This is a genomic window from Mesorhizobium sp. 43Arga (assembly GCF_053714255.1).
In genome coordinates, this window is the sequence record NZ_JBSKBO010000006.1 from 1 (window position 1) to 224804 (window position 224804).

Below are 224804 nucleotides of genomic sequence, written 5' to 3' on the forward strand. Positions count from 1 at the left end.
CATGCTGGACCACTGGGCCAAGGTGGCGCCATCGCCTGCCTTCGACTATGCCTATGCATGGGGGTCTCAACAGGGCGACACCGCACTTGGCAACTCGCCGGAGCTGCAGGCGTTGTTCCAGCAACATAATCTCAGCAGCGCCCCAAGCGCCCCCGCCACCCCTCCCCCGAGCACCTCTGGTGCCTCCAGCACTCCCAGCACTCCCAGCACTCCCAGCATTCCCAGCACTCCCAGCACTCCTACCATTCCTAGCACTCCCAATACTCCCGGTTCCCAGGGGAGTCCTGGCATCGCTAGTACACCGAGCACTTCAATTGTCGCCAACCCCAGCGATGGTAGACATCATCACACCAACAGCGCCGATTTGATCCAAGGAACCGACGGCGTTCATCATGTCGCCAACGCCAGCCAAGGGGTGACAGAGTCGCCCGGTGGCGGCGGGGGGCTGGCCGACGTCGGCAGCGATGTCTTCGCATTCAAGACTGCTCTTGCGGCCGCGAGTGCCGATCGGCCTTCGGACTTCGGTGACTCCCAACAAAAGAGTCATCTCGACCACGCTTTGGGGCTTCACACTGGCGCTCCGCCAAATGGCGCTCTCTTCGCGGGCATGTGCGCGCATGATGGTAGCGACCATATCATCTACAACAGTTCGACCGGTGCGCTCTCTTTCGACAACCACGGCAGCGGAGATACGCATCACATAGAATTCGCCCATTTTCCTGGTGCCTTTGTGATTTGAAAGGGCCTTTAGAGCGGCCGACGCGGCGAACTACGATCGTCAGATCGGTCGCGGCAGTCTGCCAGTCCTCGTCGACGTGTGGGCTCCATGGTGCGGCCCCTGCAATACGATGGCGCCAGCCTGCGAAGCCGCCACCAAGGCGCTAGAGCCCCACATGCGGTTGATCAAGCTGAATTCCGACAAGGAGCAGGCTATCGCGGCGAGGCTGGGGATTCGCGGCATCCCCACCATGATCCTGTTTCATCGCCAGAAGGAAATAGCGCGAATCTCGGGAGCGATGAGCGCCAGCCAAATCGTCGCCTGGGTTCGTGGCCATGTGCCGACAGGCACAAGCTAACCTGTCGCGAAACCAAGGCCCGTTTGACCTTGATCAAGGTTCCGTTCGGACGCTGCGATAGGAATGGCCTCGAAGGAGTTTGCCATGGCCACTTTGCACGGCCTCACCCCGAATTTCAGAAACATCCGCCTGCTTCTCGCTCGTGAGACAGGTCATCCGGGAGGCGAGCGCGAAGAAGGCTACGACGTGCTGGCGCCACTCACCGACGAAGGTAGGCTAGACGCGGAGCTATGGAAGTCGCACCGCGCTCTGCCGTGTCCGCCGTTCCGTGCCGGCGAGGACGATCTTATCGGCCGCTTGCGCCGAAAGCCGGGCGGGCAATGGTTTTTCGACTATGCCGAAGGCGAGCGAGACGACGAGGTTGGATTTCAGCTCGGCGATGAGCGCTTCGTGACCGGCGAATATGTCTCGATAAAGCGTAACGGGGCGGTGCACACCTACCAGGTCGCACGGGTCGAGCAGCCGTAGCAATTCTTACTAGGCTGTGAACCCATAAATCGAATTATCGACATATCTGGTGGACTGATGCCGTTGCTAGACGGACAGCCAGCGAACCTCAAAGTCGTGGTTAGGCTCGATCGTCCCTCGGAATTCGGGCACCGCTCTAATTGCGATAGCTTCATTCACTCTTAGAGCTTGTTCCACAATGTCCGCCAATTGCTCGTGGCGAGGCCAATCCACGGCAAGCGCAGGATGTCTATCGCCTGTTTGAAGCCTCCCGTCGGCGTGACGCTCTTGGTATCGGCGCCAGATCAGCCAATCCTCTTTTACGGCAGCCAACTGTCCGGCATCGATAGGTGAAAGCAAGAATACCCGGCTCCAATCATCGAGCGCATCATCCCATTCGCACCTATAGAAGTGTGCTTGACCGCGATATTCTGCGATGCCGTTTCTCGGCCCGTCGTAATAATCGTGGGCTGTGAGGACTGGTTCCCATTCGCTGATCGCTTCGCTAGCCATGCTCCGAATGTAGAGCAACATCTCGAACGGCAGCAAGCTACTAGCGGCTTTCATATTGTGCCGAACTCTGATTCAGCGTCGGCATGAGCCGATATGACCTGACCGACTTCGAGTGGCGCGTAATCCAACCGCTCCTGCCCAACAAGCCGCGAGGCGTGCCGCGTGTTGACGACCGTCGCGTGCTGAACGGCATCTTCTGGGTGCTGCGATCAGGCGCACCGTGGCGCGACCTGCCGGAGCGTTATGGACCGCGCACGACTTGTTACAACCGCTTCGTGCGATGGCGAAAAGCAGGCGTGTGGGATCGGCTCATGGACGCCGTCAGTGCCGCGCATGACGGTGAAATCCAGATGATCGACAGCACTACTGTCCGGGCGCACCAGCAGGCTGCGACGGGAAAAAGGGGGATGCAGATCAATGTCTCGGCCGCTTCCGAGGCGGGCTCACGACCAAGATCCACGTGGTCGTCGATGCGTGCGGGCTGCCGATCCGGCTCGGCCTGACAGCAGGGCAAGCCCATGACGGGCAGATCGCCGATACACTCCTCGACCATCTCGGCCCGCGCGCCATCGTGCTGGCGGACAAGGCCTGCGACGCCGACCGCATCCGTGAGTTGATTCAGGACCAAGGCGCCACTCCCAACATCCCGCCGAAGAGCAACCGGAAGTGGAAGCCCTGCTTCAGCAAGCGGCTTTACCGCGAGCGCAACCTCATAGAGCGGTTCTTTGCCAAGCTGAAGCACTTCCGCCGCGTCGCCACCCGCTACGACAAGCTGGCTGCCAACTTCCTCGCCATGATACAACTCGCTTCGATCAGGCTATGGCTTCGCGCTAATGAGTCTACGACCTAGTTCTCATCGGCCATCCCGACCCGCCCCCCGATCGGCTCTGTCGCGGCTTGGCCTTGGCATATGTCGAAGCCGCGGAGCGCGCAGGCCATGCCGGGCGCAAAATCGACCTGGCCTTGCTGGATTCTCCCATGCTCCGGACGGTGCAGGAATTCGAGGACGGGACGATACCCGACAGCCTGGGGGAAGCGGCCGACGCCATAGTATGGGCGCAGCATTCCGCGAGGAATGGGCTTCGTCCAAGGGAAGAAACGCGCGACGCGCCCGTGCGGCATAGGTCGAGGCTTCAGCCGTCCTTCGGCCAGATGGGCCCGTTCGAGAGGTCGTTGGTGCGCTCTGTGAAATGGCCGACGGAGGCAATGGCGGCATGCCGGATCGACACAGATCAAGCGGTCTGTTTCACCGGGGATCTCCTTAAACGGTCTCGGCCTGTGCCGCATCAAAGCATCTTTCCGTCCAGTGCTGAGCGCAGACTTGCTCAGAGCGGCTTGGTGTTCGGATCGAAATGCGTTCGCCCACGCTGCAACGTCGACATCTTGTGCTGCGGGCATGAAGTATTGAGATCGCCCTTCCCGCAGATCTATGATGACGTTTGCTGGACACTTTGGGAATCGGCGGCGAAAGAAGCTTTGGATGCTACCTTTTTCGTCGCGCGGCATTGTATGAAGGTCTCATTAGGGCCGAAAGCAGATTGTCCGCTTTTGTGTCCGTAGCGGAGATAGCTGACCTTCAAGAGAATCTCGCGGCCAGTTGAGTATCGTGGCTTGCTAAAGCCTGAGGGCGGTCCTGAAGGTGGAGAACTCGTCATCAGGGATCTGAACCACGTGCTGTGGCTCGGGATAGGCACCGGTCTGACGTCGGCGATGAATTCGCGATAGGCGGCGATGCGCTCGTGCTGCAGCCGCTCATACTCGGCGGCGAAGTTGCGGTAGGTCTTTGCATGGCGCGGCTTATGGCCGGTGGTGTGGCCGAGCACGTCCTCGCTGAACAGATACTGCGCGTCGGCATGCGGTCCGGCGCCCATCCCTAGCATGATCATCGGTGTGCTCCTGGTAATCAGTTCGGCAATGCGGTCTGGCACCACTTCCAGCTCGGCGCCGAAGCAGCCGATGGCTTCAAGGCGCTTGACGTGGTCCCACACCGCACGCGCGCTCTCGGCCGTCCTGCCGACGGCCTTGAAGCCACCGGTCCAGGTGCATTGCGAAGGGATCAGCCCGACATGGGCAACCACCGGAACGGCGTTGTCGCAGAGCGTCTTCTGGATATCGAGCGAGGCGGCGCAATAGAAGCAGTCGCCACCGATGCGCATGAAGTGGTAGGCGGTTTTGAGATAGTCCTCCGCCGTGACCAGATTGCCGGCGGGGCCATAGGGAAGCCCGACCTGTACGAAGCAGCGGCCGGCCGCCTCGCGCATCTCGGGCGAGAAGAAACGCCCCTCGATCGAAAGCATGTCGACGCCGGCAGCATTCGCCGCTGCCGCCTCTTCGAGCGATGTGACGTAGAGCATGGAAATCCTCTGACCGCGGCCTTTCATGGCGCGGATGTCGGCGACGGTGGGTCGGGTATTTTTGCTGACCATTTTGTTCCCTCAGACGGTGAAAGCTTCACGGAAGGCCAGCAGCGCCGCCTCGGGATCACCGGAGGCGAACGCCTCCATGCCCACCGGCCCGCTGTAGCCCATGTCCTTCAGCGCACGGGCGATGCCCCGGTAATTGATCTCGCCGGTGCCCGGCTCCATGCGTCCGGGCACGTCGGCCACCTGGACCTCGCCGATCCATGGCACGCAAGCGCGGCACAGTTCGATCAAATTCCCTTCGCCGATCTGCGCATGATAGAGATCGAGATTGAGGCGCAGGCCCGGCCGGTTGACGCTCGAGACCAAAGCCAATGTGTCCTCAGCACGCCCAAACGGCACACCGGGATGGTCGACGGGAAGGTTCAAATTCTCCAGCGTGAATGTCACGCCTTCCGCCTCGGCGAGGTCGGCAATGCGGTTCAGCGTCTCGCGCGCCTTGAGCCACATGGCGCCGGTGACGGTCTCGCACGGCGTGACAGGCAGGCCGCCATCGCCCAGCCCGGTGCCGTGCAGATTGAGCCGCGCGACGCCGAGGCGCTTGCCGACCGCCGCCGTCTCCTTCGCCGTCTTCAACAGTTCGGCGGCACCCTCGTCATCGGCTAGCCGGCCGCGCAGGTACCCGTTCATGATCGAGAAGGCGGCGCCGGACTTCTCGAGCATTGAAAGGTCATGGTCGGGCCAGTTCCAGAGGCCGACCTGAAAATTCATTTCGGCGAGGCGCTTGACGCGCCATTCCATTGGCTTGTCGCGCCAGAGCATTTCGACGCAAGCCGCAAGCGTAAAATTATCGGACATGTCAGACCTCGATGTACACGCGGCCGTGCTCAACCCTCGTGGCGTAGGTTTTCAGGTTCACGCAGACCGGTGCGCGCAGTGCTTCGCCGGTCCGGTAATCGAACACGCCGTTGTGCTTCGGGCATTCGATCCTGTGCTCCATAACCAGCCCATCGCTCAGATGCACCTTCTCATGCGTGCACAGCCCATCGGTGCAGAAGAATGCATCGTCGGGGCTGCGGTAGATGGCGAATGTCCGGCCCTCGTGATCGAAGCGGATGACGTCCTCTTCATCGATGTCATCGGTCGCGCACGCCTCAATCCATTTTGCCATTGTCACTCTGCCGTCTGGTTGGTCGAAAATGCGGCCGGCAGAATTCCGCCGGCCGCACAGGAAGATGCCCGGGAGGAGGAGATGGGCGTCTTCACTGGTCACGCATGGCTTGCGCCATGCGGCGCATGCCCGTCATCAGCCATGGAGAAGCTCTCGATCTCGGCCTCAAGCTCGGCCATCTGTTCGCCCCCCGCCATCAGGTCGGTGATCGCCTCGCGGCTTTTCTCGCCCTTGCGGAAGTCGGCGGCCTTGGCGCCTCTGATGAGGACGGCGAAGTGGTCGCCGACGGTCAGCGCATGGACGACATTGTGGGTGATGAAGATGACCGCAATGCCCTTGCGGCGCGCTTGCAGGACGATGCGCAGCACGTGCGCCGCCTCCTTCACACCAAGTGCGGCGGTCGGCTCGTCGAGGATCAACACGCTGGCGCCGAAATGCACGGCGCGTGCGATCGCCAGCGCCTGGCGTTCGCCACCTGACAGTCCACCGACGAGGCGATCGCCGTCGTCGATGCGGGTGATGCCGAGCTGGCGCATCTCGGTGACGGCGATCTCGTTGGCCCGTTTGCGGTCGTAGATGGTCAGCGGCCCCCAGCGCCGCGTCGGCTCGGCGCCGACGAAGAAGGAGCGGCCGATGCTCATCAGCGGGAACGTCCCGCCGAACTGGTGGACGGTGGCGATGCCATGGTCACTGGCGTCGCGGGGGCTGTCGAAGGCGACTGATCTGCCGTCCATCTCTATCGTGCCCGATGTCGGCTTGTGGACCCCGGAGAGGATCTTGATCAGCGTCGACTTGCCGGCGCCATTGTCGCCGAGCAGGCACAGCACCTCGCCTCTGTTGACCTCGAGCGAGATGTCGTGGAGCACATCGATCGGACCGAACGACTTGTTGATCCCGGTCAGCCTGAGCAGGGGCGGTGTCATCAGCGAGCCCTCGATCTGGCGCGTGGCGCGTAGGTCAACGCCATGGTACGGAAAGTGTTGTTCATCAGCACGGCCGCCAGCAACAGGACGCCGATGATCAGGCTCGCCCAGTTGGCATCGAAGCCGGTGTAGAAAATGCCCTGGTTGACGATGGCGAAGGTCAACGTGCCGAGCACGATGCCGACCACCGAACCGTAGCCGCCGGTGAGCAGCACTCCGCCGATAACCACCGCGATGATGGAGTTGAAGATGAAGGACTGGCCGGCCGCCACCTGGGCACTGTTGTAGAGGATCGCCTGCGACATGCCTACGAAGGAGGCGCAAAGGCCGCTGCTCATGAACAGCGCAATGGTCACCCGGTCGGTTGGGATGCCGGCGTTGCGCGCGCTGACGGCGTCACCGCCCATGGCCAGGATCCAGTTGCCGAAGCGCGAGAAGTTCAGGATGAAGCCGACGATCAGGATGGCGGCGATCCACCAGAACAGCGTCACCTCGAACTTGCCGCCGAGATAGTCGCCGAACAACAGCTTGGCGGTGGAACCACTCTTCAGCGCAACGCTGGTGCTGCCGGACAGGATGACCGAGAGGCCGAGTGTCAGGCCAGCCAATGCGAACAGCGTGGCGAGCGTAACGACGAAGGACGGCACTTTGGTGCGGATCACCAGCACGCCGTTGATGAAGCCGACGGCGAGCCCGAGGCCGAGCGACGCGAGGATGCCGACGATGATCGGCAGGTCGTAGTGGCCCGAGATGATGGCAATGGCCATCGAACTGGCGGGGACCATCGAGCCGACGGAGAGATCGAGATGCCCGGCGATCATCAGCAACCCGATGGGAAGCGCGATGATGCCGAGTTCCGAGGCGACATTGAGCCAGCTCGCGGCGCCGCCGGCCGACAGGAAATTGGCGCCGCCGAAGATTGAGAAGAAGATCAGGACTGCGATCATGCCGATCAGCGAGCCGACTTCCGGGCGACGCACGAGGCTGCCGATCGAGGGCATCGAAGCGCGCGGAACGAACGGCGCGGCCGTCGCCACGGCAGGTTGGTGATGGGCTTGGGATATCATCGAAGTGTCCCTGGCTTGATTAATAGGGAGCCTGGCGCGACCTTTCGGCGGCGGCGCGGGGCTGATGATGTCCAGCCCACGGAGGGCCGGACGCTCCGAGCGAGCTATCGGGCGCCGGCCGCAGCACCAACCATCGTCGCACCGACATTGGCGGCGTCGACGATCCCCGGTCCGGTCAGCACCGGCTTGGTCGGCAGGTCGAGCCCATAGTTGACGAAGCCGTTCAGCAGCGACACCGCAAGAAACCCCTGCAGATAAGGCTGCTGGTCGACAGCGAACATCTGCGTGCCAGCCTTGATGCGCTGCAGGCCGGTCTCGTCCATGTCGAACGAGGCAAGCTTGACCTTTTCGCCGGCATTGGCCTGGCTGATGGCGTTGGCGGCACTGTTGGCGTCGCCGGCGCTGATGGTGATAACACCGTCGATGGTGTTGTCCTTCAGCACGGCGGCCTTGATCGCCTCTGCGACTGCTGTCGGGTTGCCGAAGCTCGACGACGGCAGCGGCAACTGGCTCGATTTGCCGCCGCTCTTGGCGATGGCGTCGGCAATGCCCTTGCAGCGGTCTTCGGTGTTGGTGGCGCCCGGCAAAGTGTTGACGCACAACACGTTCTTGGAACCATGGCTGCCGTAATAGGTGCCGCCGCCCAAGCCAGCGGCGTATTCTTCATTGCCGACATAGTTCGTGGCACCGAGCCGCTTGGCCGCGTCCATGCCGCCGGAATTGTAGATGATGAGCGGCACGCCTGCCGCAACGACTTCCTTGAAAGCGTCGTCCATGGCCTCGGGCACCCAGTCGGGACCGACAATGGCGCTCGGCTTCTGGCTGAGCGCGGTGCGGATCAGCTTGGCCGCGTCGGGGCCGAGATTGTCGTAGTTCTGCGGACCGAGCCAGGTCACCGAGCCGCCGGTCAGTTCTGCGACCTTGCCGGCATCGTCGGCGCCCTTCTTGACCTTCGACCAGAACGGGTCGTCCGCCTTACCGCCGATGACGAAGATCTTCGCGCCATCGGCCATGGCTGCCGTGGCCGATGTCGCCGCCACGCCCGCAAGCATGATCGCCGTCAACAGTTTCGTGATCGTTTTCATTTCATTTCCTCCCGGTTACCGTCGTCAGACGGGTTTAAAAAAAACGAACTTATCCGCAGGCGCGCACCTCTCCCGTTTGCACGTTGCGTCGCTTGATCAATGGTTCGCCGCGGCCTTGGCGTTCATACGTTCCTTCTTTTTCTGGAAGCGGGCGTCCATCATGGCGTCGCCTTGCTTGGTGCCGTCGTGCCAGGTGCCGAACCATCGATCGAGCGGGATCAGCCCGTCACCGCCATAGTTCACCTCGAAAAATTTGTGGTGCAGGTAGTGTGTGTAGGCGTGGCTATCGACGGCGGAGTCCTCGCTCACCTCGAGCTTGTCGAAGCCGAGATGGCCATTGACGGCGCCGAAGCCGGCGACATGCAGTTGGAACAGCGCGACGATCGGATTGGACGGGATAATCAGGTGCCAGAAGGCCACCGCGTGATAGAGAAACCCTTCCACCGGATGCATCGACAGCGACGACCAGGGCGACGGGTTGATCGAGTTGTGGTGGACCGAATGGATCCAGCGATAGAGCGGGCCCCAGTGGATCAGGCGGTGGATGAAGAAGAAATGCACCTCGTGGATGGCCGGCGCGACCAGCACAAGTGCGGCGAGGTAGACCGGGTGATCTTGCCAGCCGACCCACGGCACGTAGCCATTGGCAAAGCACCACAGGAAGACGACTTCGACCACCGTCCATAGCGGAATGGTGATGAAGAACGAGCGCAGGAAGTTGTCGAGGTTCTGGCTCTGGAACCAGAACACGTCGGAGGGCGCGTCGCCGGGGAATTTGTGGTTGTACTTGAACCGCGTCGCCTGGGTTCGCTTGATGTAGTAGCGCAGCTCGAAGATGCCGTAGAAGACGAGGATCGCCGCCGCGTTGACGGCGTAGAGCCACAGCGCCCAGCCCCAGCTGATCGTCTTCATCGTCTCGACGCTCGGGACGATATAGAACCAGTAGAGCAGCGCGGTCGCCATGTGGAACGCATTCCAGGGCCAGATATAACCGGGCAGCCATGCCAGGATCTTCGGCAGCCTGGGCGGCCAGTTCCACAACGGCGCTCCCTCGATGCGCCCGTTCGGCTTCCAGTCGCCGCGCTTGTCGCGCACGCCGTATTTGAGATCGTCCATGCAGATCCTCCCTCGCCATGCCTTGGGATGGCCCGCACGCACACTGCCTCACTCCGCCAGAGGGCGGCGGGCAAAACCCGTCTGCGCTGTGCTGCTGCTATCCCTTGGGGCTGGCGGTGCTTCCGCCTTGCTTGCTTCTCCCGAGATAAAGCATCTTGATCCACAATGAATCAAGAATAGAATGTTTGTACCAAAATCATTGTGTCATTCATGTCAATCAGGCGCGATAAATGATATCTTCGTATCAATTGCTAAAGGCGGATGAGAGGAAATGAATCAGAACAAGCGGCCGACGATCAGGGATGTGGCCGCCGAGGCGAATGTTTCGGTGGCCACCGTCAACCGGGTGCTGAGCGGCGCCGGCACCGTCCGCCAAGGCACGCGCGAGCGCGTCAGGCTGGCGGCGGAGCAGATCGGCTTCTACGGCATGGGCGCGCTGCGCAGTCGCATAGCGGCCGCCAGGCCGCACTACCGCTTTGGCTTCCTGCTGCACCAGCCAGGCCGCGCCTTCTACCGCAACATCGCCGAGGCGCTGCGCGCGGTGGCGCCGAGCATGCCCGACTGCGAGATAGAGCTGCGAATCGAGTTTCTTGACGACCTGTCGCCGCAGAATGTCGCAGCTCACCTGCTGGCGCTCGGCGCCGAATGCGACGCCGTCGGCGTCGTCGCAGCGGTCCATCCGCTTGTCACCCAGGCGGTCGATGCGCTGCAGGCCCGCAACGTGCCGGTCTTTGCGCTGATCTCGCCGATCTCGGCGACGGGTCAGGTTCATTACATCGGGCTGGACGGCTGGAAGGTCGGCCGCACCGCGGCCTGGGTGTTCGAGCATGTCTGCAAGGCGCCCGGCAAGCTCGCCATCCTCGTCGGCAATCACCGCTATCGCTGCCAGGAAATGAACGAGAGCGGCTTCCGCTCCTATTTCCGCGAGCACGCCCCTGATTTCACGCTGCTGGAGCCGCTGCTGACCTTCGAATCGAGCGCCATCGCACAGGAGATGACCGAGAAGCTGCTAAAGGAAAATCCGGATCTGTCCGGCCTCTATGTCGCCGGTGGTGGCATCACCGGCACTATCGCGGCCCTGCGCTCCACCGGCCGCGCCGGCAGCATCGTCGTCGTCGGCTATGAGTTGATGGATTCGACCCGCCCGGCGCTGCTCGACGGCACGCTGACCTTCATCATCTCGCACCCGCTCGCCCGGATCGCGCTCGAAGCGCTGACCGGTATGGTCCGCGCCGTTTCCGCCCCGAACGACGGTGGCAATTCGACCGCCATCTTGCCGTTCGAGATATACACGCGGGAGAATATTTAGAGCAAAGATTACAGCACAGCGGTAGGAGCTTCATACGCAGGTTCCGACAAAGGTCCAACATGATCTTGCGCCCTTTGGAAAAACGCTGAGCCTATCCTCATCAGGGGCGAGATGGGGCAAACCTACCCCCCTGTCGTGTAAAAATGATTGCGCGCATCGCCTGATAGTGGATTCAACGACAAGGCTCGGCGGCCGAACGGCCTCGCTCCGGACTTTGACGGTGAAACTCCGCCGCGGGCCCTCGGCAAGTCCTCGCGAGCAATGTCCGGCAACACGTTTTCAAGGACGTGAACCGCTCGAAGGGCACGTCCTACGATTCGAGTGCCGCGCGACTGGCTCAAGGCTAAATGCTATACAGCCGAGGAATGCAAGCTGCAGGCGTGGAACGGGAGCCGGTAAGGCAGTATTCACATCGGCTCGGGAAGCTGCGGGACGCCTCGCTGCAGGATTTTCGGGCGTAAGCTTGATAGCCGACAGGCTTCGCATCTTATCGCGGCCTGATACCAGGCGACCTGATCACCAAATCCGGGCCAGCAGAACGGCAATAAAAATCGCGATCGGTATCGGAAGCGTCACCAGCAATAGCAGCCCAACTTCCCAGAGCGGGTATTTGTCTCGTAGCGCCGCAAACCGTGTCCGGTCAAAAATGCGATAGAGGATTCGCTCGCCATACGAGTGCATCGAGCGAACCGTGACAGCGCAGGAAGGGAGATAGCTGCACCGATCTAGAAAGGCTTCGAACCGAGCTTTCATCCGAGGAACGATCGCAACCGCCACGAAGGTGATCGCCACCGCGAAGATCGGTGCGAGCAACCTGCGCGCTAGGCCAACACTCCTGTCCATCGGCTTCCTCAAATGGTCCTCCAGTAACAACGGGTGCAATTGACGTCTGTTCCGGGCGAAACGAGGCGTGCGACCAACGCCCCTGACGGCCGGTCTTTAGTTCCACATTGATGCGACTGAAGGACCATCTCGGACCGACGCTTGCGCGGTCCATTTCCTTTCTGCCGAGCGGCAATGAGCGGGCCGGCCATTGGGTGCGCATGACAGCACCTAGCCTGCCTTATACCACGAGCGCCCCAAAATGCCTGGATGTATGGCAGCCAGGCCCGTAAGGATGGCAAGGAGCACACCCTGCTGAGGCATGGCTACAGGGCTACCGTTGGGCTCCCCTGGCCGGCGCATCCAAGGCGAAGCCGATCAGCGAGGATGGAGGCCGAAGTTGACCGCCTCGGCGGTTCGACCAAGGTCCAGGATGATCGGCAAGAACTGGACGCTCGAGCGCTCGTCGACAGGTCATATCAAATGTTGCAGACGTCGAATGCCTTCGGGCGTACACAAAGGCATCGACGGAAATGGCCAAGGGCTCTGTCGGCTGTGAGCGACTAACGCGCTTCCGCCCTACTATGGAGGCGCGGCGTGTGTCCCACAAAGTTCCGGAATGTTTTCAACCAGAAGAAATTGAATTTTTGCAACGCGTGTTCGATCGCCTGCGCAACCTACTGCCTTGTGGACGCGGAACGCTCGCCGATGAGCATCTGGCTGCATCGCTTATCCAGATGTACCAGGCCGGTGTAAGGGACGAGATGAAGCTTGTTGAATTTGGGCAGGCGCGACTTGCGTATTTCACCAGGCAGGGCGCCGGCACACCGCTGACGGACTCCTCGACGACCAACACAGGGAGCATGGGGAACATTTCCTCAGGTCAGTGATTCTTTGGCCGTCAGGCCAAAGAAGGCTGTCATGAAACATCGCAGGGTCGATCGCGAAAAGATAGAAAGAGCCGACCGCGAGAGCAGACTGGTTCTCGATGCTGAGTGCCAGGTAAGGGAACAAAAAACGGCCCGACCGAGAGAGCAGCGGCTTAAAGCGAAGGGCTCGCTAGACAAGGAACTTAAGCCGGCGACCGAGCTTAAAGCTCGATGACCACGCGCGGCATCAATTTCCTAGACCAATAGATTGCCAACAACGTCCCGGAGACTGCCAAGGCCGATGTGATCTCCGTGGACGAGCTCACGCACGAGCTCATCGCCGACGCGAAGGCCATCGGCATCAAGCGCGCCGAGATCGACGAGGAAGTGGACAGCCTCTACCGCACGATCCTCGATGCGATCGTGCATTACGATCCGGGTCTGCCCGAGTGACGGTAGTCACCAGTTTGAGAAATGGCAGGTTAGAACAATTGGCACCGGCTGTACCTGGAGCGAACTCGGTCTTTATGCGCGGGCGGCGCGCCGCTTCGAAACCGCATGCCATAACTCGGTGTCGTCGGTCGCCCCATCCTCGAAAGCTTCCATACCTTTGCGGGCGAGCTGGTCTCTCTGCCTTGTCTTTGAGGGCTAGACGACGGGCGCTTTTGGCATAGCTGATCAAACGCCTTCTGCAGCGACCGTGAAGAAGGGCCTATCTCAGGCGTTCTGGAAACGGAATTATGTCCGCACCGTCTTCCGGTTCCAGTGGTTCATGGTCTGGCCTCTCGTGCCAGATCACCAGACGGAAATCGCGCATGTCTACCTTCTGGCCACAAGTTGCGCAGCTGTAGAAACTGTCGTGGCCATTCCCTTTGGCATCGCTGCGCGCCTTGCCGGGGATTGGAGGGCCAAGGTCGGATAGCTTCGTCATCACGGGGGACCTAGGATGGGTTCGTCTGGCGGCTTCCAGGTTGCCTATTTTCTGAGATGCCTATCGAATATTTTGACCTTCTCTGGGTAGCCGATCTGGACGCTTGCTCCGCAGCCATCACACTTGAAATTTCTGATCGTTATCAGCCAGGAGCCTTTCTGACTTGTTGGATGGGAACACATCGAACAGCGAAACTCGATCGGTGTATCGCGCAGCTCTTGGGGAAGGGGCATGTTAGTGCTTCTCATCGGCATGAGGCGGACTTTCTCCGGAACTAACGGGACGCCCCGAGGTTCCCCGATGCTTTGCACGTTTTCCTCGCTTACTCGATGTGGTCTTAGGTTGAAGTGTTTTCCGTTTTCGGAAGCGACTGGCGACGCAGTGGGTGAAGCCCGGGATCATCGGACGCGTGAAGCACTTGGGCGGCGAGGAAGATTTGCGGCACGCCTCACTGCCAAGGCAACGAGATTGCGAACGCCGAGTGCACGAAGAACAACCAGGACATCGTCCTATGCTTCACCGCCAACGAAGCGTTCTAGCGCCTTCTTCGGCCTCTGCGTGATCTCGTCGATCCGGGCCTTCCGCCGTCCTGAAGCATTGCCTGCTCCAGCGCCTGGGCTCCGCTCTCGTCCTTCGTGGTCATGATGGTGCGCCAGTCGGCTTGTCGAGGACACTGACGATATACGTTGTGACGGGCTTATCAGATATCGCCAAGCCCTTACGTCCTTCGTTCGCATGTTCCTTACATTAGTAGGAACGCATATCTTTGCCATGCGGCGCCTGGAGCGGAGGCCCAAATGGGCGGCGATAAGGCCTGGCATGATGCTATTCACGACCATCAGGTCGAATGTTTCGCTTCGGAGAACGGTTTGACTGCGGACCTGGTCTGGGAGCTGATCCTAAAACACGGTAACAGCCGCAAGGCCGTGATCAAAGCTGCGCAGGCTTTAAAACGTGATGTCAGGCAACACGGCGGATCAGCACCCTGCCCCCTGTGGCGCCGACGCGGCCGCTGACGATGAACTTGGGCCGACGAAAGCAATAGCCGGCTTTGCGCCGAAAGAAGCACCAGAGTCGGCTTGGCCCAGCGGCCAGTTCACGCCGGAGCCGAAGGGGGCCATTTAACGTCGTCCGGTTGATCGTTCTTAGCGCTTCGACGACTCGTATGCCGTCATGTGCGCTTCGATCAGCGCCAGTAAGTAGCTGGACCGGCCCTTCAGCGAATGCCGTTTCCACCACCGTCGATGCGAAGACGACCGCGCTGGAACGGGAGAGCAAAGCGAGGCGGTTAATCTTGCCCGTGGTGGCTCTCCTCTTCCTTTCATGCCAAAGGCATCCCTGGATGTTAAGAACATTGCCTGGCACTGTAACACGACGGCTCGCGCCGTTTATGCCAGGATGGCAGAGTGCCCTCCGCAACCTAAAGGTTCTGTGAGCCGTCATGAATGTCCGATCCAGGTGCACAAATTGGCTTCAATGGCCGGCGTGAGGCGCTAAGCCGCTATTTTCTTCAGGATCGAAAGCAGCCTTCGGCTGCAAGCAAGAGGGTGGACCAGACGGCGACCGGAACCCTTTCAGGAATGACGCCGGCACGCGCGCAGCAATTGACGATAGCCGCGCTCGACCATCGTCATGCCGTCGCGCACGAGGCGATGCGTCTGGTAGCGAAAGGCCGAGTCATGCCAGTCGACGGCGCTGACCAGCCGCCGGCCAAACAAGGCGGTCGCGACTTCAAAGTGGGATGCCTGCTGGTCGCGGCCGTCCGGGCATCGCAGCATGTGGCCGAGGCGGCGGCGCGGGGCTGCGGTCAAGCGGGGGTCGGGAAGGTGTTGCCTATGGATCGAGCGGATGAACCGCTCAATCGCCTGGAGCCGGTCGTGCGCCATGTCATCGAGCAGAATGATCGCGGCTAGCGGTTCGCCCGGCTGCGCGCCGCCGAGAAGCGCCAGTTGCGTGCCGCCAAGCGAAGAAAGCATGTGAAGACCTATCTCGTCATGCCGGCCCGCAGCAAGCGGGACGTCGGATGCGCTGCCCTCGCCGGCGCGCAGACCGGGCGGAACCTCGACAAGATTGACGACCCCAGGGTCGATCTCTGGTGCCCAATAGACGGGCTGCTCGACCGCGGACTGGTCAGGCCTGGCGGCGAAACTGCAAACCCCAGCGCTTGCGCAGCGCGCGCATCGCCTTGGCTGAGCGGGAGGCCGCGAAGTCCTGCTGATACTGCGGATTGCGTCGCAGGAATTCCCAGGCGACCACATCGGCGCCGGCGCCTTTGACGAACGTATATGCCTGTGGGTCACGCCACTGCGATGTATCCGGCTTCATTCGCGTCCTTCCCTTGTCAGGGATTTGATAGGGGGACGCGGCGTTGAGCGAAATCCTTGGATTCCGTCATTGTCGAATGGACGAGCGGCGATCCTGACGCCGAGCGGTCAGACCAGGACTTTCGCTATGCCTACTGGCTTGCGCCGTGCTATGTTTTGAATTTGTCCGTCCAGGCGCGATAGGCCTCTTCATCGCCTTGGCTCCACGCACCGAAGGCGCGCCAGGCCGCGAAAGACGATGCCGGGTTGCTCGAACAGCGAGGCAACCGACTGGTCGCGGGCGCGTCCGCCGGTTGGCTGATGCTTATCGCTTCGTGAGGCGCCGCAAGTCGGCCAATGCAGAGCGGATGTGCGGCAGCGGAAATTCGCCAAGGTCGCTATTGTCATGTGCTTCCCGAACGACGACCGCAAGCTTGGCGACCACACCTGCTAACGATTAGGCAGGCGTCGCCGCAATCTCAGCCAATAAGGCATCGGCCTTGTCGGCGCGGGGCTTGATGCGAAACGCCGAATTTCTTGCCCGGCTAAGGATCGCAAAACGACCCGGCGCGTTACAGGTCGAGCGTCATGACGGCGCAGCTATGGCAACAGGGGAGACGGCAATGGCAGATAACAAATCGAAGCGAGGCGCGGCCGACCGCCGGCAAGTCGCCGGCGGTGAAGGCTACGAGGTCGCTTATTTTGCCCGCAAGCACGGCCTCAGCAAAGAGCAGGCCGAGGCGCTGATAAAGCGCGTCGGCAACGATCGCGACAAGCTCAATGCCGCAGCGGAGAAAATGAAGAAATAGGCTGCGTATTCCGATTGACGCATCACACAGTTCGGTCTGAACAGGGTCAAGTAAAGTGAGCAAGTCAACGTCGCGTCGCCTCACACTGGACGGATATTCAACGTCCCGTGCGAAGCCAGCCTCGCGCGGCGCGTCAAATCTCGCGCCGCCGCCCGCGTTCCGGCCGGTCCAGCTCGCAAAACTGGTGGACACGGTTCCCGCCGGCGATCGCTGGATCCACGAAATGAAATACGACGGCTACCGCATCCTCGTCGCCGTGGGCGGCCGAGAGGCGCGCGCCTACACGCGCTCCGGCCTGGACTGGTCCGGCCGCTTCCCCTCTATCCTTTCGGAGGCACGCAAGCTCAAGGTTCGCTCCGCCCTCATTGACGGAGAGGCCGTGGTCATCGACACGGAGGGCCGATCCAGTTTCCAGGCGCTACAGAACGCATTGAAAGGTGCTCCCGCGAGCATCGATTTTTATGCGTTCGACCTGCTGGAGCTCGACGGGGAAGACCTGACGAGGCTGCCGCTCCTGGAGCGCAAGCAGAAGCTTGAGGCGATCCTGCCGGCGAAGAGCCCCGTCCTTCGCTACTCGGATCATATCCAGGGCCGGGGGGAAGAATTGCTGCACCGATTCTGCGGGGCTGGCCTCGAGGGGGTTATCTCGAAGATGGCGGATTCGGACTATGTCGGCGCCCGCGATGGAAGCTGGCTGAAGATCAAGTGCATCAAGCGTCAGGAATTCGTGCTCGTCGGCTGGACGCCTTCAGACAAGGATCGCGCGTTTCGATCGCTGATCCTTGGCGTCCATGTCGGCGGAAAGCTGCGCTATGCCGGCAAGGTCGGGACCGGTTTCGATACCGCCGAGATGGCCCGGCTGATGAAGACCATGGCGCCGCTCGAGCAGACGGCCGCCACGGTCGAAGCACCCCGCGCGGAGGTTCGCGGCGCGCACTGGCTGCGTCCGACACTTGTTGCCGAGATCGCATACACCGAGATGACCAATGAAGGGACACTGCGCCATCCGAGCTATCTTGGCCTGCGCGAGGACAAGAAGCCGGAAGCCGTTGCGCTTGAGACGGAACATCACACCGCGACGTTGCCTCCGCCGGCGACAAGTACGGTCGCGATCAGCAATCGCGGCCGCGTGATCTACCCCGAATCCAACATCACCAAGGGACAGCTTGCCGATCATTACGCCGACGTTGCGGCGATCATGCTTCCCTGGGCAGGCAGCAGGCCGATCAGCCTTGTCCGCTGCCCGCAGGGCCGGGCGAAGAAATGCTTTTTCCAGAAGCATGACGCCGGGAGCTTCGGCGACAAGGTCCATCACGTCGGGATCACCGAAAAGGATGGTCACGAGGAGCCCTACCTTTATGTCGACGATGCCGAGGGGCTTATGACCTGTGTCCAGATGGGAACGATCGAGTTCCATGGATGGGGAGCGCGCATCGAAGACGTCGAGAAGGCCGACCGCCTTGTGTTTGACCTCGACCCCGACGATGGACTGGATTTCGAGGCGGTTCGCGCCGCCGCCTTTCAGTTCCGCGATATTCTCAAATCACTCGGGTTGACGACCTTCCCAATGCTGACGGGCGGCAAGGGCGTGCATGTGATCGCGCCACTTACGCCGCGGGCCGAGTGGCCTGAGGTAAAGGCCTTCGCCTCTCGCCTCGCGCAGGCTGTCGCCCAGAGCGACCCGACCCATTTCACGGCTGTGCTGTCGAAGGCGAAGCGCAAGGGACGGATTTTCGTCGACTATCTGCGCAACCAGCGCGGTGCGACCGCCATCATGCCCTATAGCGCGAGGTCCCGGCCTGGCGCTCCAGTTGCAGCACCGATCAGCTGGTCGGAGATGAAGACGATTGATGCGCCTTCTCATTTCCATGTCGGCGATGCGCCCGAGTTGAAGAAGCGCGCCGCATCAAAGGCTCTGGCGGAATGGGGCCGGGCCGACCAAGTCCTCCCGAATCTGCAATGAGAATTGCGACCTACGACGTCAATGGCGTCAACGGCCGCCTGCCAGTGCTGCTGCGCTGGCTACAAGAGGCACATCCGGACATTGTCTGTCTTCAGGAACTGAAGGCGCCGCAGGAACGGTTTACCTCGAAGGCGATGCCGGAAGCGCTGGAGTGTGCGTTGGCATCTTCGACTGAAAGGTCAACGGCCTGCACCACCTCATGTCCAAGATTGGCGCCTCTTGCAGACAGAGGGGCGACGACGCCGATCCGTATTCTTCTGAAGCCGGTGGCCGGGTTGTTCATTGCATTGACCATGAGCGATTTCCTTCTGGGTGGAGCTTCGATTGACCAACAGCAGCGTGGCCACCGAGGCCAGGACGAGAAGACCGCCGATGATTGTGATTGCGGTGAGTTGTTCGCCGAGGAACGCCCAGCCGAGGAGCACAGCGATCACAGGGTTGACGAAGGTGTAGCTCGCGGCCACGCTCGGCGAGACCTTCTTGAGAAGCCAGATATAGGAGCCGAAGGCGACGACGGTGCCGGCGAGTGTTAGGTAGCTCCAGCCTAGAAGGGATGGCAGCGAGATGTCCGAGATCGCGGGAATAGGCTCTCCACGCCACGCGCTCAGCGCCAACAGCGCGGCACCGCCCGCGACGAGCTCCTGGCCTGAGAGAGCTACCGAAGACACCTCCTTGCCGCTTGTTTCGGCGATGATCGTGCCCAAGGCCCACGACGCCGACGCCATCAGCAGCAGCAGGATGTCGGACAGATGAAGCGCCGCGGGGCCCGCGATGCTGCGCCAGGCAACAAGCAGCACACCAACGACACCGGGAAGGAGCACCAGCATCGTCCTGGCGAAGGGCTGCTCCGATCTGCCGAGAAGGCTTCTTCCGCCGATAATCCAGAACGGGATTGTAGCTAGCAGCAGCGCCGCAAGACCCGATGGTACTCGTTGTTCCGCGTAAGCTAGAACCCCATGGCAGCCGACGAAGAACAGGATGCCGCAGACGCTTGCCCGGAGCCAGGACTTTGCGGAACCGTTGGCGTCGGACTTGGCCTTCGAATACGCTAGCAACAGCAGGCCGCCGACCATCGAGCGTGTTCCCATCAGGGCAAAAGGCGGTATCGTCTGCAGCGCCACGGCGAGCGCGAGATATGTTGAGCCCCAAACCAGGTAAATGGCGCCAAAACCGAGCAGGATCGGGAGCTTTTCTCTTGAAATTGCGGTCATCTTAATTATAACCTAATAAGAGGTTAGACAGAGGGTTAAGTCGAATGACCCGTGTTGGTTCCCTGCCATCTAAAGGTTCGGGGGCGATGCGCGCCGCAGAGAGCAAGCTTGCCAGCGAGGATCTGGCTATGCGGTTTGTAAACACAGCGGCTTGGAGGTTGCGTACGGACGTTGAGGAGAGGCTTCCCTCTCCCATTGCGCTGCTGGATTGGTTTCAGGCGAATGGGCTGCTTTCTCGCGGCCGGAAGGCCGAGTTCCAGCGTGATTGGAAAACGGACGTCGATACGGCCCGCTCCGTCTATAAAAACGCGATTGCTTTGCGCGAAGTTATCTACAATCTCCTGGTCGCGCGCATCGATGGCCAAACGCCGCGATCGAGAGACATTGAAGCCTTCAACAAATTTCTGCTGCCCAACGGAGCGAGTGCCGCCATCGCGTGGCAGGCGGGAGAATACGGCTGGCGCGCGCCGGCTTCAGCTGCTGCCGTAGCGAGCAGCTTCCTGATGCCGATCGCCATGTCTGCAGCAGAGCTTATGACCGGCGTCCGATCGAAGAAGGTACGACAGTGCCAGGATGACAGGGGATGTGGCTGGCTTTTCGTCGACGAGAGTCGCGCGCAGAACCGCAGATGGTGTTCAATGGGAGATTGCGGGAATCGCGCAAAGGCCCATCGGCACTACGAGCGAGCAAAACGCAAATTTTAGGCCGGTCGCTGCCAGGCCCGCCTCGGATCAACCGACTTGTTCGACCGAAAGCGTGCCTGCCTGCAACGGCTTGATCAATGATTTGGCGGAGATCGAAGGGTCGAGCCATGACGCCCAATCCTTGCGATCGAGGATGACGATCTGCCGGTCGTGGTACGGGGCAATGTCAAGACCGGGCTCCATGGTAAGCATCGTGAACGCTTCGCCGACATCATTGGTCTCACGCCAGATCCCGGCGATACAGAAGACCGGCTCGTCGCGCTTGGTGAAGAGCCACTTGTCCTTGCGCTTCTTGCCCTTCTCCGTCGGGTTGGTGAATTCGTAAAAGCCATCGGCCGGAATCAGGCAGCGATTCGAGGCGAACTCGCGGCCGTCCGAGCGGAAGTTGTAGACTGGCCGCTTGTTCTGTCCGGGCCAGCTCCACCGGCGCTGTACCAGATCACCCTCGCCGCTTGCGCAGGCGACCGGGCGGATAATCGGCCCGACATCCGTTATCTTGATGTCCTCGCGCGCTTCAATGTTCGGCGCGCCTTCACTGAAGCGGATCTTGATCTTGAGATCGGCGAAATCCTCGACGATCGAGGCGACGTCCACCATCAGCCGATAATCATTGCACATGTCTCACCTGTCTCTGCGGCATTGCGCGGCGATTCCGTTCCTGTTATGTTCTTTTGGCAATGAGCGCAACAGTTTTCGATTCCGACAATTCGCTCGATGAACCCCGCGTCATCATAAGACGCTACGGCGGCGATGTTGAGATGCTCAAGTTGCCATGGGGATTTCAGCCGAAGGAACCAGGCGGCCGCCCCTTTACCGTGGTGCGCGCGGAGGATCGATCATTCCCGAGCCATCGCTGCCTCGTGCCGGCGTCCGAATTCCGGCACCGCAGCCAGGGGAAGAACTACAGCTTTCGCCTAGCCAACGGCGACTGGTTTTATTTCGCCGGCATCTGGCGACCGGCGACGCGCGATTGGCCGGAAGCCTACGCAATTCTCACGATCCAGGCCAACGACGACATCGCGCCTTACCACGACCGCCAGATGGCGGTGCTGCGCCGGAAAGAGCGCTCGGCCTGGCTCGACATGACGCGCCCGGAACACGAGATCCTTCGTCCCCATCCCTGCAGAAGTTTTGTGATTTCGCGTCTCCGTCAGGGTCGCACACAGGCTGAATTCGCAATCTGAAGATTATAGGATCGTTCAGTACGAAGCTCAGACCTTGGCGCGTTGGCATTGCAGGCAAATGGCCCCTGACCGCGGCGCGGATCCGCGCAAGATCATCCATGTCGACATGGATGCGTTCTACGCGTCGGTCGAACAGCGCGACAACCCGGACTTGCGCGGCAAGCCGCTTGCCGTTGGCGGGGTCGCTGCGCGCGGCGTGGTGGCTGCCGCAAGCTACGAAGCCCGCGCCTTCGGCGTTCGCTCGGCCATGCCTTCCGTCACCGCAAAGCGGTCGACTCCCTCAAATTCCTTCCCGGCAGTGGCCGCTCCGAAGATCGTTTCGTGTGCGCGCTGGCTTCTACATCAGCGCAGTGACCCAAAGCGACGACCCCCGGATTGCCGCCGCCGCTGTGTTCAGCGTTATCCGCAACTTCGGCACCCTATGGCGTGAGTATTCCCGAATGAAGGCTGTTTTTTTGCCGATCGAATTGAAAGCTGCCTGACCGCTTTCCACCGGTGATTTCAACCGGTCATCGCAACACCTTTAGTAGCCTATCGGCCGGCGTTTCGAAGTCCAGGATTTTTCGGGGGCGCTGATTGAGCCGCAGAGCGACGGCGTTGAGTTGGGCCTGGGATACACGGGAGAGGTTGGTTGCTCTCGGGAAGTACTGCCTGAGCATACCGTTGGTATTTTCGTTGGTGCCGCGCTGCCAGGGACTGCGCGGATCGCAGAAGTAGACCTGTAGATCGGTTGCAACGGTGACGCTCCTGTGACGAGCCATCTCCTTGCCCTGGTCCCGTGTCAACGAGCGCCGCAGCTCTTCGGGCAATGTGCAGATCTGCTTGGCGAGGAGCGCACGGTGCATTGGCAAGCTCGGCGGCAGCTTGGTCGACTCGGGCGCGATAGTCGTTATCGTCCATTCGAAACAGGATGTCCCCGGTCTTCACCGCCTGATTGTCATGTATGGCGACCTCGGTGATGTAGCCGCTCACCTTGGGGCGATTGGCGTGAAGTCGCCACGCACAACGTTTGTCGGATTGCGCGGCAAACCGGTGGCAGTCGGCGGCTCGGCAGCGCGAGGCGTGCTCGAGGAGCGGTTGATCCGAGAGATCGCCGCCGTTCAGTTCCAGCAAGTCGAAGACATGACTTAAGCGGCATGCCGGCAGCAATGCTAGTCTTGAGCAGGGAGAATTTCGTTCGGCCCTGGCTGCCGGCGACGATTTCGCCGTCGATCAGCGCCGAGCCTTTGGTGAGTTTCCGCCAGCGACGGCAGGATCACTATCTCGAAGAGCCAGTTCGTTCCCACTGGAATGGCGTCAGTCAGGGTGCAGAGCTGGAAGGGCGCAACCTGGGAGGCAGAGATTTGAGGTAGATACTGAGTCCCGGCGCGATGTGCGCTGTTTGCGGAGGGCGGCCTCTCCGGCCGACCTGCCGAACTCGAATACATAGGGCGATTTAATGCTCTTCCTGGGCATTTTGTCCACACGCGCGTTGATGAATTGAACCGGAAGAGTCTGAGCGCGTTGTTGGAAACTGGAAGGCAACCCTTGGAGGAAGAAAATGGCCACTTCTCAGACGACCCGTGGACGCAGTCAGGACCGGGCAAAGATAGCCGGTGGGCAGGATCACGAGTTGAAATATGAGGCGGGCAAGACCGGTGTCAGCAAGGCCGAGGTTAAGTCGGCCGTGAAATCGGTCGGAAACAGCCGCAAGAAGGTCGAGGACAAGCTCACGAAATAGCGGGCCGCCAAAGCGATGGTCCGCATCGCCACCTTCAATGTGAACGGTGTTAATGGTCGTCTGCCGGTGCTGCTCGCGTGGCTCCAGGCCACGCACTATGACGTCGTGTGTCTTCAAGAACTCAAAACCTCCGACGAAAAGTTTCCGGCCGGGGCAATCGGCGACGCTGGGTATGGTGCAATCTGGCACGGCCAGAAATCCTACAACGGGGTCGCAATCCTGGCTCGCGGAGCCGACCCCATCGAGCGTCGACGCGGGCTTCCCGGCGACCCCGACGACAGCCATAGCCGCTATATCGAGGCCGAGATCGGCGGGCTCGTGGTCGGCTGTCTCTACCTGCCAAATGGAAATCCCGCCCCTGGTCCAAGGTTTGACTACAAGCTGGACTGGTTCGACCGCCTGATCAGCTACGGCCGGGGCCTCCTCAAAGAGGGCGTGCCGACCGTGCTGTGCGGGGACTATAATGTTGTTCCAACCCCGATTGATGCTGTGGCGCCGCGACGATGGCTTAGGGATGCAGTGTACTTTCCCGAGAGCCGGCGAGCCTATGCCGGGATGCTTGAGGACGGCTGGACCGATGCGGTCCGGCGCATTCATCCGGAAAAGGGGATCTATACTTATTGGAATCACACTTATGGCGGCGGCTACGACAAGAGTTCCGGCCTGCGAATGGACCACCTGCTCATCAGTCCCTCGTTGTCGCCCCGGCTTGGCGGTGCCGGGGTGGATGTTGAGACCCGAGGGTGGGAGAAGCCTAGCGATCATGCGCCGGCATGGATTGAGCTTGAGTAGCCCGAATTTAGGTCGAATTCGGCAGTGATTCAGAGGTCATTGCAGCTGCCTCAGCCGCTCCACCTTGTCCGAAATTTGTAGCATTCTCCGGACGGCCTTTGTTTCCGAAACCTGTTGAGCGGCGCAGCGAACTGCGGCAGGCGGGGAAAGGGATCTACCCATTGCGACGACCTGCACTCTCTCGTGCAGTCGGAAATCGGCGAGGCTGCGCTCGCCGATCGCGATCTTGGCGCCGATTGCTGGGTCACGCCCGCATGTTTTCGATCGGCCCGACTATGATCTAGCTTCCGCAGTGCCGGAACCTTCGCGATCAGCCGGTGCCGAGATGGCCGACGCGTTCGCGCGCGACTACGCCGGCACGACTGCCGTGATCTTTGGCGTAGCGTCGAGCTTCGACGACATTCTCGCCTCGGCAGGACAGATCGAGCGGGAACTCAGCACACTCCCTTAGGCGCCAGTGCGAGAACGTCGCCGCTCCCTGCTGCCGGCGGTCTTTCTTGCCACCCGCAACTCGTCGATCGTGGGTTGTCTCCAAATCCCGTCGTCAATCTTCGATCCAGAACGCGAGGGCCACGTTTTCACGAGTTCGGCGAGGGTAGCCGGACGCCATTGGCCCCAAACGCTATCGGCTGAGGTTGGAACATCGGCATAAGAGGCAAGAAGGATCTCCGGATCGACCGGCTCGCCACCGCAACCGACGAAAACGACCACGCCATACGTAGACGTCATAACTGGCCGGCCAAAGGGCGGCAGGTTCTTCGGATCGAGCGGATAGCGCCTGCGGCGCCGTTCGTTGGCACGCGCACGCGCGGCCCGTTCCTTTTCCGACCCTCGACTAACGTCTCGGCGTTTCTTGCGCTCTTCCGGTTCGTTGCGCCTGGCCGCCTCCTCGATCCGGCTCCAGTGCCGGCGCAGGGCTTCATATGACCGGTAGGGGACCGTCCACAAACGGCGATCGGCATCCCAGGAGGCAAATGGCAACTCGCGCATCTCGTCAACGACGGTGCGTGAATAGGGCGTCACCACTTCCAAATGATCATCAAGCCGCCGAAGATACTTGGAAAGGGTGGGATCAAAGGCAAAGGCGTCCCGGCCTTTGAGATCGGCATGGGTTTCCGTCTGAGAACGCTCTCGTTCGAGCCATCGATCGAAACGCCGCGCCGCAGTTTTGCCTGGGACGAACCACGCCTTCAGATCGTCGTTCCAGCGGGCGCGAGGAAAGGTCTTTCTAAACCGCTCGACCGTCATGCGGTCATATGGAAATGCCGCCGTCGCCCCGGGACGATCGTTTCCGCTCGAAGTTGCCTTGCTATCGCTCATGCCTGATCAACGTGCTGCAGTCCGCAATCGCATCGTTAGACAACGTTTGAACTAAGGCTCGGTTCTACAATACGCGAATGCTGAGTTCACTGCAGCTCAGTCACCGCTCATTTTGGAAAGCGGCCCCTCAGCTCCGATGACGGCGCCCGAAAGTCGATAAAACCGGTGCGTCATACAATGGCGTTATGGGGTGGGTTGCCCAAACAGTTCGCAGGATGCAAAGTCGCGCCATGGTCAACATCTTCGTGGGCGTCCCTGATAATGATTGGCTCGACTACCTCTCGGCTCGTCAGGTCGAGGAGGTAAATTTCTGGTCGCCGAGTGGCCGCACCCATTTCCGCGCCTTGCAACCCGGTGAGTTGTTTCTGTTTAAGCTGCATTCGCGGATCGCCCATATCTGTCGAGGTTTCAGCGGGCGTTTCGTTCCGACCTTCTTGCCCGCGTTCCATGCGCAGCGATCACGAGCGGCAGGTTCGTAGTGAGAATGTCCCATTTTGTTTCTCCTTCAGCCATGATTGGCCAGGAGGAACGCCTTGTGCTGGCTCGGCAAGAGTGGGGCCGACTGCGGAATGGCGGCTTCTGACCTCCGAAAAACGATAGCGGACGTTCACCTGTTGAGCCCGCCACCCAAAGCGGACCATCTCTGGGCCGATGAGGTGGGAACTCTTTCCTATCTAAAGGCACTGCGCGCCGAAGTGATCGATCCAAAAATCGCGCAATTCAAGGGTCGGCTGGTCGGCATGCGCCTACCCGATCGAACTGCACGCCACTCGCGAGCTCCTCGACCCCGACGGAGCGATCGTCGCGAATGGTGATAAGCGTAATCGAATTCTCGCCTGCCTCGTTGATGTCCCTCCCTTGAGGAATTCCCTGGCATGACGAGCGTGCTCGCACCAGAATACACTTGGCGAAAGTGAATGTGGCCAAGCCTCCAATACTCAAAGCCGTGGCCGGCGACGTAGGCGAATATGCAGTGGCGGCCTATGCATTGTCGACGTCAACAGCGCTGGCTCACTTCGGCTATCGGCCGGCTTGTGAATCACCGGAAGGGGCCGGAAGCAGACCGGCAGCTTCCAAGTTCGGTTATTCAGAGGCCGCCATCAAGCCTGCGTGCATCGACCTGATCAAAAATGGACACTCATCGCCAGCCTTTGTCAAATTCGTCGAGACCTTTCGAGCAAGGGCCTAAAACAATCCATCAGTGTCCCGCTTCGAGGCGCAACGGCGACCTCGCCGTCGACACTAGCAATGTCTATTTTCCGGTTATGGCAAGCCAGACTTCAATGGCCGACATGAGGCGCAAAGGTCGTTCGATCTCGACAAACTACTAGAGGCGCGGCCGGACTGGCCGAGGTCGCGCGGTGCATGGGCATTGACGGCGCGTTGCAGCCCGCAGCTATGGTCCAGTAGCGGAATGGCAACTTCCGGGATAGACCGTCACAATAGCACCACTTCGCAGGCTCGGGCACCGCAGGCCTGTCCCGTCAGCTGCCTTTGCGGAATCGCAAACAAAGTGAGGCCAGCCTATCTTGCTTGGTGGTCAACTCTCGATCGATCACACCGGGACAATGAAACGTCGTGACGACGACGGCTTGAACTGGAGGGTGCCCCATGTGGTCTATTCGCCGGCTGAGCGGTGCGCCAGCCTTTGGTGGGCAGGCATACGTTCTATCGGTGCTCACCAGCACTGTCTTGAGTCCACACGAGCCGGCTCTCGTCTCCTGTTAGGACGCCTTTGATGTCAATTGCGTCCTGGATCCTTGTAACCATTTCTTCAGCACTGAAGCGCCTCAGCTGATCTGGCGAAAGCCCCCTGGCTGCAGGGAGGCCAAAGTGGCTTGTGACTTTCTGGATCTGTTCGTCATTCATGCCGGACCCGACATTGGTCAAATGCAGAGCAGAAACCTGCGATCCTTTCCAAGGCAATTCGACCCAGCGGTTTTTCGTCTTTATGTATTTGCTGCCAACGCGCCGGCCCATCCAGAACAACCAGATATCATCGCCTTGGGGACAGAGGTCGGTGAACTTGTCCTCATCCACTGTTTCTGGCGAGAGCGATTTGGGGCCATAGAGCACTCCACCGACACCGGTCGGGAAAAGCATTCCCACTGTTTCGGTGACATCAAATGACCATTTGCTGTAAGGCTCAATTCGCCCCGCATCATCGAATGCAACCGAGTGGCCTCGATGACAAACGACGGTTTTTTCACCCGCTCGTGCGACAAGCTGTTCCAGCCACCGCCGCGAGTAATAGACATCATCGTCTGCCGTCACGATGTACGCTGCTGGAAAGGCGAGCAGCGTCGGAATGATCTTCTTGTAGGAGCGAATGTCCTTACAAAAACGGACCTCGAGCCCTTGGAGTTTAAGATCTGTAACGGAGGCAGGCAGCTGCGCCCCATCCTCAGCGGTGACCCATAGAATAACTCGGTCAGGTGCAACCGTCTGTGACAGGAGACAGCGCAGAGTCAAATGCAGGGTCGGGAACCGCTTAGGATAAGACGTTAAGGATACGATCAGGTCCCCAGGCAACCCATGCGGCCGGCCCTTTCGTCTAAGCGGCCATCTAAGGGCAATCAAGGCTTGCGCAGCATATGGCTTCGCGAAGTGGATGACTTCGTGTTGATATTTCGCGACACGCCAACCCACTCCGCTGCGGAGCCTAGCAATTGCACGACCAGGCGCACCGCCGCCTGTTCCCAGGAACCACGGCGACAGCCATGCAGATCGCTTCAATAGAAGGTAGATCGCAAATGGTCCGGAGACCGCAACCGCCATGATCACAGCCTCGTTAGAGACCCCGACATCACGAAGGGAAAATTGGAAGAATTGATGCAAAAACATGATCACCAATGATGCCTCCCCCAGCCTCGCCATCGGCACGGCTACTCTTTCGACCGCGGCTGCTTTTCTTACTAAAATTAGAAGAGCCAGTGACAGCGCCAGCGCGATCAGAAGTCCGAGCACGGGCGGACCGAAAATCGAATATTTCATGTTGAACTGGATTTCGGCACCGCTAACAGCTGCGCCGACAGCGAGGGCGCACACCACCGCAACGAAACTCCACAGAATTCCCTGACGAAGTTGGTACGTCCTAAGCAGGTGCCCAAACCAGTAGCAGCACAGCGCAATTGGCACTGCGGCGACCGCCCAAGGCGAACGGTTCATTGGCCACTCGAGCTGGATCACATAGCCTAGAAGCACGAAGAGCGCGACAAACCCCAGCATTCGAGGGCTACCAGGGCTTTTAGCCCAATTCGCAATCTCGTTGTAAATGAGCTGGGTGAAAAAGAGGCAGGTAACAAACCAGAATACGCCAAAATCACGCCAAAGGCGCATACCACCCAGGACGTCGTCGATGGCCATTTCACGCAGCTCCCAACGAGCTGGAAAATCGCCGAGCAGCGTCCGCCTCGATATAACCGCCAGCGTCAAAACCAACAAAAACGCCACGTAGGGCACGGCTAGGCTGGCGACTTTCTTCCAGAACAGCTGGCCACGGTCCGCAGGCTTATAAACGTAGCCGGAGATGACGAAGAAAAGCGGCATATGAAATAGCAGTATCGCGTTGGCGAAAGGGGGATCCCAGGGATCAGTGCCCGCGCCAGCGATGTGCGCAGCAACCACAAGTAGAATGCCGACACCTTTGGTTGTATCAAGCCAAACCTCGCGAGTCGCCATTGTCGCTCCAGTCGCCCTACAAGGATGAACTAAACAAGGACAGACTAAACTAGACGCTTCGCACCTGCAACACGCTATTGTGCATCGCACCATGGCGCCTTTTTGCGGCAGAAATGAATTTGGATTTTCCTGACCAGCTTACGCCCGATCGGGGTGCTCACTTCGGCGCCAAAAAGCGCGTCATTGTCGCGTTTCTAAATTGCTTTGGCATTCTCGTCACCAGCAGTAGCGGCAAGCTCGACGCCAACCACATTCCTTTCGAGCTTGACCGCTCGAAAGGTGGTCTCGGCATCTTGAACTGCCATGTCGCGCGAAAAAACCCGGTGTGGGAGGAACTGCGTGACGGCGACGAGGTGATGGTAATCTTCCGCGCAGACGAGGCCTAGGTCTCGCCGAACTGGTATCCGAGCAAGCACGAGTTTCACAAGCAGGTGCCGACCTGGAACTACATGGTTGTTCACGCGCATGGACGAGTGACGATCCATGACGACGAACGGTACGTCCGAAGAAACGTCGCCAAGCTCACCCACCGACATGAATCCATCCAGCCGGTCCCGTGGAAGATGGGCGACGCTCCGAAGGATTGCATCGACACCATGGTCAAGGCCATCGTCGCGATGCAGATCGAGATCACCAGCCTGGTCGGGAAGTCCAAGCTCAGCCAGAACAAGGACGTCCGCGACATACGCGGCGCTGGGGACGCCCTTATCGCCGCTGGCGAGCATGTCGTCGGCGAGGCAATGCTCAAGGCAGCTGCGGAGAAGGCCTAGCCCTCGCTTACAGCAGCGCTTGCGTGCCGAGGTGACTGCCAATAGCGGATGGGAACTAGTCCCGGCCTCGCGGCGGCTTCCCTGACCGAAACTGGATGGCAAGCCCTACGGCACCCAACAGAAAGCCGAATCCGATCAAAGCAGGTGCTCCGTCGATATCATTGTAGACCGAGACGCGCAGGGCGAACAACGTTGGTTGGGCCTTCGTTGGTGAAACCATTACGACAAGAGCGACTACCGGCGTCGCTGGGCCTTGGTCCAGTTAAGCTCGCGACCTATCAGATGGTTTTTGCAACTTTCCTCCAGTGTCCCGGCGCCGCGAAGGGGGCCAGAAGCGATTCACTGCTGGCGCTAGTCTTCGGACTTGGCCTGGCAGGGACCGGGATCGCTTTCGTCATCTACTATCAGCTCATCCGGATGCTGGGAGCATTGAGAGCTGCGGCGGTCTATTACACTGTCAAAACAATTGTCGCGCCTATCGCCTGGACGGGCGGCATCTTCTGTGCAAACCGGGATTGAAACGACAATCTCGGAATTCGCCGTTGGCACGGCCCCACCGAATGTAAGCGGACCACGAACCGGTTAGTCCAGTTGACGGCGAATGCCCGGATTACTAGGCTGGTCAGTGTGGAAACGATGTCGATTTGCAGGGTGTGCCCGCAAGTGGCTCCACGACGACCAGTTTCAGCGTCCACGACAGAGGTACCGGGAGCATGAGCCGCGCAGAGCCACTGCCAATCAGACGAACCATTCGCAGGCAGCGGCTGCGAGAAATCGTGCCGCTGGCGGACAGTACGATCTACGAAATGGAACAGCGCGGCGAATTCCCGCGCCGCTTCGCTCTGACACCACGATGCGTGGTTTGGGATCTGGACGAGGTTGAGGCATGGCTCGCGGCGCGACGGTCGAAGCCAATCGTGCGTGCTCCGAGCCCAGACATTTCGCAACGCCGAACTCGCCCCGTCAAAGCGCCGGATCCGGCTCTAAAAGGGGCATCGAAGGCGAAATAAGCGCCGGAGCGTATTTCCTGCCATCGACCCACGCGTCAATGATGTCCGACCATTCCTGCATCATGTGGCGCCGCTGCACCTCGTACTCAGCCTTGTTATAGACGCCACGCGACGAACGGCCATCTTCGTGGGCCAAGCACTTTTCGATCCAATCGCTGTTGAAGCCAAGTTCGTTGAGCAGCGTCGACCCTGTTCGTCGCAGGTCGTGGACAGTGAATGGCGCCAGTGGCAGGCCCTCAACGTTGGCGCGTTCAACGACCGCATAGGTTACTCGGTTAAAGGTCGCGCGCGACATCGGAGCGTCTGAGTCGTATCGCGACGGCAGCAGGTATCTCGAATTGCCCGCGCAGGTTTTCAGAGCGATCATAATGTCGAGCACCTGGCGGGACAGATAGACGTTATGCGCCTTCGAGCGTTTCATTCGCTCCTTCGGAATCGTCCAGACTGCGTTTTCGAAATCAACCTCGTCCCAGACAGCGTCTTGCAGTTCACTCTTTCGCACCATGGTCAGCAGATACAGCCGCATTCCAAGGCGGATCGTGGGAAGCGTCGCGATGTGCTGGAGCTGCTTCAGCATCACTCGAATTTCTGAAGGGGTGAGTGAGCGATCCCGTGGAACGAAGTTGGCGATGGAGGCAGGCCCTACGTCGTCAGCGGGATTGGCGACTTTCTCGCCATGAAGAACTGCGAAGCTGTAAATCTGCTTCAGGATATCGCGAACGTGGATCGCCGTCGCAGGAGCACCGCGATCGACGATCTTCGCGCAAAGTGCCCGAAGATCGTCAGGTGTGATTTCAGGCAGCAGCCGGTTTCTCCAGACCGGGAGCAGTTCTCGTTCGAAGATTGAGCGGCGCATTGCCCGAGTGCTGTCGGCCATAGGACCGGCAGTCAACCACTTCGCGCCGAATTCGCCGAAACTTTTCGCCTCCTTGATGCGCCGCTTCTCCCGCTGCTTCTCGATCGCAGGGGAGCGCCCATCCCTGATGGCACGCCTGGCGTCCAGGCATTTTTCTCGGGCGAGTGCGAGCGAGATTCCGTCTCGTCCATATCTGCCTAGTTGAACGGTTTCCCGGCGCCCGTTCAGTCTGTAGTCGAGCAGAAACGAGATCGCGCCACTCGGCATGACTTTGACATACATACCGTCACGGTCTGTAACCTTGTAGATTTTCCCTTTGGTTTCAGTGCTTTAAGAGCGGCGTCCGTCAACATTCCTGCTGCCTCATCGAAAGTACCGTCAGCGCAATTCTGAGGCTTTACGACAGGAAATCTCTTTAATTTTCAATGTCTTAAAGAGAAAAAGTACCGTCACAAGCTCAGTTGGTCGTGACGGTACTTTGAAAAATCGGTCGTAGCAACATGGGCAAGGACCGTCAGACAGACCGTTAGGGCCAAAACCTACCTGCCGATAGTTGCCGAATGTCCCAAAGAGGATTTATTTTTGATTACAATTGGTTGTGTCGTATTCCGGCCTGTTTTCAGCGGCGTTTGTGTAGGCCTGAATCACTCCCTCCCCATCCTCGATGCCGCTCACATTCGATCCTATGCGGACGGTGGAGAGCACGAAGGCCCGAATGGCCTTCTACTGCGAACTGACATCCACAAGCTCTTTGACCTGGGGTACGTGACCGTGGACAAGGACCTGCGCTTTGTAGTGAGCGGCCGGCTCAAGGCCGACTTTGACAACGGCAGGCACTACTACGACCTGCATGGCACGACGCTGCTGTTACCGATCCTGGCCTTCAGTCTTGCCTTCTTCCAGCTCGCTGGAGTGGCATCGCCATAACAAGTTCCTCGGGTAGATGAGCGTCTATGGATCGCATGTATCATCGTCCCCCCGCTTGGCATCAACTGCAGGCATGCGGCACGGCTACACCTGTTAGGAGACCTTAGTAGGCCGGTGCCGCCTGGATGCTGGGCCTTTGGATTCTGGCGCCACCAAAATTCAACCGGGACAGGGATGCCCCACTTTTTGGCAAAGCGGTCGACCTCTTTCCATGCGTCAGAGGCGGACTGGCCCTGCACCGAAATGCCTAGGTTAGGGTGGTACTTGAACCCCTCGTCCTCGAACTTGGCGGCCTTGGCCGGGATCCCCAGTTCACGAACAAGCTTGTCACCCTCGAGGCCCGTTGCCTTTAGTTGCGCAATCATCGTGATCAGGATTGACGACCATCTCGGGCTTGGGATCGCCTTTCCGTTGATGGTGGCCGACAATGGTTTCGTGAAAGCCAGACCAGGCGGGACGTCGAACTGTATTACCCCGTCGTTCGAGACCACGACTTGTGTTCGCAAGTTCGGCGAAGAGACTGACATCTTGGGCGATCGCACCGCCGACCAATGGCCACAGGACGCCTTTGGGTCAGGTCGACGCCTGGCTCCGAGCGCTCGGGTTGCGGGGTTGAGATGATGGCGGGTGCCCGAGAGGCTGACAAGATCGCGGTTTCAGACCCTTATCCGATCTCATTGCCGGCGCCAACGAGAACCTGGGCGTCGAATTGAAAACCTGGATGGATACGGAGGAGGGCGAGCAGGAGCCAAGCTCGCCCGCCATATCGCTGCGCTTGCCAATCATGGCGGGGGTGGAGTAGCCAGATATGTGAGCCTGCCATTCAATCCGAAATGCACAAGGGGCACACTTTGGATTGAGCTGAGGTCAGGTTCGGCAATGGGTCACAAGCAATCGCCAAGGAAACACAGCCTTGTGCAGTTACGTGTCAGCCCTGAGCTTTCCCACGAAAATGCCGTACAGCGACGAACTCATTTTGGTGCCGCTTGAATCGTGGCCTGCGAACCTTGGCTTCGCAAGCCGACGCGAGTATTGCGGAGCATTTAACTACTGCCTGGCTCTACAGTCGGACCAGAACGCGGCGTTCGGGTTTCTTCGGCTATGACCAGAAGCGCCTCCAAGATGACGGCGATACCGGACATCAGTGAGGAAATATCAGTGTTCCCGCCGGGCAACGCGAGTTCGTCCGCCCTGCTTTGCATACTCGCGCTCAGTTCCTTGAGCTTCAGGCGCAGGTCGTCGTCCATACTCGCTCTCCGGTTAATAGGCCCGCAGAGGAACGCGCCTGTAGACTACCAGTTCCGCCTTGTCACCTATTCAAACCCGCGTATTTCCAACGGTGACACGTGAGGCGGAAAAAGGTCAACCCGGTGGGCAGAAAATGCCCATACGCATAGCCCGTAAGCCGTCGCGAAGGAAATCAGAAGGGCGGTCGCGATAGGTAGGCGGTGCATGGCTGGGCTTGCCCTCTTTGTTGCAGACCCGCCCACAACCCTGTGCAACCTGGTAGGTTCTCCACAAAGTGTTTACCTTGGTAGGGATGGTTAATGAACTGTTTCGACAGCGGTGGCACTACCCCTGTCACTTTCCTGGATGTGTACATCGGGTTCGTCGCCAGACGCGCGGCGCTCTTCGTAGCTTGGCTCGCGGCCACGACGGGAGCGAGTTTGAGTCGTTGCGGATCGCGACTGACTCCAGACTTCAGCGTTTGACTGACGCGCTTGATTGAAACGCTGCAAGCTCCTGCTCTGAGCAGCTAACGGTCGGCCGTGTCGGGTCGGAAATGTTGAGTTTGTCCCACGGAATTCGATAAATGCCTTTGCGGTGTCGCATCCGAACGAGGTCGAGGATCGCGGTGCCGATTGACGAGGCGGACAGACGCTCGAACGCCGCGAAAATACCGACATGGTATTCGGTGACGACCAATTCGTCGCCATGTTCCTCGGCGACGATCTCTTCCAGATGACCGATGCAATGACCCTCCCTTGAAAGCACGCGCCGGCCAGCCAGTTGGTCGAGATTTACGGTCTGCATCGTCAAGCTCCCGGAATCCTGCCTATGATGTGTTCGCGAAGCCAGACCTGCCAATCAAAGATGGCAGTCTTGCGCACATCAATATCAAACTCGATGTCCAGGCCAATGTCGCGAGCCTTGCTCCATGCGATCCGATGAGGCTTGGCGTGTCGTTCGCCGCCCAGCTTGGCGGCCAGAATGGCCATCCAGCGTCCGGGAAGCGGTCCCAACCGGCGCGCCAGCGCAATCGAGCCGATCTCGACGGCGATGACCCTTGGGGGCTTACCTTGTCTCAGCCGGGCTACTATCCCGTCCACCTTGCCGATCTTGACCTGATTTCGATCGACGATCTGCTTGTCCAGAACATCGCGTACAAGGTACATCAACTGCCTCCCAATATCTGAAGCGGGATGGTGACGACCGCGAGGATGAAGCCAAGCGCAATAACAAACAGCACTGCCGCGTTGGAGATAACGCCGTTGCGATGCTGGCCCATGTAAGATCCGTCATTGAGCAAGAAGAGAAATGGCACGACCGTCAGCGGCAAACTGGCGGCCGTAAGGGCCATTGAAAAGATGGTAAGCTTGAGCGGATCAAGGCCGAGTGCGATCGGAATGGCGGCCGCGAAGATCGTCACGGTATAGACCATGGTGAAGCCTGGATCGTCCCGAGGTTTGCGGTCCTCACCCCAATTCCACCCAAACCCCTGCGCGACGAGGTATGCCTGCTGAAGGGCGATTTCGACCGTAGCGCCGAAGCAGGCGATGCCTAGCGAGGCCACGAACAGCACGAAGCCCCAGAAACCGAACACCGGAGTCAGCATCAATGGCAATTGATGGTAATCGTCCACCTGGGTGATGCCGTTCGCTGCAAGCACCAACGCAGCGACGATAAGCACGCCAATGGAGATGGTCCCGCCGAAACTCATGCCGAGTCCGGCAATGGCGCGATTGGTGCCGAGATAGGTCTTGTCCCACTTATCCTCGATCGCTCCCGCGGAATAGAACATAAAGAGATATGGTGAAATGGAAGCACCCAGAATGCTTACCGCCATGAACCAGTAAGTGGCCGTGTCGTGATGTGGCAAGGAGGGAACCGAACCGATGGCGATCCGCGTCCAGTCAGGCCTGAGGATAACCGCCGCTGCGACGAAGCAGAGGGTTACCAGCCCCAACAGCGAAACGCCTTTCTCAATCAGGCCGAAAGTGCCTTTCCACAGCAAGAGCCACGTGATGAAGGCCACCGGCAGCGCCCACAATTGGAAGCCTATCCCGGTGGCGAGTTCGGCAGCAATGGAGGCCCCGCCGATCTCAGCAGACAGCACGAGGAAATTGACCAGAAACGTGGTGACCAAAGGCCAAAGGAACGCATTGAAGCCGAAGCGCTCGCGAATGCCGTCGGCTATCGTGTGCTTGCTGACGGCTGCGAAACGGCCGGCCATCTCCACAAGGAAAATGATGCAGATAGTGCCGAGGAGAATCGCCCAGACCAGCTGAAATTGGAACAATGCACCGGCCTGAGCTGCTGTTGCCAACGATCCAACCTCAAGGAAGCCGCCAACGCTGGTGACGACGCCGAGAGAGATTTCCAGCAATTTTTTCACGGATGTGTCGCTTGATCTGCCGGATTTGCCACAACCAACTTGGCAATGGCATTCCGTAAATCCTGGCGTGCTTGCTCCGCTTCCCCTTGGTTCCCGCTCTTGATGGCATCTTCGGCCCGCCCAGAGGTGGCCACGAGCTGCCGGGCCGATTGCTTGGATGAGTCCGAAACGTCCGCCCTTTGTTGTTGGCTATCGAAATCAGCTAACGTCTGCGCCAAGGAGTGCAACGTGGCTTCCGCGTAGTGGGAAGGCACGGCGCCGGCAGTCCAACTGTCGATCACCATGATCACTGAATTTGCCGCCGACTTCGCGGTCCGCGCCTGCTGTCCTCCAGCGTCGGATGAAGAGCAGGCAGCTAGACCGGCGAGCATCACTACCCCCAGCAGAAAGCACAGGGTGGTGTTGGCGAACGAAGCTGCGATGCGTGCCATTGGACGCGTAAAGCATTACCCTTGAAAAGGTTCCGCAAAGCGGTTGGCTCCTATTCGGGAACGGCTAGCGAGGGCTCCTGGCAAATGCTGCTGCCTAAATTTGCGCGAAGCATCGGCGAACTGCCGGCGCGAAGGCGACTTGCGGGCCAACCTTCAATCCCCCGCTTGAGGCCGCGCAGCCTCCCGCTGGCGCTCAATCTCTTCTGGTTCCTGCTTGTCGATCTGGGTCAGTTCGTCTCTTGCCGCGCTGTTGGCGCGCAACAGTTCGTCCAATTTTGACTGGATGGCCTGGGTGTCTCGATGTTCAGCTCTTTGTATAAAAAGGGTCATCGCCCAAGTGGCCAATGTCGCGGCGCCGTGCCAATCAAAGCTGTTGCGATCGAAAATGATCCAAAGCACAGCGTAGACCACTAGGATCAGAAATGCCCATGGCCTCGCGGTCAGCGTGCCGGCTTGCGTGATGATGCTGGAGGCATTCATTTCCCGATTCCGATCTGGTTTTTTCAACCAGTTTGCGGAAAATTTGTTCCATGGCCTGTGGCGAACTTCCAAGGCCCCATTCGTTGAGATCGAAGTAGGCCCGTGATGTCCGGCCGATTATGGTGGTGGAACGCGACGACCCGTTGACCATTCCCTCGTTGGTGGGTCGATGGCTAGCGCGTCAACGCGAGGGTCGGCTTCGGGTCTTATCGCCACATCGTCGGTTGAAAGATCCGTGTAGCGATCCATTCAAAGTCGCCTTTTCCCCGATCAGGCGGCAGCTGAGCCGAAGCGAAGTCGCGATATTGGCGCAGCGGGCGACCCAGAAACGCAGTCAGGCGCTCGATGTCGGTGGCCTCAGGCATCATCCCATCGGTGAACAAACGCTCGCCCATAGGCGCATCTCATTGGCCATCCAGGCGAGCAAGAACTGCTTTAGATTTTGCTCAAAGCCCTCCGTATCGTCGCCGCCGTAACTGACCTAACGAGCGAGCACGTCGGACAAAATGGCGGCAATATCCGCCCCAGTCAGGGTCTGCGGTCACACAAGGTTGAGCCGGTCGAGCGCAATCGGCACCGCGGACTGCTCTCGGCGCAGCAGCTCAAGGCCGCTGATTTCAGCTATATCACGGGTGTCGATCATGGCGAGACCCTTGGCGCCGATCGGCATTGGGTAGGCGACGTAGCCAGTGATGGCGTCCTCGACCATCAGATCGTTCTGTGCGAAGTACGTCGGCGCAAGATCGTCGCCTTGAAGTCCATCTGCTCGATCATGCGCTCGACGCCGAACTTTCCCGCGAAATGCGGCACGTTCACATAGACGTCAGCGTGGATCACCGACAGATAGACGATGCGCTCGATGCCGGCCGATCGGGCGACGTTCAGCGCAATCAACGCTTTGGGTGAATTCGTGCGGTACCACGGCGTTCAAGCGGAACTGGGTGGAAACGCCTGACATCGCTTTGCGCATGCCTGCCGGGAAGCTGGCTTTCGGACGGATCGAGGACGGAGGAATTCCATGACCATTCTCGTTACCGGCGCCACGGGCCATATTGGCCGCCAGGTCGTTGAGCACCTCGTCACGCGGGACGCTGATGTGCGTGCTCTCCTGTTGGCTTGCTTGACACCTCCAATGTGCGTCTGGGCTCGCGCATTACAATTCGTTGCCCGCCATGCTGGCTTCAGCAAAGCGGCAAGGGCCACCGCCGGCGCAAGGCAACGCCGTCCCGAGGCGTTGAGAGTTGGAAAGCAGTCTTGATCTGCGCCTGTTTGAACGGAGTGCGCGTAATACCTGAAGCTCACCGAAGAAGGACGGGAGCTCTTCGAGGCCAATGGGACGGCCGACGAACTGGCCGCCTATATTGGCAAGGGATGACTTAGGGTGTTTTCGAGCGGCCCAACGATTTTAGCCAACGAAACCATGAAGCCGGTGAGCGCTCCTCGCCTTGGCGTTTCGCTATCCGAAATACGCGCACAGCTCGAGGCAATCGCTGGCTCCGGGAACGGAAAATGCGCGGATCCGACCTGGACGCTGATCCGCTACATCCATTGCACGGTCCCGCGGTCGCGCCTGGCCGGTCTGTTGCGTGCCAGTCAGGTCGGGCTTGTCGCGCCGCCGGCGGGATGGAATGAACGTTGTCGCAAAAGAATACATAGCCGCCCAGAATCCAGCCGATCCTGGGGTCCCCTTGTTATCGCGGTTTGCCGGCGGGACTGACCAGCTTTCGCAATCCTTGATCGTTAACCCCTATGTGGTCGACGAAGTTACTGACGCGCTAGCAAAAGCGCTGGCTATGCCGCCAGAGGAAAGAATTGCAAGACACGGTGCCCTGGTCGAGCGTACCCGGCGCAATGACGCGGCAGAATGGAGGAAGTCATTTCTCGAGGTGCTGGTGGACTGGAGCTAGCGCCGCCTGGCAGGAACCGACCGGATTCCTCATCGCGCACAGGTTTCACTGGTGAGATTTTCTTCAGGGGCATGAAACGAGCGCCATTCTGCGACGTTGCCGCTGGAGGTGAAGATAGGGAATAGCGCCATGAAGATATCACTGTTGCACTTTCATGAACTTGCAGCGCCACGCGGAGAGGGGTTGCATCCGGTTTTCTTGCAGCCACGGTTGACCAGTCCGCCGGACTGTGTCGCGCTGCCGATTGTTGAGGTGGGCGAGGAACAAAGCCCTCGCCCCTTGCTCCAACTGGTCAGGCCTCTGCCGGCAAACGGCTGACGGCCTGGTTCGTCTTCATACGGGTCAACTCGGCGAGCTGGAGGACGCCGTCTTGCGGCTGTCCAAGCCGACAACTTGCGCTGACCATGACACGTCAAGACGTTCTCTCGGTCCTCGGACCCGTCGACGACACAACGATTCGGAAATCATCACGTCCGGTGCCTCGCTCGAGGAGCTGAGAGAGGCATGGGCATGGACCTTCGGTGATGAGGCGTTGATGAGCCAGGGACGCCCATTGCCAAGGACACGTGTAGCATGGTTGATCCGACGTGATCGAGTCCGATGATGAAGCGGCGGGGCGATGCGAAATAGGTGCGGCTCAGCAAGCCGAACCTGAGGGTCGCGTGCTGCTGAAAAGGCCTGGTAATTTCAGAGACCACCGATGTTTGGAAGAAGTCACCACGTTCGGCAGGCAAGCTCTTGTTCGCGCACCGGCCGTAACCGGTTTTGTCAGCGTCCTGCGTCAACTGCTAAGCCATTGCTTAGAAGCAAAAGCCCGCTCCTGAGGGCAGCGGGAAGCCGTATAAGGAAGGTGCTTTCGCGGCGAACTGCACTGGCGGATCACTTTAGGTGCTGATGCGTCGCGAAAGCACGCGCGGGAAATTGGCCTCTGCGGATACTCGATTGATTTCCAGCAATACCAATTGTCCCATCGCCGCCGCTAAGACGATGTATCACCAACCCAAGCGGCCACTACTGACCTTACCATCCATCTCAATATTAAAGGCTTTAGTGCCACAGTTTTTCGCTCAGCCATTCAAGCAACTTATTGCCGCCGATCGTTCTGCGAACCCTTGCGGCGGCCCATTGACCCTTAAATGTCGTGCCGACGTGGCAACTGCATACGATGCTGTGCAATTGCCAGTCGGTCAGTTCGAAGAACCGCTTGGCTTCTCCATAAGAATCGTCCCTCAGGCCCAGCTCTCGCAATACCGGGTCCTCAAACGCCACGGTGATGGGCGAGCCCTCACAGCGTGACGAATCACGGGCCTCCCTCTTCAGATGCTCGGTGCCGGTAAGAGCACCCAGGCACCGATCTGGGTCTTTTTCCAGCAGCGCTGCCCAACGTTCTATGCGCTGTTGGCGGGTCATGAACGGGTACGTCGACAAAGGCTGAACCTTCGCGATTGTCTGCAGTTGTTCTAGGGTTTGATGTTTCATGGCAGGCTCCTGTCGATTGAAGGCCCCACCATGGGAAAATTATCGCGCACCAACGTCCCGACAAGAGCTAGCCCGGCGCTTATCAGCGACAAAATTGGCATAGCTGAAGGTGACGGGCCAAGCTCGGTGATGCGGCCGCTGTCATTGGCGGCGCTGTGAACGCTCGCGCTTGATTGTCCGTGCGCCTGGCCACGTGGATGGCGAGCAATTCGTTCAGTCCCACGCATGCCGGCCACCTCGAATTTTCTGGGCCCGTTGCGGTATACGGCGACGAAAGAAACCGCACCCAAGGGCTCTTAGGCATCGGCAACACGCTGACATTCCCATTCGAGGCTGAAAGTTACGCCCGCTCCTATGCAGACGGCCAGGCGTTCCGGCTCGGCGTCGAGGTTGCAGAACGCAAGAAGGGCGCCTGACACTGTCTGACGACTACTTCTCGGAAGGGTCGGGTATCTCCTCGTTGCTGACGAAATAGTCGCTGGCTGCCGCCAGGAGCGCCAGGAAAGTGGCGCCATATCGCGCGAAGCCGAAGGCCTCAGCCGCCGCAATTTTTGCGCCGCGCTTATGCTCACTGACAAATTGGGCCGCCACGTCGCGGATTTCGTCGGCAGTCTTGCCAAACAGCGCCTCCTCTTTGGCTGTTGGCTGAAAAGCCTGGCCGATGACATGGCCGAGCAACAGTCCCCCAGCAGAGCCAGCTATCACCTTTGCCCGATCAAGATTTGTCACCGCCCGCCGCGGGCCTGCGTAGTAACGGCTGTGTCCTGCATCGGCGTGCCGGCCGCTTGCCAATGTTGCAATGTCCACGGCGGCACCACCGGTGGCGACATTGCCGCCAGCACTTTTTCTTCCGGCATCGAAGATAGCAAAGGCGCCCAGCGCAACAGCGGCCGCCGTGCCACCATTCTCCTTGACCGCATCCGAGACGCCACCCAGCACCCCGGCGACCTTCTGTTTGGCGTAATGAGCGGAAACGTCCACTAAATGCCTGGGTTGCAGCCGGCGGCTCAACTCGCTCGCCGGGCCGAACAGCGCTTGCCGTTCTGCTCGGCTCTGTACCAGGATGTCCCGGATTTCATTGCTGGGTTGAGCCATAGCGTATCCCTTGCTTCAAGGCTGCGAGGTCTGTCCGTACCTGATTGACGGTTTCGACGGGCGTGATGGTCCATCCGATCAGCGCGCGCTTGGCCAGATAAAGGGAGATCAAACCTCCCCCGATCAAAACAAGGCCGACGATCAGACAGGCGAGCACCGGGCCTACCCCGATGAAGACCATCGCAAGGATGAGGAATTGAACTAGAGCGAACGCCGCCAGCATAAAAAACACGGCAGCCGCCATTCCACATGCGCCGGACGACACCAGCGTCGTGGACTTGGCTCGCATTTCCGCCTCAAGCAAACGCAGATCAAGGCGCATGAGCGAAGAAAAGTGACTTGCCGCTTCGCCAAGCAGGCTCCCGAAGGGCCGGCGATCCATTCCGTCATCCATGCGAATGATCCTTCTTAGGACCGATCGGAACTTCGCATGATCCGCGTCAGAACGACGCCCGCCAGGATGCCGACCCCGAAAAAGGCGGCAGGCTGACGCTGCGCGAATTTAGTGACGGAATCGAGCAACTCGCCAACGTTGCGGTCCCTGATATCGGTAGAGATCCGCTCGACACCTTCGGCAGCACTGCGCACCATGCTTGCGACCTGCGGCGATTGCTTTTCGATGCCGTCCGCCGCGTCCTTCACGGAATGGGCGATATTGGCAATAGCGTCGGCGCCCGCCGTCTTGTTGGACTCGACAGCGTCCTTGAAGGCCCCGGCGGCGTCAGAGGCGACAGACCCGGCGTAATCCTTGGCGTCGCTGGACACCGAGGCGGCGGCGTTCTTCAGATGCGACGCGGTCTCCGCCGCACTTGTCTTGAGCTTGCCGAGAGCTTCTTTGCTCGTCTCGGCATGTTCGGCGTCCGCATTGCCCCGCCAGCCATTCTCGTTGGAGATGCCTGATTCAGGAAACTCGTCTGTGGTTGGGGTGTTCACGATATTTCACTCCTGTTTTCTAGGAGGTGAACTTCGCCACCATCAACCGGTTCCCGCCCCCGACGAATAAAGCATTCTCAACTGACCGGATCACGCTGCTGGACGCGATCACCCGGCCCTCGTCCGCCCTTTTCGGCCCCTCGCATCGCTCATTCTTGAGTGCGTCAGCGCGCCATGCGGTAGGCTGTACGGCGGAACGCGTCCACGAACGCTAGCTGACGGCCAGTTGTAGAAACGCTTGAGGCTGGCTTGCCACCGCGATCACGAACCTGCCAACAGCTATCCCCGAAACGCGATCAACTAGATCGCTCGGGCGCCTGAGGGATTGAGAAGTGCTAGCGTCGCCGATTGGCCGATTCCGCAAGTTTGCGCTGTGCGAAACCGCTTGCCCTTCGTCAGGCAGGTTCAGGACAGTGTCCCCCCGGGACTCCGGCACCAAGCGGTGGGTCGGACTCGCCCTGACGGGGTTGGTGCGAGCACTCTAGAGGGTCGTCAGGTCGCCGCCGACCGTTTGAAAACGATGGTGACGTTCGTGCCTTGGCTGGCGCTGGATTTGACTTCGAATTGCGCTTTGGCGTTCTCGGTCAAGGAGCGCGCGATGAGAGCCCCAAGCTTTCCGGGCTTCGGCCATGTCTCGCCCTGCGGCAACCCAACTCCGTCATCGGCGATAGTTACGCGGCACCCGTCGCCGTCTACTACGCTGTGAAGCGTTATCGTGCCGCCTTCTCGCCCCTTGAAGCCGTGTTTGAGCGCATTGGTCAGCAATTCGTTCACAACGAGCCCGGTGGGCATCGCAACGTTAATCGACACGGGATAGGTATCCACCTTCATGTCCAGACGTATGCCTTCCACCGCATGCGAAGCCATTACCGCGGATGCTATCTGGCTGAGGTAGATACCAAGATCGACCTCATCCTTCTGCTCGTCGTTCGACAGCGCCTGGTAGAGTATCGCAAGAGCGTCGACGCGGCCGGCCAACCTCTCGAACCGTTTCTGGTCGGGCTCCGCTGCGTTGCGGGTCTCCAGCCGGATGAGTGCGGTGATCATCTGGAGATTGTTTTTTACCCTGTGCTGCAGTTCCCGCAGCAAGGTATCCTTCTCCCGAACGCGCTCCTCGATCGAGGGCGCCTCTTCACCGTGAAGGGATACGTCCACCAGGGCGACCAGCCGGAAACAGGTCTTGCCGTCGTCGTCCACTATCAAATTCGAGTAAGCGTCAACGACTGCCGGTCCGTCGACGCCGCGCTCCAGGCGGAAAGTACCCACGAAATCCGTTTCATTGACCACGCACTCGGCCAGCGCCTTGTCCTCCTGCTCACGGATTCCGGTCCCGGACAGCGCGGCCCAGTTTTCTAGCGCCAGAGTGGCCGCCTTTAAGCCGGAGAGTTTTTCGAATTCAGGATTGGCGTAGACGACGCGCTCCGTTCTGGTCAGGTCTGAGACGGCAATTGCGATAGGTACCTGATCGAGGAATTTCTTGAATTGTTCGCTCTCAAGCGCAGTGGCGAGTTCGGGCGTATCGAGCAGCTGCTCGACCGCCTCGGGCTTCCCTGTATCCGATGTCATTTTACGCCTACGCTGTAAAGAAAGGTCATCAGTAGCAGCGATGGAGGAGATGGGCTACCACCGAAGCGGGGCGCCACCTTGCCGAGGTCAGTAGGCCGGGACCAGCCTCGTGTCGCGTAGCGGCAAGGCCATGGCGAACCGCAGACCGTCGGGATGATAGTCCAACTCAACCTCGGCTTGGCACTGCACAGCGACGACTTTCTCCAGCAGTGTCGTACCGAAACCGCGCCGTCCTGGCTGCTCAACCTTCGGCCCGCCCTTTTCAAGCCAATCCAGATTGAGCATTCGCTCGTCTTGCAAATTGCTCACCGACCACCGGACTTCGAGACGCCCGGTGGGCCGCGACAACGCCCCATATTTCGATGAATTGGACGCGAGTTCATGAAAGGCCATCCCGATCGGGATCGCGATATCGGCGACCAGAGCGACGTTTGGCCCTTCGAGGGCCACACGCGACTTGTCGGTCGTATCGTAGTGGCGCAGTTCCGACTCCAGCAGCTTTCGCAACGAAGCCATCTGCCAATAGTCATCGGTCAGCATCGAATGCGTGTCGGCGAGAGAGACGATCCTGGCGGAGAAATCGCGCACGAAATCATCCACGCTGCCACTCGATCTGGCGGTCGCCCCCATCATCGCCCGGACATTTGCCAGCGTGTTTTTGACGCGATGATGGAGCTCCCTAATTAGCAGTTTTTGCCGGTCCGCGACCTCTTGCTTCTGTTCAATATATGACTTGACCTCGAGCTGACGGGCGCGGGCGCGCAGAGCCGAGCGTACCGAATTTGCCAGGCTCGACGCCAGGAAAGGCCTCTCGAGAACGATCAGATAGCGATCCAGAAAGGCCAGACGCTTGTCGATCTCCGTTCCCCGCATCGTCAGCAACACGATCGGAAAATCCGACCACGCCGGTTGATGATTGAGCCAGGATGCAAACTCATTTCGATCAGAACTGATCAAGGCTTCTTCGGCAACCAAAAAGCACTGGGCCTGGTCCAAGAGCGGAACTGCTTCGTCGAGCGTGGAGCAGATGTGGGACTGGATGCCGTTCTCCGTGAGGATTGCCGACGCGACCTTCGCGTCGCGCCCGACTGGTGCCAATACGAGCACACTGCGGTCTGAGGGCATTATGATACCTTGTCTTGCAACAGGTTGCCTTGCTTACCTTCGTAGGTGGGCGCGCCGGTCAGTATCCCCCGGAACTCCTCCAATGGTTCACCGACGGCCAGGCCGGTTGCGCTTATCTTGAATTCGCGAATGGTGTCCTCATGCGGCCCGACGCGCTTCTTGACCACGGAAATAGCCCGTCTCAGACGGCCGCCGCTTTCGAAAAAGCGCAGGAGCATTACGGAATCGCAGAGATAGGTCATGTCGACGGGGGCGGACATTTGCCCGATCAGCCCATGATTGGCCAACAACAGGATCGTCACAACGCCCTTTTGATTAAGATATGTCAGGATCTCGTGCATCTGCAGCACAAGATGTTGCTCCTCCGACATGGCGTTGAGATACCCGGTCAGGCTGTCGATAACGACGATCCTTGCATTCGAGCGCTCCACAGCTGACTGGATGCGCGACGACAATTCACCCGGCGACAATTCCGCCGGATCCACCTGTTCCAGCAGCAAGCTTCCTTTGTCGGCGAACGGCCCCAGATCCATGCCGAGGCCCGACGCGCGCGCCAGGAATATCCGCTTGGTTTCATCGAACAACAGCACCAGCACATGTTCGCCGCGCTTGAGAGCGGCATGACAATAGCTGCACGCGATGGTGGACTTGCCGACACCTGAAGGTCCCATCAGGAGAGCGCTCGTGCCGCGGTCCAGCCCGCCACCCACGAGCGTGTCTATAGAACCGTTGCCGGTAGCCGGCGATCCATGCTCGGCCGTCTCATGTTCGGAGGCAACCAAGCGAGGAAATACCTTCACGCCGCCCGGTCGAATGACGAAATCGTGGAAGCCGCCGCGAATTTGAACGCCGCGCATTTTGATGATGCGCAGCCGCCGCCGCTCTCCGCCATAGATCGGCGAAAGCTGTTCCATCCGGATAACGCCATGACTGATCGAATGCAGGTTTAGATCGTCATGTTCAGCGGTGAGATCGTCAAGCAGGAGCACCGTTGCATTGTTGAGAAGGAAAAAGCTTTTCAAAGCCAGAACCTGGCGCCGATAGCGTAACGAGCCCTGCGACAAGAGGCGAATTTCCGACAGGGAATCGAACACCACGCGATCCGGCTTCATTCGCTCGATCTCGGCGAGCGCGGACTGCACGGTCTCACCTAGCTCAAGATCGGACGAATGAACCAGAGTCTGTAACTGCGATGGGTCGAGGCTCAACTCCGGTGGCACCAGCTCGAGGATTTCGACACCGTCAAGAGAAAATCCATGCCGTTGCGCGACCGAGTGCAGTTCACGCTTGCTCTCGGACAGAGTTATATAGAGGCATTTCTCGCCGTCCGACGCGCCTTTGATCAGAAACTGCAGCCCAAGTGTGGTCTTACCTGAACCAGGCCTGCCTTCTACAAGATGTGAACGGAATTTTGCGTATCCGCCTCGCAGGACGTAGTCGAGGCCTTCCACGCCAGATGATACAGGTGAAGCGTCGTCTTGATCCACGTTGTCCCCGCATGCCTGTCGTGCCCCTTAACGGACGGCATTTTCATTGGTTCCCTCTTGGAAAGAGAGGGTGACGGCCAGCCCCCGCGAGGCTGTCGCGCATTGTGGCTGAAGAACCTTACGGTCTCAGCGGGGTGATGGCCGTCGCGAGGCCGTTGTGCCTCACCAATGAGGTCCGACGCTTTGAGCGAACCAGTCCCAGATATCGAGCCCGGCCCTGGGAGTTCTGTAGGGCCATCGCCGAACAGTGGTGCTTCCGCGCAAGTCAAGAACAGGCTCATTGCGGGGATACTCGGCGCATGCCTCGTTCTCGGCATCGGAGTGCTCGCCGAGGAGGGTCCTGGAGGCCGATACGACCAAATTTGATCTGGCGATCATATCGACCCTTTGTGGAGCCGATCCGGCCTACCGATCGGCCCGCCACGGCTTCAGGAAGCGGCCAGAGATGTGCCCTCGATCGGCAGCGTGGTGTTTCTTGGCTTCGTGTTGATGGTTCTGCCTTTAAAACGGCAGGGTTTTTTCTCGTTTTCATGGAACGCATCCCACAACGGCTCGTTCACACCCGGCGCCTCTCGATTACCCCCCCATCGGCAAGAGGCATCGGAGAATTGCACGACCAGCTCTCATATAAAGCCCGCCACCGTTCCCTCAGTGGCCGGCTTTTCGTTTAGGACGGAAACCCGCAGCCAACTTGGCTTGGGATATGGCACGGGTTCCTCAGCGGTTTCTTGCCCAAGAAGAGCAGCTTCTGATCGTGCTTCGCGGTCATCACGGTCCGCCAGTCCGGCTTCTCGAACAGGCTGACGACGTACGTTGTGGCCGGCTTGGCGGTTATTGGCCGCAATCGATGCCATTGAGACTGCACATGCGGATCGACCAGCCTGCGCCAGCAGCCCTGTGCTCAAAGAACTCGGGGAAGTTCCGCGGTCACCTCACCCTCTGAATAGGCCGGAAGTGATGCCCCGCTCTATTTTCCAAGTGCTTTGTCGGGCGTGGCGGGTTTGGGTCCAGACGCTTTTTCGGTGCCTCCATTGCCGCGCGGCCGTTCCTGCCCGACCTTGACCGCCTCGCGCTGTTCCGTGGATCCATTGGTGGCGAACGGTGAAGCGCTCGGGATGGATTGTACGGTCCAGCCCGACGGCGTTGGCTGTTTGTGGTATTCGGCGATGGCCGCCATGCATTTTTCACGCTTGTCGAAACTGCCAGGCAATATGGCCATGCCGCCCTGTGGACCGGCTATCACAAGGTACCAGATTAGCGCTGCTGTCGACGCCATGGTGCCCTCGTTCCAAGCGAACCTATAAAAAGCGGGCAGCTGGACCGCTTTATGACAATTGCAGGAATTTGCTAGTGACAATCCGTGATCATCGCCGTGCCGTGCCCTGGTGTTCGCAATGCGCGGTGTTCAAAGCATCGGGTTGCGAGATCTTGCATTTTTAAGCCCGCAGCCAGGAGGCGACCGGCTTAAGGCAGGAAGGTCAGTCGTAGCCTAACCGACGTGCTGTCTTGTGAGCAACAGCGGCGCCGGCTGGCCACTATCTACGCCAATTCTAATTGCAGGGTACGAGCCAAAGACCAGCCGGAGGAAATGATGGAATGCTGATGCGGGTTGTGCGAGGGCGTTCACACTGATGCGGAACTGCATTCTACCCATACGCCGCCGGCTCGCAGACACCTGCTCCAGGCCCACCTCGCCTCAACTCTTGGATGCAACAGCCGATTTCAGAAACTCGATACGGTCAGTTGCAATTTTAAGGAGGGTTTGCGCGGTCTCTTGCGACGTCCATCCCTGCGCCTCTGATTCAGCCACCAAGGCTGCGAACGCTGTTTCGAGGGCAACCTCGCAGTTGACCATTCGATCCGGATTCTCCGGCAATAGCGGCGGCTGAATGGTCTGGGACATGCTTGATTTCTCGCAACTCAGTACCGCGCGCCTCTGTGAAGACCACGGGCCGATCAAGTTTCCGGCCCGATCTTCGGCAGTGGAAGACGTTACCTGCCGCCATCACAAACCCCGGTAGGTTATTAATGTTCCGGACGCACCGATCGAAACCCATATGCAATCGCCCCGCTATGCCATTCTTACGCCACGCTCGGCAGGATTGTCGGAGTTAGGAAGTCTCCGTGCCATGCCTGGTGCTGCCAATGTCCAATTGCGAAATGACCTCACCCCGCACATGGTGGCCCGTAATCCGGGCGTCACCGTCATCTGCCTGAATACGATGGTAGCGGATCACAAAGGCGCGCTGACAACGTCAGCCAATTGATCCAAACCGCATCGGTCGCTTGGTAGACCAGGGAGGGACTCGGAGGCATCGAGGGCCGTGCGGCGGAGGCTGTCGAGATCTTCGTCGATTTTCAACCGCTTGATCCCTAGGGCCTTGGGCGTCAGCGAGGAGCTTCAGTGCAGTAGCGATCGATGATCCGCGTAACGGCTCGACCTGCAAGCGGAGTTGCGTTGGTGACGGCTGGAATCGCCTGCGGAACCAATGGCCAGCGTCCAAGTTTTCCTGCCAAGGAGACCGTTGAATGCTCAAGTTTTTGATACGGATCGGCGTCGTCTATGCAGCCTTCAGGATTGGTGAAAGCGTCGGGCGTCTCGATAGCGGCCGTCGGCGTCGGCCGCGTGATCAAATCACAACGGGGGAAAATCGACGCACTGGTGGGGCACGATAATTTCGCAAGACGTTCTGTGCGTTGGACTGGGTGGAGGTCCGGGTATGGCTTTTATTTCTGGTATCGCGCTTGCTTCGGTGGTTCTGTTCACCGTCCTTTTCGTTACTCATGCGGCGCGGGATCTGCAAAGTTCGCCAACATTCCTGAGGCTACTCCGGTGCCTACACAATCAAGGGTCCCGACGATAGGTCGCTGCTTGGCGCTTTCTCGAGCTCGCCGATTTTGTCATGGATGTCCTCGATGGGGATAGCTGTCGCATCGGCCATGTATACGCCTGGCAAGATGGTTGGGGCCATAACGATGCGCGGCTTCTTCGACGACGGGTTGGGCTCGTTGAGCAACGGGAACAGCTATGCCGTTCAAGGCGTTGAGCTTCAAGCCCAGGCATGAGGAGGCGCATTTGGAAGCGCACCGAGTGACTTCGAAAACGAGACGGAGTCAGCGGCCGGCCGGTACAGAGGCATCTTTAATCGATGAAGAAGCGGCCAGTCGCGCGGCCTCAACAACGCAAGAGAGCAAGACCGCTCTGATATGGGAGAAGGGAGATCGCGGACGAGACGCCGCTTGGCCATCCCAGATACCAGCCCTTGGTTGGAAGGATATTTTCTGGCGCTTGTGGGAGGAATTCAACAAGGACCGGGTTCTTCTGGTCGCGGCCGGCGCAACGTTCTACCTTCTGCTGGCGCTGTTTCCGGCCTTGGCCGCGTTCATTTCAATCTACGGCTTTGTTGCGGACCCGGTTACGGTTGCGGATCATGTCGCATATCTCGGCGGATTGCTTCCCTCAGGGGGACTGGACCTCATTCGCGATCAGCTGCAAGCCTTAGCCAGGCAAAAACCCGGCGCTCTGGGCATCGGTTTCTTCATTGGCCTTGGTATTGCGCTTTGGAGTTCCAACACCGGTATGAAGGCGCTCTTTGATGCCATGAACATCGCCTATGAGGAACGCGAAAAACGCAGCTTCATCACACTCAACCTGATGTCGATCCTGTTTACCGTCGGAGCGTTGCTGATCGGCATCGTGCTGTTGCTGACGGTGGGCGTCGTTCCCGCACTTTTGCGCTATTTCTATCTCGATGCGTGGACCGAGACGCTAGTCGCAGCGGCCCGGTGGCCGGTCCTGGTCTGCGCAATGCTAACCGGAATTTCTTTGCTTTATCGCTTCGGACCAAGCCGCGAACGCGCCAAATGGCGTTGGCTGAGTTGGGGCGCCTTGATTGCGACGGTGGCATGGATCGCAGCGTCGTGGTTGTTTTCATTCTATTTGCAGCATTTCGCCAACTACAATGCCACCTACGGATCACTCGGCGCCGTAGTCGGTTTGATGATGTGGACGTGGATTTCCGTCATCATCCTTATCGCCGGTGCCGCGATCAATGCCGAGATGGAGCATCAGACAGCCATAGACTCCACGACAGGCCCGCCCCTGCCCATGGGCAAACGTGGTGCGGTTGTAGCGGATACGTTGGGCAAAACCGTAGACTGATTGGCAAGCGCACAGCGCACCTTGAGCAGCCGTGCGTGATGGATCCTGTCAGCGCGCAAAGCTATGAGTTGCCAAGTCTCCAGAAGTGGCAAGACGTTTGAAGCGCAGGGCGTTCCAGTGCGATTTCGCCGCTCGGCGGATGGTTCAGAGGAGGCGCGCCACCACCTGACGTTTATCTACGCTCTCCTCTACGATGGCGGGAACATCATCACAGAAATATTCCGCGAAGGGATGTCACCTAGACATTTCGGTCGGCTGGTTCGACTTCCAATCCAAGTCTTATCGCAAACCCCCTGTCGATGAGCAATGCGAGGTGCTGAGCGCCATCGGCGACGTCGCAGTCGACGACAGCGGCCGAGCGGGCCTCAATGTCCATGCCGTGCTTGGTCTCAGCGATGGATCGACGCGCGGTGGCCATCTGCTGAAAGGGTCCGTGCGACCGACGCTGGACGTCACCGTGATGAAATCAATTGGCCACCTTCGCCGCAGGAAGCGTTCCGACCTCGGGATCGCCTTGATCGACCTCGAAATTAGCGGCGGGCTCGTCAATTCCAGGCCGAGAGAACCGTCTCCATCTCAACCGTCTCGACCTGTTGGGCAAAACGCTGCTGATAGACGGTCATCAGCGCGTCATGGGTGGCGTCGGAAGAGCTGCATAGGGCGTCGGTGACCAGAACGACGCGATAGCCGATATCGATCGCGCCAAGAACCGTCGCGAGGACGCAGACATCGGTTTCGCCGCCCGTGACCACCAAAGTATCAATCCGACGCCCAGCGAGCTCGGTCTGCAACCTTCCCTCCGGCCAAGGCGAATAGACATGCTTGTCGATTATCTTCGCCGGCGGACTAAATGCAGGCAGCGGCGGCAGCAAGTCCACCATCTCCGGACCGACGGCCTCTATCGTCATCGATGCCCAGCGCTCGTAATAGCGCTTCCAGGTCCCGGCGCCCTGCCCGACCCTTGCAGCCGGAATAAAGCGGGTGAAGATCGTTTGCTCGGCTTTCCTTTCGACAAGGCTCGCAATTCTTGGAAGGACTCGGGTGATCCAGGGCGTCGCCCATTGGGATGGCTGGGCGAACAGCTTTTGCATATCGACGCAAAGATGTGCGCAGCGATCGCCAAGTGGTCCGTAGCTCAAGCCCGGAGTTGACATCAGAATGCCAGGCGGGCTTGGCCCGACCTTTCAAAGGTCAAGCAGGACAATATGTGTTTCTGTGAGCCGAAGCGCTTCTTGAGATTCAATGGATGATCCTCGCAATGTCGGACAAACGTCCAGTCCGGCTACGCGTTCCCTCGGAAACCAGTTCCCGCGCCGCGCGTTCAGATTGGATGGATACAGCACAGAATTTCGTCCATGCCTTGCTGTCGAACGCACAGGCGGATGCCTCTCCGGAAAAATCGGTTCTTGGGCGACAGGCGATCCGCGCGTGCATTCCTGCCATTGCGACATGTGCCGGCGTGCGACCGCCAGCACCTTTGCGGTGCTCGCGTGGCCGCCCTCTGCCGAAGTTTCTTGGCAAAGCGAGGAACTACCTACCGCCGGTCATCACGCGGCAACGCTTCCACCGCGCTTCCATAGGCTGCGTGTTCAAGGGCATGGGAAACTCGACGTCACCCCTCGCCCAACGCGCTTCTGCCAGGCATGCGGACGCGGCATACTCTAGCCTATGATGCCGCCGTTGACGAAAGCGCGCTACATGTCCGAACCTTACAATCCTGCCGCACTCGAGCCGCAATACAGTTACGGATCCGCGCAGCCGCTCAGCTGGGTTTGCTGCGGCCTCGACCTCCCCCAACGCAATACGGAAGAGGGATGGTAACGGCCGAACCGAAATGGGATGGCTTCCGCCGCCTCACCTTCAAGAGCGGCAAGGCCGTCGACCTCAGGGCAAAATCCGGCAAACCGCTTGGTCGCTATTTCCCCGCGGCCTTGAGTGGGCTTGCCGCAACGGAATTCGTCGTCGACGGTGAAATAATAGGCCGCGCCTCTTTCGACGCGCTGCAAATTCGGCTTCATCCAGCAGAGAGCCGCCTACGCAAGCTCAGTCGAGACACTCCCGCACCTGGTCGTCTTCGACATACTTGTAGCTCGGGCAGGCCGGCCCGCTGATCCAGCTGCCGTTGCACGATCGGCCCGCGGAGCTGAAGACTTCGTTGTCCAGGCAACAACCAAACCCCTTGTGGCTTTAGCCGGCCACTACCTGGCGACAGCCGACAAGTGGCTGAAGGGTGCTGGCACCGGTGCCATCGACGGCATACTCGAGGAAGGCTCCGAGATTCTCGAGGACTACAATGGCTCGGTCTCACTGGACGCTGGGCTCGTAGGCGCCGCCCAGGCCGTCGAACACTACGAGATCGCGCGCTATGGCACTCTGATTGCATGGGCGACATCTCTAGGCAGGGATGTCGTGGAACTGCTCAAAGCCAACCTGGAAGAAGAAAAAGCCACCGGCGAAGCACTGACGTCGCTTGGCAAGGCGGGCGTGAACGACCGTGCTGCCGAACAGCAGGCTGCCTGATCCGGTCACCGAGGGGTCCCCTCTAGGACCCCTCACCCGCCGGTTTCGTGCAAGCACTTTCGCATCGACGGACATCTTCCCGCAGACGCGTAACAGCAGCGCAGTCTCGATCGACTTCTGCCCGCCCGGTCCCCCTGCACAGTCCAATGTGAAGTGTGTGGCGCTTGCTCCGACCGGCCCCCGAAATCTCATCTGCCCGCCGCGAAAGAATCCGCCAATAAAGCGCCTCCGGCTTTCTCCAAGGTGTGGCCGGCACCGGGAACTGGTATCGGACGCCCAGGGGAACCTACCCCCGGGGTCTACGTTTAATGCGGTACGGCGTCGTCCTGGTATCGGCGCTGGCCACGGGGGCTGCTCGGCCCGCGCTGCGCTGGGAGCGCGGGCCTTGGTGCTTGGCTCGACTTGCGATTTCATGGAGCTGACCAATTGATATTCTTCCTTCAGCGCTGGTCGAGAGCGAGGACGCAGCTTCCTTTGTGTCCAAACCTTCTGCGTCTAGATCAGCTTGTGCGATCGCAGCCTTTCCTGGACAGCGGGGTTCGTCGGCAGTGCCCAAGGTTATAGCGCCTTTGAAGCTCGACAACGAAGTTCACCACACCTCCGAGGAGGTGGATGATCGCGTACTGGCCGACGTTGTGACGGCACTATACAGGCGCGTCAGCATTAGCCACGACTTCGATATTCCATATATTGCCGGCTACAGCGACGACGCGAAGACCATTTACATCGACCGGCACCTTCCCCGGACACTGCTTTGGAAGGGACGGAACTTCAGGCTGGCGCCGTTCTTGGTAACGCATGAAGTCGTCGAAAAAGCCTTGCTTGATGAACTGCGGCTCCACTACCTGCACGCGCACCAGATTGCGCTGCGCGCCGAGCGCGACGCCGTGCGAGGAGCGGGTTTAACATGGCGAGCCTACCAAGGGGTGATGAAAGCTCATGAAAAGCCGATCGACGAGGAAAAGTTGAGACGCGTCCCGGCGGACTTGGATCTTACGCCATACCAGGATTTGGACGACTTCCAGATTCTTGAAGGGCTTATAAAAGCGGCGCATTGATGAAACACGAGGCCTCTGAGAAGAAGCGCGTACCTCGTCAATATCATTAGGGCTACGCGGCCGATGTTGCGCAAAGCGCAATACTATTCGGGCCGCAAATAATCGCGACCCGGTCGATACGAACCGGGTCGCGAAGCACCTCTAGTTTCCAACCATACGTTGTTTGTCGCGCGCGCTGGCGTAAGTGCCTTTTTCATAGGCTGGCTGCGCATTAAACTGCTCTTTTGTAAAATTTGTATATAGGTACCTATTTCCTGACTTGTCCGTCATGAACTTGAGGTTGTCCATGCCAACGGCCACCTCCTTAGCGCCCATCCCAAGGAACCCACCAACATCGATCAGGACGGCGTCGACTTTCTTGTCGCCCGTCAGCACAACGTCGCCGATCTTTCCAACCTTGGCATCGTTTGCGCCATAGACGGTCGTGCCGACCAGATCCTCGGCCCGGACCTTGTCGATCGGAACGGCGGTCAAAGCCGTCTTGTCGACAGCCCCGGTGGTGGTTGAGTCGGGCGCCACTGTCGTTGGTGCTGGGGCTGTGTTGGAAGCCGTGGTCGGATCATAGGCCTTAGTATCGAAGTTCGGCTGAGCCTGGAGATCTTCCTTGGTGGTCTTGATCACAAGCCAGCGTTTGCCGTCCTTCTCGGCCCACTGGGCCTTGTTGAAGTCGAAAGCGACGTTCTTTTCACCGATGCCGAGAAAGCCCCCGACGCCGATGATGAGCGACTGGGCCTTGCCGTCCTTCGCAAGGAGGACGTCATTGACCTTGCCGATCGTCTGGGCATTAGCGTCTGTTCCATTGTAAACGGTAGCGCCGATTATTTTGGAAACAAGGCTGCCATTTGGCGCGACCGCGGCAGTTGTCGCAGCATTGCTGTCGGCAGGCGCCGATGTCACCACGTTCGCGGCAAAGGCCCCTGAGGCAATAAGGGTTGCAAACGCGGTGGCGGCAGCGAGACTTTTGTAGCTCATCGTGGTCATCCTTTGTGTTGTCATCGCGCGCCCTGCCCATTTCCAGAGAGGGCCGCAACTTGATGCATGACAACGGACTGCGTTGACCGAGGTTCCCACGACGCCCGAAGCTGAAGCAGGGGTTCCTCCCGAGGCTGGCCGGGGAAGCCCCTGAGGGTAAGTTGCGCGCATACCGAGAACGTTCCTCGCCGGTCGTCTTTCACCCCGAAGGTGTTGCGCAATCGTACGTCGCCGTTGTGTTTGGTGCACGGACCCAGGTCGACCGCATGAACGTCGGCAATGCTCAGCCGGTCATGAATCGACAGAGGTCGGCCACGCTTGGATCCCCCGGGGCTCTTGCTGGCCCGGCGCACGCCAGCGACAAGTCGTCGGATCCATGTGTTGCAGATGGGCTCGCTGACGTTACTTCCCGAGGCGGTGGGCGATTGCCTCGACCATGCCAGCCGACGCCGGTCAACCTCCCTGGAGGTCCTGGGGCGGGTAACTCGCCGCGCTAAAAGATCCGTCATGCGCGTCGAGCGGGCCTTTCCGCAACGGCAAGCTCGGGTGGCCTGGAACTTAAGTGGCGAAACGACGTTCGATTTGTTTCTAACGAAGGAGGTCGTGATGGACTGGAACCGCGTCGAGGGAAACTGGAAGCAGGTGAAGGGCAAGGTCAAAGAACAGTGGGGAAAACTCACTGATGATGACCTTGATCGCATCGCTGGTAAACGCGATCAGCTGGAAGGTAAGATTCAGGAGCGCTACGGCATCGAACGTGATCGCGCTCGCAGCGATATTGACGACTGGTATAAGAGGCAAGGTTGGTAAGAGAATAGCCCGCCGACTCCTTTGGGGCGGCGGGCTTCGATCGACCGGGAGCCGAAGAGCCAATGCAGTGGGAAGAGCCGATAATCAAATACATTAGCTCTCCCTAATCCTTGACGCTCCGATTTCTCCCCGATGACGGTTTGCAGGAGCTGGGCGTTCAGATCTCGATCGACGATTTCGGGACGGGCTATTCTAGCCTCAGCGCACTTAAGACGTTTCCTGTGGCGCGACTGAAGATCGATAAATCCTTCATCGACAACGTCGCTGAAGATGAAAACGATCAGGCTGTTGTCAGCGCCGTGATCTCTTTAGCTCAAAAGCTGAATATGAGGGTTGTCGCCGAGGGCGTCGAAACCGATGACCAGGTAGCCTTCCTGCTCAAGAACAACTGCGATGAAATGCAAGGCTACCACTACAGCAAACCGGTCTCGGCTCGAGCGATCGGGAAATTGCTGGAGGCAGCGGCTTGGCCTCCAGTTCATCCCCGTTCCGCCCAACATCGGCCGGACTGAAACGCCTCCCCATCGAGCCCGGCGTCGCCATGCGCTTGTCGAGCGCCTGCCGGAGGCGCCTCGGGATCCTATCTACTCACTCCGCCAACGCATTGAATCCAGATTCTTTGCGACTCTGGAACCATATCGGCCGCCAGCAGCTTATTGACTCGCAAAAGTTGTGCCGGAGTGTGTCATGGTTGGAGCACGAGCGAACTGGAAGGGGTACATCAAATTCGGTGACGTTGCCTGCGCGGTGGCGCTCTATACCGCCGTGTCATCGTCCGAGCGCATCGCCTTCAGCACGCTCAACCGCGCTACAGGTAACCGCGTCCGCCGTGAGTTTATCGATAGCGAGACTGGCGATCCGGTCGAGCGCGGCGATCAGGTAAAAGGGTACGAGATGGAGACCGGCGACTACGTCGTCCTCGAACCCGAGGAAGTCGCGGCCGCGGTCCCGGAGAGCGACAAGACGCTTAAGATCGAGGCATTCGTGCCCTGCGACGAGATTGACGACGTCTATTTCGACAAGCCGTATTATCTCGCGCCGGACCGGATGGGCGCCGACGCATTCAAGCTGCTGCGCGACGGCATGCGACAGGCGAAAGTCGCTGCCCTGGCGCGTACGGTTCTGTTCCGGCGGCTGCGCACGGTGCTTATCCGCCCGCATGGCAACGGCCTGATCGGCACCACGCTGAACTTCGACTATGAGGTGCGCTCGGCGAAGGAAGCGTTCGCGGACATTCCCGAGATCAAGATCGAGGGTGAAATGCTCGATCTCGCCAAACACATCATCAATACAAAGAAAGGCTCGTTTGACGCCAAGGCCTTCGACGACCGCTACGACGCAGCGGTGGCCGAACTCGTCAAGGCAAAGATAGAAGGTAAGCCACTCCCCAAGAAGAAGGCGCCGCCACCGTCGAAGCCTAGCGATCTTCTGGAGACCTTGCGCAGGAGCGCCGGACTGGTACCCGACCAGAAGCCGAAACGCGCTGTTGCCGGGAAGACCGACCGCAACGGAAAGCAGCCCAAGCGCGTCGCCAATTCCAGACGCGCGGCCTGATCGGAGACCATCATGGCCGTTCGACCCTATTGGAAAGGTTATCTGAAGCTCTCGTTGGTCACCTGCCCGGTGCAGATGATGCCGGCGACATCGGAGAGCGAAAAGGTCCGTTTCCATACGCTCAACCGCGAGACCAACAACCGCGTGGTCAGCCACTACGTCGATGCCGTCACGGGCAAGGAGGTCGAGGAGGAGGAGGAGGTCAAGGGGTATCAGCGTGGTGAGAATGAGTACATCATTCTCGAAGACGAGGAATTGGAGAGCGTCGCACTCGACAGCACCAGGACGATCGATATCGATGTGTTCTCGCCGCGCGATTCCATCGAATGGATCTGGCTCGATACGCCTTATTACCTCTCGCCAAGCGATCCGGTCGGCCAGGAAGCCTTTTCGGTCATCCACGACGCCATGGCGGCGGAAGACATGGTTGGCATCTCCAGGCTGGTGATCTCGCGGCGCGAGCGCGCGGTGATGCTGGAACCCCGCGGCAAGGGCATTGTGCTGTGGACCCTGCGCTATGGCGACGAGGTCAGGGATGAGGACGCCTATTTCGAGGGCATCGACCGGGACAAGTCCGATCCAGAGCTGCTGCCCCTCATCCAAGAATTCATCAAGAAGCAGACCCGTCATTGGGACAGCAAGCTGGTCTCCGACCCTGTGCAGGACAAGCTGCTGGAAATCATCGAAGCTAAGCGGAAGAAGACAAAGCGTCCGGCCAAGGCGAAGGCCTCCGAGCAGAAGGCGACGCCGAACAACGTCATCAATATCATGGATGCCCTGCGGAAGTCCGTCGAAGCGCAGAATCGACCCAGCAAGCGCTAGACGTCGAGACTGGCTGTCCTGGTCTCCCAGTCCATCGCGCGTCAGGCCGCCCGACGCATCGATCTTGCCAGTCGCTTGATGGATGCTTCCAGGAGGCGATGGCCATCGCCATAGTCTTTCCAGGCCGCGCTCTTTGCCAGCAGCCCGGGCACGGTGCGCACGGTGAAGCGCTTCGGATCGAGATCGGTTTTGACTTGTGCCCAGGTGAGTGGCATGGAGACCGTCGCGCCGGGCCTGGCCCGCGGCGATAGCGGTGCCACGGCGGTCGCCATGCGATCGTTGCGCAGATAGTCGAGGAAGATGCGGCCGATGCGCTGGTTCTTCGCCATCTTTGTCAGGTAGAGGGCGGAATTGTCCTGCGCCATCTGCAGGCAAACATCATGAGCAAAACCTTTTGCCTCCGGCCAGGTGAGCTTGCTGCGCTTGGTGACCGCCAAGGGCGTGACGACGTGCAGCCCTTTACCTCCGGTCGTCTTGCAGAAGCTGACGAGCCCAAGATCGTCGAGGCGCGCGCGCATTTCCTTGGCCGCCTCGACAACCGTTTTGAACGGGACGTCGGGACCTGGATCAAGATCGAAGACGAGCCGGCCCGGCACCTCCGGCTGCTGTGGCTCGCAATTCCAGGGATGCAATTCCAGCGCACCGATCTGGGCGACGGCGGCGAGACCCTCCACACGGTCGATCTGCAGGTAGGGCTTCTTGTCGCCGAACACTTTCACCAGTTCAAGAAGATTTGACGTTCCGGGCATCGCATGACGCTGGAAGAACTGCTCGCCGCCGATTCCATCCGGCGCGCGGATGATTGAGCAGGGCCGCCCGCGGATGTGCTCGATCAGCCAGGGACCGACAGCTTCGTAATAGCGGGCGAGATCTTCCTTGGTTACGGGGGTGCCATCATTGGCATCGGGCCACAGCGGCTTGTCCGGGTTCGAGATCAGCACACCCATGACATCGACCTTGCCGCGGCTGCGGGAGGGCTTCGCCGCGATCGGCTCCCGCGGCAGGGGCACCTTGGTCTTCTCCGGCGAGGCAGGCTTATCGGCTTCGACCTCCCCTGCCGGTTTGTCCTCACGCAAGCCTTTGAAGGCGGCTTGGCGCACCAGCCCGTCGGACGTCCAGCCGGCGAACTCGATCTCGGCCACCAGCTCCGGCTTCAGCCAGATGACGCCGGGTTCGTTCTTCGGCGCGCCGATGCCAGTGAAGGGTGATTGCCGGGTCGCGGCAGCTTTCAACTTCGGCAGCAGGTTTCTGACCTTGGATGCGCCATATCCTGTGCCCACGCGGCCGACATAGACGAAGTGATCGCCGCGATTGACGCCGACCAGAAGCGACCGGAATTTGCCATTCGTTGTGGCATAGGCGCCGATGACGACCTCATGGCCTGCACGACACTTCGACTTCGCCCACGTCTCGGTGCGGCCGGAAACGTAGGGCGCATCGGCGCGCTTCGACACGATGCCTTCCAGGGACAGCCGGCAGGCCGAGCGAAGCACTGCCTCGCCGCCGGTTTCGAAATGTTCAACGAAGCGGATGCGATCGTCCTCACCCGTCTCGGCCAGAAACTGACGCAATCGCGCCTTGCGCTTACTCAGTGGCAAGACACGCAAATCCTCAGCGCCTTCGAACAGGAGGTCGAAGGCGAAGTAGACAAGGGCATCGGTCTTGCCCTCGGCCAGCGCTGCCTGGAGGGCGGCGAAGTCCGGAGCGCCGTTTTCGTCGAGCGCGCAGATCTCGCCGTCGATAATCGCATCGGGCAGATTGCCGGCGGCTCGGGCAATGGCGGGATATTTGGCCGTCCAGTCGAGACCCTTGCGGGTCTTCAAGATCGCTTCGCCACCCAGGACGCGCATCTGGATGCGATAGCCGTCGAACTTGATCTCGTGCAGCCATCCGCCCTGGGAGGGCGGCCGCGCCAGCGTCTGGCAGAGCTGTGGGGCAATGAAGTCGGGAAGATCGGCGGCAGGGACAGTCCCTTGCTTCTTCCTTTTTGCGCGAACGCTTGTTTTCCGTTCCTGCGCCGCCAAGCCTGTACGACTGTCCCACACCGCATCGGCCCCGGCCTTGACGCCTTGCAGCATGAAGGGTTTCGGGCTGCGGCCCTTGCCGGCAGCAATTGCCTCCATCTTGCGTCCAGACGCGACAGAGGCGTCATTCTTGTCGAGGATTGCGGCGCCGTTTGTCTCGACTGCATATTCGTCGCGATGTTTGATCAGCAGCCAGTTGGTGCGCTTGCCGCGTTCGCGGTCGTTGGCCATCCTCACCAGCACGAAACTGCCATGCAGCCGCTCCCCTTCGAGCGTGAACTTGAAATCGCCCTTGGCCAGCGCCTGCTCGGGGCTCTTCCTTCCCTCGGGCTCCCAATAGCCGCGGTCCCACAGCATGACTGTGCCGCCCCCATACTGGCCTTTTGGAATCGTCCCTTCGAAATCCCCGTAGTCGAGCGGATGATCTTCCACCTCGACGGCGAGCCTCTTGTCATGAGGATCGAGGGAGGGACCGCGCGTCACGGCCCAGGATTTAAAAACGCCGCCGAGCTCAAGTCGCAGATCGTAATGCAGCCGCGTCGCGTCATGTTTCTGAATGACGAAACGGCGGCGGTTGGATGGCTTGACCGAACCTTGACCGCTCGGCTCCAGCGTCTTCTTGAAATCGCGCTTGGCCTTGTATGTTGTTAGCTTGTCGCTCGCCATTCGATGCCCTCGGAGCACGGACCACATCGGCCTAGTAGCAGGAATGTTCGGAGTGGCGACATGTTCCCCCGAGGACTGGCACGCCCGCGCTGGCGTAATGCCAGCGCGGGCTCGGGATAAGCAAAGGCACCGCCACCGCCAGTTCTGGGCGGAACGGCTGCAAAGACAGGACAAGGCGGCGGGTCGTCATCGTCATCGCGCCGACGATGGCGCACGATGCGCGCCGAATGTGGGAAGGACAGCCGTGCGCGACGCTGCGCCGGCCTTCGCGACTGTCCTGGTGTTTGCTGGCTGGTGCTTGCGCAAATGTCCGCATCCAGCGCCTTGAGCGCTTGGAGAATCTCATCCACTTCGATGCGCGAGCGGTCTTCCAACTGACGCATCGACGGCCGCCAGGCCGCGCGGGCGTTGGATGCCCAGGAAGCCAGCAGCGCCCGCTTCTGCGCACGGCTCATTGCCGGATCGTTGAGGATTTCATCTGGCCGCTGGAATAGCGGAGATCGATCTGCGTCCCGATGATGTGTGTCTGGAAAGCCAATAAAGCCTGTCATCTCCGTTTCTCCGCAATCCGTGCCTCCCGGACGCTGCCGGGAGGCAAATCGCAGCTTTGAGGTTCGCGTGGAATTCAGGCAGCGCTGCGCTGCCGATCCGTATCCTGGCTGATCTGCTTGTTCTTCGCCGTCTCGTCCCGTGACGCGGTGCTGCCGGTCGAGTCGATGGCAATGCGGCGAGGCTTGAGCTCCTCAGGGACCTCGCGCACTAGGTCAACCGAAAGCAGGCCATTCTCGAGCGCGGCACCCGCTACCTTGACATGGTCGGCCAGCTTAAAAGCCTGCCTGAAATTGCCGATGGCCAATCCCTGATGGAGAATCTGTCGGTTGCCCTCCTCCGGCTTTTTCTGGCCAGTGACAATCAGCTCGGGGCCGTGCTGGGTGAGCTCGACTTCGTCCGGACTGAACCCGGCGATCGCCATCGTAATGCGGTAGTCGTCAGAGCCGACCTTTTCGATGTTATAGGGCGGCCACTCCGAACGCACGCCATTGTCGAGCATGTCAAAGAGACGGTCGAAGCCGACCGTCGAGCGGTAGAGAGGGGTATAATCGAAGCTTCTCATAGCCATATCCTCCGTAAAGCAACATGGGTTACAAGCAGCATCGCAGCGTTCTGCGACGCCCAAATCGGTCGGGCCGAAGCCCCGACGCAGAACGATTTGGGAAAACCCGAAATCCGGTTCAAGAGGGCAGATTATATTTTTTTGATCGACATCCCGGGTACATGATTTCCGTGCCCCGCGACGGCAAAGCTATCTCTATGAGGCCGGCGCCCCCCTTGTGCTTGTGCTTGTGCTTGAGGATGAGGAGTTGATCGGTTGGGACTGGAGGTCTGGCTGGCGGACTCGTCACAACAGCGAGATCATGCGCCCAAGCCGCTGGTTTGCTAGATACTCGTCGCCCGATGTCGCAGTTCTGGACGTTCTCCTTAGCGAGGGCCAATGCGTCGATGTAGCAAAGAAACTTCGTGCAGATGGCGTTCCCTTCGTTGTGCATTCGGTTTTGGCACGGACAGATTTCGACGACGCTTTCCGATCGGATACGTTCCTAGCAAGCCAGCGGGAAATCTCGATACGTGCGGTTATGAAATTGGCCGCCGGGAACGAGGGAACAATTTCAGCGAGCGACAATTTCATAGGTCAGTTAGCCAACGGAGGGCTATCTTGACCCAACGACAAGTCGACAAAGAGCGCATCGAGCGCGCCGATCGAGAGGCGAAGCAGTTAGCTGAAGCGGAGACGAAAGCGCGAAATGCAAAGACGGCGCGATTGCGGGCGTTACGTCTTTCGGCACAGGCCGCGGAGAGGTCAGCTCAGGTTAAAAGGCGCCGGCCCTCCGCCACAAAACCGACGCGGAAAATTATCGAAGTCGACTAAGCCGGAAGAAGTGCAGCGCCTCAAGTTCAAACATCTCCGCCACTTTCGGAACGTCGCCCGATAGCGCGGAGGTGCCAAACGAATTTGCGCGCTACAGCACGGTGGAACTCGACGTGACCGTGGGTGTTGACTCTGAAATAGGGCGGAGGAGCGAGCCATGGACAACGACCAGTACCGAGAGAGGGTAATCACAACGTCCTCAGCAGCTTCACCAGACAAAATGCCCTCGCACACAAAGGCATTCTCAACATCGACGAGACCGATCCGTCGCTGCGAACTGGCGAGGCTAACCTGGCTGGCGATGAGCGCCTGTTCGAGGACGTGTCGTGGTTTCTGGATATCTCCACCACGGGTAAGGGGAAACCGAGATCCCCTCCTTCTCCGAGTTGGCTCGCATGATCGCCCGGAGTAACGAGTTCCAATTACGATCAACCGTGATACGTGCCGATACACATCCTTCGCATGGCAAAACGACACGGCGCGCTGCCGTTGTTGCGAGTATTGCGCTATTGGCAGCATGCGCCGCGGCGGCGATTGCATGGTACGTGACGGCAGCGCGCCCGCCATTTTCTCTAGGCGATCCGCAATTTGACGGCGGCGATGCCTCGCGGGGCAAACTCGTCTTCGCGGCCGGCGATTGCGCGTCCTGTCATGCGACGCCAGGTCAATCGGAACGGCTGAAGCTCGGCGGCGGGATGGCGCTTGCCTCGCCGTTCGGCACCTTCCGGCCACCAAACATTTCTCCCGATCCGGTCGACGGTATTGGGAGCTGGACCGCTGCCGACTTGGCGAATGCCCTTATCGGAGGGGTCTCGCCGCGGGGCGAGCATTACTATCCCTCCTTTCCCTACACGAGCTTTACGGGGATGACGGTTGGCGACATCAAGGATTTGTATGCTTACCTGCGGACGCTTCCGGCGGTTTCGGGCCGTGCACCGCCCCACGATCCCAAAATTCTGTTCATGGTCCGTCGGTCAATCGGGTTCTGGAAACTTCTGTTCTTTCGGCAAGGTCGATCGGCCGCAGACACCGGAGGAAGATCAACGCGCGATCGCGGGGCTTATCTCGTTGAGACGGTATCGCACTGCGCAGAGTGCCACTCGAGCCGCAACGCGTTCGGAGCGATCAAGTCCGGCACCCTTTTTGCAGGTGGCATCGATCCGCAGGGGACGGGTTTCGTGCCCAACATAACTCAGCAGAGATTGCGCAGCTGGGGCGAGGCGGATATCTCAACAATGCTCGAAACGGGCGAGACGCCCAATCATGGCCGCGTGGGATCATCCATGTCCGATGTGGTAACGAACACTGCCATGCTGCCTGAAGGCGATCGACAAGCGATCGCGCGCTACATCAAAGCGCTTCCTCCGATTGCGACGCCGCACCCATAGCTCATTGCGCATAGAGATAGGCTGCAAGGTCCCGTGCTTCCTGTTCGGAGATACCGGTGGACGGCATCGCCGTCCGGGGGGAAAAGCTACTCGGCGAAACGATCCAGGCGACAAGATTGTCGGAGCGGTTTTCCAACACCCCGGCAATGTAGACGCGCTTTGATAAACCGGTGAGCGGAGCGCCGGTCTGACCGTCCGCCCCCGGGATCCCTCCTATCGTGTGACATCCGGAGCAACCATAGCGCCGAAAGATTGCAGGAGCGCGATCGGGATCGCCACCGGTCATCGTTTTCGCGGTGGCGGCTCGGGTATGATTGTCACGCGCGATGTTGGCCGCGACGAACGCAGTTGAAGCCACGATAAGGCCGCCGGCCATTAAGGCTGCTCGACCGGGAACAGACGCGAGCAATCTAGACATTTTGCGCCTTTTTTCCGCCCGAGTGCCGGATCCAGAGCGCCAGCATGGTCATTGCCGCGGCCGCATAGACGGTTCCTGCGGGCACCCACATGATCATGCCCGCCAATTGCTGGTCCTCCAGCGGCGTTAGTCCCCAGTCCATCGCGGTTTGGGTCTGCGCGACATAGAGCACGCGCGGGGCAAGCGCCATCAAGACGCCCAGGATGCTGGTGTGGATCATGGTCAGGAACAAATGCCATGCCGAGGCGCCATAATCACTTCGCCAGACAATTGCCCACCAGAACAGTATCGCCGTCGCGAAGAAGGTCAGATGCTGGAGGCGGTGGACGGACGTGTCGGTCACGGCGGCGCAGAACAGGACGGGCACGTGCCAGGCCCAGATGGCGACGCCGTGAATGACGGTTGCGTTGGTGGCGCCAGTACACCAGTCCCATGCCCGGCGGACAACGGCCATACGCATCATCGAGCCAGCGGCGTGACGCGTTCTTCCGGGCAATCCCCAAAGTAGGAGACCCACCGGCCGCGCCAGCACGATCAAAGGAGCCGACACGGCCATGACAATCTCGTGCTCGATCATATGGAAGGTAAAGAGGTGTTCGCCAAGCCAATGAAGCGGCGAAAGCAGGGCACCTGCCAGCGCCAGCATGCCGCCGCAGTACGGCAAGACCTGGATCATCATCATACTCGGTCTCCTGATCCGCGACGTCAACCTTATGGCGCCCACGCCGTACAGTATGGCAAGTGCAGCGAGTGGCACGACGATCCACGGGTCAAACGTCCAAGGGTATGTGGAACCGTGTGCCTCGTTCCCATGCGCCATAGCCAGGCTGGGCATGATCAAAAAAACAAGTGTGCGCATCAGCGTTGGCACGGATCCAGCAGCATCGTAGCCGCCCCCTGCAACGACAGCGCCAACACAAATGCCAGCGCGATCAGGAAACCCGCTTCGGTGATAAATCGCTCGGATCTGGCCAATCCGGCGGAGCCCGTGCGTGATGCGACGACACCAGCGATGGAAACCGCTAGAAGCGCCGCACAAACCGCGACCGTCCACGGAAAATTCTGACGGCAATCCACATACGGCGTGATTTGTCCAAGCTGGGTGGTGACCGCCCATGCGGCAGGCGGCACGACCAATCCCATGTATCGCAACCAGCGTCTGGTCAAAGTCGTGGAACCCAATAAAGGCAGACGTACATCGGCAACCACGTCAGCACCACAAAGTTCCAGTACATCGCATTGTCGGCCACATCACCAAACCGCCGTGCATTGTCGCCATGGTGCGTGAACATCAGGCTGGTCAGCACGAAAGTCTCTCCCAGGTCGGTCAGGATGTGTGTCGTATGGAGGCCGAGCATCACCCATACAATCGATCCATAGGCGTTTTGATCCCACTTGATGTGCATGGCGGGAAACTCGAAAACACGTAGGATAAGCGGCAAGACGCCGAACAGCGACATGACAATGAGGCCAATTCGGACCTTCCGTAAGTCTTGGGTGCGCGCCCAGCGTGTGACAAAGACATTGGGTATGAGGCTTACAAGCAGAACGACTGTCAGGCTCGTGCCTGCAAGCAGATCAGGCGGCGCGGTATCCAGCGGCCACCGCGGTGCCAAGCTCATCAGATAGAGATAAATCACGATCGAGAGGACAAAACCGGTGCCTTCGATGAGCATGAAGGCGAGCGTTCCCCACCAGGACAGGCTGGCAGTGCCAAGGCCATGCGCGGGAAGCTTTGTCACGTCGAGAACGACACCGCGCTTCATGACTCGTCCTCCGGGTCGCCCTTTGGCCAGAACCAGCCAATGAGTGCGATTGCAATCGGTATGGAGCCCCAGACCACGGCCCATGGGGTAAAGATCGACCAAATCAGCATTGCTGACGTAGCGAGCGCCGCCAGGAGCGGCCAAATCGAATTCCCGACAGATGATTCACGCGCTTCCGCACGCGCTTCCACGACACTGGTGATAAGCAGTTCGCGCCGGTCCGTGTGCAGACCCTCGACGAAACCAAGTGGGTCCGATCTGTCCGACAAGGGCTCCAGGCTTTCGACGACAGGCAGCCGCGCAAAATTATAGGACGGCGGTGGCGAAGACGTCGCCCACTCCAGCGTCGAGGCCCCCCACGGATTGGCGGGTGCGATGGGACCTGATCTGGCGCTGCGTATGGCGTCGATGAAGAACAGCAGGAAACCGGCGGCCAGAACGATCCCGCTGAGACTGATGAACATGTTCAGGCCGGACCACGGCATCTCCGGCTGATAGGTGTAGATGCGCCGCGGCATGCCTTGCAGGCCGAGAATGTGCATGGGGAAGAAAGTCAGATTGAAACCCGAGAAGATGAGTCCAAACGACCAGCGGCCAAGCGTCTCGCTCATCATTCGGCCCGTCAATTTCGGAAACCAGTAATAGACCGCGCCCAGCAAGGGGAACACGGCGCCACCGACCAGGACGTAGTGGAAATGCGCGACGACGAAATAGGTGTCGTGAACCTGGGTATCGAACGGAACCGATGCCACCATCACGCCGGTCAGCCCGCCAATGACGAACACGACGATGAACCCGATGACGAACAAAAACGGCGTCTTGAAGATTGGCCGTCCGGCCCAGATCGTCGCCAGCCAGCAGAAGATCTGCAGGCCTGCGGGAACGGCGATCGCCATGCTTGAGGCGGTGAAGAAGCTTTCGCCCAGCCGCGGAAGGCCGGCCACGAACATATGATGCACCCACAGCCCGAAGGCCAGAACGCCCGTCGCGATCAAGGCCATCACCATGGCCAGATAACCGAACACCGGCCGCTGGGTGAATGTGGCGACGATGCTCGAGACCATGCCCACCGCCGGCAGGAAGATGATATAGACCTCAGGGTGGCCGAAGAACCAGAACAGATGCTGCCACAGGAGCACGTCACCGCCTTCGGCCGGGTTGAAGAAATGCGTCCCCACGAGCCGATCGAGGATGAGGCTGGTGCTGGCGATCATGATCGCCGGCATGGCGAGGATGACCAGGAAGGACGTGACCAGCATCGACCAGACGAACAGCGGAATCCTGTCCAGCGACATTCCGGGGGCGCGTTGCTTGAATACGGTGACGACGATTTCGACGGCGATGGCGAGAGCGGAAACCTCGGTAAAGGTGATCATCTGGGCCCATATGTCGGCACGCTTCCCGGCCGCATATTGGGGCCCCGACAGCGGTACGTAGGCGAACCACCCAACGTCCGGACCGGTATCGACGGCGAAGGCGATCCACAACAGCAGGCCCCCGGCAAGGTACATCCAGTAGGAGAACGCGTTGAGGCGCGGGAATGCGATGTGTCGAGTCCCCACCATCAAGGGCACGAGGTAGATGGCCATCGCCTGCATGACGGGCACGGCGAACAGGAACATCATGTTCGAGCCGTGCATGGTGAAAATCTGGTTGTAGCGATCGGGCCCGATGAACCGGGCTTCGGGTTGCGCCAGCTGCAGCCGCATCAGCAAAGACAGCACTCCGCCAAATGCCAGGAAGACAAACGCCGTGACGATGTAGCGGCGGCCGATAATCTTATGATCGATTGTCGATAGGGCACCCCACAGGCCGGAAGGTGTTGACCAGGTCGCGGCAAGTCGACGATCGAGTTCGCCGGCTTCCATCCCGGTGTCCCGAACGCCTTCGCGATCCGCTGCTGCAATCATTTGAGACTGTCCATATAGGCGGAGATATTCTGGAGCTCGATGCTGGTCAGCGGGACCATCGGCATATTGTTCCCCGGCTTCAGCGTCTGCGGATCGGCAATCCAGGCTGCCAGCGAACCGCGCGTGGTCTCCAGCAATCCGGCAGCGATTGTCTGACGACTGCCGATATGCGTCAGGTCGGGTCCCGTCGTACCGGTGGCTTGCGTTCCTCGGATCGTATGGCAGGCCGCGCAGGGCTTTGCCAGAAAGGCCGCCTGCCCCGAGGCGGCATCGGGATCGGCCGGCATCATCGCATCGGCGCGCTGGGATGTGATCCAGCGCGCGTAATCGGACGGACCCTCTGCGATGACCATAACCGCCATATGGCTATGCTGCAGACCGCAGAATTCGGCGCATTGGCCGCGATAGACACCAGGCTTTTCCGCCCGAAGCAGCAAATCGTTTGAGCGTCCCGGAACGAGATCCTGCTTCCCGGCCAGACTGGGAACCCAGAACGAATGGACGACGTCCGCGCTTTCAAGCTGAAGCCGGACATCTTGACCGACGGGGATATGGATTTCGTTGGCGGTCTGGAAAGTGGACGTGCCGTCGGAACCGGCATAGATGACTTGCCACCACCATTGCTGTGCTCTCACGGTGATCGTCACGGCTGCACTTTGCGGGAGCCCGATGCTGCGGGTGGTGTAGAAGCTGGCGATTGTCATGCCCGCGATAATGGCCACCGTCACCGCGACTGCGGCCGAGACCGTCGTCGTGAGCCGACCTTCCGATGTCTGGCCTTCCGTCTCGGCCCGACGCCTCCGCCTGAGCGCCAGTGCAAGTATGACCATCACCAGCAACCAGATCACTCCGGACAGGACAACTATCCCGACGATCAGATGCTCGACATGAATAGCGGGAGCTCCGTAGGGGTTAAGCGCAGACTGGCTACCACTGCAGCCTGACACCAGAACACCAGTCGACAACGCAACAATGCGAGGGGCTCTCACGGCGAAGGTCCCTGATCTGGATGGAAACCGACCGGGCCCTCATCGAAGAGAATCTTCGCCGGGCCGCGGTTCTCGGCTGGGCGGGTCTGCTTGTCATCGTTGCGGCTAGGCGCCGCTGTCTTCGGCGTATAGGAGCCGATCGTCTGGACATAACCCGCCAGCTGCCAGATCTGCTCGATGGTCATGCGGTCGTGAAAGGCGGGCATGCCATGCGGGCGGCCATCACGGATCGAGGCGACGATGGAGACCATTTCAGGACCATACAGCCACCAACCGTCAAGGAAGGAGGGTCCGACACCGCCGCGCCCATCTCCATGGCATGTCGAGCACCCGAACCAGGCGTAAAGGCGCTTGCCTTGGCTCAGATTATAGGCGTCCGTTTCATAAAGCTTGCCCTGCGCAAAATAACTCTCTGGCGGTGTTCCGCTAATCGCATTGGGCATGACCCGGAATTGATCGAGATCGGCCGCAACGGGGGGATCGGTGCGAAGCTCCCTGGCCTGCCGAAACCAGCCCAACCAGGCTCCGACACCGATCAGCAGAAACGCGGCCGCCACGAATGCCCAGTGTGGGTTTCTTGTGTCTATCAAGGGGCCCTCAGCCCATAAGTTGGTTAGCCATCGGGATTAAAGCTCGATCGGGTAAGGCGCACAGGCAGAAGTTTATAGGAAGGTGTTTTTGCCTTCGGGTCATGGTGAGCCAAAGGGAATAGCGGGTTTGCCTCTGGGTAATACGCCGCACAGCATCCCCTAGGAATGTTGTACTGCACGATCCTCAGGCCAGTGACTTTACGAATGTTGTTATCGTCGATCGCCGTCGTCACATCGATGTGCTCGCCATCGACGAAGCCCAACCGGCTAATATCCTCGCCGTTCATGAACACGACCCGACGGGTGCCTTCAACGCCACGAAATCGATCGCTATATCCGTAGATCGTGGTGTTGAACTGGTCGTTGGATCGCAGTGTCGAAAGATGCAGGACGTCGGCTCTCCCCGATGTGGAGAACTCGGGAAACAATCTGTGCGGCGTGATGAAGTTGGCCTTTCCCGTTTTCGTCACCCACTTGCGTTCTCGCGCGGGCAACGGCCTGGCAAATCCGCCAGGTTGAAAAAGCCGCTTGTTGAAGTCCTTGAACGTCTCCGGGTAAGTGCGCTCGATGGCGTCTCGTATCTGCGCATAGTTCCCGACCCAGGCGTCCCACGGAACCTTCGTTTGTCCGAGCGTAGACTTCGCGATGCCAGCAACGATGGCAGGTTCGGAGAGAAGCTCGGAGCTGGCCGGTTTTGCCTTGCCGCGAGAGCCATGGAAATGAGCAATGGAACTTTCAATTGACACCGCCTGGGGACCGCTTGCCTGCTGGTCGACTTCAATGCGCCCCAGGCACGGCAGCAGATAGGCGACCTCTCCGTGCAGAACATGGCTGCGATTGAGCTTTGTCGCGATCTGCACGCTCAGATGGAGCTTGCGCCATTCCTCTTCCATGGCGGCCGTGTCGGGTATGGCTTTCAGGAAGTTCCCGCCCAGGCTGATGAACGCGCGGCAATGGCCGTTGATTATCGCTTCGCAGGTTTCGACCGTCGAGCGCCCCGTCCATGTCGGCGGCTCAAAGCCGTAGAGCTGGGAAAGCTTGTCCAGCGGCGCCAGCCCGGGTTTCTCGGTGATGCCGACGGTGCGCTGGCCCTGCACGTTGGAATGGCCCCGCACGGCGCAGATATTTGCTCCGGGCTTGCCGATATTGCCGCGCAGCAGCGCCAGGTTGCAGACCATGTGAACGTTCTCGACACCCATGAGATGCTGCGTCAGGCCCATGCCGTAAATCATCATCACGGCGCTGGCGTTCGCGTAGGTGCTAGCAGCCTGCATCATCTCCGCGCGGCTGAGCCCCGAGACGCGTTCGAGTTCGTCCCACTGATGGGCTCGCGCGGCCTGAGCAAATTCCTCAAAACCAGTGGTGTGTTCCTGGATAAAATCGTGATCGAGCACGTGCTTGTTGTCCGCCGAGGCCATCGAGGCCGCAAAGGCGACCATCGCCGCATTGTCTTGGTCCTTCGGCTTCCCGTCCTGCCCCGCCACGCGGCTTGCGCCTGATGCCTTGAGGGCGTCGTCAGCTTCAATCAGCGCTTTGCATACCCCGAACAGTGCCGCGATATCGCCGCCGTTCCTGACCTGATAATATTCTGATGAGATCTTTGTCTCTTTCCCGGTCAGCATCTGTGGCGACTGCGGATTGACAAAGCGCTCCAACCCCCGTTCGCGCAGCAGGTTGAAGGTGACGATCTTGACGCCCCGGTTGACTGCGTCCTGGAGATCATGAAGCATCCGAGGCGACGAGGTTCCAACGTTCTGCGCGATGTAGAAAATACAGTCGGTGTTCTCGAAATCGGACAGGATCGCCGTTCCGACGGATGAACCGATGCTTTCAGGGAGCGCCACGGAGGAACTCTCGTGACACATGTTGGAGCTGTCAGGCAGATTGTTGCTGCCGTACATGCGTGCGAACAGCTGGTACATGTAGCTGGTCTCGAGCGAGGCACGGCCGGATGTGTAGAGATCAACCTGATGAGGATCGAGGGAGCGCAACTCTCTCCCAATCTCATCAAAGGCATCAGACCAGGCAACCGGAACGTATTTGTCTCTGGCTGCATCCCAGCGCATGGGATGCGTCAAGCGGCCTTGTTCCTCAAGGTCGTGATCGGACCAGGTCTCCAGTTCGCTCAGCGTGTGTTTGGCAAAAAATGCCGGACCCGCTCGACGCGACGTCGTCTCCCACGCGGTAGCCTTGGCGCCGTTTTCGCAGAACTCAAGCGGATGTGGCTGAGCAGGCTTTGCCCAGGCGCAGCTGACGCACATATACCCTTCAGCCTTGTTCTGGATCGAAAGGAGCTTTGGGTCCCGCAAGGGGACATGCTCTCTTGCGATAATCGCTGCGACGGATTTTGCCGACCCCCAGCCGCCAGCGGGTCCCTCATATGGTCGGATGATTGGGGTCCGTGTTTTTGATGTCATTTCCGCCTCGCTTGCGTAGCCGAGGCCGCGTTCGGCCTTGCTTCACTGGCGCGTCACGACCTCATTCGTGAACGTGCCGAACGTCCAATCGCCGACCATTCAGTCTTGCCCCGGCAATATAGAACTTAGCACCTGTCGGACGGTTCCACGGATGACGCCCATCTCTTCAGCGCCTTCCTTGGCGAGGGACTAGGCCAGGTTTCCTGGTCTGCTCAAAAGTGAAGTGCGGGGGGAGTTGCAGCACTTCGGGACCGGTTTTGACCTCGAGGACGACCGGGCGGTCGGATGCGAGGGCTTCGTCCCAGGCTCCGCCAGAACGAAACGGATCCCAACTGACAGCGGCCTATAGACCGGCCCAGCGACAGGGCGCATAGTTTGCTGTTCGGCGGGCTGGGAGCGTTGTAACAATGGTCTACACAGTGATTTGGTACGGCAAGCAGGGCGTAGTTGAAATGACGCCCTTCGATGCACTGAAAGAGGCCAGGGAGCATGCCCAGGCGTCGTTCGCCGCTCGACAGCAGGATGATGGCGTCGTGGCGGTGGAAGTTCGCAAACCTGACGGTACAGTTGTCTTTAGCCAAGCGGGTGGAAGCGGCGGCGTAGACGGCGGCGGCTGAGAGGTTCCGAGTGCTGCCGGCGCAACGCTTAAGCCTCACAGCAGGAGCGCCGGCGTTGATACTAGCACGACCTTGCGAGGGCGAAGCTTGCGCCAGCTGCCGGCTAGCCGCGTGCTCTTCAACACCGCGCTCACCAACGGTCTGATAGGTTCGAAGAAGCTCGCCAGCACACAACTTAGCTTTCAGCTCACGGATAGTCTCCGCCAGATTGTTCGTCTCGCGGCCCCGCCGGACCAAGCCCGCCCCCAGCTCGGGCAAGGTTCTCTCTACCTCGAGTGTCCGCCGCCCGAATAATGATGGATGGGCTGCTTTGCGCGCGGATTGCCGACGCGCTGGAATGCTGATTTGGCAAGAATTCCTAAACGACCCGCCGGGATGCGATAGACGCAGAAACTCGGAAACTGATTATCCATATTCTAATATACCTTGTACGACGTCGCAGGCCAGTTTTTGAGTAGTGCGACGCTCTCCTACAACGAAAAGCCCGGCCCTGCCCCGCGCCGGGCTTTTCATACTTGGCCTTTAGCAGTCTTCCCCAGCGCTTTTCCACTTGCCGCCGTCCCTTACAACCGGCCATACGGCCCGCGCGTCGTGACGCCTCTTGCCAGGCTTGGATTGCGTCTGTTCCTATCACGTGCCGGCAAGGCTCGGTGGCCTGCAGGTCACCCGAAAACTGCGTCGCCGTTGAGTCTCGATCGCGGTCAGGTAAGTTCGACGATCTCGGGTGCAACTCACACCAGTTTCCGGCCTTGTGATTTGTGGAGGTTTTTGATTGAATTTCTTTTTCAGTAACGCCTAATATAAGCCTGTTGAAATCGGCATTCTGGGGAGGAAGTGTCATGCCTAAGGTTTCAGATCTTTTCTTTAAAACAGCCATCGTATGGCTCATTCTGGGGATCGGCGCCGGCTTGCAGATGGCAATCTCGGGCGACCACGGTGCATTTCCGGCACATGCACACATCAATCTCCTCGGATGGGTCACAAGCGCAATCTTTGGCGGCTACTACGCTCTTAATCCGGCAAAGGCAGCGCGGAGAACAGCAATGGTCCATTACGGCCTCTACAACGTCGGATTGGTGGTGATGCTGCCAGCCCTGTATCTGATGCTGCACCAAGGCTATACGGCAATTGAGCCGGTCGTCGCCGTGGGCTCACTGATCGTGGCTGCCGCCGTGCTGGTATTCGCCTTCGTTGTTTTCTCAAGCGCAAGCGAGCGCGTGGCGTCTGGGTTATCGACCGCGACACGCTAAATCGGCGGAACTCGGCAGTATGAAGGCTTGACGACGCTGAATTTGGAGATGTCGCCGGACAGTTCGTCTAGGCGCTTGGAAATGCACGGCGATGATTGAGGTTTCGGCACTTTCAGATGAAAGTCACAGCGGCCCCTGGCCGGCGATTGCCGGTAAGGTCTGCGGCTTTACCTGACAATCGGCTTCTTCGATCTCGAGCCTAAGTCCCTCAAGGTCACGCCTGGAACTCAAGCTTCCCTGGGTCAACTTGCCGACAAGCTGCCACGCATCGATCGGTATTCGAGGGTGCGCGATGCAAATTCGGCAATCCAAGGGGCTGGCAAGGCCGACACTGCTCGGGACTACTATGGGTCGTCGTGCAAGGGTAGCTGCTCCAACCAGCGGCGGCGCGACATGTTCAGCGAAACTTCAATCTTTGTTTTTCCCGCGGCCGGGGCCTCGAAGTCCGGCGATTCATTGTGCGCAACATGAACGGTGCGCTTTTCGTCAACCTTTCGCGAGCGGGAACCAACGCGAACGATCCACATTCCTTTGTTGAAGGGACACATTTCAGCAGACAGGACTATGAAAATGAAGGCTTTGATCTTGGGCGCCTTGGCGCTTTCCATTGGCCTCCCGGCTATTGCCTCGGCCACCGAGGCTGATGTGGTGATCTCGACGCATCACCGGCACCACCACAGTCCCACCGTAGTTTATAACGACGAGGGCGGCCGGCTTCATCATCGACATCACGGACATGTCGCATTCTACGACAACGGCGAGCGTGCGTGGCGCCACCGCCACCACCGCCGCGATATGGTCATCGTGACGACGGGTCACCATCGCCATCACCACCGGCATGTCGTTATCGATCAGGGGCAGTGACGACTAGGCCGCGTGCTCGCTCGGCTCCGCTGTAATTAAAAGGCTGGAGCCGAGCCAACCGTGAGCGAACAGCGCATTGGACGGCTTCGATTGCACCCTTGTGGTCGACGCAGAGAGCAGGCGTTTCCCATGCAAATGCGCGGCTCTAACTAGCTCTGCGGGACGCCGATGCGCGCGAGCGCTGCGATTGCTGGGACCAAGTCCGCAGACGCTCACTCGCAGCAACGTCAGAAGTTAAGAAAACCCGTTTTTGAATTGCCCCCGGAACCACTTGCGGAACGCGAAGTTGCTCCTGGGCCTCGAATGTGGGGCGTTTTCGCGGAGATATGCACATCATGGCCACGACCAAGGCGCGCTCGACTAAGGGGTTGAGCGAACTGTTCCACGATACGCTCAGGGACATTTACTTCGCCGAGAAGAAAATCCTCTCGACACTGCCAAAAATGGCGGAGGCGGCGCAAAGTCGGGATCTGAGGGCAGCATTTGAGAAGCACCACGTCGAGACACAGGAGCATGTGGCGCGGCTGGAAGAGATTTTCGAAATCCTCGACAAAATGCCCCAGGCAAAGACATGCGCCGCCATCATGGGAATTACCAAGGAAGGCGCCGAGATCATGGAGGAGTACAAGGACGCGCCGGCTTTGGATGCCGGCCTGCTGGCGGTGGCACAAGCCGTCGAGCATTACGAGATCTCGCGCTACGGCACGATGCGCACCTGGGCCTCGGAGCTTGGAATGGATGAGGCCGTTACACTTCTGGATCTCACGCTGGGCGAGGAGAAATCGACAGACGAGGCGCTGACCAAGCTCGCTGACTTGGCGGTAAACGTCGCGGCCGAGGCATCCGCCTGACGGCGGTAGCACATCTCTCTCTCATACATCTCCGGAGGCCCGGGCGGTCGATTGCCCGGGCTCCACGCATCAGGATTCTCTCGATATGGAAAAGACATTCAACCGTATGGCCGGTGCCGTGGCTCATGCCACCGGGCGCCCGTGGGCTTTCGCGCTCTGCACGAGCTCGGTGGTGATCTGGGCGGCTTCCGGTCCTTTTTTCGGCTATTCCGAAACCTGGCAGCTTGTCATCAACACCGGCACGACGATCGTTACCTTTCTGATGGTCTTCCTTATCCAGAATACCCAGAACCGCGACGGCGCGGCCATACAGGCAAAGCTGGATGAGTTGATCCGCTCGGGGGCAGGCAAGAACGATTTTATCGGTATCGAGCATCTGACCGAGAGTGAAGTCGAACAATTTCGGTCCCTTTGCTTGCAAGCCAAGAGCAAGGTGGGGCTGCAGTCGGCTAACGAAAACTAATCCGACCGCTGCGGCGTCCACTTATCGGACGCGGCGGAACAAAGATGGGCGATGGAGCTTGTTGAAAGACGCGGCCCGTCGCGATGTCCAGCGGAGGATAACATGGGTTTCTTTGGCAAACTTTTCTCCGGCCGATCTGGCAAGAAGTCCCAAGATGCGAAGCCGTCCGGCGATCTGCGCAAGGCGACTGGTGCCGGTCCGGCGATCGCTGCTCATTCGAAGGATGCCAAGAGCGGCAGCGCCACCGGGCAAAATCCGCGTGCCGCAACAAAGAAGCCGTAGACCGACGGGGCGCGTGGGTAGGTTCAATCAATTGATCCCACGCTTGGTCGCTGGAACGCGCGCTTTCAGCTTCTCATCGGATGACCGAAGATCATTCCAGCGTTGTTCTGTTCATCCCCAACTGCGGGTGGCCAGTCATCTTCCAAATATTGATAGCCCGCGGAACAAACCCGACGAACGCAGGTTAGATCGCAGCACATGTGTGCCAATAAAGGAACCATTCAATGAAGACTTATCTGCTTTTAGCCTCGCTCGCCACCGCTACCGCAATGGCTTTGGCGTTGCCCGCACTGGCCGCCGACAGTGCACAGGATTTCGTCACCAAGGCCGCGTCAGGGGGAATGTTCGAAGTGGAAACGAGCAAGGTCGCCACCAGCAAGGCCCAGGATCAAAGCGTCAAGGATCTTGCTCAAAAGATGATCCATGACCATGGTTCGGCCAATGCCAAGCTCGAGTCCATTGCCGGCGAGCTGAACTTGACAGTGCCCAAGGAACTCGACGCCAAGCATAAGGCTGACCTCGATAGGCTGAGCAACGGCAAGGATCCGGTTGACGGACCTTACGTCCAGATGCAGCGCGATGCCCATTCTGATGCGGTGAAGCTGTTTGAGAGTTATGCCAAGGACGGCGACAACGCGCAGCTGAAGACTTTCGCTGAAGAGACCGTGCCGACCCTTAAGATGCATCAGCAGATGGTCGAAAAGATCGCGACGACAACGGGCGCCCAGCCGTCAAGCCCCGCAACGCCGAAGGTTACGGTCGGCGGATCGCCCGAACCGACGCCTCCGCTGGCCGGCGCCAACAGCTTCACCGAAGACCAGGCCAAAAGCCGCATCCAGGATGCCGGCTTCACCGATGTCTCGAAGTTGACCAAGGACGATGAAGGCATCTGGCGAGGCCAAGCCAGCAAGGCCGGCAAGAACACCGCAGTGGCGCTCGACTACAAAGGCAACGTAGTTGCCGGCACCAACTGAAACCGACATGCAAGGAGATCAAGAAATGAGAACCGTGACTGGACTGTTCGACAATTACGATGACGCCTCCCATGCCGTTGGCGAGCTGGAAGCGACGGGCATCCCACATTCCGATATCAGCATCGTCGCCAACAACGCGGACAAACAGCACGACATCGACACATCCCGCGCTGCCGACAGCGCAGCTGGCGGCGCCGGCCTTGGTGCCGTGGTCGGTGGAGCTGGCGGGCTGCTCACAGGGCTCGGCCTGATGGCAATCCCCGGCGTCGGGCCGGTGGTTGCCGCCGGGTGGCTGGCTGCCACAGCGGTCGGCGCTGTCGGCGGTGCGGTCGTCGGCGGCGCCGCCGGCGGCATTGTTGGAGCCCTGACGGATTCGGGTGTTTCCGAAGATGACGCCCATGTCTACGCCGAGGGCGTGCGTCGGGGCGGAACTTTGGTCACTGCCAGGGTGGACAACCAACACGTGGTTGATGCGCAAAGGATCCTCGGGCAACAGTCAGTGAACCTGGCAGAGCGCAGGGCCGACTATGAAGCGGCTGGTTGGACCGGCTTCGACCCCGGCGCCGAAGATTACAGAACGAGTGACGCCGCCCGCAGGGCGAACCGGCTCTGAAGCGATTTTCCGGCTGGCTTCGAAAGTCAGCCGGGAGGTTCCCGATCCGATTTCCTGGCCGCGACGCGGATTCAACTCGCGCCGGCCATTGTCGATCTGCCTTCAGAGCCGTCGCCTCCAAAAATTCTCCATCGAAAGATAGGTGAACGATGCTGTCCAGCTCAGCAGAACCAATCCCGTCAGGGCTTCGGACGAGGCGATAAGGCGTATCGCTCCCTCCGCCCGGATGTCACCCACGCCCAATGTCGTGTAGTTCGTGATCGAGAAATATAGAAAATCGGTCCATCCGCCGGACACCTCACCGACGATCTGGCCGAGTAAACGATACGCGTGAAGCACCCAGAACACAAAGCTGTAGATCGTAATTTCAAACGCATGCGCTGCAAGCGCGCCGAAGATCACCACTAGAAGCCTGCCTCGACTGGGAAATCCGGCTTCGTCGAAGGTCTTGGCGGAATCCGCGACGGCTTTGAAGGCTTCGTAGTGCACCAGAACGCATAGGATGGCGAGCACGAGCGAAAGCATGCTTGCGGCGATAATGCTCATACTGACCCCGTGACCGCCATTGTCGTTGCGTTTTTTCCGAAGGGACGTGTCGGGCTGGGCAAGGCAGGCCAACCCGATCCCTCGATCAGCGATGGACTCGACCATGAGGGCGAACAGGCTATGGACCACCTCGTCTTTCTGCAGTTGTGAAGGCGTTCCAGCAGGCTCACGATTTTACCATCTGGACGCCCTCCAGGCCGCCAAATCGGAATAGATCTCGGAGCGATCGCCATCGTGCTTTTCGATGAGGGCCAGCGCTTCCTGTCTGCTGAGTTTGCCGAGCTTCATGATAAACTCGAATTCGTGCCTCGGTACGGATGATATCAAGCGATCGAGTTTGACTCGTCTGGTTTCCTGTCTTGGCATTGCGGTTAACTCATCAGGAGGCTGGAAGGCGCGCATTGCGAATCGCAGCGACGCTGCGGAAGGCAGACCCCGCCAAGACGCTAGCTTCAGATTCGGCAAAATGCGTCGCGCCCAACACGCGCTATCTCAAGCCCAGGAAACTCAGTATCGCTACGACGATGACGATGGCTCCGATAAGCCAAATGAGCCTGTTCATTGATCCTCTCCCAAGTTCAGGTGCCGCCAAACTAATCAATACCCGGGCAAAATGTTCCCCTTTGGCGCGATAGGATCCGAAAATCAGCCCCGGTTCCCGGATCGGCTTCGGTTGAGGAAGGACACGCGGAAGGCCTGCTGATCATGACAGTCAAGCTGAGTATCGCTGGAACGCTTTCGAAACCTTGGCTGTCTTCATTCGGCTGCAGCACGACGACGCCACCGCCACCTGAGGGAGGGCGAGCGTCGCAGTTGCGCCAGTTTGCCGCGCTCACGCGCTGGAAGCGCATGGGCTCGGCGCCTTGGGCGTCACCGGGATGGCTGCCGCAGCTCTGGCATCCCTGATGGCGGCTTGCTGGCCTCACATCTGCCGGTCATTGCCCCGATCTGACGAGCAGGCGCTGACCATGCCGCCTTTTCTGGCTGTAAGCGAACAAATGGACCGACACTCATATGTCGGCAGAGGGTCATTGAGTAATGCGTAGGGGTCCGGAGTCCATGAACGAACAGCAGACCTTCGGGTCATGCGGCAAGGAAAGTGGACCGAGGAATGCGCAATGGCCGGAACGTACCTGTCGGCAGCTTTAACTTGCCATTCAAGTTGTAGGTGCCGATAAGGTTGACGTCTCCCCAAATCTGTGGCGAGACATGGCGCAGAACATGGTCGAGGCTCGGTTTCTGGCACCCAACGAGCGCCGCGAAGTTCTCGTGCGCCAAGGCGAGCCGGCCAGCCCATGATGCGGCTTCTTTATTGGCTTTACGGACGCCTGCTGGGGCATCAGGTCCGGCGGCACCCCGCACCGCATCACGTCGGCATCATTCTTGACGGCAATCGCCGCTTCGCCCGCGAACGTGGCTACAGCGACCCACGCGTGGCATACGAGTTGGGAGCTGAAAAGCTCGACGACGTTCTTGCCTGGTGCATCGACCTTGAAATCCGCGCTGTCATGCTCTGGGTATTTTCGATCGACAATATGCGCCGGCCGCCGGCCGAGGTCTCCGCCATCATGGCCGCCGTCGAGAGGAAGATCGCCGCGCTGGCCGAGGATCCCTCGATCCTGAGCCGCGGAGTCCGGCTCAGGGCCGCGGGGCGGCTCGACCTTCTGCCGGTTTCGACGGCCGACGTGATCCGCGAGGCGACGGAGCGAACCACCGGTAACGAGCCGCTCACCGTGACGATCGCGATCGCTTATGGCGGACGCGAGGAAATCGTTGATGCCGTCCGCAAGGTCGTCCGCCAAAAGCGCCAGCAGGGCGTCGATCTCGATACGATCCTCGACGAGCTGAGCCCAGCAGCGATAGACGAATACCTTTTTTACCGCCGGCGTGCCCGATCTCGATCTCATTATTCGCACAAGCGGCGAGGTCCGCCTTTCCGGCTTTCTCCTTTGGCAAAGCGCCAGCAGCGAGCTTTATTTTTCAGACGTGAACTGGCCGGAGTGCCGCAAGCTCAATTTTCTCCGCGCCGTTCGCGCCTATCAGCGCCGCCGCCGTCGCTTCGGAAAGTAGGATTTCGCGCGTTCTCCGGCCCTGGCATGAATGCCAGTGCTCGACTGCCATCGCTCGTTATGGGATTCGCTTTCGAGCAGCCCAACCGCAAACGGCCTGCAGCAGCTTCGAGCCGATCAGACACGTTGGGCTGAGCTTGCGCCGGTCGAACGGAGCCGTAGCCAGCCCGACCAATCAAGGATGGCTATAAGGTTGGACGGAAGCAGAAGGATCTCTATGAGCTTCGAGACGGGAAAGACATCAGGAACCAATTTTCAGTCCAGGCAGGAGCTTACGCACCGCGATGACAAGCGTCGCTCCGCATGAGAACCTTCAGGGCCGGCGACCTTTCAAAAGATCATCGCGCAGGAAGAGATCATCCCATCCTTAAGCGTGACGATGAACTTCCACCGTGACGTGCGAGAGCGTCGGGAAACGGGTCAGGCGGGAGCGGTAAAATTCAGGCTCGCGATCGCTTGCAGTGTCGACCGACACGATGGCACCCAGATGACCGGGTCCGAGGCGCCGTAGGTGCAGGTCGTCAACGCAGTCGCCTTCAGCCTCGACAACCCGTCGGACATCGTCGGCGATGCGCCGATCAGGAACCATATCAAGCAGGATCGAGCCAGTATCGCGCACGAGCCCCCATGACCAACTCGCAATGACGACGGCGCCGACGATGCCGGCCAGCGGATCCATCCAGAGCCAGGCGAAGGCTCGCGCCAGGAGCAATCCGACGATGACCATCACCGACACGGCCGCGTCGGCCAGCACGTGGACAATAGCCGCCCGCATGTTGTGGTCCCGGTGCGTAGCGCCGTGGTCGTGCGCGCCGGCGTCATGCTCCTCGAACGTCACCGGGTAGTCCCGATCACCGATATGCACTTGAGCAATAAAGGCATGCGGCTCGGGGATCGTATCGGCGCTCTCGAGCCAGCCGCCCCGGTCGGTCATCGTGAAAACTTGCCGCGCCCCGTCCGGTCGCACCGTTTCGATGCGGACCAATGTGGCCGACAGCGAAGCACCGTGCATACGGAAAACAGGCGGAACATCGTCTTCGAACAAGCTCAACCGGACCCGGCCCGCAGCCGTCTCGATCAGATGTCCCTCGTCGTGGCCGTCATGGTCGTGGGCGTGACCATGGCTGTGAGCATGTCCATGGCCGTGATGGTGGTCGCCTCCGCTTAGCAACCAGGCGCTTGCGATGTTGACGCCCAGCCCTAGGACCGCGATCGGAATCGCCTCGGCAAAGTGGATCGGCACCGGCTCAACAAGCCGGGACACGGCCGCATAGCCGATCAGAAGCGCGATCATCGCTAGGATGATGGCGCTCGTGAACCCGGCCAGGTCGCCGAGCTTGCCGGTGCCGAAGCTGAAGCGCGGATCCTGCGCGTAGCGCCGCGCATAACTATAGGCGAGCGCGGCAAGGAGCAGCGCGCCCGCATGCGTGCTCATGTGCAGCCCGTCGGCGACCAGCGCGATCGAGCCGAACAGCAGACCGCCGACGATCTCCAGGGCCATCATGACGGTGCAAAGACCTATGACGGCCCAGGTACGGCGCTCAGCACTTTCGTGACCTGCGCCGAGGAAGACGTGACTGTGCCGTGCCGACGACGGCTCGGAGGTGACTGCCATGGCTAAATCCCTACTTAAGGTAAGTCCGCACGACATCCATGAGTTGCTCGGCCGCATCGGTGTTCAGCGCGCCCGGATGCTTTTCGGAGTCGACGAGGTGCATGCGGACGTGATCTTCAACGACCTCCGCCATGAGACCTGCCATCGCGCCGCGTACGCCGGCGATCAGATGCATTATACGCTCGCAACCCGCCTCACTCTCCAGCGCGCGCTCGATCGCCTCGACCTGGCCCTTCATGCGTCGCACGCGGGCCAGCAACTTCTGCTTCTCACGAATGGTGTGTGTCATGATCACTCAATACCATAGGGTATCCCCCTATGCTATAGCCCCGGCACGCCGAAGAACCATGGGCATGATCTGCCAGTGAGAGCGTCAGGCAACCTCTACCGCCTCGTCGTGCGGAAACTCTCGCGCCCGTTTTTGAAAGCGGCCGAAGTGCAAGGCCATCGTCGGCAGCACCAATAGGTTAAGCAGGGTCGAGGTAACCAGTCCGCCGAGGATCACGATCGCCATTGGCCCCTCGATCTCGTTTCCGGCCGCGTCGCTGGCCCAGGCCAGAGGCAACAGGCCGAGCGCCGTTACCACAGCCGTCATCAGAATCGGCACAAGCCGCTCGGCGGCGCCCCTGCGGGCGGCTTCCGGACCCCACTCCATCCCTTCCTCGTTCACGAGGTGCTCATAGTGCGAGATGAGCATGATCGAGTTGCGCAGCGTGATGCCGAACAGCGTGACAAAGCCGACCAGCGATCCGAGCGACAGGTCTCCGCCGCTGGCCAGCACCGTCAGCACTCCGCCGACCAGCGCGAACGGCAGGTTGACCAATACAAGCAGCAGTGCCCTCGTGCTCTTCAGCGCCAGGAACAACAGCAGCACGATGCCGACATTGGCAGCCACGGTATAAATCAGCAGGTCCTGCTGCGATTGCGCGCGCGCCTGCTCCTCGCCGGCAAACATCAGGTAGGTGCCTTTGGGCAGGCTGACTTCCCTGCCTATGCGCTCTTGAGCTTCCTTGACGAAATCGCTTACCGCGCGACCGTGCACCCCCGACGTCACCGTTTGCAGACGCTGGCCGTCACGATGCAGGATCTGGTAGCGGCTGGTGGTCTGGCTCATATCGGCGAGTTCTCTGAGCGGCACCGTCACGCCCGCCGGGCTGCGCAGCAATAACGAGCCCACGGCCGCCAAGTCCTGGTGCGCCGCGGGCGTCAACGACACGTTGACGTCGTAGGCCTGGTTGCCCACGTAGACCTGGCTTGCGGTTACTCCCTCATACGCGGTCTGGATCGCCTCCAGCACGTCGACTGGCGTGAAGCCCCAGCGGGTCAGTTGCTCCGGCTTGAGGCGCATCGTCAGCTGCGGCAGGTACTGCGCCGCTTCGACCCGCACGCCGATCGCACCTGGGATGGTGCCGACTACTTGAGCGATCTCACTGGCCTTGCTGTCGATAACGTCCAGGTTCTGGCCAAAGACGTTTATCACCACAGGCGCAGTCACCCCTGAAATGCTCTCGTCGATGCGCTCGGCCAGGAAGGTGTTGACCGATGTGATGAGCCCAGGGAAGCTGGCCAATGTCTGTTGAATATCGACCAGCGCGCGCCGATGTTCGGCCGGCGACAGCGGCTTCAGGTCGACCTCGAATTCGCTGATGTTGACGCCCGTGGGATCGACCACTTCGTTGGCCCGGCCGGCACGTTGCGCCACCAGGCGCACGCCGGGAACCTGGCTCAGTTGCGCGGTCACCTCATTGCCGACACGCATGGACTCGGCCAGCGACGAGCCCGGGGCCAGCGCCATATGCACGAGGTAGTGGCCTTCCTTCAGGTCTGGAATGAAGTTGCCGCCAAAAAACGGCAGCGCGCCGAGTGCAGCGACGCAAAGCACTCCGATCGTAGCAACGATCAGCCGGTAACGCGATTCGATAGCGGCAAGAACTGCCAGGTAGCGCGCCTTCAGCGCTTGCACCAGCCTGGGTTCCTGCTCCTTCAACGGCCTCCCCGTCAGCAGCAGGAATGCGAGCGCCGGCGTCACTGTCAGCGCCACCACCAGCGAGGCCAGGATTGCCAGGATGTAGGCGACACCCAACGGCGCGAACAGCTTCCCGGCGATGCCGGACAGCGACATTACGGGCAGGAACACCAAGGCGACGACCAGCGTCGCGTAGACCACGGCGCTTCGTACCTCGAGCGAGGCGAGCAATACGACCTGCGCCAGCGGCCGCGGGTGGGCCAGCTGCTGGTTCTGACGCAGGCGGCGGAAGATGTTTTCGACGTCGACGACCGCATCGTCGACAACCTCGCCGAGCGCGATCGCCAGCCCTCCAAGTGTCATCGTGTTCAGGCTCACGCCGAAGTGGGAGAGCAGGATCACCGCTGTCAGCAGGGATAGCGGGATCGCGGTGGCGGAGATGATTGCGGTGCGCACGTTGAGGAGGAACAGGAACAGCACGCCGATCACCAGCACGCCGCCGAGGATCAGCGCGATGCGCAGATGGCCGATGGCGGTTTCGATGAAACGGACCGGCCGAAAGATGTCTGGGTGCAACGTCACCTGCTGTCCTGCCAGCACTGGCTCCAGCTCGCTCAGCACCTGTTCAACGCTGCGCGACACCGACATCATGTCGGCGCCGTACTGGCTCTCGACCATCAGAGAGACAGCAGGCTTGCCATCCACAGAGGCCGCGCCGACAGCCGGCGCTGGCCCGATCGCGACCTTGGCGACCTCGCCCAAGCGCAGCGCGACACCGTTCTGGTAGCGGAGCACCACTTGGGCCAGTTGTTCTGGCGTAAGCGTCTGGCCTTCGGTGCTCAGCACGATGCGCTGGTTGGCATTTTCGACATAGCCGGCGCCACGAACGCCCGTCGCGCGCTGCGCGACCGTCAGCAGGTCCTGCAACGCCACGCCGTACTGCACCAGCTTTTGTGGGTCCGCCTGGACCTGGAACTGCTTGACGTCGCCACCGAACACGATCACGTCGGCGACGCCCGGCACGCGCAGCAGCTGCGGCTTGACGGTCCAGTCCGCCAGCGTGCGAAGGTCCATCAAAGAAAGGCGGTCGGATGTCAACCCAGCCACCAGGGTTACGTTGGTCGAGGACGTAAGCGGCAGCAGGGATGGCGATTTGACGCCGAGCGGTAACGTGCCGACCAATGCGTTCAGCCGTTCGACCGCCAGCTGCCGAGCCCTGTAGATATCGGTGCCGTCCTGGAAGGTGAGGGTTACCATGGATAGCCCCTGCAGCGACTTCGAGCGCATGCTCTCGAGGCCGAGCGTGCCGCCCATCGCGTTCTCCACAGGCTGGGTGACAAGCGCCTCGACCTGCTCCGATGTCAGGCCGGGCGCATCGGTCTGGATCACTGCCAGCGGCGGCGCGAACTCGGGAAAGACATCCTGGCGGGCCTTGGTCAGCGTATAGATGCCGTAGCCAGCCAGCAGGCAGGCCAGCGCGATGACCACGCCGCGGAAGCGGACGGCAAAGCGAATGATGGAGTTCAACATGATCGGGGCGCGCAGGTCCGGTTAGTCGTCACATTCGGGGTCTTTGCAGGCGGCGACGGCGGTGACCGGCGGCCGCTGTTCCTCCGACAACAGCAGCTGCGCACCGCGTGTCACCACGCGTTCACCAGCCGCGAAGCCGACGTCGACGAAGTAACCGCCGTCGTATGGCGACTGGTCTTCGACCAATCGACGTACAAAGCGGTCCTTGCCCTGCTGGACGTAAGCCCAGGGCTGCCCGCCGAACCACAGCACCGCCGTCCGAGGGATGACAACGCCAGGGGCTGGTTGCTGGCCAGTCGGCAAAAAGGCGATCACCTTGCTGCCGACTGGCAGGCTGACAGGTGCGCGGTACAAGAAGGTTGGTCCCTCCGCGATCGGATCGCTTTGTGGCGAAGGCGACACCAGCCTAGCGGCGATCCGGCCACGGGCGCCATCGTCGAACGTGATTTGGTACGGTGCCGACGTGCTGCTGCCGATCGGCAGCACGATCCGCAGCATCATCTCCTGTCCGTCCAGGACTCCGGCGAGCGCCGTATCCTTGCCTGCGATAAGCGAGGCGAGTGGCGGACCGAACTGTTGCCGCGCGCTCGCACGCACCCCTTCCAGATTGGCTTCAGCCGACTGGAGCTTGGCCTGATCAGCTGACCACGCCGACTGTGCCGCTTGCAGGGCCTTCTGCGATATATTCATATGGTCCTGAAATAAAACGCGGTTGCGCTCTGCCTCCTGGCTCGAGGCGTCGAGCGACGCCCGCGCGCTAGCTACGTCGGCCGCGGCGGCGCGATATCGCGTCTGGAAGTCGATCAACGGTTGAAGGTCGAGCACGCTGCCATAGGCGGTCTGTTCCAGCCGCTGCTTCATTGCCGTTAGCGCGTCGGTCGCAATTCCGCTGCGTTTCTGCGTCGCCTCGTCCAGTGTCACCACGGTCAGCCCGTCTTCGTTGCTGACCCGACTGGTCGGGGCAGCGGCCGGGCCTGCTACGCTCGGCGCTGGCTGGTACGAAAGCCAACCCCAGGTAACCAATGTGGCCGCCCCGATTGGCACAAGCGCGAGGAGCAAGCGTTTGCCAAGGTTGCTCATGACTGGAAGATTCCTTCTTGAGGGGTGCACCGGGCGCGCAGGGCGGATGGCCAAAGATGGGCAGAGGCTACCGAACGCTCGCTTAAATCCACCTGAAATTTCCTCTGGAAACGGCGATAAACGATCAATGACCGGTACGCGATTTCAGCCAGGCTTCATCTTCGACGAGGTATTGTCTCTCCACGTTTCAGCCAACAGATGCAGAGCGCACTAAGGTCAAGATTGATGCGCATAGGGGCGCAGGAGTTAAACAAAGGGCGAGAAGTCGATGCGCTTGTTGCTGGCTGAAGACGACCCAATGATCGGCAGCGGCCTCCAGCAAGGGCTGCGAAAGAAGGGATTCACCGTTGACTGGGTGCAGGACGGCAATTCTGCACTGCTCGCGCTGGAAACGAATCCCTATGCCCTGCTGCTGCTCGATCTGGGGCTGCCGCACAAAGATGGGATGGACGTCCTGAAGGCATTGCGCCAGCGCGGCGAAACGCTGCCGACTATCATTATCACTGCGCGTGACGCGTTGCCCGACAGGCTGGCTGGGCTGGACGGTGGCGCGGACGACTATCTGATAAAGCCGTTCGCGCTTGAGGAGCTGATCTCCCGCATTTACGCAGTAAGCCGGCGTCAGGCTGGACGCGCGCAGGTTGAACTACGCGTCGGCCCGCTGCGGCTCGACCCGGTCCGCCATTTGCTCTGGTTGTGCGACGAGCCGGCCGACGTCTCCGCCAAGGAGTTTGCATTGCTCCACCTGTTGATGCGCGAGCCCGGTGCGGTGCTCTCGCGCGAGCAACTTGAAGATGCCCTGTACGGCTGGGGCAAGGAAGTGGGCAGCAACGCCGTCGAAGTGCACATCTACAACCTTCGCAAGAAGCTCGGCACCGAGGTGATCCGAACCGTGCGCGGCGTCGGCTATCGCATTGGCGAGGACGCATGAATCTTGGATATCGTCGCCTGCGCTTGTGGTTCATGGGCTCCTTGCGCCGCCGCCTTCTGCTTTGGTTGCTGCCGGCAACCTTGCTGGCCGGAGTCCTGGCGAGCATCGGCACCTACTGGGGCTCCTTTCTCGAACTGGGAGATCTTCTCAATGACCAGATGCGCTATGTCGCCGAACACGTCGATGTTGCTAATACCGACCGTGTGTCGTTAGCCGATGACGTTACGCGCCAGCAGCAGGATAACGATGAAAAGGCTGACGAGGTGCTCCTGGAGGTGTGGCGCGGCGGCAAGCTCGACTTCACCACCGACGCCGCGCTGGCGTTGCCGCCGCCGCAACGCCGAGGGCTAAGCGACGTCTCATTCAACGGCCAGACCTGGCATACCTTCGTTGACCAGCGAGGCGACCGCATGATCCGCGTCGGGCAAGCGCAGAACGCACGCTGGGAGGCGCTGGCCGGGCTTTCTGTGCATCTGTTCTGGCCAGTTCTGTCATTGCTGCCGCTGCTCGCATTGTTCCTGTGGTACGGTATCGGCTATGGGCTGAAGCCGCTGTACCAGATCACCGCCGAATTGAAGCGGCGCGACGCCGGAAGCTTGGCGCCAATTGGGCCGGGTCCGTTGCCAAACGAAGTCAAGCCTTTGGTCGACGGTCTCAACGACCTGCTGCGCCGGCTGGACCGAGCGTTCACAATGCAAAAGCACTTTATCGCCGACGCAGCGCATGAGCTGCGCACGCCGATGATGGCGCTCAGCATCCAGGCGCAATTGGCCAAGGCGGCCTCCACGGAGGAAGAACGCGAGCAGGCGCTGACACAGCTGGAAAGCGGTGTCAGCCGGATCACCCACCTGGCGCAGCAATTGCTGACGCTGGCGAGGCTCGAGCCGCAGGAGCAAGCCGACGCGCCGCAGTCGGTCGAGCTGTCGGCGCTGTGCAAATCGGTGATCCTTGACCAGATTCGGCTGGCCGAAGCCAAACGAATCGACCTTGGCCTCGTCACGCAGGACAAGGTCGAGATACAAGGCGACCCGGAGGCGCTGCGCATCCTGCTCAACAACCTGGTCGACAACGCGATCCGCTATACCCCCCCTCACGGCATGATCGACTTGGCGGTGCGGCGGAAGGGGAATGAAGTCGCGTTAGAGGTCTCTGACAACGGCCCCGGCATCCCTGAAGGCGAACGTGAGCAGGTGCTGGAGCGGTTCTACCGCGGCAGCAACCAGAACGTTCAAGGGAGTGGCCTGGGGCTATCGATCGTGCAGCGCGTCGCCGCACAACACGGGGCGCGCCTTGTGCTTGGCAGCAGGCCAGACGGTAAGGGGCTGATGGCCCAGGTCTTCTTCAAGTAACGAACAAAAAGCATGTCCGGAACCCTGCGGACAACGAGATGAGGATGCAAAGTTGCAGCTATACGACCTTGACGCCGCAGCAACCCGTACAATCAACAGCCTTGCCGGAGTGGGCGGCCCTATCGATTTCCTGATGGTTTGGGTCTCTGCAATCGGCGTCCCCTTATTCGTGCTTGCCGTCGTGGGACAGTGGTGGCGAGGTTCGGACAGGTCGCACAACCGGCACGTCCTTATCGCGACGGGGCTCTCCTTCCTGCTTGGCCTTGCCATCAACCAGATCATCCTGCTGTTCGTCCATCGGATACGGCCATACGACGGCGGCATCACGCATCTGCTGATCAGTCGCAACGCCGATCCATCGTTTCCGTCCGATCATGCGACCGCGACTTTCGCCATCGCTGCCGCGTTTCTGCTGCATGGCATGCGGCGGCTTGGACTATGGTTCCTTGCCGCTGCGGTGCTGGTGACCATCTCCCGGGTCTATATCGGAACGCATTACGTCAGCGACGTCCTCGGCGGAGCCGTGACGGGTATCGTCGCAGCCTTGATGATCCGCACGCTCTATCGGGAAGGGACACGCGTCGATCAGTTATTCACGAGCATCCTGTAGGAGCCGCGAATGTTGGCGTCCTTCTTCACCGCCGTTACAGAGTTCATCGCGGCGCATCCGTATCTTGCTTATGCGATCGTGCTCCTGCTTGCCCTGTCGGAATCCATCCCCGTCATCGGCGTCTTCATTCCAGGCACGGCCGCCATTCTGGTGATCAGCGCGCTTGTTCCCACCGGAGTCGTGAAGCTATGGCCGCTGCTCGGCGCCGCAGCCGCGGGCGCCATAGTCGGCGACGGCCTCTCGTTCTGGGTTGGCCACCGCTACCACCGTGAAATTCTGATGCGATGGCCGCTCAATCGCTACGCGGATCTCGTCACGCGCAGTGAGACATTCTTCGAGCGGCACGGCGACAAAAGCGTCTTCATCGCCCGCTTCACACCTGGCGTGCGTGCCTTCATTCCCTTGATTGCTGGCTTGTTGCAGATGCCCGTGGGGCGGTTCTATGCCGCTAACATCCTGTCCGCGCTGGTGTGGTCACCCTCGCATATCCTGCCCGCCGTATTCGTCGGCGCTGCCTTTGGCGTCTTCGGCGCGGCCGCCAAGCCGCTTGCCATTCTGGGTGTCCTCATCGTTATCGTGATCTGGGCGTTGATCCATCTTGTCCGGTTCGCACTGCGTCGCGGGCCGCCGCTGGTGTCGAACATATCGGGATGGCTTCGGGCGCGTGCGGCGGCCAGTCACTCCCGCTGGGGTCGCTTTGTCCTCGATCTTCTCGACCCCTCACGGCCCGATGCGCGGGGGCTGGCGCTCCTGGCCCTCCTGGTGATCGGCTCCGCCTGGCTGTTCTTCGGAATTCTCGAAGACGTGGTGAGCGGCGATCCGCTGGTTCGCGCGGACACCGCGATCTACCAGGCGCTCCAGGAACTTCGCACCGGGCCAGGTGATGCCGTAGTGCTCGTTCTCACCGAGCTGGGCGACACCGTCGTCGTGATTGCGGTGACGGCGGCCGTGCTTCTGTGGCTCGTTTGGAAGCGCGCCTGGCGCACGGCTGCTTATTGGCTCGTGGCGATCGGCGGAGCATCGGCGCTCAACACGGTTATCAAGGTTACGCTCCATCGCGCCCGCCCGACAGAACTGTTCTACACCGGCTGGAGCGCCTTCTCCTTTCCAAGCGGCCACAGCACGGTCAATCTCGCTCTCTACGGCTTCCTCGCGTTTCTGATCGGGCGCGAAATTCGATCGACGTGGCGCCTTCCAGTGGCGTTCACCGCACTTTCATTTGTGCTCTTGATCGGGTTTTCGCGCCTCTATCTCGGCGGACACTGGTTTTCCGACGTGCTGGGAGGGTTCGCCTTCGGCACGGCCTGGCTGGCGATCCTCGCCTTCTTCTACCTCCGCAGAGAGGAAGCTCACCCGATCGGGATCACCGGAATGACCGTGGTTGCCTGCCTGGCGCTCGGTGTGGGCGGGGGCTTGAACGTCGCGCGGCATCACGCCCTCGACACGGATCGCTATGCTCGCAAAATCACGGCGCCCACGATGACGGTCGATGACTGGCTATCGACCGGCTGGCAACACCTTCCTTCGCAGCGCATTGATCTCACGGGCGAGATCGAGGAACCCCTGACTATACAGTGGGCCGGCGACCTGCCTTCCATTGAGCAGCTACTGCTCGCGAAGGGCTGGCATGCTCCGCCTTCGTGGGCGTCGCCGAACGCATTAGGCTGGCTCACCACCACTGCCGCGCCTGCGGATCTGCCCGTGGCGACACGCCTTGCCGGCGGACGCCTGCCTGACCTGACCCTCGTTCACGAGAACACGGCCGCGCCAAACCATTCGCGGCTCGTTCTGCGGCTATGGCCGTCCGATCTGGAACTTGACGGCGCAAAGCCATCAGCTGTGTGGGTCGGCTCGGTCGTGGACGAACAGTTTGGCCGGCACCTCTCGCTCTTTACCGTGGTATCAACCAGCCCGAACATGAATGCGCCTCGCGATGCCTTGGCTGCTCAATCCCAAGGCGGCAAGTTCGCACTCCGCTCCAACGAGGTGGAATATTCGAACTGGGATGGCCGTGTACTGCTGTTGAGGAGACCATGAGGTCGCCGGTGCGAATGAGGCCCGCCGGCGGCGACAATTACCAAAGCCAGGCCAAGCTGGCCGATCAATGCCAAGCCGACACCGCCGGCCCCGATGGCGGCGATAATCGGCGGCGCGCAGCAGGCCGTGCAGGCTACCAGAAAAAGGCCGGCGCCTGCGGTCGTCTTGTCAATGCTCATTGCGTATTTCTCCCTGTTACCGGGCCGGCGTTGGAAGCGGCCTGCCAGGCCAACGCGGCCAGGATGACGACCGCAGCGTGAGCGAGGGCTGTCAGCGCTGCCAGGCTCGCCACACTTGGGTTTGCCCGAGCGAGTTGCAGGAACACCTCGCGGCCATCGAGAATTGCCGCGACACCTGCCAGCAGGATGGCGAGCAAGAGCGTTACGTTGCCAAACGGCACTACGGCCCCGAGGCGCAAGACGACGGCGGCGAGCACGATTGAAACACCGACGAACCCCCATACCACCCAGGGGTTTTCGAGATTGTTCCCAAGGATCCTTGGCTCGGCGTGACTGGCGGTTTCGCCAGCCTCGGCGTGACTACCCGTTTCGCCGACCTCGGCGCTGTCACCACCTTGTTTGATAGCACGGCCCTCGCCAGCTTCATCCTGGCCGCCCTGTTCCTGGGACTCGGCTGCCTGGTCGTGCGCTGCAATGCGCGCGAACTCCCAATGCTCGCTGCCTTCCATCAAGACGGCGGCGGCGAAGAGAAGGGCCGAGATCGCAAGCATTGCCGCCGTCCAACGGACGAGGACAACACGATTTCCGAAAAAGCCCACGAGCAAATTTTCCTTTCGCATCACCTTGGCAACACCGTACTCCTTCAAGTAACTTGAAGTTCAACGAGTATTTTCGCCATGAACCTTCACGTCCCCGTGTTCACGATCGGTACGCTCGCCAAGGCCGCCGGCGTCACGACCCCGACGATCCGCTACTACGAGGAGATCGGGCTGCTGCCTCCTGCTCCCCGCACAGCCGGCGGTCAGCGCAGCTATGATGCCGACGATCTGGGGAGGCTAACTTTCATCAAACAATGCCGCGACTTCGGATTCGGCATCGACCAGGTGCGGGTATTGCTCGATCTCTCCATCAGCACCAATCGCGATTGTATCGAGACGCGAGACATCGCGCAGGTGCATCTCGATCAAGTGCGCGAGAAGCTCGACGAGATCAGACTGCTTGAGCGCCGGCTGGAGAGTTTCGTCACGCGTTGCAATAACGCCTGCGCTGGCGGCCCAAGTCAGGATTGCGTGATTTTCAAGGATCTGGCGACACGGGTCAAGGCTGCCGGAGGTTGTTGCGGTTAAGATCGGCGTCCAGAAAACGACTCTCGACATGCTGCCGGGCTGGGTCCAGACGGCAAGCCAAAGATGAGTGTGGACAAGGGCGGTAGCGCCGTAGCGCGCTGCCATTATCAACACCAACTTCGTGACCCGAAGCATCCTATTCGCTTGCATGGTCGATCAGTGTTCGAGCAAAATATTGCCGCGACAACGCTTGCCGGAGGCGCTGCCGAAGAAATGGCTCCGTCGACCACGCGCCGACGGAACTAATGTAAGCCTTGACGGCGGGACTCGATGGCGATTCCTATGTCTCGGCGATCGAGGCGCCGGCACCGGAGCCTCGAGCCGACCACGGAAGATGCATTGAAGTCCATCGTCGGTGAGCGAGAACCGCGATCGCCTCAAAGGCGATAGGATTTACAACACCAGCGCCGAGTTGGCCTGGTATTAGTCGATCCGGCGTTAGACCCTTTCAGGCCCCTCGCCCATTCTTACGCCGCAGCATCCTTTTGAGCGATCGGTCCGATCGAAGTCTTCCAACACGCATCTTGCCGAAGCATCCTCCTCTCCGCGAGCAGGCCAGGGGCCGCACGTCAAATTTCGCGGACTGCAGCGATGCCTAAATTGGAAAAAGATCATATTCGAAACACACCCTGCATGATTGCCCATGATGCAACATGCAGTGCAATTTGTAGTGCAATTTTGACCGAATTGCCAATAAAAAAGGCGACCTAGCCGCCTATTTTACTTTAAAATCAGCTACTTTGCCGATTTCTGCAATGGTGCGGTCGAGAGCCTTCGCCCGTCTCGTAAAGTGATCAGCTGGCAAACGAGCTGAAGAGTATTGATCGATATTGCAAACTGCACCGTGAGATAATCAGCCTACTATCGACGCGCCTTTCGCCAGCAGGCTGCGCGCGCCTCTTCTTCTGTGCAAAACCACCGCTCGCCATACTGGGGGCTGATCTTCGTCTCCCAGTAATGTTCCTGCCCTGGCACATGATAGAGCGAGGTGCTAGGAACCGTGTCGCCAATGCCTTCGGGTTGCATAAGGCTGGGAGCGGCGCCGATGATGTCAGGGAAATGCGAGAGGACAACGGCGACGGGCACAAGGATCAGCGCGAACAGATATTCGAGCCGCCAAAAGCCGCGCCGGGGGGGTGGGCATCGGTTCAGCCATGTCGCCATAGCGGGCATGGTTTTCCACCGTTAACTCTTTGGATCGAGTTTTCTTGCTGGAGCGTCGCTGAATCTCTTATTAGGGATTTCTTATGGAGCGACGGCACGCAATCCGAAGAGTCAGCGACGGGCTTTGGGAGGTCTACGACATAGACAACAACAAGGTTGTGCGCGTGGGTGGAGTGCCCTTGACCAACTTGTCGGATGAAGACGCGCTCGACGCGCTGGACCTGATAAGGGATGGCTTCCTGACCCCGGGCCAGTCCAAAAGGGCAAAGGCCTAAGCAAGGTGCCAGTTCAGGGCGACTGGTCGGGCGGCGGAAGTTGCAATCCCAAATGCAGACGCTGGTTCACAGCGAAAGCGACGGCATCGGACTCACGTTCGAAGGCTCTAGAATAGGTGTTGCCGTCCGTTGTTACGATCGTAACAACCCACTCGCCTAAGGATTGGCTGATTTCTACAGTCGGGGTCGACGGTCTGGTATCGGCCATGCCCCTGCTTCAAAAACTGACGGTTTCGGAATGTCTCACGAAATTCGTCCCCCATATAAGCGCCCCTGAATATTATAATACCCCAGCAATTGCGATGCCAGCTTAAGCTGACCCAAACTTCCAACAAAATCTCACGACTGGGAAGGCGCATTGGACGCTTTATCTATGGCTAGGGCAAGGCTGGGGTGCGAAGAATGCGCGGCAACGAGGGACTGCTGCGCTGAGACGGTCGCAACCGAGGCCGGGTAGATCGGTCTTGATTGATCCGTTCACGCTCGAGCCGAAGGGGGCCATTTAACGTCGTCCGCTTGATCGTTCTTGGCGCTTTGACGACTCGGGAACTTCGTCCTCACGAGTCCGTTGTGACCTCGGAAATGAGGTGGCGCTTGAGTGAATTAACCCCAAATAAAGAGCACTCTATCGCAGTGGTTCGCGACCAGAGTCCGCAATCCCGAATCAGCGAGCCTTACCAGCACGACGACGCAAAGTGGCTTGTTGGTGCGGGGCCGGTTGCAGCAGGTCTTTTTCTTGTGTTTGGCTCGCTTGCCGAAGAAGTCCTCGAAGGCGACACAACCACTTTTGATCTGGCCGTCCTGGCAGCCCTTCGCAGTACAGCCAATCCGGCTGACCCCATCGGTCCGCCGTGGCTCCACGAAGCAGCCCGGGATGTGACATCTATCGGCAGCGTGGTGTTTCTTGGGTTCGTGCTGTTGGCAGGGGTCGGCTATCTCCTTCTGATCCACAGGCGGGCTCTCGCCGTCTTGATGGCTGTGTCGGTGGTCGGCGGAGAAGTTCTCAGCACGGCCCTCAAGAAGAACTTTGACCGGCCCCGGCCTGACATACCCCACGTAACGCAGGTGTTCACGGCGAGCTTCCCGAGCGGACACGCAATGCTTTCGGCGATCACCTTCCTCACCATCGGCGCCCTGCTTGCTCGCGCAAACGAGGATCGGCGCCTCAAACGCTATTTCATGGCGCTCGCTGTCGTCCTGACGGTAGCCGTTGGCGTAAGTCGCGTCTATCTCGCGGTCCATTATCCCACCGATGTGCTGGCAGGATGGTGCATTGGATTCGGCTGGGCAATCCTGTGTTGGACGGTCGCTTTGTGGCTTGAGCAGAACAATCGAAGCCGTGGATAAAAACGCGAGATTCTTGGCGCTCATCAACCAAAGAGCTGGCGCGGCAGCGCGTAGCGGCGACATAGTGAAGCTTGTCCGTGATGGGTTCGCGAAACGTGGCATCGAAACCGATGTGAAATTAGTGGACGGGCCCCAGCTTGGCGAAATCGCCCGTGGCTTTGTCGCTGACAATTCGAGATCCGGCTATCGATCGACATTGGTCGTGGGGGGTGGCGACGGAACTCTTGGCACCGCAGCCTCCGCCCTCGCCGGGACCGACGTGGTGCTCGGCGTTCTTCCGCTAGGCACCCTAAACCACTTTGCAAAGGATCTGGGCCTGCCGATCCAGCTTGAGGCGGCGATGGATACGATTGCGGCGAACAATCCTCTCCCAGTCGATGTCGGCGAGGTCAACGGGCGTGTTTTTCTCAACAACTCGTCGATTGGCGTCTATCCCTTCTTTGTCGCGAAACGCACGGCCGAGCAACGGCGCACTGGGTTGGGCAAGCTCGCAGCTATGGGTCCGGCTCTCGCAAGCACGTTAAGGTTCTCATCCTGGCAAGCGGTCCACATTGCCGCGCAAGGCGATCGTAAGAGACTGCGGACGCCCTGCGTGTTTGTGGGTAACAATTTCTACGACATCGCCGATCTTGGCCGCCGCAAAAGCCTGTCCTCACAAGAGTTGTGCGTTTATGTCGTTAAACAACAGTCATGGTTTGGCTTGATGTTGATACCATTGAAGATCGCATTCGGTCTGATTGACCCCGCTCGCGACGTAGAATCGTTTTGTACAAAAACGCTGGAGATCACGTCGCATCGAACCACCATGCTGGTTTCGCTGGATGGCGAAGCTATCGGTATGAATATGCCCCTGAAATTTCGAATACGCCCAGGAGCACTGAAGGTTTTTTCACCTGCCAAAGCGGGTTCGATTTAGTGACCATCGCTGACCTTAGGGCAATTTGATGAGAACACTTGTCCATCTTTCGGATCTGCATTTCGGAAAAACAGATAGCCGGCTCGTGAAAGCCATCGCCGCAGAGGTTCGCGCTATCGGTCCTGATTTGCTGGTCGTTTCCGGGGATTTGACGCAACGCGCCCGCAAACATGAATTCTTGCAGGCGCGAGCGTTCCTCGACACCCTTCCAAGCCCCCGTATTGTGGTGCCTGGCAACCATGATGTCCCGCTTTGGAACGTCTTCGCCCGAGCCTTCGCGCCTTTGGCTCGATACAAGCGCTACATCGACGCGGACACTGATCCGTTCTACGCCGATGAAGAACTCGCTGTGGTCGGGATCAATACTGCGCGATCACTAACAATCAAGGACGGCAGGATCAATGTCCGTCAGCTCGAGGCGACAAAGGACAGATTTGCAAAACTGTCAGCTGAGATTACGCGAATAGTGGTCACGCATCACCCATTCGAGGGCCTGGACTTCGAAAGCGCCGACGGCATAGTCGGTCGGGCAAGTCTTGCAATGGACGCCTTCTCGCGGAGCGGCGTCGACATCATATTTTCTGGTCATCAGCATCTTCATCGCGCCGGTTCGAGCGCCCGGCGTTACCTTATTGACGGCTATGCCGCATTGCTTATTCAGGCCGGAACGGCGGTGTCATCGCGACTTCGACAAGCCACGAATTCGTTCAACATTATTTGCATCGATCGTCCAGAAATAGCCGTCGAATGTCGAGGTTGGCGGTCTCCTCAGGGCGGGTTTGAAACCTCGGCCAGATATACCTTCAGGCACGGCCCCGACGGATGGGCGCCTGGTTGATCAGCGCAGATCAATTCTATCCCAAGGGGGGCGCGCCTGCTCTAATATTGCCGACGCCTGAAGGCTAGCAAGCAGACTCTGGCCTGCTGCCGGTGCACTCATTCGGTGATAAGCTCGATTGGGCCTTTGGGTCCCCAGGGATGGGAGCGAGAGCAGACCACAGGATGAAGTGCTGGAAGCATCCCAGTGCGGCGCTAACGAGATGCGGAGGACCGTCACGCGTGCCGCCAACGCGGCAGCTATTCCGGATTTCAACGGGCTGCTCGCGCTTTCGCCTTCGAGCGTCTCGCGATTTCCCTCATCTCTTCCGGTTCGGCGTGTCCAATCCGACGACGTCTTTTCTGGTCTACTCCATGAAACGATGCGCTTGGCGCAGAAGGCGGCAGTGTCGCGATAGCCTTGTATCGGGACACACCAGTGATCACGATGGGGCCCCGATAAGGCGTAGGGATTGCATTTGTCACCCCGAAAGGTGCACCCAGCGTAGTGCCCGGTTCATACGCTCGCCAAAGTGAATAACGCGAGCAGAGCAGCGATGGCGACGCAAATCGGCACTGCCGCGAGGAGGCTTGCCTCCAGGACCCGGGTTTCCTTGTCGCGGAACATCAAAACCTCTTTCGATTGGTTTGGGTAGAGGGTTCGCTCGCCACATCCGCGGCGGAGCGAACCCTATCAGCGCAGGAAGGGACTTAGCTGCGCGGATCTGCATTATCCAACGAACACGTCCAAGAGGAGAAAATGAGGGCAGGTCGCGAAGATGGGTACAAGCAACCACCGGCTTGGCCAACACTTCCATCTTTCTCCTCCTACTTGCGGAGATGACAACAATCATCACCGGCGACCGTTCCGTGCCATGGTTTTGCCAGGACCATTGCGCTTTTGGGGTAAGACTAAGGTCTGACCGACACGCCGACTGAAGTCCCAGCCATGGAACGTTCAGACAGGCCTCAAGTTGAAACCCGGACGCCGGCCAAAACCTGGGAACGGCGTCGTTCTCACAAGGAGCCCAAACTATGAGAATGCATCTTTCTACCGCAGCGGCGGCATTTCTACTTCTCGCTGGTGTCGGCGTTGCAGCCGCCGAGGACGTCATCATTCAGCCCGAGCAGGACACGGTCATCAAGGAGTATGTGAAGAAGCAGCCGCTTGCGTCGGTGAAGGTTCCTGGCGTCGAACTCAATATCGGCACGGCGCTGCCCGACACGGTAGAACTTCGAGAAATTCCAAAGGTCAAATATCGCTACGTGGTGATCGACAACCGGACGGTTCTTGTGGATCCGGGCACCCGGAAGATAATCAAGGTCTACAACTGACCTGAGCTAAAAGCCCGTCGTCTTCATGGCGACGGGCTTAAAACACCAGGTGCGCCCGCCATAGCTTGTTGCCGGCGGTGTATTGCAAGGGGTGGTCCAGGTGCCGGACCTGGCCGGACCTAAACGACCGTGATGTGCGTCAGGCCGGCAGTGGTCGTGTCATACCGGCCAACTTGCCAAGCCCGGCATAATTGTTGCTGTGCGTAGCTGTCGCATTGGTCGAGGTGTTGAGCTGGATCCCAGGTCATGGCGCGCTACGAGGTACTTGGAACGTGCTTGAATATGGGCGAATTCGTCGAATCCCCGACACCGAGCAGGCAGTTCTCAGGCGCGGCGAACTACAACTTCAACCTCCCGGCAACAGCGGGCAGCGCCGGCGAGCTACTCACCTCAGGTGGCGGCGGCTCCAACCCGGACATCGCTTGGCCCGGATATGCTGTTGAGCGGCAATTTCCTGAATTTGGGTACGACCACGGTTATGCCCTATCGAACATCACCGTCGATTCAAAGGAAGGCTGTGGGCCGAGCATATGGTCTGGTTGGTGATGAGTGCGCGGGCGCTCGTCGGAACCACTGGTCCGGTCCATTTTAGCGCCGTACTGACGCTATCCCTCCTAGTCGATAAGGTCGAACGGAATGCCTTTTCAAGTGGTTTTCAAGCGATTAGGGCGGCGGAGCAATGGGTGGCGAATCCGGCTTGGATCCATCATCTGAGCGAACAGCTTGCGGCCCCGGGGATCGCAAGGACTCTTCGCCACTGTTGAGTGCTGCGACCGGTAACGGCAGGGCAAGCGCTTATTTCATTGCCTTTAAAGGCGGGTTAGACCGGCCTGCCCAGCAGCGAAAGCGTGGGCCGCTCACGCGTGCGCGACATACAGTTGGAGACGGCGGCGGCGGAAGGCGGCGACCGGGCTCACATCGGTGGCCCGGTAAGCGCCTACGGTCTGTGGCGGGACCTCAGGAAGGACGAGGAATACCCGCTGATGGTTTGAACCTTCGCAAAAAATGACTGAGCGGTGCCTCAATAATTGCCGTTGTAGTAGCGGTCGTCGCAGGGCGCGGTGTAGATGCGGCCGTAGCGGTCCTGGTAGCGGCACATTTCCTCGCCGCGACGCTGGGGCGTGGTGGCGGAGCCGACGACGGCGCCAAGCAGCGCGCCGCTGGCCGCGCCGATGACCGTGCTCTTGGTGTTGCCGCCGATCGCCTGGCCGACGAGAGCGCCGCCGGCGCCGCCGATCAGCGCGCCGGTGGTGGCCCGTTGCTGGCCTTCGGTCTGCGACTGGCAGCCAGCAAGTGCGGCGGTCATTAGCATTGCGGCTATGGCTTTGTGAAAGGTCATGGACGTTTCCCTTAAAAGTCTGAAATCCCTATCGATCGTCCCGTGAGGCGGCATTGCGGCGGAACGGGGGCACGCGCTTTCACGAAGTGAGTCAGGGTTTCCCGACAGTTGAAGGTCATGGTTGCCAAACGGGAAAGTCGGGCATTCGACACAAACTGGACAGGTGTTTTAAACCAAACCACCTTCCGGCTTTACCGTCGCGTGATGTGAGCAGTTTTTGCACCAGGCTCGCAGGGTGTGCCATTCGCGCAGATCGCCAAGCGAGACGTCGAGTCCGGCATGGATGCTCCCGTCGATGATCGTTTGAGGCTGAAGCTTTACTTCGCCCGGCGTGACCATTTTCTCCATAACGTGGCGGCTGTTGTAGTGGATCAGCAGCATGCCCGGCCGGCGCCGGATGGCGGCGTGCCATGCCGCCTGGCTCACCATCGCGTCCGGCGATCGACAGATGGTTTCGACATGCGTCTTCTCCTCTCGGTCCCATACTTCGATCGGGAAATTGTCTTCGGCGGTTTCCACCATCTATGGGCGCGCCTTGTGCCAGCCGCGGGAAAAGCCCGTCGAGACCGCCGCGCGCGACAGTGCCAGTTCGCGCTCGAGCTGGGCGCATCTGGCAAGGACCTTCAATAAGGCGACCACGGCGTCTCCGTCGGCCGCTTGAAGTGCCTCTTGAGCCGCTAGCTCCAATTCCGACATAGCTTCACCGGCAGGCGCATGATGGCGCTTTCCCATAGCCTTTCCCTGTTCAGATGCACCAGGAACAAGGAACATATTCCTGTCCCGTCAAGTCCGGCTTGACTCTTTCGTTCCCATTTTGTTCACTCTCAGAATGGAAGCAGGATTTCGTATGTTAGAGGTCCACACAAAGACGAAGACCGGCAGGACGAACTGGCCGCCAACCTGAAACGCGACCGCGGCGAAATCGAGAAGGCCGTCAGGCGTGTCTGGCAAACTCCTGAACAAACTGTCGCAGGACGGGGCGATTTACGCGCACGAACGGGTCGGCGCCGAGTGATCAACAGCCTGGTACACGACGAAGGCGCGGCCATAGAGCTATGATCCAGCGGCAGATCGAACAAGAAATGCGCTTGGTGCATGCCGCCGAAGCTCCGGTCGACTAACGCGGCTTAAGCGTCGAACAGGTCGCTCGGACCGCGTCCAATCTCGTCGATGATGTCGGGAGTGTTGTTGCGCGGCGACCCTACCCTACTTCCGATCGGCCACATATTCATCAGGTCGGAAGGGAACGGCTTCATCAGGTCACGCGGATCCGGCTCGGTACCGGTCCAGCGCATGTAATCCGCCTGGCGCCAGGATGACCGGCATGCGGTCGTGGATCGTTGCCATCAGCTCGTTCGGCTCACAGGTGACAACGGCGAATGTCCGGATCAGTTCGCCGGTCACCTTGTCGGCATACTCTTCCCAGATGCCGGCCATGGCGAACGGTTCGTCCGACTTCATTGCGATAGCATATGGCTGCTTCTTCTTCCCCGACGCGTCGAGCTTCTGCCATTCGAAAAAGCCGTCGACCGGGACCAGGCGGCGGCGGAAGGCATAGGCCTTGCGGAACAACCCGTTGCTGGCAATGGTTTCGCACCGGGCGTTGACGGGCGGCGGACGGCCGCCCCCGTCCCGTGCCCAACCGGGAACCAGGCACCAGCGCGCCGATACAAAGCCGGCCATGCTTGTAGACAGCTCATCGCGGATGATGATCGGATAGGTCAGGCTCGGTGCGCCGTTCCACAGCGGGAAACTGTTTCCCAGCCGCTCGACCTCGCCAGGATGAGCGAACTCAAACCGACGAACCATGTCGGGGATTGTGGTCTTAACGAAAACGCGTCCGCACATATTGGAACCGGCCAATTACGTCAGGGAAGACCAAAATGGGAACGCAATGAGAACGAGGCAACCTACTCGACACTCCGGGTAATGCTTTGGCTCATAATTGCCGAGTTATCCAGCCTTCGCGCCGCCCTTATGGACAACGGCGATTTTTGGCTGGGCGTCCTTGATGATCTTCAAGGCTTCGTCTCGGGTTATGCCGACCTTGCGGGTATAATATGCCGCTTCCGCTTCGAGCTCGCTGTCTATCTGCGATTCAAGCGCCTTTTGCTTTGCCTTCTTGCCCATGAGCGAATCATAGCACCTCAGCGACCCGGCTAAAATTCGAACGGCCCGCCTTTGTAGGGCGGCAGCAGTCGCTACGTTGGTGAGCTCGCGGCTTGCGTGGTTGAATTCGGGTGGAACCAAAATGCCCGTTGGCAGTTTGGGTGCCAACAGGGGACGCAATTTGTATGATAAATGGGCTCGTTCTTGTCGTTGAAGACGAACCGATGATTTTGCTCGACCTTGAAAGCGGGCTTGAAGAATCTGGCTTCAATGTTGTGGGTGTTAATAGCGCTGCCCAAGCGTTGTCAGCCTTTGATGCCGACCCTGGATCGTTCAACGCTTTGATCTCCGATATCCGGCTAGGTGACGGCAAATCCGGTTGGGATGTTGCCCGGCATATTCGGCAGGGCAATGCGATGATGCCGGTGATCTATATCAGCGGCGACAGCGCGCCCCAGTGGGGTGCTGAAGGTGTGCCAGAAAGCATCATGATCACCAAGCCGTTCGCTCTACCTCAGATCATTACAGCCCTGTCTATGCTGCTTAATCAGCAACATCATCCGCCACCACCGAGCGAACCTGGCGCGTGACGGATCTGTCGAGAATAGCGTCACTCCGGCATGCCGGGATCGAAATGCACGATGGCATCGAGGATCGTGCGGTAAAGGCTGTCCACTTCCTCGTCGATCTCGCCACGCTTGATGCCGAGCGCCTTGGCGTCGGCGAGGAGCTCGTGGGTGAGCTCGTCCACGGAGATCACATCGGCCCTGGCAGTCACGGAAACGTTGTTGGCGATCCACTGATCCAGGAAATTGATGCCGCGCGTGCTCATGACACGATAAGCTCGCTCTGCGTTCTAGGTTCCCGACTTGTTCACACACGGCTCGACGCGCCCAGAATGGAATTAAGCGCTCGCCGTGCGCCGCTTTGAAAGCGACTGCCACAATTCGATTTCGTCGGTGAAGCCATCCTCGAAGGCTTCCATGACCTCTCGGGCGAGCCGCTCCCTCTGCTCTCGGTCCTTAACCGCCAAGCGACGGTCTTGGCATATCTGGTCGAATACCGTCTGGAGAAGGTTAAGGTCTTCAGACGTATACAGGCTGGCGAATTTTGAGAAAGCCATGATGCTCTCCTCCCTCTATCCGGGCGAAAGCACCTGAGTTGACTTTCAAGCGTCCGCTTGCCTCGATTGGGTGCAGACGACCTGGTGACGATACACCCAGAAAAAGTCAGAAACGAGTCAATTCGATCAGACTGAAGTCCCAGGTGAAGAGACTGCTATTCAGTCGTCGTCGCGCTGTCCGATCTCCGTGTCGCACCATCTTCGTTGATAGGCGGGGTTTTGGCTATTTCGCCGAATAGTTCGACTATTGCCCACCCGAGAGCAATCACAAAAATACAAGCCGCAATGATCGTGAGCCAGCCCCAACCGTCAGGACGAGTTTTTCGAGCCATCCAAGCGCCCCGAAGGAATGACCGCGCAATCGAGTCACTCGTGCGACGACCAAACAAGAATAACCTGGAAACGTTCCGAATGCCCTAAGGCGCACGCCCCGTTCCGAAAAAACATAATCGGCAAACCAACTGTTGACGCGACGATGGGGGCGGTCGGGGCCGTTCATCGGCGCGCTCAGTCCGCCAAGCGTTGTGATTAACGATTCGTTAATCAGCGGTGTCCTACCTTGGAGTAGCGCGGCCAACCTAAAGCGGACGGACCTCGCAGGCGGCTCCGGCCTCCGTGCCCCCCCGCCCCTAAAAGTCGGAGCCGCTTACTTAGCGCAGACCCTGCATGATGGCTTCGAAAACGGAGCTTATTTCTTCTTCAATCTCTTTGCCTGGGATGCCTTGGTTTTCCGCCTCACGTTTGGCGTCCACTACCAGATCTATAACCAGCAAAACCGGGTCGATGATCTGATCATCGGCTAAATGATCCGCCATCCAATGGTAGAGAAAATCCCTGCCCCGCTTGCTCATTCCTCTCTGAAATCCTGCAATGAAGCGTGGCGCAGATCTTCCTCGCCTCGCAAGTGCTTCACGCGGCCGATGATGCCAGGTTTGACCCATTGCGTCGCCGGCCGCTTCATGCCCTTCGGCGCCGGCCCGGCGCGCTCCTGGACCCGCTTCCACAGCCGCTCGCGAATGGCGCGGCTGGAATTGATGAAGGCCGATCCGACATAGCTGCCCGTCGCCCGATCGGCCATCAGGGCAAAGGCCGGCTTGCCAGCCTCACGCTCGACGCCAAGGAGCTCGTATTCCTCGACCGTATAGCATTTGGCCTTCAGCCAGTTGGTCGACGGGCCGCTGCGGTATTTGCTGTCGCGTCGCTTCGATACCATCCCCTCGAGGCCACTCTGTTCGAGCAGGTGAAAGATCGACTTAGCCTCGCCCGGCAGGGGCTCGCTGAACTGAATCCGGCCGCCAGGCTGGATCATGCTGGCCAGGATCTCGCGCCGCTCCTCAAGCGCCATGTCGCGCAGATCGTGGCCGTTGAGATGCAGAAGGTCGAAGGCGACGAAATAGAGGTCGTGCTGGCGCCGAGTGATCGCCTTGCGCAGCTCGCCGAAGTCGGACAGTCCGGCCTTGTTGAGCACGATGATCTCGCCGTCAACGATCGCGCTTTTCGCCCCGAGGCTCTTCGCCTCCTGCACCAGGTCGCGATATTTGGCCGTCCAGTCATGGCCGTTGCGGGTGTAGATGCCTGTGCCGTCTTCGTCGATGATCAGTTGCGAGCGATAACCGTCGAAGTTCACTTCATGAATCCAGCCATCGCCCTCGGGAGACTGGTCGACAAGAGTCGGCATCAAGGGTGCGACAAACTTCAAACGCATGCACGGAACTCTGACAGACCGCCGTTAAATAAGATTGAGCTAAAATAGTTCCGAAAACGGAAACCGCTTCAATCGAAGGCCATATCGAGGAAACGAAGAAACTTGGACCAAAGTCGCACTCAGACGCGCAAAGGTCTTATGTCGGGAAACTCTGGGCGTCCCGTTAGTTGGTGAGGAAGGTCCACCCCATGCCGATGAGAGCACAATATGCCCCTTCCCCAAGAACTGCGCGATACACCGATCGAGTTTCGCTGTTCGATGTGTTCCCATCCAACAGTGAGAAAAGGCTCCTGGCTGATAACGATCAGAAATTTCAAGTGTGATGGCTGCGGAGCAAACGTCCAGATCGGCTACCCAGAGAAGGTCAAAATATTCGACAGGCATCTCAGAGCAGTCACCTTGGCAGCTGCAGCAAGAGGCAGTACGACGAACCTACCCGCGTAAATTCCGGAACTTTACCGCGCCGTCGTGTTCGGGTCGAGCATGAAGAACGATTCCGAGGGTCGCGCCGCGTTGCAGATGATCAGGGAGAGGGTGGAAGCGCACTGTCCGCCAGGTGTGCTGCAGGCGGGGAACAAGGAGGATGAGCTATTTCTCCCGGCAACCCTCTACTCACGGTCCTAAGAGTGCCAGGGATAGGTCGGGAAGCGCGTTATCACAGGCCAGCTCATCCAGCAGGCGCATGACAGCCTTGGCCTCTTCCGACTTGCAGGCATAGTAACGCCAAACGCCCTCGGCGCGGCATTCGAGCATGCCTTGATCGAGCAGGAGGGCCAAATGCCGGCACATGGCGTGATGGCTGAGATCCATTTGCAAGGCGAGGTCACCCACCACCGTTCCCGAAAGGGACGGGACGTCCGCACCTGGTGCGCGCTTGATGTCGTTCAGCTTGCCTACGTGCTCGTACGCGACGGCTTACCTTCCAGATGCGGAACCGCGCCCGCAGGTGCACGTTGTTGTGTACGGTCGTATGTCGACCAAGGGAGGTATTCAATGAACATCAAGTTGCTCGCTATGAGCGCAATCGCGCTGACAATTATGGGTGGTGCCGCGTTGGCTGGTTCCACCACGGGCACGTCTGCGCTCGATGATCCGGCTAAGATGTCGCCCTTCTTCACTGACGCTGGCATGAAAACATTGAAGTCGGGAGCAGATTTCAAGACTGCATGGACGGCAATGAAACCCGATGAAAAAAAGGCGGTGTTGAAAGACTGCGGTGATACCACGCTTAACAAGGCACACGCAGATTTCTGCGCCATGGCCAAGAAGATGGGCGGCTAACGCGGTCCCTCAGCCAAGCAAGAAGAAGGCGGACTTAAGGTCCGCCTTCTTCTACGACGGTGCCCAGCCGGTTATTCGCAAAGGGAGAATTGTCTGTATAGACGCGGGCATGGCGAACTAACGGTCCGCTGATATGCGGTAATCTACCTCAAAAGGACGTGGTGTGATTGCGTAAAGACCGCCTTGCCCGCCCTGATCATCGCTCTCGCAAGCGCGGAGCCTCCTCCATGCAACGGTCCGTCGCCCCATACCAGCAGAGGCGAGACGGCCCAAGCCCTTCTTACATAAAAATGGACATTGCCAAGGTTGCACCGGCCATGATCGCGGTGACGGCCCATCCAAGAATAAGCTGGCCAAGCGTAGCCACGAGCCGGCTCATGCTTCGCGAGGCTACCGTCATCATCGCTGCCAGAAGCGCGAGCAACCGCCGAATTCCTGACAATCCTGGCACCATGGCTTTGAGCTGCGTCCTCTCGTCTCCCTGTTGATTGCCACTGAGAAGTGACCCGGCATTGGAGGATATTTCCATCGAGAATTGACCCATGTTTGAACCACCTCATGCTCGCGCAGACCCGCGATGATCAGCTCTTCCGTAAGCGCTTTCTCTTCATCTCAGATGGAGGAAATCTTCAGTGGCAAGTCACTACGCGCAACGCCATGGCAGCGGCTGCCAAAGTGATCTTCGGGCTTGCTTTTGTCGCCGCCATGATCTCGTCGGGCTCTTCGGCTGCTCGGATTGTAAGACCGCGGTGTGCGACCGGCGCCCGGTGCTCTTCAGATACATTCCTGATGACGAAGCCAAGCAGCAGGCGGGACCGCAACAGCAAGCCGACTTTCGATCGTTAGTTCGATAATAATTCCAACTTGTTGCAAAATTAGCGCAGACTTTCAGCGAGAAACTGAGCAAAGCTGAACTTAGTGATATGGAGACGAACGTGTTGAAACTCGCTCTCATCTGTTCCGCTGCGTTTCTCGCAGCCTCTTCTTCCGTTCTGGCGGCCGACCTCGTCGAGCCAGTTGCCGCTATGCCATACTCATGGACCGGCTTTTATGTCGGTGCTCAAGTCGGAGGCGCCTGGAACGACAGCCGATGGTCGCCGGCAAGCCCTCCCGGGGCCTTCGATCCTTTCAATACGAACGGGTCCGGAGTCGTGTACGGCGGGCAGATCGGTTACAATTACCAGATCAACCAATTCGTCATTGGCATCGAGGGCGACTTCGCTGGCTCGAGTGTCAAGGGCGACGACCAATGTCCGGCCACGCCAGGGTCGGTTTGCCAAACCAAGCAGGATTATCTGGGTTCGGTGCGCGGACGCCTTGGGTACGCAATTGATCGAGTGCTTATCTATGGCGATGCCGGCGTCGCCTTCAGCAAGTACAAGTTTGCCGAGACGCAGCTTTTGCTGCAGTCTTTTGGGGGCGGATCTCGGGTCGGCTGGACTGCCGGCCTCGGAGTTGAATACGCTTTCAATGACCATTGGACCGCTGGCGCCGAATGGAACTACTACGATTTTGGCTCGAAGGATGGCGCGAGCAGCCTGGATCCGGCATTCGCAATCAGCGCTCGCGAGACCGAGAACACTGTCGTCGCCAGAATTAATTACAAATTCTGAGATCCGTCTGGGGGTGCTTAAGCCGAGTTCTTTCGCCGGGGGATTTCCTCGTCCGGCGGGCGTCCCTCTTAGGACTCACTCAGCTTCCCAGGGCAACCCGTTGAAGTCGGGCTTGTGGCTGTCGACTCGCAGTCGTCCTGCCTGATGTAACCGGCCTTGCCCGCTCCGCGATGCAGACAAACGGCCGATTCCCGAGGCATCGGTAAAGGCCCACTGCTCATTTCACGCGAAAAGAAAGCCCCACGGAGGAGCGCGCGTGTCGTGGTTAATCGTGATGACGCAACAAGATATCCGATGGCAGCAGCCTGGCGCACCCTTGCTGCGTGCGCCTGCAGAAAACGGCTCATGCCGAACTGGAAAATGGGCGTGACGAGCTCGTTGGTCAACGGTCTTCCTCGTTCTCTAAGAGCTTGGTTAGCCTACGCATTCGGCCGCGGGTCCAAATATGATCCGTCTGCTGCGGGTCCGACAATCCGCGGCCAGATTCCGCCACGTCGATGACGGCCTTGATCAGACCGGATTTCTGCTGCGCCCAGATCGCGATGTCGCCTGGACTGTCGCGCAGGGCCGTGCGGTGGGTGACGAGTTGGTCGATTGGTATTTTTCCGGTGCGGATCGAGGCGATGACGTGCTGGAAGTCGGCGTGCGCCGCATTGCGACTGCCGATCAGAATCATTTCGCGCTTGTGGAATTCGGGGTCGGAGAAACTGACCTCGTCCTTGATGACGCTGACCAATATCGTGGCGCCGCCATGGGCCACGTAGCTGAACGCGGCTTGGATCGAGGCCTTGCTGCCGGTCGCATCGAAGACCAGATCAAAACCATCACCATCGGTTCGCTCCCGCACAAGTTCGACAGGCGGGGCCGATGCATTGTCGATGACAGGAAAACCGAGTTGACGTTCGGCGAAGTCGAGCCGTTCCCTGCTCATGTCCATGATCGTCACCGCCTGGCCAGCAAGACGGGCAAACAATGCCGTGCCTAAGCCGATAGGCCCGGCGCCGATGACCAGCGTACGGTCGCCATCTACAAGCCTGGAGCGCCTCACCGCGTGGGCGCCGATCGCCAAAAATTCGATAGCTGCCGCGTCAACGAGTGACAGTCCCGTTCCCGGGTAAAGGTTACCGGCAGGCACCAACAATTGTTCACACATGCCGCCGTCGCGATGAACGCCCAACACTTCTATCGACACGCAGCAATTCGGCTTGTGATGACGGCAAGCAATGCATTTTCCGCAGGCAAAATAGGGATTTACAACGACCCCCTCACCTACCTCGAAGGCGACGCCTTCGCCGACCGCGGCCACGGTTCCGGAGAGTTCATGCCCCATGATGCGTGGATAGGCCAGGTAGGGATGCTTGCCTTCAAAAATGTGGTAGTCGGTACCACAGATGCCGACATGCCTGATATTTATCAACGCCCATCCGCTTCCGGGCGGCCGGGCGCCGGGCGATCTTCGAAGATCAGTTCGCCGGGCTTTCGGCATACGAGCGCTTTCATGCAGACCATCTTCCTGAAATTCCAAAAAGTACCCGGCAGTTGGGGTAACCGCCGGGCCAAGGTGTGGGAGCCTATTCGTGATGTTCGAGTTGCGCTCCGCGCATCTGTTTTCACGACAGCCGGACACTTCCCCAATGTGGGGCAAGCTCGCCGGGCTCAAGACTGCACATGCCGAACTGCTGGAGCAAATTGACATCCGCTTTCATGGACTTTTCCGGCCTCGACAACCGCTTTCATCGGCTCATCAACGAGGCTTCGCCGAGCCGCTTCATCGACGATTTCTACGATATCATCAGCTTCATTTTCCACTACCACTACCAGTGGAACAAGCAGGATGAAAAACAGCGCAACCAGGCAGCAATCGTTGAACATATTGCCTATATCGATGCACTCGAAAGCCGCGATTCCGAGCGCATCAAACGAGCCTGCCAGGCGCATCTCGCTTCGGCAAAAGCAACCCTGATGCGTTCGCTGATTGGACTCGAAGAATGATCGAAACCGCCGAGCCCTTGGCTTCGGGATGCCTTCAAAATCACCGAATGCAGGCGCGCATCAGTATTTAGCCAAGTTTTGACGATGAAGCCTCGCGGAACCATACGAAACGATACGGGAAGGATGTTTGACTGGCGCCCACGAAATAGGCGGCCATGCCGCCCGAGGATGTCTTTGACAGCCCAACGGGATCATCCCTCCTGATCCCCAGGGCGCGCCGCATCGAACGGTGATTTCAAGAAATTCGGCGTCGCGCAGACCGCTGATGCGTTTCGCCAGCGGGCGGAGTGTGGCGATTTCGGCAAGATCTCTATCTGGCCGGATTGGTACCTTATCCGACTGTCGTCCCAACGAGTTGTTCGCGAACCGATCCCCGCATCCACCGCTGCGCTGCACGGAGATGCCTACCATGTCGTCAGCTGCCATGCCGTCCCGGGATAACCGATGCCGATGACACGACGGGGTCAGTAACGGCCAGGTCCACTCTGCCAACCATCAACGTCTCTTCGGACAGCCTGCGTGGAGCCGGCGAAGGCCAGACTGCGGAAACGGCGCGAAATGACGGTGAATTTTCACAGGGTGCAGCGGTAAAGAAGGTTATTGCGTACGCTCTGCGCGCCGCGGGCCTGATGCGGTAGAAGCACGCAAGCCCTCGAGGCCTAGTGGCAAGGCCAGACGCATCAGAGGCTCGAAGCTACGGAACGCGGTAGGCTTTGCGATCGTTGACTGCTGTCAGCGAGTATTCGGCATGCATCTTTTCCAGATCCTTCTCCCCCGAGCCGACAACGCCGGCCAACCTTTCGCGCCGGAAGATTTCGATCGGGTCAAGGAGGAACTGGCGGCTGATTTCGAGGGCGTTACCGCCTTTTTGCAGGCGCCGGCAGAAGGTCTTTGGCGGGAAGGCAGTCAAACCGACAATGACGACATCGTCATCTTTGAAGTGATGGCAGAAGAAATCGATCTGCAGGATTGGGGGCGGCGACGCACCGAGCTCGAAGGTCGGTTCCGGCAAGATAAGGTCATCATCCGCTACATGCCGATGGCGCTCGTCTAGGATCGACGCCATGCCTTCGACCTCGATCCGCAAGAGCAAATACGATCCCGAGAGCGAGGTTCTCTCCGTGTGGTTCGTTGCAAGCGACAAGCGCTACGACTACGAGGGCGTGACTGCGCAGGTCTACGCTGAATTCCGAAACGCCTTCGCGAAAGGCCGCTTCTTCAACGACCGCATCCGGAACCGTTTTCTGTATCGGCTGATCTCGGATGACTAGCAATGTTCGGATGGGGGCGACGCTTACGCGCCTGTCTCGGCGTTTGCCGCACCACGAGGCTTCGGTAGCTGGTAATTCGTCGGCGGGCCGGTCTGGATCATCAGTATCGCGAGATTCGGCCGAGCCGCGCTGGAACAACATCGCGGTGAGCATGACGTAGGCCGAGATCTGGAGGAATTCGCTCTCCCAATTCTCGAAGAGCGCGGAAAGAAATCGCACTGCTAAGATAGGCCAGCAGCCCGATCGCTGCCGAGCCGTGGTGCTGCAGTTCTTCATTGTAGGCGGAATGACCCGACCAGATCATGCCGAGCGCTGAGAACAGGAGCAGGCCTACCGAAGCATCGTGAGGCCATTGTCGCGAAAGAAGGTTTTCACAGCCGCGCCAACACCGCCCACATCGATGAAGTTTGAGTTGTCGAACATGCCGGGTGCAACCCGATGAACTTGTCAAGCCACTCCCTTGCCGCCGGTAATACCGTAGACCTCTCCATTTATGAAGCTTGCCTCCTGCGAGGCAAGCAGCACGAAGACGGGTGCCAGTTCCACCGGCTGCCCTGGACGGCCAAAGTCGCTGTCCTTGCCGAAATTCTCGACCTTTTCGTCCGGCTGTCCGCCGCTCGGTTGCAATGCAGTCCACACCGGGCCGGGCGCAACGACATTCGCGCGAATTCCCCGCTCGATTAGCTGTTTTGCGAGTGCTTTGGTGTAGGCGACAATGCCGGCCTTGGTCGTAGCATAGTCGAGCAGGATCGGCGAAGGTTTATACGCCTGAATGGATGCCGTGGTGATGACGGAAGCGCCTGCCGGCATATACGGCACCGCCGCCTGCGCGATCCAATGCAGCGCATAAAGGTTGGTCTTCATAGTCTTGTCGAAGTCCTCGGTCGACAGTTCCTCAATCTTCTCCCGGTACTGCTGTCGGCCGGCATTGATGACGAGAATATCGAGACCGCCCAGCCCAGTGACGCTCTTTTCCACCAACTGCCGGCACCAGGATTCATCCTTGATGTCGCCCGGCAGCGCAATGGCCTTGCGTCCTTCAGCCTCAATTAGGACGATAACCTCTCTGGCGTCCGCCTCCTCTTGCGGAAGGTAGGAAATCGCCACATCCGCGCCTTCGCGGGCAAACGCAATCGCGGCCGCGCGCCCGATCCCGGAGTCGCCGCCGGTCACCAGAGCCTTGCGTCCTTGCAACCGCCCCGAGCCGCGATAGCTCTCCTCGCCATGGTCGGGTACGGGGTCCATTTTTCGGGCGAGGCCCGGGATGGCCTGCGGTTGCTCGGGAAAAGGCGGCGCCGGGTATAGCTTTCGAGGATCTTGAAGGAACGAGCGATCGGTCATGGGGTCCTCCAACATTGGGAGAGGCGGGACTTTCGTTTGCCTGACAAGCCGCAACGGCGGACGAAGGCATTCGTTCCTGTGACATCGCCGGTCGACACTCAGTCGTTGGATCGAAGGGGACCGGAACGGCTGTTAGATCCGCGCGTTCTTAACAGATCTTCCAGAACGCGAACAAGGAGCGCGCCGTGGGGCTGTTTACGAAAGATATCAAGACGATGGACGATCTGTTCCTACATGTCTTGCAGGACATCTATTATGCGGAGAAGCAGATCTTGAAGGCACTGCCCGACATGGCGGAAAAAGCGACCAACCGGGACCTGACAGCTGCTTTCAAAACGCACCTGACCGAGACGGAAAAACACGTCCAGCGCCTTGAGCAGGCCTTCGAGCTGATCGGCGAAAAGCCCAAGGGAACGACCTGCCCTGCGATCGACGGCATCATCAAGGAAGCAAATGAGATTGCCAGCAACGTTGCGGAGAAAAAGGTGCTCGACGCGGCTTTGATTACTGCGGCACAAGCAGTCGAACATTACGAAATCACCCGCTACGGAACCTTGATCGCCTGGGCGCAGGAGAGCGGCAATGAGGCTGTCGCTCGGCTTCTCACCACGACGCTCAACGAGGAAAAGTCGGCCGACAAGAAGCTGACCACGATCGCCGAACGAAAGGTCAACCAGAAGGCATCCGGCTGACCGGCAGTGGTCCGAAGGTATTGGCATGAACGCGCTTGACGAACAAACCCGATCGCTCTGGATGAAGGTCGACGTCTATCGTGATGCGCCGCGATTCAGCGGCAAAAAGAGCTGCGACACCGTGATCATCGGGTCGGGGATCGCCGGGTTGTCAGTGGCCTACGAGCTTGCCAGCGTTGGTCAAAAGGTGATGGTCATCGATCGCGGCCCGATCGCTGGCGGCATGACATCGCGGACCACGGCGCACTTGGCGCCGATTTGCGACGACGGCCCGAGCGCGTTGGTCAACTTGCGCGGCGAAGAGACGGCGAGCCTATTTCAGAAAAGCCAGGAGGCAGCGGTAGCGCGCATCGAAAAGAACGTTGCCGAGTTGGGGATCGATTGTAATTTCCGCAGGTTGGACGCCTTCCTGTTTCCGGCGATGGGGGTGGACCTCAAGGCGGCCCGCGATCAGCGACAGGAGGAATTCGAGGCGGCACAAAAGGTTGGCGCGGCCGCTGAACTGGTCACCGGCGTGCCGCTCAAAGGTTTCGGGAAGGCGCCTGTGCTTCGTTACGCCAATCAGGCGACGTTCCATCCACTGCGATATCTCCGGGGATTGTCCACGGCAATCCGCGACAAAGGTGGACGCATCTTCGCCAACAGCCCCGTGATCTCCGTTGAGGAATTGCCGGAGGGCGGAGTGCGCGTCTCGACGGAAAACGGTGGTGTGGTCGAAGCGGCGACTGCCGTCGTCGCCACAAACTCGCCGATCAACGATCGCTTCGAACTGCACACCAAAATGTCGCCCTATCGCACTTATGCGATGGCCTTTGTCCTACCGCGCGGCGATCTGCCCGACGCGCTGTTTTGGGATACAGGTGACCCCTACCACCACGTACGGATCAATCCCGGTCCGGGCTCAGTCGATTATCTGATCGCCGGTGGCGCCGATCACAAATCGGGCGAAGCTGACGATGGCGACATACGCTTCGAGGCGATCGAGGCATGGATCCGTGCCCTCATTCCGTCCCTCGGCAAAGAGGTGAACCGCTGGTCCGGGCAAGTCCTCGACACGATCGACTATTGCGCCTTCATCGGACTCAATCCCGGCAGCAAGTCGGTCTATGTGGTCACCGGCGACTCCGGACAGGGGATGACGCATGGCGCGCTCTCCGGGCTGCTCCTAAGGGACCTGATCTCGGGTAACGAGAACCCTTGGACGTCGGTTTATGAGCCGTCGCGGAAGACGCCCTCCGGTGTGATCAACTATGTTCGGGAAAACCTGTCCGCGGCGAAAAATCTCGCCGGCTACCTGCTGCCGGGTGAGTTGACGTCAGTGGACGAGCTGGCGTCTGGACAAGGGGGGATACTTCGCGAGGGCCTTCACAAAATCGCCGCCTGCCGCGACATGGGCGGCAAGCTTCATCTTCATTCAGCTGCCTGCACGCATTCCGGATGCGAAGTGGCCTGGAATTCCACCGAGCAATGCTGGGACTGCTCCTGTCACGGTTCGCATTTCGCTCCCGACGGCACCGTGCTCAACGGCCCGGCTGTCGAGCCTCTCCACCCCATGGACGCGTCAGCCGGAGAGACATGATGCCCATACTCGAAAGCGGAAAGATGATCGTCGAGAAGGTGACGGGCTGGCAGCGGCCCTCGAGCGACGATCTTGATCGGCTGGTGCGCTCGCGCAAGGCGAACACTTTCGGTTTCAAGGATGACGGCATCATTCCCAACCACCCGTCCTGGCCGCTGATCGTCTATCGCGGCGTGGCGATGTTGCCTGCCGATTTCGACCCGGCCGCAATCTTTGAGGAACTCTTCGCACGCAATGGCTGGCAAGGGTCCTGGCGAAACGGCATCTACGACTATGTACATTACCATTCCCGTATTCATGAGGTCCTTGGGATCGCGCGTGGATCGGGAAAGGTGCAGTTCGGCGGCAAGCGTGGGCGCTCCCTGACAATGAAGGCAGGCGACGTTGCCATCTTGCCGGCGGGCACGGGCCATGAGTGTCGCGACGCCAGCGACGACTTTCTGGTCGTCGGCGCCTATCCGTCGGACGGGACCTACGACGAATGCACCAGCAGCGAAGACCGTGCCTGCGCGATCAAGACCGTTCCGAAAGTCGCCAAACCCCGACAGGATCCCGTCTATGGTAGCCATGGTCCGCTTATCGACCTTTGGAAAGCACCTCGCTGAGCGCGGACGATAGATGAGCACCTGCGCCCCATTTCTCCTGCCGACCGACACAGCTCCCATGGAAGCGAAACGTGCTGACGCTATCCCGAGTGATCAGGGTGTCTGGCAATACGAGCCGAAGTGGGACGGATTTCGCTGCCTGGCGTTCAAGGCCGGCGATGCGGTCGACATCCGCGCCAAGTCCGGAAAGCCGCTCGCACGGTATTTTCCTGAGCTTGTCGAATTGTTACGCAACCTGTCGGCGGCGCAATTCGTCATCGATGGCGAGATCTTGATCGAACGCTCCGGCGAGTATTCCTTTGACGCCTTACAGATGCGTCTTCATCCCGCCGAAAGCCGCATTCGCAAACTTGCGATCGAGACGCCCGCCAAGCTGATGCTGTTCGATATGCTGGCTGATCAAACCGGACAAATTCTAACCTATCGGCCGCTCTCCGAGAGACGTGCTGCGCTGGAGACGTTGGTCAAATCCATAGGAAACGCGGAAATCGAACTTTCTCCTGCAACCTTGGACTTTAAACAGGCCCAAAAGTGGCTGCGGGACTCAGGCGGCAAGACCGACGGTGTGATCGCCAAGCGGCTCGACGGTCCCTATCTGCCGGGCGAGCGCGCCATGGTGAAGATCAAGAGGATGCGCGCGGCCGACTGTGTCGTGGGCGGCTTTCGCTATCTTGCCGAAAGGCGCGAGGTCGGATCCCTTCTGCTCGGCCTCTACAACGAGGACGGCAAACTCGACCACGTCGGTTTTACTTCGACGATCGCCAATGAAGAACGTGCCGCGCTGAGCAACCGTCTGGAGGCGCTACGCGAACCGCCAGGTTTCACGGGCAATGCGCCCGGCGGACCAAGCCGCTGGAGCACGGAGCGCAGTGGGAAATGGGAACCCCTGCGGCCCGAGTTGGTCGTCGAGGTCCGATTTGATCATATCACCGCAAAGCGTTTCCGGCATGGAACGAAGCTGTTGCGATGGCGGCCGGACAAGGCGCCACGCCAATGCACCTTTGACCAGTTGAGGTAAGGCGGCCTGGTTCGGAGTTCTTGGCTCTACTCGCCGTTGAGATGGGCGGAGGCCGTGCAATGGATAACGTCGCGAAGAAAGACATCATTGGGCTCGAAGAGCGACGCGAACGCCGTAGACTGCGTCGGGAAAAGCAGCGCGCAGAAAACCTCGGACGGGCGGAGAAGATGCATCTCGCGCGGTTGGCGGCAAAAAAGCCCGCCCTTGCAGCAGCGGAGTTGGCGAATTCCGCCTATGTCGGCTGCTCCGGATGGTTCTACTGGAAATGGCGGGGCAATTTCTATCCAGCCGAGATTGCAACATCCGAATGGTTCAACCACTATGCGCAGCAGTTCGACACCGTCGAAATAAATGCATCGTTCTATTCCTGGCCGACCGTCGCAAATGTGAAGAGCTGGCTTCGTCAGCCCGGATCGCGCGCGTTCGTCTACACCGTAAAAGTTTGCGAGCTGATCACACACGTCAAGAAGTTCGAGGGCACCGACACCCTGGTGACAGACTTTGGATTGATCGCGGACATACTGGGCGATCGGATGGGCTGTTTCCTCTTTCAGCTGCCGCCCAGTTATCGCTTTACCGAGGAAAGGCTCAGCGCCATTCTGGGCCAGCTCAATCACAGGCGACGCAACGTCGTCGAGTTTCGTCATGCTAGCTGGTGGAATGAGACCGTCTATTCCGCGTTCCGCGAGAGCGGCACGATATTCTGCTCTTGCAGCGCACCCCGGCTACCGGACGTTCTGGTTCGCACAGCCGACGAGGTCTATCTGCGAATGCACGGGCCGCAGCGCTGGTACCGGCATGATTATGGCGACGGCGAGCTGAGCGAATGGGTGGAGAGAATTCGCGAGAGCGGCGCGCGACGAGCCTGGATCTATTTCAACAACGACTACGAAGGCTTTGCGCCAAGAAACGCGCTGACGATGCGCCGGCTGCTCGAGCAAGCAGGCTTCAATGAAGGGCGATCCAATGATGGCGTTTCCGCCCTTGTTCCGGTCATCATGTAAAATCGGTGTCCGGACGGATCCGCCGACAATACGCACAAGCCAGCCGGATGGTCGCCTCCAGATCATCCGTGCAGTGCACTTCGGGGGCGTGTGCATGTAGCGCAGGCGCACCGAGAGAAGCCCCGTCGCCCCGGTTGGGATCAAGCGCACGTCGGTCGGGCATTTGGCGCCATAGGCCTGGAGCTGGTCAGGAATTCCTTGCTCGTCCGCTGCGGCTTTGAGCAGGTCAAACACCACGGGATTGGTACTGGGCCCTTGCAAAATCCCTGGCCCCTTTCCGAGGTCCAGCCGCCCCTGATCCTCAGGCCTGGAGCGGGAGTAGTCCATGGCGACCCCCATATCGACCGCTAGTGTCGTATGAGGTTGCAGATTGAAAGCTGGCGTTTGAGCACCCCGCGAACCAATCTCTTCCTGCACCGTTCCCGACGCGTAGAGACCGTCGGTTTATTTCCTCATACGGCGGTTGGGACTTGCGTTGCCCGCTTTGAGCCTCACCGCTCGCGGGATAGAATACTCCATGATTGTCAGACTGACCTTTCTTGGCACCTCGGCCAGCGTACCTTCTGCCGAGCGCAATCATCCTGCCCTGCTTGTCGAGGCCGGAGGCCAGCGAATTCTAGTCGACTGCGGGGAAGGCACGCAGCGCCAGCTGCTGCGCAGCGGCGCCGGCTTCAGGCGACTTGATCGCCTGTTGCTCACTCATGCGCATTTCGACCATATCCTTGGGGTCCCCGGCCTGTTCTCGACACGCCGGTTGCGGCAAAGCGAAGAGCTTTTCACCATCCATGGAGGCGCGGACACCCTCGACGTCGTCGTGCGTATGCTGGCCGGCCTGTGGGGTGAAGGACGAGCGCCGATCCCACTGAGGCTTGAGCCGCTGAGGCCCGGTCGGTTTTTCGACGCAGACGAATTCACGATCAACTGCTTTCAGGTTCGTCACCGCGACACGGATAGCTATGGCTTCGTGCTCGAGACACCACCTCGCCGCCACCTTCGCGCCGAGCACCTCACGTCTCTGGGCGTGCCACACGGTCCAATCAGGAAGGAACTGGTGGAAGGCCGGTCTATCACCCTCGCGAATGGCCGGACAGTTGCTTCCGAAGACGTGTTGGGGCCGCTGGAAGCAGGCAAGAAGCTGGTCATCATCGGCGATACGGAGGCTACCGATGAGCTGGCGGACCATGTCCGCGACGCCGACCTTCTGGTGATCGAGGCTACCTTCCTGGAACGAGACGCGGCCATGGCACGCGACTATGGTCATCTCACGGCTGCGCAGGCAGCATCTGTGGCGGCGACGAGCAATGTGAAGCAACTCGTTCTTACGCATATCTCCGGCCGCTATACCGATGAAGAAATCCTTGCGGAAGCCGTGCGGGCTTTTCCGAACAGCCGTATTGCGGCTGATCTCGATGTGCTCACCATATGACTGCGACCGTGACTTTCAGGATAGGCATTATCTCCGACACGCACGGCTTGCTGAGACCCGAGGCGGAACGACGCCTGGCCGGGGTAAACCACATCATCCACGGCGGAGACATTGGCAGTCCTGACGTCATTGCCGTGCTTCAGCAGATCGCACCGGTTACCGCGATCAGAGGCAACGCGGATACAGCTGGGTGGGCTTCCACCTACGCCGATACGGCGTTGGTGCGGCTGGCGGGCCGAACATTCTACGTCCTCCATGATCTGAAAACACTGCAGGTCTCACCAGCGGCACTCGGCATCGACATGGTCGTGTCAGGTCACTCCCATGTGCCGAAACTCAAAACCGGTGACGGTGTGCTCTACCTTAATCCGGGCAGCGCCGGTCACCGTCGTTTCAGGTTGCCGATCACGCTTGCGACGGTTGATATCACGCCTGACGGTCTACAGCCGGCCATTCACGATCTAAGTAGCGGCTAGTCTAAGGCGCGGGCTCAAGGTCATCGCATGCCAGGCGGGGCGGCCCGTCGGCTGTAATGGGGGCGAGTACCAGACACAGCATCCCGGGTTTCTTCGACAGGGAACCCGATCCCCCATCAGTCCACTTCCCAGGCGGCTGGGCGTTTCTCCCACGATCACCCTGAGGTTAGCCCCCTCGGAGATATCGCGGCTTCCGGCCGCCTCCAATGCGCGAAGAGGCAAGAAGACCTCCCTACCCTTGCCGGCATTGAACCACAGCACTTCGGCGTCGACAGGGCTCGCCGACACGGTCGCCTGGCGCCGGAAATCGCAACATCTGAAGAGCTGAGGACACCAGCCTCTTTGGCTCTTTTGTAAATCGGGCATGACGCGTCGCAGAGAGAATTTGTTAGCCCTTAATTCCGTAGTTCAGCGGCAGGCTTCATACGCGATCGCGTATTACACAAATTTATACGTTTTTGCGTATTATGGCGATTAATACGCGACTGCGTATATTGACAGATCATACGCGAATGCGTATGTGGAGCTCTGGAGGCTTATCATGACCGACCAGATCGCTCGCAACGAAAAGCAACTCGGCGCCATTCTGCGTCGCGCCCGCAGACAGGCCGACCTCACACAAGAGGCGCTAGGCAAGCAAATTCACCTGCGCCAGGCCACTCTGTCCCGCCTTGAGGCCGGCCAGCCAGCGGTGCAGCTCAGCACGTTGATGGCCGCCCTCTCCGCGCTCGACCTTGAACTTGTCGTTCGACCACGCAGCAAAGGCAGCGCCGCTGAGATCGAGGACCTGTTCTGATGGCGCGACGGCCGGGTCACCCGCCGCTGAATGTTTTCCTGAACGGGCGCCTGGTTGGTGTGCTGCGCAGGGAATCGACTGGCGCAATAGACTTCCGGTACGCTGGCGAATGGCTTCAATGGCGCGGCACCTTCCCGGTCTCGCTCTCGCTTCCCTTGCGGGAGGACCGCTATATCGGCGCGCCTGTGATCAACGTCTTCGATAATCTGCTTCCTGACAACGCCTCTATCCGCAAACGCGTTGCCGAACGCGTCGGCGCGGAAGGCACCGACCCCTACAGCATGCTCGCCGCCCTCGGCCACGACTGCGTCGGCGCGCTGCAGTTCCTTCCCGACGGCGTCGATCCGGGCACTCCTGGCAGCAGTGAGGGTAAGCTCGTTAGCAAAAGGGACGTCGCTGGAATAATCGAAAACCTTACCGCCGCTCCTCTCGGCCTCGGAGAGGATGAGGATTTCCGCATTTCGATCGCCGGCGCCCAGGAAAAGACGGCGCTCTTGCGCAAGGAGGGGCGCTGGTTCAAGCCGATTGGCACGGCGGCGACCACTCATATCCTGAAACCACAGATCGGCCGGTTGCCCAACGGCATCGACCTCTCCAACAACGTCGAGAACGAGTACCTGTGCCTCAAGCTCCTCGAGGCGTTCGGCGTTCCTGCCGCCCGGGCAGAAATTGTCGATTTTGGCGAACGCCGCACGCTGATCGTCGAGCGATTCGACCGGCTGTGGGCCAGGGACGGTCGCCTGCTTCGCCTGCCGCAGCAAGATATCTGTCAAGCGCTGTCAGTGACACCCACGCGCAAATATCAGTCCGAGGGCGGTCCCAGCGTGGTTGAGATTGTCGAGCTTCTGAAAGGCAGCGATACGCCAGAGGACGACATCGCTGTTTTCCTGCGCGCCTGCATCGTATTCTGGCTGATCGGCGCGACCGATGGGCACGCCAAGAACTTCAGGATTTTTCTCGGGCCCGGGGGGCGGTTTCGGATGACGCCACTCTACGACGTACTGTCCGCGCAGCCTAGCCTTGATGCCCGACAGATCCCTCGCAAGAAATTAAAGCTGGCAATGTCAGTCGGCAAGAACCGGCATTATTCGGTAGACGAAATTGTGCCCCGCCACTTCATGCAGACTGCCGAGATGGCCGGCGTGGGGACACCTGTCATGCGCAAACTTTTCGAAGACGTTGCCGCAAATGCCGAAAGCCAGTTCGAGACGGTAATCTCCTCATTGCAGCGCGGCTTTCCCAAAGAGATTGTCGAGTCGCTCAGGTTGGCTATAGGCAAGCGAGCGCCTCTGCTTGCCGATTGGCGCCATTGAACGATCTCGGCGTCTCCTGCCTGGCTGCGACCGATGAACCGGCAGTCGAACCTTTCTATCGGTGTGAAACAAGCGGCGAAGATGGTGCTGAAAAAGAAGAGCTGAAGGCGTGACCTAAGAGGGTTCCAACGTTCCCCTTTTATCGCTAGGAAAACTCCCATCCATTCCGGCGCTAGCCGCGCCGCGAGCGCGGGTAGGAGAACATTCGGCGATTTGTCGTGACCTGCGCACGGCTCGTGCAACTGAAAGAATTCTCCGGTTTGCTCTGGAGCCTACAGGAACCCTCCGCCCGCACATCTCCCCCAAGAGTCTGTCGCAGGTGCCGGGGGTAACAGTGACCAACCTCGCGCGATAGACAAGTGTTCACCCCAATTCGTGCCCTGCCATCGGAGCGGCTGCAGGCCGGATGAGCGAGGTGGTGAATGTGATTTCGGCGCAACCGGGTGCGACGGGGCAATGAATGCAGTCTTGGCCGGCATCCAGGACCGAGGGAACGAGAACAGGCCCGACGCTCCGATAGGCCAATGACGGCCTGCAGATACGCGACGGCTTCGCGCTTGGCGGCGGGCCCTACCATTTTTTTGACAGAAGCGCACGCAGCGCCGAAGCTTCGAGCATCTGGTCTGCGAACAGCTTCTTCAGCTTGGCATTCTCGTCTTCCAACGCCTTCAGGCGCTTGGCGTCGGGCGCGTCCATACCGCCATACTTCGCCTTCCAGTTATACAGCGTCGCCTCGGAGACCCCGTGCTTGCGGCCAGATCGCCCGCCTTTGCACCCGCCTCTCGTGCTCGCGCAGAACCGCGATGATCTGCTCTTCCGTGAACCGCTTTCTCTTCATCAGTCCGTCCTTCAATCAAGGCCCGGACTCTAATCTCAGATGGAGGAAATTCTCAGTGGAAGGTCACATGGAACTCGCAACCCATAAAACCGCCGTCAATTATGACCCGGCCGGCCAGCGCCAGGCAGGCGACGGGTCGGTTTATGGGTCAAAAACCGCAAATCAGAATGTCCTGACGGGGCTTCATTTCCAGACATACGCGTCAAGTTTTCACTAGAACAAGCCCATGCGATATTCGATTCCGAGCCCACAACCCCGCAGCGTCGGCTACCATGTCGACCTTTCCTAATACCAGCAAATTGAGCGGTGCATCGCCGGTAAAATCTGGATTTGGCGATATCAACCATTTCCACGCGTCGCGCTGGCTACCCAGGATCGAAATTATTGTAGCTAGGCCAGGGAGAGGTCGGCCGTCGATAAATTGCCTCAATGGAAAAACGGGCTTGCTGCCAGTCCGCGTATTGATAGCTACTGCTTCGTTGTGCTTGTGCCACCTATATAGAGTCGAGCGCGGTATCCCGTAAAATCGCTCTATCTCTGTAGGGCCTGCGACGGGCCCAGCCCAATCATCGGCTAGCAATAGAGTCGCTTCTGGGTCAGGGAGGCTTGCCTTGAACCGGACCAGTCGCTGCGACACGTGCCCAGTCGCTATCTGCACCAGATCCGCGGCAAACTCGGTCGCATAATTGGCGATGTCATCCTCAACCGTCTTAAACGCTCGCTGCACAGCGTCCGTCTGGCTAACTATTTGTGACACAATAATCGCGGCCAACTCGGATGCCACCCTCATGGCCGGCAAGCGCATTTTCGGTCCATCTGTCTGCAGGACACTCTCTATGGCTAGAAAGAGAGTCTCCTGCAAAGCCTCTCGGCCTGCGAGCTTGTCTCTGTACCGCTCTTTCGAGAAGCGCCTTCGAGTAACCATTTTGTCTCCGATTCCATTTTAGCCATAGCCCGATTCTCGCCATACAAAGATCATGATGCCGCGGCCAAGCAAGGCCCATACGTTACCAAAATGTTTACGCGGCGGCGAAAACGTGACGTTTCTGCAACACGCAGCTCTGATTAGAGCCATTGCGGGACACTCGTTCGACGATCTCGGTTGATCACGATGCGCCGATGCTTAATGTCGATTTCGAAGGAGCGGCGCGGTGCGCATCTTTTTCGGTAGTGGGGATGGGGCAGGGAACGCTGTCCTTCAGCAAAGAATACCCAGACCCGTTTTTTAACTTTTGACTGGAGGTCAGAAAATGAACATCAAGAGCCTTCTTCTCGGCTCCGCTGCGGCCCTGATCGCAGTTTCCGGTGCGCGCGCCGCCGACGCCGTCGTCGTCGCCGAGCCGGAACCCGCTGAATACGTCAAGATTTGCGACGTCTACGGCGCTGGCTACTTCTACATCCCCGGCACCGAAACCTGCCTGCGCATCGGCGGCTACGTCCGTTACGACATCGCCGGCGGTGACATCGGTTCGTTCGATGGCGCGCGGACCGACGACGTGACGAGCGGCAAGAACCAGGGCGTCTGGCACAAGAACGCCCGCTTCACGCTGAAGACCTGGACCGGCCAGGAAACCGAACTCGGCACCTTGAAGACCTACACCGAGACCCGTTGGAACTTCGGCAACGACAACGACAACGAGCCTATCAATGCCGCGCACAACAAGGGGACGTCGCTGAACTTCGCCTGGATCCAGCTCGGTGGTCTGCGCGTCGGTAAGGACGAATCGGCCTTCAACACGTTCATCGGCTATGCCGGCGACGTCATCCAGGATACGCTGGTTCCTTACGGTGACTTCGACACCAACGTCATCCAGTACTACTTCGACGCCGGCAACGGCTTCTCGGCCGTGGTTTCGCTGGAAGAAGGCGCGGGCAGTGGTACCCCTGGCTTTTACGGCGTCGGTTCGATCGACAGCTATGTTCCGCATGTCGTCGGCGGCGTAAAGTACACGCAGGGCTGGGGCGCCATCACCGGCGTCGTCGCTTATGACAGCAACTATGAGTCGGTGGCCGGCAAGGTTCGCCTGGACGTGACCGTCAACGACCAAGTGTCGCTTTGGGTCATGGGCGGCTACGGCTCTAAGGGCAAGCTCAATGATGTTAACACCGATCCCGTCACCGGTCTCGTCGTTGGCAGCCCTGCCGGCGGCCGCGGCTTCTACAAGCAGTGGGGCGGCAACTGGGCTGTGTGGGGCGGTGGCACCTACAAGTTCAACGAGAAGACCAGGTTCAACGCCCAGATCTCGTATGACGACTGGAAGAACCTCGGCGTCGCGGCGAACATCGCTTATGACGTCGTTCCCGGCTTCACGGTCACGGCCGAAGTCGACTACCTCAATGCAGGCCAGTTCGATGACGTCGGCTTCTCCAACTGGACCCACGCCACCAAGAAGAGCAGCCTCGGCGGCATCCTCCGCTTCCAGCGCTCGTTCTAATAGATTTCGCCTTGTCGAAATCGAAACCCGGCGGGCAACCGCCGGGTTTTTTCGTTGAAAAGCCGTTTGGTAGCCGGGAACCTCAAGTCGTGATTGCGAGGCTGGCAGGCTCTCAAATTAAGAAGGGGTCGGGCTCGCGCCAGCTGTTTGCCCGCGCCGCTTAATCTACCTCGAGCGACTTTCCGCTCCCAACAGCCGAATTCGGGCATGCTTCTCGATTTGATGGATGTCGTGTTGATTTTCACTGAGAACTGACCCGGCGGGGGTGCGGATAAAAAGTTGGACTGGTTATGCGCTAAGTCCAGGCTTTTCCGATTGGGACTGAGGGCGCCGAGCGACAATTTGATGCGCTTTTCGTTGTACCATTGGATGTAGGCATCGACCTCGTTGACGAACTGCTCGATCGCGGTCGCCTTCCAGTCTCGTGGGTAAAAGAGTTCGGTTTTCAGCCGGCCAAAGAAGCCCCCGCAGACAGCATTATCTTGCGAACAGCCCTCGCGGGACATTGAGCGAACCAGCTTCGATCGCCTATCCTGGTGAGCCAGCCCGGCCAGCGATAATGGGCTCCGCGATCGGAATGAACGATGGCCGTGCATCCACGTCGACCACGGTTTCGATAGCGGCTTCCAGCATGGTATTGACCAGCCCGCATCTGGCTGCGTTCCAATGGACCAGCTTATGACCATGCCGTCGATGCAGTCGATAATGGGCCGAGAGGTACACCTTACCCGTCGAGATCTGGAACTCGGTGATGTCAGTGAGCCACTTCTGGTTCGGCACCTCGGCCTGGAAGTCACGATTGATCAGGTTCTCAGGCGCCGGACTGATCTCTCCCAGATACGAACCGAACGCCGGCGCTTGGGCCTAGAGACGACCAAACTTTCCTGTTTCATCAGCCGCTGCACAACCTTTTCCGATATCGTCACGCGCTCCCTCGCCAGCGACGCCTGCAGTCTGCGATAGCCATAGCAGCGATGGTTGGTTTCGAAGATTTTCGGTGATGCTTGGACGAACAGCGACATATTTGTCCGCCAAGCTCACACGGGCGCGAGGGTAGAAGTATGAGCTTCGTCCCAGCCCCAACTGGGAAAGCAGTTCTGGCAGTCGATAGAGATTCTTGCGGGCGTCAACCAGCCTCGTCTTCTGCCGGTCAATCAGGAGTGGCAGATCGACTCCCAGGCCTTTTAAGAGTTCATTGGCCTTCTTCAAGAGATCATGCTCGAGCTGCGATTGGCGGAGATCGCGTTAGTGGGCTTCAAGCTGTCGCTCGAGTTCCTCGCGGTCCGGCGCCGTAGGAGAAGCGTTGCGGCGTTTCATGGATGAGGGAGCCTCATGACCTAGTAACTGGTTCTTTCAGTTGTACAACGTCGGTCTGCATACGCCCAGCCGGTCAGCTACGTCCTGGGCACTTTCCTCTCCACTGCAAAGCCCAATGACGCCCACCTGCTTCAACGCCTCGGGATACGCCGGCCGCCAAGATCGAGCGACTATGGACGTTCTGGTCTCCGGAAACGCCTCTCGAACCCATGCGGTTAAGGTTCCACGACCGGGATAACCCAATGCCCTCATCGTCGAAGCGATGCAGCGATCGTGACAGTAATGCTCAACAGCCGCCTCCTTCTGAGCCTGAGAATACTTCGGAGCTTTTGCGGCTACACGCAAGTCGCGATGCTGCTCGTACTCACGGCACCACGCCTTCAAAGCATTTTTGGTGGGATAACCCAGCTGACGAATAGTCGCCTTAACCCGCTTGCCAAGCTTTACATATAACTCGACCCCTCGGATTCTGTTCATCCAGCGGCGATTAGAGCCTCGACCGTTTCTGTTACGCCGTGGGGCGCGGATTGAGCAACCGGCGAAGACGCGGAGCCTTCGATTAGCGCAGCGTCGGAGCTGGTTGCGGTGATGACCTCAGGCCGCCGGGGTCTGGTAGCCGAGCGAGGAATGCGGCCTTGCAGTGTTGAAGTCCTCCCTCCATTCAGCGATGGCACTGCGGGCGTGATCCAGGCCGAAGAACAGGCTCACGTTCAGGAGCTCATCGCGCATCCGTCCATTGAATGACTCGACATAGCCGTTATCCGGCATGTTGTTCTCGGTGGCGAAGATGGTGCTGAAAAAGAAGAGCTCACTGAAGGCGTGACCTAAGAGGGTTCCAACGTTCCCCTTTTATCGCCAGGAAAACTCCCATCCATTCCGGCGCTAGCCGCGCCGCGAGCGCGGGTAGGAGAACATTCGGCGATTTGTCGTGACCTGCGCACGGCCCGTGCAACTGAAAGAATTCTCAGCTTGCTCTGTAGCCTACAGGAACCCTCCGCCCCCCACATCTCCCCCAAGCGTCTGTCGCAGGCGCCGGGTGGTAACAGTGACCAACCTCGCGCGATTGACAAGTGTTCACCCCACCCCGCTCGTCACCTGTCATCGGAGCGGCTCAGGCGATGAGCGAAGTGGTGAATGTGATTTCGGCGCAACCGAGTGCGACGGGGCAATGAATGCAGTTTTGGCCGTCATCGGGGACCGGAACGGCAGCCCTCCAGCCATTACCAACAGCCGTATGGATGAAAGTCGCCGGCGCCTGGAGGACGGGATGGCTCTGCAAAGATGTTGCGCGTTTCAATGCTGCTTACATAGACGCAACGAAATTATCACAAGGCGAGAAGGACATTTGCGTTGCTCCGCCTGGTCCGGCAGGCCACTATAGGGATTCGCAGTATTTTTCCAGCTATGCAGATTTAGTGGACGGCCGACCTTTGTTTATGAAATCCAGCATCGATCATCTGCCTCCGCCGAAGCAGCGTGAGCTGACGAGAACGGTGGAGGTGCTGCTTGAGGAATTCGACGACGCGCTAAAAGGCGCAACTGCCGATTTCAAGAAGCGCGGCCGCATCCTTAAGATCATTCTCTTCGGGTCGTACGCCCGCGGTGGCTGGGTCGACGAGCCGTATACCAAGAAGGGCTACCGTTCTGATTTTGATCTCCTGGTGGTGGTCAATAACCGCAAGCTGACGGATTTCGCCGGCTACTGGCAGACAGCAGCCGACCGGCTGATGCGAGAGATCGACACTCCGGTCAGTTTCATCGTTCACTCACGCCGCGAGGTGAACACCGCACTGCGCGAGGGGCAGTATTTCTTCGTCGATATCCGCCGCGATGGCATTGTCCTTTACGAGCTCGATGCTGAGCCTCTCGCCAATCCCGTGCCCTCCAGCCCCGCAGAGGCTTTTCGGCTGGCAGGAGCCTATGCCGCGGAGCGTCTCCCTCAGGCTAGAACGTTTGCCGAGGGTGCCGAATTCTTCGCTACCAAGGGAAGGCTAAAGGAGAGCGCGTTCCTCCTACATCAGTCGATCGAGCAAGCCTACGCCGCACTGTTGCTGGTACTTACGAACTACAGCCCTCCGTCTCACAACATAAAATTCCTCCGGAGCCTCGCAGAGGATCAGGCCCAGGAACTTGCCGAAGCATGGCCACGCGACCAACAGCGCTTTGTGGCGTGGTTCAACATTCTCAATGAGGCTTATGTGAAAGCGCGCTATTCGCGGCACTTCGAGATCACAGATGAAGCCCTGCGATGGCTATCCGAACGTGTCTCGGCTCTCATCGATATGATTGAATCAATCTGTGAATCTCGACTTGAGAAATTGAGCAGCGAGGCGGGTGCCCTAGCCCACCGCGTTTAGGGTCGCGTTATTCCAGTCTGCCCTTTTATGCGACTTTCGAGGCACAAATGGCGAACGCTGAGAGGGCGTTCTCTCGGCAAGCACGTCCGAACTGCCGTGGATGACCCCAGGGTCGGCCCATGGCACTCCCTTCGCCACCTCATGAAGGATCGGCTTCGGCCGGCTCTCGAAGTTAGACCAAGACATCGTGCTCGGCCATTCCTCGGGCAGCGTTGGCGAAGACTACGGCGGCGAAGAGGCTAGGCTTAAGGTGGCCGAACGGGCGATCAAGGCGGCGCTGGGTGTCGAGAGGAAGCGCAAATAGTCCGCGAGTTGATCTGGTGGGCGGTTTTGATCGCGCCTACTCGTCCCTCCAGATTACCCGTTTCTCCCACCGGATTTGCACCAGCCGCCTACCGGACGGTGTGCGCCTGCTCGCCTGTCGGGTGGAAGAGCTGGGCGCTCATCCACTCCCTGCTCTTGCGTTCTTGGCACCGCAACTTATCGCGCACCTCGTCAATCGTGACGTTGCCAATCACTTCCCGAAGCTCTGACGGCTTGTAGTAGCGCGTGATCCTACAGTGGGCGCAGCGAATACCTGCCGCCTGCCCCGCGTCATGGGCATGCGTCAGGGGTCCATGCGGCACCTCTCGGCCACTTCTCGGGACGCTCGGGGCATGACCTGAAATGAGGAGCGGCTGCGGCTCCGGTAGAGGCGCTCGACAGTTTTGTTCTCATTTTGTTCACTATTGCTCATAAGGGACGAAATCCGCTTGCCCAAGCCTGAATATTCCACGCCGCCGGGGCCCCAGCATCACGTCTGCGAGCACGACGGTTGCGCCCAGAATGCCGGCTGGGGCTTTGCCAAGCCGAAGCAAGCATCGCACTGGTTCTGCTTTGAGCATCGGGCCGCGGGCGAGCATTGCCTATAGTAGCCCAGGGCGCAGGTCAGGGGTTACGATGTCAACAACTCCGCCAGAACGGTTAGGAGACGCGTCTCCGAGGTGGGCTTTCCGACGTTCGGCACGTTGCTCAAAACTGGCCCTCCAAATTGGTCTGGTCGGTCGTAAGCGCTTGCGATAGCGAATGGCACATGAAGACTGCGGAGTTTTTCCGCGACGGGAGTGACCATTTCGTCCCCCAAGTTCACGTCGAGCAACGCGACAGCGGGCACCTCGACATCCAATAGGCTGATGGCAGCAGCGACACTTGCAACCGGCCCCATGACGCGCCAACCGCGATGCTCAAGCATGGCCTTCAGGTCCATCGCGATCAAAAATTGATCTTCCACGATCAGGACAGTCTGTGGCACGGGCCTTCACTCTGCTGGGCTCGCCTTCTTGAGCGGAATGGTCATCTCCAGCTGCAAACCTGTGGGCGCATAGGTTGGTTCCACTTTGCCCCCCAGATCGTATGCGACGGCAAACTGAATGAGCCGGGTTCCGTAGCCGGAAGAAACCGGCGGGGTCACCTTGGGCCCACCGCTTTCCGTCCAGTTGAGCACCAAGTTCTTATCCTCGACCGCCCAACGCAGCCGTACCTGTCCGCCTGCCGTCGAGAGCGCTCCGTATTTGAGGGCGTTGGTAGCCAGCTCATGGAGAGCAAGCCCGAGAGACACCAACTGCTTGGTGTCCAAGTGGACATCCGACCCGCTCTCAATCTTTATGGCTTCAGCGTTCGCTCGGAACGGCTTCAGCGTCCGGTGCGCCAACGCCTCAAGGCTGCCATCCCCGCCGCCGATGAACCCCTGATCATTCGCCTCTGTTATGGCGGTCAGCCTGCCGAGAAACGCGTCTCGAAAGGTCTCACCCGAGACGCCTTCAGCCTTGGTCTGATTTGCGAGCGCCCGCACCAATCCAAGAAGGTTCTTCATTCGATGCCGAAGCTCGCCTACCAGAACTTCTATCTCCGCCTCTCTGCGGGTTCGGGCAGTGGCATCCACGAACGATAACAGCATAGTAGTGCCAAGGTCGTCGGGGTTGAACACGGTCCGAGCCGTGACCAGCATCGTTCTCTGTCCCATCCCGGGGAAATTGTGCTCCACTCGGTAATCGACGACCGCTGTGCTCCTCGGTATCACGTCTGAAAGGAGGCGACGCAGCTCCGGAATGTCCCACTGACCATCTCCCAGGTCGTAAATCTGCTTCCCTATTGTATCGTCGCGCTGGACTTGGAAGGTTCGGAAGAACGCACGATTGGCGCTCTGGATACACAAGGCTCCATCCAAAACCAGCAAGGGAACAGGGACTGTGTCCACGATCCCTTGGGCCTGCACATGGCCGGTTCGCAGGATGCGATAGAGGTCTTCCAAATTCACCATTGGCGGTCCCACAAGAAGCTGGCTTACCCTATTGAGCAATAAGCCACATCGCAACGGCTGACGGCGGCGGCCGAACTCGGGCGCTCGAGCAGGCCCTTCTGTCCCCTCATCGCTCTTCGCGAAAGTCCTTCAGCGACGCATGGCGGAGCTTTTCCTCGCCCTTGAGGAACTTGACGCGCCCCACCAAACCCGGCTTGAGCCACTCGGCTTTCTCTTTGGCGAGCCCTTTTAGCGGTGGAGCGCCGGACTTGCCTTGCACGCGGTCCCAAGGGGCCTGCCGCTTGTCCGCTTTGAAGGTCACGAAGGCACCGCCCATATAGTGGCCCTTGTCAGCCATAAGCACCATGGCCGGCTTTCCGGTCTCTGGCTTCACGCCGATGACGTCCATTTCCTTCTCGACGTAGCACTTGATCTTGCGCCAGTTCATGGTTGAGCCGCTGCGGTAGAGGCTGTCGAGACGCTTCGAGACGATGCCCTCAAGGCCAGCCTCACAGGCGAGATGATAGACGGCCTCGCCAGTGCCAGGCAGAGCCTCGCTGAACTGGATATGGCCGCCAGCCGGGATCACCGCTTGCAAGATTTCGCGCCTGTCCTTTAGCGGCATGTCCCGCAGATCGTGGCCGTTGAGATGCAGAAGGTCGAAGGCCACGAGGTAGAGGTCTTGGGGGCGCTTCGTGATCGCCGAGCGCAGCGCGTGGAAGTCCGAAAGCCCGGCCTCGTTGGTGACGATTGTCTCGCCCTCGATGATGAAGCTTTCCGCGTCTACCGCCTTAGCCTCGGCGGCGAGCGGCCGGTACTTGGCCGTCATGTCGCGGTCGTAGCGGTCCGCCCAGACATGGGTCCCGGTCCGCGCATCGATCAACTGGGCATTGATCCTGACGCGGTTGCCGGCGCGGCGGATCGAGCCCTCGAGCACCGCAGTCACGTCGAGCTCGCGCCCGACCGTCCGGACATCGATGTTCTTGCCTTTGTAGTGAAGCTGGAGTTGCGGGCGATGACCGAGAGGCCGGCGACCTTCGACAGGTCGGTTATGATGTCTTCGCTGATGCCGTCGGCGAAGTAGTCCTGCTCGGTGTCGCCGCTCATATTGGCGAACGGCGGCAAACTGGTCGATCCGCCGGACGAGAGCACCGATCCTAATTCCGAGCAGATCTATTGACCCTATCCAGGGCGGCGGCGATCAGGGTGAGGATTGCGGTAGCGACGACCATCCGTGCTGAAGGCGTTGCGGCGTCGCGTCGCTCGCCGGCAGGCAGCCCTACTGGGCGGCCACTCGTTAACCTGGTTTCGAAGCTCTGCAGCGCGAACTGAGCCAAGCACGGCAACGACTGCAAGGCCCTGGAGCGCGAAGCAAAGGCACTCGGCCGCTAGCTTGGCTATTCTCGGACGAAGGTGTCGAGGCTGGTGCCGAAGGCACGCCAGGTTCCTACCGGCTTGCGGGAAGCGGTTTCGCCTTCCTTGCCGGTGATGGTGCTGCCTGCCACCGTCAGCCACATCGTCTCCAGTTTGCCGTCCCGCAATATGCCGGTGTAACTCACCGCGGCGGGGCCGGCCGTACCCTCGCCGGCGGCCGTTACTCCAATCACATCCCCATGCGCGATGCCGAATATCGGCACGGTCTGTCCATAGAAGCTGCTGTCTTCAAGCGCCGTGCGAAACGTGCCTTCAATCCGGCCGCCGTCCTCGCCGGTGATGTCGAGGACGGATCCATACTGATTACGCCATCTGCCAAGCCAAGGCATTCCGCCCTCCACGACTGTCGCCCTTCGTCCCATAAATCGCCCGATGGCGGACTTGTTCCCAAGGCCCACAATTCGTCAGTCTGCATGGTGAATTTCAACCACGGTTGGTGCTATCGAGCGGTCATCGTGACTGTATGCTTCCGCACTTCGACACGCTGCAGGCAGTGAGCGGGAATGTCTGGCCAAACAGCCTTGGCGCACTTGGCCGGTCCGGGCTGGGCAGCGCCGAGAATGCGGCGACTTGGAAAAGCAGTGCGGCGAAGGCGATCTTTTTAAGCATGGCGCCACAACGCGGAATGCCGCCTCGTGTTCCGCAGCCCGCTCAGAGCCCAGACTTAACTTGGACCCGACTGCTCAGGTGGCGGGGCTTCGGACGCCTGCATGAAAGGGCAACGAGACGTCAGGATGCTAGTTCTCATTCCGGCTGGGCATTTCCCCAAAACACATGTTCCCTTCTTCTCAGGCAAACCTTGATCCCAACCTGCAAAGCGTCGGTTGCCCGTCTTCGATACGCCAGGGCGCCTCGGTTTGCGGGAACCCGCACCGCCCCAAACCGTTCTTTTCGCGAAGGGGCGTCCTCGAAACTCAAGGAGGGTGCAATGAAAAAGCTTCTGCTTGCTTCGATAATCGCCATCGCCTCGGCGTTCGCGATCGCGCCGGCTAGCGCCGGCGGCGTGCAGCTCGGTATCGGCATCGGTCCGAGCTATGATGACAGCTATTACAACGGCGATTATAGCCCATATTATCGCCATCACCGATACTACCGCCATGTCTACAATGACGACTATGACAATGGCGGCTATGCGGTGCGCTATCATCACCGTCGCCATTGCCGCACGGAACTAGTGAGCCACTGGCGCCACCACCACCGCGTGGTGGAGGAGGTTCGCGTCTGCGGTAACGGCTATCACGGCTACTAAATCGCCTATTGGATGGGAATGACGCGGAACGGCTTTGTCTGCTCCGCGTCCATCTTCCGACGTGCGCCTGGGCCGCGAGCGCTCACGAAGTCTTCAATTGTTGCTGATTGCACCTGGCGGCGCCATTTTTTCAGTGGGCCGGACGTTTCAATCAACCTTCGGAGGAGGTCCTCGACTCCGCTCCGGTCTACGGTTCCTCTAGGAGTGCCCTACCCCCGGGGTTACGGCGCTGCCTACGGCAACAACCAGCTTTGCGGAAGGCCAGAAAACTCGCCTGGGATCGAACAAGTGACGCGGATTTAAGGCGATTGCCGCCCGAGCAAGGCTTTGGCTTCGCGAACAAGCGAATGCCCAATCGGCGCCAAGCAAGGCGATGAGATCGATTGCCTGCGCTTCGGTTATGCCGAACTCTCGGACGAGCCGCTTAACAATGCCGGCGTGCTGCGCGTCTTTGGGGTCAATGGCCAAGAGCGTGATCTCTCCCAACCGGGGTTATAGGACGCAGCATAGCTCCGACAAGGTCGCTCCATATGAGTTTTCGCTAATATTACAAAAATACCACTGGTATACAAAGGCCATCGGTACGCTGGCGAGGTGGTGCTCGGAACTGGACATCAACAGGAGCCGGTTCACTGTGTTGTCTTGGATACCGCCAGTGGGCCAAAGGCAGGATATCCGAGCCTCCCGCAGGTTTGTCGAGCGCTGACCTCCAGAACCTGTGAAGCGCAACGCCCATCGCCAATTGCCGATGATGGCCGCTTGGAGGCAATGACAAGGCCGACTCCAACGTCCGAAATGGCGAAGGGTTTCGGGTGCCGGCAGGCGTACGAAGGCCTCTCATGCAGGAACCCGCGGGCCACGGACTATGGCTATGGGGATTTCGGGTTGCGGCTGATGTCGGCGGTAGCGGGGTCATAGTCGGGAAGTGCCGAGATGGAGATGGATACGGCCAGGGGACATCGTTGCCTCTTCGCACGACCTTAGGCTCCGCGCGCAGTCGGATGTTGCCCTGTCGGCGTCGGGGATCACCATGGACACGCGCGGGTCCGTTGCCGGAGGTTGAACGCCGGTGGCTGGAAGCTGGTTCATGCCGTGCCGGGTCATGGAGCGGTCTCCCGGATCGGTGCCGATGCGTCCGGCGGTCCGCGCGGCTGCTTCCACCGTTCGAACACCTCGACGACGATCATGCGTCCGCCGCAGCAGGGGTATGCCGACCGGAAGTCCTCCGGTTCGCCTTGTGTGTCCTCATCGGGTGGCGCGGCGACGCTCAGCAGCTCGCGCGCCAACGCGAGGCCGGCCTTGCGAGAGCCACCGGCAAGTAGGCCGTAATGTCGGATGCGATGGAAGCCGCGCGGCAGGACATGAAGCAGGAAGCGGCGAATGAACTCGTCTGTGGCGAGCGTCATGACCTGCTGCCTGTCGGTGCCGTCGCGACGATAGTCCTTGTAGCGGAAGGTGACGCCAGCCTCTTCGAAGGCGACCAGCCGGCGGTTCGAGATCGCGACCCGATGCGTGTATCGCGACAGGTAGGCGAGGACCGCCTCCGGCCGGGCGAACGGCGCTTTGGCGTAAACAACCCAGCGCTTCTTCCGGAAGGGAGCGAGATGGCGCAAGAAGGCTCGCCGTTCGCTGAGGTGTGTCATCGAGCCGAAGAAGGCGAGCCGCCCCGCCTCCTGCAGCGTGACCAGCCGGGTGAGGAAGAGCCGTCGGAACAGCTTGCCGAGCACGCGCACCGGGAGAAAGGGGGCCGGACGCGACGAGACACAGCGCGTCCCGTCTGGCGCGATGCCGCCGCCCGGCACGATCATGTGCACGTGCGGATGGTGCGTCATCGCCGACCCCCAGGTGTGGAGCACGGCGGTGATGCCGATGCGGGCGCCAAGGTGCTTGGGATCAGCCGCGATCGTCACCATCGTCTCCGATGCCGCACGGAACAGCAGGTCATAGACCAGCGCCTTGTTCTGGAAGGCGACGTCGGCGACCTCGGCGGCAGCGTGAACACGACATGGAAGTAGCCGACCGGCAGCAGGTCGGCTTCCCGCTTGGCAAGCCAGGTCCGCGCCGCCGCGCCCTGGCGCTTGGGACAGTGCCGGTTGCGGCAGCTGTTGTAGGCGATGCGCCGCTGGCCGCAGTCCTCGCAGGCTTCGACATGCCCGCCAAGGGCTGCGGTGCGGCAGTTCTCGATCGCCGACATCACCTTGAGCTGATGTAAGCTCAGGTGCCCTGCATGGGCGGCCCGGTAGGCGAGCCCAGCAACACGGAAGATGTCGGCAACCTCCAGGTCCGCGCGCACCCGGTTCAGCCGGGAGGCGACTTATCCTCCATCAGCGCCATCAGCCGGTCGAGCGGCCCTGCGACCGCATGGATCGTCCGGGTCGAGACCTTGGTGTAGAGCGCTGTCGTTTCGAGCTTGCTGTGCCCAAGCAGCACCTGGATGACGCGGATGTCGACGTCCTGCTCGAGCAGGTGGGTGGCGAAGCTGTGCCGCAGCGTATGCGGGCTGACACGCTTGCGGATGCCGGCGACTTCGGCGGCTTCCTGAACCGCGCGATGGAGTTGCCGCGACGAGATCGGATCGGTGCAACTGCGCCCCGGGAACAGCCAGCCATGCGGAAGCATCACACCGCGACGCCTGCCTTCGCGCCACCACAGGCGCAGCAGTTCCAGCAGTTGCGGCGAGAGCATGGCGTTGCGATCTTTGCGTCCTTTGCCCTGTTCGACGCGGATCAGCATGCATGTGCTGTCGATATCATCGACCTTGAGGTGCGCGACCTCCGATACGCGCAGGCCCGCGCCATAGGCGACACCGAGCGCGGCCTTGTACTTGATACCAGGTGCTGCTTCGAGCAGCCGCGCCGCTTCCTCCACGCTCAGCACGTCCGGCAGCTTGCGTGGATGGCGCATGATCACCAGCACACGGGCCAGATCCCGCCGCTTCAGCGTCACCAGGAACAGGAACCGCAACGCCGAGACCGCGCCGTTGATGGTCGCAGGCCCGATGCCGTTCTCATGCTGATACAACTTGAAGCGGCGGATGTCCTCGGGCGTCGCAGTATCGGGAGAGCGTCGGAGGAAGGCTGCGAAGCGCCGGACGTGACGAACGTAGTCCTGCTGGGTATGGGAGCCTAAGCCCCGCATGAGCATGTCTTGCTGCATGCGCTGGCGAAGCGGCGTGATCGGTGCATCGGTCGACAGGGTATCCATGGCAAGTTCCTCTCGTTGAAGGAACTCCATGGTCAGATCGCAACTTCTACCTGCTCAAGACCAATGCCTGTCGCGCCATCTCAGAACGAGACGCCCCTCCCGCGAAGCGGGTTCGTGCATGAGGCGCAAAGCTGCCGGTCGCGTTGTGAAAGACCTACCTCCGCCTGAACGGTATTCGCCTGGGCGCTAACGGCCTCTTTCGACGGTACTTGACCGGTAGGGCGCCACATTAAAGTCCCATCCCACGCTTCCTGCCGAAGCTCCACTCGATACCGCCGAGTCGGGCCCCACACGTTGCGCCACAGCTTCGCGACATACCTTCTGGAGGACGGCGCCGACACCCGGGTCATTCAGGTCCTGCTCTGGCACGCGAAGCTGAACAGTGTTTCGGTAAATCCCGGACCCGCCCCTTGTCCTTCCCGGTCTTCCATTCGGTGGATCGCCCAAAAAGCCTTCTAGCTTTCCTTGCAAATTGAAAGCGTCCTCTTTAATTTGAGCAACGGACTGAGATTTGCCGCGACATAGTCGAATGATGCGGGCGGGCGGACAAAGCCGCCCGACCAAATGGAAGAAGACCGGCACAATACGAAGGCACCGCGCCGGGCATTTTCAGTCTTCCTTCAAATCTTCGGCTTCGTCTTTGAGCTTGGACCAGTCGGCACCATGCTTACGCAACAAGGCACGCGCCTGTTTCGGCGAGACGTCGGCAATTTCCGTCAGGTGCTCTACCTCCAGCTCCTGCCCCTTCACCACGCGGCTCACCTTCTTCTTTTTTTCTTTGGGGGCCATCTCTCTCTGTGTGTCCTTGGTGTCCTTTTCCTGCATCATCGGATGAACGTGGACTGAGAAGGGTGGTTCCGCGCGCTCATTTGATCTGCCGGCTTGAGGCCGCCAAAGTGGGTCGAGGCGGGCGGTTGTTTGTGACAGTTTTATGACGCACCATGCCGGTGGGTCGCATCGATTGCCGTGGAGCGACGCTCAGTGTATCACGCAGGAAACGGAACTGAAGCTCGAGCTTTCGATATCGGGTGCGCGGTCGCTCCTGAAGAAGAATCCGTTCGGATCCTAGCCCACCGGTCTTCAGCAGGTATCAATCTATTTCGACACCCCCGGATGGGATCTATCTGAGCGCGGCCTGTGGCTTCGCATTCGGCAATCGGGGAATGAACGCATACAAACCGTCAAAGCCGGAAACGGTGCCGCGGCCGGGTCGTTCACACGCGAGGAATGGGAGACATCCGGTCGCGGTAACACGCCGATACTTGATGATCCGCAGATCCGAGATCTGCTCTCAGGCGCTGGGCCAAAGCTCGCGCCTCTGTTCGAGGTTTATGTCAAAGGGCATTCTTGGAACGTGATGGATGGCGACGCCGCGATCGAAGTCGCTTTGGATTCTGGCAGGGTCATTGCAGCCGATCGCGAGGCTCCATTCTGCGAGATCGAGTTTGAAAAGAAGGCGGGCTCATCGAGGGCGCTGTTCGCGCTTGCCCGGAAAGTTGACCTAATCACACCGACGCATGTCGGAGTGCTGAGCAAAGCTGAACGGGGCTATCATCTGCTTGGCTCTGCACCCGGTGCTGTGCGGCTTCGACCCCGCTCACGTCAGGGATGAGCGCCGCAACGGCCGCATTGGCGCTTGGCGACCAGACCCAGCGCCCTTCGCCGAGGTGCTCACGGCATCAGCGCCGTCGACGCCAGGTGTCGCGAATACTCGGGTGATGAGGTATTCCCCAGTTCAATCAGGGTGGCGTCGCTATAAGAAGCCGGTACAGCAAGCCCTGCTTTTCCATCCAAAGGTGCAAAACTTGGCCGCTCGCTCGCTCATTCCGAGTGGCCGGGATCGAAAATGCACAATCGTATCGACGAGTTTGCGATAGGCTTCCGAGCCTCGTCGATCTCCACGCGCTTAATTGCTGACCGTTTTGGCGTCTGCAATGAGTTTATGAGCAAGCTCCTCCAGGGACACGACATCAAGTGGCCGTCCCAAGGTTTGCGATCCACTTGTCCGGGAAATTGATGCTAAGCGGGACGCGAATTCGCCCCTGATCGAGACCACGCCCCGGCCGTCAATATTCCTCGCGACAGCGGAACGGTTGTCGAAATCGCAAGTTACTGTGTCTGGAGGAACACGCACATGAACGGTGTTATTTACCTTATCGGCCTGGTGGTCGTCGTGCTCGCGATCCTTTCGTTTCTAGGCCTCCACTGATGGCTGGCCGACAATGGGAGACTAATATGAAGACCACCTCGGGCATGGGTTCTAAAGCACAAAATGAAGTCGCGAGCCGGGTTGGCGAAGCCGGCCGGAAGGCGGCTGACGTGCTCAGCAACGCGAAGGACGATATTACCCAGAAAGCCATGGATGTCGCCGAAGAGGGAAAGGATGCTCTCCTTGATCAGGCTCAAGCTGTTCAAAATAATCTGACGGGTGCTATTGCAGCTTTCGGGGGTGCTGTGCGCGCGGCAAGTCAGCATCTGGCAAACAACGACCAGCGAGCAGCATCAAAGTTCGCGTTGGAGGCGGCTGGTGGCCTTGAACGAATGTCGGCGTCTTTAAAGGACAAACCTTTCGAAGAAGTGCTTGGCGAGATGCGGGCTTTCGGCCGAGATAACCCCGCCGCTCTCATCGGCGGCGCGGTCATTGCAGGTCTGGCCCTAGGGCGCTTTATCAAAAGTTCTGCTCCTGAGGTGAATGCATCGCCGTCAGCCCGAGATAGCCGTTCCGATCGTTCGGCTGCGAGTTCCAAATTATGACCCCCGCTCCGGACGACCGCAGCTTGATGACGCTGATTACCGACCTGTCACAGCAGGTGACAACCTTGCTGCAGACTGAAGGTCGGCTCCTTAGAACCGAGCTATCCGAAAAAGCCGAGAAGGCAGGTGCTGGCGCGATTGAAGTGCTCGGTGGCGCTATCTGCCTTTTGGCAGCGCTATTGGTGCTGCTGCAGGCCTTGGTGATCGCGCTGTCGAAAACAGCGCTCGGTCCCGGATGGTCGTCGCTGTTAGTCGGCGTGCTAGTCGCCATTCTCGGCCTTGTCCTGCTGCGAAATGGCTCTGCGAATATGAAACCCTCCGAACTTACTCCTGACCGAACAACCGCCCAACTTAAGCAAGATGCCGGCGTCATTAAGGATCAAGTCAAATGACCGAGAAAACCTCTGCCGAGCTTCAACATGACGCCGAGATCGCGCGCGCCAGGGTGTCGGACACCGCGGAATCGATCCGCAACAAGATGACGCCCGGCCAACTTATCGATGAGTTTTCCGGCATGTTCACCGCCGGCGATGGCGGGTCGCTGATGAGCACGCTCAAGTCTCAAGTCGGAGCAAACCCTCTTCCTGTAGCATTGGTGGGCGTTGGGCTGATGTGGCTGATGGCTGGGCAGCGCCCTCCGCAAGCAACAGGGTTCCAGGAAAGCTGGCCGAAGCCCAAGTCCCGGACCGGCTCAGACTTGCATGGTGAACAGGGCTACGAAAGTTCCGACAATTTTGCTGGTGGAATATCAGATGCTGTTTCCCGCGTCAGTGATAAAGCAGCGGGGATAATCGGTGATGCCGCCGAAGGCGTCAGGGCCGGGGTAGCCAGCGGGACTCGCAGCGTGTCCGACAGTGCTGCCCAATATGGCGCTAGCGCGGCCGACGAGGCGGGTAAGATCACCGCCGCCGCGACCGACCTGCTGCGCCAGGAACCATTGGTGCTTGCCGCCCTCGGGTTGGCTTTTGGGACTGCTGTTGGTGCCATGCTCCCACACACTGACTTTGAAGATCAGCAGCTTGGCCAAGCGAGTGACAACATACGCGACAAAGCGAGTGAGCTTTTAAACAAAGGCGTCGACGGCGCCAAGGACGTTGCAACGCAAGCCTATCAAACCCTCAAGGACGAGGCAGACAAGAAGGGCTTCAGCGCGGATCCCGCTTCTATCGTTGAACAAGTCACCGACGTGGTGAAGTCAGCGGCCTCGAAGACGGAGGAAACCTTTCGAGATAAAATCCAAGAAGTCGCGGACAAACCAACCAGACCTGCCAGGAAGTGAATTCCGCCACGGCCCCGGTTATCCCAAGGATGTCAAATGGAAGAGGCCTGGCGCATTACGAAGGCCAGTTTCGTTGGATTTATTGAAGACAATTCGCTAAGCCACGGGGCGGCGATGGCGTTCTTCGCGGTGACTTCTCTAGGTCCCATCCTACTACTGGTCGTCGCCGTGGCAGGCTTGGTATTCGGTCAGGACGCTTCTCGCGATGCGGTCGCAAATGAACTGTCAGGGCTGATGGGCCGTCAGAGCGCGGAGGTTTTTCAAAGTGTCCTCAAGAGCGCCTCAAATCCATCGTCAGGGGTGATCGCGACAGTTATCGGCCTGTTCACCCTGCTTCTCACAGCCTCCGGGGTGTTCGGCGAAATGCAGTCCGCTTTGAATACGATTTGGAAAGTGACCAGCAAGGGCAGTTCCGTGTCACGTTTAATCCGAGCTCGAACAGCTAGTTTGGGGCTAGTGATTGCGCTCGGGTTTTTGTTGATTGTTTCGCTTGCAGCTAGCGCCGCGATTGCGGCTCTCAGCGACAGAATCAATGAGATGCTCCCATTCGGGTCTGTCGTGATCGAGACGGTGAACCTGCTGATCTCGTTTGCACTCATCTCCGTGCTTTTCGCAGCGATTTACAAGGTTCTTCCCGACCGGCACTTGCTGTGGCGCGACGTCTGGTTCGGGGCTTTTGTCACAGCCGCTCTCTTCACGATCGGTAAAAGCTTGATCGGCCTCTATCTCGGCAGCAGTACCGTTGCGTCATCGTTCGGCGCCGCTAGTGCCCTTATAATCGTTCTGCTCTGGATTTATTATTCGTCATTGATTTTTTTGCTCGGGGCCGAATTCACGCACGCCTACTCTGCGGAACATGACCGAAACCTGACTGCAATGGGGTAGGCACGTCACGGCGGCGAACCTATGCGATTTCCGTCGCGTCTTTGGACATTCTATCCCAATAGGCATGAAGCTCGGTCTCCTCGCCCTTCGCTGGAATTACAGATTTGCAAACGCCCCCGCGTTGGCTTCGGAATCCGTTTCTCAGTTGTTGATAGTCACCGGCCCGACACTGTTGATCGTCATCGAGCGAGTGTTGGTCACCAATATCGCCGACGATTGCCTGCTCGATCAGGAGCCCCGCCCATCTATCCTTGATGCCCAAACTGATCCAGGATAATTTTGATTGGGAGTATATTCCAATGACTGACACGCCTACACCCAGCGCTGCGTTTCTCGCTGCTCTCACGACAGAGCATTTCGTGCAGCAGACAGCCATCAGCACATCCATAAGCGAAATGGCGTCGCGAACGACCATCTACATTATGTCTCTGTCGAGCGCTCTTGTGGCAACTGGCTTTGTTACGCAGTCCTCCGAATTTTTCCTGCCGTTTGTCGCGGTTGTGCTGCCATCGGTCTTTTTACTGGGTGCCTTTACCGTCTTGAGGTTAATCGACATCGCCGCTGAGAACATGCAGGCCCATATCGGCATTGCCCGGATCCGAGCCTACTATCGAACTTTGGGCGATGAAGCGGCCATCCAGTTTTCCAAAGAATTAGGTCGCTGGCCCGAAAACGACGCCGAACCTTCTCTTCGTACTGGGCCACTCCTGGCCTACCTAACCACTGCGGCGACTATGATCGCATTCATAAATGCCATCGTCGCTGCGGTGGGCGTTACTCTGCTTGCATTTCGTATCGGTGGAGAGCTGCTGCTCCCGCTGTGTCTTGGTTCTGGAACAGCAATCGGCTTGATGACAATTTTCTATTTATACCAGCGCCTTCGGACCAAAGGCATGGTCAGCATTGCCAAACCTTACGGTTCCGAAAAGAGCGTTCTTTGAGTAGGGTTAGCGGATAGCGGCGCAACTCAACTATCACGTATGATCCCGGCTACAGATCCCTCAAATCCTGCGTCTTCGAGGGAAGTCGAGCCCGCCGTGTTGTTGGCGCTGTCTGGGTTGCCATTGAGATTGCCATCGACGCCGTCCAAGGGCAGACCAGAAGCCCGGAGTCCAAGCAGCGAAGCAGGAAGATCGGCGCGTCGGATGCCACTGGATCGCGCCAGGCAAGCCGATGCAAAACGGCTTCGTGGAAAGCATCACCAGTCCGCTGCGCGATGAGCGTCTGGGGCGGATGTTCACCGGCAATCGGCACGCCCGAGACAGCGTCGAAGCGTGGAGGATCGACTACATTGTGAACCGCCCCCGCACGAGCGGCTCACCCCAATGAGTTTGCTACCCGGTCCACATCGGACCGCAACGTGAACAGGCCCAACTTATAGAGCGGGGGCAAAACGGGGAGCACGCTAGAAAACATGGGATCTTGCCACTTAGTCACCTCGTTCCTTCTCCGAGAAACATAGAACTCCCTCCTTTACTACCGCTAATGACTTCGAAAGGTTTTGCTCGCATCGTAAATTAGCGCTCACGAATAGATTAGGGGCTGGAATGCAAAGGCAACATTCCTTGCGACCGCATCCCCGATCGCTAGGTTGGATCGGCACCACCGCGTTGGCGATGGGTGGCAGCAACCAAAGCCTTTTTCTTATGGCCGCACTTTTCATCGGCCAAGGTGCGATCCCGGGTCAAGGAAGCGCCGCCGTCCTTTTGCTAATCGTTGGTGTGATCCTTAGCTGGGCAGCTGCGCCAGCCTGGACAGAGCTGGTGTTGCTATGGCCCGACCGCGTGGGCGGCATCGCAGCGGCGTGTTCAGAAGCATTCCGACCATATAGTCCGATTCTCTCTGGTTTGGCCGGGACGTGCTACTGGTGGGGTTGGGTTCCAACTTGCGGACTGACGGCACTGCTCTCGGCGTCAGCAATTCAGCAATGGTACCTGCCGGCTATTCCGGTCGAGTTCGTAGCCTGCGCCTTGGTCGTTTTTTTCACCGCGGTCAGTTTGTGCGGAATAAAATGGGTTTCGCGACTCGTCATCCCGATTGCTACGGGGTCGGCCCTCCTTGCATTCGCGGCCGCACTCATCCCGGTCCTTTCGGGCAATGTCGATTGGCGCCAGGCGACGACCTTCACATTGATCTCGCCGTTCCCAGGCTGGTTCGGTGATCTGACATCGATAATGGCAGGCCTCTATTTGGTCGGTTTTGCTGCCCCAGCGTTTGAAGCGGCCACATGCCATGTCGGCGAAACAGTCGATCCGAACCGCAACGTCCCTCGTGCCGTATTGGCGAGCGCCGCCATGGCCGGACTTTACTTCATCGTCTTGCCATTAGTTTGGCTAGGCGCGTTGGGATCTCAGGCCCTTGGCACGGACTTGGCGGTCGCTCTGGGGCCTGCCTTTGCTCCCCTGCTTGGCAGTTTTGGCAAGGCAGCCGCCATCTGGTTCATGATGCTCAACATGTTCCATGGAACAATGCAGCCGCTTGCAGGCGCCTCCCGAACCTTGGCGCAGCTTAGCGAGGACGGGCTGCTGCCGCGGTTCCTCGGCCGACGGTCGGCGACGGACTGTCCATGGACGGCGACGTTACTCACAGCCTCAATGGCAATTCTGTTCCTTGCGATAGGCGATCCGATCTGGCTCATCGCGGCCGCAAACTTTACCTATTTGATCGGCATCTGCCTGCCGAATGTTGCGGCCTGGCTTTTGCGCCGCGACCATCCGGCTGTCGACCGACCTTATCGCGCCCCGAAGGGAGCCATCGTGCTTGGCTTGATTGCCTCTGGGGTATGGATGCTAGCCGCTTTGCTCGGTTTTCAGCAGTTCGGACTTCCCACGGTCATTGTTGGTCTCGTCATGGCCTATTCGGGGGCCGCCCTCTACGCATGGCGAGTAATTGAAGATCGGCTCCGTGCGGGGTTGCCGGCGTTCGGGCAATCACTGCATCTCAAGCTAACCGGCGCTATGTTGCTGGTTCTGGCGTTGGATGCCGCTGGCTACGTCATCGCCGTAAGCACTGTCTCGGCCGAACACGACGCTATGATAGCGGCGCTTGAGGACATCTTTGTCGCTGTGGCCATGTTGACCATTAGCGTCGGCCTGGTTCTGCCAGGGATGATCGCGCACTCGGCAACCGAAATCAGCAACGCTGCCAAGCGGCTTACCTCGGGTACGCTACGCGACTTCAATCGAGCTATGGTGGCCCTTGGTCGCGGTGACCTTTGTGCAGCCCACGCCTCCGTCAACGTCACGCCCGTTTCAGTTCATTCGAGAGACGAAATCGGTGAGATGGCGGAAAGCTTCAATCTATTGCAGCAGGAAGTTCTCCAGGCCGCTCTTAGCCTCGACGACGCCAGAGACAATCTTTCCCAGGCCCGAAGCGAACTTAACGCTTCCTATCAGAGCATCGTTCACCTCGCTCACCACGACGCGCTCACAGGCCTGCCAAATCGAGTGGCATTTGCCAAACATCTGGCCCTGACCTTTGAACAGGCGGTTGCGAAGGGCGAGACCTTCGCGGTGTTTTGTATCGACCTGGACAATTTCAAGGAGGCCAACGACGTTTTCGGACATGCGCTGGGGGATAAGCTCCTAAGGGAAGTCTCTCTGCGCCTCACAATGGCCTCGCAGGACACTTTCCTGGCGAGAGTCGGCGGTGACGAATTTACCTTGATTGCGACGGGGCCCCATTCCGTAGGTGGGCTTGATGAACTCGCTAGTAGGCTATTGGCCACGAGCGACGAGGTCTTTGACATCGAAGGCCAAAGGTTACGCATTGGACTGAGTATTGGGATTGCCGTTTTCCCTAAAGACGGAAACGATACCGGGACGCTTCTGTCCAATGCCGACGCCGCCCTTTACCGCGCGAAAGCGGAGGGCCGACTAAATGCTCGGTTCTTCGAACCGGAGATGGATCGTCATTTGCGCGATCAGTTGGCGCTGCAGCTGGACCTTCGATCGGCGCTCGGACGCGACCAACTTATGTTGCACTACCAGCCACAGGCCACAATCGATGGAGGGGTGTTCGGATTTGAAGTTCTTCTGCGGTGGCGCCACGAAGGGCTAGGTCTTATTCCTCCCAACGATTTTATTCCATTGGCCGAGAAGAACGGTTTGATCGTTCCGATTGGGGAATGGGTGCTGCGACGCGCCTGTCGCGAAGCTGCGGCGTGGTCCGCTCCGTTGAAGATCGCGGTTAACCTGTCGCCGGTGCAGTTTCAACATGGCGACCTGGTGGGCCTTGTCCATTCGATTCTACTCGAAACGGGGCTTGCTCCGGCGCGACTGGAGCTTGAGATAACCGAAGGAGTCCTCATAAGCAATCCGCAGCGGACTCTGTCGATCCTGCGTCGGCTTAAATCCCTTGGCGTCAAAATTGCCATGGATGACTTCGGCACCGGCTATGCTTCTCTTTCCTCGTTGCGATCGTTTCCTTTCGACAAGATCAAGATCGACCGAAGTTTCATCGTCGACGTGGCCAACAACGACCAGGCAGCAGCAATCGTGCGTGCCGTCATCGGACTGGGGTCCGCTCTCGGCGTGCCCGTTATCGCTGAGGGCGTCGAAACCGAAGCTCAGCGGTCCTTCCTTGCCCAGGAGGGCTGTGTCGAAATTCAGGGCTATTTGGTTGGCTGGCCTGCGTCCATTGAGACCTTTATCAATTTGACCGCAGGGGGTAAGCCCGCGCTCATAAATCGGCTTCTACATTTCCCCTCGCGGTCGCACAGCAAACCCTGAAATTCTCCAAGCCGGCGCCCTTTCCACCTTACGGCCTACCGATGGTTTGGTCGCTTGATGTAGATCACCCTAGATAGCTGCCGGCGCTTCGTCTCAGCCGGCACGTTCTCGACCGGATCGAACCCATTCCTGGTCATTAGGACTTTAAGGCGGAGGTCCGCTGAAATCGCTTGGACAGTCAGATCGGGTTCAAGCTGCCGTCCTTCCCTGGCGCAGGCCCTGGCCCTGTCATCATCGCCCGCAAGTGCATAGCACGCCGCCAGTCGTGCCCAATGCCACGCATCCTTGCGCGGCAGACACGAAAACGCGGCCGCCGCTTCCTGGTAACGACCAACAACAAGCAAGGCTTCCCCTCTGTCGAAATAATACCAGGCGGGGTGCATCGGATTGAGATAGAAGGCTTGGTCGAGCAGCGCCAAGCCGGCGTCGCCATTGCCGCGTATAGCCTGGAAGAAACCGGTCTGGGCCAAGGTATCGGCATCATACGGATTCAGATCCAAAGCGCGCGCGAAATGTTGCGCTGCGGCGTCATAGTCGCCTCGATCCCTGTACATCAGGATAAGCGCCAGGATCCGATGGCAGCAAGCCTCGTTGGGACTGAGGGCCGTAGCGTGCAGAGCCCGGTCCCGCGCCTGATCCAGCACTGGTCGTGGCGCACTGCCGTACAGAAGGATCAGGCCGCTGGTCGTGCTGAGCTCCGCGTCATATTCAATGCTGGTTGTGTGCCCCGCCAGCCGAACGAGTTCGGTCTGTCGCCGCACGCCGGTCTTCTCGAACAGCCGCAACAGATGCGTCCTGACCGTGCTGTGCTCGACGTTGAGGGCATCCGACGCCTCCGCCACGGTGCGGCCCGCCACGATCTGCTCGAAGACACGCGCCTCGGCGGGCGTCAGGCCGAACAGCGCGGTGACCAGAGCCGTCGGCGTCGAGCAAGTCGATCGGCTCGACGGTCCGTTGAATACGATTTTGACCGCCTCCCCGAGCGCAACTTGGCACACCGTAGTCGATGTGAAATCTTGTCTAGGGCTTTATCTTGCTGGTCTGGCTCGGGGTCAGGTATCCGCCCTTTAGCAGTTCCAAGGCGTCGAGCGCCTCTTCGTCCAGCAAATCCGACAAGGCCACCCCATCCACGAGTACAACCTTGTCATTGTCTATGTCGTAGACCTCCCAAAGCTCATCCTTGACCCTTCGGATTGCGTACCGGCGCTCCATAAGGACTTTCTTATATGCGAGTCTCGGAAATTCCAGCCAGAAAATTCAGTCCACGGGCCGTGATTAGCGGTGGAAAACTAAGGAGCCTCGATCAGCTTACTGAACAAGCGTCCTGCGCGATGGGGCAAGATTGCAGTTCATCTAGGGGCCCGACAGCCGCAGTCTTGGTAGGGGACCACCATGCATGGCTGTCGGGCCTTGGCCAGCCACTTAAGAGGAGACCAGTGCTGGCTGACAAAAAGATATCCCTGAGACTGCGGAATTAGCACCATGCGAATGATGCACAATTCACTGGTGCGCTTCGCCGCACAAGGCCTTTCGCCGGCGATTGCGTAGGCGAATTCTGCCGGCCGACGTCGTCCGTCGCTCGGATCCAGTCCTTCGTCCACCTGCGAGGGAAGGCATTGTCGATATTCATTTCTGACGCTGCCGCAGCGGGAGCTGCGGCTTGGATTACCTGCGAACTGACCACCCGATCATAGTGCATTTCCGCAACGACACAGAATGGCATGCGACCCACCCGACAACGCTATTGTTCCCAAGAGGTAATATCGCGCCGCCATGATCGACCGCACATAGGAGCGCGCCGGCCGTGGCGCGCAGGCACGGAAGGGCGGCATGGAGGCGTCGTGTCAGCATCCTGGGATGGTTTTCTGATGCCTGGCTGCGGAGCTTCGATGACGAGGCCCTGGGCCCCCGGCAAGATCAAGCCCGTCAGCGACCAGATGGGAGCGGACGTCGGTGAAGCTCCGGTCGGCAAGCCGTCTGATTAGATTCTGTATGCAATCTTATGACCCGCTGCTGTTAAGCGTATTGCCAATTTTCGTGAACTTGCCGTTGATCGAATTCCCGAGCGCGCCGGCTCCGGCGATGATGGCCAGCGCGATCAAGGCGGCGATCAGGCCATATTCGATTGCGGTCGCGCCAGATCTATCCTGGATGAAACGGGAGACTATTTTTCGCATTTTTCCAGCCCTGGGTTACTAAAGGGAATACTAATAAATCGCCGCGAGTTGCAGTTCGGTTAAGGCTTTCGGTTGCAGGCCCGTTAAATTTTGCCAGTCTTTTGATCAAATCGTGAGGGCGGACCAAGGAACCGCGAGTCCGCATGGGATTTCATGGTGACATGAGCACGCTCGGCACGAACTTCTTTCATTACTGACTTGCGAACAAGGTGCCCGATACGGCCGAGGCGAATATCATCTCGGTTGCCGAACTAACTCAAAAGCTGTTCGCCGATGCCAAGGCCTCGGCATCAGCAATACTGAGGTCGCGGAAGATGCCGGCAACCCTACGCGATCAACCAAGAGGACCGTCGCCAGAAGGAGGGAGCGGGCAGACCTGCCTACCGGTTCGAGGGAGCCGATATCGCGGTTAGCACGCTGAAGCAGCCGTCATAGTCGCCTTTCGGCGCTGCAGGCCGTGTATTGGACGATCGCCGCTATGCGCGTTGCAGCCGACGATCCCGAACGTTGCGCGGTCCCCATTGCATCGTTGTTTGCTGCGGCAGGCAGCGAGAGGGCGACAAGCTGGCGAAAGCAGAAGATCGAACCTATCCGATCGGCTACTTCGACATCGACGTCGCTGACGTGCGCGCCGAACGGGCAAGTTGCATATGTTCGCCATCGACCAGACCCCAGAGTTCCCCTTCGTTGAGCTGCATGAGAAGGCCGCCACCGCGGTATCGAGAGACTTCCTGTTGCGCCTGATCGTGGCCGCCTCTGCTCATTCCCTCCCCAGGTGCTACGGCGTCCAGTTCACGACCCCCGGCGCCAATCGTTCAGCCGTGCCATTTAATCAAAGAGGACGCTTCCGCGCCTATGCCTTTGAATACGCTTGCGCCACGAACGACATCGAGCATCGGACGACAAGGCAAAGCACACGTGGACCAGGCCGAGTCGAGAGGATGGCGTCGACGAATTAAAGTCCCATCCCGCGCTTCCTGCCGAAGCTCCACTCGATACCGCCGAGTCGGGCCCCACACGCTGCGCCACAGCTTGGCGACATACCTTCTGGAGGACGGCACCGACACCCGGGTCATTCAGGTCCTGCTCTGGCACGCCAAGCTGAACAGTGTTTCGGTAAATCCCGGACCCGCCCCTTGTCCTTCCCGGTCTTCCATTCGGTGGATCACCCAAAAAGCCCCTACTTTTCCTTGCAAATTGAAAGCGTCCTCTTTAATTTGCAAGGATGATACCCCGCAGAGTCCTCCCTTTAGTCAGGCAAGCGCTCGGACGACAGGCCGCCGTTGCTTTGATCGGACCGCGACAAGTCGGCAAGACCACGCTCGCGTTGGAGATTGGCGATGAGACCGGTGCGCTCTATCTCGATCTGGAATCGCGAGAAGACCGAAACAAGCTCTCGGATCCGGTCCTCTTTCTCAAGGCCTACGAAGATCGTCTGGTCATCCTAGACGAGATTCACCGCGTGCCGGAACTGTTCCAGGAACTGCGCGGCTTGATCGACCAGGGCCGTCGTCGCGGTCACCGCACCGGCAGGTTCCTGCTGCTGGGTTCAGCTTCCATGGATTTGCTTCGGCAGTCTGGCGAAAGCCTTGCCGGCCGCATCGAATATGTCGAAATGACGCCGCTCGATGTCCTGGAAGTTGGAGCAGCGGACACCGAGCGTCTCTGGCTCAGAGGGGGGTTTCCGGACAGCTTTTTGGCAGCGTCCGATGCCGATAGCCTGGCGTTCCGGCGCAGCTTCATTCGAACATACCTCGAACGCGATGTCCCGCAATTCGGACCACGCGTTCCCGCACAGACGCTAGAGCGGCTCTGGACCATGCTCGCCCACAATCAGGCTGGTCTCTTAAACGCTTCTCGGCTGGCGTCCGGCCTGTCCGTTAGCGCACCGACCGTGACATCCTACGTCGATCTTCTCGTCGACCTTCTCCTGGTAAGACGGCTGCCTCCGTTTCACGCGAATACCGGCAAGAGACTTGTAAAATCACCAAAAGTCTATTTGCGCGACAGCGGCATCGTGCACGCTCTGTTGGGTATCGAAGATCTCAACGGCCTTTCCGGGCACCCCGTTGTCGGGGCCAGTTGGGAAAGCTATGTCATCGAAAATCTTCTCTCTGTAGCGCCTGCGCGTACTGTAGCCAGTTTCTATCGAACCGCCGCCGGCGCCGAGATAGACCTTCTTCTGGCTGCTCCCGGCCAACGTCCTTGGGCGATCGAGATCAAGCGCAGTTTGGCGCCGAAAGTTGAAAAGGGCTTTCACTTGGCTTGTGAGGACGTCAATCCCGCTCGTCGCCTCATTGTCTATCCCGGTGCCGAAAGCTTCCCGCTCAAGGATGGTGTCGAAGTGAAAAACCTGGGCGCTCTTGCACAGGCTCTAATTGATCTTGCCTGATGGCGGAGCTGTCTCCGGGCGCGATGATCAAGCGTCCGAAAACGTCGACGGCAGCGGCCGAGGCTGCAATCGCTCGTGCCACGCCTGACAGTATCGTCATCATGAACGAGACATCCACCTCCACGACTTGTCGAGATCGCCGACAGTGAAGAGAAAATCAGTGCCGTCCCGCCGGTACCGGAAGGCATGATGCCGAGCGGTTTGGGGACGCTGAAAAAGGGCAGGTGCTACAGTGCGGGACTAGCCGGGGATGAAATGACCTGACTTCGCCTCGCGCTTTACCAGAAAGCGAGCACTGGACTGGAAGCCCGCCCCCTCAAACCGGGACGAAATCAATCCCAGAAGCGTTTATCGAACAGGCAACACTCAATGGGTACGTCGGCGACAGCTGGTGAGGCTAACGCATGACGCTGAAATCGGACCCGATTTTCGGAACGAGTCATGCATCAAACCAAATGTTGCGACGCTCTTTGCGCGCGGAGAAGGCGCGGCCTTTGTTGAGCAGAGGCCTCCGACAGCAGCGCCACGGTTCCGTGCCGACTTGCAAGGACGCAGAACATGCCCGCTAACGCCTATATCAACCGGATCGCGACAGCGGTTCCGGAGCATGAAGTCCACCAGTTCTACCTCCGTTACGCGGCCTCCATGCTGACCGCCGACCGCAGGAGGATATTCCAACGCATGGCCGGCCTTGCGGGCATCGAGCACCGCTTTTCCTGCTTTGCGCCCGCTCTCGATCCCGAAGGGCCGTCGGCTGACCTTGCCGGCACCTTCAGGCGCGGCGCGTTTCCCGGAACGGCGGCCAGGATGGCAATGTTCAGCCAGGCCGCCCCCATCCTCGCGCAAAAGGCCGTCGACGGGTTGGGTCTTGGCGACGAGGCATCGCGCATCACCCATCTCATCGTCACCACCTGCACCGGTTTCTCGGCGCCGGGGATCGACCTCGACCTCGCTGCGCGCTGCGGCCTGCCGGACGGTATCGAACGCACGATGATCGGCTTTATGGGCTGCTACGCGGCGGTCAACGCCCTCAAGCTTGCGCGTCACATCGTGCGCTCCGACCCGCTGGCGAGGATCCTCCTGGTTAACATCGAAGTCTGCACCCTGCACATCAGGGAAACCAGCGAGCTGCAAAAGCTGCTGTCCTTCTGCCTTTGGGGCGATGGCTGCGCGGCAACGCTCGTCACCGGCGAGCCGCTCGGCATCGAGCTCGACAGCTTCCGCTGCACCGTCGCGGACGAGCGGCGGGAGCTGATGACCTGGAATATCGGCGACCATGGCTTCGACATGTTTCTCTCCGGACAGGTGCCCGCGGCGATCCAAGAGGCTCTGGGCGGCAAGCAGGACACCATCCTCGGTGGCCGGCCGCCGGACGCGATCGACCTCTGGGCCGTGCATCCCGGCGGACGCACCATTCTCGACGCCGTCGACAGGGCGCTGCACCTCGCGCCCGCCGCCCTGGAGCCGTCACGCGAGGTGTTGCGCCGATACGGCAACATGTCATCCGCGACGGTCATGTTCGTGATGGAAGAGATGCTGAAGAATCCCGCCGGCTTGCTCGGCTGCGGCATGTCGTTCGGACCGGGTCTGACGGCCGAAACCATGTTGTTCCGGACCGTCCCATGAATGCGCTCGATCAACGGACGGTCGTCCCGGAAATCCTCGATCACCTTGCCGCGGACGATCCGCGGGCGCTCCGCTCGCGGCGCGATCTCGCCCGCATCAATGCGCTGATGTTCCAGGCGCCGATCATGGTCTCGCTCATGAGAAGATTCATGGCCAAGGCGCCCGGCCGCATCCTCGAGATCGGCGCCGGCGACGGCACGTTCATGCTGAAAGTGGCCCGGCGTATGGCAAGAGACTGGCCGGACGTGGACCTGACGATGCTCGATCACGTCGGCCTTATCACCCCTGAGCTCACGGCGGATTTCGCCGGTCTGGGATGGAAGCTCGAACCCGTCACCGCCGATGTCTTCGACTGGGCGCGGAAGCCGGATCGCGAGGCCTTCGATGTGATCACGGTCAACCTGTTTCTGCATCATTTCGACGACGCCAGACTGCTGCGCCTGTTTTCACTACTGGTTCGCAGGGCGCCATTGCTCCTGGCGACGGAACCGCGGAGGAAGGGCCTGGCGCTGGCGGCGACCCGCCTTCTGCCGGCGATCGGCGCCAATGACGTCACCAGGCATGACGCCGCTCAGAGCGTGCGCGCCGGCTTCCGCGGCAGCGAGCTTTCCAATCTCTGGAGGGCGGCCGGCGGCCGGCCGGTCGAGGAGCGGCGCGCCGGTCCTTTCACCCATGTCTTTGCCGGCGCCGCGCCGATGCCTGCCGCAAATGCGCCATGAGACCGGCACCGACCCACGATGCGATCGTCATCGGCGCCGGCCCGGCAGGCACCTCGGCGGCGCTGGCGCTGGCCCGGCGCGGTTGGGCCGTAGCGATCGTGGAAAAGAGCGTGTTCCCGCGTCGCAAGGTGTGCGGCGAATATATCTCGGCAAGCAATCTCGCGCTCCTCGAGCGGCTGGAGATCGGCGATGCGTGGCGGGCCGAAGCGGGCCCCGAAATTCGCCGGGTCGGCCTCTTTTCCGGCAGCACCAGCGTCGAGGCGCCGATGCCGGGCGCGAAGTACGGGCTCACGGCAGGAGATGGTTTCGGCCGGGCGCTCGGCCGCGACGTGCTGGACTCCCTGCTGTTGGATGCGGCCCGATCGGCCGGCGCGGAAGTCTTCCAGCCCTGCCGCGCCGCCGGCATCGAACGCGACGGCGCCTGCCAGGCAGTGCGAATCCAGGCAGGAGCCGGGAATTCCCGCGACGAAGCGACGATCCTGCGGGCGCCGGTGATCGTCGCCGCGCACGGCTCGTGGGAGCCGGGGCCGCTGCCGAGCCAACTCGAGAAGAAAAGCCGCCCCTGGGACTTGCTCGGCTTCAAGGCGCATTTTTCAGGATCGACGCTGCCGCCCGACCTGATGCCGCTGCTGACGTTCCCCGGCGGCTATGGCGGCATGGTGCGCGCAGACCATGGGCGCATGTCCATCTCCTGCTGCATAAGGCGCGACGTGCTCGCCCGGTTGCGCGGCGGCCATGTCCGCGGTGGCCAGGTCTCAGCGGCCGAAACCGTCGAGCATCATCTCAGGGCGACATGCCGGGGCGCCCGAGACGCGCTGGAGGAAGCCAGCCTCGATGGTCCATGGCTTGCCGCCGGCCCGATCCGGCCAGGCATCCGCGCCGGCTACGACAGGGACATCTTTCGCGTTGGCAACGTCGCCGGCGAGTCGCATCCGATCATCGCGGAGGGCATATCGATGGCGCTTCAATCCGGCTGGCTTCTGGCACTGGAACTCGGCGCGGCAACGGGTGGGCAGGCGGAACGCGAAGCGGCCGGCAGACGCTACGAGGCGGCCTGGAGAGAATTGTTCTCGACCCGAGTCCTCGCCGCGGAAGCCATCGCGCGCATCGCCCTTGGCCCCGGCGGCGCCGCCATGATGAGAGCGGTCGTCCGCAATTTTCCGCGGACGCTGACGCTGGGGGCGCGGCTCAGCGGCAAGACGCAACATGTTCCCGGTCTGGCGGACAGGCGATAGCAGACAGGCGGGCAACGGCGAGGTCACCGCCAAAATTCGGCCCCTGCGATCGTGCCTGTGGCACACAGCGGCTCAGGTTGAGGCGATCACCACGCGATAAAGACCTCGCCGATCTCGAGATCGCAAATCAGGTCCTTGTCGTCTTACGGAGCGTCGCACGGCCAATTTCGCCGCGCCTGCGACAGGAGGCAAGGGAGTGCATGTCATCGCGCCCCTCACCCCTCGCGCCGAGTGGCAAGAGGTAAAGGACTTCGCGTCTCGCTTGGCGCAGGCAGTCGCCCGGCGCACTTCACGGCCGTGTGTCAAAGGCGCGCCGCAAGGGTCGTATCTTTGTGGACTATTTACGCAATCAGCGCGGGGCGACCGCGATCATGCCCTACAGCGCAAGATCACGGCCTGGCGCGCCAGTCGTATCACGTGGGCGGAGATGAAGACAATCGATGCGCCTTCTCATTTCCACGTCGGCGACGCTCCTCAACTAAAGAAGCGCGCAGCCTCCAAAGCTCTGGCCGGATGGGATCGCGCTGACCAATCCTTGCCCAATCTGTAGCGCGCGACGCGTGAAGAGGCAGTAGGCAACGCGGCCCTCATAGCCTTGCCTGATGGGAACCCGCCGAGATCGGTCTCGTTTTGCTGAAGCCATGGCAAAAATCGATCCAAGGACCGTCGCCAGTCTTTTGCGGGAATACGCCCACCGGACGTCTCTGCGCGCCGGCAATCCCTATCGCACAAGGGCATACTTGCGCGCGGCTGACAGTCTGACGACGCTGTCGCAGCCGCTTGATCGGATCATCGCCGCCGGCGCCCTCACTAAGATCCCGGGCATAGGTGACGCGATCGCGGCTATCGTGACCAAGCTCCATGAAACCGGCATGCATCCAAGCCTTCAGAAACTGCGGGAAGAGGTGCCGGCGGGTGTGATGGAGTTGTTTGCCATACCGGGGCTTCGGCCCGACAAGATATTGAAGCTACATCAGGCGCTGGGCGTGAACTCGCTGGCCGAGCTCGAAGCCGCGGCGAAGGAGGATCGCATACGCCCGGGCAAAGGCCTCAGCGCCGCGCTTCAGACGAAGGTCCTGCAGAACCTGGCCATTGCGCGAAGCGGCGAAACACAACTTCACCTGCACAAGGCCGCGGCTCTTCTCGAACATGCTGTCGTGTCGCTGAAACAAGAGCATCCAGAGTTTTCGCGCGTCGAAATTGCAGGTGATTTCCGGCGCGGCTGCGAGCTCGTTTCCGACTTGGCCCTGGTCGCGCTGGGGGAGGAGCCGACCCCCGAAGTCGAGCAGTCCACCCTCAGACTTGTTGTCGCGGACAAGAAGCACTTTGGCGCGAGCCTCCTCGAAGCAAGCGGTTCGGCGGACCATTTTGAGCAGTTGAAGATGTTTGCGGCCGAGAGTGGGTTCGCCCTCAAGGTCGATGGGCTCTACCGCGGGAGAAAGCTGATCGCATCAGCGACAGAGGAGGAAATCTACCAAGCGTTGGGCTTGCAGTTTATCGAGCCTGAACTGCGCGAAGGCAGGGACGAAATTGAGAGGGCAGCGAGGCAGGAGCTACCCGCCCTCGTTCGGGATGATGATCTGCATGGCATCCTGCATTCTCACACGACCGCATCCGACGGCACCGAGACGCTTGAGGCGATGGTTGACGCCACCCGCAAGCGCGGGTTCGAATACTTTGGTGTCGCCGATCATTCGCAGTCCGCTCACTACGCGGGCGGCCTGACGTTGCCGGAGATTGCTGAACAGCACCATGAAGCGGATCGGCTGAACGAGAGGTATGCTGGGAAATTCCGAATCCTGAAGGGCATCGAGGCAGACATCCTGGCTGACGGCTCGCTAGACTATCCGGATCACGTTTTGGAGCAATTCGATTTCATCGTCGCGAGCGTGCACAGCCGCTTTAACTTGCCCAAGAAGGAACAGACGGAGCGTATCATTGAGGCGATCGGAAATCCTCGAACGACAATCATCGGGCACCTGACCGGTCGCCAGCTGTTGCGCCGGCCCGGTTATGATCTCGACGTCGACAAAGTCCTCAAAGCGTGCGCGAAGCACGGCGTCGCTGTCGAAATCAACGCGCACCCGTGGCGACTCGACCTCGACTGGCGCTGGCATCAAAAGGCACTCGACCAGGGCTGCATCTTCAGCATCAATCCGGACGCTCATTCGATCAACGAACTCGACCACATGCATTGGGGTGTCGAGATGGCGCGCAAGGGCGGTGTCCCGGCGAAGCGGGTCTTGAACGCGATGCGTTTAACGACTTTGCTTGCGCATCTTTCCAAGCGCAAATGCGCGTCCAAGACCGGTGGCAAACACCGCGCGCCTGCGCGGAAAACCGTCGCGTGAACGGATTCGGCGCGGGCTACAGACCAGCGCATGCGAACTACGTCGAAGACCGAGTGTGCCCGTGTTTCGCCCGATGGTCGCAGCGGCATGTTCTCAGAAATCCGGTGTTGGTCTTCGCGTGCGCTTTTTCGCGACGCCCAGTTGCCGACATGGCTGTTCCAGACTGCCCTTATGCGACTTTCGAAGCACAAAACATGAACAACGGGAGACTCAGCCGTCTGCCCTGTCTGGAATGGGGCCGAAAGCAGGCCCGTCTGGTATCCGACTGCACCCGGAGACAAGCTGCCGTTTAGCTTGTAGCCCTATAACAAATGTTGGAGCACCGTTGAATTACCGCGTCAGACGTGCGCTCTGGTGAGGCGTTGCAATGCCGCAGACAAGCTCAGATTCGTGCCTTAGCCGCGACGCGGTGAGGCGGCAGGAGTTGTCACGTTGGCGACGGTGCAGCCCTCGTCGCCGGCCAGATTACTGAATGGCGGCTTTAGCAACATAGAATCGTGGCACGAATGACTGACTTTGGGCGCATCGCGGCCCCACCGAGACAGCGGAGCCGCTTCTAGTCAGATCTCCGTCGCCTCGGCCAGCTCGAGAGCATCTTCTACGTCGACCCCGAGATACCGGACTGTGTTCTCGATCTTAGTGTGGCCCAGCAAAATCTGAACCGCGCGGGTCGCCTTGTAGATGATGGACGCTTTCGTACGTCGCAGCGAATGCGTGCCGTATTCCTGAGGTCGAAGTCCGATTGCCACAACCCATTCGTCTACGAGGCGCGCATACTGTCTGGTGCTCATGTGACACTTTGGGTGGACTCTGCTCGGAAATGCATAGTCATCGACTGTACCGCCGCGCGCTTCCAGCCACGCAAGGAGACTGGAACGCGCATCGCTCATCAACTCGAACTGCACCGGTCGGCCTGTCTTCTGTTGCACGACCGTCGCGCGGGTCCGAATTTCCGCTCCGAGAACCAAGATGCCAATCTTGATCTTAACGAGATCGCAACCGCGCAACTTGCTGTTGATTGCTAGATCGAACAGAGCTCGATCGCGTAGGCGCCGCTCACGATCTAGAAAGAAGCGGATCGCCCATATCTGTCGAGGTTTCAGCGGGCGTTTCGTTCCGACCTTCTTGCCCGCGTTCCATGCGCGGCGATCACAAGCGGTAGGTTCGTAGTGAGAATGTCCCATTTTGTTTCTCCTTCAGCCATGATTGGCCACGGGAGGAACGCCTTGGTGCTGGCTCGGCAAGAGTGGGGCCGATTTCGGAATGGCGGCTTCTGGCCTCCGAAATACGATAGCGGACGTTCACCTGTTGAGCCCGCCACCCAAAGCGGACCGTCTCTGACGGCTAGTTGCGCATACACGCGAGTGCTACGCTCACAGCAAACCCACGTGACGTCTTTGTAGTTCAGGAGGCATCGTGGCGCGACCGGAACGAAAGCTTGTTGCGGTTTTGGCAGCGGATGTAGCTGGCTACTCGCGTTTGATGGGGGCCGATGAGGCCGGGACTCTCTTCCATCTAAAGGCACTGCGCGCCGAAGTCATCGATCCGAAGGTCGCGCAATTCAGGGGTCGGCTGGTCGGCACTGCGGGCGACAGTCTGCTGATCGAGTTTCCCAGCGCTGTCGACGCGTTGCAGTTCGCAGTCGAGACGCAAGAACGCATAACGGCACGCAATACGGATCTTCCTGAAGACCGGCGCATGGCCTTCAGAATGGGTGTCAACGCCGGCGAGGTTATCCCGGATGAGGCGACAATCTACGGTGACTGCGTAAACGTGGCCGCCAGGCTGGAAAAGGTTAGTGAGCCCGGAGGTGTCGTCATTGGACGCAGCGTCTATGATCAAGTGAAGGGAAAGATCCCCTACACACTCGTCGACCTGGGCGAGCATGCGATGAAGAACATCGCAGAGCCTGTGCGTGCCTATCGGGTTCAAACAGAAGAGCGGGATGATCGAGAACCTTCAGCGTCAATTGCTTCAGCAGAGGATTTGCCGCTCCCGTTCAAGCCATCGGTGGCCGTGCTTCCTTTCACAAACATGTCTGCGGACCCCGAGCAGGACTATTTCTCGGATGGAATAGCCGAGGACCTCATCACCGAGCTCAGTCGCAGTCAGAGTCTGTTCGTGATCGCGCGCAATTCCTCGTTCGCCTTCAAGGGTCAATCCGTAAATATCACCGAGGTCGGAAGGAAGCTCGGTGTTCGGTACGTCGTCGAAGGAAGCGTTCGAAAGGCGGCTGCACGCGTCAGGATCACTGCGCAGTTGATAGAAGCAGCCACTGGCAATCACGTCTGGGCCGAGCGCTACGATCGAGACCTCGAAGACCTTTTCGCCGTCCAAGACGAGGTGACAGAGAGGATCGCCTGGGCACTGGTCGGCAAGGTAGGCGCTGCTGAGATAGTTCGGACCAGGCAAACGCAAACGAGCCTCAGCGCATATGACGCGTTCTTGCGCGGCATCGATGCTATGCACCGATTCACCGAGAAGGACACCGTCGCTGGTGTCGAGTTCCTAAGGCTGGCTCTCGGATGGGAGCCTCATTCGGCGCGAGCACATGCATGGCTCGCGGACGCCTATGCGACCCTCTCCGTCTTCCGAGGCGACGGAGACATGAAGGCGTTGGCCATGCAGTCGGCCTTGCGGGCTATCGAACTCGGCGACGCCAGCGGACTGGCAGAGGCGGTCGTCGCCGCTCTACATGGATGGAAAGGAGAGTTCGAGGCCGCCGAGGCTCATTGGCGACGCGCGCTCGCGATGGGTCCGACAAACCCGGAGGTACTCGTCTGGGTCGGGTACATCTGCCTTTGGAGCGGTCAACTCACGAAGGCCCGCGAGATCGGCGAGCGGCTCAGACGGCTGAGTCCGCTCGAACACCGCGACGTCCACGAGCTACTCGCATTCGCTTACTATCTGCTCGGTGAATACGAGGCTTCGCTGGATTCGTTCCGCCGTTGGGACAACAACAACTATGATCGCGGGTTCGCCAATCTGGCTGCGTGTTTGGGACAGCTCGGACGCGTCGACGAGGCAATACTGGCTTGGGGCAGATGCCTCGAGCGCAAGCCTGGTTTCACCCTGGGTGACTACAAGCGCGGTTCTCCATATCGCCGTCAGGAGGACGTGGAGCACTGGCTAGCTGGCCTGCGGAAAGCAGGCATTGCGGATTGACGGATGATCGATGAACAATCAGGCGGTTCGTCGGAAGCGCAACTGCCGTCAATTACTGACCCGTGACGATTTTGGTCCAGGTGCGCGTCGCCACGCGCTGCGTCTTCGGGTCGTACGGAAAGACGGTGAAAAGCTTCTTTAGCGTGGCATCGTCAGGATAGATCGACTGGTCGCCGAGAATGCTTCTTTCAACGAATTTTTGTGAGGCTTTGTTGCCATTGGCAAAGAATACGTAGTTTGTGTTCTTGGCGGCGACTTCAGGCTTCATGAGGTAGTTGATGAAGGCATTCGCTTCGTCCACGTGCGGTGCATCTGCGGGGATTGCCAGCTGATCGAACCACATCACAGTGCCTTCCCGAGGGATCGAGTAGGCGATTGTGACGCCGTTACCGGCTTGGGCGGCCCGATCGCGCGCCTTCAAGACGTCGCCCGACCAGCCGATCGCCAGGCAAATGTCGCCGTCCGCCAAGGCGTTGATGTACTCGGATGACTCGATTTTGCGGACGTCGGGACGGATACGCATTAATGCCTCTTCGGCCTTGCCGAAATCCTCCGGCGAGGCGCTCTCGGGGTTCAACCCAAGATAATTCATCGTTATGGGCAGGATTTCGGTGGGCGAATCGACCACGTAGACTCCGCAATCGGCGAGCTTCTTTAGCTTCTCGGGATCGAAGAAGACGTCCCAACTGTCGAGTCTGTCGACACCAAGCGCGGCTTTGATCTTCGAGGTGTTGTACCCCAAACCCACCGTGCCCCACATGTAGTTCACCGAATATTGGTTGCCCGGGTCGTACTTGGCGGTGCGCCGCTCGATGACGTCCCACATATTGGCGATGTTGGGCAACTTCGACTTGTCCAGCTTCTGGAAGACGCGGGCCTCGACCTGGCGGGCCAGGAAATTGGCGCTTGGCACGACGACGTCGTAGCCGGAGCCCCCTGTGAGCAGTTTGGTCTCAAGGATCTCGTTGGAGTCAAAGACGTCGTACACGACCTTTATACCGGTGTCCTTGGTGAAGTCGTCGATGACCGAGGGATCCAAGTAGTCCGACCAGTCGTAAAGGTTGACGACCTTATCGGCAGCGTGCGCGGACAGGGTTGTGGCGCCAGCGAGCAACGATGCAGCCGACCAAAGAAGCGCCTTGCGGATCATGTGCTCACCATTGGTTGCAGTCCCAAGCTGCAAACGCCGTACTTTGTACCCGGCCGCGCAAGGTTGCAACATTAGCACATGCTGAAAGGAATAAGAGTTGAATCGGCAAACTCGGTCGTCGTATGCGCCCGACCATGACGGAAGAAGCCGCCTACAAGGCCCACTCGCGAAGCTGGTTGGGAATGTCGGGAACTGGAGCAAACGTGCAGCCTCGGCTGTTCTAATTGCAGCAGACCTTCCGAACATACGTGTTGCCGTTGGTCGAATATGCGTCATTCGGGATGGCGCCTCTATCTTTCATCTCCTTAGTTAGACTCTTGGCCATCGGGTCCAATCGGCCTTGAAGGCGGCATCCTGGGTTGCTTTCCAGGCAATCGAATTGATCTGCCCCGACCCAGGCAGCTGCGGCAGCTTGTCGACGCCTTCGGCCGGCGTGAAATTGGGCGTATTGTCGGCGCGGGTATCCTGCCGGTCCGTCTGGAAATAGATGGTCTGCGCGGATCCGGTCGTGCCGTCCGCGCGGGTGAATATCGCCTCATATCCCAACTCATGACCGGAGCTGGTCCCGGCGACATCCGTGCGCGTCAACGAAATCGAGACGATGCCGGCCTCGGCGAGCGTCATCATCTCGCCGGCGTCGGAGACGCCGTCCTGGTCGAGGTCCCGCCAGACCCTCAGCGTGCTGAACACCGCGTCGGACGCGTCGATCTTGCCGTCGCCATTGGTGTCGAACGTTTCCAGCACGGCAAAACCGTCCTGCGTGGATGAGCCGAAGAGCTCCGACACATCGTCGGCGACACCGTTTCCGTTGGCATCCCGAACCAGAATGCCATCATCGGCCGAAACCCAACCCGTGCGCTCGGCAAAGCCGTCACCGTCGTAGTCGAAATGGATGGTCGAGCCGTCGAGCGGCGAGAGGTGGATGCCGTCGCCATTGAGGTCGAGGATGAGGGGGTCATGAAACGTGTTGAGCAATTGCGGTAGAATGCTATCAAACATCCATTCTGTAAAATAATCGGCAGCGGTAACCACCACCAGCGTGAACATCCCGAACACAATTATCGGAGCCAATTCAGCCGCAATGGCCGCACCCAAACCCGCGGCTACCAAATCGACAGCGATTCCAGCGCTAAGGTCCACTAACACAGCGTCAGCTATGCCAGCACGAATCAACGCTCTCAATGCAAGGTCTTCACCGACATTTGTCGCAGCCAGTTCAGTAAGCCCTTTTGACAAAGCTAATGCAGCGCCGTCGGTTATGGTTGTGACGCCCGTCTGAAATGAGTCTCCAGCAACTTCCAGCAACTCTCCCAAGTCGGCGACGCGCCCTTTGGTGGAAAGCTCAAGAACCGCCCGATCCTAGACACGATCTTGCCGAACGTCTCTATGTTGATGTCATATCCGGCAATATTAATACTAGGATTGTCTGTCATCGTGCTATTCTCCGACCGGGTGATTCCCAGATAAAGGCCCAAATATTTTTCCAGACAAAGATATACTCCCAGCAAAAAGCAAAAAATTCACCGGGCCCATCAGCGCAAAAACCTGATGCACGGAGTATTCGTATATTGGCACACCGGAGCCAAGCCTAGGGCTTCGTCCCAATAATCTAACATCAGTAAATATATATCCATGAATTTCCAGAGCAATACATGCAAAAACAACACATATGAATATAATGCTCCACAGATTTGTGCGCCAGTCATTCCAATTCTTGCGGGACCAGGAAACTTTGACCCAAGCGGGGATAGCTATGATGTAGGCCGCCGCATATCCTGCAGAAAAAACAAATAAGTTCATCAAAAGCAAATCGTTTGAACTACAAAAATCTTCACCAAAGTATAAATCTAATCTATAAAACTTTGGTAGTCTCAGCCAACAAATATTAACACTGTTAATCCTCCAATGCAATACCAAAGACATTGGTCCAAACGCTATACAAATTATGAATACGGCAATAAATATTCTTGCAATACGGCCACGGCAGGAAAAAAGATAATTATCTTCCATGCTTCGCAATTCAATTCCCTTAAAATTGCTGAGGGGTGCCGGCCTGCTGATACAATGGCAGACTGACAATCAGGCCCTATTCCGCAGGTTGACAATAGACAGGCTGAAGGCATCGTGAGGTCACTTTCGGTCCAGGCCGCACCTCAAGTCCCCATGCCGACGCCAAGGCACTATCAGAATTTCTACGGCTTTTTCTAGGTTGCGACAAAGATCGGCACAGTACCAGTAGCCAGTATCGGTAACACATCGGGCATGGCCTGTTAAGAGCCGGAAATGGCTGGTGAAGAAGTTTCTTCTTTCAAATATTAGTATCGCCCAAATTAATCGCCGATATAGCTTGCAAAGTGTTAAGTCACAGCCGCCGGAAACCCACCAGAATCTTTTCTTCGCCGTTCTGGTCGGCCTTGTCTCCACTTGTCTGATTGCTTCCGCCAATTACACGATCAACGAATGCTCGACGTGGAATCCGACCGACGTCATTCCCTGAAGCTCACGCGGTCGACCGCTCAGGGCAAGTTAGCCGCATTTTTTCCTCGCCAGTAATGTTCTTCTGACGACGGGGATTTTCTAGGCTAGGCCGTAGACTCATAAGCGCGAAGCCACAGTCGCATTGAGGCGAGCTGGATCATGGCGAGGAAGTAAGCTGCCAGTTTGTCGTACCGTGTAGCGACACGGCGGAAATGCTTCAGCTTGGAGAAGAAGCGTTCGATCAGGTTGCGCTCGCGATAGAGGCGGTTCTTGTTTTCCGACCCCTCTATGCGCCACCGCCGGTGGAGCATTCAGTTTCATCAACGCCGAGTGCGGCCTTGTACTTGATGCCTGGTGCGGCTTCGAGCGGCCGCGCCGCTTCCTCCACGCTCAGCACGTCGGGCAGCTTGCGCTGATACCTCATGATCACCAGCGCACGCGCCAGATCTCGCCGCTTCAGCGTCACGAGGAACAGGAACCGCAACGCCGAGACCGCGCCATTGATCGTCGCAGGGCCGACGCCGCTCTCATGCTGATGCAGCTGGAATCGACGGATGTCCTCAGCCGTCGCAGTGCCGGGCGAGCGGCCAAGGAACACAGCGAAGCGCCGGACGTGACGAACGTAGTCCTGCTGGGTATGGGAGCCCAGGCCACGCATGAGCATGTCGTGCTGCATGCGCTGGCGAAGCGGAGAGATTGGTGCATCGATCGACAGGGTAGCCATGGCGAGTTCCTCTTGTTGAAGGGAACTCCATGGTCAGATCGACGCCTCTACCCGCTCAAGTCAAATGCCTGTCGCGCCATCTCAGGCCGAGGCGCCTTCCCGCGAAGCGGGTTCGTGCATGAGGCGCGAAGCTGCTGTTGGCCATGCGACTTTAGCTCGGAACGCGCCAACAACCATGCCGTTAGAATTACCCGAGTTCGTGGATCGCTACAGTGGGAATGACCGACTTCGCAATCTCGCATAGGTGCTGGTGATGGGTGAGATAGATCACCTGGCCTACACTGGCCATCTCGCCGAACAGGCGGAAAACTTCCTCCGACCGGAGATGATCGAAGGTTTCCATGATGTCGTCGGCTATGAACGGAACTGCAGGCCTGAGCTTGGCGAACTCATAGTACCCGGCGAGGCGCAGAGCGAGGTAGAGTTGGAATCGTGCGCCTTTCGACAAAGCGTCAGCCACCTTCGATTGGCCATCCCGCTGTGTCGCGATAAGGACCTCTCCGCCCTTTACTGGCTGGGTCGTCAAGCCTGTGTACTGGCCGCGCGTTATCAGTGCGAAGGCGTCGGAGGCCTGACCCATCATTCCAGAGCGGTGACGTTCGCGGTACACCCGCAGTGCGCTCGCCGCCGACATGACGCCAAGCTTCAACTCGATATAGCGGGCAGCCTTCTCCTCGATTTCGAGAAGGACGGTGCGACGATCGGCATCGATGCGGGCAACCTGGCTGTCCCCGCCGATCGCATCGAGCTTGTCGGTCGCCCGGGTGCGTCGGACGAGTTGCAGTTGTAGTGTGTCATCGAGGTCGGCGAGGCGCCGCGCGATTTCGGCCTTTTCAATTGCGAGCTCATCGAGATCGAGGCCCGCCAGTAACGCCTGCGCCTGGATGAACTCGTCGAGCGCAAGCTCGCTCGTGAGTCGTTCTTCAAGCTCGGACACGGCACTCTGCAGGCCGTCCCGCTCGCGAAGCTGTTCATCGCGCTCTGCGACTTCGGGCAGAGTTTTCACCCCGAAGGCGTCGAGTACTTGCTGCTTGGTCCTCTCGTGTCCCGCGATCTCGGCGTTCAATGCTTCCTGAACGTCTTGCAAATTTTGAACATCAAGGAGGAGATTCGCCCGCGCCTCACGGGCGCGCTCGGCTTGCTCCAGACGTTCTGTCAGCCTGAGGCTCACCTGTTCTGGCGCGCCGTCCATTGCACGCTCGCCGACTTGGGCACCAAGCCGGGCCACCTCTTCACCAAATCCAGTCCTATCCGCCTCCATCTTGCCAATGCGCATACGCATGGCCTCACGATCCTGCAGGGCCTTTGAGAGCTCCGACAGCTGATCCAGCACGCTGCCGAGCCCGGTTCCGGCGATGCCGTCTTCGAGCCAGGTGCCCTTCAGCGTTTCCTTGACGTCGGCCTGCCATGCGGCATCTCGCCGTTCGGCAATTTCAACCGTCAGGCGCCTGCCGGCCAGCTCCTCTTCCTTCGCGGCGACGCTCCTCAGTGCTTCCGCGCGTTCCGCATCGACCTTCGCCTGCCTGTCGAGAAAGCGGTCGGCGGCGACCACCATGGCCTCCAGGGCCTCATCGGCTTCCGACTGAATTCCAACGCTTCGAAGAGCCGAGGCCAATCCGAGATGGAGCCGCTCTCCTTCGGCTGTCGCGCGTTCAATCCTTGTGCGTGCGAGCAGGATGTCGTCCCAGGCGCCAAGCGCTTCAGAGCGCGTGGAAAGGCGCTCCTCGAGATGTCCGATCAACAGGTCGAGCGACTGGGTCTGGCAATCCTCAAGCAAGGTGCTGGCCATTCGCTTGATTTCCGCGGATGCCGTTTCGGCGCGCTTTTCCACCTCGGCCAGCTGGGCACTGACGCGCTCTATGGCAGCCTCGGCCTCAACAGCCTTTTGCTTGACTGCGCGCAGATCCGCCAGCTCGCCCGCATGGGCCAATCGAGCGTGGCCGACATGATCGTCCCTGGTCAATGCCCCGGCAAACGCGTCCGCCGTTTCGGCCGTGAGGTCCGCCCGATGATTTCGCCAGGCCTCGTCCCTCTCGCGTCGTATAGCTGCGGCGGTTTCGTCGTCGGCGATCTCGGCTGAGGCGCGGACGGCAGCCAGCCGTGACGAAGTCGTTATCCGACTTTGTTCATGCTCAGCCAGACGCTCGGAGAAAACTGCTTTGTCCCTTTGAAGGTCCGCGGCCAGTGTTTTCCACTGAGCTATCTGCGTTGGTGGCGGAACCGACATTTTCGAAAGTGCCTCCGCACCTCCAGACCACGACAGGAGGCGCCGCATCGCATCCGCCAGCCTTGTTTGCCGCTCGTCCCCCAACGCGCGCGCTTCTCTTATCTCGCGTACGTGACCACTGGGCTTCGCCTCAGACACGGCTGCGATCAGCCTTGCTCTTGCGGGCTCGGGCACCGCCCTCTCCTCGCCAACGCGACCTCGCGCAGCGTTGAGTTGGTCGAGCGCGGAAGCGGCCTCATCGCGGGCTATCTGCAGGCTCGTCGTTATGCCTGAGCGCTGCTCGACAATGGTTCGAAGCGTGCCGACCACAACGGCCGGCAGAATGAGCCGGGACGGATCCTGTTCGGCCGACCTTCCAAGAGCGGCGAGACAGTTGGCTACCGTCTGGTCGAGCAGCTGGACTTCCATCTTGCGGGTCGGCAGATCCATCCCCGCGGACAAATAGCGCGCTTTGCGATCGGCAAGTCCGCGCACCTGTTCTGAGATCGCCAGGACAGCGTCGTCGACAGCGATTGCCTCGATCTTGGCCTTCGCCCGATCGATCTCATCGGCATTCGCCTGCAGACGGGTCCTCAACTGCGCGTCCTGATCGATCAATTCCGCAACGCTGCCACTCCAGGTCCTGGCAGGAGACGGTATGTCAGGCAGCTCAGCCAGCCTGCTTGCCTTGCGTGTGATTTCGGCCAGGAGCGGGGCGCAGCGCACATATCGGTCGATCGTGGCGAGCCGCGCCGACAACATCGCGCGCTCGGCAAGGCTGCGGTCATACTTCTCCTGGGCTTCCACCCGTTCCGCCTCAAGCGCCTCGAATGTCGAGGCCAGCGTGTCGATCGCCTCCTTGCGTGACTTGAGCTCCGCAAAGCGCTTCTTGAGCAACGCTATTTCGGTGGTCTGGGCCTGCTTTCGGTGAAGCCCGTCTGCCTCCGTCTCCAGTGCGGCCAAGACATCGCTGGCATGGCCAAGCCCTGCACTGGCAGTGAAAAGGAGCTTGCCGAGATCGCCACGCGATTCGAGGATGGCCTTGCCTCCTGCTTCCAGCGTCTCGTCATCGAGCGAGAACATGCTGCTGTAGGCATCGCGGGACAAGCCCGCGAGGTGAGCCGAAATGGCTATTTCGCTCAGCGCCCTGCCTTCGGCGTCGTGCAGGGAGTTGCTACGGCTTTTGGTGCGTGAGACGGCAAGGGTCTGTCCCTCGAATTCGAGCAGCCCACCGATGCGCATCGCGCTGTATTCGTGCAGGAAATTGTAGCGGCTGCGCTCTTCGATGCCGAAGAGCAGATCAAGGTAGGCGGAAAGCGCGGTCGACTTGCCAGCCTCGTTCAGCCCGAAGACGACGTGAAGGTCTGGGCCTGAAGCCGGCTTCTCTCCGAAATCGATCGCCTTAGCGGTGAACTTGCCATAGCGGGTCAGATCAAGGCGCCGCAATCTCATCGCGTTGCACCTGCCTTGAGCCTCGCCGTGACCACGTCAACGCTGCGTGCCAATACATCGTCGAGAAACTGTTCAAGCCCCGCTTCGTCCTTGCCGGCGAAACCGCGGGCATCGGGCGGCAGGTCCGCGATCGTCTTCGAGACGAGTTCTCGCGCTTCGGCTCGAAATGCTTCTGAGCCTGCATTCGCGCGCATCGACTGTGCTAGCTCCAGGGTGGGATCGGCAGCACTTCCCAAATCGCCGACACCGGGAGGCGAAAGAGCAAGCTCCAGCTTCTCGACCCAGGTGTTGCCCACCTGCTCAGCTGCCTGTACGGCTTCTGCGACAGCCAAGTCCCTGTCGCGCATCAGCGACGAGGACAGCGCTGAAGTGCCAATCAGGCCAAGGCGGGCAACAAGGTAGCGCGATCTGGCAACCTCCCGAGATTGCTCCAGGCCTGCCCGGATGCGGACGATGGCCTCGCTCCATTCCGACGCCCCAGTTAGATCGACGCTCACGCGCTCGAACTGCGCGACACTGGTGAGCCTCTCCTCGATCTCGGCGGAGCGATCGTCGCGAATGGTGACCAGCGTGACCGATTTCTCACCCGCCTCATTGATGTCCCTCCCCTGAGGAATCCCTGGCATCACAAGCGTGCTCGCACCGGAATACACTTGGCGAACGTGAATGTGGCCAAGCGCCCAATAGTCAAAGCCGTGGCTGTGCAGATCGACGACACTGCAAGGGGCATAGACGTCATGGCCTGGGGAACCGGACAGGCTCGTATGCATGATGCCGATGTTGGCAGCTCCCTCCTGCGGGCCGGCATATTTGGGCAGCAGGCTTTCGGGCGCCTTGGGGTTGGTGAAGCTCAGCCCATGGAACGCGACGTCTATGCCAGCGCCAGGCTGGATTACGGATTGGGCGCGGCCGCCAAAAGTCGTCACCGTGTCTGGCAGTACGAGCTGCTTCGTAATTCGCGACATGGCGTCGTGGTTGCCGCGGATCATATAGACCCTGACGCCGGCCTGGTGCAGGCGCGTCATCTGCGAGGCCAGAAAGCGCGCCGTCTTCATCGAGGTCTGGTCGCCATCGTAAAGATCGCCGGCAACAACGAGAGCGTCGACACGCTCCTCCAGGCACAGATCCACGATCGCGGTGAATGCCTGGCGGCTGGCATCCCCGACGAGTTCGGCAAGCTCGGGATTGCTCAGCGCAAGTGAGCGCAAAGGGGAGTCGAGATGGATGTCGGCCGTATGAACAAATCGAAATGCCATTGCAGGCGCTCTCCCGGCTGGAACCGAAGCTCAGGCCAATTCTGTTGAAGTCCAGTTCGTCCAGATCACAGCGACCAGGTCAAAGCCTCGGTAGCAAAACCCGACAGCGTTGGGCAACGGAGGGGATCCAGATATGATGGCGCCCATGATCCTCGGCAAGGCGGGAAGGACAAATCGAAGTCCTCGGAGAAACGGCGGATGATGCCAAATAATTCGAGCGCGGCGTTTCGGCCCTAGAGACCGTGCTGCCCTGCGGCGTTTTATTTGACGGTGCGCATTCGCCATGTTGCAAATCGTCGAGACTGAAAACCGCGGCACATTTTACATTCGGACGCGCAAAATAGCAGAGGCACCTCCGAGACCCGATCGGATGCGCCGGATCGAATCATCTCAAGGCGACGGCGTGCTGAGGCTTGATCATGCGAGTTCGCCAAATAGTGGCACGGTCGAAGCGTGCGCGTCGATTGCCTTCACGACGGTAGCGGCGAGAGGAAGATGCGTTTTCTCAGCCTCCCAGACTTGCCGAAATCGTTGGACGGTTTCCGCGGCGGTGTCGACGACAAGCTTTTCCGACAGAAGTGCCTTGGCCGCCAGATGCCGAAGCTCATCGGTATCGAGCTTGGCCATCTTCTTCGTGCGAGAGTAATTAAGCGCAGCCGTGTCCTCGCCCTTCATATAGGGAATGGTCGACACCAGGTCGTAGGCCGGCGAGAGCGCGGCCGAGCGCCGGTCCGGATAGATCAGCGACCAGTTTTTGAGGTGCATGTCGCCATTGCCGATCAGCGCGCTGAACACGAGGCGGCGAATGAACTCGACCGCCCCAACATCGCCCGCCTCGGTGCCGATCACGCGCGCGATGTTGGCGTAACTTGCACGCTTGTACTTGTCGTCTGGGAAGACCCCGAACACCTGCGCGAAATCTTCGGTGTGGACAGGACCGTCACCGGTTCGGTCGAAGCGGCTGACAGCAAGCGCCTGCCCTCTTAATTCACCTACTCCTTCGGGAATGCCGGCGATTGCATCGAGATCGACTAGGTTGATGATCGGCACCTCCATGCCGATCATCCCGGCGATCGTCATCATCGAAAACTCGTTTTCCGGGACCCCGGTGAACTGCTGGGACGGGAGCTTCACGATCCACGATCCGCCGACGCCCTCGGCGGGAATGGTCAGGCCGCCACCCTTCCCTGCGTTCTGAAACGCGGAGAACTTGAGCTGCACGCCGGCGAGCGAGAAGCGCAGCGCATTGGGTTTGGCGTTCTTCGGAAGATCCTCGTCATCACCAGGAGGGAGGCCGTCACCCACCGCAGGATGGATAGAGAGCGCTCCGGGCAGGTCGAGCCCCAGCACCCAGAGCAGGAAGAATTCGCGTTGCTGATTGACCCCGGCCCGCTCAGCGAGATAGCGACGCAAGCCGCCCTCCGGCAACAGGTTCGAGAAGAATGGCGGCACGACCCTTTGTGTCGGGCGGATTGTGGTGATGAGGCCGTCCAAGTCGTCCTTGAACGACAGGCTGAGGGTCGGCCGATCCGGGTTATCGACGTAGTCTTCGTTGAACGCAAATATCGTCCGATCGCCCTGCAGGTGGGTTAGCGTGCCAATAGGCTCGTCGTAGAGCCGTACATCCAGAACCGAGACATCAGGCATCCGCATCTCCATCGTCCAGCGAATAGGCAGGTCGCGGTTCCGTCGGAACGGGATGGGCGATCGAGTTGCGAAGGCGCTGCAGGTTCTGTGCGATGTCGTGCAAGATGGGTCCTGCTTGGGCGCTCGCCTGGTAGCGCTCGAGGCGGGCGATCAACTCGCGCACGAGCTGCATCTCTTGATCGCTGAGATTCACCCGCCGCAGAAACCGAAGCGTATCCTCGATGCGATCGAGGTCGGCTGAGCTGCCGTAAAGGTGCTTCATTTTCTTGACCAGGCGCTCGGCACGGGCAAAACGCTTGTCGTTTGGCTGACCGGCGTGGATATGCATGTCCGGCGTCGCTTGGGCCTTGACCAGGCCGAGCACCGCCGACACGAGCTTCTTCGGCACGAGCATGACCTCGAGATCGAGCGCCCGTGTCAGGTCTATGAAGCTGGAAAGGCCCGGCTCCATCTTGCCGCTCTCGATTTGCGAGATATGGCTCTGCGTCAGCCCGGCTCGCTCGCTGAGCGCGCGTTGACTAACACCGGAGGCCTCGCGGACCTCGCGTGCTTGCGCGATCAGGTTTTCGCTCTGGTAGGCCATGATGTAGAATCCAGATCAAAAGGGGCAAAGTGATCAGGATATTATATCTAGCGCGTTGCGCGATCTACGTCAACCGGACGATATCGCATAATGATCATATCGCCTTTCTGATATATAATAGCGTATAGACCGGCTTGCACTGTCTTGGCCCGGCACCGAATTCCGTCCGCCCAACACTTTCGAGTATCAACGCTGTCTCACGGGGAAAAATCTTCGGCGTCAGCCGCGCCGCCTAGCGGCCAAAGCAAATGAGGGCGTAGAAAGCGCAGACGATGAAATGTCCGCCGCAAGGACATTGTCATTTCATCGCCGAGCCGGTTCGTGACGCCGAGACCGGTTCAACAGGGCGGCTTAAGGAGCGTCAGCATAGCGCCGCCGCAGGCGGGACGCGGCGCAGACCGCCCCCGGCGAGGCGTGCCACATGGCCCTGATGATATCAACGGGCAGTTGGTCACGTCTGGCTGCCGGGAGTCGAGCATCAAGAGCCCGATGTGAGGCCAGCGGCAGGCAGCCTTCCACCAGCGACATGCGGCGCGTTGCGACCGATATCATCAATTCGACAATGGAGAGGGCGTCGAACGCCCTACAAGGTGTTAGTGCTGTCCACTTGCGATGCACTGAAATATGGATATGTCGTGCCTAGGAGAACATTCGGAGATTTGTCGTGACCCGCGCACGGCTCGCGCAATCGAAAGAGCTCTCACCGCGGCGGAGCTTGCCGCCGACGGCCAGATCGAAGCAGTTCTGGCCTTCGTCGGGAACCTTGAGAACGGGGCGCGGATTGAAAGTCGCCCAGGCCGGGAAGGACGGGATCGCCCATTGCAAAGAATTTGTGCGTTGCAATGCTCTTCACACAGCGGCAACAAATCATCACAATACAAGAATGACATTTGCGTTGCTTCGCCTGATGCGACGGATCATTATGGGGATTCGTAGCTTTTTCCCGGCTATGCATGTGTAGTGGGCAGTCGACCTTGTTTATGAAATCCAGCATCGATCATCTCCCACCGCCAAAGCAGCGTGAGCTGACCAGGACTGTCAAGGTTCTTCTTCAGGAGCTCGAAGACGCGCTAAAAGGCGGAACGGCCGATTTCAAGAAGCGCGGCCGCATCCTGAAGATCATCCTTTTCGGGTCCTATGCCCGCGGTGACTGGGTCGACGAGCCCCATACGAAAAAGGGTTACCGCTCCGATTTCGATCTCCTGATTGTCGTCAACAATCGAAAGCTGACCGATTTCGCCGGCTACTGGCAGGCAGCGGCCGACCGGTTGATGCGTGAGATTGATACCCCGGTGAGTTTCATTGTGCACTCACGCCGCGAGGTGAACACTGCGCTACGCGAAGGGCAGTATTTCTTTGTAGACATCCGCCGCGATGGCGTTGTCCTCTACGAGCTTGATGAGGAACCGCTGACAAATCCGATCCCTGTTAAACCCGTCGACGCCCTTCGAGTCGCGGCCGAATACATGGAGGACCGTTTGCCTCAGGCAAGGAAGTTCGCCAAGGGTGCCACTTTCTATCGGAGCGAAAAGGACTCCAAGGAGGCGGCGTTTCTCCTTCATCAAGCAATCGAGCAGGCCTACGCGGGGCTGCTGCTGGTGCTGACGAACTACAGCCCCGCCTCTCACAATATAAAATTCCTGCGCGGCCTCGCCGAGGATCAGGTCCAAGAACTGGCCGAAGCATGGCCTCGTGAGCAACAGCGCTTCGTTGCGTGGTTCAACATCCTTAATGAGGCCTATGTCAAACCGCGCTATTCGCGGCACTTCGCAATCACGGATGAAGCACTTCAATGGCTTGCAGAACGGTCTCGGATCTCATAGGTCGGATTGAATTCATCTGCCGCTCCCGAATTGAAGAATTGAGAATCGAGGCGGGGCCGCAGCGCAGAGAGCCGGTTGAGAGAAACTAGTAGCAATTCCGGACTGCCAATTATGCAACATCGGGAACCACAAAGCAGGCGCGTCGAGCGGTCCCCGCCGCTTCAGCTGCAATCGATAACCATCGAATTTTACTTCTCGCCGGGGATGACGGCTCCGCGTTGAGCGCCCAAATTTTTTGCAGAGAAATGGACTTATCTTATCAATCTTGCTTCAAGCCGGGAACAAGAATGCCGAAGCGGGATCGAAGAAAACTCGCCCGCGTAACGCTACATCTGCGCTATCCGGCTCCGCCGCGTCCGAAGTCGGCCTGACATCGATCTCATCGCCGCCGGCGGTTCGCGCCACGACGCGCTTGCGGTCGCCGAAGAAAGCGGTATCGACGATCTCGACGGCAAGCGCCGCCCATGCGGGTCCGGGCGTGAGCCGGAAGGCCTCGGGGCGCACCATCAGCCGCGCCTTCTGGCCGCGATCGAAGGCCTGCGTCGTCTTCACGCCGGCCACGACCGAACCATCGGCAAGCCGCACCGTCGCCGTGCCGGCCGCGCTTTCCAGATGCTCGGCGGACAGGAAATTCGAATTGCCTATGAAGCCGGCGACGAACTCGCTGGCTGGTCTCAGGTAAAGGTCTTCGCCGGTGCCGATCTGTTCGATGCGTCCCTCCTTGAAGAGGGCTATGCGATCCGACAGATGCAGCGCCTCTTCCTGATCGTGGGTGACATAGAGAATGGTGACGCCGGTCTCGCGATGGATGCGGCGGATCTCGGCCTGGATTTCCTGGCGCAGCTTCTTGTCGAGCGCCGACAGCGGCTCGTCCATCAACAGGATCGGCGGATCGTAGGCGAGCGCCCGGGCCAGCGCCACGCGCTGCTGCTGGCCGCCCGACAGCGCGCCAGGGAACCGGTCGGCGAAGTTTTCGAGGCGCACCAGCGCCAGCATGTCGGCGACCTTGCGCTTCATCTCGGCGTCCGGCCGGCGGCGCACGCGCAGCGGGAAGGCGACGTTTTCGGCGACGCTCAGATGCGGAAACAGCGTGTAGCGCTGGAAGACCATGCCGATGTTGCGCTTGTGCGATGGCACCGACAGCAGCGATTTTTCCTCCAGCAGCACGTCACCGGAACTCGGATCCTGGAAGCCGGCGATGGCATAGAGCGTCGTCGACTTGCCGGAACCCGATGGTCCGAGAAAGGTCAGGAACTCCCCTTTGGGCACGTCGATGGTGACGTTGTGGACGGCGACGAAGGCGCCGAACGTCTTTCTCACCGCGCGTATGGACAGGAACGGTCGGGTCATCTGGATAGTTTTCTGCGAAGGAGTGCGGTCACGATCATCAGGCACAAAGTGAGGCCGACAAGCAGGCTGGAGGCGGCGGCGACCACCGGGCTGAGGTCGGCCCGCAGGCTGCCCCAGATCTTGACCGGCAAGGTCTGCAAGGTCGGGCTCGCCATGAAGATCGCCACCACGACCTCGTCCCAGGAGGCGAGGAAGGCGAAGATGGCCGCCGAGACGATGCCGATCCGAATCGATGGCAGTGTGATCTTGAGCCGTGCCTGCAGCGGACTGGCGCCGCAGACAATGGCCGCGTCCTCGATGGATTTGTCGAAGCCCTCGAGTGCGGCAGTGATCGGAATGATGGCGAAGGGCAGCGCCAGGATGGTGTGGGCGATGACGAAGCCGATCGTGGTGCCGGCCAGGCCGATGCGCAGGAAGAAGGCGTAGATGGCGATGGCAAACACGACCACTGGCAGCACCATGGGCGTCAAGAGCAGCCCGCGCAGGACCTGCCGTCCGCGAAATTCGCCGCGGACCAAGGCAAAGGAGGCGAACAGGCCGATGACGGCGGCGAGGATGGCGGCCATGGCGGCAATCCTGGCGCTGGTCAGCGCGGCGTCGATCCAGGTCGGATCGGCAAACAGCTGCTCGTACCATTTCAGCGTCCAGCCGGGCGGCGGAAAGGCCAGCCAGCGCGACGAGCCGAACGACAACAGCACGATGAAGACCACCGGCAGCAGCAGGAAAGCCGCGACCGCCGCCGTAAAGCCGACCAGCGCCACGCGCAGCCAGCCGAGCCGGTCGTAGTCGAGCAGCATGTCAGAGCCCTCCGCCGGTGCGCCCGACGCCGACCAGGCGAAGCTGGATCGCGTAGAGCGCCATGGTGACTACGAGCAGGACGAAGGCGGCGGCGCTGCCGAGCCCCCAATTGAGCAGCGACTGCACCGTCTGGGCGATCGTTTCAGCGAGCATCATGTTGGAGGTGCCGCCGAGCAGCGCGGGCGTCACGAAATAGCCGAGCGACATGACGAAGACCATCAGCCCGCCGGCGGCGATGCCGGGAAGCGACAGCGGTAGCAGGATGCGGCGGAAGGCCTGGAAAGGGCCAGCGCCGCACAGGGCCGCCGCGCGCAGCGTCATCGGGTCGATGGCGCGCAAAGTGCCGACCAGCGGCAGGATCATGAAGGGCAGCATGATATAGACCATGCCGATGGTGACGCCGGCCAGATTGTTGATGAGGGGCAGCGGCTCGTGGATGATGCCGAGCCCGATCAGCGCCCTGTTGATGACGCCGGTGCGCTGCAACAGCACCATCCAGGCATAGGTGCGGGTAAGAAGGTTGGTCCACATCGACAGGATGATGATGCCGAAGACCATCGAGCCGAGGGCCGGCGGCATGATCGCCAGCATCCAGGCGACAGGGAAGGCAATCACGATGGTGACGGCGGTGACGAGGGCGGCGACGAGAAAGGTGTTGAGGAACACACGCACATAGGTGCCGCTTCCGAACAGCGCGGCGTAGTTCTGCAAGCCAGGCTCGGGATCGGTGACGCTGCGCAGCAGCAAGGCGACCACCGGCACGATGAAGAACAGCCCGACCAGGAGCAGGGCCGGCACTGCACCGCCGCTGCCGGCCGGCAGGCCGGCAACCGAATTGCGTCTGAGAGAGTTTCCTCGCATCGAGCGGTCCTTCTCGAAGCGGGGCGCGCCAGGCGCGCCCCGCCGGCTGCAGCGTTACTTGGTCTGCCGGGCGTACCAGCGCGTCGCGATCTCGTCGCGGTGCTCGGCCCAGTAGTTCATGTCGAGGTTGATCTGGCCATCGACATGGGCGTCGGGCAGGCCCTTGACCACGTCGGCGGGCATCGCGGCCTTGGCCTTGGTATTGATTGGCGCGTAGCCGCTCGCCTCGGCGAATTTCGCCTGGCCGGCCGGGCTGGTGGCGGCGGCCAGGAACTTCATCGCGCTGTCCTTGTTCTTGGCGCCCTTCGGCACGACGAGCACGTCGGCGGCGGTGAGGTTCTGGTTCCAGGAAACGCCGACGTCGGTGCCGTCCTGCTGCAGGGCAAAGACACGGCCGTTCCAGAGCTGGCCGAAGGTTGCCTCACCGGACGCGATCAGCTGCTGTGACTCGGCGCCGCCGCCCCACCAGACGATGTCGGACTTGATGGTGTCGAGCTTCTTGAAGGCGCGGTCGAGGTCGAGCGGATAGAGCTTGTCCGCCGGCACGCCGTCGGCCAGGAGCGCGATCTCGATCACGCCCGGCGCCGACCATTTGTAGAAGGTGCGCTTGCCGGGAAATTTCTTGGTGTCGAACATGTCGGCCCAGCTCGCCGGTTCGCCGGAGACGGAGCCCTTATTCCAGGCCAGCACGAAGGAATAATAGAAACTGCCGACCGCGTGGTCGTTGCTGAAGCGCGGGTCGAGATCGGCCTTGGGCACGACCGCGAAGTCGATCGGCTCCAGCAGGCCGTCCTTGGCCGCCTTAATGGCGAAGTCCATCTCCACGTCGACGACGTCCCAGGTGACGTTCTTGGCATCGACCATGGCCTTGAGCTTGCCGTAGTCGGTCGGCCCGTCCTGCAGCACCTTGATGCCCGAGCTAGCTTCAAACGGCGCTGCCCAGGACTTGGTCTGCGCTTCCTGCGTGGTGCCGCCCCAGCTGGTGAACGCCATTTCATCGGCGTGCGCGGCGGTTGCGGCCAGAAGCCCGGCAAGAATGCCGGTCAAGATCAGTTTCATGTCATTCTCCTCTGTGGTTTGTTTTATCGTTGTCGTTTTGCAGTGGCCCTGCGCCTCACGCTCCTCAGCGCATGACGAAGGGATCGGGGATCGGCTCGTCCGATGTCTTGATCCAGACGGATTTCGAGCGTGTGTAGTCTCTGATGGCGTCGAGCCCGCCCTCGCGGCCGAGGCCGGACAGGCCATAGCCGCCGAAGGGAACGAGCGGCGACACGGCGCGGTAGGTGTTGACCCACACCACGCCGGCGTGAATGTCGCGCGCCATGCGGTGCGCCTTGCCGAGGTTGGAGGTGAAGACGCCGGACGCCAGGCCGAAGGGTGTGTCGTTGGCGAGCGCCAGCGCTTGTGCCTCGGTGTCGAAGGCAAGCGCGCTGAGCACCGGCCCGAACAGTTCTTCGCGCACGCAGGGCAGGTCAGGGGTGCCGGCATCGATGATGGTCGGCGTGTAGTAGAAGCCGGGGCCGCCCGGACGCGCGCCGCCGGTGACCAGCCTGCCGCCCTTGGCCAGGCTTTCAGCGACCACTTTCTCGATCCAGTCGCGCTGGCGCTGCGTGGCGAGCGGACCCATTTCGGTGGCGGCGTCCTGCGGATCGCCGATGCGGATCGCCTCGGCCTTGCGCTTCAGCCGGGCGAGGAATTCGTCCTTCACTGAACGCTCGACCAGCAGCCGCGAACCGGCGACGCAGCTCTGGCCGGTCGCGGCGAAAATGCCGGCGACGACGGCGTTGGCGGCGCTGTCGAGATCGGCGTCGGCAAAGACGACGACCGGGCTTTTGCCGCCGAGCTCCAGCGTCGTATAGGCAAGGTTCTCGGCCGTGTTCCCGACGATGGCGCGCGCCGTCGATGGACCGCCGGTGAAGGCGACACGCGAGACCAACGGATGGCTGGTCAGGCGCCGACCGCAATCCTGGCCGAAGCCGGTGAGGATGTTGACGGTGCCGGCGGGAAAGCCGGCCTCATGGACGAGTTCGGCAAAGGCGAGCAGCGGCGCCGGGCCATCCTCGGATGCCTTGAGCACGACCGTGCAGCCAGCGGCGAGTGCAGGGCCGAGTTTGACGGCCGAGAGGAAGAGCTGTGAATTCCATGGCACGACGGCGGCAACGACGCCGATCGGCTCGCGACGAATGGTGACGTCGAGATCCGGCTTGTCGATCGGCACATGCGCGCCTTGGTGCTTGTCGGCGAGCCCGCCATAATAGCGGTAGTAGTCGCCGACATAGGCGATCTGGGCGCGGGTCTCGCGGATGATCTTGCCGGTGTCGCGTGTCTCGAGTTCGGCCAGGCGCGGAGCATTGGCGATGACGAGGTCGCCGAGCTTGACCAGCAGTTTACCGCGCGCGGTGGCCGTCATCGTGCGCCACGGGCCGGAGTTCAGCGCGCGGTGCGCGGCCTCGACGGCGCGATCGACATCGGCTTCGGTAGCCGCCGGCATCTTCGCCCACAGCGCGCCGGTCGACGGATCGACGCTGTCGAAGGTGACGGACGGCTCGTCGAAGCGGCCATCGATGAAGTTCCTGAATAAAGCCTCGGTCATGGTCTCGCGATCAGAGGAAGGCCGGCATCACCCGGGCGATGAACAGTTGCAGCGATTTCACCTTGCGCTCGTGCGGAAGCCCGCTGTCGATCCAGATCGAATACTGGTCGTAGCCGAGCGCCTCGTAGGCCTTCAGCCGGGCAATGACCTCGTCGGCCTCGCCGATCACCAGGTTCTGGCGGATCTTGTCGGGCGCGTATTGCGGCATGGCCGCGATCTCGTCCGGGGTCAGCGGATCCAATATGCCCTGGTGCACCGGCTTCTTGTTCTGGAACCAGGCGCCGAACTGGCAGTAGAAGGTCGACAGGTCCTGGCTGAGGCGTTCGGTATCGGTGGCGTCCTCGGCGACGAATGTGTGCATCAGAAGCATGATTTCCGGCCGCTCGACCTCGGGATGCGCGGCACAGGCGGTGTTGAAGCGCTGCATCAGGCTCGCCACCTCATCGTCGCCGGACGCCAGCGGCGTTACCTGGACCTTGCAGCCATTGGCAACGGCGAAGTCATGCGAGTTGGGGTCGCGCGCCGCCACCCAGATCGGCGGGTAGGGTTTCTGCACGGGCTTGGGTGAGGATGTCGTAGGCGGGAATTGCCAGAACTCGCAGGAGAGTTCGAAGTCGCCGTCCCACAAGCCGCGGATCGCCGGCACCATCTCGCGCATGCGCTGGCCGGCGCCCCAGGCGTCGAGCCCGGGGAAGACGCGCTGATATTCATAGCTGTAGGCGCCGCGTGCGATGCCGATGTCGAGCCGGCCGCCGCTGATGACGTCGGCCATCGCCGCCTCGCCGGCAAGCTTGATCGGGTGCCAGAACGGCGCGATCACGGTTCCGGTGCCGAGGCGGATGCGGCTCGTCCTGGCGGCGAGATAGGCGATGTTGATGAACGGGTTGGGCGAGATGGTGAATTCCATGCCGTGATGCTCGCCGATCCAGGCCGTCTCGAAGCCGGCCCGTTCGGCCATCAGGACCAGTTCTTCGAGCTCGGCCACAAGCTCGGAATGCGGCTTGGCCAGATCCGACCGTTCCATATGCACGAAGAGCGAGAATTTCATTCCTGGTCACCTGTTCTAACGGCGGAAACGCCGGCCCTGGCCAGCGGCCGGACCTCGCCTTCGGTCTCATTGCCGACATAGACGCCGAAAGCATCCTGCGAGCATTCCTTGACAAAGCGGGCAACCATGGAGCGGATCGCCGGATCCGCGATCTTCAATGTCCCGATCGCGTCGATGTCGACCAGCCGGATGCCGCGATCGCTGGAGGCGGGTACGTCGAAGGTGCCGCGATAATAGACATGCGAGCGCGAAGGGCTTGCCGCATCGTCCCAGACGGCGAAGAGGAAGCCGAGCTGGGCCTCGATGGCCTTTGCCGCCAGCAGCCCCTTGAGGCTCTTGCCTTCGCCGGCCGAACCCAGACCCCGGCCGCGCGGCAGTTCGAAGCCATCGGCCGTTTCCAGGAACAGCACCCTGCCGCCATTCTCGAGGATGGCGCCGACATCGGTGTCGGGCGGCGCGGCAGCCAGCGCCTCCTGGCTGAGCCCAGGCGCGATGTAGGCGCCGCGGCAATAGCCGAGCGGCGGCGAGGAATTGTGCTCGAAATCGCGGACGCGGCCGATCAGGATCGAATGATCGCCGGCATCGACCAGCCGCTCCATGTCGCAGTCGAAGCATGCGACCGAGCCGTCCAGCACCGGGCTGCCGGTGCGTCCCGGCCGCCACGCCACGGCGGCGAATTTGTCGGCCGCCTTCGAGGCGAAGATGCCGGATGCGGCCTTCTGACCCTCGTTGAGGATGTTGATGGCGAAGCTCTTCGACGTGGCGAAGACGGGGTGGCCGAGCGCCTTGTGGGCGATGCAGACCAGCACCAGCGGCGGATCCAGTGATACGGAGGTGAAGGAGTTGGCGGTGAAGCCGCGCGGCTCGCCTTCGGGCCCGATCGTGGTGACGATGGTGACGCCGGTGAGGAAGGAGCCCAGCGCGCGGCGGAACTCGCCGCTGTCGAAACCGGCGCCGGCATCCACCACGCTGCCTTGCCCGGCCGTTGCGCCTCCGCCGAGGAAGTCGGCGATATGCCACGTGGTGAGATCAGGGGCCGCCACCGCCATCATGTGGCGTTCGCCGGCAAGCACGGTGCAGCGGCCATGCGGGGCCAGCCGCGCCATGGCGGCCGACATGGCCGGCGAGGAGTTTTTGTCCTCGGATCCGGTGATGAACAAAGCTGGCACGGCCAGGGTCTGCAGGCGCTCGGCGTGGTCGCCATCGGCGCGCGCGAACAGGCGATAGGTGCGGGCATAACCTTCCGGATCGGCGGCGCTGAGCGCGGATGCCGTCTTTTGCGCCGCCGCCTCGAGTTCGGCCGGCACCGGATCCCCGAACCAGCGGGCAATCGTCCGTGCCGCGCCGGCAGTATCGCCACGCCCATTGAGAGCCGCCGCACGCTGGCGAACGGCGTCGGCCATCTCCCGCGGGCGCCGGAAGACGGCATTCATCGAGACGATGCGGCGGACGCGCTCCGGCGCGCGTAGCGCCAGTTCCTGGGCGACGAGCGCGCCCATCGAGTGGCCGACGACGAACACTTGGTCGAGGCCGAGATGATCGAGAAGGCGAATGGCCTGGTCGGCATAGTCGGTCAGTTCCGGGTGCTGCGGCGGCAGCGGCGACTGGCCATGGCCGAGCATGTCGATGGCGATGACGTCGAAGCGGCCGGCCATCCGTTCGATCTGCGGCTGCCAGATGGCGGCGTTCATGCCGACGCCGTGGATGAACAGCACCGGCGCGCCCGAGCCGGCCCGGATGAAGCCGGTGCCGTCGGGCGCAGTGCCCTGTCGAGCCCATGCCGATACGGGAACGTCAGCCATGCAGGTCGCCAAGCTCCTTGAGGTCCTGGTAGCGGTCGCCGATGCGGTGATGCGGGCGGCCGCCGATCGAAGCGCCAAGCGCCACTACCAGTTCGTCCGGCGCCGGCGCGTCGCCGATCTGGAAATGCACGGTCAGGTAATGCGAGCGACGCCCTTCGTCGTTCTTGTCCATCAGCGGAATCATGATCGGCGTGTTCGGTCCGCCGCGCAAATTGGTAAAGGCAAGATAGGTCTTGGCGCCGACGGCGCGGCGGTAGTGGTTGCCGAAATGCAGCGTGTGGATCAGCGCCGAAGCGTGCTCGACCTCGCCCGAGGTGCCGCAGATGGCGGCCTTGCCATAACCCTCGATCGCTTCGCCCGAACCGGCAATGGCGATGACCTCGCGGGTCAAGAGTTCGCCCAGAACCGGGGCGCAGGCGCGGATTTCCGGCGATAGATCCTCCGTGAAGCCGCGCCCGGCCCAGGGGTTTGTCAGCACTGCGGCGACGCCGATCAGGCGCAGCGGCCGGGGCGCTGCCTTGCCACCTTCGATCAGCGTATTCTCGGTGTAAGTGACGATCTTGCGGATGGCAGGCTGCATGAAATCCTCGGTCGGCAACGTCCTATCATCTTATGGTATACCATGTTATGGAGCGCCAAGGACCTTGTCAATCGCTCATGGAATCTGTTTTCGTGTGCGGCGCAGGAGACAGGACATGACCGACGACACGCTTCGCATCGACCGCAGCGCCAAGACCTTGAGGACACTGGCGCTGGAACGCATGCGCGAGGCGATCATGGATTTCCATTTCCAGCCCGGCGAGAGGCTGGTCGAGCGGCCGCTCTGCGACCAGCTTGGCGTCAGCCGCTCGGTCGTGCGGGAGGTTCTGCGGCAGCTGGAGGCCGAAGGCCTGGTGCAGATGATCCCCGGGCACGGGCCGGCCGTGGCCAAGCCGGACCTTGGCCGCACCGACGAGATTTACGAACTCAGGGCGCTGCTCGAAGGCATAGCAGCGCGCGCCTGCGCCATGTCCGCAACGAATGCGCAACTGGCCCTGCTCGACAGCGCGCTCGCCAACCTTGTCGAAGCTTGGGCATCCGGCAAGCCGGCCGAGGTGATGCGGGCCACGACAAAGTTTTACGAAGTGCTTTTCGAGGCCGCCGACAAGCGCGTTGCCTGGGAGATCGTGATCGGGCTCAATGTGCGCATCAACCAGCTACGTTCCATGACGATTCTCTCGGCCAACCGCCGTGGACCGGCGATTGCCGAGATGACCGAAATCATGGATGCCGTCAGATCGCGCAAGCCCGACGAAGCCGAAGCGGCGGCGCGGCGGCATGTTGAATCCGCCTGGCAGATAGCGCGCGACAGGCTGCGCCTCGACCTTCTTTAGTTGTTCGGCCCTGTCAAACCACGGACAGCCGTCCTGTCTCTAGGGCCGAGACATATCCATTGACCGAGCGGTTTAAAGCAAACTTCGGACTGTTCGAGTGCAATACTATCGTGACTGCGCAATTGTCCCAGTGGCAAAACGGCGTGACCCGGCCTTTTCTCCGCTGCGCTTATTGATCGTCCGCACGAAGCGTTCCAGAGATTTCGAAGATAGGACCTCTTGGCTTTTCTCCGGATCGCCTTTCCACGCGGCTAGCGTTCGTTCGCGCTGTGCCGTCCGGAATTATCTGTCGCCGTCCGGAATTAAGCCGGGCTACGGAGGTCGACTGCGGCGGCGTTTCGGCGCTCGTGTAGAAGCCTGAGCATATCACTGCCGCACGACATGCCGCGAAGCGTGGTCTCTATCCGCGGAAGACGAATGCTGCCGAAGCCGCTGGTCCCGGCAGCGCAATTCTGGAGGAGATGGTAAAGCGCGCGAAGGGAGGTGTTCTCACCGTAGATAACTATCGCTTCGTAGGCGTCGGCTCCCTCAACGTTGTTTTCCTCGCCGATCCTCACGCAGTCCTCCCGCGTCGGCTGCCCGATCTCGAAACGCATGCCGATACGGCTTTCGATCTGATCCACAGTGTGGGTATCACGCCTCGTGCCCGCTAAACGATGAGTGTTGCCGGCTTGCAGTAAAGCGAAGCCGCAGCGCTCCTGAAGATGCAGCAGCTCCCGCAAAACAGTGGTGTGAAGTTCTGATATTCGTCCACCAAGATTGGACGCGTCGGGCCGTATCGAGCGCCCAAAAAATTCATGCAATCCTTCGCAAGATCGTATGTGTGCTTGCTGTCCCTTTGGACGCCGTAGGCGTCATGCAGCATCAGGAACATCGGCCTGATAGCCTTGGCATGCTGCGCAACCTCACAATAGGCAGCTCCGCTTTGGGCGGCTATCCAGTTGAGCGCTACAGTCTTTCCGAGTCCGGCTTTGCCCACCGCAAGCACCGGATATCGCATCTTGACCGCCGTATCGAATGCGGCCCGTACGGTGAACGCGGCGCGGTTTCGATAAACGTCATCCGACGATCCTCTTCGCCAAGTCCATCTGAACGGCTATGCGCTCGTTTTGTTCGCGTCGGCGCTCTTCGGAGGTCGGCATCACGATCCGCGCCGGCCGCTTCGCCGGATCGTAAGTGACGATGCTGACGGGCTCGTTGGGGACCGTGTCAGGCTGGGCTTCGCCGCGTGCGATCAGGCGTGCAGCCACGTCGATATCAGGCGCCGACTGATCGAGGTCACGCACTGCCTGCCGATGCACCTTTGCGCGTTCGGCTGATGCTTTTGCGCCGCGCTTGTCGAGTGGATGGAACTCGACATCGGGAAAGGCTATGCTGACTCGTTCACCATAGCGGTCAAGCAGCAGCAACTCGGCCGGTGTTTGATAGGCCGGCACACGGACCCAGATCTTCTCGTACTCGTAAGCCTGCAATTCCGGGCATGTCCAATGACGGCCACCGACCGATATCGCACCCTGAACAACTGACCGCTCTTCGGTTCGCGCACATGCCGCGCGCACTTCGTCGCGGCTCATCGCAGTCGGCGCCCATCCCGCCTCGAGGTGTTTGCGGAACGTGGCTTCAGGAGAGAGGCCTTTGAGCGCGCTCTTCTTGCCCTGCGCAGTGTGATTATAGGTACGCACGAAGCCTTCTACGGCTGGCACCACATCTTCGAACGCGCCGAATGGAGCGACCGTCCTGCCGATCGCCTCCTGCTTCTTGCTCATTCGGTTGCCGCCGATGTGGCCGCGCGCCGTGCTGAAATAGCGCGTCTCTAAGTCACCGAATAAACGCTCAATCGGCTTTGCGGAGGCGTTGTAGGGCAAAGCATTGATGACGTGGGTTGATCGGGACAAGCCATGGAAGCCCTGCACGGTAAGCTGCATGGCATCGTCCAGAAAGGCGGCGAAGCCGAATTCTTTGCCGTTGTCGATATAGAGCGACTGCGGCATGCCCCACGCTTCGATCATGGCCGCGAAGACTTCGATCACGTCGCGGTTTTGCACGCCGCCGCGCTTTTCGAAAAAGATCAGCCCTATCCAGAGGCGCTGCGTCGCCCAGTCTAAGAAGCCGATCAGCCTAGCAGTGGCGACAGTGCCGTCAGGACGAGTGAGGTGAATGTCGACAGGATGAACATCGCCGACCACCAGCTCCATCGGCTGCATGCAGGCGACGGTGCGCCGGATGCGCGGCCGGCGATCCTCATAAGCCTTATGGTCGCGCTTAAATCGGTGGACGTTTCGGAAGTGGAGTTTCGCTGAGACGAGGTCGGTTGGGATAGAACAAGCGCGCTCCAGCACGTTAGGATCGCCGGGACGAAAGCCCCAGGCCCGAGTCGCGTCGACCAGGAACCTTCTCGGCTTCTTGCAGGGTGTGGCCCCACGACATGCCGCCTTTGAGGCGACCGCGTGGTACGGAAAACGGCGAGCGAAACAGGCGCCGACCTTTACGATGCAGGACGAGAAAGGCCGCGTAAGCCGGTTGTCACTTGCGACGAGAGTCGCCACTGGCTCTTGGTAATCGCCGCAGTGTCGGACCGGAGTATGAGGCCGCTTTGCGCCGCCAATCCTCTGCCTGTCCACTGTCCCGGGACTGAGGACAAAGCTTAAGGAATGCGGTTGTGCCGCTGCACCGCCGGACCAACCCGCTTCACAGCGTGATCGTTGACAGGGGGCTTCGCAGTACTTAGTGTCCTCTGTCCGAGGACAGAGGACGGCACTTATGATGAAGGGCCAGGATGTTGTCGTCCTGTTCAAGCTGGCGAGCTTGGAGGACGACGCAAAAGATATCGGTCATGAATCTCCACCGGCCGGGCTAGCCGCGGGCGAGGATCCCTATTCGGTGCGCGCTCTCGAAGCAGCACTCGGAATCAGCAAGACCGAGATCAGCGCTTCGCTCAAGCGCAGCATCGTGTCGAGCCTCGCGATCAAGGACAGGAAGACAGGTCGGACCAAACCAAGCCGGCGCCATCTGCGCGAGTTCATCGTCCACGGCCTGAAATTCGTCTTTCCCGCGAGACCTGGCGCTATGCAGCGCGGGTTGCCGACGGCGTTCGCCGCCCCCGTGCTGCGGGGATCCCTGCACAGCGCCGGCAATCTCATCTGCGTCTGGCCGTACGCGCACTCAAAAGATATGGGTCAATCGGTTGATCCGCTGTTCAAAAGCGTGCCAGAGGCCTGCGCGAAAGATAAGCGGCTCTACGCCTATCTCGCCCTCATTGACGCGATCCGCATCGGTAATCAGCGCGAAAGCAAGCTCGCCGCCGACCTACTCGCACAAAGGCTGGAATGACAGTCCAAGGTCAGTTGAAAGCGATGTTGAAGACGGTCGCCGAGGCGCTCGGCGAGGAGCTGCGCGCGCGCCTGGTCTTCGTCGGCGGCTGCACGACCGCGCTCTACATCACAGACCCCTTCGTTCTCGAAGGGGTGAGAGCGACCGACGACGTCGACCTGATCGTCGATCTCGCTGGCTTTGCAGAATGGGGCGAGCTTATGGAGCGGTTGCGCGCACGCGGCTTTACTGAGGCTGCTGACGATACCGTCATCTGCCGCATGAAGCTCGGCGAGCTCAAGGTCGACTTCATGCCGGACGACGAGGCGATTCTCGGTTTCAGCAATCGCTGGTACGCAACGGGGATCGCGACAGCCGTAAAAGAACAGCTGGAGGAAGCGCTCGAGATCCGGCGCCTTACCCCACAGCTTTTTGTCGCGACCAAGTTGGAGGCATACCGCGGACGCGGCGAAGGCGATCTCATCGGCAGCCGCGATGCCGAGGACATTCTCCTTCTGGTCGATGGGCGGGAGGAACTCGTCGAGGAGATCGCGAGGGGCGAGCCCGAGATCCGGATCTACATTGCCGAACAGATTGCGGCGCTGCTCGAGGATCCGAACTTCGACCATTTCCTGGAGGGAAACATTCGCGGACCGGCGGGCCGTGTCGACATCGTTTACGAGCGGCTGGTCACGATCAGCACGCTGGATACGCACTGACATGACCTGGCAAATCCGGTGGCATTGCCGGCATGGGACGCGGACGGCCGACAACCGAGACCATGCCGGCATAGGCATCCGCGGCGACGCCGTCCTGGCCATCGTTCTCGATGGATCAACGTCGGGGTCAGCCAGCGGCGATTTTGCGCGCGAGATTGCGCACCGCATGGTCAACTGGTTCGTAACCGGGACTGAAGAGGTGACCGCCGACGCCCTGATCGCGCAGCTTCGCATGATCCACGCAGCGCTCGCGACGGACTTTCGCACCGATTCAGCCAGCTACTCCCTCCTGCACCTTGAAGCGACGGGCCTAGCGCTGGTGCTGCATGCAGGCGATTGCCTGGTAGGCCGACTAGAAGACGATGGATGGATCGCATGGCTGACTCAGCCGCATACGCTCGCCAATCCGCTGCTACCCGCGGCGATCGAGAGTGTCGCGAAAGATCCCGCACGTCACAGGCTCACGCGTAGCTTCCGCTCGAAGCGCTTCATTGCTTCTGATCTGAATTCGATCCAACTCGACGATCGGCCACTGCTGGTTGCGACAGATGGCTTCTGGGCGGAGCTTGATGCGTGCCGGCAGGTCGACTTCATCGAAGGACGTGTTGGGATGGTCGAGCAGGAACGCGACGATTGCGGCGCTTTGTCCATTCTGCGCGGCCAATTTGGATCTGGGATCGACCTCATTGAGGCCGAGGCGACGCCCAACCTCTATGCTAGGGCACACAAGCCAAATTTACGCCGATAGCTCGCAACAGAGCGGCAATGGCAAACCCCAACCATTTTCGCCACTAGACTAGCGCACGGTTGCGCCCTTTTTTCTGACCCTGAATGAGCCCCCGCGCGCCCGCAAACTTCCGTGGCCCGTCATCTCGCGCAGGCTGAAACCGCACCCACCAGTTCGCGCGCGCCCTGCCGCGACACTTGGGGGATGTGGTTGCAATGCGCAACGACCAGTCAAGACAGTGGGTCTTCAACCACATCGTCCTCTGCCTCTTTCTCGCAATCGCCCTCCCCGCCCACCAGCCCGGTAGGGATATCGCCGGCCATCAGCTTTTCCTTCGACAGCAGCCCGGCGTCCTCGAGCGCCTCGAAATCCGGCAGCTGGCGCAGCGTGTCGAGCCCGAACTGCGACAGGAAATTCTTGGTCGTCACATAGGTGTAGGGCGCGCCTTGAGTGGGGCTGCGCGGCCCCGACGCGATGAGGTCCTGCGCGCGCAGCACGCCGATCAGATCGCGCGACACCTCCTTGCCGAAGAAGGAAGACAGCTCGCCGCGAGTGATCGGCTGGAAATAGGCGATGCACATCAGCACAAGAGCCTCCGACTGCGACAGTTCTTTTGACCCATCGGCGCCCTGCTGGCCGAAGGCGGTGTGGATGACGTCGCCAAAAACCTTTTTGGTCCGGTGCTGCCAGCCGCCGGCGACCGACACCAGCTCGTAGGGACGGCCGACGAGCTCGGCGCGAATGTCGTCGATGATCAGGTCGACATTGCAATTTCTTCCCACCACCCGCGCGAGGACACTACGTGTCACCGGTTCGCTGGCCGCAAAGATCACCGCCTCGACGCGGCCCATCCATTCGCGCCAGCGCAGTTCTGGCGGCAGATGCTCGAGCTCGGTGTCCAGCAACGCCGGCTGATCGTTTGGCTTGCGGCGGGCGGACGCTTCGCTCATCGCTACAGCCCGAACAGCCGGAAGCTGGTGCGACCCGACAGCTCGCGCACGGCCTCGAGTTGCTGCAGCCGCTCGAACAGTCGCCGCGCCGCAAAGCGTGACAGGTTTTTCGTCGTCAGCGTACCGGGGACGGCATCTTCATTCAGAAGCAGAAAAATCACCTCGCTGGCGCCTTTTGCGCGCAGTTTCGGCACAACCGCCAGGAGTTTTTCGGCCCGGCGTGACATTTCGCTGGCCAGTCGGCAGGCCTCGGCCGCCGCCTGAACCAGTGCGCCGCAGACCGCACGCTCAAAATCTCTTTCCCCGGGTCGGATGCGCTTGCCGCCAGCGGCCCCGGCGCGAAAGGCCGGGCCAAAAGCCTGTGCCATCAGGAGCGACAGCGGCCGCGGCCAGTGCAGGGCCTGCGCCAGCACCAGGTCGGCGAGCCACCAAGCAAACAGCTCGGCATCGGGGCGCATGGCGACGACGCGGGCAGCGATCGTCGCGGCGACGAACGGCGCCGGCCGTTGCGAGCCCGCCAGCTTTTCAATCTCCGTGCAGAGGTCGGCGAGCGCCGCGCCGTCCCAGGCGAGCCCCAGCATCTCCACGATCTTTTCAAGCCGATCGGCGGTGGCGGTTGGCGGCTGCAGCGCCAGTTGCCGCCAGGCGCCAAAAATGGCGCCGGCGGGACCGGGATCGGCGCCGGCCGGGCAAAGCTGCCAAGCGTCACGCAGGGCGGCCTCGTCCTCGGCGCGGCCGGCCAGCCGCATGCTGGCGCCGGCGCATTTCAACGCCAGCCGCTGGCGCCAGGCGCCGACCCAGGCAGGCTCCAGCCGGGCGAGGCTGTCGAGCGCGCCCAAGGCGGCGCCGGCCTGGAAGGCGGCGTCCGCATCGCTCGGCGTGCCTCTGTCAGCGAGCGCCCAGGCAGGGACGGTCGGCGGCACAGTGGAGCTGGCGGTCGCGGGATCAAGGCGAATCATGATTTTGAGGGTAAAGTGGCCGTGCGCTTTGCGCCATCAATTTCGCGCCAAAACGCACAGCCTGTCGGCACGATAAAACGAATGATAATGTTGCATTATCATTCGTGTCTGTACGAAGCTGGGAAATGGCCGTTTTCGCGCGGGTTTCTGCCTCTTTTCGCCGTCAGATCGACGACAAGTCGCGTTCATTGGGCGGACCGGGTAGCGCTTAACCACGGACAGCGGGCGGCAGTCAGCCGCTTTCGTCGAGCGGAATGCCAAAATCGACGTCAATCGGGCTTCCGGACGGACTCTCGCACTCCAGGCGGCAATGTCGCGCACGATCATGGCGAGCCCTGCGCATAAACGGGCGATCTGGCGCCCTCGCGCTTTGGTTCACCAACCACTTTCAGGTGCGGCAGCTATCGCATCATGTCGCCAAGGACAGCCTGCAGCGGTGGCGAGCGCTCCAAGGTGGCCGCAATCCTGTCCCGCCAGCGCTTGCCGCGCGCCAGGGCGTCCTCGAGAGCCTCGCGCAGATCGTCCGGCCTGTCCGTAGCAAGCACTTCGATCAGGAATTCGGCCTGCAGCCGGTCCTTGATGGATTTTAGGCTGTCCGGCCCATCCCGGCGGCGGTCGGCGACGATGAGCTTATGGATTGCGAAGCGTTCCGGCCGCGGAATTTGCACGAGCACGCCGTCGCGATAGGTAACGGCTGCTAGCATCGGCTCTGCGAGCAGATAGTTGAGGTGATGCAGCGATTGGGCGTGGACCCCGAGCGCCGGCAGTGGACGCAGGCCCTCCTCCTCGGCGAAAGACGGCGTCAGGAATTCGACGAGTGTCTCGCTCCGCGTTTGTTTCCAGCGCCAGGTCTTGCCGGGGTCCAGTGTCGGCGCCGGTTCGAACGAGAAATCCTTCAGGACCCTTTCGAGCGGCGCCGACACACTGTCGTCCAGCGCGATCGAGAGTCGCTCGAAGCTGGCTATGTCGACGTCGTTCGTTTGGGCAGTCTGGTCAAGGGTGAAGCGGACGCCGAGCTCGCCTTCGTAGAGGCGGAACGCCTGAGTTCCCACGACAGTCCCGCCGAGGCGGAAAACGCCGGCGGAAGCGAATGCATGCAGAATGCTGCCGGTCGCGGCATCGACGCCAAGGAACCTTTCCGCGCGCAGCAGGCGGACCAGCCGGGCGCGATTGCGTCGGCGATTGTCGCGGTCGTCGCGCAGTGCTTTGATGCGTTGCATGCGAAGGCGAAGTTCGTCGCTATCTTCCCCGATATAGGTTTTCTTGACGTCGGAACCGACGCGGTAGGTATCGTACCAATAGACGCGGCCGTTGCGGTCAATCCGCGTCGGCGTTCCGCGGATCTCCGCCGCGACTTCATCGTGCAGGGACGACAGAAGATCGTGGTAGGCCGAATGGGCGAGCGGCGAATGGCGCGTTATCATGATGCTCAACAAAAATGTCGTTGTTGAACATAGTCCATGTTCAACGAAAATGAAAGCCGTTGAACATCATACCAACCGCCGATCTCAGGGCATATTTCGGGCTGACGTTCCAGCCAAACGTCCCCGACATGATATGTTGCGAATCATAGTTGAGGATCCGCGAGATTGCCCGAACAAGATGACCTGCCTGATATCGTGGAGATCGTCCACGCCATGGGCCGAGAGACTGCTGAAGAGTCAAATGCGCGGTTGACGGCCGCCAGGAATAATCCCTCCCATGCCCTGCCGGAGCAAAATCCTGTCGACCGGCTGCGCTTTCCCGGCCACCTCGATCACCTCGCCGATCGCGCCCGCGACTATGTCGAGGCAGCGAGTTCCGCCAATACCCGCCGCGCCTATAGCTCGGACTGGAAGCATTTTGCCGGCTGGTGCCGGCGCCACGTCGTCGAGATGTTTCCGCCCGATCCGCAGGTCGTCGGCCTCTACATCACCGCTTGCGCCTCCGGCAAGGCGGCCGGCGACAAGAAACCTAATTCGGTGTCGACGATCGAACGCCGGCTTTCCTCCCTGACCTGGAACTATGCGCAGCGCGGCCAGCCGCTCGACCGCAAGGACCGGCATATCGCCACCGTTATGGCCGGTATCCGCAACACCCACGCGTCCCCTCCCCGGCAGAAGGAAGCGATCCTGCCCAAGGATTTGATTGCCATGCTGGAGACGCTTCCCCGCGGCACCCTACGCGGTTTGCGCGACCGTGCCATGCTGCTGCTCGGCTTCGCGGGCGGCCTGCGCCGCTCGGAAATCGTCGGCCTCGACGTGGCCAGGGATCAAACCGAGGATAGTCGTGGCTGGGTCGAGATCCTTGAAAAAGGGCTGCTCGTCACCTTGCGCGGTAAGACCGGCTGGCGTGAGGTCGAGATCGGTCGCGGCTCGTCCGACGCTACCTGCCCGGTGGTGGCGCTGGAGACTTGGCTCAAGCTTGCCCGGGTCGCCCACGGCCCGCTGTTTCGACGCGTCACCGGCCAGGGCAAGACAGCGGGAACTGATCGGTTGAACGATCAGGAAGTCGCCCGCCTCGTCAAGCGTGCGGCACTGGCTGCAGGCGTGCGAGGCGAATTGTCCGAAAGCGAGCGGGAAATGAGGTTTTCAGGCCACTCGCTGCGTGCTGGTCTGGCCTCCTCGGCCGAGGTCGACGAGCGATATGTGCAAAAACAGCTTGGCCATGCCTCGGCCGAGATGACCCGACGCTATCAGCGCCGGCGCGACCGGTTCCGAGTCAACCTCACCAAGGCAAGCGGTTTGTAGGCCCTGACAAGCCCCCTCCCCTGCCCTTCCACGAGCCTTATGACCAAGACAATTGGTCCTTCGGCAACCGGCCGCTCGGATCGAAGACGGTTACTTTGTGCGGAAGGTCCGGGCCCCAGTCCCAAAGGACAAGGTTACGATCCTCATCCTGGGCACTTGGCGAGAAGCTTGGGACCACAATTCCGGCAACACCGCGGGGCCTCAGCCGGTCGTAAATGGACCAGGACGCCGGACGCTCTCCCTCACTCAGAGCCGTGGCCCAGGCACAGGCCATGTCCTCGAGCGCGATGGCGAATTCTGCCCCCTCGGTCGTCAGATCCACGACGTCCTCGCAGTCGACCTCATAGGAACAAAGGACACAGGGATCGATCCTGTGCGCAAAGCCCTGGTTGGCTTCCTTGACTGCTGTCATGATCGTCAGCGCCAGATAGAGCGCCGGCACGCCTTTGGGGTTGAACCGGGCGCCTCTGATCGCGGCTCCGTCACCGGAAGTCGGCTTGAAGGCCCAACGTGGATCGTGCGCCCTGTAACAGGTTCCGGCAAACCTCACGCAAAGCCACCAACGGCCATGTGATCGAGATAATCACGGACCGCGGCGGCCTTGCCATCCTTCACCAGCGCTTCGGCGGTGCGTCCGCCAAATGCCGGAAGCGGCTGAGCCCGGTACCAGGCCATCGCCTGTTCCTTGCCACCGGCCCAATCGCTCACGCGGCTGATGATTTCGAGCATTTCGCGCAGACGCCCCTGGGTCTTTACCCCAGCACTTCGCTCTGGCCGATAAAGAGTTTCGCGCGCAAGACCAGCGGTCTGGGCCAACTGACCCTTGGACATGCCAAAGCCGTCCGCGACCTGCTCGATCCCAATCTTCCCGTTCCGATCCATATAGGACAAGATGAGCGGCCCATTCTGCTCGGCTATCTTGAGTGCTTGGCCCATAGCCTTCAGCCACCATATCAGGAGTCATGTTTCTTGTGCAAAACATATGGCATTACTGGGTAACTTTCAAGCTCTGCTGACGGTAGGCGGCTGCATGCCGTCACCCACTTAGGTCCACCGGAGCAGCGCCGATCAACCCTGAGCGCCACGAACCCCCTCGCTCATCCCGTCATCCTCGTTGCCGGGCCATTGGCCTTGAGCGCGGCCATCAGCATCGGTCCGACCGAGAACTGCCCAGCCCTCGCCTTTTCCGTCAGCACGCGCAGATAGCCGCCGGCCGAATTGATGTGCTGTGCCCGTTGCAGAATACACGCAATCACAATCGCGGCGACTTCCTGACCCATCACATGGCAAGCCTCCTCATAGGCCGACGGTGAAACCCCAAGGTAGCCGCGCACCTGGGCGGCGGTGAGCATCAAATCGCGCCAGCTGGCGATCCCGTTGACCGCATAGTCCGCAATCTCGGGGCAGGCCTTCAGCACCAGTCCAATCGGATAGCTTTTCAATCGCTCGTCCGGTGCCGGTCTTGGCTCAACGGCCGCCCTGCCTTTTTCGAAAGCCGGTTCAAATACAAAAATGGAGTCTGTGTTTGAATCAGATTGCTGCCGCTCACTTTGGGACTCATTGCCGCTCGGATTCGTGGAATCTGTGAAGCTTTCCAACATCCTATCGACTTCATCGTGGAGCTTTGTCAGCTCGGCAACGATCCCTTCCAGCTGGGATAGCCCCGCCCGGCGCGGAATTGCATCCACGATGGACCGAAACCGCCTCCAGACGCCGCCCCAGTCGCCAGGAGCCCCTTCCTCGATCGCCGCCTCGACCAGCTTCTGAATGTCCCTGCGATGCAGCGTGATCCGCTCCCGCATCAATTTCAGCGCCAGGCACTCGGCGCGAACCTGCTCGGCGGCGCACTGAAACTCCACGGCCCGCGTCAGCAGAGGCGCCAACGAGAACCCGAAGACCTCCGTGACACTACCGCCCTGCCCTTTGCGAGCGAACCTTTTGCCGTTCGGACTATCGCGGCGAATGATCAGGCCGCAACTCACCAGCTCGGCCAGGTTCCTTCTCAGCGTCGAATCAGCCATGCCGTGCGCCCGCAAAGACAGCTGGGCGTTCGAGGGAAAGACCATCAAGCCGGTTTCCTCGCTGATCTGGTCGTCAGGATAGAACGTCAACAGCCCGCTCAGCACCGCCAGGGCACGATCGCCAACGCCGACGATAGATTTGCCCTCGCATAGCCACCGGTAGACCTGCCATTTCTCAACGGCTGCCCCTTCCGGAATCTGCCGTGACGCGGCATTGGCCTTCACCAAGGCAAGCGTCATCGGCCGCCGCCCAAAGGGCGTCGTCGCAAACCCACTCTCCATTTCCCTCACCTTTCACGAAGGCAAAAGAAAGCTGCTCGCCGAAACGGCGCCACGACTCTTGACAGTGATTCGGGGAAGTGCGATTCTCAGCTTGCTACAGACGAGAAGGGCTTCCGCGACGGCGACGTTCGGGGGCCTTTTTCTTTTGCGGATTCAGTCTCCTGTTTTCTCCGACATTTCCGATTGCCGAAAGGCTTCGAAAAGCTCGTCCAGCCGCTCGGTGATGAACGCGCCAAATGACGAGGCCTCCTTTGCCTTCAAGGCAAGCGTGAACACTTTTCCGGTGTCGGTGATCTTGGCCCGCACCGACCTGTCCTGCGGCGCCCAGGCCTTTTCTCGGGTCTTGGGCGCTGCCGGCGAACGTTTTGCCGGCGCGCTCAGGAAGTCGAAGAGGCGCGCAAACCGCGCATCACTGCTTGGCTCTGCGAAATCAGGGCTTTTCACATAGTCGGCCGCCCTGCCCGCGTTCCCCGGATGCTCCATGAGCTTGGCCAGTTGCCACCATCTGTCCCGCCCGACGGCCTTGGCCGCGCCAACCGCCACGATGACTGGCTCGGGGATATTTCCGGTGACGGAGCGCATCTTCGAGAAGGTCGTGTCATCGAGCGCCAAAGCGGACTTCACCGTATCCGGCGTGTGGCCGCGCTTGAGAATGCGATCGGCAAACAACGTCCTTTCGATGAAGGACAGATTGGCCCTGGCGGCATTCTCCTGGCCCTGGGCGATGACATGGTCCTCGTCGCCCATCTTCTTGACGACGGCGCGGACCGGCCGTCCCAGCTGGCGGGCCACCTTGACGCGGCGATGGCCGAAGACCGTCTGGAACCGTCCTGAAACCTCCGGATGCGGTCTGACCAGGATCGGAGAATCTTGGCCTCTGTCCCGAATTGCCGACAGCAACTCCTGATACGCCTGGTCGTCTTCGTCCAGGCGGTCCGAGACGAACGAGGTGTCGACCATGGCAGGATCGAGATCGACGACCGAACTCTTGGAGAGCTCCTCGAAGGACTGCATGATCGAGCGGGAGGCACCACGAACGGCGTACGCCGATACGTCCTGGTTTTCCGACACTGCCACGCCGGGTCCCATCACACTGCCGAAAATATCCTTACGGGCCATTCAACCGCCTCCGTGCGCGGCTAGCGATCTGATTCCACGAGCAAAATAGCCGGTTTTTACTGCCGTAAACTTCGCCGTCATGACCGACCCCACGCACGATGGATGAGTGTGACGATCTCGGCGTTGACCGCGTCGAGCGATTCCAGGGCGCGGTCATATGTCGAGCGGGTGAAGGCCGATTTCTCCACCTCGTAAAGTGTCTGCTTGGTGAGGCCCGCATCGGAAATCGCCGTCGACTTCAACATCGGATTTTCCAGGATCTGGCCGGCAAGCATGGACTGCATGAAGCCCACCATCTGCGCCTGCGGAATATCAGTCGGTTCGTAGCGCGTGATCAGGTAGCGAAACCAGTCGAGTTCGATCGCGGCGCCGGCGGCCTTGATGGTCTTCAATATGCCGCCAAGCATCAGCAGGAACTGGCTCATCGACATCAGGTCGAGCATCTGCGGATGGACCGTAATGAGGACCGATGTGGCCGCCGACATTGCCGTCAAAGTCAGATAGCCAAGCTGGGGCGGGCAATCGACAACGACGACATCGTACCGGTCGTCAACCTCCGACAGCGCTTTGGCCATGCGCGTGAAGAACTGGCGGCCGGCATTGGAGGCTTTGTCCTGCATGGCGAGCGGCGTGTCATACTCGTACTCCTGCAGCTCGAGATTGGCGGGAATGATGTCGAGGCCGGGGAAATTTGTCGGGATGATCACATCCGCGATCGACCTGCGTTCGTCGTCATACCTGATCGCTTCATAAAGCGAGAGGTTGCGATCGAGCTCGGGCTGGAAGCCGTGCAGTGCAGACAGCGAAGCTTGCGGATCAAGATCGATCGCAAGAACCCGGTGACCCGTCAGCGCCAGGTGCTGGGCGAGGTGGGCAGCCGTGGTCGTCTTGCCGCTGCCGCCTTTAAAATTGACCACCGCAACCACCTGGAGCTTGTCGCCAAGCTTGCGGTGCGGAACGTACTTCTTGACTTCGGTCCTGCCATGCTGGTCCAGGAACTGTCTGAGCTCGAGCATTTGTGTAGCCGTGTAGGAGCGACGGCCGGAAGGACTTTGGTCAGGCAACGGCCCCTTGCCTTCGAGATGGAGACGCTTCAGATTGTTCTGCGAGACCCCGAGGTAGTGAGCGACCTCCGCCATCGAGAATGTGCGCAGCGTCTTCGTCGCATTGGGCGGAAATTTCTCCATCCGAAGCTGGTTCAACCGCCGGGAAATCTCGGCGCCCTGTTCGAGGATTTTGTCATCGAACTCGAAACGTGGCAGCCGCATGGAAACATTCATTGTCGTCGAAACCTGAATTGGCGCTTTTTGTAAGCAATACCCACAACAAGCGCCATTAAGCTCCGATTCGGGAAGTCCGGCAAGAAGTTTTAGGTTAACAGAAGGTTAACGAGCCTGCCCAGCCTTTCGACACCTTGGTGCGGCTGGCGGCAGAGAGCGATTTCGTTAGGCGCCCTCGCGATGCCGCAATGCAGGGAAATGCCTGTTTTTGCTACCATAAAAATCAGTTTTTACGGCAGTAAACTATTCCCGCGAGCTAACGATTGCCAATGCGGCCGCGCGCAGGCACCGTCTCGGCTGGAGAAGCCGGGGTGTCCTGAAGTCGACAGGGTTATGGCATCGGTGACGTGGCCGGGGATGAGATAGAACCAATGGCTTCATCGATCTGGATGGCACACCCATCTCCAGGCAGTTACAGGATTTTCCGAAGCATCCCGGCTTTGCACCAAACCATGGGCCATCGAGTAGCCGTCGGCACCGGTCAGTCAATTGTCGACCGGGACTCGCTACGCAGGAAGCTCATCCAGAGGTTTGGTCGTTCTACGCGAACCGGAAGGGTCAGCCGCGAGCCAGGGTTAAAGATGAAGGATCATACCCGCTCATGTGGTTTTCGGGATCAGCCTCAGGGCCCAGGGTTTGGAAGTTCGGAGCCTTCGTGTCATGAGGCAGCCAGGCGCGCCCCGATCCAATTTTTCGACCGGCGACCGCTCGGGCCCAGCTGTCCACGCGCAGTGACGCTCGGTGCCATCCTTAAGCCAAACGTCTTCACCGAAAGCGGCCCGCCAGTCCAGAGGAGGGCTGGACACGGCACCGGCGCAGACTGCTCGACGCTAGCCTCCTGCCTGCTGAGCGATGGCCAGCTTCGTCCCGTTTTCATACGCTTATCGGGACGCACCGGCGAACCCGGGAGTTTCATCGGCCCGCCACCATGCACCCGCAAGCCTGACAAACACAATTGTCTGCCTGAAGGGGGAGCGAACGGGCCGAACAGACCGTAACCATGACAGATATGTCATACAGATCGCCCTGATGCAGCTTTCCGCTAGAAGGGGAGGGGAGGGCAGGGGGGCCGCAGTGCAGTCCCTTTGCCGGCTACACCACCGGCAGCACCGTCGATTGCTTCACTTGCCCAAGTGCAAAACTCGATTCGATCGATGCAACCCCTTCGAGCCTGGTCAGCTTCTGCTTCAGAAACGTATCGTAGGCCGGCAGGTCCTTGACGACGACGCGAAGCAAATAGTCACGCTGGCCAGTCATAAGGTAACAGTCGACGATCTCGGGCCAGCGCGCCACCGCTGAGGCAAACCGATCGAGCTCCTCCTCGCGCTGGCGTTCGAGTTTGATCGACACGAACACGCTTATCGGCAGCCCCACCTTGGCTTGATCCACCACCGCGACGTAACCTTTGATGATGCCAGCCGCCTCCAGGTTGCGCACGCGGCGCGCGCAAGGGGAAGGCGACAAACCGGCCCTGCGGCCGAGTTCGTCCGAGGTCAGCCGCGCATCTTCTTGGAGCGCGACAAGCAACTTACGGTCGATTCCGTCGAGTGAAGATTTTGACATGATCCGCCACAATTTGGAGGTATCTTAGCTCAAACTATCACTTTAGGCCCAGCTTTCGCATAAAAATAGTCTCCATCGCCCTTTGTTCGGCTCTACCCTCAGTCCATTGCACGGATGGACAATGAGGTCACTATGAGCAGGCTCGCGCAGCTGAAGGAAATCGAAAGGAAGGTGCTGTGGCTTTCAACCTGGATGATCCACAATGCCAATCATCTGCGCTCAAGCGACGATGGCCTGAAGGTCGGTGGGCACCAGGCGTCGTCAGCCTCCCTGGTCACGATCATGACAGCGCTCTATTTCTCGGTCCTGCGACCGGAAGATCGCGTCGCCGTCAAGCCTCACGCCAGCCCTGTCTTCCACGCAATCCAGTATATGCTCGGCAACCAGACCCGAGACCGGATGGAAGCGTTTCGGGCCTATGGCGGCGCTCAATCCTATCCGTCTCGCACCAAGGATGTCGACGACGTGGATTTCTCCACCGGATCCGTCGGGCTGGGGGTCGCGCAGACGCTCTTTTCCTCGCTTGTGCAGGACTACCTACGGGCCAAGGAATTGGCAAAGGACCATCCGGAAGGTCGCATGGTCGCGCTCTTAGGAGATGCCGAACTTGATGAAGGCAACATCTTCGAGGCTCTCCTGGAGGGCTGGAAGCATGGCCTTCGCAACACCTGGTGGGTGGTCGACTACAATCGCCAGAGCCTCGATGCCGTCGTCCGAGAGGGGCTGTGGGAACGCTTTGAGACAATCTTCCGCGACTTCGGCTGGGAAGTGATCGTGCTGAAATATGGCACGCTTCTGCGGCAAGCCTTCGACGAGCCGGCAGGCGACAAGCTGCGGCAATGGATCGACCAGTGCCCGAACCAACTCTATTCGGCGCTGACATTCCAGGGAGGCGCCGCCTGGCGCAAACGCCTGCTGGACGAGGTGGGCGATCAGGGCGCCTTCTCAGCGCTGATCGACAGACGAACCGATGAGGAACTGGCGCTGCTGATGGCAAATCTGGGCGGCCACGACCTGCCGAGCCTTCTTGAAGCCTTCGAGGCGGCGCGCCGGCACGACAAGCCGGTCTGCTTCATAGCTTACACGATCAAAGGGTTCGGACTGCCGCTTGCAGGCCATAAGGACAATCATGCCGGGCTGATGACACCCGCTCAGGTCGGCGCCTTGCGTGAAAAAATGGGCGTGCGGGCCGGACACGAGTGGGATCCGTTGGAAGCACTGGCACTGGGGGAAGGGGAGTTCAAGAAGCTCCTTGAGGCAGTTCCTTTCATATCGAGAGGCCGGCGCCGTTATGCCGCCCCGGCCATCCCGGTACCCCCGCGCCTGGCATTCACCCCGCAGGGCTCGATGTCGACACAGCAGGGCTTCGGCCTCATCGTGCACGGCATCGGCAAGCTCGAGAGTGAGTTCGCCCAACGCGTCGTCACCGCCTCACCTGACGTGACCGTCTCGACGAACCTCGGCGGCTGGGTAAACAGGCGGGGCCTTTTTGCCCGGGAGCAGGCCGCAGACTGTTTCCGGGCAGAGCGCATTCCCTCGACCTTCAATTGGGACTTCTCTCCCAAGGGGCAACATATCGAGCTCGGGATTGCGGAGATGAACCTGTTCATCATGCTGTCGGCACTTGGCCTATCCCACTCGATTTTCGGAGAAAGATTGCTGCCGGTCGGCACACTGTACGATCCTTTCATCGAACGCGGGCTCGATGCCTTGAATTACGCCTGCTACCAGGATGCACGCTTTATCGTTGCCGCGACGCCTGCGGGAATAACGCTTGCACCCGAGGGCGGTGCACATCAGTCGATAGCCACCCCGCTGATCGGCATGGCCCAGGATGGCCTTGCGAGCTTCGAGCCCGCTTTTGTCGATGAACTGGCGACGGTCATGCGCTTTGCCTTCGACTACATCCAGCGCAGCGGGCACGGAGATCCCGACCCGACGAACTGGTTGAGCGATGCGGCTGGCGGGGCGGTCTATCTGAGGCTGTCGACACGCCCGATCGAGCAGCCCGCACGCGAGATTGACGAGGCACTGGCCGCCGACATCGTCAATGGAGGCTACTGGCTTCGTCCGAGTGGGCCCAACGCCGAAGTGATCGTTGCCTATACGGGCGCGCTCGCGCCCGAGGCGATAGAAGCCGTCGGGCTCATGGCAGAGGATCGACGCGACGTCGGCCTGCTTGCCATCACATCGGCCGATCGGCTGCACGCTGGTTGGACCGCGGCGCAACGGGCGCGCGAGCAGGGCATCAACACTGCCCTTAGCCACATCGAACGGTTGCTGGCGGGTTTACCCTCGACCTGTCGGCTGGTAACCGTTATCGACGGCCATCCCGCTACACTGTCGTGGCTCGGCGCCGTTCATGGCCATAGGACCCGCGCCCTGGGGGTCGAGCGCTTCGGACAAAGCGGAAGCATTCCGGATCTTTATCGCCATCACGGTGTCGACGCCCAGGGAATCCTCGCGGCGGTCCAGTCGATGAGCTCCGGCAAGCCTCTGCGTCACCTCAGGCAAGGCTAGAGCTGGCCTTGCGTGTCGCGCCAGCCGGCAAGGTCGCGACGATTCTGGGCCGACGCTGTCGACCCCTTCACGAGATTGGCGGCACGACGGCCTCTGTCATCTCTTTAGCCCCTGGCCGACGACAGTCTTCCAGGGCGTACCCGCCGAGCCTGACGGTGCGGATCATGTCGGCCCGCGAGAACGGTCTGAAGCACCGCCGCAACCGGCTGATATGGACGTCCACCGTCCTTGGCCCGACGAAGACGTTGCGCGGCCAGGCCGTTTTGATCAGTTCACACGGCTCAGCACCCGCTCGGGGTTCTCAAGCATGTGGCGCAGCAACTTGAATTCGATCGGGCCGAGGACGACTTCTTCGCCACTGCACCTGACATGATACGTATCAAGCTCCATCTCGATCGCGCCGTAGCTCAGGGAAAGACCCGCTGCCGATCGAGCGGGACCGCCGAGCCTGGAGCGCAGATAGGCGAGAAGCTTTGCCGGCACCATCGGTCGCACGAAGCACTCGTCGATGCCTGCCTTCAGCAATGCGATATGTTGATCCTGGGCGTCTGGACTTATCAGGGCGACAATCGGCAGGCGGCCGGTCCGAGGATCCTGCCTCAGGCGGACACAGTTCGCCGCCATCCCGTTGCCGGAATGGCAGTCAAGAATCCATGCCCGGATATTGGCCGTGTCAGCAAGATCGCACATCTCCTCGCGAGTGCTTGCCAAAGTGCTCGCGAAGCCGTCGACGTCAAGTATGTGATGCAGGAAGAGGTAGACCTCTGCGTCCTGCGAGCAAATTGCAACGAGGGCCTTGGACGGTGTGCTCGTGATCTCGTCAGGCAACATGGCACAGTTCATCATCGCGTCCGCTCTGCTTACCCGCGTCGTCGTCCCGGAGGCGTTCCCGGCCGCTCGAAGCGGATGCCTGCCGGGATGACGATTCAGAGGTGGGTGCTTGGCCCCTCAGAAGTCCGATTCTTGGGTCCTTCGCTAGTTTATGACGGGGATTTGTTCAGGGGATAAATCGCTGAGAAACTCGCTACCGGCTTCTCCGACATAGATGATCTCCTCGAACTGAAATACCGCTCCATCCCGTTCAAGCTTGGGCTCCAGGTGAAGGATCATTCCCGGCCTGATCGGCTCGGGATTGTTTCTGGAAATGGACGGGGGCTCCGTGACATCGAGGCCCCCGCCGTGTCCGATGCGTGAAACCAGTCCATAGGCCGCTGGCAGTCCGGCATCGCGCCACAGGCGCTCGAAATCGCTGAACACGTCCCCGCACGTCATCCATGGCCTCACGCCCCGCGCCAACGCGATGGTGACGGCACGTGTCTTGCAATAGGCCTCGATCTCCCATGGCTCAGGTTCGCCACCGCGCGCGATACGGTTGCGGTCGGCGGGATACCCGCCATAAGTGGAACGAAAATCCGTCCAGGCGTACTGACCTGTCTCCAGTGGGCGCATCTCGGGCGGCCGGGCGTAATTGAACTCGCCCCGGCAGAAGGTCATCGCGATCGGATCGGCACGGTCGGCGCCGTATTGCATGATGCGCGATTGAATCTGTCGACACAGCTCCACCTCGGTGATGCCAAGCCGAGCGCCCGCGACCGCGTCATCGAAAGCGGCGTTGACGATGGCAAACGAGATCCGTTTCTGTTGCGCCTCGAACGGCGTCTTGATGGCACGGGTCCGCCACAGTAGTTCTGTCGCCGAGCAAAGCATATGGCGGCCTCCTCTATCCCGGATGCCGTCGACGATCTCGAGGGACCCGCGGCCGCACATGTCCTGGCAGTAATCGATCGCCGCAATCGCGCTGGCGGCGGGGTCTGACAGAGCGAGGCGCTGCACGATCGCCTGCGCACCCTCGGCCAGATAGCCGTCATAGTAGAAAATGGAGAAATCACGCGGCAGCGCTTCGAGGTTGCGCGACTCGATCCTGTTGGCGACAGCGGTGACGTCGTGATGGTCTATCACCAGAAACATCGGACGCGAGTGGTATCCCCATGAAAGCGTCCGGTATCCGGAAAAGTACTCGACATTCTTCTGGTCGGTCAAAACGAGAAACGCGACGTTTCTTGCGCTCATCTCCTGCCGCACGGCCGCGATGCGTAGTGCCTGTTCGCGCGGCGGCAAGTCCGGCGGGGGCGGGGCTGGCAACATGACTCGTCTCCTGGAGGTGAGGGGAAGTCGCGATCGCGATCGACGACGCAAAAGACCTATGTCGCCGCCAGCTCGACTGTGCATGCCAGGCGATCAAACGGGGACTCGGCCAGGCCAAAGACCGAAAAGGCCTTGTCTGTCGTGCTGAGACGGTAAAGGCGGCGCAGCATCGGGTAGCCGTTTGGAATCGAGAATGTATCTTGCGCATGCTCGGAGGCGGGGGCAGCGTCTATGAGAAGCTTGGTTGTAGTGAATTCGGTGCCGTGTTCGCGCAGCGCGTCGCCGACAAACTTGTCGGCGAACTCGTCGATAATGGCGTCGTCGATGGAACGAGGCAGGTAGGAGGTGTCGTACATGACCGGCACGCCGTCCGCCGATATCACCTTGCGAACGCACAGCATCAAACCGGCAGGAGCCTGAAGCACCTCGAAGGCCGGGTCCACTATCTTCTCCTGGGTGAGCGACTTGAGGCTGATCGACGGGTTCAAGCCGAGCCGCAGAGCATCGGCGTGGGAGGTCAGCGAGTAATCCAAATCCCGAATGAACCGCCGCTGCTCACGCACGAAGGTGCCGAGCCCGGGGACGGAACGCAGCACCCCGGCCGGCTGCAGATCGCGAAGCGCGCGCTTCACGGTGATGGCGCTTACGCCAAATTCCTCCGCCAGCGCGGCGGCGGACGGGAGGACCTGTCCTGCGGCATATTCGCCGGCGTTGACCCGACGGATGATCTCCTGCCTGACGTTCTGGTGCAGCACGCTCGCATTCTGTCCGGCCATCGAACCCATCCAAGAAGGTATACTAGGAATACCTACCCGATCCGGTCGGGAATGTCCATAGTGGCGAATCCTTCACAAAACCCGCACATGCGCTTAACAAAAATTTGACATACCTGTTATACTTGGTCTACCTTTCACGCCGACAGAAGAGGAGTCCCGGATGGCCATCAAACGCGCCAACATCAAGATCGCCTTTCTCGCGACGTCTGCTCTCATTGCCGCAACGCTTGCCGGCCACGCCGAAACAACCCGCGAACGTGTCCTGCGCGAGGGGACGATCGTCATCGGTATCTCGAACGGGGCTCCATGGGGCTACCGCGATGCCAGCGGGCAGCCCGTCGGCTTCCATCCAGATCTGGTCAAGGCGGCTTTTGCACGGCTTGGGGTAAACAAGGTGGAGATGGTCGTCACGGAGTTCGGCGCGCTGATCCCGGCGCTGACGGCGAGCCGTTTCGACGCCATCGCTGCGGGGCTTTATATTTCGCCCGAGCGCTGCCAGCTGGTGGCCTTCAGTGACCCGGACCTCAAGCTTGCCGATGCCGCGCTCGTCGCCAAAGGCAATCCCAAAAACGTACATAGTTACGCCGACGTCGCGTCCGACCCCGGTGTGAAGTTCGGCGTCGGACGCGGCAGTACGACAGCCAAGAACGCCTCGGCTGCGGGAGTCCCTGAGGACCGCATGCAACTCTTTCCCGATATCCAGTCGAATGTCTCCGCGCTTTTGACGGGCAGAATAGACGTCGCCGCATTCTCAGCGCCGACCGTTGCCCGCATCCTTTCGGACGCCAACATCAGCGGACTGGAGCGTGTGGTCCCCTTCCAGGGCGCCTCGCAGCAGGGTGGCGGAGACCGCCTTAGCTATTCCGCGGTTGCTTTCCGCAAGCAAGACAGCGACCTTCGCGACCTCTACAATACAAAGCTTCGGGAGTTGAAGTCGGACGGCACCTTGGCGAAGATCATGACAAAGTACGGCTTCAGTGACGATGAGAAAGCCCCCGATCTCAGCAGCGATCAGGTCTGTGGCGGGCGTGGCTGACTATTTCCCTTGGCGGCATCTAAATCAAATCTGGTGAAGCGACGCCGGTCTGTCAGCGTCGCCGATATCAAGGCTAGGACGTATCCAGTGAGTTTCGGGCAACTGTTCCTTGGTGTTCTTGGCGGCCTGCAGGTAACGGCGACGGTCACGGCATACGGGTTGCTGTTTGCGATCCCCTTCGCTCTCGTCTTCGGTGTCACGCAGCATCTCACCTCGGGCGCCGCACGCACCATGATCACGGCGGTCATTGAATTCTGGCGGAGCTCCGCCGTGATCATCCTGCTTTTCGTCTTCTACTATGCACTGCCTGTCTTCGGGATACGGCTGTCCGCGACAGCGGTGAGCTCGCTTGTTCTTGGGCTCAACACCGGAGCCTATGGCAGCCAGGCCATCCGCGCAGGACTGCAGTCGCTGGACAAGGGCCAGCTGGAGGCCGCGTCTGCGCTCGGCCTGCGGCGCCAGCACAGCATGCTTCTGGTCGAGCTGCCGCAGGCGCTGCGGGTCATGGCGCCCACCTTCGTGAACGAGCTCATCCAGCTGATCAAGGGCACAGCGCTGGTCTCGCTTGTGACCCTGTCGGATATGACGTTCCAGGCGAAGCAGCTGGCTGAGATCGAATACAATCCGGTCGGCGTCTACAGCGCGCTTCTGCTCGCCTATTTCGTGGTCTGTTACCCGATCACGATTTTTGGCCGATGGCTGGAGCGTCATACAGGCGGCGCAAGGAGCCTGTCCGGTGAATTTTGACCCCCTCATGGCCCTGTCTTGCATCCCGGCTATTGTCGGCGTCGTCGCAACGACGGTCGAGGTCACCTTGACGAGCTGTCTGGGGTCCTGCGTCCTGGGCTTCGGTTTGGAGATGGCACGCCGGTCAGGGGGGTCAACCGGTTACGCGGCCCGGTTCATCATCGATTTCGTCCGCTCCACGCCGGCCCTTGCCTGGCTCTACTTCCTCTACTTCGTGCTTCCCCGCTTCGACATTGTGCTGCCGCCGATGGCCGTCGGCATTGTCGGCCTGAGCATTTACTTCAGCGGCTATTTGGCGGAGGTCTTCAAAGCCGGTATCGACGCGATCCCGCAGGGCCAATCGGAGGCGGCGAAAACACTTGGGCTGAGCCGCATCGACACGATGGCGTTCGTGCTCTTTCCGCAGATGCTGCGCAACGTGGCAGCGCCCATCGGCAACTATTTCATCTCCATCCTGAAGGCCACGCCCTATCTTGCCACCATCGCCGTGCCCGAAATGCTCGGCCGTGCCTTCGATATCGCTTCCGACACCTATCGCTATGCCGAACCGCTCGTTGTGGCCGGCGTCCTGCTCCTGCTGCTCGCCCTGGCAGCCGCGCGACTGGTGCGCCTGTTGGAGCGTAAGCTGGCCCACCCCTCCCGTCGCTGAGGCAACAACGATGTCAAAAGCACCAATCAGCGAAATCGCAACCTGCGACGGAAACAAGCAATCCAAAGCCATCGAGATCGCAGGTCTCGACAAATGGTATGGCAAGTTCCACGCATTGAAGAACATCGAGCTCAGGGTGGCGGCCGGCCAGCGGGTCGTGCTGTGTGGCCCGTCGGGTTCGGGCAAATCGACGCTCGTGCGATGCGTGGGCCAGCTCGAGGGTTTTCAGGGCGGGACCATCCGTGTCTTTGGAAAACGGCTCGATGGGCTGCGGCAAGATGCGTCGCGTGGGCGGCCATTTGCCGGCATGGTCTTCCAGCAGTTCAATTTGTTCCCGCATCTCACGGTTCTGGGCAACTGCACCCTGGCCCTCAGGCGGGTCCTGAAGCAACCGGCGCCGACGGCGCGCGAAATCGCCCTGCACCACTTGGACAAGGTGAAGGTCCGCGAGCAGGCGCACAAATTTCCCGCTCAACTCTCCGGCGGCCAGCAGCAGCGGGTGGCGATCGCCCGCGCATTGTGCCTTGAGCCCCGCATCATGCTGTTCGACGAACCGACGTCCGCTCTCGATCCAGAGATGGTCAAGGAGGTTTTGGACGTAATGACCGATCTGGCGAAGGGAGGAATGACGATGGTATGCGTTACACATGAACCCGGCTTCGCTCGAGCGATAGCCGACGAAGTCGTGCTCATGGACGAAGGCAGGATCGTGGAGGTCTCGCCGCCTGATGTCTTCTTTGCGGCGCCGAAACAGGAACGGACCCGGCAGTTTCTGGCAAAGGTGCTGCAATGATAGGCCAGCATGCCACCCCAGGTGTCAAGACGCGTATCTGGACCCCTGTCGATTTCACTGCGGACGGAAAACAGTCGGATTGCCTAAGGCTGCCGCATTCAACCGACCTTTCGGCATATGGGTGGATCCCGATACCCGTGGTCTGCATCAAGAATGGCGCGGGCCCGACGGCGTTGCTCGTCGCGGGCAACCACGGTGACGAATATGAAGGCCAGATAGCGCTTTCCAACCTGGCTCGAGAAATACGGGCGGATCAGATCTCAGGCCGGCTGATCATCATCCCGGCACTGAATTACCCTGCCGTTGAGGCGGGCCAAAGGGTCTCACCGCTGGACGACGGCAACCTCAACCGCATGTTTCCGGGCGACCCCTTGGGCTCGCCAACCGAGATGATCGCCGATTATGTCTGCCAGGAGCTCATCCCGATGGCCGATCTCGTGGTGGACCTGCATTCGGGCGGGCGCTCCCTGGACTATGTCGTCAGCGCTTTGGTGCGGCCAGGGCGAGACGCCGTGGAACATGCAAGGCTGATCCATCTGTTGCGGGTGTTCGGCGCGCCGATCAGCTTCATCAGCGACGGGACGGGTGGCGGGGGAATGACAACCCTTGCGGCCGCCGCGGAGGCGAAAGGCGCGCTTGTGCTGACAACCGAGCTTGGGGGAGGGGCGACGCTGTCGCTCGACGGTCTCTCGCTTGCCGCTTCGGGCCTGCGACGCCTGTTGAAGGATCTGCGGATCATGAGCGACATCGACGTGGAGACAGCATCGCCCACGCGCCTGATGACAGTCAGCGGTCATGACGCTTTCGTCTATGCTCACGAAAGAGGCGTGTTCGAACCGGCCGCCGAGGTTGGCGAGGAGGTGGCAAAAGGCCAAATCGCTTGCCGGATCCACTTTCCGGACCTGCCGACGCGCGAACCGCAAACGCTGTTGTTCGGATCGTCAGGCCTCGTTGCCTGTCGCAGGGTGCCCTCATTGACGCGGCGTGGTGACTGTCTCTTCAAGCTGATGAGGGACCTTGCGCCCGGCCGAGCCGGGCATGCCTGAAACGGATAAAGGCATCAACCCACGCGCGATCGGTATGCGTTGCCTGCGCTGCAAGGCCATGCTTGCGATTGCCGATTATCATGAAGGCTGTCCATCGTGTCACGCACAGCGCATGCCCTCCAGCGTGGCTATCGAATATAACCTCCCCAGAACGACTGAGCGCATCGCGGACTGGCAGGTGTACCCGGCTCATCCCACGATGGGGGAGGGGGGCACGCCCCTTGTCGCCATGGAAAGGCTGGCCTGCGAGACGGGCGTTCGCCGCCTTCTCGTGAAGAACGAAGGGGCGAACCCGACTGGATCCCACAAAGACAGGATGAGCCGGTTCGTCGTACAAAGGGCGTTGGCGGTGAACGCCACCGTTGTGGCGGCAGCTTCGAGTGGCAACGCCGGCGTTTCGCTTGCAGCCTACGCGGCTCGTGTCGGCTTGGGCTGCGTGATCATCACCACGCCCGACATGAACCCGAACTGGCGTCGCGCGATTGAGATGCATGGAGCAACGCTACTGGCCGCACAAACACCCCTGCAGCGATGGCAGGTCGTGGCCGACCATGTGAAGACCGGCGAATGGTACCCCGCCACCAACTTCAGCTTGCCGGCTGTCGGAAGCAATCCCTTCGGGGTGGATGGCTACAGATCGGTTGCCCTCGAAATATTGCGCGAGCTTGGAGCCGACTGCACCGATGTGCTGGTGCCGACCTCACGAGGCGATCTTTTGTGGGGGATAGCGCGCGGCTGCACGGACTTGCAGCGCGCGGGCCTTCTGGACAAGCCGCCACGCGTCCACGCCGTCGAGCCCTTTGCCAGGTTGTCGAAGGTCCTGTGCGGAGCGGACTATTGCGGAACCTTCCCGGGCGAGACCAGCTTGACTTCGATCGGCGGATCGACAGTCGCCTACCAGGCGATGGATGCACTCTCGTCATGCGGGGGCACGGCAGTCGTCGCCGACGAGGGCGGAGCGCGTGATGACCAGCGGCGCCTGGCGCGGTGCGGGCTCTATCTGGAGCTTTCGAGCGCGGCCGCTCTCACGGGTTTGCGCAGGCTGCTGTCCAAGGGGGTGGTGGCGCCGGATGCGACGGTCGTTATCATAGGCACGTCGAACGGGCTGTCGGAACATAGCCACTACGCGCATCCCATCCCCGCGGTGGGCTGAACTTGCCAACGCCATCAGGCGAGGCTTGTGCGATCGTTGGTCAGGACCCGGTGAAGACATCGCACATCACTGCGCACGGCATCGATGCCTCAGCCCCCTTGGCAATCGTTCACATTGTTGCCGTCGTGGAATTGACGGACTGGCGAGGGGACTACTCGCTGCCCGAGGCGACGCCCGCGGATTGCAGGCAGACAAGCAGCGGCATAAGCTCTCCTTGGCCGAGCGCGGCGATCGAATCGATGAGGGTCCGACACTGGTCCGGCGAAAGAATGCCTCGCGCCAGATCGTGGAGCTTTTGCTCGACAGCCGACAGGCTCATCGGGTTGCTGGCATCGCCGAGCGGCCGGGGGACGTTGGCTGTAAGCGCGCGCCGGCCCCAGACCATTCTCACACGTGCCGGCGTGCTGCCTGGAAAATAGCCGGCGAGATCTTCCGGGTAGCGGATTTCGACCTTGTCGGCGAGCGCAATCACGGCCTGGTCGACAAGCGACTGCGGACGCAACGGGCGAAACGCTTCCGCCCCCTGAGCGCCGCGAGCGCGGCGACGAAGGGTACCGAGAATTGTGCTCCTTCGAGCGACTTCGGCGCCGTCTCGTTGGGAAGCTTGCGCGCTTCGGGGAAGATGTCGATGGAAATTCCTTCGATGGGCTCCTCGTCAGTCTGGCTGGCGACGAGCTGAAGCACGGCGTCGATGACTGGGTGGGTGTATCGACAGGCCGCATATGGTTTCAGATAGGTCTCCGTGATCAGCCATCGGCCGCCGAGCTCGTCGACGATGGCCTCGACATTGTAGACATGTTCGCGATCGAGCATGTCGAGCGAACCGGTCATGCCATGCCCGGCCCTTTGCGTGGCAAACATCGCCGCAACCGTCGACCAGGGGCTGCTGCCCTTGACGGAACTGGCCTTGCAGTCGCCCTGAGGCAGGTTCTGCGGTGCCTCGGCCGCGGCGATGGCCATTGCGTGGGCGATCCGGTCCGCGGGCAGCCCTCGAAGCCAGCTGACGGCCGCCGCTACGCCGAAGCCTGTCCACTGACCGCTGGCAAAGCTCATCGTGTCGGTGAAGCGCCGTGCCGCGGCGATCCGCAGCGCAACGTCATAGCCAATAGCGATCGCAGTCAGGGCATCGCCTCCACAGCGGCCAAGCCGGCCCGCTTCGGCGAGTGCCGCAGGCACGATGGCCGCCCCGGGGTGGCCGGCAGCGCGACAATGGCCGTCGTCGATGTCGAGGGAGCTGGCGGCGGCGCAATTGGCGAACAAGGCTCCCAGGGGATGAAGCCGCTCACCGGTAAACCAGACGGGTTCCGAACCTGCACCGAAGCATGAAAGGGCCGAGCGGCTGGAAAGCCTTGCGTTTTCCGTCGTAACGCCCGCCACCAACGACGCGAGCGTGTCGAGAACGGCGCGTTGCGCCTTCGCCATGACCTCGGCGCTCAGATGTTCTTTGCGGGCCGCCCCAACGAAGGCGGCCAGCCGCTCTATTACAAAAGCCATGACGATCTCCCTCGCTGATATACCTAGTATACCTTGAGGCAGGAAAAGGGAAGGCGCTTAGATGGCGATCTCCAGGACAAGCTGTTCGCCGATCGGCCCGGCAACCTTGATCCCGGTGTCGATGAATCCGCAGCGAAGATAGGCGGCCATGGCCTGCCGGTTGCGTGCGTTCACGGCCAGCATCAAACGATCTATCCAGGGCCGGTTCTGGCGGATCCAGGCAATTGCCAGCTCCGCGGACAAACGCCCGTACCCCCGCCCCTGGTACATTCGCGCAATCCGCAAGCTGTGGAGGGTGACGACGCCGGCAGGCGCCCAGCCGGGAAGGCTTGCCCTCTCGCGAAGCACGAAGAAGCCAACGGTCACCTCCTCGGCCGCAACGATTGCAAACGGATGTTCGTCGCCTGGAAATGCGCTCTTTTGCAGTTCATCGAACACCGCGTCGACCGAGCCAGCAAATTGCTCCTGGCCGGGCTCCAGGGTGACCGCTTTGATCGCGGCTCTGTCCGACGGGAGAACGGGACGCAGTCTCAGCATCAGCGCAGCGCAGCCTTCTTTCGCGCCAGCCTGCGAGGCGTGAGCTTGGCATACGGCTCTGGCGGTGCGTCTGCGCATCCGCAATATGGCGCAGGTCGCCAGGGCAAACAGCCATGCGAGGGCGAGGAAGGTCCGTCTCGGCGCCATGTCGCTGAGGCTTGCGACCAGGTAGATGATGATCGCGACCAAGCCTATCCCCGCCTCGATATTGCTGCGCACCCGCCCCACCAGCCGATTGGGAAGGCTGCGCAGCACCATGACATCGCCCGCAACGCGCACCATCATGAATGACAAGCCGATGAGCCCCTGCCACACCATGGCACTGGCCAGTGATTGGGCGGTGGAAAGCATTGCCGTTGCAAGCGACAGGAGGATCAGGCCAGCGGGAATGAAGGACTTCGCTTCGACTTTGCTGAACCGGCCCGAGAGAGCCAAACTTCCGAGTAGGCCTCCGCCCGAATACATGGCGGCGAGCCAGCCATAGAGGTTGGCTGGCAGCTTCAGATCGTAGCGCGCGAAACCGGCAAGCAGCGCATTGGAGGCGTGGGCGGACGCGTAGGCAAGCACGACAGCAAAGGCGGCAAAGCTGAGCCTGCGGTTTCTGACGAGAAGCGCGAGGCCCTCGAGAATGGCGGTGGAATGGCGGCTGGGGCGCATGCGTGCGAGACCCCTGTCATCGACCGCCAGGATCAGGCTGAACAGCACGGCGATCAAGGAGGACGTCGCGCAAAGCAGGAACCCGCTCGCAATGCCCGCGAGCGCCAGGCATAGTCCCGCCAGGGCAGCACCCGCTATATTGCCCAGCTGCGCGCATAAGATGCCAAGGCCAACTGTCCTGGTCAGTAGGCTTCCGCCGACATGCTGGATCAGGGCTTGGCTGGTCGGATAGGAAAGCAGGGATCCGAGCGAGGCCATGCAGGCACAGGCGTAGAGAACGAGGAGCGGAACGCGCTCTGCGACCAGGATCTGCGCCGCAAGACCCAGAAGCGTCATGGCAAGCGCGTGCGTTGTCTCGCCCACGGCAAACACGCGGCGGCGCGGCCAGAGGTCGAGGTGCGGTCCCATCAACAGTCCGACCGCGAAAGCCACGACCTGCCAGCAGATCAGAACCTCGCCAACCGCCTTGGTTGTCCCGGTTATCTGGAGCGTGAACCAGGAGATCAGGACGATGAACATGCTGCGGGCGCACTGCATAAAGAACAGCATCGCGTAAAGCACGGAACGTTGCCGGTCGGCTGTCTGACTGCTCTTTGCTGCCCCGCTCACCCGACGAGGCTCATCGGCAGGGAGCGGCCGGCTTGCCAGCGTGAGCGGGCAGAGCCCCGGCACTTTGGCTTCGGGTGCTGCGGCTCAGATCGAGGCATTGCCCGGCCCCAGCACGGCTTTAAGGGTCCTGCGGTTCCACTCAAAGCGCGACCAGCCGGGCATGGGGTCCGCCGGCGTCGAGACGGTTACCGGGGCGTCTCGGACCGAGTTCGGCCAGCCAGGGATCGAAGCGAGCCATTGCGGGTCGTAGACGGTGTCGACGTACCGGTGTCCTTCGTCCGGCATCAACGCTATCACCGTTTTTCCCGGATTGCGGTCTGCCCACCAGCCCGCCGCCCTGAAGGCGGCGCCGCTCGTTGGTCCCATGAAGAGGCCATGCCTGCGATGCAGATCGTGGGTCGCCTCATAGGCTTCGGCCGGTGTGAGCCAATGAATCTCATCGAATTGCGTATGGTCGACATTGGCCGGCAGGATGTTTCCGCCGAGGCCGCTGAGATTGATCCTGCCGCTCGGCTGGCCAAAGAGGACGCTGTTTGGCGTGTCCACGCCGACCGTGTGCAATTCCGGAAAAAGGGCGCGCAGATTTCTGGCGATCCCGCACATGGAACCGCCCGAGCCAACGGGGCCTACCAGACAGTCGACCGGCCCCACACGGTCGATCAGAAGCGCGGCGACCTTGCCGTAGGAGAGCGGATTGTCGGGATTGTCGTACTGGCAGGGCCAATAGCTGCCTGGCAAGTCGTCAAGGTAAGCGGACAGGCGTTCAAGCCTGGCACGTTGAAGGCCTCCCGAGGCGGCCGGCACTTCCACGATCGAGACCCGCGCGCCAAGTTCGGTCAGCCGGCGTTGGAGATGACGATCAAGGGCCCAGTCGCTGACCAGAAGAAGCGGATGGTGTTGCTGGACCGCAAGCATCGCCAGGGCCAGCCCGAAGGTTCCGGACGAGGACTCGCAAATGGTGGCGCCCGGTTTGAGGTCACCCCGCTCGGTGGCGCGCTCCAACATGAAGCGCGCCGGCAGGAGCTTCATCAGGAAGAAACTCGCGGCAAACAAGGTCCCGTGCAGCGGCACGATCCGGGGGTTCTCGAAATCCTCGAGCTTGCGCATCTGCTGGTTCTTGGACATGGCTCTGTGGTCCGGCAGTCAGTTGTGAAAGATGGTCGGTTCGAATGCCGAACGCCTGAGCATCTCGAGCGCCTGGCCGATGTTGCGTGGAGCATGGGCATCGCGCTTGTCGAACATCAGTCCGACCACGGTCCCGCTATGCGCGACCTGCACGCCGACAGCTCCGGAGCGGGCGCCGATGGCTTCGATTTCGTCCAGGCGTGGCTTGGGAAGAAAGCGCTCGTTGATATGCGCGCTGGCCGTCGCGGCCCTGCCGAGCATTCTTGCGTCGGCCGCGTTGATGGCCGCCCGCAACAGGCTGCGAATGGGCCGGAATGCCTCGATTTCGGCCGTAGCGTAACGGGCCGGTTCGAATTCAAGCGTGTCGACGGTCGCACCGGGCGTCGTATCGATGCTGATGACTTCCATTGCCGGCAGGGCTTTTCGGAAGGATTCCACCACCAGGCCCTCGCGATGCGCGAAAAGAACAGCCTGCTGTTGAAACAAGGTGGAATCGCAGGCCGTCTCGGCACACACCGCGATGTGCATCACCTGCTCGGCGCAAACCGTGATCTGCAAGCAGTCAGCGACGGCCAAAATGCTGGCGAGCACATCGGCGGTGGACGATCCCATGCCGCGGCCGATCGGTATATTGCTTTCCAGCGACAGGGCGCCGCCCATGCCCTGCGGGCCGAAGGCCGCGACGGTGAGCTCGGCCGCACGCAGCGCTTTGTGCCTGTCTGGCTGAAGAGTGATAATGCGGTTGCTGTCGTCAGGCTGGAAAGAGGCTTTGGCCCTTAGCTCCGGACAAGGCAGCGACACCAAGGCGCGCTTCAGAAACCCGCCAGTGTCTTCGAACAGACCCTGGACCAACTCGCCATGATGGCCCATGGCTTGAGCATGCCCCGTTGCTGCAGGCATTGCCACTCCTCCAACGATGTATCATTTCCATGCACCGCGAGGTTGTCAGGGAACGCTACTTGCCGCAACAAGAACTTCGTGAATTTTTGTACTGTCTTATCGGCATATATATTTTCTCTTGCCGGGATCTGTATTATATTTCACAAGCGATTTAACAAGTGCATCGACACTTTAATATTAAGAAACTGCTTAAACAGCACGTTCGGAAATTGCGTCCTTCCCGCACCTTGCAGCGCACTGTCAACGGGCTTTCTGGTGCAGCGAATATCCGGCAAGCCTGACGGTGCGAATCGCGGTTTTGCGAGAGTGACGTTTGAGGAGTTTGCGCAGTTGGCTGATGTGAACATCGACCGTGCGGGCGCTGACACGGGATTTGCCCGGCCAAGCTGCGGCAATGAACTCTTCCCGGCCAATTACCCTTTCGGGATGCTCCAAAAGATGTCGCAGGAGGCGGAATTCGATCGGCCCGACCGAGAGCGCCTTGCCGCCACAATGCGCCAGGCAGGTCTCAGGATCCAGTTCGACGTCGCCGAATGTGAAGGACCTTGTATGCGCGGATCGGTCCCGCGCGCGCCGATCCAGGCCGAGTCCGAGGCTGGATCGGAGAAAGTCGACCAACTTGGCTGGCGCAAAGGGCGTGGCGAGATATTCGTCGACGCCCGACTTGAGGAGCGCAATGTGCTGTGTCTGCGCTCCGGGCGACACTAGAGCAATGCAGGGAAGCGTCCGTGTCAGGGGATCTTGTTTCAGGCGCGCGACGTGGGAGGCCAGCTGGGTTTCCATGCGGCAGTCCAGCACGATCGCGCCAAGCGGCTGTTGCGCGGCGATTGCGAGCGCTTCCTCGATGCTGGTGACCAGTAGCGTGGCGAGCCCTTCGACTTGCAGGATGTGGGCAAACATCAGGTAGAACTGGGCGTCCTGCGAATAGAAGGCGACAGGGCGCTTCACAGCGCGGATTTCGGTTTTCGGGTTTTGCATGCGCTCAGCCATCGACCGTCTTATGGCATATCATGGAGGATTTTCGTACGCGACGCCGGTTTTGCCAGCGGGCTGGGTCTGTTTCAGATAGGCTGAGGCTGCGAGACAGGGCGTGCTCCAGCAACGAAAGAAGCCCGCGTTGGACACGCTCCTGGATTGGTTACCGGTCTCTTAAGTCAAATGACGCAATTATAAGAGTTTCCAGTTCACCGCTTCCCCAGCCAAGGGAACCAGCGCAAGTTCACCTGCCACTTACTTATAAGTCACTGTGCGGATGCTTTTGACCTGCGGTGACGTCCTCTGTTATGTTTCGGGCGATCAGGCGAGGTACTGTGCGTGATCAACAAAATCACTCAGGAACAACGTTTGGCGGCTCGGAGGCAGCAAGCCTGACTGCGCTGTCGAAGCTGACGATCGCCTCGTATGAGGGCCTCGAGCGCGAGCTGCGCGACACGATTGCGGCGCTCGAAGGGCAGGCGTTGCGTTTCGAGACGGCAGTCGACAACATCACGCAAGGGATCCGTTTCTTCGACGGCGATCAGAAGCTGGTTCTGTGCAATCGTCGCTATGCGGAAATCTACCGGATCGCGCCCGAGCTTTTGCATCCCGGACTGACCTTGACGAAATCGTGGAACTCCGCGGGGTCGCCGGACTTCTGCAATGCCTGGCGACGCTTCAGAGGCGCGGGTGGCCCCTGCCGCTTCTTGTTATGTCGGGAGGCCAAAACCACTGCGGTGTATCAGCCCTAAAGCGCGATGGCAGCGGCATACGCGACCGGGCGTTCGGCGATCCGATACTGGTTGTCGCGATCGGCGCATACCAGCTCATAGGCCCCGGTAAGTCCGTCGATCACCAGGTCGAGGAATGCGTTGCAGGCGGCAACCCAGTCCACACTATCCGACACCGCGAGCGAGAAGCTCGTGCCCTGGCAATAATTGGCATACAGAGCTAGCGAGCCGCCCCCGGTGTACCCTATGCTTAGCCGAACCCATTCATCGGGCGATCCCGCTTGCTTGGGTGCAGCCCGGGCTGGAAGTCGACGGCGGCTGCAACACTCCCCCAGGATCGAAAGCCGATGGTCAAATCCTTGCAGTCGGATCGTCGGCGATCTTCCCAGCCTCTTGCGCGGCGCACGCCACCAGCCGGTCTGTGCAAGCACGGGATGGCCGAACGATTGGTTGGTCACCAAGGCCGAAATGGCATCGGCTATGATTGTCCTGCGCGGACGGTCTGCCCTCACATCAAACACCCCGCATTCGTAGTATTCATCCAGGCGCATCATCATGGAATTCCAGTCCACGGCGCCGAACATCGACCAAGCGGTAACGGCAAGCACGTCAATACCCTCAGCCGCGCATTCAAAGGCAGCCTCCCATCCCTCCATGAGCCAGCGCAGCTGTTCCTCACGTGTGCATGCGTTGTGCACCTCTCCGATTGCCAGCGGTAGAGCGTAGCGGCGCCACACCTCCCGCAACCGCGAGGCAAATCCGAGCTCGCAGCGTGGGGCGCCGGCGCGCACAGCGGCGATGTCGACATAGGGATCGATGCCGTTGCCACCGACCGGTTCTCGAGGGTGGCGTTCCAGGCGGTGATCGAGGAATCGATCGCTAGTGAGGTAATAGTCAACGCCGATCAGGTCCGGAGGGCAGGGCGCGCCCTCCAACACTGCCAAGTGGGCGGGATCGACACCAGCCTCGAGGAGGCGCTCATGAAGCGGATGGTGCGGACCGACATGCCCACAAAGCAGATCCAGCGATAACCATCGCCGGTCGTTCTCGTACTCAGCCTGGTATGCCAGCTTTGGCGTCGCAAAAATCTTTCCGAAATCCTCGGTCTGCAGAAGGCGGGCATCGGGGATGACCTTTCGGATAGCCGACATTGTCATGGCTATCGCACGGCACTGAGCAACAAGAAGCCGCAAGCAACTGGGCTCGTCCGCGCGGTGCGGATGCCAAAACCCATAAAGGCCGCTCAGGCGGGCGGTTGTCATCGGTTCGTTGATCGGCGTGAACGTCTTTACCCAAGGGTGGCGACGAGCAAGCCGCCCGCCAAACGCCGCGAGACGTTCCGCAAAATCGGGTGCCAGAATAGACGTCCAGCTCGGCCCGCTCCCATGGTGAACAAGGGCTGCAATTGGAGTGATGCCGAGTTGGCGCATGCGTTGAAATCGTTCGTCGAGCCAGCTCCAGTCATCGTCACCCTCCACCGCCTCGATTTGCTCCCACAACGCAGGATATCGAAGTGTTTTGATACCGAGGGAAGCGACGAGGTGTAAATCCTCGATGCGTTTTGAATGACCGGTTTCGGCGAGCTGATTGCGGATCACGCCACCGACACGAACCACACTGCATTCAATGCCGCCCCAAACTTCCACCATGACTACCCCGCCGCGCCCTTGGCAAGGGACAGCTCCGGCGCGCGCATCTTCTGAATGCGATTGAACGCGGCCAGCGCCTGACCGATCACCTGGTCCATATTGTAGTACCGGTAGGTTGCCAGCCGCCCGACGAAAATCGCATCGGCCTGCTGGGCAGCGAGTGCCTCATATCGCTTATAAAGCACTTCATTCTCCGCCGTAGGCACCGGATAGTAAGGATCACCGTGATCCGTCGGATATTCGTAGGTCAGGCTGGTTTGAGGATGCTGCTGTCCCGTCATATGCTTGTATTCCGTGATCCTGGTGAAGGCCTTGGTCTGCGGGTAGTTGACGACGGCGACCGGCTGGAACCGTGGCGTGTCGTGTGTGACGTGCTCAAAACGCAAAGATCGGTACGGCAATTTCCCCAACCTGAAGTCGAAAAATTCATCGATCGGACCAGTATAGATGAGGCGTCGATAGGCGATGGCCTCTCGGACCTCGCGGTAGTCCGCTTGCAGCATCACCTTGATATTGGGATGGTCCAGCATGCGTTGAAACATGCGCGTGTAACCCCCGGCAGGCATGCTCTGGAACGCGTCGGTGAAGTATCTGTCATCGCGGTTGGTTCGTGTCGGCACGCGGGCTGTCACTGACTTGCTCAGCTGCGAGGGGTCGACCCCCCACTGTTTTCGCGTGTAGCCTTGGAAGAACTTTTCGTAGAGTTCGCGTCCCACCGTGCCAACGACCACATCCTCGGCGGTGCGGATTTCTCGCACGGTCTCTCTGCGTTCGGCCAGAAACTGCTCCATTTGCTCGCAGCTGAGGTCGAGGCCATAGAGACGATTGATCGTGTCGAGGTTGATTGGGATGGGCACAAGCTGACCGTCGACCTTGGCCAGGACACGGTGCTCATAAGGTCGCCACGCGGTGAACTGCGACAGATAGGTGACAATGGCTTCAGCATTGGTGTGAAAGATGTGCGGTCCATAGCGATGCACGAGAATGCCGGCTTCATCGTACCAATCAAAAGCGTTGCCGCCGATGTGCGCGCGACGGTCGACAACCACCACTGTCTCTCCGCGCTGACTGGCAAGCCGCTCTGCCAAAACGCTTCCGGCGAAGCCCGCGCCGACGACAAGCCAATCAAACATGGTCGACTAGCCTCCTGGATCCAGGAAGACGCAAAACCTTGGCGGGCTTGAGTAAATCGAGCATCGCGCTCCAGGTCGCGTCCCAGGACATTCCCGAGAGGAACGCGTCGACCTTGGCCATTTCATCGCGACCCTTTAGCAGCGCGGCACTGAGAGTGGCTGGCATCGAGCCTGCATCAGCAATGTCGACAAGTCCACGGCGGCCATACGTTTGCACCACATCGACGATTGCAGTCGACACCACGGGCAGTCCGCCGGCCAGGAGCTCGGGCGTCTTCGTCGGACTGATGTAGCGCGTGGCCTCGTTCAAGGCGAAAGGCATCCACCCTACGTCCCAACCGGCCATGTAGCCCGGCAATTCGGCATACCGCTTGGCGCCCAACCAATGAATGTTCGGGCCGGCGGGCAGCGTGGCCGGATCGATCTTGACCACCGGACCGATTGTGACGAACTGGACTGCAGGCATCGCCGCCGCGGTTTGGGCCACTAGGCCGATGTCGAAGCGCTCGTCGATGACGCCGAAAAACCCCACGCGCGGATGGGCAATGGTCTGCTGGTCGGAGGGGTCTGCCTGAGGGCGGCGCGCCTGGTGAAAGTGTGCAGCGTCGATGCTGCTTGGAAATGCATGAACGGAGGGATGCCGGTCGCGCTTGGCCTCATAAAGGCTCATGCCGCCAGTGAACACCACGTCGGCCTTGCCGAAGAGTTGCTGCTCCAGTCGCTCGAGTTCGGGAGGTGCATTTTTGAAAGCAGAAAGTTCGTCCATGCAGTCGTAGATGCATACATGCTCCTGCAGCGCGGCCGTGAACTTTAAGGCCATCGGGGTGTAGTACCAGGTCACCAACTGATCGTGCTCGATGCCTGCCACCAGATTTTCAAGCAGAATGGCCACGGCTCTGTCGACCTCAACCCCATATTGATGGAGCGGCAGAACCGGTGTCACAACTGTCAGCCCTGGGGCAACCGACTTGCGGCGCAGGAAAGGTATCTGGACCGGCTCGGACACCGGTTCTTCGAAGAACACAACGGTGTAATCGGCTGCGGCGCGCGTCATCAAATGCTGCGGTCGTTGAAAGACAAAGTCCCAACGCAAATGGCAAAAACAAATCAGAAGGGGGTTATCAAAAGGCACGAGGAAGGGGTTGGTCACAGTGTGATCCATTGAAACGATCCGCATTAGGGTTGGCTTATGGTGGATCAAGCTCCGTCCGCAGATCGGGTTCCATGGCGGCGACGGAATTTTGTCTTTCTTTAGCCGGCCTTCCGGGAGACCACGATTTCTCGTTATGGTTGGAACGGGCATCGTCTCCGCAAGTTGTCGGCGGGGAGACCCCAATGATTGTCGATGCACATCTTCACACGTCGGGCCGCGAGACAACGGCGGATGTGCTGCATGCGCTTGACGATGCGGGCGTGGACATCGCCTTCCTGCTGGCGCCGTTCCTGACGCCGCCCTATTCGCTTTATGACCGAGACTCATTACGTACCGGCAACCGCTACCTTTCCGACCTCATCAAAGGCCACTCGGATCGGCTCGCCGGGTTCGCGGTTGTCAATCCGCTCCATCCGCAATCAGCCGACGATCTTGAGGAGGCCGCCGCACTACCCGGTATTCGCGCGCTGAAGATGGTTCCGACCGGATGGTACCCCTATGATGAGTGCGCTCATCGCGTGTACGCGGTCGCTGCCAGGCTTGACCTTCCCATCTTGTTTCATAGCGGAATTTTCATCGATGGCCGATCTGGGCGTTTCTGCCGGCCGTCCTTCTACGAGGCGGTTCGCGATCATCCTGGTCTTCGCGTCACCCTGGCCCACCTTGGCTGGCCCTGGTGTGACGAAGCCAACGCGGTTGGTGTCATCGATCGGATCAATGGAGTAGACCCAGCCGAGAGCCAGTTTCGCTTCGACCTGTCCTTCGGACCACCTCCGATCTACCGCGCCGAGGTCTTTCGCAAGGCCATCGATGTGATCGGGCCGCGCTCGCTGCAATTCGGCAGCGACCGCTTCTTGCCGTGTAGCGGAGCCCATATTTACGCCGCGCGCGCCGAAGTCATAGCAATTCTTGATCAGCTTGACGTCGCAGCCGATGACCGAAATGCGATCATGTCGGGGACTGCGATGGATTGGCTGCGGTTACGCCCCTTGCAAGGAGGAAACTGATGGCCCGGACCCCGCGCGTGCTGCCAGGCGGCCATACTGATGAGCGCACGCATGTCCTCGAAGTCTTGGGCAACGCCATTGTCGGCGGCATGGAAAACTACGTGCGGAATCTGGCCGCGAACTTGCCATCGGACGAGTTCAAAGTTTCGCTCCTGTGCCCCTATGAAAGCCCTTATACCGCATTGGTAAGGTCCGAAGGCAGAGACGTCTATATTGCGCCGCTGCGTGACGATCCACCGTGGAAGACAATCGAACTGATCTGCACGCTGGTGCGCGAAACCAGTGTCGACCTGCTCCACGCTCACCTGATGAACGCGCATACCGTGGCGGCAATGGCCGGCCGATTGAGCGGGACGCCGACCGTTGCCACGTTGCATGGCATGAGCCTGCATGCGCAGGAAATCAGTGTGGCGCGCACAACCGGGAGCCACACCATTGTGGTGTGTCGCGAAGCCTGGTCGCAAGCACTAGCGGTGGGATTGGCGCCTGAGCTTGTAAGTCTCGTTCCCAACGGGGTCGACCTTGCGGTGTATCATCCGATGTCGGCCGACCCCGCGGAGTTCCGGCAAACGATCCACGTCGGCCCTGGCGATATATTGGTCGGATTCGTCGGCCGGCTGGCCTGGGAAAAAGGCCCTGACAAGTTCCTCAAAGCAGCCGAATTCATTTTGCAAAGGCGGCCCGAGGTGCATTTCGCAATGGTTGGCACTGGCTCTATGGAAAAGGACCTTACCGCCACCGTTCGACGCGCGGGCCTGGAGTCGCGCATTCATATTGTGGGACTTGCGCGCGAGCCGCATCGGATTTATCCGGCACTTGACCTGCTGTTGCATACTTCGCGCGCGGACGCGATGCCGCTTACCATTCTCGAGGCCATGGCATCGGGCGTCCCGGTGGTGGCGATTGGCGTCGGCGGCGTGCCGGAAATCGTCTCGACGGGGGAGACCGGAATTCTCATAGGAACCACCGAATGGCCCGGCATCGTGTCGGAATATCCCGGCGACTGGGAGGGGGTCGCCCTGGCGGCAATCTCGCTGTTGTCCAATCCCGGGAGACTAAAATCGATGTCTGACGCGAGCGTTAGACGGGCTCAAGCCAACTTCGACATCCGCCAGTCAGCGATCCTGACGGGTCATATCTTCCGGCAATTGCTAGGATCCCGTTCCGACAAGGCCCGCCTCCACTCCGTTCCCTAAAAACACGGTAGCACGACTAATCAGAATTTGGTGCCTTTGATCCCGGTTATGACAGGGTAGAGGGGATCAACAACGTCGAGGCTTGGCCGGTCGATCTCTTCAAAAGCCAGACCTTGCAGAAAGGCGGTGGCGGCCAGGACATTGCCGAATTGCTGGACCTGCACTGCGGCCGAGCCAAACCTTTCCTCGAACAGGCGGCGTGCAGCAGTCTGGGTCATGGCCCAGAACCATTTTTCTGGCCCGTCATGCGCGTCGATGGAAGTGATGCCTGGTATTGTGGCCAGCACCACGCCTCCTGGTGCCAAGGCGCGATGGATCGTCGCAAGTGCACCCCGCACGTCGTAGATCATGTGCAGCGTCTGGGTCACGATGATGCAGTCGAAACTCCCGCCCTTCACAGCATCTACGTTTTGGAGATCGATGCGCATCGTGGCCTGAGGATTGTCGCTCTGTGGCCGGTCGATGATGTCGGACGTCACAACCCGCTCCTGGCCAAAACGCAGCGTGTAGACATTGTCGCCGATCTCCGCGACACGACCTTGAATATCCTCTGCATGGCGCTGGAGGAAACTCTCGATGTAGTAACGGTCAAGCGGCGTGCCGCGATCGCCGCCAAATCTGCGGCTAAGGGGCTCGACCTCGCCAAGGTCCCCAAAGTCCACCGCACCGGGCGCCGGGATAGCTCGCATGTGGTTCAACCCCCGGGGCGGCCGCGCAGCGGAGATCTTGCTCGAGGTGTCATCAGGTCGCTCCTGGAAGGCTTTCTAGTTGCTTCTATCCTTACCCGTGCATGGTCATGCGCGCGAAGGATCAATCGAACCAGATGCAGATCGTTGGCACAGCGCCGGCGCGATCAGCCAGATTGCTTCTGGCTCAGCCACCGGCCTTTTTCCTTGCGGCCATGGCATTTTGACCGCTGGGGGCTGTGGTCTTTGCGTCCTTGGAGTGCGCTGCCAAAGCCGGACCGGCGCCGGTCGCCTTGCGCATGTCGCCGCCGCGCGTTTCT

Annotated in this window: 211 protein-coding genes and 29 pseudogenes (1 of these 240 running past the window's edge); 110 read left to right on the plus strand and 130 right to left on the minus strand. The window is 60.2% G+C overall.

Translation table 11 applies throughout. The features are described 5' to 3' along the window. Positions 1-310 precede the first annotated feature (310 nt). Positions 311-715, minus strand: a complete 405-nt coding sequence (locus tag ACWGS8_RS20655) for a hypothetical protein (RefSeq protein WP_454582662.1) — start codon at positions 713-715, stop codon at positions 311-313. 43 nt (positions 716-758) lie between these two features. On the opposite strand from ACWGS8_RS20655, the pseudogene ACWGS8_RS20660 reads away from it, so the two are divergent. Beyond that, positions 759-1076: pseudogene (locus tag ACWGS8_RS20660) on the plus strand (thioredoxin family protein); the annotation flags it as partial. A gap of 84 nt (positions 1077-1160) precedes the next feature. Next, on the plus strand, positions 1161-1544 hold the full coding sequence (locus ACWGS8_RS20665; protein ID WP_454582663.1) for a hypothetical protein: 384 nt from the start codon (positions 1161-1163) through the stop codon (positions 1542-1544). A gap of 66 nt (positions 1545-1610) precedes the next feature. On the opposite strand, the gene ACWGS8_RS20670 is transcribed toward ACWGS8_RS20665, so the two are convergent. Continuing rightward, complete coding sequence (locus tag ACWGS8_RS20670; protein WP_454582664.1) at positions 1611-2036, minus strand: hypothetical protein; 426 nt, start codon at positions 2034-2036, stop codon at positions 1611-1613. Positions 2037-2119: 83 nt separating this feature from the next. On the opposite strand from ACWGS8_RS20670, the gene ACWGS8_RS20675 reads away from it, so the two are divergent. Further along, a protein-coding gene (locus ACWGS8_RS20675) for an IS5 family transposase (RefSeq protein ID WP_454582665.1) occupies positions 2120-2886 on the plus strand; the annotation gives its coding sequence in 2 pieces (ribosomal slippage) (positions 2120-2432 and positions 2432-2886; 768 coding nt in all). A gap of 764 nt (positions 2887-3650) precedes the next feature. On the opposite strand, the pseudogene ACWGS8_RS20680 reads toward ACWGS8_RS20675, so the two are convergent. The 7 genes and pseudogenes from ACWGS8_RS20680 to ACWGS8_RS20710 form a co-directional block, all read right to left on the minus strand. After that, positions 3651-4462 (minus strand): annotated as a pseudogene (locus tag ACWGS8_RS20680) (3-methyl-2-oxobutanoate hydroxymethyltransferase). A 9-nt stretch (positions 4463-4471) separates the two neighbouring features. Further along, positions 4472-5254 carry a TIM barrel protein gene (locus ACWGS8_RS20685; RefSeq protein WP_454582666.1) on the minus strand — a complete coding sequence of 261 codons (783 nt, stop codon included), beginning with the start codon at positions 5252-5254 and terminating at the stop codon, positions 4472-4474. A 1-nt stretch (position 5255) separates the two neighbouring features. Continuing rightward, on the minus strand, positions 5256-5567 hold the full coding sequence (locus ACWGS8_RS20690) for a MocE family 2Fe-2S type ferredoxin (RefSeq protein ID WP_454583021.1): 312 nt from the start codon (positions 5565-5567) through the stop codon (positions 5256-5258). Between the two features lie 98 nt (positions 5568-5665). Then, positions 5666-6490 carry an ATP-binding cassette domain-containing protein gene (locus tag ACWGS8_RS20695; RefSeq protein WP_454582667.1) on the minus strand — a complete coding sequence of 275 codons (825 nt, stop codon included), beginning with the start codon at positions 6488-6490 and terminating at the stop codon, positions 5666-5668. Further along, on the minus strand, positions 6490-7491 hold the full coding sequence (locus tag ACWGS8_RS20700; protein WP_454583022.1) for an ABC transporter permease: 1002 nt from the start codon (positions 7489-7491) through the stop codon (positions 6490-6492). The genes ACWGS8_RS20695 and ACWGS8_RS20700 overlap by 1 nt, the downstream gene beginning before the upstream one ends. Before the next feature lie 170 nt (positions 7492-7661). Then, complete coding sequence (locus ACWGS8_RS20705) at positions 7662-8642, minus strand: sugar ABC transporter substrate-binding protein (RefSeq protein WP_454582668.1); 981 nt, start codon at positions 8640-8642, stop codon at positions 7662-7664. A 96-nt stretch (positions 8643-8738) separates the two neighbouring features. Next, positions 8739-9758, minus strand: a complete 1020-nt coding sequence (locus tag ACWGS8_RS20710) for a sterol desaturase family protein (RefSeq protein WP_454582669.1) — start codon at positions 9756-9758, stop codon at positions 8739-8741. Between the two features lie 271 nt (positions 9759-10029). On the opposite strand from ACWGS8_RS20710, the gene ACWGS8_RS20715 reads away from it, so the two are divergent. Continuing rightward, a complete protein-coding gene (locus ACWGS8_RS20715; RefSeq protein WP_454582670.1) occupies positions 10030-11067 on the plus strand; it encodes a LacI family DNA-binding transcriptional regulator in 1038 nt (345 codons plus the stop codon). A 516-nt stretch (positions 11068-11583) separates the two neighbouring features. Here the strand turns inward: ACWGS8_RS20715 and ACWGS8_RS20720 are convergent. Further along, positions 11584-11910 carry a hypothetical protein gene (locus ACWGS8_RS20720; protein ID WP_454582671.1) on the minus strand — a complete coding sequence of 109 codons (327 nt, stop codon included), beginning with the start codon at positions 11908-11910 and terminating at the stop codon, positions 11584-11586. A 578-nt stretch (positions 11911-12488) separates the two neighbouring features. Between ACWGS8_RS20720 and ACWGS8_RS20725 the strand changes: the two genes are divergently transcribed. From ACWGS8_RS20725 to ACWGS8_RS20735, 3 genes are all read left to right on the plus strand, one after another. Beyond that, entirely contained in the window at positions 12489-12779 is a 291-nt protein-coding gene (locus ACWGS8_RS20725) for a hypothetical protein (protein WP_454582672.1), read from the plus strand. Positions 12780-13025: 246 nt separating this feature from the next. After that, the gene (locus ACWGS8_RS20730; RefSeq protein WP_454583023.1) at positions 13026-13211 is read left to right on the plus strand and encodes a DUF768 domain-containing protein; all 186 of its coding nucleotides are present in this window, start codon (positions 13026-13028) and stop codon (positions 13209-13211) included. 1275 nt (positions 13212-14486) lie between these two features. Next, complete coding sequence (locus ACWGS8_RS20735) at positions 14487-14705, plus strand: hypothetical protein (RefSeq protein ID WP_454582673.1); 219 nt, start codon at positions 14487-14489, stop codon at positions 14703-14705. Positions 14706-15263: 558 nt separating this feature from the next. Here ACWGS8_RS20735 and ACWGS8_RS20740 read toward each other — a convergent pair. Together ACWGS8_RS20740 and ACWGS8_RS20745 are read right to left on the minus strand one after the other, a co-directional pair. Then, on the minus strand, positions 15264-15665 hold the full coding sequence (locus tag ACWGS8_RS20740; protein WP_454582674.1) for a DUF2285 domain-containing protein: 402 nt from the start codon (positions 15663-15665) through the stop codon (positions 15264-15266). Between the two features lie 154 nt (positions 15666-15819). Further along, entirely contained in the window at positions 15820-16014 is a 195-nt protein-coding gene (locus tag ACWGS8_RS20745; RefSeq protein WP_454582675.1) for a transcriptional regulator domain-containing protein, read from the minus strand. A 496-nt stretch (positions 16015-16510) separates the two neighbouring features. On the opposite strand from ACWGS8_RS20745, the gene ACWGS8_RS20750 reads away from it, so the two are divergent. From ACWGS8_RS20750 to ACWGS8_RS20760, 3 genes and pseudogenes are all read left to right on the plus strand, one after another. After that, complete coding sequence (locus ACWGS8_RS20750) at positions 16511-16801, plus strand: DUF3606 domain-containing protein (protein WP_454582676.1); 291 nt, start codon at positions 16511-16513, stop codon at positions 16799-16801. A gap of 55 nt (positions 16802-16856) precedes the next feature. Next, positions 16857-18764, plus strand: a complete 1908-nt coding sequence (ligD, locus tag ACWGS8_RS20755; protein WP_454582677.1) for a DNA ligase D — start codon at positions 16857-16859, stop codon at positions 18762-18764. Beyond that, a pseudogene (locus ACWGS8_RS20760) lies at positions 18761-18910 on the plus strand (endonuclease/exonuclease/phosphatase family protein); the annotation flags it as partial. The gene ligD (ACWGS8_RS20755) and the pseudogene ACWGS8_RS20760, both read left to right, overlap by 4 nt. 51 nt (positions 18911-18961) lie before the next feature. On the opposite strand, the gene ACWGS8_RS20765 reads toward ACWGS8_RS20760, so the two are convergent. Further along, the gene (locus tag ACWGS8_RS20765; protein ID WP_454582678.1) at positions 18962-19975 is read right to left on the minus strand and encodes an EamA family transporter; all 1014 of its coding nucleotides are present in this window, start codon (positions 19973-19975) and stop codon (positions 18962-18964) included. 44 nt (positions 19976-20019) lie between these two features. On the opposite strand from ACWGS8_RS20765, the gene ACWGS8_RS20770 reads away from it, so the two are divergent. After that, positions 20020-20679 (plus strand): CGNR zinc finger domain-containing protein, encoded by a 660-nt coding sequence (locus ACWGS8_RS20770; RefSeq protein ID WP_454582679.1) that lies wholly within the window; start codon positions 20020-20022, stop codon positions 20677-20679. A gap of 27 nt (positions 20680-20706) precedes the next feature. On the opposite strand, the gene ACWGS8_RS20775 is transcribed toward ACWGS8_RS20770, so the two are convergent. Next, positions 20707-21297 carry an SOS response-associated peptidase gene (locus ACWGS8_RS20775; protein ID WP_454582680.1) on the minus strand — a complete coding sequence of 197 codons (591 nt, stop codon included), beginning with the start codon at positions 21295-21297 and terminating at the stop codon, positions 20707-20709. A 59-nt stretch (positions 21298-21356) separates the two neighbouring features. On the opposite strand from ACWGS8_RS20775, the gene ACWGS8_RS20780 reads away from it, so the two are divergent. Both ACWGS8_RS20780 and ACWGS8_RS20785 read left to right on the plus strand, forming a co-directional pair. Beyond that, positions 21357-21863, plus strand: coding sequence for an SOS response-associated peptidase family protein (locus ACWGS8_RS20780; protein WP_454582681.1), 507 nt, complete (start codon positions 21357-21359; stop codon positions 21861-21863). 58 nt (positions 21864-21921) lie between these two features. Then, a pseudogene (locus tag ACWGS8_RS20785) lies at positions 21922-22155 on the plus strand (Y-family DNA polymerase); the annotation flags it as partial. A 217-nt stretch (positions 22156-22372) separates the two neighbouring features. Here ACWGS8_RS20785 and ACWGS8_RS20790 read toward each other — a convergent pair. Continuing rightward, positions 22373-22693, minus strand: a pseudogene (locus tag ACWGS8_RS20790) (IS30 family transposase); the annotation flags it as partial. 710 nt (positions 22694-23403) lie between these two features. On the opposite strand from ACWGS8_RS20790, the gene ACWGS8_RS20795 reads away from it, so the two are divergent. From ACWGS8_RS20795 to ACWGS8_RS20805, 3 genes are all read left to right on the plus strand, one after another. Continuing rightward, entirely contained in the window at positions 23404-23583 is a 180-nt protein-coding gene (locus tag ACWGS8_RS20795; protein ID WP_454582682.1) for a DUF3606 domain-containing protein, read from the plus strand. Between the two features lie 15 nt (positions 23584-23598). After that, entirely contained in the window at positions 23599-24375 is a 777-nt protein-coding gene (gene xth / locus ACWGS8_RS20800; RefSeq protein ID WP_454582683.1) for an exodeoxyribonuclease III, read from the plus strand. 325 nt (positions 24376-24700) lie between these two features. Next, positions 24701-24826 carry a hypothetical protein gene (locus ACWGS8_RS20805; RefSeq protein WP_454582684.1) on the plus strand — a complete coding sequence of 42 codons (126 nt, stop codon included), beginning with the start codon at positions 24701-24703 and terminating at the stop codon, positions 24824-24826. Here ACWGS8_RS20805 and ACWGS8_RS20810 read toward each other — a convergent pair. Further along, a complete protein-coding gene (locus tag ACWGS8_RS20810; RefSeq protein ID WP_454582685.1) occupies positions 24823-25695 on the minus strand; it encodes a hypothetical protein in 873 nt (290 codons plus the stop codon). The two genes, ACWGS8_RS20805 and ACWGS8_RS20810, sit on opposite strands and share 4 nt — an antisense overlap. Before the next feature lie 230 nt (positions 25696-25925). On the opposite strand from ACWGS8_RS20810, the gene ACWGS8_RS20815 reads away from it, so the two are divergent. Then, positions 25926-26174, plus strand: coding sequence for a hypothetical protein (locus ACWGS8_RS20815; RefSeq protein ID WP_454582686.1), 249 nt, complete (start codon positions 25926-25928; stop codon positions 26172-26174). A gap of 425 nt (positions 26175-26599) precedes the next feature. Beyond that, complete coding sequence (locus ACWGS8_RS20820; RefSeq protein ID WP_454582687.1) at positions 26600-26884, plus strand: hypothetical protein; 285 nt, start codon at positions 26600-26602, stop codon at positions 26882-26884. A gap of 479 nt (positions 26885-27363) precedes the next feature. On the opposite strand, the gene ACWGS8_RS20825 is transcribed toward ACWGS8_RS20820, so the two are convergent. After that, a complete protein-coding gene (locus ACWGS8_RS20825) occupies positions 27364-29376 on the minus strand; it encodes an acyltransferase family protein (protein ID WP_454582688.1) in 2013 nt (670 codons plus the stop codon). A 113-nt stretch (positions 29377-29489) separates the two neighbouring features. On the opposite strand from ACWGS8_RS20825, the pseudogene ACWGS8_RS20830 reads away from it, so the two are divergent. Together ACWGS8_RS20830 and ACWGS8_RS20835 are read left to right on the plus strand one after the other, a co-directional pair. After that, positions 29490-30146: pseudogene (locus ACWGS8_RS20830) on the plus strand (FMN-binding negative transcriptional regulator). A gap of 713 nt (positions 30147-30859) precedes the next feature. Next, positions 30860-31156, plus strand: coding sequence for a helix-turn-helix transcriptional regulator (locus ACWGS8_RS20835; RefSeq protein WP_454582689.1), 297 nt, complete (start codon positions 30860-30862; stop codon positions 31154-31156). Here the strand turns inward: ACWGS8_RS20835 and ACWGS8_RS20840 are convergent. Continuing rightward, positions 31110-32365, minus strand: a pseudogene (locus ACWGS8_RS20840) (tyrosine-type recombinase/integrase). The gene ACWGS8_RS20835 and the pseudogene ACWGS8_RS20840 overlap by 47 nt on opposite strands. Before the next feature lie 229 nt (positions 32366-32594). Here ACWGS8_RS20840 and ACWGS8_RS20845 point away from each other — a divergent pair. Together ACWGS8_RS20845 and ACWGS8_RS20850 are read left to right on the plus strand one after the other, a co-directional pair. Then, a pseudogene (locus ACWGS8_RS20845) lies at positions 32595-32729 on the plus strand (hypothetical protein); the annotation flags it as partial. A 54-nt stretch (positions 32730-32783) separates the two neighbouring features. Next, complete coding sequence (locus tag ACWGS8_RS20850; RefSeq protein WP_454583049.1) at positions 32784-32939, plus strand: hypothetical protein; 156 nt, start codon at positions 32784-32786, stop codon at positions 32937-32939. A 98-nt stretch (positions 32940-33037) separates the two neighbouring features. Here ACWGS8_RS20850 and ACWGS8_RS20855 read toward each other — a convergent pair. From ACWGS8_RS20855 to ACWGS8_RS20890, 8 genes and pseudogenes are all read right to left on the minus strand, one after another. Continuing rightward, positions 33038-33430 (minus strand): annotated as a pseudogene (locus ACWGS8_RS20855) (T4SS efffector SepA family protein); the annotation flags it as partial. 552 nt (positions 33431-33982) lie between these two features. Continuing rightward, on the minus strand, positions 33983-34186 hold the full coding sequence (locus ACWGS8_RS20860) for a hypothetical protein (protein WP_454582690.1): 204 nt from the start codon (positions 34184-34186) through the stop codon (positions 33983-33985). Between the two features lie 454 nt (positions 34187-34640). After that, positions 34641-34973, minus strand: a complete 333-nt coding sequence (locus ACWGS8_RS20865; RefSeq protein ID WP_454583024.1) for a hypothetical protein — start codon at positions 34971-34973, stop codon at positions 34641-34643. Positions 34974-34975: 2 nt separating this feature from the next. Beyond that, a complete protein-coding gene (locus ACWGS8_RS20870; protein WP_454582691.1) occupies positions 34976-35335 on the minus strand; it encodes a hypothetical protein in 360 nt (119 codons plus the stop codon). Next, positions 35335-36555, minus strand: coding sequence for an NRAMP family divalent metal transporter (locus ACWGS8_RS20875; RefSeq protein ID WP_454582692.1), 1221 nt, complete (start codon positions 36553-36555; stop codon positions 35335-35337). The genes ACWGS8_RS20870 and ACWGS8_RS20875 overlap by 1 nt, the downstream gene beginning before the upstream one ends. Continuing rightward, positions 36552-36986 carry a hypothetical protein gene (locus tag ACWGS8_RS20880; protein WP_454582693.1) on the minus strand — a complete coding sequence of 145 codons (435 nt, stop codon included), beginning with the start codon at positions 36984-36986 and terminating at the stop codon, positions 36552-36554. The genes ACWGS8_RS20875 and ACWGS8_RS20880 overlap by 4 nt, the downstream gene beginning before the upstream one ends. Before the next feature lie 153 nt (positions 36987-37139). Then, positions 37140-37466: a low affinity iron permease family protein gene (locus ACWGS8_RS20885; RefSeq protein ID WP_454582694.1), complete on the minus strand. Its 327-nt coding sequence runs from the start codon at positions 37464-37466 to the stop codon at positions 37140-37142. A 287-nt stretch (positions 37467-37753) separates the two neighbouring features. Then, positions 37754-38436 (minus strand): annotated as a pseudogene (locus ACWGS8_RS20890) (NmrA family NAD(P)-binding protein); the annotation flags it as partial. A 48-nt stretch (positions 38437-38484) separates the two neighbouring features. Here ACWGS8_RS20890 and ACWGS8_RS20895 point away from each other — a divergent pair. Then, a pseudogene (locus ACWGS8_RS20895) lies at positions 38485-38577 on the plus strand (NmrA family NAD(P)-binding protein); the annotation flags it as partial. Positions 38578-39094: 517 nt separating this feature from the next. After that, a complete protein-coding gene (locus ACWGS8_RS20900) occupies positions 39095-39373 on the plus strand; it encodes a trehalose-6-phosphate synthase (RefSeq protein WP_454582695.1) in 279 nt (92 codons plus the stop codon). 1047 nt (positions 39374-40420) lie between these two features. On the opposite strand, the gene ACWGS8_RS20905 is transcribed toward ACWGS8_RS20900, so the two are convergent. Continuing rightward, positions 40421-40852, minus strand: a complete 432-nt coding sequence (locus tag ACWGS8_RS20905; protein WP_454582696.1) for a hypothetical protein — start codon at positions 40850-40852, stop codon at positions 40421-40423. Positions 40853-41049: 197 nt separating this feature from the next. Here ACWGS8_RS20905 and ACWGS8_RS20910 point away from each other — a divergent pair, with 197 nt between their 5' ends. Further along, on the plus strand, positions 41050-41268 hold the full coding sequence (locus ACWGS8_RS20910) for a hypothetical protein (protein ID WP_454582697.1): 219 nt from the start codon (positions 41050-41052) through the stop codon (positions 41266-41268). 13 nt (positions 41269-41281) lie between these two features. On the opposite strand, the gene ACWGS8_RS20915 is transcribed toward ACWGS8_RS20910, so the two are convergent. The 8 genes from ACWGS8_RS20915 to ACWGS8_RS20950 all read right to left on the minus strand — a co-directional run bounded on the left by ACWGS8_RS20915 (position 41282) and on the right by ACWGS8_RS20950 (position 48961). Then, complete coding sequence (locus ACWGS8_RS20915; RefSeq protein WP_454582698.1) at positions 41282-41947, minus strand: hypothetical protein; 666 nt, start codon at positions 41945-41947, stop codon at positions 41282-41284. Continuing rightward, positions 41928-42341 (minus strand): phage holin family protein, encoded by a 414-nt coding sequence (locus ACWGS8_RS20920; RefSeq protein ID WP_454582699.1) that lies wholly within the window; start codon positions 42339-42341, stop codon positions 41928-41930. The genes ACWGS8_RS20915 and ACWGS8_RS20920 overlap by 20 nt, the downstream gene beginning before the upstream one ends. A gap of 14 nt (positions 42342-42355) precedes the next feature. Next, positions 42356-42880 carry a hypothetical protein gene (locus ACWGS8_RS20925; RefSeq protein ID WP_454582700.1) on the minus strand — a complete coding sequence of 175 codons (525 nt, stop codon included), beginning with the start codon at positions 42878-42880 and terminating at the stop codon, positions 42356-42358. Positions 42881-43372: 492 nt separating this feature from the next. Further along, positions 43373-44446 carry a histidine kinase dimerization/phosphoacceptor domain -containing protein gene (locus tag ACWGS8_RS20930; protein ID WP_454582701.1) on the minus strand — a complete coding sequence of 358 codons (1074 nt, stop codon included), beginning with the start codon at positions 44444-44446 and terminating at the stop codon, positions 43373-43375. Between the two features lie 87 nt (positions 44447-44533). Continuing rightward, positions 44534-45574, minus strand: a complete 1041-nt coding sequence (locus ACWGS8_RS20935) for a sensor histidine kinase (RefSeq protein ID WP_454583025.1) — start codon at positions 45572-45574, stop codon at positions 44534-44536. Next, positions 45571-47058, minus strand: a complete 1488-nt coding sequence (locus tag ACWGS8_RS20940; protein WP_454582702.1) for an ATPase domain-containing protein — start codon at positions 47056-47058, stop codon at positions 45571-45573. Before ACWGS8_RS20940 ends, ACWGS8_RS20935 begins: the two co-directional genes overlap by 4 nt. Positions 47059-48025: 967 nt before the next feature. Further along, positions 48026-48235 carry a hypothetical protein gene (locus ACWGS8_RS20945; RefSeq protein WP_454582703.1) on the minus strand — a complete coding sequence of 70 codons (210 nt, stop codon included), beginning with the start codon at positions 48233-48235 and terminating at the stop codon, positions 48026-48028. A 519-nt stretch (positions 48236-48754) separates the two neighbouring features. Beyond that, positions 48755-48961 carry a hypothetical protein gene (locus ACWGS8_RS20950; protein ID WP_454582704.1) on the minus strand — a complete coding sequence of 69 codons (207 nt, stop codon included), beginning with the start codon at positions 48959-48961 and terminating at the stop codon, positions 48755-48757. A 1188-nt stretch (positions 48962-50149) separates the two neighbouring features. Here ACWGS8_RS20950 and ACWGS8_RS20955 point away from each other — a divergent pair. Both ACWGS8_RS20955 and ACWGS8_RS20960 read left to right on the plus strand, forming a co-directional pair. Continuing rightward, positions 50150-51220, plus strand: a complete 1071-nt coding sequence (locus ACWGS8_RS20955; protein WP_454583026.1) for a YihY/virulence factor BrkB family protein — start codon at positions 50150-50152, stop codon at positions 51218-51220. Between the two features lie 193 nt (positions 51221-51413). Then, positions 51414-51626: pseudogene (locus ACWGS8_RS20960) on the plus strand (PCC domain-containing protein); the annotation flags it as partial. Between the two features lie 139 nt (positions 51627-51765). Here ACWGS8_RS20960 and ACWGS8_RS20965 read toward each other — a convergent pair. Next, a complete protein-coding gene (locus ACWGS8_RS20965) occupies positions 51766-52374 on the minus strand; it encodes a cysteine hydrolase family protein (protein ID WP_454582705.1) in 609 nt (202 codons plus the stop codon). An 88-nt stretch (positions 52375-52462) separates the two neighbouring features. Here ACWGS8_RS20965 and ACWGS8_RS20970 point away from each other — a divergent pair, with 88 nt between their 5' ends. Continuing rightward, on the plus strand, positions 52463-52885 hold the full coding sequence (locus tag ACWGS8_RS20970) for a GFA family protein (RefSeq protein ID WP_454582706.1): 423 nt from the start codon (positions 52463-52465) through the stop codon (positions 52883-52885). Between the two features lie 77 nt (positions 52886-52962). On the opposite strand, the gene ACWGS8_RS20975 is transcribed toward ACWGS8_RS20970, so the two are convergent. Continuing rightward, positions 52963-53238 (minus strand): hypothetical protein, encoded by a 276-nt coding sequence (locus tag ACWGS8_RS20975; RefSeq protein WP_454582707.1) that lies wholly within the window; start codon positions 53236-53238, stop codon positions 52963-52965. 220 nt (positions 53239-53458) lie between these two features. On the opposite strand from ACWGS8_RS20975, the pseudogene ACWGS8_RS20980 reads away from it, so the two are divergent. Together ACWGS8_RS20980 and ACWGS8_RS20985 are read left to right on the plus strand one after the other, a co-directional pair. After that, positions 53459-53740, plus strand: a pseudogene (locus tag ACWGS8_RS20980) (YciE/YciF ferroxidase family protein); the annotation flags it as partial. A gap of 569 nt (positions 53741-54309) precedes the next feature. Continuing rightward, positions 54310-54798 (plus strand): hypothetical protein, encoded by a 489-nt coding sequence (locus ACWGS8_RS20985; protein ID WP_454582708.1) that lies wholly within the window; start codon positions 54310-54312, stop codon positions 54796-54798. Positions 54799-54939: 141 nt separating this feature from the next. On the opposite strand, the gene ACWGS8_RS20990 is transcribed toward ACWGS8_RS20985, so the two are convergent. Then, positions 54940-55770: a PRC-barrel domain-containing protein gene (locus tag ACWGS8_RS20990; protein ID WP_454582709.1), complete on the minus strand. Its 831-nt coding sequence runs from the start codon at positions 55768-55770 to the stop codon at positions 54940-54942. 606 nt (positions 55771-56376) lie between these two features. Here ACWGS8_RS20990 and ACWGS8_RS20995 point away from each other — a divergent pair. From ACWGS8_RS20995 to ku (ACWGS8_RS21010), 4 genes are all read left to right on the plus strand, one after another. Continuing rightward, positions 56377-56580: a CsbD family protein gene (locus ACWGS8_RS20995; RefSeq protein WP_454583027.1), complete on the plus strand. Its 204-nt coding sequence runs from the start codon at positions 56377-56379 to the stop codon at positions 56578-56580. Positions 56581-56720: 140 nt separating this feature from the next. Next, on the plus strand, positions 56721-57092 hold the full coding sequence (locus ACWGS8_RS21000; RefSeq protein WP_454582710.1) for an EAL domain-containing protein: 372 nt from the start codon (positions 56721-56723) through the stop codon (positions 57090-57092). 175 nt (positions 57093-57267) lie between these two features. Next, positions 57268-58134 carry a non-homologous end joining protein Ku gene (gene ku, locus ACWGS8_RS21005; protein WP_454582711.1) on the plus strand — a complete coding sequence of 289 codons (867 nt, stop codon included), beginning with the start codon at positions 57268-57270 and terminating at the stop codon, positions 58132-58134. A 12-nt stretch (positions 58135-58146) separates the two neighbouring features. Then, positions 58147-58956, plus strand: a complete 810-nt coding sequence (ku, locus tag ACWGS8_RS21010; RefSeq protein ID WP_454582712.1) for a non-homologous end joining protein Ku — start codon at positions 58147-58149, stop codon at positions 58954-58956. Between the two features lie 41 nt (positions 58957-58997). Here the strand turns inward: ku (ACWGS8_RS21010) and ligD (ACWGS8_RS21015) are convergent, their stop codons facing one another. The 3 genes from ligD (ACWGS8_RS21015) to ACWGS8_RS21025 form a co-directional block, all read right to left on the minus strand. Then, positions 58998-61646, minus strand: coding sequence for a DNA ligase D (ligD, locus tag ACWGS8_RS21015; protein WP_454582713.1), 2649 nt, complete (start codon positions 61644-61646; stop codon positions 58998-59000). Beyond that, on the minus strand, positions 61628-62197 hold the full coding sequence (locus tag ACWGS8_RS21020) for a hypothetical protein (protein ID WP_454582714.1): 570 nt from the start codon (positions 62195-62197) through the stop codon (positions 61628-61630). Before ACWGS8_RS21020 ends, ligD (ACWGS8_RS21015) begins: the two co-directional genes overlap by 19 nt. A 74-nt stretch (positions 62198-62271) precedes the next feature. Continuing rightward, positions 62272-62760, minus strand: coding sequence for an Hsp20 family protein (locus ACWGS8_RS21025; protein ID WP_454582715.1), 489 nt, complete (start codon positions 62758-62760; stop codon positions 62272-62274). Positions 62761-63968: 1208 nt separating this feature from the next. Here ACWGS8_RS21025 and ACWGS8_RS21030 point away from each other — a divergent pair. Further along, a complete protein-coding gene (locus ACWGS8_RS21030; RefSeq protein ID WP_454582716.1) occupies positions 63969-64961 on the plus strand; it encodes a c-type cytochrome in 993 nt (330 codons plus the stop codon). A 1-nt stretch (position 64962) separates the two neighbouring features. On the opposite strand, the gene ACWGS8_RS21035 is transcribed toward ACWGS8_RS21030, so the two are convergent. Genes ACWGS8_RS21035 through ACWGS8_RS21070 form a run of 8 tightly spaced genes read right to left on the minus strand, consistent with a single transcriptional unit; the run spans position 64963 to position 73051 of the window. Continuing rightward, entirely contained in the window at positions 64963-65337 is a 375-nt protein-coding gene (locus ACWGS8_RS21035; RefSeq protein ID WP_454582717.1) for a c-type cytochrome, read from the minus strand. Between the two features lie 34 nt (positions 65338-65371). Then, on the minus strand, positions 65372-66238 hold the full coding sequence (locus ACWGS8_RS21040) for a cytochrome c oxidase assembly protein (RefSeq protein WP_454582718.1): 867 nt from the start codon (positions 66236-66238) through the stop codon (positions 65372-65374). Continuing rightward, positions 66238-66522, minus strand: a complete 285-nt coding sequence (locus ACWGS8_RS21045) for a hypothetical protein (RefSeq protein ID WP_454582719.1) — start codon at positions 66520-66522, stop codon at positions 66238-66240. Before ACWGS8_RS21045 ends, ACWGS8_RS21040 begins: the two co-directional genes overlap by 1 nt. A gap of 20 nt (positions 66523-66542) precedes the next feature. After that, a complete protein-coding gene (locus ACWGS8_RS21050) occupies positions 66543-67145 on the minus strand; it encodes a cytochrome c oxidase subunit 3 (RefSeq protein WP_454582720.1) in 603 nt (200 codons plus the stop codon). Continuing rightward, positions 67142-69013, minus strand: coding sequence for a cytochrome c oxidase subunit I (ctaD, locus tag ACWGS8_RS21055; protein WP_454583028.1), 1872 nt, complete (start codon positions 69011-69013; stop codon positions 67142-67144). Before ctaD ends, ACWGS8_RS21050 begins: the two co-directional genes overlap by 4 nt. 38 nt (positions 69014-69051) lie before the next feature. Next, a complete protein-coding gene (gene coxB / locus ACWGS8_RS21060) occupies positions 69052-70020 on the minus strand; it encodes a cytochrome c oxidase subunit II (protein WP_454582721.1) in 969 nt (322 codons plus the stop codon). A 20-nt stretch (positions 70021-70040) separates the two neighbouring features. Next, positions 70041-70601 (minus strand): c-type cytochrome, encoded by a 561-nt coding sequence (locus ACWGS8_RS21065; protein ID WP_454582722.1) that lies wholly within the window; start codon positions 70599-70601, stop codon positions 70041-70043. A 56-nt stretch (positions 70602-70657) separates the two neighbouring features. Then, positions 70658-73051: an FdhF/YdeP family oxidoreductase gene (locus ACWGS8_RS21070; protein WP_454582723.1), complete on the minus strand. Its 2394-nt coding sequence runs from the start codon at positions 73049-73051 to the stop codon at positions 70658-70660. Positions 73052-73458: 407 nt separating this feature from the next. Here ACWGS8_RS21070 and ACWGS8_RS21075 point away from each other — a divergent pair, with 407 nt between their 5' ends. The 8 genes from ACWGS8_RS21075 to ACWGS8_RS21110 all read left to right on the plus strand — a co-directional run bounded on the left by ACWGS8_RS21075 (position 73459) and on the right by ACWGS8_RS21110 (position 78965). Next, positions 73459-73668: a hypothetical protein gene (locus tag ACWGS8_RS21075; RefSeq protein WP_454582724.1), complete on the plus strand. Its 210-nt coding sequence runs from the start codon at positions 73459-73461 to the stop codon at positions 73666-73668. Between the two features lie 839 nt (positions 73669-74507). Then, complete coding sequence (locus ACWGS8_RS21080; protein ID WP_019863754.1) at positions 74508-74918, plus strand: heme-copper oxidase family protein; 411 nt, start codon at positions 74508-74510, stop codon at positions 74916-74918. A gap of 570 nt (positions 74919-75488) precedes the next feature. Then, positions 75489-75782, plus strand: coding sequence for a hypothetical protein (locus ACWGS8_RS21085; protein ID WP_454582725.1), 294 nt, complete (start codon positions 75489-75491; stop codon positions 75780-75782). A 335-nt stretch (positions 75783-76117) separates the two neighbouring features. Further along, positions 76118-76633, plus strand: coding sequence for a YciE/YciF ferroxidase family protein (locus tag ACWGS8_RS21090; RefSeq protein ID WP_454582726.1), 516 nt, complete (start codon positions 76118-76120; stop codon positions 76631-76633). Positions 76634-76718: 85 nt separating this feature from the next. Further along, complete coding sequence (locus tag ACWGS8_RS21095) at positions 76719-77096, plus strand: low affinity iron permease family protein (RefSeq protein WP_454582727.1); 378 nt, start codon at positions 76719-76721, stop codon at positions 77094-77096. A gap of 51 nt (positions 77097-77147) precedes the next feature. Further along, the gene (locus ACWGS8_RS21100) at positions 77148-77378 is read left to right on the plus strand and encodes a hypothetical protein (RefSeq protein ID WP_454582728.1); all 231 of its coding nucleotides are present in this window, start codon (positions 77148-77150) and stop codon (positions 77376-77378) included. A gap of 224 nt (positions 77379-77602) precedes the next feature. Continuing rightward, positions 77603-78352: a DUF4142 domain-containing protein gene (locus ACWGS8_RS21105; RefSeq protein ID WP_454582729.1), complete on the plus strand. Its 750-nt coding sequence runs from the start codon at positions 77603-77605 to the stop codon at positions 78350-78352. A 25-nt stretch (positions 78353-78377) separates the two neighbouring features. After that, a complete protein-coding gene (locus ACWGS8_RS21110) occupies positions 78378-78965 on the plus strand; it encodes a general stress protein (protein WP_454582730.1) in 588 nt (195 codons plus the stop codon). Between the two features lie 102 nt (positions 78966-79067). On the opposite strand, the gene ACWGS8_RS21115 is transcribed toward ACWGS8_RS21110, so the two are convergent. Then, positions 79068-79640: an ion channel gene (locus tag ACWGS8_RS21115; protein WP_454582731.1), complete on the minus strand. Its 573-nt coding sequence runs from the start codon at positions 79638-79640 to the stop codon at positions 79068-79070. Positions 79641-80809: 1169 nt separating this feature from the next. On the opposite strand from ACWGS8_RS21115, the pseudogene uppS reads away from it, so the two are divergent. Together uppS and ACWGS8_RS21125 are read left to right on the plus strand one after the other, a co-directional pair. Further along, positions 80810-81370: pseudogene (gene uppS, locus ACWGS8_RS21120) on the plus strand (polyprenyl diphosphate synthase); the annotation flags it as partial. 19 nt (positions 81371-81389) lie between these two features. After that, positions 81390-81492: pseudogene (locus ACWGS8_RS21125) on the plus strand (undecaprenyl diphosphate synthase family protein); the annotation flags it as partial. Between the two features lie 455 nt (positions 81493-81947). Here ACWGS8_RS21125 and dmeF read toward each other — a convergent pair. The 4 genes from dmeF to ACWGS8_RS21145 all read right to left on the minus strand — a co-directional run bounded on the left by dmeF (position 81948) and on the right by ACWGS8_RS21145 (position 87771). Further along, entirely contained in the window at positions 81948-83195 is a 1248-nt protein-coding gene (gene dmeF, locus ACWGS8_RS21130) for a CDF family Co(II)/Ni(II) efflux transporter DmeF (RefSeq protein ID WP_454582732.1), read from the minus strand. Between the two features lie 10 nt (positions 83196-83205). Further along, positions 83206-83484 carry a metal/formaldehyde-sensitive transcriptional repressor gene (locus ACWGS8_RS21135; protein WP_454582733.1) on the minus strand — a complete coding sequence of 93 codons (279 nt, stop codon included), beginning with the start codon at positions 83482-83484 and terminating at the stop codon, positions 83206-83208. Between the two features lie 84 nt (positions 83485-83568). Further along, positions 83569-86691, minus strand: coding sequence for an efflux RND transporter permease subunit (locus tag ACWGS8_RS21140; RefSeq protein WP_454582734.1), 3123 nt, complete (start codon positions 86689-86691; stop codon positions 83569-83571). 21 nt (positions 86692-86712) lie between these two features. Continuing rightward, entirely contained in the window at positions 86713-87771 is a 1059-nt protein-coding gene (locus tag ACWGS8_RS21145) for a hypothetical protein (RefSeq protein ID WP_454582735.1), read from the minus strand. A 268-nt stretch (positions 87772-88039) separates the two neighbouring features. Between ACWGS8_RS21145 and ACWGS8_RS21150 the strand changes: the two genes are divergently transcribed. Genes ACWGS8_RS21150 through ACWGS8_RS21165 form a run of 4 tightly spaced genes read left to right on the plus strand, consistent with a single transcriptional unit; the run spans position 88040 to position 92698 of the window. Continuing rightward, on the plus strand, positions 88040-88702 hold the full coding sequence (locus tag ACWGS8_RS21150) for a response regulator (RefSeq protein ID WP_454582736.1): 663 nt from the start codon (positions 88040-88042) through the stop codon (positions 88700-88702). Then, a complete protein-coding gene (locus ACWGS8_RS21155) occupies positions 88699-90051 on the plus strand; it encodes an ATP-binding protein (protein WP_454582737.1) in 1353 nt (450 codons plus the stop codon). The genes ACWGS8_RS21150 and ACWGS8_RS21155 overlap by 4 nt, the downstream gene beginning before the upstream one ends. A gap of 52 nt (positions 90052-90103) precedes the next feature. Continuing rightward, positions 90104-90661: a phosphatase PAP2 family protein gene (locus tag ACWGS8_RS21160; RefSeq protein ID WP_454582738.1), complete on the plus strand. Its 558-nt coding sequence runs from the start codon at positions 90104-90106 to the stop codon at positions 90659-90661. A 9-nt stretch (positions 90662-90670) separates the two neighbouring features. After that, positions 90671-92698: a VTT domain-containing protein gene (locus ACWGS8_RS21165; RefSeq protein WP_454582739.1), complete on the plus strand. Its 2028-nt coding sequence runs from the start codon at positions 90671-90673 to the stop codon at positions 92696-92698. A gap of 175 nt (positions 92699-92873) precedes the next feature. Here ACWGS8_RS21165 and ACWGS8_RS21170 read toward each other — a convergent pair whose 3' ends face one another. Continuing rightward, positions 92874-93524 (minus strand): hypothetical protein, encoded by a 651-nt coding sequence (locus ACWGS8_RS21170; protein WP_454582740.1) that lies wholly within the window; start codon positions 93522-93524, stop codon positions 92874-92876. Between the two features lie 30 nt (positions 93525-93554). Here ACWGS8_RS21170 and ACWGS8_RS21175 point away from each other — a divergent pair, with 30 nt between their 5' ends. Beyond that, positions 93555-94004: a MerR family transcriptional regulator gene (locus tag ACWGS8_RS21175; protein WP_454582741.1), complete on the plus strand. Its 450-nt coding sequence runs from the start codon at positions 93555-93557 to the stop codon at positions 94002-94004. 861 nt (positions 94005-94865) lie between these two features. Here the strand turns inward: ACWGS8_RS21175 and ACWGS8_RS21180 are convergent. Beyond that, complete coding sequence (locus tag ACWGS8_RS21180) at positions 94866-95177, minus strand: sunset domain-containing protein (protein WP_454582742.1); 312 nt, start codon at positions 95175-95177, stop codon at positions 94866-94868. A 929-nt stretch (positions 95178-96106) separates the two neighbouring features. Here ACWGS8_RS21180 and ACWGS8_RS21185 point away from each other — a divergent pair. The 6 genes from ACWGS8_RS21185 to ACWGS8_RS21210 all read left to right on the plus strand — a co-directional run bounded on the left by ACWGS8_RS21185 (position 96107) and on the right by ACWGS8_RS21210 (position 100849). Beyond that, the gene (locus ACWGS8_RS21185; RefSeq protein WP_454583029.1) at positions 96107-96790 is read left to right on the plus strand and encodes a phosphatase PAP2 family protein; all 684 of its coding nucleotides are present in this window, start codon (positions 96107-96109) and stop codon (positions 96788-96790) included. Between the two features lie 13 nt (positions 96791-96803). Continuing rightward, positions 96804-97706, plus strand: a complete 903-nt coding sequence (locus ACWGS8_RS21190; protein ID WP_454582743.1) for a diacylglycerol/lipid kinase family protein — start codon at positions 96804-96806, stop codon at positions 97704-97706. 28 nt (positions 97707-97734) lie between these two features. Next, a complete protein-coding gene (locus ACWGS8_RS21195; RefSeq protein ID WP_454582744.1) occupies positions 97735-98544 on the plus strand; it encodes a metallophosphoesterase family protein in 810 nt (269 codons plus the stop codon). Between the two features lie 1013 nt (positions 98545-99557). Continuing rightward, on the plus strand, positions 99558-99857 hold the full coding sequence (locus ACWGS8_RS21200; RefSeq protein WP_454582745.1) for a DUF1236 domain-containing protein: 300 nt from the start codon (positions 99558-99560) through the stop codon (positions 99855-99857). A 246-nt stretch (positions 99858-100103) separates the two neighbouring features. Beyond that, positions 100104-100403 carry a hypothetical protein gene (locus ACWGS8_RS21205; protein ID WP_454582746.1) on the plus strand — a complete coding sequence of 100 codons (300 nt, stop codon included), beginning with the start codon at positions 100104-100106 and terminating at the stop codon, positions 100401-100403. Positions 100404-100705: 302 nt separating this feature from the next. Next, entirely contained in the window at positions 100706-100849 is a 144-nt protein-coding gene (locus ACWGS8_RS21210; protein WP_454583050.1) for a hypothetical protein, read from the plus strand. Between the two features lie 29 nt (positions 100850-100878). Here ACWGS8_RS21210 and ACWGS8_RS21215 read toward each other — a convergent pair whose 3' ends face one another. From ACWGS8_RS21215 to ACWGS8_RS21230, 4 genes and pseudogenes are all read right to left on the minus strand, one after another. Next, positions 100879-101196 carry a YMGG-like glycine zipper-containing protein gene (locus ACWGS8_RS21215; RefSeq protein ID WP_454582747.1) on the minus strand — a complete coding sequence of 106 codons (318 nt, stop codon included), beginning with the start codon at positions 101194-101196 and terminating at the stop codon, positions 100879-100881. A gap of 168 nt (positions 101197-101364) precedes the next feature. Continuing rightward, positions 101365-101718, minus strand: a complete 354-nt coding sequence (locus tag ACWGS8_RS21220; RefSeq protein ID WP_454582748.1) for a hypothetical protein — start codon at positions 101716-101718, stop codon at positions 101365-101367. A 605-nt stretch (positions 101719-102323) separates the two neighbouring features. Next, positions 102324-103044 (minus strand): annotated as a pseudogene (locus ACWGS8_RS21225) (SOS response-associated peptidase). A gap of 105 nt (positions 103045-103149) precedes the next feature. Further along, a complete protein-coding gene (locus ACWGS8_RS21230) occupies positions 103150-103326 on the minus strand; it encodes a hypothetical protein (protein ID WP_454582749.1) in 177 nt (58 codons plus the stop codon). A 164-nt stretch (positions 103327-103490) separates the two neighbouring features. Between ACWGS8_RS21230 and ACWGS8_RS21235 the strand changes: the two genes are divergently transcribed. Next, a complete protein-coding gene (locus ACWGS8_RS21235; RefSeq protein ID WP_454582750.1) occupies positions 103491-103895 on the plus strand; it encodes a response regulator transcription factor in 405 nt (134 codons plus the stop codon). 20 nt (positions 103896-103915) lie between these two features. Here ACWGS8_RS21235 and ACWGS8_RS21240 read toward each other — a convergent pair whose 3' ends face one another. From ACWGS8_RS21240 to ACWGS8_RS21260, 5 genes are all read right to left on the minus strand, one after another. Then, positions 103916-104137: a DUF768 domain-containing protein gene (locus ACWGS8_RS21240; RefSeq protein WP_454582751.1), complete on the minus strand. Its 222-nt coding sequence runs from the start codon at positions 104135-104137 to the stop codon at positions 103916-103918. A 72-nt stretch (positions 104138-104209) separates the two neighbouring features. Next, the gene (locus tag ACWGS8_RS21245; RefSeq protein ID WP_454582752.1) at positions 104210-104428 is read right to left on the minus strand and encodes a hypothetical protein; all 219 of its coding nucleotides are present in this window, start codon (positions 104426-104428) and stop codon (positions 104210-104212) included. A gap of 650 nt (positions 104429-105078) precedes the next feature. Next, positions 105079-105279, minus strand: coding sequence for a hypothetical protein (locus tag ACWGS8_RS21250; protein WP_454582753.1), 201 nt, complete (start codon positions 105277-105279; stop codon positions 105079-105081). Next, complete coding sequence (locus ACWGS8_RS21255) at positions 105276-106133, minus strand: ATP-dependent DNA ligase (RefSeq protein WP_454582754.1); 858 nt, start codon at positions 106131-106133, stop codon at positions 105276-105278. The genes ACWGS8_RS21250 and ACWGS8_RS21255 overlap by 4 nt, the downstream gene beginning before the upstream one ends. A 612-nt stretch (positions 106134-106745) precedes the next feature. Next, on the minus strand, positions 106746-106964 hold the full coding sequence (locus ACWGS8_RS21260) for an ArsR/SmtB family transcription factor (RefSeq protein ID WP_454582755.1): 219 nt from the start codon (positions 106962-106964) through the stop codon (positions 106746-106748). 162 nt (positions 106965-107126) lie between these two features. Between ACWGS8_RS21260 and ACWGS8_RS21265 the strand changes: the two genes are divergently transcribed. Beyond that, the gene (locus ACWGS8_RS21265; RefSeq protein ID WP_454582756.1) at positions 107127-107414 is read left to right on the plus strand and encodes a hypothetical protein; all 288 of its coding nucleotides are present in this window, start codon (positions 107127-107129) and stop codon (positions 107412-107414) included. Between the two features lie 280 nt (positions 107415-107694). Here the strand turns inward: ACWGS8_RS21265 and ACWGS8_RS21270 are convergent, their stop codons facing one another. After that, positions 107695-107958 carry a hypothetical protein gene (locus ACWGS8_RS21270; protein ID WP_454582757.1) on the minus strand — a complete coding sequence of 88 codons (264 nt, stop codon included), beginning with the start codon at positions 107956-107958 and terminating at the stop codon, positions 107695-107697. Positions 107959-107972: 14 nt separating this feature from the next. Between ACWGS8_RS21270 and ACWGS8_RS21275 the strand changes: the two genes are divergently transcribed. Further along, a complete protein-coding gene (locus ACWGS8_RS21275) occupies positions 107973-108260 on the plus strand; it encodes a hypothetical protein (RefSeq protein ID WP_454582758.1) in 288 nt (95 codons plus the stop codon). 89 nt (positions 108261-108349) lie between these two features. Continuing rightward, on the plus strand, positions 108350-109027 hold the full coding sequence (locus tag ACWGS8_RS21280) for an outer membrane protein (RefSeq protein ID WP_454582759.1): 678 nt from the start codon (positions 108350-108352) through the stop codon (positions 109025-109027). 490 nt (positions 109028-109517) lie between these two features. On the opposite strand, the pseudogene ACWGS8_RS21285 reads toward ACWGS8_RS21280, so the two are convergent. Then, positions 109518-110527: pseudogene (locus ACWGS8_RS21285) on the minus strand (zinc-binding alcohol dehydrogenase family protein); the annotation flags it as partial. A 204-nt stretch (positions 110528-110731) separates the two neighbouring features. On the opposite strand from ACWGS8_RS21285, the gene ACWGS8_RS21290 reads away from it, so the two are divergent. The 3 genes from ACWGS8_RS21290 (at position 110732) to ACWGS8_RS21300 (ending at position 112290) form a co-directional block, all read left to right on the plus strand. Then, complete coding sequence (locus ACWGS8_RS21290; RefSeq protein ID WP_454582760.1) at positions 110732-111019, plus strand: FCD domain-containing protein; 288 nt, start codon at positions 110732-110734, stop codon at positions 111017-111019. 748 nt (positions 111020-111767) lie between these two features. Then, entirely contained in the window at positions 111768-112073 is a 306-nt protein-coding gene (locus ACWGS8_RS21295) for a hypothetical protein (protein WP_454582761.1), read from the plus strand. 10 nt (positions 112074-112083) lie between these two features. Beyond that, positions 112084-112290, plus strand: coding sequence for a KTSC domain-containing protein (locus ACWGS8_RS21300; RefSeq protein WP_454582762.1), 207 nt, complete (start codon positions 112084-112086; stop codon positions 112288-112290). Positions 112291-112359: 69 nt separating this feature from the next. On the opposite strand, the pseudogene ACWGS8_RS21305 reads toward ACWGS8_RS21300, so the two are convergent. Together ACWGS8_RS21305 and ACWGS8_RS21310 are read right to left on the minus strand one after the other, a co-directional pair. After that, positions 112360-112566, minus strand: a pseudogene (locus ACWGS8_RS21305) (DUF6766 family protein); the annotation flags it as partial. Between the two features lie 171 nt (positions 112567-112737). Then, on the minus strand, positions 112738-113631 hold the full coding sequence (locus tag ACWGS8_RS21310) for an SDR family oxidoreductase (protein WP_454582763.1): 894 nt from the start codon (positions 113629-113631) through the stop codon (positions 112738-112740). 185 nt (positions 113632-113816) lie between these two features. Between ACWGS8_RS21310 and ACWGS8_RS21315 the strand changes: the two genes are divergently transcribed. From ACWGS8_RS21315 to ACWGS8_RS21335, 5 genes are read left to right on the plus strand one after another with little or no spacing between them, the layout of a single operon-like run. Further along, complete coding sequence (locus ACWGS8_RS21315; RefSeq protein WP_454582764.1) at positions 113817-114323, plus strand: YciE/YciF ferroxidase family protein; 507 nt, start codon at positions 113817-113819, stop codon at positions 114321-114323. A 25-nt stretch (positions 114324-114348) separates the two neighbouring features. Further along, a complete protein-coding gene (locus tag ACWGS8_RS21320) occupies positions 114349-115902 on the plus strand; it encodes an FAD-dependent oxidoreductase (protein WP_454582765.1) in 1554 nt (517 codons plus the stop codon). Further along, on the plus strand, positions 115902-116507 hold the full coding sequence (locus ACWGS8_RS21325) for a cupin domain-containing protein (RefSeq protein ID WP_454582766.1): 606 nt from the start codon (positions 115902-115904) through the stop codon (positions 116505-116507). Before ACWGS8_RS21320 ends, ACWGS8_RS21325 begins: the two co-directional genes overlap by 1 nt. A gap of 13 nt (positions 116508-116520) precedes the next feature. Continuing rightward, the gene (locus tag ACWGS8_RS21330; protein WP_454582767.1) at positions 116521-117525 is read left to right on the plus strand and encodes an ATP-dependent DNA ligase; all 1005 of its coding nucleotides are present in this window, start codon (positions 116521-116523) and stop codon (positions 117523-117525) included. Between the two features lie 59 nt (positions 117526-117584). Further along, entirely contained in the window at positions 117585-118529 is a 945-nt protein-coding gene (locus tag ACWGS8_RS21335) for a DUF72 domain-containing protein (RefSeq protein ID WP_454582768.1), read from the plus strand. Between the two features lie 93 nt (positions 118530-118622). Here ACWGS8_RS21335 and ACWGS8_RS21340 read toward each other — a convergent pair. Beyond that, positions 118623-118952: pseudogene (locus ACWGS8_RS21340) on the minus strand (M42 family metallopeptidase); the annotation flags it as partial. 97 nt (positions 118953-119049) lie between these two features. Here ACWGS8_RS21340 and rnz point away from each other — a divergent pair. From rnz to ACWGS8_RS21360, 4 genes are all read left to right on the plus strand, one after another. Then, positions 119050-119955, plus strand: a complete 906-nt coding sequence (gene rnz, locus ACWGS8_RS21345; RefSeq protein WP_454583030.1) for a ribonuclease Z — start codon at positions 119050-119052, stop codon at positions 119953-119955. Further along, the gene (locus tag ACWGS8_RS21350) at positions 119952-120431 is read left to right on the plus strand and encodes a metallophosphoesterase family protein (protein ID WP_454582769.1); all 480 of its coding nucleotides are present in this window, start codon (positions 119952-119954) and stop codon (positions 120429-120431) included. Before rnz ends, ACWGS8_RS21350 begins: the two co-directional genes overlap by 4 nt. A gap of 541 nt (positions 120432-120972) precedes the next feature. Continuing rightward, positions 120973-121227, plus strand: a complete 255-nt coding sequence (locus tag ACWGS8_RS21355) for a helix-turn-helix domain-containing protein (RefSeq protein WP_454582770.1) — start codon at positions 120973-120975, stop codon at positions 121225-121227. Then, entirely contained in the window at positions 121227-122540 is a 1314-nt protein-coding gene (locus tag ACWGS8_RS21360) for a type II toxin-antitoxin system HipA family toxin (protein WP_454582771.1), read from the plus strand. Before ACWGS8_RS21355 ends, ACWGS8_RS21360 begins: the two co-directional genes overlap by 1 nt. A 499-nt stretch (positions 122541-123039) precedes the next feature. Here ACWGS8_RS21360 and ACWGS8_RS21365 read toward each other — a convergent pair. Then, a pseudogene (locus ACWGS8_RS21365) lies at positions 123040-123378 on the minus strand (transposase); the annotation flags it as partial. 67 nt (positions 123379-123445) lie between these two features. Between ACWGS8_RS21365 and ACWGS8_RS21370 the strand changes: the two are divergent. After that, entirely contained in the window at positions 123446-123595 is a 150-nt protein-coding gene (locus ACWGS8_RS21370; protein ID WP_454583051.1) for a hypothetical protein, read from the plus strand. On the opposite strand, the gene ACWGS8_RS21375 is transcribed toward ACWGS8_RS21370, so the two are convergent. After that, positions 123581-124303, minus strand: a complete 723-nt coding sequence (locus ACWGS8_RS21375) for an antitoxin Xre/MbcA/ParS-like domain-containing protein (RefSeq protein ID WP_454582772.1) — start codon at positions 124301-124303, stop codon at positions 123581-123583. The genes ACWGS8_RS21370 and ACWGS8_RS21375 overlap by 15 nt on opposite strands. A 325-nt stretch (positions 124304-124628) precedes the next feature. On the opposite strand from ACWGS8_RS21375, the gene ACWGS8_RS21380 reads away from it, so the two are divergent. Next, positions 124629-125813 (plus strand): porin, encoded by a 1185-nt coding sequence (locus ACWGS8_RS21380; protein ID WP_454582773.1) that lies wholly within the window; start codon positions 124629-124631, stop codon positions 125811-125813. Positions 125814-126109: 296 nt separating this feature from the next. On the opposite strand, the pseudogene ACWGS8_RS21385 reads toward ACWGS8_RS21380, so the two are convergent. Together ACWGS8_RS21385 and ACWGS8_RS21390 are read right to left on the minus strand one after the other, a co-directional pair. Beyond that, positions 126110-127607: pseudogene (locus ACWGS8_RS21385) on the minus strand (IS3 family transposase); the annotation flags it as partial. Continuing rightward, a pseudogene (locus ACWGS8_RS21390) lies at positions 127604-127889 on the minus strand (integrase core domain-containing protein); the annotation flags it as partial. The pseudogenes ACWGS8_RS21390 and ACWGS8_RS21385, both read right to left, overlap by 4 nt. 677 nt (positions 127890-128566) lie before the next feature. On the opposite strand from ACWGS8_RS21390, the gene ACWGS8_RS21395 reads away from it, so the two are divergent. Continuing rightward, on the plus strand, positions 128567-129487 hold the full coding sequence (locus tag ACWGS8_RS21395) for a nucleotidyltransferase and HEPN domain-containing protein (protein ID WP_454583031.1): 921 nt from the start codon (positions 128567-128569) through the stop codon (positions 129485-129487). A gap of 934 nt (positions 129488-130421) precedes the next feature. Here the strand turns inward: ACWGS8_RS21395 and ACWGS8_RS21400 are convergent. From ACWGS8_RS21400 to ACWGS8_RS21420, 5 genes and pseudogenes are all read right to left on the minus strand, one after another. Then, entirely contained in the window at positions 130422-130778 is a 357-nt protein-coding gene (locus ACWGS8_RS21400) for a response regulator (protein WP_454582774.1), read from the minus strand. Positions 130779-130784: 6 nt separating this feature from the next. Continuing rightward, positions 130785-131786, minus strand: a complete 1002-nt coding sequence (locus ACWGS8_RS21405; RefSeq protein WP_454582775.1) for an HWE histidine kinase domain-containing protein — start codon at positions 131784-131786, stop codon at positions 130785-130787. Between the two features lie 106 nt (positions 131787-131892). Continuing rightward, complete coding sequence (locus ACWGS8_RS21410) at positions 131893-132594, minus strand: ATP-dependent DNA ligase (RefSeq protein WP_454583032.1); 702 nt, start codon at positions 132592-132594, stop codon at positions 131893-131895. Further along, positions 132589-132899, minus strand: a pseudogene (locus ACWGS8_RS21415) (adenylate/guanylate cyclase domain-containing protein); the annotation flags it as partial. The pseudogene ACWGS8_RS21415 and the gene ACWGS8_RS21410, both read right to left, overlap by 6 nt. Before the next feature lie 263 nt (positions 132900-133162). Next, positions 133163-133528: an avidin/streptavidin family protein gene (locus ACWGS8_RS21420; RefSeq protein ID WP_454582776.1), complete on the minus strand. Its 366-nt coding sequence runs from the start codon at positions 133526-133528 to the stop codon at positions 133163-133165. Positions 133529-134127: 599 nt separating this feature from the next. On the opposite strand from ACWGS8_RS21420, the gene ACWGS8_RS21425 reads away from it, so the two are divergent. Then, positions 134128-134448 carry a hypothetical protein gene (locus ACWGS8_RS21425; RefSeq protein WP_454582777.1) on the plus strand — a complete coding sequence of 107 codons (321 nt, stop codon included), beginning with the start codon at positions 134128-134130 and terminating at the stop codon, positions 134446-134448. Positions 134449-135548: 1100 nt separating this feature from the next. On the opposite strand, the pseudogene ACWGS8_RS21430 reads toward ACWGS8_RS21425, so the two are convergent. Beyond that, positions 135549-136741 (minus strand): annotated as a pseudogene (locus ACWGS8_RS21430) (IS91 family transposase). A gap of 5 nt (positions 136742-136746) precedes the next feature. After that, on the minus strand, positions 136747-137652 hold the full coding sequence (locus ACWGS8_RS21435) for a tyrosine-type recombinase/integrase (protein WP_454582778.1): 906 nt from the start codon (positions 137650-137652) through the stop codon (positions 136747-136749). A 228-nt stretch (positions 137653-137880) separates the two neighbouring features. Here ACWGS8_RS21435 and ACWGS8_RS21440 point away from each other — a divergent pair, with 228 nt between their 5' ends. After that, the gene (locus ACWGS8_RS21440) at positions 137881-138111 is read left to right on the plus strand and encodes a tyrosine-type recombinase/integrase (RefSeq protein WP_454583033.1); all 231 of its coding nucleotides are present in this window, start codon (positions 137881-137883) and stop codon (positions 138109-138111) included. Between the two features lie 150 nt (positions 138112-138261). On the opposite strand, the gene ACWGS8_RS21445 is transcribed toward ACWGS8_RS21440, so the two are convergent. Then, positions 138262-138480 carry a hypothetical protein gene (locus tag ACWGS8_RS21445; protein WP_454582779.1) on the minus strand — a complete coding sequence of 73 codons (219 nt, stop codon included), beginning with the start codon at positions 138478-138480 and terminating at the stop codon, positions 138262-138264. Between the two features lie 307 nt (positions 138481-138787). On the opposite strand from ACWGS8_RS21445, the gene ACWGS8_RS21450 reads away from it, so the two are divergent. The 8 genes and pseudogenes from ACWGS8_RS21450 (at position 138788) to ACWGS8_RS21485 (ending at position 147300) form a co-directional block, all read left to right on the plus strand. Beyond that, the gene (locus tag ACWGS8_RS21450) at positions 138788-139264 is read left to right on the plus strand and encodes a CYTH domain-containing protein (RefSeq protein ID WP_454583034.1); all 477 of its coding nucleotides are present in this window, start codon (positions 138788-138790) and stop codon (positions 139262-139264) included. 623 nt (positions 139265-139887) lie between these two features. Next, a complete protein-coding gene (locus ACWGS8_RS21455; protein ID WP_454582780.1) occupies positions 139888-140406 on the plus strand; it encodes a hypothetical protein in 519 nt (172 codons plus the stop codon). Positions 140407-140432: 26 nt separating this feature from the next. After that, complete coding sequence (locus ACWGS8_RS21460; RefSeq protein WP_454583035.1) at positions 140433-140798, plus strand: phage holin family protein; 366 nt, start codon at positions 140433-140435, stop codon at positions 140796-140798. Continuing rightward, complete coding sequence (locus ACWGS8_RS21465) at positions 140795-141685, plus strand: hypothetical protein (protein ID WP_454582781.1); 891 nt, start codon at positions 140795-140797, stop codon at positions 141683-141685. Before ACWGS8_RS21460 ends, ACWGS8_RS21465 begins: the two co-directional genes overlap by 4 nt. 36 nt (positions 141686-141721) lie before the next feature. Further along, positions 141722-142570 (plus strand): YihY/virulence factor BrkB family protein, encoded by an 849-nt coding sequence (locus tag ACWGS8_RS21470; protein WP_454582782.1) that lies wholly within the window; start codon positions 141722-141724, stop codon positions 142568-142570. Between the two features lie 299 nt (positions 142571-142869). Continuing rightward, the gene (locus ACWGS8_RS21475; protein WP_454582783.1) at positions 142870-143511 is read left to right on the plus strand and encodes a hypothetical protein; all 642 of its coding nucleotides are present in this window, start codon (positions 142870-142872) and stop codon (positions 143509-143511) included. Positions 143512-143719: 208 nt separating this feature from the next. Beyond that, positions 143720-143899: pseudogene (locus tag ACWGS8_RS21480) on the plus strand (integrase core domain-containing protein); the annotation flags it as partial. A gap of 287 nt (positions 143900-144186) precedes the next feature. Further along, a complete protein-coding gene (locus tag ACWGS8_RS21485; RefSeq protein ID WP_454582784.1) occupies positions 144187-147300 on the plus strand; it encodes an EAL domain-containing protein in 3114 nt (1037 codons plus the stop codon). 35 nt (positions 147301-147335) lie between these two features. Here the strand turns inward: ACWGS8_RS21485 and ACWGS8_RS21490 are convergent, their stop codons facing one another. From ACWGS8_RS21490 to ACWGS8_RS21505, 4 genes are all read right to left on the minus strand, one after another. Then, a complete protein-coding gene (locus ACWGS8_RS21490; protein ID WP_454582785.1) occupies positions 147336-148298 on the minus strand; it encodes a LuxR C-terminal-related transcriptional regulator in 963 nt (320 codons plus the stop codon). Positions 148299-148320: 22 nt separating this feature from the next. Next, positions 148321-148512: a hypothetical protein gene (locus ACWGS8_RS21495; RefSeq protein WP_454582786.1), complete on the minus strand. Its 192-nt coding sequence runs from the start codon at positions 148510-148512 to the stop codon at positions 148321-148323. Between the two features lie 788 nt (positions 148513-149300). Beyond that, positions 149301-149477, minus strand: coding sequence for a Flp family type IVb pilin (locus ACWGS8_RS21500; protein WP_454582787.1), 177 nt, complete (start codon positions 149475-149477; stop codon positions 149301-149303). A 599-nt stretch (positions 149478-150076) separates the two neighbouring features. Further along, positions 150077-150241 (minus strand): hypothetical protein, encoded by a 165-nt coding sequence (locus ACWGS8_RS21505; RefSeq protein WP_454582788.1) that lies wholly within the window; start codon positions 150239-150241, stop codon positions 150077-150079. A 208-nt stretch (positions 150242-150449) separates the two neighbouring features. Here ACWGS8_RS21505 and ACWGS8_RS21510 point away from each other — a divergent pair. The 7 genes and pseudogenes from ACWGS8_RS21510 to ACWGS8_RS21540 all read left to right on the plus strand — a co-directional run. Next, positions 150450-150593 (plus strand): annotated as a pseudogene (locus ACWGS8_RS21510) (tyrosine-type recombinase/integrase); the annotation flags it as partial. A 172-nt stretch (positions 150594-150765) separates the two neighbouring features. Beyond that, the gene (locus ACWGS8_RS21515) at positions 150766-151869 is read left to right on the plus strand and encodes an ATP-binding protein (RefSeq protein WP_454582789.1); all 1104 of its coding nucleotides are present in this window, start codon (positions 150766-150768) and stop codon (positions 151867-151869) included. Between the two features lie 558 nt (positions 151870-152427). Continuing rightward, entirely contained in the window at positions 152428-153495 is a 1068-nt protein-coding gene (locus ACWGS8_RS21520; RefSeq protein ID WP_454582790.1) for a type III polyketide synthase, read from the plus strand. Then, entirely contained in the window at positions 153492-154214 is a 723-nt protein-coding gene (locus ACWGS8_RS21525) for a methyltransferase domain-containing protein (protein WP_454582791.1), read from the plus strand. The genes ACWGS8_RS21520 and ACWGS8_RS21525 overlap by 4 nt, the downstream gene beginning before the upstream one ends. Next, positions 154211-155449: an NAD(P)/FAD-dependent oxidoreductase gene (locus ACWGS8_RS21530; RefSeq protein ID WP_454582792.1), complete on the plus strand. Its 1239-nt coding sequence runs from the start codon at positions 154211-154213 to the stop codon at positions 155447-155449. Before ACWGS8_RS21525 ends, ACWGS8_RS21530 begins: the two co-directional genes overlap by 4 nt. Positions 155450-155645: 196 nt before the next feature. Beyond that, positions 155646-155880, plus strand: a pseudogene (gene ligD / locus ACWGS8_RS21535) (non-homologous end-joining DNA ligase LigD). Between the two features lie 210 nt (positions 155881-156090). Next, positions 156091-157800, plus strand: coding sequence for a PHP domain-containing protein (locus ACWGS8_RS21540; protein WP_454582793.1), 1710 nt, complete (start codon positions 156091-156093; stop codon positions 157798-157800). A 560-nt stretch (positions 157801-158360) separates the two neighbouring features. Here the strand turns inward: ACWGS8_RS21540 and ACWGS8_RS21545 are convergent. Further along, on the minus strand, positions 158361-158984 hold the full coding sequence (locus ACWGS8_RS21545; protein WP_454582794.1) for a tyrosine-type recombinase/integrase: 624 nt from the start codon (positions 158982-158984) through the stop codon (positions 158361-158363). A 232-nt stretch (positions 158985-159216) separates the two neighbouring features. Between ACWGS8_RS21545 and ACWGS8_RS21550 the strand changes: the two genes are divergently transcribed. Next, positions 159217-160965 carry a tetratricopeptide repeat protein gene (locus tag ACWGS8_RS21550; protein WP_454582795.1) on the plus strand — a complete coding sequence of 583 codons (1749 nt, stop codon included), beginning with the start codon at positions 159217-159219 and terminating at the stop codon, positions 160963-160965. Positions 160966-161017: 52 nt separating this feature from the next. Here ACWGS8_RS21550 and ACWGS8_RS21555 read toward each other — a convergent pair whose 3' ends face one another. The 3 genes from ACWGS8_RS21555 to ACWGS8_RS21565 form a co-directional block, all read right to left on the minus strand. Beyond that, positions 161018-162115 (minus strand): polyamine ABC transporter substrate-binding protein, encoded by a 1098-nt coding sequence (locus ACWGS8_RS21555; RefSeq protein WP_454582796.1) that lies wholly within the window; start codon positions 162113-162115, stop codon positions 161018-161020. 309 nt (positions 162116-162424) lie between these two features. Further along, positions 162425-163420: a hypothetical protein gene (locus ACWGS8_RS21560; protein WP_454582797.1), complete on the minus strand. Its 996-nt coding sequence runs from the start codon at positions 163418-163420 to the stop codon at positions 162425-162427. A 132-nt stretch (positions 163421-163552) separates the two neighbouring features. Further along, entirely contained in the window at positions 163553-164125 is a 573-nt protein-coding gene (locus ACWGS8_RS21565; RefSeq protein WP_454582798.1) for a hypothetical protein, read from the minus strand. Positions 164126-164405: 280 nt separating this feature from the next. Here ACWGS8_RS21565 and ACWGS8_RS21570 point away from each other — a divergent pair, with 280 nt between their 5' ends. After that, entirely contained in the window at positions 164406-164612 is a 207-nt protein-coding gene (locus tag ACWGS8_RS21570) for a hypothetical protein (protein WP_454582799.1), read from the plus strand. An 85-nt stretch (positions 164613-164697) separates the two neighbouring features. Here the strand turns inward: ACWGS8_RS21570 and ACWGS8_RS21575 are convergent. The 6 genes and pseudogenes from ACWGS8_RS21575 to ACWGS8_RS21600 all read right to left on the minus strand — a co-directional run. After that, positions 164698-164856 (minus strand): annotated as a pseudogene (locus ACWGS8_RS21575) (transposase); the annotation flags it as partial. A gap of 23 nt (positions 164857-164879) precedes the next feature. After that, positions 164880-165317, minus strand: a complete 438-nt coding sequence (locus ACWGS8_RS21580) for a phage integrase N-terminal SAM-like domain-containing protein (RefSeq protein WP_454582800.1) — start codon at positions 165315-165317, stop codon at positions 164880-164882. A gap of 187 nt (positions 165318-165504) precedes the next feature. Next, the gene (locus ACWGS8_RS21585) at positions 165505-168975 is read right to left on the minus strand and encodes an AAA family ATPase (protein WP_454582801.1); all 3471 of its coding nucleotides are present in this window, start codon (positions 168973-168975) and stop codon (positions 165505-165507) included. Beyond that, positions 168972-170231, minus strand: a complete 1260-nt coding sequence (locus tag ACWGS8_RS21590) for a metallophosphoesterase family protein (RefSeq protein WP_454582802.1) — start codon at positions 170229-170231, stop codon at positions 168972-168974. Before ACWGS8_RS21590 ends, ACWGS8_RS21585 begins: the two co-directional genes overlap by 4 nt. Positions 170232-170648: 417 nt before the next feature. Beyond that, positions 170649-171878, minus strand: a complete 1230-nt coding sequence (locus tag ACWGS8_RS21595; protein ID WP_454582803.1) for a type II toxin-antitoxin system HipA family toxin — start codon at positions 171876-171878, stop codon at positions 170649-170651. After that, positions 171871-172461, minus strand: a complete 591-nt coding sequence (locus ACWGS8_RS21600) for a helix-turn-helix domain-containing protein (RefSeq protein ID WP_454582804.1) — start codon at positions 172459-172461, stop codon at positions 171871-171873. Before ACWGS8_RS21600 ends, ACWGS8_RS21595 begins: the two co-directional genes overlap by 8 nt. Before the next feature lie 980 nt (positions 172462-173441). On the opposite strand from ACWGS8_RS21600, the pseudogene ACWGS8_RS21605 reads away from it, so the two are divergent. Beyond that, a pseudogene (locus ACWGS8_RS21605) lies at positions 173442-174373 on the plus strand (nucleotidyltransferase and HEPN domain-containing protein). A 181-nt stretch (positions 174374-174554) separates the two neighbouring features. Here ACWGS8_RS21605 and ACWGS8_RS21610 read toward each other — a convergent pair. The 8 genes from ACWGS8_RS21610 to ACWGS8_RS21645 all read right to left on the minus strand — a co-directional run bounded on the left by ACWGS8_RS21610 (position 174555) and on the right by ACWGS8_RS21645 (position 183316). Continuing rightward, positions 174555-175634, minus strand: a complete 1080-nt coding sequence (locus ACWGS8_RS21610; protein WP_454582805.1) for an ABC transporter ATP-binding protein — start codon at positions 175632-175634, stop codon at positions 174555-174557. After that, entirely contained in the window at positions 175631-176431 is an 801-nt protein-coding gene (locus ACWGS8_RS21615) for an ABC transporter permease (protein ID WP_454582806.1), read from the minus strand. The genes ACWGS8_RS21610 and ACWGS8_RS21615 overlap by 4 nt, the downstream gene beginning before the upstream one ends. Position 176432: 1 nt before the next feature. Beyond that, positions 176433-177293: an ABC transporter permease gene (locus ACWGS8_RS21620; RefSeq protein ID WP_454582807.1), complete on the minus strand. Its 861-nt coding sequence runs from the start codon at positions 177291-177293 to the stop codon at positions 176433-176435. A 54-nt stretch (positions 177294-177347) separates the two neighbouring features. Continuing rightward, positions 177348-178352, minus strand: a complete 1005-nt coding sequence (locus ACWGS8_RS21625; RefSeq protein ID WP_454582808.1) for an ABC transporter substrate-binding protein — start codon at positions 178350-178352, stop codon at positions 177348-177350. A 64-nt stretch (positions 178353-178416) separates the two neighbouring features. Next, positions 178417-179886, minus strand: a complete 1470-nt coding sequence (locus tag ACWGS8_RS21630) for an aldehyde dehydrogenase (RefSeq protein ID WP_454582809.1) — start codon at positions 179884-179886, stop codon at positions 178417-178419. Positions 179887-179896: 10 nt separating this feature from the next. Beyond that, positions 179897-180934 (minus strand): LLM class flavin-dependent oxidoreductase, encoded by a 1038-nt coding sequence (locus ACWGS8_RS21635; RefSeq protein ID WP_454582810.1) that lies wholly within the window; start codon positions 180932-180934, stop codon positions 179897-179899. After that, positions 180931-182736 carry an alpha/beta fold hydrolase gene (locus tag ACWGS8_RS21640; protein ID WP_454582811.1) on the minus strand — a complete coding sequence of 602 codons (1806 nt, stop codon included), beginning with the start codon at positions 182734-182736 and terminating at the stop codon, positions 180931-180933. Before ACWGS8_RS21640 ends, ACWGS8_RS21635 begins: the two co-directional genes overlap by 4 nt. After that, positions 182729-183316 (minus strand): amino acid synthesis family protein, encoded by a 588-nt coding sequence (locus ACWGS8_RS21645; RefSeq protein WP_454582812.1) that lies wholly within the window; start codon positions 183314-183316, stop codon positions 182729-182731. The genes ACWGS8_RS21640 and ACWGS8_RS21645 overlap by 8 nt, the downstream gene beginning before the upstream one ends. Before the next feature lie 115 nt (positions 183317-183431). Between ACWGS8_RS21645 and ACWGS8_RS21650 the strand changes: the two genes are divergently transcribed. Continuing rightward, the gene (locus tag ACWGS8_RS21650) at positions 183432-184109 is read left to right on the plus strand and encodes a GntR family transcriptional regulator (RefSeq protein WP_454582813.1); all 678 of its coding nucleotides are present in this window, start codon (positions 183432-183434) and stop codon (positions 184107-184109) included. A gap of 302 nt (positions 184110-184411) precedes the next feature. Here ACWGS8_RS21650 and ACWGS8_RS21655 read toward each other — a convergent pair whose 3' ends face one another. Continuing rightward, positions 184412-184912 carry a hypothetical protein gene (locus ACWGS8_RS21655; RefSeq protein ID WP_454582814.1) on the minus strand — a complete coding sequence of 167 codons (501 nt, stop codon included), beginning with the start codon at positions 184910-184912 and terminating at the stop codon, positions 184412-184414. 255 nt (positions 184913-185167) lie between these two features. Next, the gene (locus ACWGS8_RS21660) at positions 185168-186448 is read right to left on the minus strand and encodes a hypothetical protein (RefSeq protein WP_454582815.1); all 1281 of its coding nucleotides are present in this window, start codon (positions 186446-186448) and stop codon (positions 185168-185170) included. A gap of 421 nt (positions 186449-186869) precedes the next feature. On the opposite strand from ACWGS8_RS21660, the gene ACWGS8_RS21665 reads away from it, so the two are divergent. Genes ACWGS8_RS21665 through ACWGS8_RS21675 form a run of 3 tightly spaced genes read left to right on the plus strand, consistent with a single transcriptional unit; the run spans position 186870 to position 188885 of the window. Continuing rightward, entirely contained in the window at positions 186870-187439 is a 570-nt protein-coding gene (locus ACWGS8_RS21665) for a hypothetical protein (RefSeq protein ID WP_454582816.1), read from the plus strand. Between the two features lie 23 nt (positions 187440-187462). Beyond that, positions 187463-188137: a hypothetical protein gene (locus tag ACWGS8_RS21670; RefSeq protein ID WP_454582817.1), complete on the plus strand. Its 675-nt coding sequence runs from the start codon at positions 187463-187465 to the stop codon at positions 188135-188137. 1 nt (position 188138) lies between these two features. Beyond that, positions 188139-188885 carry a protein phosphatase 2C domain-containing protein gene (locus ACWGS8_RS21675; protein ID WP_454582818.1) on the plus strand — a complete coding sequence of 249 codons (747 nt, stop codon included), beginning with the start codon at positions 188139-188141 and terminating at the stop codon, positions 188883-188885. 209 nt (positions 188886-189094) lie between these two features. On the opposite strand, the gene scpB is transcribed toward ACWGS8_RS21675, so the two are convergent. From scpB to ACWGS8_RS21690, 3 genes are all read right to left on the minus strand, one after another. Beyond that, entirely contained in the window at positions 189095-189814 is a 720-nt protein-coding gene (scpB, locus tag ACWGS8_RS21680; protein ID WP_454582819.1) for an SMC-Scp complex subunit ScpB, read from the minus strand. 2 nt (positions 189815-189816) lie between these two features. Then, positions 189817-190773 (minus strand): DUF1403 family protein, encoded by a 957-nt coding sequence (locus ACWGS8_RS21685; RefSeq protein ID WP_454582820.1) that lies wholly within the window; start codon positions 190771-190773, stop codon positions 189817-189819. A 401-nt stretch (positions 190774-191174) separates the two neighbouring features. Then, positions 191175-192197, minus strand: a complete 1023-nt coding sequence (locus tag ACWGS8_RS21690) for a nucleotidyltransferase family protein (RefSeq protein WP_454583036.1) — start codon at positions 192195-192197, stop codon at positions 191175-191177. A 213-nt stretch (positions 192198-192410) separates the two neighbouring features. On the opposite strand from ACWGS8_RS21690, the gene ACWGS8_RS21695 reads away from it, so the two are divergent. Next, positions 192411-193502: a site-specific integrase gene (locus ACWGS8_RS21695; protein ID WP_454583037.1), complete on the plus strand. Its 1092-nt coding sequence runs from the start codon at positions 192411-192413 to the stop codon at positions 193500-193502. Positions 193503-193539: 37 nt separating this feature from the next. On the opposite strand, the gene ACWGS8_RS21700 is transcribed toward ACWGS8_RS21695, so the two are convergent. From ACWGS8_RS21700 to ACWGS8_RS21725, 6 genes are all read right to left on the minus strand, one after another. Then, positions 193540-194052 (minus strand): RES family NAD+ phosphorylase, encoded by a 513-nt coding sequence (locus tag ACWGS8_RS21700; protein ID WP_454582821.1) that lies wholly within the window; start codon positions 194050-194052, stop codon positions 193540-193542. Next, complete coding sequence (locus tag ACWGS8_RS21705) at positions 194049-194438, minus strand: MbcA/ParS/Xre antitoxin family protein (RefSeq protein ID WP_454582822.1); 390 nt, start codon at positions 194436-194438, stop codon at positions 194049-194051. Before ACWGS8_RS21705 ends, ACWGS8_RS21700 begins: the two co-directional genes overlap by 4 nt. A gap of 161 nt (positions 194439-194599) precedes the next feature. Then, entirely contained in the window at positions 194600-195805 is a 1206-nt protein-coding gene (gene repC / locus ACWGS8_RS21710; protein ID WP_454582823.1) for a plasmid replication protein RepC, read from the minus strand. Between the two features lie 153 nt (positions 195806-195958). Continuing rightward, positions 195959-196924: a plasmid partitioning protein RepB gene (gene repB / locus ACWGS8_RS21715; RefSeq protein WP_454582824.1), complete on the minus strand. Its 966-nt coding sequence runs from the start codon at positions 196922-196924 to the stop codon at positions 195959-195961. 77 nt (positions 196925-197001) lie between these two features. Continuing rightward, positions 197002-198204 (minus strand): plasmid partitioning protein RepA, encoded by a 1203-nt coding sequence (repA, locus tag ACWGS8_RS21720; RefSeq protein ID WP_454582825.1) that lies wholly within the window; start codon positions 198202-198204, stop codon positions 197002-197004. A 1092-nt stretch (positions 198205-199296) separates the two neighbouring features. Beyond that, complete coding sequence (locus ACWGS8_RS21725) at positions 199297-199767, minus strand: Lrp/AsnC family transcriptional regulator (RefSeq protein ID WP_454583038.1); 471 nt, start codon at positions 199765-199767, stop codon at positions 199297-199299. A 132-nt stretch (positions 199768-199899) separates the two neighbouring features. Here ACWGS8_RS21725 and ACWGS8_RS21730 point away from each other — a divergent pair, with 132 nt between their 5' ends. Continuing rightward, complete coding sequence (locus tag ACWGS8_RS21730; protein WP_454582826.1) at positions 199900-202287, plus strand: 1-deoxy-D-xylulose-5-phosphate synthase N-terminal domain-containing protein; 2388 nt, start codon at positions 199900-199902, stop codon at positions 202285-202287. A 67-nt stretch (positions 202288-202354) separates the two neighbouring features. Here ACWGS8_RS21730 and ACWGS8_RS21735 read toward each other — a convergent pair whose 3' ends face one another. The 4 genes from ACWGS8_RS21735 to ACWGS8_RS21750 form a co-directional block, all read right to left on the minus strand. Then, positions 202355-202510 carry a helix-turn-helix domain-containing protein gene (locus ACWGS8_RS21735; RefSeq protein ID WP_454582827.1) on the minus strand — a complete coding sequence of 52 codons (156 nt, stop codon included), beginning with the start codon at positions 202508-202510 and terminating at the stop codon, positions 202355-202357. Positions 202511-202554: 44 nt separating this feature from the next. Then, complete coding sequence (locus ACWGS8_RS21740) at positions 202555-203118, minus strand: response regulator transcription factor (protein WP_454582828.1); 564 nt, start codon at positions 203116-203118, stop codon at positions 202555-202557. 144 nt (positions 203119-203262) lie between these two features. After that, positions 203263-204432 carry a M24 family metallopeptidase gene (locus ACWGS8_RS21745; protein WP_454582829.1) on the minus strand — a complete coding sequence of 390 codons (1170 nt, stop codon included), beginning with the start codon at positions 204430-204432 and terminating at the stop codon, positions 203263-203265. A 56-nt stretch (positions 204433-204488) separates the two neighbouring features. After that, positions 204489-205208, minus strand: a complete 720-nt coding sequence (locus ACWGS8_RS21750; protein ID WP_123169817.1) for a GntR family transcriptional regulator — start codon at positions 205206-205208, stop codon at positions 204489-204491. Positions 205209-205368: 160 nt separating this feature from the next. Between ACWGS8_RS21750 and ehuB the strand changes: the two genes are divergently transcribed. The 6 genes from ehuB (at position 205369) to ACWGS8_RS21780 (ending at position 210632) form a co-directional block, all read left to right on the plus strand. After that, entirely contained in the window at positions 205369-206244 is an 876-nt protein-coding gene (gene ehuB, locus ACWGS8_RS21755) for an ectoine/hydroxyectoine ABC transporter substrate-binding protein EhuB (protein WP_454582830.1), read from the plus strand. A gap of 87 nt (positions 206245-206331) precedes the next feature. Beyond that, positions 206332-206991, plus strand: a complete 660-nt coding sequence (locus ACWGS8_RS21760; RefSeq protein ID WP_454582831.1) for an amino acid ABC transporter permease — start codon at positions 206332-206334, stop codon at positions 206989-206991. Next, the gene (locus ACWGS8_RS21765) at positions 206981-207640 is read left to right on the plus strand and encodes an amino acid ABC transporter permease (RefSeq protein ID WP_454582832.1); all 660 of its coding nucleotides are present in this window, start codon (positions 206981-206983) and stop codon (positions 207638-207640) included. The genes ACWGS8_RS21760 and ACWGS8_RS21765 overlap by 11 nt, the downstream gene beginning before the upstream one ends. A 10-nt stretch (positions 207641-207650) precedes the next feature. Beyond that, positions 207651-208433, plus strand: a complete 783-nt coding sequence (locus tag ACWGS8_RS21770; protein ID WP_454582833.1) for an amino acid ABC transporter ATP-binding protein — start codon at positions 207651-207653, stop codon at positions 208431-208433. Positions 208434-208570: 137 nt separating this feature from the next. After that, positions 208571-209479 carry a succinylglutamate desuccinylase gene (locus tag ACWGS8_RS21775; RefSeq protein WP_454582834.1) on the plus strand — a complete coding sequence of 303 codons (909 nt, stop codon included), beginning with the start codon at positions 208571-208573 and terminating at the stop codon, positions 209477-209479. After that, positions 209472-210632, plus strand: coding sequence for a pyridoxal-phosphate dependent enzyme (locus ACWGS8_RS21780; protein ID WP_454582835.1), 1161 nt, complete (start codon positions 209472-209474; stop codon positions 210630-210632). Before ACWGS8_RS21775 ends, ACWGS8_RS21780 begins: the two co-directional genes overlap by 8 nt. A gap of 151 nt (positions 210633-210783) precedes the next feature. Here the strand turns inward: ACWGS8_RS21780 and ACWGS8_RS21785 are convergent, their stop codons facing one another. The 6 genes from ACWGS8_RS21785 to ACWGS8_RS21810 all read right to left on the minus strand — a co-directional run bounded on the left by ACWGS8_RS21785 (position 210784) and on the right by ACWGS8_RS21810 (position 216944). Beyond that, positions 210784-211104: a hypothetical protein gene (locus tag ACWGS8_RS21785; RefSeq protein WP_454582836.1), complete on the minus strand. Its 321-nt coding sequence runs from the start codon at positions 211102-211104 to the stop codon at positions 210784-210786. Then, positions 211101-212126 carry an MmgE/PrpD family protein gene (locus ACWGS8_RS21790; protein WP_454582837.1) on the minus strand — a complete coding sequence of 342 codons (1026 nt, stop codon included), beginning with the start codon at positions 212124-212126 and terminating at the stop codon, positions 211101-211103. The genes ACWGS8_RS21785 and ACWGS8_RS21790 overlap by 4 nt, the downstream gene beginning before the upstream one ends. Positions 212127-212183: 57 nt before the next feature. Beyond that, positions 212184-213881, minus strand: a complete 1698-nt coding sequence (locus tag ACWGS8_RS21795; protein ID WP_454582838.1) for an MFS transporter — start codon at positions 213879-213881, stop codon at positions 212184-212186. A 132-nt stretch (positions 213882-214013) separates the two neighbouring features. Then, positions 214014-215054 (minus strand): cysteine synthase family protein, encoded by a 1041-nt coding sequence (locus tag ACWGS8_RS21800; RefSeq protein ID WP_454582839.1) that lies wholly within the window; start codon positions 215052-215054, stop codon positions 214014-214016. A gap of 18 nt (positions 215055-215072) precedes the next feature. Further along, a complete protein-coding gene (locus ACWGS8_RS21805; protein WP_454582840.1) occupies positions 215073-215954 on the minus strand; it encodes a GHMP family kinase ATP-binding protein in 882 nt (293 codons plus the stop codon). Between the two features lie 240 nt (positions 215955-216194). Next, a complete protein-coding gene (locus ACWGS8_RS21810; RefSeq protein WP_454582841.1) occupies positions 216195-216944 on the minus strand; it encodes a winged helix-turn-helix domain-containing protein in 750 nt (249 codons plus the stop codon). A 320-nt stretch (positions 216945-217264) separates the two neighbouring features. Here ACWGS8_RS21810 and ACWGS8_RS21815 point away from each other — a divergent pair, with 320 nt between their 5' ends. After that, entirely contained in the window at positions 217265-217681 is a 417-nt protein-coding gene (locus ACWGS8_RS21815; protein ID WP_454582842.1) for a PAS-domain containing protein, read from the plus strand. Here the strand turns inward: ACWGS8_RS21815 and ACWGS8_RS21820 are convergent. From ACWGS8_RS21820 to ACWGS8_RS21830, 3 genes are read right to left on the minus strand one after another with little or no spacing between them, the layout of a single operon-like run. Then, positions 217678-219309, minus strand: a complete 1632-nt coding sequence (locus tag ACWGS8_RS21820) for a hypothetical protein (protein ID WP_454582843.1) — start codon at positions 219307-219309, stop codon at positions 217678-217680. The two genes, ACWGS8_RS21815 and ACWGS8_RS21820, sit on opposite strands and share 4 nt — an antisense overlap. A gap of 2 nt (positions 219310-219311) precedes the next feature. After that, positions 219312-220442, minus strand: coding sequence for a UDP-galactopyranose mutase (gene glf / locus ACWGS8_RS21825; RefSeq protein ID WP_454582844.1), 1131 nt, complete (start codon positions 220440-220442; stop codon positions 219312-219314). Beyond that, positions 220435-221604, minus strand: a complete 1170-nt coding sequence (locus ACWGS8_RS21830; RefSeq protein ID WP_454582845.1) for a glycosyltransferase family 1 protein — start codon at positions 221602-221604, stop codon at positions 220435-220437. Before ACWGS8_RS21830 ends, glf begins: the two co-directional genes overlap by 8 nt. Positions 221605-221777: 173 nt before the next feature. Here ACWGS8_RS21830 and ACWGS8_RS21835 point away from each other — a divergent pair, with 173 nt between their 5' ends. Next, positions 221778-222602: an amidohydrolase family protein gene (locus ACWGS8_RS21835; protein ID WP_454582846.1), complete on the plus strand. Its 825-nt coding sequence runs from the start codon at positions 221778-221780 to the stop codon at positions 222600-222602. After that, a complete protein-coding gene (locus ACWGS8_RS21840) occupies positions 222602-223798 on the plus strand; it encodes a glycosyltransferase family 4 protein (RefSeq protein WP_454582847.1) in 1197 nt (398 codons plus the stop codon). The genes ACWGS8_RS21835 and ACWGS8_RS21840 overlap by 1 nt, the downstream gene beginning before the upstream one ends. Before the next feature lie 20 nt (positions 223799-223818). Here the strand turns inward: ACWGS8_RS21840 and ACWGS8_RS21845 are convergent, their stop codons facing one another. Together ACWGS8_RS21845 and ACWGS8_RS21850 are read right to left on the minus strand one after the other, a co-directional pair. Then, positions 223819-224487: a methyltransferase domain-containing protein gene (locus ACWGS8_RS21845; protein ID WP_454582848.1), complete on the minus strand. Its 669-nt coding sequence runs from the start codon at positions 224485-224487 to the stop codon at positions 223819-223821. Between the two features lie 184 nt (positions 224488-224671). Next, positions 224672-224804, minus strand: the 3' portion of a protein-coding gene (locus ACWGS8_RS21850) for a hypothetical protein (protein WP_454582849.1). The gene runs 53 nt beyond the window's last position; the window shows 133 of its 186 coding nt (coding positions 54-186); the start codon falls outside the window, past its right edge — the gene reads right to left on this strand; it ends in the stop codon at positions 224672-224674.

Excerpts from the sequence above, each read along its gene's own strand:
- ACWGS8_RS20655 (WP_454582662.1), bottom strand. The coding sequence starts at position 715 with ATGGGCGAATTCTATGTGATGCGTATCTCCGCTGCCGTGGTTGTCGAA.
- ACWGS8_RS20665 (WP_454582663.1), top strand. The coding sequence starts at position 1,161 with ATGGCCACTTTGCACGGCCTCACCCCGAATTTCAGAAACATCCGCCTG.
- ACWGS8_RS20670 (WP_454582664.1), bottom strand. The coding sequence starts at position 2,036 with ATGGCTAGCGAAGCGATCAGCGAATGGGAACCAGTCCTCACAGCCCAC.
- ACWGS8_RS20685 (WP_454582666.1), bottom strand. The coding sequence starts at position 5,254 with ATGTCCGATAATTTTACGCTTGCGGCTTGCGTCGAAATGCTCTGGCGC.
- ACWGS8_RS20690 (WP_454583021.1), bottom strand. The coding sequence starts at position 5,567 with ATGGCAAAATGGATTGAGGCGTGCGCGACCGATGACATCGATGAAGAG.
- ACWGS8_RS20695 (WP_454582667.1), bottom strand. The coding sequence starts at position 6,490 with ATGACACCGCCCCTGCTCAGGCTGACCGGGATCAACAAGTCGTTCGGT.
- ACWGS8_RS20700 (WP_454583022.1), bottom strand. The coding sequence starts at position 7,491 with ATGCCCTCGATCGGCAGCCTCGTGCGTCGCCCGGAAGTCGGCTCGCTG.
- ACWGS8_RS20705 (WP_454582668.1), bottom strand. The coding sequence starts at position 8,642 with ATGAAAACGATCACGAAACTGTTGACGGCGATCATGCTTGCGGGCGTG.
- ACWGS8_RS20710 (WP_454582669.1), bottom strand. The coding sequence starts at position 9,758 with ATGGACGATCTCAAATACGGCGTGCGCGACAAGCGCGGCGACTGGAAG.
- ACWGS8_RS20715 (WP_454582670.1), top strand. The coding sequence starts at position 10,030 with ATGAATCAGAACAAGCGGCCGACGATCAGGGATGTGGCCGCCGAGGCG.
- ACWGS8_RS20720 (WP_454582671.1), bottom strand. The coding sequence starts at position 11,910 with ATGGACAGGAGTGTTGGCCTAGCGCGCAGGTTGCTCGCACCGATCTTC.
- ACWGS8_RS20735 (WP_454582673.1), top strand. The coding sequence starts at position 14,487 with ATGGGCGGCGATAAGGCCTGGCATGATGCTATTCACGACCATCAGGTC.
- ACWGS8_RS20740 (WP_454582674.1), bottom strand. The coding sequence starts at position 15,665 with ATGCTTTCTTCGCTTGGCGGCACGCAACTGGCGCTTCTCGGCGGCGCG.
- ACWGS8_RS20745 (WP_454582675.1), bottom strand. The coding sequence starts at position 16,014 with ATGAAGCCGGATACATCGCAGTGGCGTGACCCACAGGCATATACGTTC.
- ACWGS8_RS20750 (WP_454582676.1), top strand. The coding sequence starts at position 16,511 with ATGCGAAACGCCGAATTTCTTGCCCGGCTAAGGATCGCAAAACGACCC.
- ACWGS8_RS20765 (WP_454582678.1), bottom strand. The coding sequence starts at position 19,975 with ATGACCGCAATTTCAAGAGAAAAGCTCCCGATCCTGCTCGGTTTTGGC.
- ACWGS8_RS20770 (WP_454582679.1), top strand. The coding sequence starts at position 20,020 with ATGACCCGTGTTGGTTCCCTGCCATCTAAAGGTTCGGGGGCGATGCGC.
- ACWGS8_RS20775 (WP_454582680.1), bottom strand. The coding sequence starts at position 21,297 with ATGTGCAATGATTATCGGCTGATGGTGGACGTCGCCTCGATCGTCGAG.
- ACWGS8_RS20780 (WP_454582681.1), top strand. The coding sequence starts at position 21,357 with ATGAGCGCAACAGTTTTCGATTCCGACAATTCGCTCGATGAACCCCGC.
- ACWGS8_RS20795 (WP_454582682.1), top strand. The coding sequence starts at position 23,404 with ATGGCCACTTCTCAGACGACCCGTGGACGCAGTCAGGACCGGGCAAAG.
- xth (WP_454582683.1), top strand. The coding sequence starts at position 23,599 with ATGGTCCGCATCGCCACCTTCAATGTGAACGGTGTTAATGGTCGTCTG.
- ACWGS8_RS20805 (WP_454582684.1), top strand. The coding sequence starts at position 24,701 with ATGGCCGACGCGTTCGCGCGCGACTACGCCGGCACGACTGCCGTGATC.
- ACWGS8_RS20810 (WP_454582685.1), bottom strand. The coding sequence starts at position 25,695 with ATGAGCGATAGCAAGGCAACTTCGAGCGGAAACGATCGTCCCGGGGCG.
- ACWGS8_RS20815 (WP_454582686.1), top strand. The coding sequence starts at position 25,926 with ATGGTCAACATCTTCGTGGGCGTCCCTGATAATGATTGGCTCGACTAC.
- ACWGS8_RS20825 (WP_454582688.1), bottom strand. The coding sequence starts at position 29,376 with ATGGCGACTCGCGAGGTTTGGCTTGATACAACCAAAGGTGTCGGCATT.
- ACWGS8_RS20835 (WP_454582689.1), top strand. The coding sequence starts at position 30,860 with ATGAGCCGCGCAGAGCCACTGCCAATCAGACGAACCATTCGCAGGCAG.
- ACWGS8_RS20860 (WP_454582690.1), bottom strand. The coding sequence starts at position 34,186 with ATGGACGACGACCTGCGCCTGAAGCTCAAGGAACTGAGCGCGAGTATG.
- ACWGS8_RS20865 (WP_454583024.1), bottom strand. The coding sequence starts at position 34,973 with ATGCAGACCGTAAATCTCGACCAACTGGCTGGCCGGCGCGTGCTTTCA.
- ACWGS8_RS20870 (WP_454582691.1), bottom strand. The coding sequence starts at position 35,335 with ATGTACCTTGTACGCGATGTTCTGGACAAGCAGATCGTCGATCGAAAT.
- ACWGS8_RS20880 (WP_454582693.1), bottom strand. The coding sequence starts at position 36,986 with ATGGCACGCATCGCAGCTTCGTTCGCCAACACCACCCTGTGCTTTCTG.
- ACWGS8_RS20885 (WP_454582694.1), bottom strand. The coding sequence starts at position 37,466 with ATGAATGCCTCCAGCATCATCACGCAAGCCGGCACGCTGACCGCGAGG.
- ACWGS8_RS20900 (WP_454582695.1), top strand. The coding sequence starts at position 39,095 with ATGAACGTTGTCGCAAAAGAATACATAGCCGCCCAGAATCCAGCCGAT.
- ACWGS8_RS20905 (WP_454582696.1), bottom strand. The coding sequence starts at position 40,852 with ATGAAACATCAAACCCTAGAACAACTGCAGACAATCGCGAAGGTTCAG.
- ACWGS8_RS20910 (WP_454582697.1), top strand. The coding sequence starts at position 41,050 with ATGGCGAGCAATTCGTTCAGTCCCACGCATGCCGGCCACCTCGAATTT.
- ACWGS8_RS20915 (WP_454582698.1), bottom strand. The coding sequence starts at position 41,947 with ATGGCTCAACCCAGCAATGAAATCCGGGACATCCTGGTACAGAGCCGA.
- ACWGS8_RS20920 (WP_454582699.1), bottom strand. The coding sequence starts at position 42,341 with ATGGATGACGGAATGGATCGCCGGCCCTTCGGGAGCCTGCTTGGCGAA.
- ACWGS8_RS20930 (WP_454582701.1), bottom strand. The coding sequence starts at position 44,446 with ATGACATCGGATACAGGGAAGCCCGAGGCGGTCGAGCAGCTGCTCGAT.
- ACWGS8_RS20945 (WP_454582703.1), bottom strand. The coding sequence starts at position 48,235 with ATGGCGGCCATCGCCGAATACCACAAACAGCCAACGCCGTCGGGCTGG.
- ACWGS8_RS20950 (WP_454582704.1), bottom strand. The coding sequence starts at position 48,961 with ATGTCCCAGACCATTCAGCCGCCGCTATTGCCGGAGAATCCGGATCGA.
- ACWGS8_RS20965 (WP_454582705.1), bottom strand. The coding sequence starts at position 52,374 with ATGTCAACTCCGGGCTTGAGCTACGGACCACTTGGCGATCGCTGCGCA.
- ACWGS8_RS20970 (WP_454582706.1), top strand. The coding sequence starts at position 52,463 with ATGGATGATCCTCGCAATGTCGGACAAACGTCCAGTCCGGCTACGCGT.
- ACWGS8_RS20975 (WP_454582707.1), bottom strand. The coding sequence starts at position 53,238 with ATGAAGCCGAATTTGCAGCGCGTCGAAAGAGGCGCGGCCTATTATTTC.
- ACWGS8_RS20990 (WP_454582709.1), bottom strand. The coding sequence starts at position 55,770 with ATGAGCTACAAAAGTCTCGCTGCCGCCACCGCGTTTGCAACCCTTATT.
- ACWGS8_RS20995 (WP_454583027.1), top strand. The coding sequence starts at position 56,377 with ATGGACTGGAACCGCGTCGAGGGAAACTGGAAGCAGGTGAAGGGCAAG.
- ku (WP_454582711.1), top strand. The coding sequence starts at position 57,268 with ATGGTTGGAGCACGAGCGAACTGGAAGGGGTACATCAAATTCGGTGAC.
- ku (WP_454582712.1), top strand. The coding sequence starts at position 58,147 with ATGGCCGTTCGACCCTATTGGAAAGGTTATCTGAAGCTCTCGTTGGTC.
- ligD (WP_454582713.1), bottom strand. The coding sequence starts at position 61,646 with ATGGCGAGCGACAAGCTAACAACATACAAGGCCAAGCGCGATTTCAAG.
- ACWGS8_RS21020 (WP_454582714.1), bottom strand. The coding sequence starts at position 62,197 with ATGACAGGCTTTATTGGCTTTCCAGACACACATCATCGGGACGCAGAT.
- ACWGS8_RS21025 (WP_454582715.1), bottom strand. The coding sequence starts at position 62,760 with ATGAGAAGCTTCGATTATACCCCTCTCTACCGCTCGACGGTCGGCTTC.
- ACWGS8_RS21030 (WP_454582716.1), top strand. The coding sequence starts at position 63,969 with ATGATCGCCCGGAGTAACGAGTTCCAATTACGATCAACCGTGATACGT.
- ACWGS8_RS21035 (WP_454582717.1), bottom strand. The coding sequence starts at position 65,337 with ATGGCCGGCGGCCTTATCGTGGCTTCAACTGCGTTCGTCGCGGCCAAC.
- ACWGS8_RS21040 (WP_454582718.1), bottom strand. The coding sequence starts at position 66,238 with ATGCGCACACTTGTTTTTTTGATCATGCCCAGCCTGGCTATGGCGCAT.
- ACWGS8_RS21045 (WP_454582719.1), bottom strand. The coding sequence starts at position 66,522 with ATGGGATTGGTCGTGCCGCCTGCCGCATGGGCGGTCACCACCCAGCTT.
- ACWGS8_RS21050 (WP_454582720.1), bottom strand. The coding sequence starts at position 67,145 with ATGAAGCGCGGTGTCGTTCTCGACGTGACAAAGCTTCCCGCGCATGGC.
- ctaD (WP_454583028.1), bottom strand. The coding sequence starts at position 69,013 with ATGGAAGCCGGCGAACTCGATCGTCGACTTGCCGCGACCTGGTCAACA.
- ACWGS8_RS21070 (WP_454582723.1), bottom strand. The coding sequence starts at position 73,051 with ATGACATCAAAAACACGGACCCCAATCATCCGACCATATGAGGGACCC.
- ACWGS8_RS21075 (WP_454582724.1), top strand. The coding sequence starts at position 73,459 with ATGGTCTACACAGTGATTTGGTACGGCAAGCAGGGCGTAGTTGAAATG.
- ACWGS8_RS21080 (WP_019863754.1), top strand. The coding sequence starts at position 74,508 with ATGCCTAAGGTTTCAGATCTTTTCTTTAAAACAGCCATCGTATGGCTC.
- ACWGS8_RS21085 (WP_454582725.1), top strand. The coding sequence starts at position 75,489 with ATGAAGGCTTTGATCTTGGGCGCCTTGGCGCTTTCCATTGGCCTCCCG.
- ACWGS8_RS21090 (WP_454582726.1), top strand. The coding sequence starts at position 76,118 with ATGGCCACGACCAAGGCGCGCTCGACTAAGGGGTTGAGCGAACTGTTC.
- ACWGS8_RS21095 (WP_454582727.1), top strand. The coding sequence starts at position 76,719 with ATGGAAAAGACATTCAACCGTATGGCCGGTGCCGTGGCTCATGCCACC.
- ACWGS8_RS21100 (WP_454582728.1), top strand. The coding sequence starts at position 77,148 with ATGGAGCTTGTTGAAAGACGCGGCCCGTCGCGATGTCCAGCGGAGGAT.
- ACWGS8_RS21105 (WP_454582729.1), top strand. The coding sequence starts at position 77,603 with ATGAAGACTTATCTGCTTTTAGCCTCGCTCGCCACCGCTACCGCAATG.
- ACWGS8_RS21110 (WP_454582730.1), top strand. The coding sequence starts at position 78,378 with ATGAGAACCGTGACTGGACTGTTCGACAATTACGATGACGCCTCCCAT.
- dmeF (WP_454582732.1), bottom strand. The coding sequence starts at position 83,195 with ATGGCAGTCACCTCCGAGCCGTCGTCGGCACGGCACAGTCACGTCTTC.
- ACWGS8_RS21135 (WP_454582733.1), bottom strand. The coding sequence starts at position 83,484 with ATGACACACACCATTCGTGAGAAGCAGAAGTTGCTGGCCCGCGTGCGA.
- ACWGS8_RS21140 (WP_454582734.1), bottom strand. The coding sequence starts at position 86,691 with ATGTTGAACTCCATCATTCGCTTTGCCGTCCGCTTCCGCGGCGTGGTC.
- ACWGS8_RS21145 (WP_454582735.1), bottom strand. The coding sequence starts at position 87,771 with ATGAGCAACCTTGGCAAACGCTTGCTCCTCGCGCTTGTGCCAATCGGG.
- ACWGS8_RS21150 (WP_454582736.1), top strand. The coding sequence starts at position 88,040 with ATGCGCTTGTTGCTGGCTGAAGACGACCCAATGATCGGCAGCGGCCTC.
- ACWGS8_RS21155 (WP_454582737.1), top strand. The coding sequence starts at position 88,699 with ATGAATCTTGGATATCGTCGCCTGCGCTTGTGGTTCATGGGCTCCTTG.
- ACWGS8_RS21165 (WP_454582739.1), top strand. The coding sequence starts at position 90,671 with ATGTTGGCGTCCTTCTTCACCGCCGTTACAGAGTTCATCGCGGCGCAT.
- ACWGS8_RS21175 (WP_454582741.1), top strand. The coding sequence starts at position 93,555 with ATGAACCTTCACGTCCCCGTGTTCACGATCGGTACGCTCGCCAAGGCC.
- ACWGS8_RS21180 (WP_454582742.1), bottom strand. The coding sequence starts at position 95,177 with ATGCCCGCTATGGCGACATGGCTGAACCGATGCCCACCCCCCCGGCGC.
- ACWGS8_RS21195 (WP_454582744.1), top strand. The coding sequence starts at position 97,735 with ATGAGAACACTTGTCCATCTTTCGGATCTGCATTTCGGAAAAACAGAT.
- ACWGS8_RS21200 (WP_454582745.1), top strand. The coding sequence starts at position 99,558 with ATGAGAATGCATCTTTCTACCGCAGCGGCGGCATTTCTACTTCTCGCT.
- ACWGS8_RS21205 (WP_454582746.1), top strand. The coding sequence starts at position 100,104 with ATGGCGCGCTACGAGGTACTTGGAACGTGCTTGAATATGGGCGAATTC.
- ACWGS8_RS21215 (WP_454582747.1), bottom strand. The coding sequence starts at position 101,196 with ATGACCTTTCACAAAGCCATAGCCGCAATGCTAATGACCGCCGCACTT.
- ACWGS8_RS21220 (WP_454582748.1), bottom strand. The coding sequence starts at position 101,718 with ATGGTGGAAACCGCCGAAGACAATTTCCCGATCGAAGTATGGGACCGA.
- ACWGS8_RS21230 (WP_454582749.1), bottom strand. The coding sequence starts at position 103,326 with ATGGGCAAGAAGGCAAAGCAAAAGGCGCTTGAATCGCAGATAGACAGC.
- ACWGS8_RS21235 (WP_454582750.1), top strand. The coding sequence starts at position 103,491 with ATGATAAATGGGCTCGTTCTTGTCGTTGAAGACGAACCGATGATTTTG.
- ACWGS8_RS21240 (WP_454582751.1), bottom strand. The coding sequence starts at position 104,137 with ATGAGCACGCGCGGCATCAATTTCCTGGATCAGTGGATCGCCAACAAC.
- ACWGS8_RS21245 (WP_454582752.1), bottom strand. The coding sequence starts at position 104,428 with ATGGCTTTCTCAAAATTCGCCAGCCTGTATACGTCTGAAGACCTTAAC.
- ACWGS8_RS21250 (WP_454582753.1), bottom strand. The coding sequence starts at position 105,279 with ATGAGCAAGCGGGGCAGGGATTTTCTCTACCATTGGATGGCGGATCAT.
- ACWGS8_RS21255 (WP_454582754.1), bottom strand. The coding sequence starts at position 106,133 with ATGCGTTTGAAGTTTGTCGCACCCTTGATGCCGACTCTTGTCGACCAG.
- ACWGS8_RS21265 (WP_454582756.1), top strand. The coding sequence starts at position 107,127 with ATGAACATCAAGTTGCTCGCTATGAGCGCAATCGCGCTGACAATTATG.
- ACWGS8_RS21270 (WP_454582757.1), bottom strand. The coding sequence starts at position 107,958 with ATGGGTCAATTCTCGATGGAAATATCCTCCAATGCCGGGTCACTTCTC.
- ACWGS8_RS21275 (WP_454582758.1), top strand. The coding sequence starts at position 107,973 with ATGCTCGCGCAGACCCGCGATGATCAGCTCTTCCGTAAGCGCTTTCTC.
- ACWGS8_RS21290 (WP_454582760.1), top strand. The coding sequence starts at position 110,732 with ATGGACTTTTCCGGCCTCGACAACCGCTTTCATCGGCTCATCAACGAG.
- ACWGS8_RS21295 (WP_454582761.1), top strand. The coding sequence starts at position 111,768 with ATGCATCTTTTCCAGATCCTTCTCCCCCGAGCCGACAACGCCGGCCAA.
- ACWGS8_RS21300 (WP_454582762.1), top strand. The coding sequence starts at position 112,084 with ATGCCTTCGACCTCGATCCGCAAGAGCAAATACGATCCCGAGAGCGAG.
- ACWGS8_RS21310 (WP_454582763.1), bottom strand. The coding sequence starts at position 113,631 with ATGACCGATCGCTCGTTCCTTCAAGATCCTCGAAAGCTATACCCGGCG.
- ACWGS8_RS21320 (WP_454582765.1), top strand. The coding sequence starts at position 114,349 with ATGAACGCGCTTGACGAACAAACCCGATCGCTCTGGATGAAGGTCGAC.
- ACWGS8_RS21325 (WP_454582766.1), top strand. The coding sequence starts at position 115,902 with ATGCCCATACTCGAAAGCGGAAAGATGATCGTCGAGAAGGTGACGGGC.
- ACWGS8_RS21330 (WP_454582767.1), top strand. The coding sequence starts at position 116,521 with ATGAGCACCTGCGCCCCATTTCTCCTGCCGACCGACACAGCTCCCATG.
- ACWGS8_RS21335 (WP_454582768.1), top strand. The coding sequence starts at position 117,585 with ATGGATAACGTCGCGAAGAAAGACATCATTGGGCTCGAAGAGCGACGC.
- ACWGS8_RS21350 (WP_454582769.1), top strand. The coding sequence starts at position 119,952 with ATGACTGCGACCGTGACTTTCAGGATAGGCATTATCTCCGACACGCAC.
- ACWGS8_RS21355 (WP_454582770.1), top strand. The coding sequence starts at position 120,973 with ATGACCGACCAGATCGCTCGCAACGAAAAGCAACTCGGCGCCATTCTG.
- ACWGS8_RS21360 (WP_454582771.1), top strand. The coding sequence starts at position 121,227 with ATGGCGCGACGGCCGGGTCACCCGCCGCTGAATGTTTTCCTGAACGGG.
- ACWGS8_RS21370 (WP_454583051.1), top strand. The coding sequence starts at position 123,446 with ATGGAACTCGCAACCCATAAAACCGCCGTCAATTATGACCCGGCCGGC.
- ACWGS8_RS21375 (WP_454582772.1), bottom strand. The coding sequence starts at position 124,303 with ATGGTTACTCGAAGGCGCTTCTCGAAAGAGCGGTACAGAGACAAGCTC.
- ACWGS8_RS21380 (WP_454582773.1), top strand. The coding sequence starts at position 124,629 with ATGAACATCAAGAGCCTTCTTCTCGGCTCCGCTGCGGCCCTGATCGCA.
- ACWGS8_RS21395 (WP_454583031.1), top strand. The coding sequence starts at position 128,567 with ATGAAATCCAGCATCGATCATCTGCCTCCGCCGAAGCAGCGTGAGCTG.
- ACWGS8_RS21405 (WP_454582775.1), bottom strand. The coding sequence starts at position 131,786 with ATGGTGAATTTGGAAGACCTCTATCGCATCCTGCGAACCGGCCATGTG.
- ACWGS8_RS21410 (WP_454583032.1), bottom strand. The coding sequence starts at position 132,594 with ATGACGGCCAAGTACCGGCCGCTCGCCGCCGAGGCTAAGGCGGTAGAC.
- ACWGS8_RS21420 (WP_454582776.1), bottom strand. The coding sequence starts at position 133,528 with ATGCCTTGGCTTGGCAGATGGCGTAATCAGTATGGATCCGTCCTCGAC.
- ACWGS8_RS21425 (WP_454582777.1), top strand. The coding sequence starts at position 134,128 with ATGAAAAAGCTTCTGCTTGCTTCGATAATCGCCATCGCCTCGGCGTTC.
- ACWGS8_RS21435 (WP_454582778.1), bottom strand. The coding sequence starts at position 137,652 with ATGGATACCCTGTCGACCGATGCACCGATCACGCCGCTTCGCCAGCGC.
- ACWGS8_RS21445 (WP_454582779.1), bottom strand. The coding sequence starts at position 138,480 with ATGATGCAGGAAAAGGACACCAAGGACACACAGAGAGAGATGGCCCCC.
- ACWGS8_RS21455 (WP_454582780.1), top strand. The coding sequence starts at position 139,888 with ATGAAGACCACCTCGGGCATGGGTTCTAAAGCACAAAATGAAGTCGCG.
- ACWGS8_RS21460 (WP_454583035.1), top strand. The coding sequence starts at position 140,433 with ATGACGCTGATTACCGACCTGTCACAGCAGGTGACAACCTTGCTGCAG.
- ACWGS8_RS21465 (WP_454582781.1), top strand. The coding sequence starts at position 140,795 with ATGACCGAGAAAACCTCTGCCGAGCTTCAACATGACGCCGAGATCGCG.
- ACWGS8_RS21470 (WP_454582782.1), top strand. The coding sequence starts at position 141,722 with ATGGAAGAGGCCTGGCGCATTACGAAGGCCAGTTTCGTTGGATTTATT.
- ACWGS8_RS21475 (WP_454582783.1), top strand. The coding sequence starts at position 142,870 with ATGACTGACACGCCTACACCCAGCGCTGCGTTTCTCGCTGCTCTCACG.
- ACWGS8_RS21485 (WP_454582784.1), top strand. The coding sequence starts at position 144,187 with ATGGGTGGCAGCAACCAAAGCCTTTTTCTTATGGCCGCACTTTTCATC.
- ACWGS8_RS21495 (WP_454582786.1), bottom strand. The coding sequence starts at position 148,512 with ATGGAGCGCCGGTACGCAATCCGAAGGGTCAAGGATGAGCTTTGGGAG.
- ACWGS8_RS21500 (WP_454582787.1), bottom strand. The coding sequence starts at position 149,477 with ATGCGAAAAATAGTCTCCCGTTTCATCCAGGATAGATCTGGCGCGACC.
- ACWGS8_RS21505 (WP_454582788.1), bottom strand. The coding sequence starts at position 150,241 with ATGAGCAGAGGCGGCCACGATCAGGCGCAACAGGAAGTCTCTCGATAC.
- ACWGS8_RS21520 (WP_454582790.1), top strand. The coding sequence starts at position 152,428 with ATGCCCGCTAACGCCTATATCAACCGGATCGCGACAGCGGTTCCGGAG.
- ACWGS8_RS21525 (WP_454582791.1), top strand. The coding sequence starts at position 153,492 with ATGAATGCGCTCGATCAACGGACGGTCGTCCCGGAAATCCTCGATCAC.
- ACWGS8_RS21530 (WP_454582792.1), top strand. The coding sequence starts at position 154,211 with ATGAGACCGGCACCGACCCACGATGCGATCGTCATCGGCGCCGGCCCG.
- ACWGS8_RS21540 (WP_454582793.1), top strand. The coding sequence starts at position 156,091 with ATGGCAAAAATCGATCCAAGGACCGTCGCCAGTCTTTTGCGGGAATAC.
- ACWGS8_RS21545 (WP_454582794.1), bottom strand. The coding sequence starts at position 158,984 with ATGGGACATTCTCACTACGAACCTACCGCTTGTGATCGCCGCGCATGG.
- ACWGS8_RS21555 (WP_454582796.1), bottom strand. The coding sequence starts at position 162,115 with ATGATCCGCAAGGCGCTTCTTTGGTCGGCTGCATCGTTGCTCGCTGGC.
- ACWGS8_RS21565 (WP_454582798.1), bottom strand. The coding sequence starts at position 164,125 with ATGGAAGATAATTATCTTTTTTCCTGCCGTGGCCGTATTGCAAGAATA.
- ACWGS8_RS21580 (WP_454582800.1), bottom strand. The coding sequence starts at position 165,317 with ATGGCTACCCTGTCGATCGATGCACCAATCTCTCCGCTTCGCCAGCGC.
- ACWGS8_RS21585 (WP_454582801.1), bottom strand. The coding sequence starts at position 168,975 with ATGAGATTGCGGCGCCTTGATCTGACCCGCTATGGCAAGTTCACCGCT.
- ACWGS8_RS21590 (WP_454582802.1), bottom strand. The coding sequence starts at position 170,231 with ATGGCATTTCGATTTGTTCATACGGCCGACATCCATCTCGACTCCCCT.
- ACWGS8_RS21595 (WP_454582803.1), bottom strand. The coding sequence starts at position 171,878 with ATGCCTGATGTCTCGGTTCTGGATGTACGGCTCTACGACGAGCCTATT.
- ACWGS8_RS21600 (WP_454582804.1), bottom strand. The coding sequence starts at position 172,461 with ATGGCCTACCAGAGCGAAAACCTGATCGCGCAAGCACGCGAGGTCCGC.
- ACWGS8_RS21610 (WP_454582805.1), bottom strand. The coding sequence starts at position 175,634 with ATGACCCGACCGTTCCTGTCCATACGCGCGGTGAGAAAGACGTTCGGC.
- ACWGS8_RS21615 (WP_454582806.1), bottom strand. The coding sequence starts at position 176,431 with ATGCTGCTCGACTACGACCGGCTCGGCTGGCTGCGCGTGGCGCTGGTC.
- ACWGS8_RS21620 (WP_454582807.1), bottom strand. The coding sequence starts at position 177,293 with ATGCGAGGAAACTCTCTCAGACGCAATTCGGTTGCCGGCCTGCCGGCC.
- ACWGS8_RS21625 (WP_454582808.1), bottom strand. The coding sequence starts at position 178,352 with ATGAAACTGATCTTGACCGGCATTCTTGCCGGGCTTCTGGCCGCAACC.
- ACWGS8_RS21630 (WP_454582809.1), bottom strand. The coding sequence starts at position 179,886 with ATGACCGAGGCTTTATTCAGGAACTTCATCGATGGCCGCTTCGACGAG.
- ACWGS8_RS21635 (WP_454582810.1), bottom strand. The coding sequence starts at position 180,934 with ATGAAATTCTCGCTCTTCGTGCATATGGAACGGTCGGATCTGGCCAAG.
- ACWGS8_RS21640 (WP_454582811.1), bottom strand. The coding sequence starts at position 182,736 with ATGGCTGACGTTCCCGTATCGGCATGGGCTCGACAGGGCACTGCGCCC.
- ACWGS8_RS21645 (WP_454582812.1), bottom strand. The coding sequence starts at position 183,316 with ATGCAGCCTGCCATCCGCAAGATCGTCACTTACACCGAGAATACGCTG.
- ACWGS8_RS21650 (WP_454582813.1), top strand. The coding sequence starts at position 183,432 with ATGACCGACGACACGCTTCGCATCGACCGCAGCGCCAAGACCTTGAGG.
- ACWGS8_RS21665 (WP_454582816.1), top strand. The coding sequence starts at position 186,870 with ATGATGAAGGGCCAGGATGTTGTCGTCCTGTTCAAGCTGGCGAGCTTG.
- ACWGS8_RS21670 (WP_454582817.1), top strand. The coding sequence starts at position 187,463 with ATGTTGAAGACGGTCGCCGAGGCGCTCGGCGAGGAGCTGCGCGCGCGC.
- ACWGS8_RS21675 (WP_454582818.1), top strand. The coding sequence starts at position 188,139 with ATGACCTGGCAAATCCGGTGGCATTGCCGGCATGGGACGCGGACGGCC.
- scpB (WP_454582819.1), bottom strand. The coding sequence starts at position 189,814 with ATGAGCGAAGCGTCCGCCCGCCGCAAGCCAAACGATCAGCCGGCGTTG.
- ACWGS8_RS21685 (WP_454582820.1), bottom strand. The coding sequence starts at position 190,773 with ATGATTCGCCTTGATCCCGCGACCGCCAGCTCCACTGTGCCGCCGACC.
- ACWGS8_RS21690 (WP_454583036.1), bottom strand. The coding sequence starts at position 192,197 with ATGATAACGCGCCATTCGCCGCTCGCCCATTCGGCCTACCACGATCTT.
- ACWGS8_RS21695 (WP_454583037.1), top strand. The coding sequence starts at position 192,411 with ATGGGCCGAGAGACTGCTGAAGAGTCAAATGCGCGGTTGACGGCCGCC.
- ACWGS8_RS21705 (WP_454582822.1), bottom strand. The coding sequence starts at position 194,438 with ATGGGCCAAGCACTCAAGATAGCCGAGCAGAATGGGCCGCTCATCTTG.
- repC (WP_454582823.1), bottom strand. The coding sequence starts at position 195,805 with ATGGAGAGTGGGTTTGCGACGACGCCCTTTGGGCGGCGGCCGATGACG.
- repB (WP_454582824.1), bottom strand. The coding sequence starts at position 196,924 with ATGGCCCGTAAGGATATTTTCGGCAGTGTGATGGGACCCGGCGTGGCA.
- repA (WP_454582825.1), bottom strand. The coding sequence starts at position 198,204 with ATGAATGTTTCCATGCGGCTGCCACGTTTCGAGTTCGATGACAAAATC.
- ACWGS8_RS21725 (WP_454583038.1), bottom strand. The coding sequence starts at position 199,767 with ATGTCAAAATCTTCACTCGACGGAATCGACCGTAAGTTGCTTGTCGCG.
- ACWGS8_RS21730 (WP_454582826.1), top strand. The coding sequence starts at position 199,900 with ATGAGCAGGCTCGCGCAGCTGAAGGAAATCGAAAGGAAGGTGCTGTGG.
- ACWGS8_RS21740 (WP_454582828.1), bottom strand. The coding sequence starts at position 203,118 with ATGTTGCCTGACGAGATCACGAGCACACCGTCCAAGGCCCTCGTTGCA.
- ACWGS8_RS21745 (WP_454582829.1), bottom strand. The coding sequence starts at position 204,432 with ATGTTGCCAGCCCCGCCCCCGCCGGACTTGCCGCCGCGCGAACAGGCA.
- ACWGS8_RS21750 (WP_123169817.1), bottom strand. The coding sequence starts at position 205,208 with ATGGCCGGACAGAATGCGAGCGTGCTGCACCAGAACGTCAGGCAGGAG.
- ehuB (WP_454582830.1), top strand. The coding sequence starts at position 205,369 with ATGGCCATCAAACGCGCCAACATCAAGATCGCCTTTCTCGCGACGTCT.
- ACWGS8_RS21770 (WP_454582833.1), top strand. The coding sequence starts at position 207,651 with ATGTCAAAAGCACCAATCAGCGAAATCGCAACCTGCGACGGAAACAAG.
- ACWGS8_RS21780 (WP_454582835.1), top strand. The coding sequence starts at position 209,472 with ATGCCTGAAACGGATAAAGGCATCAACCCACGCGCGATCGGTATGCGT.
- ACWGS8_RS21790 (WP_454582837.1), bottom strand. The coding sequence starts at position 212,126 with ATGGCTTTTGTAATAGAGCGGCTGGCCGCCTTCGTTGGGGCGGCCCGC.
- ACWGS8_RS21800 (WP_454582839.1), bottom strand. The coding sequence starts at position 215,054 with ATGTCCAAGAACCAGCAGATGCGCAAGCTCGAGGATTTCGAGAACCCC.
- ACWGS8_RS21805 (WP_454582840.1), bottom strand. The coding sequence starts at position 215,954 with ATGCCTGCAGCAACGGGGCATGCTCAAGCCATGGGCCATCATGGCGAG.
- ACWGS8_RS21810 (WP_454582841.1), bottom strand. The coding sequence starts at position 216,944 with ATGGCTGAGCGCATGCAAAACCCGAAAACCGAAATCCGCGCTGTGAAG.
- ACWGS8_RS21820 (WP_454582843.1), bottom strand. The coding sequence starts at position 219,309 with ATGGTGGAAGTTTGGGGCGGCATTGAATGCAGTGTGGTTCGTGTCGGT.
- glf (WP_454582844.1), bottom strand. The coding sequence starts at position 220,442 with ATGTTTGATTGGCTTGTCGTCGGCGCGGGCTTCGCCGGAAGCGTTTTG.
- ACWGS8_RS21830 (WP_454582845.1), bottom strand. The coding sequence starts at position 221,604 with ATGGATCACACTGTGACCAACCCCTTCCTCGTGCCTTTTGATAACCCC.
- ACWGS8_RS21835 (WP_454582846.1), top strand. The coding sequence starts at position 221,778 with ATGATTGTCGATGCACATCTTCACACGTCGGGCCGCGAGACAACGGCG.
- ACWGS8_RS21840 (WP_454582847.1), top strand. The coding sequence starts at position 222,602 with ATGGCCCGGACCCCGCGCGTGCTGCCAGGCGGCCATACTGATGAGCGC.
- ACWGS8_RS21845 (WP_454582848.1), bottom strand. The coding sequence starts at position 224,487 with ATGCGAGCTATCCCGGCGCCCGGTGCGGTGGACTTTGGGGACCTTGGC.